Origin of the sequence: Enterobacter cloacae complex sp. 2024EL-00711, assembly GCF_047529885.1 — a bacterium.
Lineage (GTDB): Bacteria > Pseudomonadota > Gammaproteobacteria > Enterobacterales > Enterobacteriaceae > Enterobacter > Enterobacter ludwigii.
The window spans coordinates 57,050-283,333 of record NZ_JBLIZC010000003.1; the positions used below are offsets into that span (position 1 = coordinate 57,050).

225 protein-coding genes, 4 tRNA genes and 2 pseudogenes (2 of these 231 only partly in view) are annotated in these 226,284 nt (G+C 55.1%); 123 read left to right on the forward strand and 108 right to left on the reverse strand.

Annotated elements, in window-relative coordinates; translation table 11 throughout:
* The 6 genes in view from ulaA to ACMVME_RS10270 are tightly spaced (at most 13 nt apart) and all read left to right on the forward strand, a layout consistent with a single transcriptional unit that may run on beyond the window.
* On the forward strand, positions 1 to 333 hold the 3' portion of the coding sequence (gene ulaA, locus ACMVME_RS10245) for a PTS ascorbate transporter subunit IIC (RefSeq protein WP_020882935.1). It extends 1,068 nt beyond the left edge of the window; only the last 333 of its 1,401 coding nucleotides appear in the window; the start codon falls outside the window, past its left edge; the stop codon is at positions 331 to 333.
* A 12-nt stretch (positions 334 to 345) separates the two neighbouring features.
* Positions 346 to 651: a PTS ascorbate transporter subunit IIB gene (ulaB, locus tag ACMVME_RS10250; protein ID WP_014168329.1), complete on the forward strand. Its 306-nt coding sequence runs from the start codon at positions 346 to 348 to the stop codon at positions 649 to 651.
* 9 nt (positions 652 to 660) lie between these two features.
* Entirely contained in the window at positions 661 to 1,128 is a 468-nt protein-coding gene (gene ulaC, locus ACMVME_RS10255; protein WP_014168330.1) for a PTS ascorbate transporter subunit IIA, read from the forward strand.
* Between the two features lie 13 nt (positions 1,129 to 1,141).
* Positions 1,142 to 1,792: a 3-keto-L-gulonate-6-phosphate decarboxylase UlaD gene (gene ulaD / locus ACMVME_RS10260; RefSeq protein ID WP_008502901.1), complete on the forward strand. Its 651-nt coding sequence runs from the start codon at positions 1,142 to 1,144 to the stop codon at positions 1,790 to 1,792.
* A gap of 9 nt (positions 1,793 to 1,801) precedes the next feature.
* A complete protein-coding gene (locus ACMVME_RS10265) occupies positions 1,802 to 2,662 on the forward strand; it encodes an L-ribulose-5-phosphate 3-epimerase (RefSeq protein WP_014168332.1) in 861 nt (286 codons plus the stop codon).
* Entirely contained in the window at positions 2,655 to 3,341 is a 687-nt protein-coding gene (locus ACMVME_RS10270; RefSeq protein ID WP_032679424.1) for an L-ribulose-5-phosphate 4-epimerase, read from the forward strand. Before ACMVME_RS10265 ends, ACMVME_RS10270 begins: the two co-directional genes overlap by 8 nt.
* 141 nt (positions 3,342 to 3,482) lie before the next feature.
* Here ACMVME_RS10270 and yjfY read toward each other — a convergent pair whose 3' ends face one another.
* Positions 3,483 to 3,758, reverse strand: coding sequence for a DUF1471 family protein YjfY (gene yjfY, locus ACMVME_RS10275; protein WP_025206244.1), 276 nt, complete (start codon positions 3,756 to 3,758; stop codon positions 3,483 to 3,485).
* Positions 3,759 to 4,099: 341 nt separating this feature from the next.
* Between yjfY and rpsF the strand changes: the two genes are divergently transcribed.
* From rpsF to ACMVME_RS10300, 5 genes are all read left to right on the forward strand, one after another.
* Entirely contained in the window at positions 4,100 to 4,495 is a 396-nt protein-coding gene (rpsF, locus tag ACMVME_RS10280; RefSeq protein WP_014068637.1) for a 30S ribosomal protein S6, read from the forward strand.
* A gap of 6 nt (positions 4,496 to 4,501) precedes the next feature.
* Positions 4,502 to 4,816, forward strand: a complete 315-nt coding sequence (gene priB / locus ACMVME_RS10285) for a primosomal replication protein N (protein ID WP_003856035.1) — start codon at positions 4,502 to 4,504, stop codon at positions 4,814 to 4,816.
* Positions 4,817 to 4,820: 4 nt separating this feature from the next.
* Positions 4,821 to 5,048 carry a 30S ribosomal protein S18 gene (gene rpsR / locus ACMVME_RS10290; RefSeq protein WP_000135199.1) on the forward strand — a complete coding sequence of 76 codons (228 nt, stop codon included), beginning with the start codon at positions 4,821 to 4,823 and terminating at the stop codon, positions 5,046 to 5,048.
* A 41-nt stretch (positions 5,049 to 5,089) separates the two neighbouring features.
* The gene (rplI, locus tag ACMVME_RS10295; protein ID WP_014168334.1) at positions 5,090 to 5,539 is read left to right on the forward strand and encodes a 50S ribosomal protein L9; all 450 of its coding nucleotides are present in this window, start codon (positions 5,090 to 5,092) and stop codon (positions 5,537 to 5,539) included.
* 150 nt (positions 5,540 to 5,689) lie between these two features.
* Entirely contained in the window at positions 5,690 to 6,619 is a 930-nt protein-coding gene (locus tag ACMVME_RS10300) for a DMT family transporter (RefSeq protein WP_025205818.1), read from the forward strand.
* Positions 6,620 to 6,664: 45 nt separating this feature from the next.
* Here the strand turns inward: ACMVME_RS10300 and ACMVME_RS10305 are convergent, their stop codons facing one another.
* A complete protein-coding gene (locus ACMVME_RS10305; RefSeq protein ID WP_020882930.1) occupies positions 6,665 to 7,309 on the reverse strand; it encodes an OapA family protein in 645 nt (214 codons plus the stop codon).
* Positions 7,310 to 7,542: 233 nt separating this feature from the next.
* On the opposite strand from ACMVME_RS10305, the gene fklB reads away from it, so the two are divergent.
* Both fklB and cycA read left to right on the forward strand, forming a co-directional pair.
* Entirely contained in the window at positions 7,543 to 8,163 is a 621-nt protein-coding gene (gene fklB / locus ACMVME_RS10310; protein WP_025205816.1) for an FKBP-type peptidyl-prolyl cis-trans isomerase, read from the forward strand.
* A gap of 313 nt (positions 8,164 to 8,476) precedes the next feature.
* A complete protein-coding gene (cycA, locus tag ACMVME_RS10315) occupies positions 8,477 to 9,886 on the forward strand; it encodes a D-serine/D-alanine/glycine transporter (protein WP_014168338.1) in 1,410 nt (469 codons plus the stop codon).
* A 65-nt stretch (positions 9,887 to 9,951) separates the two neighbouring features.
* Here cycA and ytfE read toward each other — a convergent pair whose 3' ends face one another.
* Positions 9,952 to 10,614, reverse strand: coding sequence for an iron-sulfur cluster repair protein YtfE (gene ytfE, locus ACMVME_RS10320; protein WP_047743171.1), 663 nt, complete (start codon positions 10,612 to 10,614; stop codon positions 9,952 to 9,954).
* Between the two features lie 244 nt (positions 10,615 to 10,858).
* On the opposite strand from ytfE, the gene ACMVME_RS10325 reads away from it, so the two are divergent.
* Complete coding sequence (locus ACMVME_RS10325) at positions 10,859 to 12,508, forward strand: methyl-accepting chemotaxis protein (protein ID WP_068795288.1); 1,650 nt, start codon at positions 10,859 to 10,861, stop codon at positions 12,506 to 12,508.
* On the opposite strand, the gene ACMVME_RS10330 is transcribed toward ACMVME_RS10325, so the two are convergent.
* From ACMVME_RS10330 to ACMVME_RS10340, 3 genes are all read right to left on the reverse strand, one after another.
* Positions 12,505 to 13,470 carry a DMT family transporter gene (locus ACMVME_RS10330; RefSeq protein WP_047355596.1) on the reverse strand — a complete coding sequence of 322 codons (966 nt, stop codon included), beginning with the start codon at positions 13,468 to 13,470 and terminating at the stop codon, positions 12,505 to 12,507. The two genes, ACMVME_RS10325 and ACMVME_RS10330, sit on opposite strands and share 4 nt — an antisense overlap.
* 75 nt (positions 13,471 to 13,545) lie before the next feature.
* Positions 13,546 to 14,370, reverse strand: coding sequence for an AraC family transcriptional regulator (locus tag ACMVME_RS10335; protein ID WP_047355597.1), 825 nt, complete (start codon positions 14,368 to 14,370; stop codon positions 13,546 to 13,548).
* Between the two features lie 81 nt (positions 14,371 to 14,451).
* Positions 14,452 to 15,300 (reverse strand): SDR family oxidoreductase, encoded by an 849-nt coding sequence (locus ACMVME_RS10340; protein WP_068795287.1) that lies wholly within the window; start codon positions 15,298 to 15,300, stop codon positions 14,452 to 14,454.
* Positions 15,301 to 15,384: 84 nt separating this feature from the next.
* Here ACMVME_RS10340 and ACMVME_RS10345 point away from each other — a divergent pair, with 84 nt between their 5' ends.
* Positions 15,385 to 15,771 carry a winged helix-turn-helix transcriptional regulator gene (locus ACMVME_RS10345; protein WP_014168344.1) on the forward strand — a complete coding sequence of 129 codons (387 nt, stop codon included), beginning with the start codon at positions 15,385 to 15,387 and terminating at the stop codon, positions 15,769 to 15,771.
* A gap of 44 nt (positions 15,772 to 15,815) precedes the next feature.
* On the opposite strand, the gene ACMVME_RS10350 is transcribed toward ACMVME_RS10345, so the two are convergent.
* Positions 15,816 to 17,759, reverse strand: a complete 1,944-nt coding sequence (locus ACMVME_RS10350; protein ID WP_068795286.1) for a bifunctional 2',3'-cyclic-nucleotide 2'-phosphodiesterase/3'-nucleotidase — start codon at positions 17,757 to 17,759, stop codon at positions 15,816 to 15,818.
* A 190-nt stretch (positions 17,760 to 17,949) separates the two neighbouring features.
* Between ACMVME_RS10350 and cysQ the strand changes: the two genes are divergently transcribed.
* Positions 17,950 to 18,690 carry a 3'(2'),5'-bisphosphate nucleotidase CysQ gene (gene cysQ, locus ACMVME_RS10355; RefSeq protein ID WP_251858889.1) on the forward strand — a complete coding sequence of 247 codons (741 nt, stop codon included), beginning with the start codon at positions 17,950 to 17,952 and terminating at the stop codon, positions 18,688 to 18,690.
* On the opposite strand, the gene ACMVME_RS10360 is transcribed toward cysQ, so the two are convergent.
* The gene (locus tag ACMVME_RS10360; protein ID WP_014168347.1) at positions 18,684 to 19,241 is read right to left on the reverse strand and encodes a YtfJ family protein; all 558 of its coding nucleotides are present in this window, start codon (positions 19,239 to 19,241) and stop codon (positions 18,684 to 18,686) included. The genes cysQ and ACMVME_RS10360 overlap by 7 nt on opposite strands.
* Positions 19,242 to 19,565: 324 nt before the next feature.
* Between ACMVME_RS10360 and ACMVME_RS10365 the strand changes: the two genes are divergently transcribed.
* Positions 19,566 to 19,772, forward strand: coding sequence for a DUF1107 domain-containing protein (locus ACMVME_RS10365; RefSeq protein WP_003856054.1), 207 nt, complete (start codon positions 19,566 to 19,568; stop codon positions 19,770 to 19,772).
* A 78-nt stretch (positions 19,773 to 19,850) separates the two neighbouring features.
* Here ACMVME_RS10365 and ACMVME_RS10370 read toward each other — a convergent pair whose 3' ends face one another.
* From ACMVME_RS10370 to ACMVME_RS10395, 6 genes are all read right to left on the reverse strand, one after another.
* Complete coding sequence (locus ACMVME_RS10370; protein WP_014168349.1) at positions 19,851 to 21,188, reverse strand: hemolysin family protein; 1,338 nt, start codon at positions 21,186 to 21,188, stop codon at positions 19,851 to 19,853.
* Between the two features lie 193 nt (positions 21,189 to 21,381).
* Positions 21,382 to 22,929, reverse strand: a complete 1,548-nt coding sequence (locus ACMVME_RS10375) for an MFS transporter (protein WP_014168350.1) — start codon at positions 22,927 to 22,929, stop codon at positions 21,382 to 21,384.
* A gap of 67 nt (positions 22,930 to 22,996) precedes the next feature.
* On the reverse strand, positions 22,997 to 24,031 hold the full coding sequence (locus tag ACMVME_RS10380; protein ID WP_068795285.1) for a Gfo/Idh/MocA family protein: 1,035 nt from the start codon (positions 24,029 to 24,031) through the stop codon (positions 22,997 to 22,999).
* A gap of 12 nt (positions 24,032 to 24,043) precedes the next feature.
* On the reverse strand, positions 24,044 to 25,111 hold the full coding sequence (locus ACMVME_RS10385; RefSeq protein ID WP_032681859.1) for a Gfo/Idh/MocA family protein: 1,068 nt from the start codon (positions 25,109 to 25,111) through the stop codon (positions 24,044 to 24,046).
* A 2-nt stretch (positions 25,112 to 25,113) separates the two neighbouring features.
* Positions 25,114 to 26,292, reverse strand: coding sequence for a Gfo/Idh/MocA family protein (locus ACMVME_RS10390; RefSeq protein WP_063157024.1), 1,179 nt, complete (start codon positions 26,290 to 26,292; stop codon positions 25,114 to 25,116).
* Positions 26,293 to 26,308: 16 nt separating this feature from the next.
* Positions 26,309 to 27,460, reverse strand: a complete 1,152-nt coding sequence (locus tag ACMVME_RS10395; RefSeq protein ID WP_025205803.1) for a Gfo/Idh/MocA family protein — start codon at positions 27,458 to 27,460, stop codon at positions 26,309 to 26,311.
* A gap of 193 nt (positions 27,461 to 27,653) precedes the next feature.
* On the opposite strand from ACMVME_RS10395, the gene ACMVME_RS10400 reads away from it, so the two are divergent.
* Positions 27,654 to 28,712, forward strand: coding sequence for a LacI family DNA-binding transcriptional regulator (locus ACMVME_RS10400; RefSeq protein WP_014168356.1), 1,059 nt, complete (start codon positions 27,654 to 27,656; stop codon positions 28,710 to 28,712).
* Here the strand turns inward: ACMVME_RS10400 and msrA are convergent, their stop codons facing one another.
* On the reverse strand, positions 28,713 to 29,354 hold the full coding sequence (gene msrA, locus ACMVME_RS10405; RefSeq protein ID WP_020882919.1) for a peptide-methionine (S)-S-oxide reductase MsrA: 642 nt from the start codon (positions 29,352 to 29,354) through the stop codon (positions 28,713 to 28,715).
* A 225-nt stretch (positions 29,355 to 29,579) separates the two neighbouring features.
* On the opposite strand from msrA, the gene tamA reads away from it, so the two are divergent.
* The 3 genes from tamA to ACMVME_RS10420 are packed head-to-tail and all read left to right on the forward strand — an operon-like array spanning position 29,580 to position 35,433.
* Complete coding sequence (tamA, locus tag ACMVME_RS10410; protein ID WP_020882918.1) at positions 29,580 to 31,313, forward strand: autotransporter assembly complex protein TamA; 1,734 nt, start codon at positions 29,580 to 29,582, stop codon at positions 31,311 to 31,313.
* On the forward strand, positions 31,310 to 35,086 hold the full coding sequence (gene tamB, locus ACMVME_RS10415; protein ID WP_032681855.1) for an autotransporter assembly complex protein TamB: 3,777 nt from the start codon (positions 31,310 to 31,312) through the stop codon (positions 35,084 to 35,086). The genes tamA and tamB overlap by 4 nt, the downstream gene beginning before the upstream one ends.
* A gap of 2 nt (positions 35,087 to 35,088) precedes the next feature.
* Entirely contained in the window at positions 35,089 to 35,433 is a 345-nt protein-coding gene (locus ACMVME_RS10420; RefSeq protein WP_068795283.1) for a gamma-glutamylcyclotransferase, read from the forward strand.
* A gap of 42 nt (positions 35,434 to 35,475) precedes the next feature.
* On the opposite strand, the gene ACMVME_RS10425 is transcribed toward ACMVME_RS10420, so the two are convergent.
* Positions 35,476 to 35,769, reverse strand: coding sequence for a hypothetical protein (locus ACMVME_RS10425; RefSeq protein WP_047954957.1), 294 nt, complete (start codon positions 35,767 to 35,769; stop codon positions 35,476 to 35,478).
* A 511-nt stretch (positions 35,770 to 36,280) separates the two neighbouring features.
* Positions 36,281 to 36,811, reverse strand: a complete 531-nt coding sequence (ppa, locus tag ACMVME_RS10430; protein WP_020882913.1) for an inorganic diphosphatase — start codon at positions 36,809 to 36,811, stop codon at positions 36,281 to 36,283.
* Positions 36,812 to 37,120: 309 nt separating this feature from the next.
* Here ppa and ytfQ point away from each other — a divergent pair, with 309 nt between their 5' ends.
* From ytfQ to ACMVME_RS10455, 5 genes are all read left to right on the forward strand, one after another.
* On the forward strand, positions 37,121 to 38,077 hold the full coding sequence (gene ytfQ / locus ACMVME_RS10435) for a galactofuranose ABC transporter substrate-binding protein YtfQ (protein ID WP_020882912.1): 957 nt from the start codon (positions 37,121 to 37,123) through the stop codon (positions 38,075 to 38,077).
* A gap of 123 nt (positions 38,078 to 38,200) precedes the next feature.
* A complete protein-coding gene (gene ytfR / locus ACMVME_RS10440; protein ID WP_414743423.1) occupies positions 38,201 to 39,703 on the forward strand; it encodes a galactofuranose ABC transporter, ATP-binding protein YtfR in 1,503 nt (500 codons plus the stop codon).
* A 10-nt stretch (positions 39,704 to 39,713) separates the two neighbouring features.
* Complete coding sequence (ytfT, locus tag ACMVME_RS10445; RefSeq protein ID WP_025205793.1) at positions 39,714 to 40,739, forward strand: galactofuranose ABC transporter, ATP-binding protein YtfT; 1,026 nt, start codon at positions 39,714 to 39,716, stop codon at positions 40,737 to 40,739.
* Entirely contained in the window at positions 40,726 to 41,727 is a 1,002-nt protein-coding gene (yjfF, locus tag ACMVME_RS10450; protein WP_032679508.1) for a galactofuranose ABC transporter, permease protein YjfF, read from the forward strand. The genes ytfT and yjfF overlap by 14 nt, the downstream gene beginning before the upstream one ends.
* 93 nt (positions 41,728 to 41,820) lie before the next feature.
* Positions 41,821 to 43,392, forward strand: coding sequence for a methyl-accepting chemotaxis protein (locus ACMVME_RS10455; RefSeq protein WP_414743424.1), 1,572 nt, complete (start codon positions 41,821 to 41,823; stop codon positions 43,390 to 43,392).
* Here the strand turns inward: ACMVME_RS10455 and ACMVME_RS10460 are convergent.
* Positions 43,364 to 43,720: a helix-turn-helix domain-containing protein gene (locus ACMVME_RS10460; protein WP_414743443.1), complete on the reverse strand. Its 357-nt coding sequence runs from the start codon at positions 43,718 to 43,720 to the stop codon at positions 43,364 to 43,366. The genes ACMVME_RS10455 and ACMVME_RS10460 overlap by 29 nt on opposite strands.
* Positions 43,721 to 43,868: 148 nt before the next feature.
* Complete coding sequence (fbp, locus tag ACMVME_RS10465; RefSeq protein ID WP_020882906.1) at positions 43,869 to 44,867, reverse strand: class 1 fructose-bisphosphatase; 999 nt, start codon at positions 44,865 to 44,867, stop codon at positions 43,869 to 43,871.
* Positions 44,868 to 45,064: 197 nt separating this feature from the next.
* Here fbp and mpl point away from each other — a divergent pair, with 197 nt between their 5' ends.
* Entirely contained in the window at positions 45,065 to 46,441 is a 1,377-nt protein-coding gene (gene mpl, locus ACMVME_RS10470; RefSeq protein ID WP_032681850.1) for a UDP-N-acetylmuramate:L-alanyl-gamma-D-glutamyl-meso-diaminopimelate ligase, read from the forward strand.
* A 93-nt stretch (positions 46,442 to 46,534) separates the two neighbouring features.
* Here mpl and yjgA read toward each other — a convergent pair whose 3' ends face one another.
* A complete protein-coding gene (yjgA, locus tag ACMVME_RS10475) occupies positions 46,535 to 47,086 on the reverse strand; it encodes a ribosome biogenesis factor YjgA (protein ID WP_414743425.1) in 552 nt (183 codons plus the stop codon).
* Between the two features lie 95 nt (positions 47,087 to 47,181).
* On the opposite strand from yjgA, the gene pmbA reads away from it, so the two are divergent.
* The 14 genes from pmbA to ACMVME_RS10545 all read left to right on the forward strand — a co-directional run bounded on the left by pmbA (position 47,182) and on the right by ACMVME_RS10545 (position 58,542).
* Positions 47,182 to 48,534, forward strand: a complete 1,353-nt coding sequence (pmbA, locus tag ACMVME_RS10480; protein WP_020882904.1) for a metalloprotease PmbA — start codon at positions 47,182 to 47,184, stop codon at positions 48,532 to 48,534.
* Between the two features lie 41 nt (positions 48,535 to 48,575).
* Positions 48,576 to 48,962, forward strand: a complete 387-nt coding sequence (gene cybC / locus ACMVME_RS10485; RefSeq protein WP_014168375.1) for a cytochrome b562 — start codon at positions 48,576 to 48,578, stop codon at positions 48,960 to 48,962.
* 318 nt (positions 48,963 to 49,280) lie between these two features.
* Entirely contained in the window at positions 49,281 to 49,619 is a 339-nt protein-coding gene (locus tag ACMVME_RS10490) for a glycine dehydrogenase (RefSeq protein WP_014168376.1), read from the forward strand.
* Between the two features lie 10 nt (positions 49,620 to 49,629).
* Complete coding sequence (locus tag ACMVME_RS10495; RefSeq protein ID WP_003830384.1) at positions 49,630 to 49,992, forward strand: SFCGS family glycine-rich protein; 363 nt, start codon at positions 49,630 to 49,632, stop codon at positions 49,990 to 49,992.
* Positions 49,993 to 49,994: 2 nt separating this feature from the next.
* Positions 49,995 to 50,294, forward strand: a complete 300-nt coding sequence (locus ACMVME_RS10500) for a DUF4312 family protein (RefSeq protein WP_006810338.1) — start codon at positions 49,995 to 49,997, stop codon at positions 50,292 to 50,294.
* Positions 50,295 to 50,316: 22 nt separating this feature from the next.
* A complete protein-coding gene (locus ACMVME_RS10505; protein ID WP_014168378.1) occupies positions 50,317 to 51,093 on the forward strand; it encodes a DUF4311 domain-containing protein in 777 nt (258 codons plus the stop codon).
* Positions 51,094 to 51,106: 13 nt separating this feature from the next.
* A complete protein-coding gene (locus ACMVME_RS10510) occupies positions 51,107 to 51,748 on the forward strand; it encodes a DUF4310 family protein (RefSeq protein ID WP_014882285.1) in 642 nt (213 codons plus the stop codon).
* 42 nt (positions 51,749 to 51,790) lie between these two features.
* Complete coding sequence (locus ACMVME_RS10515) at positions 51,791 to 52,924, forward strand: amidohydrolase/deacetylase family metallohydrolase (RefSeq protein ID WP_068795279.1); 1,134 nt, start codon at positions 51,791 to 51,793, stop codon at positions 52,922 to 52,924.
* Positions 52,908 to 54,026 carry a DgaE family pyridoxal phosphate-dependent ammonia lyase gene (locus ACMVME_RS10520; protein WP_049023696.1) on the forward strand — a complete coding sequence of 373 codons (1,119 nt, stop codon included), beginning with the start codon at positions 52,908 to 52,910 and terminating at the stop codon, positions 54,024 to 54,026. The genes ACMVME_RS10515 and ACMVME_RS10520 overlap by 17 nt, the downstream gene beginning before the upstream one ends.
* Positions 54,023 to 54,763 carry a 2-dehydro-3-deoxy-phosphogluconate aldolase gene (gene dagF, locus ACMVME_RS10525; protein ID WP_014168382.1) on the forward strand — a complete coding sequence of 247 codons (741 nt, stop codon included), beginning with the start codon at positions 54,023 to 54,025 and terminating at the stop codon, positions 54,761 to 54,763. Before ACMVME_RS10520 ends, dagF begins: the two co-directional genes overlap by 4 nt.
* Before the next feature lie 118 nt (positions 54,764 to 54,881).
* On the forward strand, positions 54,882 to 56,018 hold the full coding sequence (locus ACMVME_RS10530; protein ID WP_068795278.1) for a lactonase family protein: 1,137 nt from the start codon (positions 54,882 to 54,884) through the stop codon (positions 56,016 to 56,018).
* Between the two features lie 19 nt (positions 56,019 to 56,037).
* A complete protein-coding gene (locus ACMVME_RS10535; protein WP_020885405.1) occupies positions 56,038 to 57,948 on the forward strand; it encodes a BglG family transcription antiterminator in 1,911 nt (636 codons plus the stop codon).
* Positions 57,949 to 58,025: 77 nt separating this feature from the next.
* Complete coding sequence (locus ACMVME_RS10540; protein ID WP_047743215.1) at positions 58,026 to 58,268, forward strand: type II toxin-antitoxin system RelB/DinJ family antitoxin; 243 nt, start codon at positions 58,026 to 58,028, stop codon at positions 58,266 to 58,268.
* Positions 58,258 to 58,542 (forward strand): type II toxin-antitoxin system RelE family toxin, encoded by a 285-nt coding sequence (locus ACMVME_RS10545; protein WP_044868799.1) that lies wholly within the window; start codon positions 58,258 to 58,260, stop codon positions 58,540 to 58,542. The genes ACMVME_RS10540 and ACMVME_RS10545 overlap by 11 nt, the downstream gene beginning before the upstream one ends.
* Positions 58,543 to 58,545: 3 nt before the next feature.
* Here ACMVME_RS10545 and nrdG read toward each other — a convergent pair whose 3' ends face one another.
* The 5 genes from nrdG to ACMVME_RS10570 all read right to left on the reverse strand — a co-directional run bounded on the left by nrdG (position 58,546) and on the right by ACMVME_RS10570 (position 66,234).
* On the reverse strand, positions 58,546 to 59,010 hold the full coding sequence (gene nrdG, locus ACMVME_RS10550; RefSeq protein WP_044868800.1) for an anaerobic ribonucleoside-triphosphate reductase-activating protein: 465 nt from the start codon (positions 59,008 to 59,010) through the stop codon (positions 58,546 to 58,548).
* A gap of 138 nt (positions 59,011 to 59,148) precedes the next feature.
* Entirely contained in the window at positions 59,149 to 61,287 is a 2,139-nt protein-coding gene (nrdD, locus tag ACMVME_RS10555; protein ID WP_020885401.1) for an anaerobic ribonucleoside-triphosphate reductase, read from the reverse strand.
* Positions 61,288 to 61,654: 367 nt separating this feature from the next.
* Entirely contained in the window at positions 61,655 to 62,227 is a 573-nt protein-coding gene (locus ACMVME_RS10560; RefSeq protein ID WP_032679517.1) for a PTS sugar transporter subunit IIA, read from the reverse strand.
* A 1-nt stretch (position 62,228) separates the two neighbouring features.
* Positions 62,229 to 64,826, reverse strand: a complete 2,598-nt coding sequence (locus ACMVME_RS10565; protein WP_068795277.1) for a glycoside hydrolase family 38 C-terminal domain-containing protein — start codon at positions 64,824 to 64,826, stop codon at positions 62,229 to 62,231.
* Positions 64,827 to 64,836: 10 nt separating this feature from the next.
* Complete coding sequence (locus ACMVME_RS10570) at positions 64,837 to 66,234, reverse strand: PTS fructose transporter subunit IIC (protein WP_074439262.1); 1,398 nt, start codon at positions 66,232 to 66,234, stop codon at positions 64,837 to 64,839.
* 179 nt (positions 66,235 to 66,413) lie between these two features.
* Here ACMVME_RS10570 and ACMVME_RS10575 point away from each other — a divergent pair, with 179 nt between their 5' ends.
* Positions 66,414 to 67,073 (forward strand): MurR/RpiR family transcriptional regulator, encoded by a 660-nt coding sequence (locus ACMVME_RS10575; protein WP_014168392.1) that lies wholly within the window; start codon positions 66,414 to 66,416, stop codon positions 67,071 to 67,073.
* Positions 67,074 to 67,081: 8 nt separating this feature from the next.
* Here ACMVME_RS10575 and ACMVME_RS10580 read toward each other — a convergent pair whose 3' ends face one another.
* From ACMVME_RS10580 to treR, 4 genes are all read right to left on the reverse strand, one after another.
* The gene (locus tag ACMVME_RS10580) at positions 67,082 to 67,828 is read right to left on the reverse strand and encodes an oligogalacturonate-specific porin KdgM family protein (RefSeq protein ID WP_032679522.1); all 747 of its coding nucleotides are present in this window, start codon (positions 67,826 to 67,828) and stop codon (positions 67,082 to 67,084) included.
* Between the two features lie 134 nt (positions 67,829 to 67,962).
* Positions 67,963 to 69,618, reverse strand: a complete 1,656-nt coding sequence (gene treC, locus ACMVME_RS10585) for an alpha,alpha-phosphotrehalase (RefSeq protein ID WP_020885396.1) — start codon at positions 69,616 to 69,618, stop codon at positions 67,963 to 67,965.
* A gap of 51 nt (positions 69,619 to 69,669) precedes the next feature.
* Positions 69,670 to 71,088, reverse strand: coding sequence for a PTS trehalose transporter subunit IIBC (gene treB, locus ACMVME_RS10590; protein WP_025205752.1), 1,419 nt, complete (start codon positions 71,086 to 71,088; stop codon positions 69,670 to 69,672).
* A gap of 128 nt (positions 71,089 to 71,216) precedes the next feature.
* Positions 71,217 to 72,164, reverse strand: coding sequence for a trehalose operon repressor TreR (gene treR, locus ACMVME_RS10595; RefSeq protein WP_014168396.1), 948 nt, complete (start codon positions 72,162 to 72,164; stop codon positions 71,217 to 71,219).
* Between the two features lie 392 nt (positions 72,165 to 72,556).
* Here treR and mgtA point away from each other — a divergent pair, with 392 nt between their 5' ends.
* Together mgtA and ACMVME_RS10605 are read left to right on the forward strand one after the other, a co-directional pair.
* A complete protein-coding gene (mgtA, locus tag ACMVME_RS10600; RefSeq protein WP_020885394.1) occupies positions 72,557 to 75,265 on the forward strand; it encodes a magnesium-translocating P-type ATPase in 2,709 nt (902 codons plus the stop codon).
* Between the two features lie 150 nt (positions 75,266 to 75,415).
* The gene (locus ACMVME_RS10605) at positions 75,416 to 77,800 is read left to right on the forward strand and encodes a beta-N-acetylhexosaminidase (RefSeq protein ID WP_068795276.1); all 2,385 of its coding nucleotides are present in this window, start codon (positions 75,416 to 75,418) and stop codon (positions 77,798 to 77,800) included.
* A gap of 65 nt (positions 77,801 to 77,865) precedes the next feature.
* On the opposite strand, the gene ridA is transcribed toward ACMVME_RS10605, so the two are convergent.
* The 4 genes from ridA to ACMVME_RS10625 form a co-directional block, all read right to left on the reverse strand.
* Positions 77,866 to 78,252: a 2-iminobutanoate/2-iminopropanoate deaminase gene (gene ridA, locus ACMVME_RS10610; RefSeq protein ID WP_014168399.1), complete on the reverse strand. Its 387-nt coding sequence runs from the start codon at positions 78,250 to 78,252 to the stop codon at positions 77,866 to 77,868.
* A gap of 74 nt (positions 78,253 to 78,326) precedes the next feature.
* Positions 78,327 to 78,788 carry an aspartate carbamoyltransferase regulatory subunit gene (gene pyrI / locus ACMVME_RS10615; RefSeq protein WP_025205744.1) on the reverse strand — a complete coding sequence of 154 codons (462 nt, stop codon included), beginning with the start codon at positions 78,786 to 78,788 and terminating at the stop codon, positions 78,327 to 78,329.
* Positions 78,789 to 78,800: 12 nt separating this feature from the next.
* The gene (gene pyrB, locus ACMVME_RS10620) at positions 78,801 to 79,733 is read right to left on the reverse strand and encodes an aspartate carbamoyltransferase (RefSeq protein ID WP_014168402.1); all 933 of its coding nucleotides are present in this window, start codon (positions 79,731 to 79,733) and stop codon (positions 78,801 to 78,803) included.
* A 34-nt stretch (positions 79,734 to 79,767) separates the two neighbouring features.
* Positions 79,768 to 79,872 carry a pyrBI operon leader peptide gene (locus ACMVME_RS10625; RefSeq protein ID WP_168769597.1) on the reverse strand — a complete coding sequence of 35 codons (105 nt, stop codon included), beginning with the start codon at positions 79,870 to 79,872 and terminating at the stop codon, positions 79,768 to 79,770.
* Between ACMVME_RS10625 and ACMVME_RS10630 the strand changes: the two are divergent.
* Positions 79,852 to 79,969, forward strand: a pseudogene (locus ACMVME_RS10630) (hypothetical protein). The gene ACMVME_RS10625 and the pseudogene ACMVME_RS10630 overlap by 21 nt on opposite strands.
* A gap of 3 nt (positions 79,970 to 79,972) precedes the next feature.
* Here ACMVME_RS10630 and ACMVME_RS10635 read toward each other — a convergent pair.
* The 5 genes from ACMVME_RS10635 to arcA all read right to left on the reverse strand — a co-directional run bounded on the left by ACMVME_RS10635 (position 79,973) and on the right by arcA (position 85,220).
* Positions 79,973 to 80,452: an arginine repressor gene (locus ACMVME_RS10635; RefSeq protein WP_025205741.1), complete on the reverse strand. Its 480-nt coding sequence runs from the start codon at positions 80,450 to 80,452 to the stop codon at positions 79,973 to 79,975.
* An 80-nt stretch (positions 80,453 to 80,532) separates the two neighbouring features.
* Entirely contained in the window at positions 80,533 to 81,936 is a 1,404-nt protein-coding gene (locus ACMVME_RS10640; protein WP_020885390.1) for a YfcC family protein, read from the reverse strand.
* 46 nt (positions 81,937 to 81,982) lie between these two features.
* A complete protein-coding gene (argF, locus tag ACMVME_RS10645; protein WP_020885389.1) occupies positions 81,983 to 82,987 on the reverse strand; it encodes an ornithine carbamoyltransferase in 1,005 nt (334 codons plus the stop codon).
* Positions 82,988 to 83,077: 90 nt separating this feature from the next.
* On the reverse strand, positions 83,078 to 83,989 hold the full coding sequence (gene arcC / locus ACMVME_RS10650; RefSeq protein WP_014168407.1) for a carbamate kinase: 912 nt from the start codon (positions 83,987 to 83,989) through the stop codon (positions 83,078 to 83,080).
* Positions 83,990 to 83,999: 10 nt separating this feature from the next.
* Positions 84,000 to 85,220 carry an arginine deiminase gene (arcA, locus tag ACMVME_RS10655; protein ID WP_020885388.1) on the reverse strand — a complete coding sequence of 407 codons (1,221 nt, stop codon included), beginning with the start codon at positions 85,218 to 85,220 and terminating at the stop codon, positions 84,000 to 84,002.
* 675 nt (positions 85,221 to 85,895) lie between these two features.
* On the opposite strand from arcA, the gene ACMVME_RS10660 reads away from it, so the two are divergent.
* The 5 genes from ACMVME_RS10660 to ACMVME_RS10680 all read left to right on the forward strand — a co-directional run bounded on the left by ACMVME_RS10660 (position 85,896) and on the right by ACMVME_RS10680 (position 92,806).
* Positions 85,896 to 86,348 carry a YhcH/YjgK/YiaL family protein gene (locus ACMVME_RS10660; protein WP_014168409.1) on the forward strand — a complete coding sequence of 151 codons (453 nt, stop codon included), beginning with the start codon at positions 85,896 to 85,898 and terminating at the stop codon, positions 86,346 to 86,348.
* A gap of 218 nt (positions 86,349 to 86,566) precedes the next feature.
* Entirely contained in the window at positions 86,567 to 87,475 is a 909-nt protein-coding gene (gene yagE, locus ACMVME_RS10665) for a 2-keto-3-deoxygluconate aldolase (RefSeq protein ID WP_068795275.1), read from the forward strand.
* 14 nt (positions 87,476 to 87,489) lie between these two features.
* A complete protein-coding gene (yagF, locus tag ACMVME_RS10670) occupies positions 87,490 to 89,457 on the forward strand; it encodes a xylonate dehydratase YagF (RefSeq protein WP_025205737.1) in 1,968 nt (655 codons plus the stop codon).
* Between the two features lie 335 nt (positions 89,458 to 89,792).
* Positions 89,793 to 91,175 (forward strand): MFS transporter, encoded by a 1,383-nt coding sequence (locus ACMVME_RS10675; protein WP_074439261.1) that lies wholly within the window; start codon positions 89,793 to 89,795, stop codon positions 91,173 to 91,175.
* Positions 91,176 to 91,186: 11 nt separating this feature from the next.
* A complete protein-coding gene (locus tag ACMVME_RS10680; RefSeq protein ID WP_044868027.1) occupies positions 91,187 to 92,806 on the forward strand; it encodes a glycoside hydrolase family 43 protein in 1,620 nt (539 codons plus the stop codon).
* Between the two features lie 4 nt (positions 92,807 to 92,810).
* On the opposite strand, the gene xynR is transcribed toward ACMVME_RS10680, so the two are convergent.
* The 3 genes from xynR to argL form a co-directional block, all read right to left on the reverse strand.
* On the reverse strand, positions 92,811 to 93,569 hold the full coding sequence (gene xynR, locus ACMVME_RS10685) for a DNA-binding transcriptional repressor XynR (protein WP_068795274.1): 759 nt from the start codon (positions 93,567 to 93,569) through the stop codon (positions 92,811 to 92,813).
* Positions 93,570 to 93,702: 133 nt separating this feature from the next.
* Positions 93,703 to 94,707 (reverse strand): ornithine carbamoyltransferase, encoded by a 1,005-nt coding sequence (argF, locus tag ACMVME_RS10690; RefSeq protein WP_032679528.1) that lies wholly within the window; start codon positions 94,705 to 94,707, stop codon positions 93,703 to 93,705.
* Positions 94,677 to 94,751, reverse strand: coding sequence for a putative translational regulatory protein ArgL (argL, locus tag ACMVME_RS10695; protein WP_228176691.1), 75 nt, complete (start codon positions 94,749 to 94,751; stop codon positions 94,677 to 94,679). The genes argF (ACMVME_RS10690) and argL overlap by 31 nt, the downstream gene beginning before the upstream one ends.
* A gap of 120 nt (positions 94,752 to 94,871) precedes the next feature.
* Here argL and rraB point away from each other — a divergent pair, with 120 nt between their 5' ends.
* From rraB to ACMVME_RS10755, 12 genes and pseudogenes are all read left to right on the forward strand, one after another.
* Positions 94,872 to 95,297 (forward strand): ribonuclease E inhibitor RraB, encoded by a 426-nt coding sequence (gene rraB, locus ACMVME_RS10700; protein WP_014168417.1) that lies wholly within the window; start codon positions 94,872 to 94,874, stop codon positions 95,295 to 95,297.
* A gap of 46 nt (positions 95,298 to 95,343) precedes the next feature.
* The gene (gene miaE / locus ACMVME_RS10705; RefSeq protein ID WP_068795273.1) at positions 95,344 to 96,102 is read left to right on the forward strand and encodes a tRNA isopentenyl-2-thiomethyl-A-37 hydroxylase MiaE; all 759 of its coding nucleotides are present in this window, start codon (positions 95,344 to 95,346) and stop codon (positions 96,100 to 96,102) included.
* Positions 96,103 to 96,132: 30 nt separating this feature from the next.
* Entirely contained in the window at positions 96,133 to 96,861 is a 729-nt protein-coding gene (locus ACMVME_RS10710; RefSeq protein ID WP_044867932.1) for a hypothetical protein, read from the forward strand.
* A 104-nt stretch (positions 96,862 to 96,965) separates the two neighbouring features.
* Positions 96,966 to 97,050 (forward strand) — tRNA-Leu (locus ACMVME_RS10715).
* A gap of 199 nt (positions 97,051 to 97,249) precedes the next feature.
* Positions 97,250 to 98,509: a tyrosine-type recombinase/integrase gene (locus tag ACMVME_RS10720; protein WP_414743426.1), complete on the forward strand. Its 1,260-nt coding sequence runs from the start codon at positions 97,250 to 97,252 to the stop codon at positions 98,507 to 98,509.
* A 247-nt stretch (positions 98,510 to 98,756) separates the two neighbouring features.
* A complete protein-coding gene (locus tag ACMVME_RS10725) occupies positions 98,757 to 99,767 on the forward strand; it encodes a DUF4917 family protein (protein ID WP_414743427.1) in 1,011 nt (336 codons plus the stop codon).
* A gap of 43 nt (positions 99,768 to 99,810) precedes the next feature.
* The gene (locus ACMVME_RS10730; protein WP_414743428.1) at positions 99,811 to 100,386 is read left to right on the forward strand and encodes a restriction endonuclease subunit S; all 576 of its coding nucleotides are present in this window, start codon (positions 99,811 to 99,813) and stop codon (positions 100,384 to 100,386) included.
* Positions 100,387 to 100,405: 19 nt separating this feature from the next.
* Positions 100,406 to 102,013 carry a type I restriction-modification system subunit M gene (locus ACMVME_RS10735; RefSeq protein ID WP_414743429.1) on the forward strand — a complete coding sequence of 536 codons (1,608 nt, stop codon included), beginning with the start codon at positions 100,406 to 100,408 and terminating at the stop codon, positions 102,011 to 102,013.
* Positions 102,013 to 103,239, forward strand: coding sequence for a restriction endonuclease subunit S (locus ACMVME_RS10740; RefSeq protein WP_414743430.1), 1,227 nt, complete (start codon positions 102,013 to 102,015; stop codon positions 103,237 to 103,239). Before ACMVME_RS10735 ends, ACMVME_RS10740 begins: the two co-directional genes overlap by 1 nt.
* A gap of 58 nt (positions 103,240 to 103,297) precedes the next feature.
* Positions 103,298 to 106,213: a type I restriction endonuclease subunit R gene (locus ACMVME_RS10745; RefSeq protein WP_414743431.1), complete on the forward strand. Its 2,916-nt coding sequence runs from the start codon at positions 103,298 to 103,300 to the stop codon at positions 106,211 to 106,213.
* A gap of 143 nt (positions 106,214 to 106,356) precedes the next feature.
* Positions 106,357 to 106,460, forward strand: a pseudogene (locus ACMVME_RS10750) (YgjP-like metallopeptidase domain-containing protein); the annotation flags it as partial.
* A gap of 218 nt (positions 106,461 to 106,678) precedes the next feature.
* On the forward strand, positions 106,679 to 107,593 hold the full coding sequence (locus tag ACMVME_RS10755; RefSeq protein ID WP_057068568.1) for a restriction endonuclease: 915 nt from the start codon (positions 106,679 to 106,681) through the stop codon (positions 107,591 to 107,593).
* A gap of 119 nt (positions 107,594 to 107,712) precedes the next feature.
* On the opposite strand, the gene ACMVME_RS10760 is transcribed toward ACMVME_RS10755, so the two are convergent.
* Both ACMVME_RS10760 and ACMVME_RS10765 read right to left on the reverse strand, forming a co-directional pair.
* The gene (locus tag ACMVME_RS10760; RefSeq protein ID WP_057068579.1) at positions 107,713 to 107,940 is read right to left on the reverse strand and encodes a helix-turn-helix transcriptional regulator; all 228 of its coding nucleotides are present in this window, start codon (positions 107,938 to 107,940) and stop codon (positions 107,713 to 107,715) included.
* A gap of 155 nt (positions 107,941 to 108,095) precedes the next feature.
* Complete coding sequence (locus ACMVME_RS10765; protein WP_057068566.1) at positions 108,096 to 108,665, reverse strand: inovirus Gp2 family protein; 570 nt, start codon at positions 108,663 to 108,665, stop codon at positions 108,096 to 108,098.
* Between the two features lie 494 nt (positions 108,666 to 109,159).
* Here ACMVME_RS10765 and ACMVME_RS10770 point away from each other — a divergent pair, with 494 nt between their 5' ends.
* The 11 genes from ACMVME_RS10770 (at position 109,160) to ACMVME_RS10820 (ending at position 116,182) form a co-directional block, all read left to right on the forward strand.
* Positions 109,160 to 110,146, forward strand: coding sequence for a hypothetical protein (locus ACMVME_RS10770; RefSeq protein ID WP_414743432.1), 987 nt, complete (start codon positions 109,160 to 109,162; stop codon positions 110,144 to 110,146).
* Positions 110,147 to 110,356: 210 nt separating this feature from the next.
* A complete protein-coding gene (locus ACMVME_RS10775) occupies positions 110,357 to 111,085 on the forward strand; it encodes a DUF3944 domain-containing protein (protein ID WP_057068562.1) in 729 nt (242 codons plus the stop codon).
* Positions 111,086 to 111,144: 59 nt separating this feature from the next.
* The gene (locus ACMVME_RS10780) at positions 111,145 to 111,822 is read left to right on the forward strand and encodes a helix-turn-helix transcriptional regulator (RefSeq protein ID WP_057068560.1); all 678 of its coding nucleotides are present in this window, start codon (positions 111,145 to 111,147) and stop codon (positions 111,820 to 111,822) included.
* 54 nt (positions 111,823 to 111,876) lie between these two features.
* Entirely contained in the window at positions 111,877 to 112,341 is a 465-nt protein-coding gene (locus ACMVME_RS10785; RefSeq protein ID WP_414743433.1) for a hypothetical protein, read from the forward strand.
* Positions 112,342 to 112,427: 86 nt separating this feature from the next.
* Positions 112,428 to 112,787 carry a hypothetical protein gene (locus ACMVME_RS10790; RefSeq protein WP_414743434.1) on the forward strand — a complete coding sequence of 120 codons (360 nt, stop codon included), beginning with the start codon at positions 112,428 to 112,430 and terminating at the stop codon, positions 112,785 to 112,787.
* 81 nt (positions 112,788 to 112,868) lie between these two features.
* Positions 112,869 to 113,081 (forward strand): hypothetical protein, encoded by a 213-nt coding sequence (locus tag ACMVME_RS10795; protein ID WP_049141565.1) that lies wholly within the window; start codon positions 112,869 to 112,871, stop codon positions 113,079 to 113,081.
* Between the two features lie 98 nt (positions 113,082 to 113,179).
* Positions 113,180 to 114,001: a DUF932 domain-containing protein gene (locus ACMVME_RS10800; protein ID WP_142132151.1), complete on the forward strand. Its 822-nt coding sequence runs from the start codon at positions 113,180 to 113,182 to the stop codon at positions 113,999 to 114,001.
* Between the two features lie 70 nt (positions 114,002 to 114,071).
* Positions 114,072 to 114,542, forward strand: coding sequence for a RadC family protein (gene radC, locus ACMVME_RS10805; RefSeq protein WP_414743435.1), 471 nt, complete (start codon positions 114,072 to 114,074; stop codon positions 114,540 to 114,542).
* Positions 114,543 to 114,554: 12 nt separating this feature from the next.
* On the forward strand, positions 114,555 to 114,878 hold the full coding sequence (locus ACMVME_RS10810; protein ID WP_414743436.1) for a type IV toxin-antitoxin system YeeU family antitoxin: 324 nt from the start codon (positions 114,555 to 114,557) through the stop codon (positions 114,876 to 114,878).
* A gap of 33 nt (positions 114,879 to 114,911) precedes the next feature.
* Complete coding sequence (locus tag ACMVME_RS10815; protein WP_414743437.1) at positions 114,912 to 115,232, forward strand: TA system toxin CbtA family protein; 321 nt, start codon at positions 114,912 to 114,914, stop codon at positions 115,230 to 115,232.
* A 113-nt stretch (positions 115,233 to 115,345) separates the two neighbouring features.
* Positions 115,346 to 116,182: a DUF4942 domain-containing protein gene (locus ACMVME_RS10820; protein WP_057068548.1), complete on the forward strand. Its 837-nt coding sequence runs from the start codon at positions 115,346 to 115,348 to the stop codon at positions 116,180 to 116,182.
* A 198-nt stretch (positions 116,183 to 116,380) separates the two neighbouring features.
* Here the strand turns inward: ACMVME_RS10820 and ACMVME_RS10825 are convergent, their stop codons facing one another.
* The gene (locus tag ACMVME_RS10825) at positions 116,381 to 117,256 is read right to left on the reverse strand and encodes a phosphorothioated DNA-binding restriction endonuclease (protein ID WP_044865628.1); all 876 of its coding nucleotides are present in this window, start codon (positions 117,254 to 117,256) and stop codon (positions 116,381 to 116,383) included.
* Positions 117,257 to 117,556: 300 nt separating this feature from the next.
* Here ACMVME_RS10825 and ACMVME_RS10830 point away from each other — a divergent pair, with 300 nt between their 5' ends.
* Entirely contained in the window at positions 117,557 to 118,009 is a 453-nt protein-coding gene (locus ACMVME_RS10830; RefSeq protein ID WP_074147066.1) for a SymE family type I addiction module toxin, read from the forward strand.
* Positions 118,010 to 118,104: 95 nt separating this feature from the next.
* Here ACMVME_RS10830 and ACMVME_RS10835 read toward each other — a convergent pair whose 3' ends face one another.
* The 4 genes from ACMVME_RS10835 to ACMVME_RS10850 form a co-directional block, all read right to left on the reverse strand.
* The gene (locus ACMVME_RS10835; protein WP_068795253.1) at positions 118,105 to 118,851 is read right to left on the reverse strand and encodes an SAM-dependent methyltransferase; all 747 of its coding nucleotides are present in this window, start codon (positions 118,849 to 118,851) and stop codon (positions 118,105 to 118,107) included.
* 10 nt (positions 118,852 to 118,861) lie between these two features.
* A complete protein-coding gene (locus ACMVME_RS10840) occupies positions 118,862 to 119,119 on the reverse strand; it encodes a YjhX family toxin (protein ID WP_014168433.1) in 258 nt (85 codons plus the stop codon).
* Between the two features lie 288 nt (positions 119,120 to 119,407).
* Positions 119,408 to 119,980 carry a DUF1349 domain-containing protein gene (locus tag ACMVME_RS10845; RefSeq protein WP_050737551.1) on the reverse strand — a complete coding sequence of 191 codons (573 nt, stop codon included), beginning with the start codon at positions 119,978 to 119,980 and terminating at the stop codon, positions 119,408 to 119,410.
* Between the two features lie 50 nt (positions 119,981 to 120,030).
* Complete coding sequence (locus tag ACMVME_RS10850; RefSeq protein ID WP_044859407.1) at positions 120,031 to 121,026, reverse strand: LacI family DNA-binding transcriptional regulator; 996 nt, start codon at positions 121,024 to 121,026, stop codon at positions 120,031 to 120,033.
* Positions 121,027 to 121,267: 241 nt separating this feature from the next.
* Here ACMVME_RS10850 and ACMVME_RS10855 point away from each other — a divergent pair, with 241 nt between their 5' ends.
* The 6 genes from ACMVME_RS10855 to ACMVME_RS10880 all read left to right on the forward strand — a co-directional run bounded on the left by ACMVME_RS10855 (position 121,268) and on the right by ACMVME_RS10880 (position 128,910).
* A complete protein-coding gene (locus tag ACMVME_RS10855; protein ID WP_014168436.1) occupies positions 121,268 to 122,506 on the forward strand; it encodes an MFS transporter in 1,239 nt (412 codons plus the stop codon).
* A gap of 19 nt (positions 122,507 to 122,525) precedes the next feature.
* Complete coding sequence (locus ACMVME_RS10860; RefSeq protein ID WP_050737550.1) at positions 122,526 to 123,959, forward strand: glycoside hydrolase family 32 protein; 1,434 nt, start codon at positions 122,526 to 122,528, stop codon at positions 123,957 to 123,959.
* 92 nt (positions 123,960 to 124,051) lie between these two features.
* Entirely contained in the window at positions 124,052 to 125,317 is a 1,266-nt protein-coding gene (locus tag ACMVME_RS10865) for an OmpG porin family protein (RefSeq protein ID WP_050737549.1), read from the forward strand.
* A gap of 14 nt (positions 125,318 to 125,331) precedes the next feature.
* Complete coding sequence (locus tag ACMVME_RS10870; protein ID WP_068795252.1) at positions 125,332 to 126,825, forward strand: glycoside hydrolase family 32 protein; 1,494 nt, start codon at positions 125,332 to 125,334, stop codon at positions 126,823 to 126,825.
* Between the two features lie 12 nt (positions 126,826 to 126,837).
* A complete protein-coding gene (locus ACMVME_RS10875; protein WP_044868508.1) occupies positions 126,838 to 127,851 on the forward strand; it encodes an OmpG porin family protein in 1,014 nt (337 codons plus the stop codon).
* 108 nt (positions 127,852 to 127,959) lie between these two features.
* A complete protein-coding gene (locus ACMVME_RS10880) occupies positions 127,960 to 128,910 on the forward strand; it encodes an aminoimidazole riboside kinase (RefSeq protein WP_050737547.1) in 951 nt (316 codons plus the stop codon).
* Between the two features lie 210 nt (positions 128,911 to 129,120).
* On the opposite strand, the gene trpS is transcribed toward ACMVME_RS10880, so the two are convergent.
* Positions 129,121 to 130,122 carry a tryptophan--tRNA ligase gene (trpS, locus tag ACMVME_RS10885; RefSeq protein WP_068795251.1) on the reverse strand — a complete coding sequence of 334 codons (1,002 nt, stop codon included), beginning with the start codon at positions 130,120 to 130,122 and terminating at the stop codon, positions 129,121 to 129,123.
* Between the two features lie 199 nt (positions 130,123 to 130,321).
* On the opposite strand from trpS, the gene ACMVME_RS10890 reads away from it, so the two are divergent.
* On the forward strand, positions 130,322 to 130,747 hold the full coding sequence (locus ACMVME_RS10890; RefSeq protein ID WP_025205684.1) for a fosfomycin resistance glutathione transferase FosA2: 426 nt from the start codon (positions 130,322 to 130,324) through the stop codon (positions 130,745 to 130,747).
* On the opposite strand, the gene ACMVME_RS10895 is transcribed toward ACMVME_RS10890, so the two are convergent.
* A complete protein-coding gene (locus ACMVME_RS10895; RefSeq protein WP_068795250.1) occupies positions 130,733 to 131,740 on the reverse strand; it encodes a LacI family DNA-binding transcriptional regulator in 1,008 nt (335 codons plus the stop codon). The genes ACMVME_RS10890 and ACMVME_RS10895 overlap by 15 nt on opposite strands.
* 185 nt (positions 131,741 to 131,925) lie before the next feature.
* On the opposite strand from ACMVME_RS10895, the gene ACMVME_RS10900 reads away from it, so the two are divergent.
* On the forward strand, positions 131,926 to 133,014 hold the full coding sequence (locus ACMVME_RS10900) for a cellulase family glycosylhydrolase (RefSeq protein ID WP_068795249.1): 1,089 nt from the start codon (positions 131,926 to 131,928) through the stop codon (positions 133,012 to 133,014).
* A gap of 45 nt (positions 133,015 to 133,059) precedes the next feature.
* Positions 133,060 to 134,454, forward strand: a complete 1,395-nt coding sequence (locus ACMVME_RS10905; RefSeq protein ID WP_020885339.1) for an MFS transporter — start codon at positions 133,060 to 133,062, stop codon at positions 134,452 to 134,454.
* 33 nt (positions 134,455 to 134,487) lie between these two features.
* Here the strand turns inward: ACMVME_RS10905 and ACMVME_RS10910 are convergent, their stop codons facing one another.
* Positions 134,488 to 134,874 carry a VOC family protein gene (locus ACMVME_RS10910; protein WP_020885338.1) on the reverse strand — a complete coding sequence of 129 codons (387 nt, stop codon included), beginning with the start codon at positions 134,872 to 134,874 and terminating at the stop codon, positions 134,488 to 134,490.
* Positions 134,875 to 134,967: 93 nt separating this feature from the next.
* On the opposite strand from ACMVME_RS10910, the gene ACMVME_RS10915 reads away from it, so the two are divergent.
* The 3 genes from ACMVME_RS10915 to ACMVME_RS10925 all read left to right on the forward strand — a co-directional run bounded on the left by ACMVME_RS10915 (position 134,968) and on the right by ACMVME_RS10925 (position 137,641).
* Positions 134,968 to 135,738, forward strand: coding sequence for a DeoR/GlpR family DNA-binding transcription regulator (locus ACMVME_RS10915; RefSeq protein WP_068795248.1), 771 nt, complete (start codon positions 134,968 to 134,970; stop codon positions 135,736 to 135,738).
* 63 nt (positions 135,739 to 135,801) lie between these two features.
* Positions 135,802 to 136,404: an ATP-dependent Clp protease proteolytic subunit gene (locus tag ACMVME_RS10920; protein WP_014168451.1), complete on the forward strand. Its 603-nt coding sequence runs from the start codon at positions 135,802 to 135,804 to the stop codon at positions 136,402 to 136,404.
* 115 nt (positions 136,405 to 136,519) lie between these two features.
* Positions 136,520 to 137,641, forward strand: coding sequence for a cupin domain-containing protein (locus ACMVME_RS10925; RefSeq protein WP_025205676.1), 1,122 nt, complete (start codon positions 136,520 to 136,522; stop codon positions 137,639 to 137,641).
* A gap of 38 nt (positions 137,642 to 137,679) precedes the next feature.
* Here ACMVME_RS10925 and ACMVME_RS10930 read toward each other — a convergent pair whose 3' ends face one another.
* Positions 137,680 to 137,874 carry a DUF2767 family protein gene (locus tag ACMVME_RS10930; RefSeq protein WP_020885335.1) on the reverse strand — a complete coding sequence of 65 codons (195 nt, stop codon included), beginning with the start codon at positions 137,872 to 137,874 and terminating at the stop codon, positions 137,680 to 137,682.
* Positions 137,875 to 138,103: 229 nt separating this feature from the next.
* Here ACMVME_RS10930 and ACMVME_RS10935 point away from each other — a divergent pair, with 229 nt between their 5' ends.
* The 3 genes from ACMVME_RS10935 to foxA all read left to right on the forward strand — a co-directional run bounded on the left by ACMVME_RS10935 (position 138,104) and on the right by foxA (position 141,659).
* A complete protein-coding gene (locus ACMVME_RS10935) occupies positions 138,104 to 138,337 on the forward strand; it encodes a DUF2171 domain-containing protein (RefSeq protein ID WP_020885334.1) in 234 nt (77 codons plus the stop codon).
* A 138-nt stretch (positions 138,338 to 138,475) separates the two neighbouring features.
* The gene (locus ACMVME_RS10940) at positions 138,476 to 139,429 is read left to right on the forward strand and encodes a helix-turn-helix transcriptional regulator (RefSeq protein WP_047366566.1); all 954 of its coding nucleotides are present in this window, start codon (positions 138,476 to 138,478) and stop codon (positions 139,427 to 139,429) included.
* Between the two features lie 121 nt (positions 139,430 to 139,550).
* Positions 139,551 to 141,659 (forward strand): ferrioxamine B receptor FoxA, encoded by a 2,109-nt coding sequence (gene foxA, locus ACMVME_RS10945; protein ID WP_139108128.1) that lies wholly within the window; start codon positions 139,551 to 139,553, stop codon positions 141,657 to 141,659.
* A 66-nt stretch (positions 141,660 to 141,725) separates the two neighbouring features.
* Here the strand turns inward: foxA and ACMVME_RS10950 are convergent, their stop codons facing one another.
* Positions 141,726 to 143,141, reverse strand: coding sequence for a PLP-dependent aminotransferase family protein (locus ACMVME_RS10950; RefSeq protein WP_014168456.1), 1,416 nt, complete (start codon positions 143,139 to 143,141; stop codon positions 141,726 to 141,728).
* A gap of 176 nt (positions 143,142 to 143,317) precedes the next feature.
* On the opposite strand from ACMVME_RS10950, the gene ACMVME_RS10955 reads away from it, so the two are divergent.
* On the forward strand, positions 143,318 to 143,479 hold the full coding sequence (locus tag ACMVME_RS10955) for a DUF1127 domain-containing protein (protein ID WP_014168457.1): 162 nt from the start codon (positions 143,318 to 143,320) through the stop codon (positions 143,477 to 143,479).
* 59 nt (positions 143,480 to 143,538) lie between these two features.
* Here the strand turns inward: ACMVME_RS10955 and ACMVME_RS10960 are convergent, their stop codons facing one another.
* Complete coding sequence (locus ACMVME_RS10960) at positions 143,539 to 143,793, reverse strand: DUF4282 domain-containing protein (RefSeq protein WP_020885330.1); 255 nt, start codon at positions 143,791 to 143,793, stop codon at positions 143,539 to 143,541.
* Positions 143,794 to 143,874: 81 nt separating this feature from the next.
* The gene (locus ACMVME_RS10965; protein ID WP_014168459.1) at positions 143,875 to 145,263 is read right to left on the reverse strand and encodes a PLP-dependent aminotransferase family protein; all 1,389 of its coding nucleotides are present in this window, start codon (positions 145,261 to 145,263) and stop codon (positions 143,875 to 143,877) included.
* Positions 145,264 to 145,365: 102 nt separating this feature from the next.
* On the opposite strand from ACMVME_RS10965, the gene ACMVME_RS10970 reads away from it, so the two are divergent.
* Positions 145,366 to 145,845: a carboxymuconolactone decarboxylase family protein gene (locus ACMVME_RS10970; RefSeq protein ID WP_020885328.1), complete on the forward strand. Its 480-nt coding sequence runs from the start codon at positions 145,366 to 145,368 to the stop codon at positions 145,843 to 145,845.
* Here the strand turns inward: ACMVME_RS10970 and ACMVME_RS10975 are convergent.
* Entirely contained in the window at positions 145,832 to 146,734 is a 903-nt protein-coding gene (locus ACMVME_RS10975) for a LysR family transcriptional regulator (protein WP_068795246.1), read from the reverse strand. The genes ACMVME_RS10970 and ACMVME_RS10975 overlap by 14 nt on opposite strands.
* A 100-nt stretch (positions 146,735 to 146,834) precedes the next feature.
* On the opposite strand from ACMVME_RS10975, the gene ACMVME_RS10980 reads away from it, so the two are divergent.
* From ACMVME_RS10980 to ACMVME_RS11010, 7 genes are all read left to right on the forward strand, one after another.
* A complete protein-coding gene (locus ACMVME_RS10980; RefSeq protein ID WP_068795245.1) occupies positions 146,835 to 148,250 on the forward strand; it encodes an aldehyde dehydrogenase family protein in 1,416 nt (471 codons plus the stop codon).
* A gap of 108 nt (positions 148,251 to 148,358) precedes the next feature.
* Positions 148,359 to 148,682, forward strand: coding sequence for an antibiotic biosynthesis monooxygenase family protein (locus tag ACMVME_RS10985; RefSeq protein ID WP_068795244.1), 324 nt, complete (start codon positions 148,359 to 148,361; stop codon positions 148,680 to 148,682).
* Entirely contained in the window at positions 148,675 to 149,052 is a 378-nt protein-coding gene (locus ACMVME_RS10990) for a hypothetical protein (protein ID WP_041162412.1), read from the forward strand. The genes ACMVME_RS10985 and ACMVME_RS10990 overlap by 8 nt, the downstream gene beginning before the upstream one ends.
* On the forward strand, positions 149,045 to 149,740 hold the full coding sequence (locus ACMVME_RS10995; protein WP_044858794.1) for an ArsR/SmtB family transcription factor: 696 nt from the start codon (positions 149,045 to 149,047) through the stop codon (positions 149,738 to 149,740). The genes ACMVME_RS10990 and ACMVME_RS10995 overlap by 8 nt, the downstream gene beginning before the upstream one ends.
* A gap of 136 nt (positions 149,741 to 149,876) precedes the next feature.
* Positions 149,877 to 150,347 (forward strand): MarR family winged helix-turn-helix transcriptional regulator, encoded by a 471-nt coding sequence (locus ACMVME_RS11000; protein WP_025205651.1) that lies wholly within the window; start codon positions 149,877 to 149,879, stop codon positions 150,345 to 150,347.
* Entirely contained in the window at positions 150,344 to 151,411 is a 1,068-nt protein-coding gene (locus tag ACMVME_RS11005; RefSeq protein ID WP_086533213.1) for an HlyD family secretion protein, read from the forward strand. The genes ACMVME_RS11000 and ACMVME_RS11005 overlap by 4 nt, the downstream gene beginning before the upstream one ends.
* On the forward strand, positions 151,401 to 152,477 hold the full coding sequence (locus ACMVME_RS11010) for a DUF2955 domain-containing protein (protein ID WP_068795243.1): 1,077 nt from the start codon (positions 151,401 to 151,403) through the stop codon (positions 152,475 to 152,477). Before ACMVME_RS11005 ends, ACMVME_RS11010 begins: the two co-directional genes overlap by 11 nt.
* Here the strand turns inward: ACMVME_RS11010 and ACMVME_RS11015 are convergent.
* The 3 genes from ACMVME_RS11015 to ACMVME_RS11025 are packed head-to-tail and all read right to left on the reverse strand — an operon-like array spanning position 152,474 to position 155,194.
* Positions 152,474 to 153,745, reverse strand: coding sequence for a DUF445 domain-containing protein (locus tag ACMVME_RS11015; RefSeq protein ID WP_014168469.1), 1,272 nt, complete (start codon positions 153,743 to 153,745; stop codon positions 152,474 to 152,476). The genes ACMVME_RS11010 and ACMVME_RS11015 overlap by 4 nt on opposite strands.
* A gap of 3 nt (positions 153,746 to 153,748) precedes the next feature.
* Complete coding sequence (locus ACMVME_RS11020) at positions 153,749 to 154,402, reverse strand: LysE family translocator (RefSeq protein WP_020885321.1); 654 nt, start codon at positions 154,400 to 154,402, stop codon at positions 153,749 to 153,751.
* A gap of 39 nt (positions 154,403 to 154,441) precedes the next feature.
* On the reverse strand, positions 154,442 to 155,194 hold the full coding sequence (locus ACMVME_RS11025) for an AraC family transcriptional regulator (protein WP_068795242.1): 753 nt from the start codon (positions 155,192 to 155,194) through the stop codon (positions 154,442 to 154,444).
* 154 nt (positions 155,195 to 155,348) lie between these two features.
* Between ACMVME_RS11025 and ACMVME_RS11030 the strand changes: the two genes are divergently transcribed.
* Positions 155,349 to 156,719 (forward strand): NAD-dependent succinate-semialdehyde dehydrogenase, encoded by a 1,371-nt coding sequence (locus tag ACMVME_RS11030; protein WP_068795241.1) that lies wholly within the window; start codon positions 155,349 to 155,351, stop codon positions 156,717 to 156,719.
* A gap of 45 nt (positions 156,720 to 156,764) precedes the next feature.
* Here the strand turns inward: ACMVME_RS11030 and ACMVME_RS11035 are convergent, their stop codons facing one another.
* Entirely contained in the window at positions 156,765 to 157,085 is a 321-nt protein-coding gene (locus ACMVME_RS11035; protein WP_020885318.1) for a hypothetical protein, read from the reverse strand.
* A complete protein-coding gene (locus ACMVME_RS11040) occupies positions 157,085 to 157,630 on the reverse strand; it encodes a YfaZ family outer membrane protein (RefSeq protein WP_014168475.1) in 546 nt (181 codons plus the stop codon). Before ACMVME_RS11040 ends, ACMVME_RS11035 begins: the two co-directional genes overlap by 1 nt.
* A 412-nt stretch (positions 157,631 to 158,042) precedes the next feature.
* Between ACMVME_RS11040 and ACMVME_RS11045 the strand changes: the two genes are divergently transcribed.
* Entirely contained in the window at positions 158,043 to 159,401 is a 1,359-nt protein-coding gene (locus tag ACMVME_RS11045) for an esterase-like activity of phytase family protein (protein ID WP_068795240.1), read from the forward strand.
* A gap of 46 nt (positions 159,402 to 159,447) precedes the next feature.
* Here the strand turns inward: ACMVME_RS11045 and yjiA are convergent, their stop codons facing one another.
* The 14 genes from yjiA to hpaG all read right to left on the reverse strand — a co-directional run bounded on the left by yjiA (position 159,448) and on the right by hpaG (position 174,380).
* A complete protein-coding gene (yjiA, locus tag ACMVME_RS11050) occupies positions 159,448 to 160,401 on the reverse strand; it encodes a GTPase (protein WP_020885316.1) in 954 nt (317 codons plus the stop codon).
* A 10-nt stretch (positions 160,402 to 160,411) separates the two neighbouring features.
* Positions 160,412 to 160,615 (reverse strand): YbdD/YjiX family protein, encoded by a 204-nt coding sequence (locus ACMVME_RS11055; protein ID WP_003856610.1) that lies wholly within the window; start codon positions 160,613 to 160,615, stop codon positions 160,412 to 160,414.
* 96 nt (positions 160,616 to 160,711) lie between these two features.
* Positions 160,712 to 162,865, reverse strand: a complete 2,154-nt coding sequence (locus tag ACMVME_RS11060) for a carbon starvation CstA family protein (RefSeq protein ID WP_020885314.1) — start codon at positions 162,863 to 162,865, stop codon at positions 160,712 to 160,714.
* 190 nt (positions 162,866 to 163,055) lie between these two features.
* Positions 163,056 to 163,973 carry a helix-turn-helix transcriptional regulator gene (locus ACMVME_RS11065; protein WP_047366576.1) on the reverse strand — a complete coding sequence of 306 codons (918 nt, stop codon included), beginning with the start codon at positions 163,971 to 163,973 and terminating at the stop codon, positions 163,056 to 163,058.
* 178 nt (positions 163,974 to 164,151) lie between these two features.
* Positions 164,152 to 164,661: a 4-hydroxyphenylacetate 3-monooxygenase reductase subunit gene (locus ACMVME_RS11070; RefSeq protein WP_014168481.1), complete on the reverse strand. Its 510-nt coding sequence runs from the start codon at positions 164,659 to 164,661 to the stop codon at positions 164,152 to 164,154.
* Between the two features lie 17 nt (positions 164,662 to 164,678).
* Positions 164,679 to 166,241, reverse strand: coding sequence for a 4-hydroxyphenylacetate 3-monooxygenase, oxygenase component (gene hpaB, locus ACMVME_RS11075; protein ID WP_014168483.1), 1,563 nt, complete (start codon positions 166,239 to 166,241; stop codon positions 164,679 to 164,681).
* Positions 166,242 to 166,405: 164 nt separating this feature from the next.
* Positions 166,406 to 167,317, reverse strand: coding sequence for a 4-hydroxyphenylacetate catabolism regulatory protein HpaA (gene hpaA, locus ACMVME_RS11080; protein WP_020885311.1), 912 nt, complete (start codon positions 167,315 to 167,317; stop codon positions 166,406 to 166,408).
* 9 nt (positions 167,318 to 167,326) lie between these two features.
* A complete protein-coding gene (hpaX, locus tag ACMVME_RS11085; protein ID WP_020885310.1) occupies positions 167,327 to 168,679 on the reverse strand; it encodes a 4-hydroxyphenylacetate permease in 1,353 nt (450 codons plus the stop codon).
* Between the two features lie 21 nt (positions 168,680 to 168,700).
* Entirely contained in the window at positions 168,701 to 169,498 is a 798-nt protein-coding gene (gene hpaI, locus ACMVME_RS11090) for a 4-hydroxy-2-oxoheptanedioate aldolase (RefSeq protein WP_063214219.1), read from the reverse strand.
* 9 nt (positions 169,499 to 169,507) lie between these two features.
* Positions 169,508 to 170,311: a 2-oxo-hept-4-ene-1,7-dioate hydratase gene (gene hpaH, locus ACMVME_RS11095; RefSeq protein ID WP_020885309.1), complete on the reverse strand. Its 804-nt coding sequence runs from the start codon at positions 170,309 to 170,311 to the stop codon at positions 169,508 to 169,510.
* 78 nt (positions 170,312 to 170,389) lie between these two features.
* Positions 170,390 to 170,770: a 5-carboxymethyl-2-hydroxymuconate Delta-isomerase gene (locus ACMVME_RS11100; protein ID WP_020885308.1), complete on the reverse strand. Its 381-nt coding sequence runs from the start codon at positions 170,768 to 170,770 to the stop codon at positions 170,390 to 170,392.
* Between the two features lie 9 nt (positions 170,771 to 170,779).
* Positions 170,780 to 171,637: a 3,4-dihydroxyphenylacetate 2,3-dioxygenase gene (hpaD, locus tag ACMVME_RS11105; protein WP_020885307.1), complete on the reverse strand. Its 858-nt coding sequence runs from the start codon at positions 171,635 to 171,637 to the stop codon at positions 170,780 to 170,782.
* A 2-nt stretch (positions 171,638 to 171,639) separates the two neighbouring features.
* Positions 171,640 to 173,106 (reverse strand): 5-carboxymethyl-2-hydroxymuconate semialdehyde dehydrogenase, encoded by a 1,467-nt coding sequence (hpaE, locus tag ACMVME_RS11110; RefSeq protein WP_014168491.1) that lies wholly within the window; start codon positions 173,104 to 173,106, stop codon positions 171,640 to 171,642.
* Entirely contained in the window at positions 173,103 to 174,380 is a 1,278-nt protein-coding gene (gene hpaG, locus ACMVME_RS11115) for a 4-hydroxyphenylacetate degradation bifunctional isomerase/decarboxylase (protein ID WP_025205621.1), read from the reverse strand. Before hpaG ends, hpaE begins: the two co-directional genes overlap by 4 nt.
* A 269-nt stretch (positions 174,381 to 174,649) precedes the next feature.
* Between hpaG and hpaR the strand changes: the two genes are divergently transcribed.
* Both hpaR and tsr read left to right on the forward strand, forming a co-directional pair.
* On the forward strand, positions 174,650 to 175,090 hold the full coding sequence (hpaR, locus tag ACMVME_RS11120; RefSeq protein ID WP_014168494.1) for a homoprotocatechuate degradation operon regulator HpaR: 441 nt from the start codon (positions 174,650 to 174,652) through the stop codon (positions 175,088 to 175,090).
* Positions 175,091 to 175,175: 85 nt separating this feature from the next.
* Entirely contained in the window at positions 175,176 to 176,840 is a 1,665-nt protein-coding gene (gene tsr / locus ACMVME_RS11125) for a methyl-accepting chemotaxis protein (RefSeq protein WP_068795300.1), read from the forward strand.
* 68 nt (positions 176,841 to 176,908) lie between these two features.
* Here tsr and ACMVME_RS11130 read toward each other — a convergent pair whose 3' ends face one another.
* The 13 genes from ACMVME_RS11130 to ACMVME_RS11190 all read right to left on the reverse strand — a co-directional run bounded on the left by ACMVME_RS11130 (position 176,909) and on the right by ACMVME_RS11190 (position 187,245).
* A complete protein-coding gene (locus ACMVME_RS11130; RefSeq protein WP_068795239.1) occupies positions 176,909 to 177,415 on the reverse strand; it encodes a GNAT family N-acetyltransferase in 507 nt (168 codons plus the stop codon).
* 29 nt (positions 177,416 to 177,444) lie between these two features.
* Positions 177,445 to 177,918 carry a hypothetical protein gene (locus tag ACMVME_RS11135; RefSeq protein WP_068795238.1) on the reverse strand — a complete coding sequence of 158 codons (474 nt, stop codon included), beginning with the start codon at positions 177,916 to 177,918 and terminating at the stop codon, positions 177,445 to 177,447.
* Between the two features lies 1 nt (position 177,919).
* Positions 177,920 to 178,660, reverse strand: coding sequence for a winged helix-turn-helix domain-containing protein (locus ACMVME_RS11140; protein ID WP_068795237.1), 741 nt, complete (start codon positions 178,658 to 178,660; stop codon positions 177,920 to 177,922).
* A 258-nt stretch (positions 178,661 to 178,918) separates the two neighbouring features.
* The gene (locus tag ACMVME_RS11145) at positions 178,919 to 179,470 is read right to left on the reverse strand and encodes a helix-turn-helix transcriptional regulator (protein ID WP_025205614.1); all 552 of its coding nucleotides are present in this window, start codon (positions 179,468 to 179,470) and stop codon (positions 178,919 to 178,921) included.
* Positions 179,471 to 179,731: 261 nt separating this feature from the next.
* Positions 179,732 to 182,023: a phosphatidylglycerol--membrane-oligosaccharide glycerophosphotransferase gene (gene opgB, locus ACMVME_RS11150; protein WP_014168500.1), complete on the reverse strand. Its 2,292-nt coding sequence runs from the start codon at positions 182,021 to 182,023 to the stop codon at positions 179,732 to 179,734.
* 269 nt (positions 182,024 to 182,292) lie between these two features.
* Positions 182,293 to 182,775 (reverse strand): DUF2501 domain-containing protein, encoded by a 483-nt coding sequence (locus ACMVME_RS11155; protein WP_020885299.1) that lies wholly within the window; start codon positions 182,773 to 182,775, stop codon positions 182,293 to 182,295.
* An 85-nt stretch (positions 182,776 to 182,860) separates the two neighbouring features.
* The gene (dnaC, locus tag ACMVME_RS11160; RefSeq protein ID WP_014168503.1) at positions 182,861 to 183,598 is read right to left on the reverse strand and encodes a DNA replication protein DnaC; all 738 of its coding nucleotides are present in this window, start codon (positions 183,596 to 183,598) and stop codon (positions 182,861 to 182,863) included.
* Entirely contained in the window at positions 183,595 to 184,140 is a 546-nt protein-coding gene (gene dnaT, locus ACMVME_RS11165) for a primosomal protein DnaT (RefSeq protein WP_025205613.1), read from the reverse strand. Before dnaT ends, dnaC begins: the two co-directional genes overlap by 4 nt.
* A 148-nt stretch (positions 184,141 to 184,288) precedes the next feature.
* Positions 184,289 to 184,717, reverse strand: coding sequence for an organic hydroperoxide resistance protein (locus tag ACMVME_RS11170; protein ID WP_006174091.1), 429 nt, complete (start codon positions 184,715 to 184,717; stop codon positions 184,289 to 184,291).
* 84 nt (positions 184,718 to 184,801) lie between these two features.
* Positions 184,802 to 185,254, reverse strand: a complete 453-nt coding sequence (locus ACMVME_RS11175; RefSeq protein WP_014168505.1) for a MarR family winged helix-turn-helix transcriptional regulator — start codon at positions 185,252 to 185,254, stop codon at positions 184,802 to 184,804.
* Positions 185,255 to 185,295: 41 nt separating this feature from the next.
* Complete coding sequence (locus ACMVME_RS11180) at positions 185,296 to 185,937, reverse strand: TetR family transcriptional regulator (protein ID WP_044857265.1); 642 nt, start codon at positions 185,935 to 185,937, stop codon at positions 185,296 to 185,298.
* Positions 185,938 to 186,004: 67 nt separating this feature from the next.
* Positions 186,005 to 186,478 (reverse strand): threonine/serine exporter, encoded by a 474-nt coding sequence (locus tag ACMVME_RS11185; RefSeq protein ID WP_020885295.1) that lies wholly within the window; start codon positions 186,476 to 186,478, stop codon positions 186,005 to 186,007.
* Complete coding sequence (locus tag ACMVME_RS11190; protein ID WP_014168508.1) at positions 186,469 to 187,245, reverse strand: threonine/serine ThrE exporter family protein; 777 nt, start codon at positions 187,243 to 187,245, stop codon at positions 186,469 to 186,471. The genes ACMVME_RS11185 and ACMVME_RS11190 overlap by 10 nt, the downstream gene beginning before the upstream one ends.
* A 411-nt stretch (positions 187,246 to 187,656) precedes the next feature.
* On the opposite strand from ACMVME_RS11190, the gene ACMVME_RS11195 reads away from it, so the two are divergent.
* A complete protein-coding gene (locus ACMVME_RS11195; RefSeq protein WP_014168509.1) occupies positions 187,657 to 188,394 on the forward strand; it encodes a helix-turn-helix transcriptional regulator in 738 nt (245 codons plus the stop codon).
* A complete protein-coding gene (gene bglJ / locus ACMVME_RS11200; protein ID WP_032681707.1) occupies positions 188,391 to 189,026 on the forward strand; it encodes a DNA-binding transcriptional activator BglJ in 636 nt (211 codons plus the stop codon). The genes ACMVME_RS11195 and bglJ overlap by 4 nt, the downstream gene beginning before the upstream one ends.
* Positions 189,027 to 189,064: 38 nt before the next feature.
* On the opposite strand, the gene ACMVME_RS11205 is transcribed toward bglJ, so the two are convergent.
* Positions 189,065 to 189,523, reverse strand: a complete 459-nt coding sequence (locus ACMVME_RS11205) for a YbaK/EbsC family protein (protein WP_014168511.1) — start codon at positions 189,521 to 189,523, stop codon at positions 189,065 to 189,067.
* A gap of 328 nt (positions 189,524 to 189,851) precedes the next feature.
* Here ACMVME_RS11205 and ACMVME_RS11210 point away from each other — a divergent pair, with 328 nt between their 5' ends.
* Positions 189,852 to 191,198: a PTS sugar transporter subunit IIC gene (locus ACMVME_RS11210; RefSeq protein WP_025205610.1), complete on the forward strand. Its 1,347-nt coding sequence runs from the start codon at positions 189,852 to 189,854 to the stop codon at positions 191,196 to 191,198.
* A 47-nt stretch (positions 191,199 to 191,245) separates the two neighbouring features.
* On the opposite strand, the gene fhuF is transcribed toward ACMVME_RS11210, so the two are convergent.
* Together fhuF and ACMVME_RS11220 are read right to left on the reverse strand one after the other, a co-directional pair.
* Entirely contained in the window at positions 191,246 to 192,034 is a 789-nt protein-coding gene (fhuF, locus tag ACMVME_RS11215) for a siderophore-iron reductase FhuF (RefSeq protein ID WP_020885292.1), read from the reverse strand.
* A 94-nt stretch (positions 192,035 to 192,128) separates the two neighbouring features.
* On the reverse strand, positions 192,129 to 193,193 hold the full coding sequence (locus tag ACMVME_RS11220; RefSeq protein ID WP_025205608.1) for a GGDEF domain-containing protein: 1,065 nt from the start codon (positions 193,191 to 193,193) through the stop codon (positions 192,129 to 192,131).
* Positions 193,194 to 193,408: 215 nt separating this feature from the next.
* Here ACMVME_RS11220 and ACMVME_RS11225 point away from each other — a divergent pair, with 215 nt between their 5' ends.
* Positions 193,409 to 193,678: a DUF1435 domain-containing protein gene (locus ACMVME_RS11225; protein WP_068795299.1), complete on the forward strand. Its 270-nt coding sequence runs from the start codon at positions 193,409 to 193,411 to the stop codon at positions 193,676 to 193,678.
* 40 nt (positions 193,679 to 193,718) lie between these two features.
* Here ACMVME_RS11225 and ACMVME_RS11230 read toward each other — a convergent pair.
* From ACMVME_RS11230 to rsmC, 4 genes are all read right to left on the reverse strand, one after another.
* Positions 193,719 to 193,805, reverse strand: a tRNA-Leu gene (locus tag ACMVME_RS11230).
* A gap of 33 nt (positions 193,806 to 193,838) precedes the next feature.
* A tRNA-Leu gene (locus ACMVME_RS11235) sits at positions 193,839 to 193,925 on the reverse strand.
* A 28-nt stretch (positions 193,926 to 193,953) separates the two neighbouring features.
* Positions 193,954 to 194,040 (reverse strand) — tRNA-Leu (locus ACMVME_RS11240).
* Between the two features lie 173 nt (positions 194,041 to 194,213).
* Positions 194,214 to 195,242, reverse strand: coding sequence for a 16S rRNA (guanine(1207)-N(2))-methyltransferase RsmC (gene rsmC / locus ACMVME_RS11245; protein ID WP_014168516.1), 1,029 nt, complete (start codon positions 195,240 to 195,242; stop codon positions 194,214 to 194,216).
* A gap of 102 nt (positions 195,243 to 195,344) precedes the next feature.
* Between rsmC and ACMVME_RS11250 the strand changes: the two genes are divergently transcribed.
* The 8 genes from ACMVME_RS11250 (at position 195,345) to ACMVME_RS11285 (ending at position 201,712) form a co-directional block, all read left to right on the forward strand.
* The gene (locus tag ACMVME_RS11250; protein WP_068795236.1) at positions 195,345 to 195,758 is read left to right on the forward strand and encodes a DNA polymerase III subunit psi; all 414 of its coding nucleotides are present in this window, start codon (positions 195,345 to 195,347) and stop codon (positions 195,756 to 195,758) included.
* Positions 195,727 to 196,170 (forward strand): ribosomal protein S18-alanine N-acetyltransferase, encoded by a 444-nt coding sequence (gene rimI, locus ACMVME_RS11255; protein ID WP_014168518.1) that lies wholly within the window; start codon positions 195,727 to 195,729, stop codon positions 196,168 to 196,170. Before ACMVME_RS11250 ends, rimI begins: the two co-directional genes overlap by 32 nt.
* 19 nt (positions 196,171 to 196,189) lie before the next feature.
* Positions 196,190 to 196,867 carry a pyrimidine 5'-nucleotidase gene (gene yjjG, locus ACMVME_RS11260; RefSeq protein WP_068795235.1) on the forward strand — a complete coding sequence of 226 codons (678 nt, stop codon included), beginning with the start codon at positions 196,190 to 196,192 and terminating at the stop codon, positions 196,865 to 196,867.
* A gap of 91 nt (positions 196,868 to 196,958) precedes the next feature.
* Entirely contained in the window at positions 196,959 to 198,548 is a 1,590-nt protein-coding gene (gene prfC, locus ACMVME_RS11265; RefSeq protein ID WP_014168520.1) for a peptide chain release factor 3, read from the forward strand.
* Positions 198,549 to 198,851: 303 nt separating this feature from the next.
* On the forward strand, positions 198,852 to 199,469 hold the full coding sequence (gene osmY, locus ACMVME_RS11270; protein ID WP_068795234.1) for a molecular chaperone OsmY: 618 nt from the start codon (positions 198,852 to 198,854) through the stop codon (positions 199,467 to 199,469).
* Positions 199,470 to 199,598: 129 nt separating this feature from the next.
* Complete coding sequence (locus ACMVME_RS11275) at positions 199,599 to 199,760, forward strand: DUF1328 domain-containing protein (protein WP_003856556.1); 162 nt, start codon at positions 199,599 to 199,601, stop codon at positions 199,758 to 199,760.
* A 120-nt stretch (positions 199,761 to 199,880) separates the two neighbouring features.
* Positions 199,881 to 200,933 (forward strand): patatin family protein, encoded by a 1,053-nt coding sequence (locus ACMVME_RS11280; RefSeq protein WP_020885286.1) that lies wholly within the window; start codon positions 199,881 to 199,883, stop codon positions 200,931 to 200,933.
* Positions 200,930 to 201,712 (forward strand): TatD family hydrolase, encoded by a 783-nt coding sequence (locus ACMVME_RS11285; RefSeq protein WP_068795233.1) that lies wholly within the window; start codon positions 200,930 to 200,932, stop codon positions 201,710 to 201,712. The genes ACMVME_RS11280 and ACMVME_RS11285 overlap by 4 nt, the downstream gene beginning before the upstream one ends.
* On the opposite strand, the gene ACMVME_RS11290 is transcribed toward ACMVME_RS11285, so the two are convergent.
* Complete coding sequence (locus ACMVME_RS11290) at positions 201,707 to 202,567, reverse strand: YjjW family glycine radical enzyme activase (protein WP_020885284.1); 861 nt, start codon at positions 202,565 to 202,567, stop codon at positions 201,707 to 201,709. The genes ACMVME_RS11285 and ACMVME_RS11290 overlap by 6 nt on opposite strands.
* The gene (locus tag ACMVME_RS11295) at positions 202,542 to 204,089 is read right to left on the reverse strand and encodes a YjjI family glycine radical enzyme (RefSeq protein WP_068795232.1); all 1,548 of its coding nucleotides are present in this window, start codon (positions 204,087 to 204,089) and stop codon (positions 202,542 to 202,544) included. Before ACMVME_RS11295 ends, ACMVME_RS11290 begins: the two co-directional genes overlap by 26 nt.
* A 261-nt stretch (positions 204,090 to 204,350) precedes the next feature.
* Here ACMVME_RS11295 and deoC point away from each other — a divergent pair, with 261 nt between their 5' ends.
* The 4 genes from deoC (at position 204,351) to deoD (ending at position 208,613) form a co-directional block, all read left to right on the forward strand.
* Entirely contained in the window at positions 204,351 to 205,130 is a 780-nt protein-coding gene (deoC, locus tag ACMVME_RS11300; protein WP_020885282.1) for a deoxyribose-phosphate aldolase, read from the forward strand.
* A gap of 56 nt (positions 205,131 to 205,186) precedes the next feature.
* Positions 205,187 to 206,509 carry a thymidine phosphorylase gene (deoA, locus tag ACMVME_RS11305; RefSeq protein WP_014168528.1) on the forward strand — a complete coding sequence of 441 codons (1,323 nt, stop codon included), beginning with the start codon at positions 205,187 to 205,189 and terminating at the stop codon, positions 206,507 to 206,509.
* A 53-nt stretch (positions 206,510 to 206,562) separates the two neighbouring features.
* Positions 206,563 to 207,786, forward strand: coding sequence for a phosphopentomutase (deoB, locus tag ACMVME_RS11310; RefSeq protein ID WP_020885280.1), 1,224 nt, complete (start codon positions 206,563 to 206,565; stop codon positions 207,784 to 207,786).
* Positions 207,787 to 207,890: 104 nt separating this feature from the next.
* Positions 207,891 to 208,613 (forward strand): purine-nucleoside phosphorylase, encoded by a 723-nt coding sequence (deoD, locus tag ACMVME_RS11315; RefSeq protein ID WP_013095492.1) that lies wholly within the window; start codon positions 207,891 to 207,893, stop codon positions 208,611 to 208,613.
* 46 nt (positions 208,614 to 208,659) lie between these two features.
* Here deoD and ACMVME_RS11320 read toward each other — a convergent pair whose 3' ends face one another.
* The 9 genes from ACMVME_RS11320 to ACMVME_RS11360 form a co-directional block, all read right to left on the reverse strand.
* Positions 208,660 to 209,364 carry a DUF1120 domain-containing protein gene (locus tag ACMVME_RS11320; RefSeq protein ID WP_068795231.1) on the reverse strand — a complete coding sequence of 235 codons (705 nt, stop codon included), beginning with the start codon at positions 209,362 to 209,364 and terminating at the stop codon, positions 208,660 to 208,662.
* A 117-nt stretch (positions 209,365 to 209,481) separates the two neighbouring features.
* Positions 209,482 to 210,051, reverse strand: coding sequence for a hypothetical protein (locus tag ACMVME_RS11325; RefSeq protein WP_223398459.1), 570 nt, complete (start codon positions 210,049 to 210,051; stop codon positions 209,482 to 209,484).
* The gene (locus ACMVME_RS11330) at positions 210,048 to 212,462 is read right to left on the reverse strand and encodes a fimbrial biogenesis usher protein (protein ID WP_068795230.1); all 2,415 of its coding nucleotides are present in this window, start codon (positions 212,460 to 212,462) and stop codon (positions 210,048 to 210,050) included. The genes ACMVME_RS11325 and ACMVME_RS11330 overlap by 4 nt, the downstream gene beginning before the upstream one ends.
* A 15-nt stretch (positions 212,463 to 212,477) precedes the next feature.
* Positions 212,478 to 213,182: a fimbria/pilus chaperone family protein gene (locus tag ACMVME_RS11335; RefSeq protein WP_044867940.1), complete on the reverse strand. Its 705-nt coding sequence runs from the start codon at positions 213,180 to 213,182 to the stop codon at positions 212,478 to 212,480.
* Between the two features lie 71 nt (positions 213,183 to 213,253).
* Positions 213,254 to 213,970 carry a DUF1120 domain-containing protein gene (locus ACMVME_RS11340; protein WP_014168534.1) on the reverse strand — a complete coding sequence of 239 codons (717 nt, stop codon included), beginning with the start codon at positions 213,968 to 213,970 and terminating at the stop codon, positions 213,254 to 213,256.
* A 251-nt stretch (positions 213,971 to 214,221) separates the two neighbouring features.
* On the reverse strand, positions 214,222 to 214,932 hold the full coding sequence (locus ACMVME_RS11345; protein ID WP_014168535.1) for a DUF1120 domain-containing protein: 711 nt from the start codon (positions 214,930 to 214,932) through the stop codon (positions 214,222 to 214,224).
* Positions 214,933 to 215,203: 271 nt separating this feature from the next.
* Positions 215,204 to 215,896, reverse strand: coding sequence for a DUF1120 domain-containing protein (locus ACMVME_RS11350; protein WP_068795229.1), 693 nt, complete (start codon positions 215,894 to 215,896; stop codon positions 215,204 to 215,206).
* A 408-nt stretch (positions 215,897 to 216,304) separates the two neighbouring features.
* The gene (lplA, locus tag ACMVME_RS11355) at positions 216,305 to 217,321 is read right to left on the reverse strand and encodes a lipoate--protein ligase LplA (RefSeq protein ID WP_068795228.1); all 1,017 of its coding nucleotides are present in this window, start codon (positions 217,319 to 217,321) and stop codon (positions 216,305 to 216,307) included.
* Positions 217,322 to 217,360: 39 nt separating this feature from the next.
* Positions 217,361 to 218,005, reverse strand: a complete 645-nt coding sequence (locus ACMVME_RS11360; RefSeq protein ID WP_020885273.1) for a YtjB family periplasmic protein — start codon at positions 218,003 to 218,005, stop codon at positions 217,361 to 217,363.
* A 117-nt stretch (positions 218,006 to 218,122) separates the two neighbouring features.
* On the opposite strand from ACMVME_RS11360, the gene serB reads away from it, so the two are divergent.
* From serB to nadR, 3 genes are read left to right on the forward strand one after another with little or no spacing between them, the layout of a single operon-like run.
* Positions 218,123 to 219,091, forward strand: a complete 969-nt coding sequence (gene serB, locus ACMVME_RS11365; protein WP_068795227.1) for a phosphoserine phosphatase — start codon at positions 218,123 to 218,125, stop codon at positions 219,089 to 219,091.
* Positions 219,092 to 219,102: 11 nt separating this feature from the next.
* Positions 219,103 to 220,488: a DNA repair protein RadA gene (gene radA, locus ACMVME_RS11370; RefSeq protein WP_014168542.1), complete on the forward strand. Its 1,386-nt coding sequence runs from the start codon at positions 219,103 to 219,105 to the stop codon at positions 220,486 to 220,488.
* Positions 220,489 to 220,523: 35 nt separating this feature from the next.
* Positions 220,524 to 221,756, forward strand: coding sequence for a multifunctional transcriptional regulator/nicotinamide-nucleotide adenylyltransferase/ribosylnicotinamide kinase NadR (nadR, locus tag ACMVME_RS11375; protein WP_014168543.1), 1,233 nt, complete (start codon positions 220,524 to 220,526; stop codon positions 221,754 to 221,756).
* 58 nt (positions 221,757 to 221,814) lie between these two features.
* Here the strand turns inward: nadR and ACMVME_RS11380 are convergent, their stop codons facing one another.
* Complete coding sequence (locus tag ACMVME_RS11380) at positions 221,815 to 222,816, reverse strand: zinc-binding alcohol dehydrogenase family protein (RefSeq protein WP_032679592.1); 1,002 nt, start codon at positions 222,814 to 222,816, stop codon at positions 221,815 to 221,817.
* Between the two features lie 108 nt (positions 222,817 to 222,924).
* Between ACMVME_RS11380 and ACMVME_RS11385 the strand changes: the two genes are divergently transcribed.
* Positions 222,925 to 223,824 (forward strand): LysR family transcriptional regulator, encoded by a 900-nt coding sequence (locus ACMVME_RS11385; RefSeq protein ID WP_032681692.1) that lies wholly within the window; start codon positions 222,925 to 222,927, stop codon positions 223,822 to 223,824.
* Positions 223,825 to 223,891: 67 nt separating this feature from the next.
* Here the strand turns inward: ACMVME_RS11385 and ettA are convergent, their stop codons facing one another.
* A complete protein-coding gene (ettA, locus tag ACMVME_RS11390; protein WP_014168546.1) occupies positions 223,892 to 225,559 on the reverse strand; it encodes an energy-dependent translational throttle protein EttA in 1,668 nt (555 codons plus the stop codon).
* Between the two features lie 227 nt (positions 225,560 to 225,786).
* Here ettA and sltY point away from each other — a divergent pair, with 227 nt between their 5' ends.
* Positions 225,787 to 226,284, forward strand: partial view of a murein transglycosylase gene (sltY, locus tag ACMVME_RS11395; RefSeq protein ID WP_014168547.1) — the start only. It continues 1,440 nt past the right edge of the window; the window shows 498 of its 1,938 coding nt (coding positions 1–498); it begins with the start codon at positions 225,787 to 225,789; its stop codon lies beyond the right edge, outside the window.

Genomic DNA, 226,284 nt, shown 5'->3' on the forward strand with positions numbered 1-226,284 from the left:
TTTATCCCGATGTTCTTCTCCAACGCCACCATCGGCGTCTTTGCGAACCACTTTGGTGGCTGGCGCGCGGCGCTCAAGATCTGCCTGGTGATGGGGATGGTGGAAATCTTCGGGTGTGTGTGGGCGGTCAAGCTCACCGGTATGAGCGCCTGGATGGGCATGGCCGACTGGTCAATTCTGGCACCACCGATGATGCAGGGCTTCGCCTCCGTTGGCCTGATCTTTATGGCTGTCATCATCCTCATTGCTCTGGCTTATATGTTCTTCGCTGGTCGCACTCTGCGGGCTGAAGAAGATGCAGAAAAACAAACAGCAGAAGTTTCTGCTCATTAAGGAGTTTCGATTATGACCGTACGTATCCTGGCTGTGTGTGGCAATGGGCAAGGGAGTTCCATGATCATGAAGATGAAAGTGGACCAGTTTTTAACCCAGTCAAACATCGACCACACGGTGAACAGCTGCGCAGTGGGCGAATACAAAAGTGAACTGAACGGCGCGGACATCATCATCGCCTCTACCCACATCGCCGGTGAGATCACCGTGACAGGCAACAAATATGTGGTAGGCGTGCGCAACATGCTGTCGCCAGCCGACTTTGGGCCAAAGCTGCTGGAAGTGATCAACGCGCATTTCCCACAAGATGTGAAGTAAGGACGCAACATGAAACTACGTGATTCGCTGGCAGAGAACAGCTCCATCCTTTTACAGGCCGACGCCAGCACCTGGCAGGAGGCGGTGAAACTTAGCGTAGATCTGCTGGTAAAAGCCGATGTTGTCGAGCCGCGTTATTACCAGGCCATTCTGGATGGCGTTGCAGAGCACGGCCCTTACTTCGTGATTGCACCAGGGCTGGCGATGCCGCATGGCCGCCCGGAAGAGGGTGTTAAAAAAACCGGCTTTGCGCTGGTTACGCTGAAAACACCACTGGCTTTCAACCACGAAGATAACGACCCGGTCGACATCCTCATCACCATGGCGGCTGTTGATGCCAACACCCACCAGGAGGTGGGCATTATGCAGATCGTGAATCTGTTTGATGATGAGGCCAACTTCGACCGTTTACGCGCCTGCCGCACCGAGCAGGATGTGCTGGATTTAATTGATAACGCCACTGCGGCGGCAGTTTAAGAGGGAATTGAAAATGTCATTACCAATGTTGCAGGTCGCGCTGGATAACCAGACGCTGTCTCACGCTTACGAAACCACCCGCCTGATTGCGGAAGAAGTGGACATCATTGAAGTCGGTACCATTCTATGCGTGGGCGAAGGCGTTCGCGCCGTCCGCGACCTGAAGGCGCTGTATCCGCATAAAATCGTGCTGGCGGATGCCAAGATTGCCGATGCGGGCAAAATTCTTTCCCGTATGTGTTTTGAAGCCAATGCCGACTGGGTCACCGTTATTTGCTGTGCGGATATCAACACGGCTAAAGGTGCGCTGGATGTGGCAAAAGAGTTCAACGGTGATGTGCAGATTGAGCTGACCGGGTTCTGGACCTGGGAGCAGGCGCAGGAGTGGCGTGACGCGGGCATTCAACAGGTGGTTTATCACCGCAGCCGTGATGCGCAGGCCGCTGGGGTAGCGTGGGGGGAAGCGGATATCAGCGCGATTAAGCGTCTGGCCGATATGGGCTTCAAAGTGACCGTGACCGGAGGCCTGGCGCTGGAAGATCTGCCGCTGTTCAAAGGTATCCCAATTCATGTCTTTATCGCAGGCCGTAGCATCCGTGATGCCGCCTCTCCGGTAGAAGCCGCGCGTCAGTTCAAACGCTCAATCGCTCAGCTTTGGGGCTAAGGAGCGGGTATGTTGTCTAAACAAGTCCCGCTCGGCATCTATGAAAAGGCACTCCCTGCGGGGGAGTGCTGGCTGGAGCGGCTGCAACTGGCGAAACAACTCGGTTTCGATTTTGTCGAAATGTCAGTGGATGAGACGGACGAACGCCTGTCTCGCCTGGACTGGAGCCGCGAACAGCGTCTGGCACTGGTAAGCGCCATCGCTGAAACGGGGGTACGTGTGCCTTCCCTGTGCCTCAGCGCCCACCGTCGTTTTCCGCTTGGCAGTGAAGATGATGCTGTGCGTGCTCAGGGGCTGGAGATCATGCGTAAAGCCATTCGCTTTGCCCAGGATGTCGGCATCCGTGTGATCCAGCTGGCGGGGTATGACGTTTACTATCAGGACGCCAACAATGAAACGCGCCGTCGTTTTCGTGACGGCCTGAAAGAGAGCGTCGACATGGCAAGCCGTGCTCAGGTGACGCTGGCGATGGAGATCATGGATTATCCGTTAATGAACTCCATCAGCAAGGCGCTGGGTTACGCGCACTACCTGAATAATCCGTGGTTCCAGCTCTACCCTGATATCGGCAATCTGTCAGCCTGGGATAACGACGTGCAGATGGAACTGCAGGCGGGTATTGGTCATATCGTGGCGGTTCATGTCAAAGATACCCGGCCTGGTGTATTCAAAAATGTTCCGTTCGGCACCGGGGTGGTGGATTTCGAACGGTGCTTCCAGACGCTCAAACAGACAGGGTATTGCGGGCCTTACCTGATTGAGATGTGGAGTGAAACGTCGGACGACCCGGCAGCCGAAGTGGCGAAGGCGCGGGACTGGGTCCGTGAACGTATGGCGCGGGCTGGGTTGATGGAGGCTGAGCATGCATAAGCTTAAGCAGCAGGTCTTTGAGGCCAATATGGATCTACCTCGCTACGGTCTGGTGACGTTTACCTGGGGTAACGTCAGCGCCATCGACCGTGAGCAGGGGCGGGTCGTGATTAAGCCCAGCGGTGTGCCCTATGAGTCCATGACCGCCGACGACATGGTGGTTGTGGATCTCCATGGCAACGTGGTTGACGGAAAGTGGCGTCCTTCTTCTGATACCGCCACCCATCTGGCACTGTATCAGCGTTATCCCTCCCTAGGCGGCGTTGTGCATACACACTCGACTCATGCCACGGCCTGGGCGCAGGCAGGGCTGCCCATTCCGGCTCTTGGCACCACGCATGCAGACTACTTCTTTGGCGATATTCCCTGCACGCGGGCATTAACGCAGGCCGAAGTGGAAGGGGAGTATGAACTCAACACCGGTCGCGTCATTATCGACACGCTGGCTGAGCGTGAGCCGCTGCATACGCCGGGTATTGTGGTGTATCAGCACGGTCCATTCTCGTGGGGAAAAGACGCTCACGATGCCGTGCATAACGCGGTGGTGATGGAGGAAGTGGCGCGAATGGCGTGGATCGCCCGCGGCATCAATCCGCAGCTTCAGGGCATTGATGATTACCTTATGAATAAACATTTCATGCGTAAACATGGGCCCAACGCCTATTACGGGCAGAAGTGAATAAGTGCTCTGGAATACCGAAAAACAGTTGTAACCGGTGGTATTTCAGAGCCATTAGCAAAAAAAAGCCCCCGGGCAGGGGGCAAGTTAAACTATGGCTATGTTCTCTTTGTTGGCTTTCCTGGTGCTAGCGTTAAAGCGTTATCGGTAGATATCTGCACTGGCGTGCATATTGCCGTTGCTGCCGGGCTCACGCATCAGTATGACGTGATAATATTGTGCACCCTGAGCATCGGTCTCTTGATTGAGTGCCTGATCTGCTTCACTTTCAGTGGCGAAATTATGATTGATGTAGATTACGCCTAAGCTTTGCACATCATCCATGTTTTGGGCCTGCCGGCCGTCTATCTTGATGGCTGCCATCGCGTTTGCACTGAGCAAAAGTGCAGCCATTACGGCAAATGCGATTTTTTTCATGATATGCGCTCCACGACTGCGTGCTGTGAAAGGGGGTGTTGCTCTCCTTTTATAAATAAGGTCTCTGATTAAAGTGTAATCACTTATCCGGCGGGGATGCGTGACCATTTCTGATGCTGTTGTTCAAAAAAACAACGCTTCCTGATGTGATTAATTTTAAATCACCCACTTAGACCAGCTTTACGCTTTGTGCGAATTATTTGTGCAATCAGCTTGAGTTTCCAGGGGCGCGCAAGTATTATGACGCGTCAATTTTTCAGCCGACCTTTAACACGTTCCTTGCCTCCCCGGGCCTCGGCTGACCCAGACAGGAGGCTGAATAATCCGTAAGGAGCAATTCGATGCGTCATTACGAAATCGTTTTTATGGTCCATCCTGACCAGAGCGAACAGGTTCCGGGCATGATCGAGCGCTACTCTGCTGCCATCACTGGTGCAGAAGGTACGATCCACCGTCTGGAAGACTGGGGCCGCCGTCAGCTGGCTTACCCGATCAACAAACTGCACAAAGCACACTACGTTCTGATGAACGTTGAAGCGCCGCAGGAAGTGATCGATGAGCTGGAAACTACCTTCCGCTTCAACGATGCCGTTATCCGCAGCATGGTTATGCGTACCAAAAACGCAGTGACCGAAGCATCTCCGATGGTTAAAGCGAAAGACGAGCGCCGTGAGCGTCGCGATGATTTCGCAAACGAAACCGCAGATGATTCTGATGCTGGGGATTCTGAAGAGTAATTTCTGATGACCAACCGTCTGGTGTTGTCCGGTACCGTGTGCAGGACTCCCCTTCGTAAGGTCAGTCCATCAGGAATTCCGCATTGCCAGTTCGTGCTTGAGCATCGTTCTGTGCAAGAGGAAGCCGGCTTTCACCGGCAGGCGTGGTGCCAAATGCCCGTTATTATTAGCGGACACGAAAACCAGGCCATTACTCACAGTTTAACGGTCGGTAGCGCAGTAATCGTTCAGGGGTTCATTTCTTGCCACAAGGCAAAGAACGGCCTGAGCAAAATGGTTCTGCATGCCGAGCAGATTGATTTGATAGATTCTGGAGACTAGCCATATGGCACGTTATTTCCGTCGTCGCAAGTTCTGCCGTTTCACCGCGGAAGGCGTTCAAGAGATCGACTATAAAGATATCGCAACGCTGAAAAACTACATCACCGAAAGCGGTAAGATTGTCCCAAGCCGTATCACCGGTACTCGTGCAAAATACCAGCGTCAGCTGGCTCGCGCTATCAAACGCGCTCGCTACCTGTCCCTGCTGCCGTACACTGATCGTCATCAGTAATCGGGCACGGTCCATTAATACGACTTTAAGAGGATAAGGTAATGCAAGTTATTCTGCTTGATAAAGTAGCAAACCTGGGCAGCCTGGGTGATCAGGTAAACGTTAAAGCGGGCTACGCTCGTAACTTCCTGGTTCCACAGGGTAAAGCTGTTCCAGCTACCAAGAAAAACGTAGAGTTTTTCGAAGCACGTCGCGCTGAACTGGAAGCCAAACTGGCTGACGTTCTGGCGGCTGCTAATGCTCGCGCTGAGTCAATCAACGCACTGGGCACTGTTACCATCGTTTCCAAAGCTGGCGACGAAGGTAAACTGTTCGGTTCCATCGGTACCCGCGATATCGCTGATGCAGTAACTGCAGCTGGCGTTAAAGTGGCTAAGAGCGAAGTTCGTCTGCCGAACGGTGTTCTGCGTACCACTGGTGAGCACGAAGTGGACTTCCAGGTTCACAGCGAAGTGTTCGCTAAACTGGTTGTTAACGTTGTAGCTGAGTAATTTTACTCTGCTCACGTCGAAACGCCGGCCTTGTGCCGGCGTTTTGCTTTTTTAAGGGACCAGCCTCGCGCTTTAGTGCTTGTAGGGTCGCTATTCCTGGCGCATTCTCTGATAATAAAATGAAACGCAATTTTATTTATGAGATTTGACATGGAAACCGCTCTGCCCACGCCCGTATTTGCCCGTCGAAAGGTGGCCTATGCCTGCGCCACGCTCTGCTGTCTGCTTTGGGGTAGCTCTTACCCGGCCATAAAAAGCGGCTATGAACTCTTCCAGATTGCCACCGATGATATTCCCTCAAAAGTCGTGTTCGCCGGTTACCGTTTTCTGTTTGCGGGTGTGCTGCTGCTTCTCTTTGCGTTAGCACAGCGTAAGCCCATCGGCAGGTTCACGCCCGGGCAGTTTGGGCAATTGACCGTCCTGGGGCTGACGCAGACGAGCATTCAGTACACCTTCTTTTATATCGGACTGGCCTACACGACAGGCGTGAACGGCTCGATCATGAACGCCACCGGCACTTTCTTCAGCGTGCTGCTGGCGCACTTCATCTACCACAACGACAAGCTCAGCTATAACAAAACGCTTGGCTGTATTCTGGGCTTTGCCGGAGTGATGCTGGTTAACTTCCACGGCGGGTTAAGCGAATTCAGCTTCGTCTGGAAGGGAGACGGGTTTGTGGTGCTGGCAGCCTTTATCCTTTCTGCCGCCACGCTTTACGGAAAACGCATCTCCCAGACCGTCGACCCGACGGTGATGACCGGCTGGCAGCTGGCTATCGGCGGCGCGGCGCTGGTGGCGGGTGGCTATCTCACGGGAGGGACGCTGGAAGTGCATAGCATGACGGCCGTCGCGGTGCTGGGGTATCTGACGTTACTCTCTTCGGTAGCGTTCGCCCTCTGGAGCGCGCTGCTGAAAGTGAACCGCGTAAGTATGATTGCCCCGTTCAACTTTGTGATCCCCGTTGCCGGGACGGTGCTGTCTGCCATTTTCCTCGGTGAAAACATTCTGGACATCAAATATGCGATTGCGCTGGTGCTGGTCTGCTCGGGGATCTGGTGGGTCAATAAGCGGAGTCACTAAGAAGGGCATTGCCGGGGGGCTGGCTCGCCTTACCCGGCCTGAACATTAACGTGCTCTGATAAAACTACCGTCAGGCTGGCGGGTAAACAGCACCTGCTGGCCATTTCCCGTATCAATCGTGAGCCCGGTGACGACACCGCTGGCATTCTGACGTATCTGCACCAGCTGGCCGTTCTGCAAATTACTGAGCGGCTTGCCCGCGCCTTCCACCTGCGCCATGGCATACACATCGGTTGGCGGCAGATTGTGGTCGCGGAACAGCTGCGCAAGGGTTTTACCCGGCTCTACGCGATAGGAACGCCACTGCTGCTCAATGCCGGTTGGCTGCTGAGCCTGTGGCTCTGCCGGGGCCGCTGCCTGTTCCTGTGGCTGTTCATCCTGAATGGGTTCCGGTTCAACAGGCGCAACCTGTCCCGGATCGTTCGACGGGGTGACCAGTTGCGTCTGCACAGGCTGTGTGTCCGGCTGCGGTCGCGTTTGCGACTGAATATCCAGCTGGGCATTGCGGGTCACCGTCGCGGTGTCGGCGTCATCGCCACCGGAAGGAAGCAGGAAACCCACGATCACCATCAGCGCGCCAATGATGATCCCTCTGCGATGCAGAGGCGGCAGCGGGTCCATGATGCGAAAATTGTCCGGCGCCTGCCAGATTTTCGCCAGGGTAGGTTTCAGTTCAAATCGCCCGGGCATGGCTCTCCTCCTGCTCCGCGTCTTTTTTATCCTGTGCTCCGAAGTATAGTTTGCTAACTGCCTGAACGGCGTAGCAAACCCGACATCCGTGACATTCGTTCGGGATTAATCCTGGTTCTCTCTATTGTTTCTGTTTCGTCGCGGTTTGTCACCTTAACTTCAGACAAAGTTTTACCCATAAGGGCATGGCTGATATGCTGCCCGCTACTTTAAATGTGATGGAAGGAAAACCCATGACCACCCCGACTTTTGACACTATCGAAGCGCAGGCAAGTTACGGTATCGGCTTGCAGGTAGGACAGCAGCTGAGCGAATCCGGCCTGGAAGGTCTGTTACCCGAAGCGCTGGTGGCGGGTATCGCTGATGCGCTGGAAGGCAACAACCCGGCGGTTCCGGTTGATGTTGTGCACCGTGCGCTGCGTGAAATCCACGAACGTGCTGACGCCGTGCGTCGCGCGCGTTTCGAAGAGATGGCTGCAGAAGGCGTGAAATATCTGGAAGAGAACCGTGAGCGTGAAGGCGTGAACAGCACCGAGTCTGGTCTGCAGTTCCGCGTGATCAACCAGGGCGACGGTGCAATCCCGGCGCGTACTGACCACGTTCGCGTGCACTACACCGGTAAACTGATCGACGGTACGGTGTTCGACAGCTCTGTAGCACGTGGCGAACCGGCTGAATTCCCGGTTAACGGCGTTATCGCGGGCTGGATCGAAGCGCTGACCCTGATGCCAGTGGGTTCCAAATGGGAACTGACTATCCCGCACAACCTGGCGTACGGCGAGCGTGGCGCTGGTGCGTCCATCCCGCCATTCAGCACCCTGGTGTTTGAAGTCGAGCTGCTGGAAATTCTGTAATCAGCTTTTCTTATTTCCTCTCTCCTTCGGGGGAGAGGAATATAGTGATAAAACCTATAGTTACGACGGAATCAACATTTTATCTTGCAAACGAAACTGTTGCGTGTATTTTTGTGAGCTGTTTCGCGTTGTATGAGTGATATGACACTCACTTTAAACATATTATTAACATAATATCCAAATCATAGTATTCATCCCGCCGATTCTTACCTAATATCGATGAGTCCTTTCATGGGGACCGTTATTTTTTTGACGTATTTAAAGGCCAGAAGAGCCTTAACAACACAGACAGGCATAAACAGGAAAATATCACATGGTAGATCAGGTTAAAGTCGTCGCCGACGAAGAGGCGTCGTCTGAACAGTCGCTACGGCGCAATCTCACAAACCGTCATATTCAGCTCATTGCCATCGGGGGTGCCATCGGTACCGGGCTGTTTATGGGGTCAGGTAAAACCATCAGTCTTGCCGGGCCGTCGATCATTTTCGTTTATATGATCATCGGTTTTATGCTCTTCTTCGTGATGCGTGCAATGGGTGAATTGCTGCTCTCGAACCTCGAATACAAGTCCTTTAGCGATTTCGCTTCCGACCTGCTTGGACCCTGGGCGGGCTACTTCACCGGCTGGACCTACTGGTTCTGCTGGGTGGTGACCGGCATGGCGGATGTGGTCGCCATCACGGCCTACGCGCAGTTCTGGTTCCCGGGGTTATCGGACTGGGTGGCCTCGCTGGCGGTGATTGTTCTGCTGCTAAGCCTTAACCTCGCCACCGTTAAAATGTTCGGTGAGATGGAGTTCTGGTTTGCGATGATCAAAATCGTGGCGATTATCGCCCTGATTGTTGTCGGCCTGGTGATGGTACTGACGCACTTCCAGTCTCCAACCGGCGTTCAGGCTTCGTTCGCGCATCTGTGGAATGACGGCGGCTGGTTCCCGAAAGGCATCAGTGGCTTCTTTGCCGGTTTCCAGATTGCGGTGTTTGCCTTTGTGGGGATTGAGCTGGTCGGTACCACGGCGGCGGAAACTAAAGATCCGGAGAAATCCCTGCCGCGCGCGATTAACTCCATCCCGATTCGTATCATTATGTTCTACGTCTTCGCGCTGATTATCATCATGTCCGTGACGCCGTGGAGCTCCGTTGTACCGACCAAGAGCCCGTTCGTTGAGCTGTTTGTGCTGGTTGGACTGCCTGCGGCCGCAAGCCTGATTAACTTCGTGGTGCTGACCTCCGCGGCCTCTTCGGCCAACAGTGGGGTGTTCTCTACCAGCCGTATGCTGTTTGGTCTGGCACAGGAAGGGGTTGCGCCACGCGCGTTTGCCAAACTGTCTAAGCGTGCGGTGCCGGCGAAAGGGCTGACCTTCTCCTGTATCTGCCTGCTGGGCGGTGTGGTGATGCTCTACGTGAACCCGAGTGTGATCGGTGCGTTTACCATGATCACCACGGTCTCTGCGATCCTGTTCATGTTCGTCTGGACCATCATCCTGTGTTCTTACCTGGTGTACCGCAAACAGCGTCCGCACCTGCATGAAAAATCGATCTACAAAATGCCGCTGGGCAAGCTGATGTGCTGGGTGTGCATGGCGTTCTTCGTCTTCGTGCTGGTTCTGCTGACGCTGGAAGACGATACCCGTCAGGCGTTAATCGTCACGCCGCTGTGGTTCATCGCGCTGGGGCTGGGATGGTTATTTATCGGTAAGAAACGTATGGCAGGCATGCGTTAATAAAAAAGGCCACAGATGCTGTGGCCGAATGATAACCTCAGGAAGGCGCTCTCGGGCGCCTTTTTTTATTCACCTGCGAGGGCACGCGGGAACAGGACGTTGTTCTCAAGACTGATGTGCTCCATCAGGTCGTCGATCATCTCGTTAATGCCGTTGTACATCGCTTTCCACGTGGTGCACGCCTCTGGTGGCGGTGTAACGTTATGGGTAGTGTGTTTAATCACTTCCAGCAGCTCGCCTGCATCATCATGTTCGCTTTCCATGACGCTGATGGGCCCCATCGCCTGGCTGCCCATACCCTGTTTGATCATCGGGAAGAGGATTTGCTCCTCTTTCATCATGTGGCTGGAAAGCTCTTCGTGAAGCAGGGTCAGGTATTTCGCCAGACCGCGCGGTACGGAAGGTTTGTCGGCGTGAACGCGCTCCACTTTTGTCGCCTGCAGGATCAGTTCAGGCAGCTGTTCACGGTGACGGTCGTGAAAACGCACGATGATATGGTCGATGATGTCGGCAAGGGCTGCAGTGCGCCAGTCTTTCTCAATAGGCTGCTCAGCCAGTTGCGCCAGCTCCGCTTCAATGAGCCCCACATCCAGCTCTTTACGCGAGGCGGCACGTGCCAGGGTTTGCTTACCGCCACAGCAGTAATCCATATCGTATTTACGAAACAGCGCGGACGCGCACGGGATGGAGAGCGCCAGCTCGCCAAGGGGTTGGTCGCGGAAGGCCATAGCAGTTACCTCGTCATCAATAATATAAGGTGCATTTTAAATGCATCTTTAAGGCGATGCTATAACCCTTTAGAGGGAAGGGGCAAAGTGAGAGCCATATCACAAAAAATAATGACTTTTAACTTGCTGAATGAATGCAGGAAATTACTTTAGAAAGTTTTTTAACGTGGGGAAACAGTAAACAACTCGCCGTGCCTGCCGATATATCCACGTCAGACAAACCTGCATATAAAAAAGGCAACGCATGTTTAAACGTATAAAAGTCATTACCCTTCTTATTTCGGTGCTGCTTGTGCTCGGCATCATGCAAGTCATTTCCGCCGGCATTTTTATCAACGCGCTGAATAACGACAAAGATAACTTCACCGTCTCGCAGCTCTCAAGCCAGAATGTCGCCGAGTTTACCGATGCATGGATCAGCCTCAACCAGGCCCGCGTGACCCTGAACCGCGGCATGCTGCGTCTGCAAAGCAGCATGGCGTCTCAGATTAACGGCGGCCAGTTGAATGAACTGGTGAACACGGCGAAGAACCTGCTGGCGGATGCGCAGTCCCATTACGATAAATACTACGCTTTGCCTAATACTCCAGGTCTGGACGAGAATCTGGCTAACCGTCTGGAAGAGCAGTACCGTATTTACTCCGCCACGCTGACACAAATGAACGTCCTGCTGGGCCAGGGCAATCTGGAAGATATGTTCAAGCAGAATGCGGAGCAGAAACAGACCGCGATGCAGAACGTGTACCGTGAATGGCGTGAAGCCCAGGCCGTCCTCACGGACAGAGGGATTAAAGATAACGAAAACGATTATAAACGTATCCTGTGGATCCTCTCTGCGGTCATGCTGCTTGTGATTGCCGTGATCGTCTCCAGCTGGATTGCGATGCGCCGCGTTCTGCTGCTGCCGCTGCAGGATGTGATCGGCCATATCCGCGCCATTGCCGCAGGGGATTTGACCCAGCCGATTCAGGCAGAGGGTAAGAATGAAATGGCAATCCTGGCGCGCAACGTTCAGGAGATGCAAACCTCGCTGGCAAACACGGTGGGCGTGGTGCGTGAAGGCGCAGACACCATTTACACCGGTGCAGGGGAAATCTCTGCGGGCAGCAACGACCTCTCTTCCCGTACCGAGCAGCAGGCTGCCTCTCTGGAAGAGACGGCTGCCAGCATGGAACAACTGACCGCCACGGTAAAACAAAACGCCGATAACGCACGTCAGGCTTCCCGTCTGGCGCTCGATGCCTCCTCAACCGCGAAGAAGGGCGGTAACGTGGTGGAGGGTGTGGTGCGCACCATGGACGACATTGCGACCAGTTCCAGCAAAATTGCGCAAATTACCAACGTAATCGACGGCATTGCCTTCCAGACAAACATCCTGGCGCTGAACGCGGCGGTGGAAGCCGCGCGTGCAGGCGAGCAGGGCCGTGGCTTTGCGGTGGTCGCAGGTGAGGTGCGTACCCTGGCCCAGCGTAGCGCTCAGGCGGCAAAAGAGATTAAAGTGCTGATCGACGATTCCGGCGAGCGCGTGAATGCCGGCTCACAGCTGGTAAACGAAGCCGGGGCGACGATGGCGGAGATCGTGAATGCGGTCACCCGTGTGACCGACATCATGGGCGAGATTGCCTCTGCCTCTGACGAGCAGAGCCGCGGTATCGATCAGGTAGGTCAGGCGGTGGCCGAGATGGATCGCGTGACCCAGCAGAACGCCTCGCTGGTAGAGGAGTCTGCGGCAGCGGCGGCCGCGCTGGAAGATCAGGCGGCACGCCTGAACGAAGCGGTGGCGGTGTTTAAAATTACCCGCAACCCGGTGGTCAACGCCGCGCCGGTGAAAAGCTACACTCCAGCGGCTAAACCTGTTGCGGCGACGTCTGAAGCGAACTGGGAAACGTTTTAACTCTCTGAAGCCGGAACGACCATCGGTTTTTCCGGCTTTGCTCTCACCGCCATCACGACCCCAACGACCAGCAATATAATCCCGCAGGCGGTTAACAGCGGCGGTACGCTCTGGCGCATCAGGAAGGTGTAAAGCAGCCCGGCCAGCGTTTCGAATACAATCAACGGCCCTAAAATCACCGTCGGCAGCTTCTGGCTGGCGATATTCCAGCACAGCGCGCCCACCCACGAGCAGAGCACCGCAATCGCCAGCATCAGCCCGACAAAGACCCACGGTCTCGGCCCGAACGGTTGAGCGAAATCCGGTTGCTGATGGCCTAACCAGAGACAGGCCCCCACATAGCCTATAAGCGAAACCGGGAGCGTGACCAACGCCTGAGCCGTCGCCCACATCATCGGGTGTTTATCCGGGTTTTCCCGCAGCCAGCGCGCGTTGCGCAGGGCATACCACGCCCAGCACACCACGGAAACGAATGCCAGCAGGATGCCAGAACCGTAACGCAACAGCGAGAAGTCCTCCAGCCCATGCTGCAGCTCGGCAATGTTGACGCAGACCAGCCCCACGGCGGTACACCCCAACGCTGGTACCATTTTTGACCACGCCAGTTTCCCGTCGCGGTGGCTGTAAAGCAGGTTAGCGAAGACCGGGATCACCACGGGCAGCGTGCCGATAATCATGGTAGATACCGGTGCACCGGTTCGCTGAATGGCGCTCGCCAGGCAAACATAATAGATAAGGTTGCCCATCATGGTCAGCGCCAGCGCGGTGAACCAGTCCTGTCGGCCGAGCTGACGCAAACGTGCACGACCGAGCCACGCCAGCGGGAGAGCAATCAGCCCCAGTGCCAGATAACGTCCGGTCGACTGCAGTATTGCCGGGTACTCCGGCACGATCAGCGGGCCGACAAAAATCAGTCCCCACATCAGACCCGCAAGCAGGGCATACAACACACCACTAATCATTTTTCCATCCACATCGGTTTATTCTGCGTTCAGTGTAGGAGGGGGAAGGGCGCGCGTATTGTATGAGGTTGCGCATCAGCGCTTAACGACCTGTTTCTGGTAGCGCACGGGGGTAATGCCATAGCGGCGGGTAAAGGTGCGAGTCAAATGGGATTGATCGGTCAGCCCGGTCGCGGCGGCGACTTCGGCGGCGGGCATGCCGCGCGTGAGAAACGCTTTGGCGCGCCACAGGCGGATAGCCATCAGCATCTGATGCGGAGTGACATGGAAATGCGCCTTGAACTGGCGCTGAAAATGGTAGGGGCTGAGTGAGACCACGTTGGCCAGCTCGTCCAGCGTCAGGGCGTGCATGTAGTTGTCGTGCATATACTCACGAACCCGTTCGAACCGGTGTGCACCTTCCCGGGTAACCGGCGCGTGGCGGGCTAACGGCTGGAAGGTCTCGATCAGATCCAGCAGCAGGCCTTTTTGCGCCAGCGGGTCGTCCGTATGCCACAGGCCATAGATAAGCCTGCCGATTTGCTGTGAGCGCAGCGGGTCATGGCGGGTTACGTCGCTAAACCACCAGTGGCGAAGGCCGGTCACCTCTTCCAGCAGGTCGGGTTCGATGTAAACCATCCGGTAGCGCCAGCCGCCATCCGTCGCCGACTCCCCGGTGTGGATCTCGTCCGGGTTCATGGTCACGACGGATTTTTCCGCCGCGAGATGCTGGGTACCGCGATAGCGAAAGCGTTCGGCACCGGTTTCAATGGTGCCGATGCCGAAGGCTTCATGCGTATGAGGCTCAAAGGCGTAGTCAGAAATATGCGCGTGATAAAGCTCCAGGCCCGGCAAATGCGCCAGATGGCGAAAGCGCGCGCTGTCTCTCTCATCAATGAACTGTTCCGGTACGCCCTGCACGGTGAACCTCCTCATGAGTCATCTCTCCATTATCAGAGATGACCCGAGGGGATGCTACAAAAAATAACCATTTTGCAACATTTACAGGATGGCTTTAATGCTCTCTGAAAGCGGTGTGGTTGGACGCCCGATCAGTTTGCTCAGCGTATGGCTGTCGTCAAACAGACCGCCTTTAGACGCGCCCACATCGGAGTCCGCCAGCATCTCCGCCAGCCCGGCAGGCAGGCCAACGCCCTTCAGCGCCGCGGCAAAATCCGCCTCGCTCATGTTCTGATACGTCACGTTTTTGCCGCTCTGTTTGCTGAGTTCGGCTGCCAGTTCACTCAGCGTCCAGGCGTGGTCGCCGGCCAACTCGTATACGTTGCCTGCATGGCCGTCCCCGGAGATGACTTTTGCCGCGGCAGCCGCGTAATCCGCACGGGTGGCCGAGGCGATTTTGCCTTCACCGGCGGCGCCAATAAATACGCCGTGCTCCAGCGCGGACGGTGCGCTCGCCAGATAGTTTTCGGTGTACCAGCCGTTACGCAGCAGGGCGTAAGGGATGCCGGACTCCGCCAGCGCCTTCTCCGTCGCGACGTGTTCAACGTGCAGGCCCAGCGGCGATTTATCCGCATGCAGCAGGCTGGTATAGGCGATGAATTTCACGCCAGCGGCTTTGGCAGCATTAATGACGTTCTGATGTTGGGTGGCGCGCTGACCTACTTCGCTGGAGGAGATCAGCAGCAGCTTATCTACGCCCTTAAGCGCGGAGGTCATTGTGCTTTCGTCAGCGTAATCCCCCTGACGAACGGTAATTCCCTGCTGGCTCAGGGCTTCAGCTTTTGCCGGATTGCGGACAATCGCCACAATCTGGTTTGCCGGTACGGTGTTTAACAGCTGTTCGATAACGAGCTGGCCAAGCTGGCCGGTTGCGCCGGTAATTGCGATCATGATGAATCCTCTTCGTGTTTGTCTGGTGTTGTGGCACACTAGCACCATAGCTAACTTTTAGTAAGTACGTACATAAAGGTAAGTATGAAAACAACGATACCGACACTCAGCGAACAAATGCGCGATGGCAACCTCTTCGCGGAACAGTGTCCTTCCAGAGAGGTTCTCAAACATGTCACCAGCCGCTGGGGCGTGCTGATTCTGGTGGCCCTGCGGCAGGGAACCCACCGTTTCAGCGACCTGCGCCGAAAAATGGGGGGCGTCAGCGAAAAGATGCTGGCCCAGTCGCTACAGGCGCTGGAACAGGACGGGTTTGTTAATCGCGTCTCGTATCCGGTTGTACCACCGCACGTTGAGTATAGCCTGACGCCGTTAGGGACAGAGGTGAGTGAGAAAGTGGCCGCGCTGGCGGACTGGATAGAAGTGCATACGCCGCAGGTGATGGCGAACCGGGAAGAACGCGCGGCGTAAAGGCAGGCCGGGTAAGGCGAAGCCGCTACCCGGCACATACCGCGTTACTTGCTTAAATCCACCTGATAAATGGCGAAGCCAATATCATCCGTTGCAACTTTCTTCATCGGATAGTGGGCTTTATCGTTAATAAACGCCGCCGCTTTATCGGACGGTGAAGTTTCAAAACGGATGTCCAGCGGCGTGTCGCTGTGAATGGGGGCCAGGCGCCAGTTGTTGTCCACTGCCGGATGAATGCCCCCCGCTTTTTTGGACTCCGCGCTGATCCATGCCGCCAGCACCGAGCGGTTCTCGTCCGGTGAGGCAAAGGCAATATGGCTATCTCCCGTGCCGGCAAACTTGCCGCCGTAGGCGCGGTAGTTATTGGTTACCACCAGGAAGGTGGCATTCGGGTCGATGGCTTTGCCCTTAAAGGTCAGGTTTTTGATGCGCTCGGCCTGCGGGTTAATGACCTGGCATTCGCCGTCATATTTTGCAGGCTGGGTAACATCAATCTGATACTCCACGCCGTCAATCACGTCAAAGTTATAGGTCCGGAACCCGTCCCAGTTAATCAGCGACTGCGGTTTACTGCTCTTCGGATCGATCTGGTTAAACTGCCCGGCGGAGCACTCCAGCCACGCTTTCACCTCTTTGCCCGTCGCTTTGACCACCACCAGGGTGTTCGGATAGAGGTAGAGATCGGCGGCGTTACGGAAGGTCAACTGGCCCTTTTCGACTTCAACGTAGCTTGCCGGGTCATTCTTACGCCCGCCCACTTTGAACGGTGCCGCGGCCGACAGCACCGGCAGTTTTGCCAGGTCCGGGTCGCCCTGAATAACGTGTTCGACATAGGCTTTTTGCGCCATGTTAACCACCTGGACAGTCGGGTCATCCTGCACCAGCGCCAGGTAGCTGTACATGTTATCCGCCGATTTACCGATCGGCTTGCTGACGAAGTCGCGGGTGGCGTCGTGGTCATGCTTCAGCACGTCGACCAGTTTTTTATCTTCGGCGGCCAGTGATTTTTTAGCCGCAGCGTCGTAAATCGGGCGCGCCTCTGCTTTTGACTGAGTGACCTTCCAGTCGCCGCCGTCGTTATTGAGGACCAGATCCACCACACCAAGGTGGTCGCCCCACATGCCCGGCATCACCGACGGCATGCCATTGAGCGTCCCTTTCTCGATGTCTGCACCCTTAATGTTGGCAAAGTCCTTACCCGGGAAGACCGCGTGGGCGTGGCCGAACAGGATCGCATCGACGCCCGGGACTTCACTCAGATAATAAACGGAGTTTTCCGCCATGGCCTGATACGGATCGGCGGAGAGTCCCGAGTGCGCAACCACCACAACCAGATCTGCGCCTTTTTCGCGCATTTCCGGCACGTATTTGCGCGCAGTTTCGGTAATATCGTTAACGGTCACTTTACCGTCGAGGTTGGCTTTATCCCAGGTCATGATTTGCGGCGGCACAAAGCCGATATAGCCGATTTTAAGCGTCTGTTTTTTACCGTCCTGATCGACAACCTCGGTCTCTTTAATCAGATAGGGGGTAAAGAGCGGCTTCTGCGTCTTAACGTCGATGATATTGGCGTTAACGTACGGGAATTTCGCGCCAGCCAGCGCATCGTGCAGGTACTTCAGGCCGTAGTTAAATTCGTGGTTGCCCAGGTTGCCGACGGTATAGTCCAGGGTGTTCATCGCTTTATACACCGGGTGGATCTCGCCTTTCTTCAGCCCCTTCGCCGCCATATAGTCCCCGAGCGGGCTACCCTGAATGAGATCGCCGTTGTCGACCAGTACGCTGTTTTTAACTTCATTGCGGGCGGCAGCGATCAAACTTGCCGTGCGTACCAGTCCGAATTTTTCCGTCGGGGTATCTTTGTAGTAATCGAAGTCCATCATGTTGCTGTGCAGGTCGGTAGTTTCCAGAATTCGCAGGTCTACCGTCGCCGCCTGTACGCTCACTGCAATCAGCGTCGCCAGAAGCGTTGCGCTAAACTTAATCATCAGAGGAGTCCTTTTTTCGATCCAGGCCACAAAAGAGTATGTATCTATAGCGTGTTGCTTACATAAATGTGAATCCTGACAGAAAAAAGCGCCATGAAACCAGAATTGCTTCACAGATAGCGGAATTGTTCCCATTACGATATAACTAAAACAAAGAGTTAACCCCACTGCGTTAACAAAGAGGTGGAGAATGTTAGATAAGATTTGTCAGCTCGCACGGGATGCGGGAGATGCCATCATGCAGGTGTATGACGGTGCAAAACCGATGGAGGTCGTCAGCAAGGCAGATGACTCTCCGGTCACCGCGGCAGATATCGCGGCTCACAAGGTGATCCTGCAAGGACTGCAGGCCTTAACGCCGGATATCCCGGTCCTGTCAGAAGAAGCGCCGCAGAGCTGGGACGAGCGTCAGCACTGGCAGCGTTACTGGCTGGTGGACCCCCTCGACGGCACCAAAGAGTTTATCAAGCGTAACGGTGAGTTCACCGTCAACATCGCGCTGATTGAAAAAGGCAAAGCGGTGCTTGGGGTGGTATACGCGCCGGTGATGAAGGTCATGTACAGCGCTGCATACGGTAAGGCGTGGAAGGAAGAGTGCGGCGTGCGTAAGCAGATTCAGGTGCGCGATGCGCGTCCACCGCTGGTGGTGATCAGCCGGTCGCACAGCGACAGCGAACTGCAGGAATATCTGCAACAGCTGGGTGAACACCAGACGACCTCGATTGGTTCATCACTGAAATTCTGTCTGGTGGCGGAAGGTCATGCCCAGCTCTACCCTCGCTTTGGGCCAACGAACGTCTGGGATACCGCGGCAGGGCATGCGGTCGCCACGGCCGCCGGGGCACATGTTCATGACTGGCAGGGTAAGCCGCTGGACTACACCCCGCGCGAATCCTTCCTTAACCCCGGCTTCCGCGTCTCTATTTATTGAGCCAGCAGTTTGTGCAGCAGGGCGACAACCTGCTGCACCTCTTCCTGGGTTAATGCCCCGTCTTTCACCCACTGCACGCGGCCGTCTTTATCCAGCACGATGATTGCGGAACTCTCTTCCTCCAGCTGCCACGCCTTACGCGTCACGCCGTTGCTGTCGACAATAAACTGCGACCACGGATAGAGTTTTTTATTGCTCTCAAGGCTTGAACGCACAAACATTCCGGAGCCAGGAATGGCATCGTCAGTATTAACAATCGTGGTGGTCTGGTAGCGGTCGTGTGGGAATTTTGCGGCCTTGATCGCTTCCACCAGGTTGGCATTTTTCTCTTTTGCGGATGTACGACCGGCAATATGTTGTACAACTCTCACTTTGCCTGCGAGCTGCGCGCTATTCCACGCTTTGTAGCTAAACTTATCATTGTCGAGAATCAATTCTCCCCGGTCAGCAATGCCGACTGGTGGTACTCGTTGTCCTTTTTCAATCGCGTGAGCGCTAGCCCACAGGGGCAGAAGCAGGCAGGCTGCTGCAAGGATAGTTCGTAGGGTCATGGTGTTTCCTTATTGTTTGCAGGTGATCCGACCACTTGGTCATACGCTTTTAATCATAAGTGCGATCAATGTGGTTTTCCCGCAATCCCGATGCCAGTTTGCGGGTGAACGCACATATCCATGAAAAAACGACGGCTTATACTGCCCTGAGTGAAGCTTTGCAAAGATTATTCTGAATAATTGTAATCAAACGGTAAATAAACTTATGCATACTGGGTAACACCGTAGTTCTGGTCTATAGTCTTTGGGCAACAAAATTTGCGCTCAGGACAGTCGGGCCGATTGTGGCACCGCAAGAGCGTATGATTCGCAGGAGATACAAGAATGAAAATTTTCCAACGCTACAACCCGCTTCAGGTGGCGAAGTACGTGAAGATCCTGTTCCGTGGACGGTTGTATATCAAGGATGTTGGCGCTTTTGAGTTTGATAAGGGCAAGATCCTTATCCCAAAAGTGAAGGACAAGCAGCACCTGTCTGTGATGTCTGAAGTCAACCGTCAGGTTATGCGTCTGCAAACTGAGATGGCTTAACCAACGTGCTATGCAGTAGTTAAAAACGCAGTTGATAAAAAAACGGCTCCCGATGGGAGCCGTTGATGTTTATGGGCCTTACGCCGAAACTTTCTCTTCTGCGTCAGGCATCCGCGGCACCAGCACGGTCGGTTTATTATCGATACGCGTCACCAGCAGCTGGTCGATGCGGTAGTTATCAATATCCACCACTTCAAACTTGTAGCCAGAGAATTTCACCGAGTCGGTACGTTTCGGGATTTTTCGCAGCATAAACATCATAAAGCCGCCAATGGTCTCGTAATTACCTGACTGCGGGAACTCGTCGATATCCAGCACGCGCATGACATCGTCAATCGGCGTACCGCCGTCGATAAGCCATGAGTTCTCGTCACGCTGCACAATCTGCTCTTCCAGACCCTGGCCAACCAGGTCGCCCATCAGCGTGGTCATCACATCGTTGAGGGTGATGATGCCCACCACCAGCGCGTATTCGTTCATGATAACGGCAAAATCTTCACCGGCCGTTTTGAAACTTTCCAGCGCTTCAGAGAGGGTGAGGGTATCCGGAACAATCAGGGTATTGCGGATCTGAACGCCGCTGTTGAGCGCCAGGCTCTGGTTGGCCAGCACGCGGTTCAGCAGGTCTTTCGAGTCCACATAACCGATGATGTGGTCGATATCTTCATTACAGACCAGGAACTTGGAGTGCGGGTGCTCGGCCACCTTTTGCTTCAGGCTCTGCTCGTCTTCGTGCAGGTCGAACCAAATCACGTTTTCACGTCCGGTCATGGATGACGGTACGGTACGGGATTCCAGCTCAAACACGTTCTCAATTAACTCGTGCTCCTGCTTGCGCAGCACGCCCGCCAGGGCACCCGCTTCGAAGACCGCATAGATATCATCAGAGGTGATATCGTCTTTTCGCACCATCGGAATTTTAAACAGGCGGAAAATGCTATTGGCCAGGCCGTTGAAGAACCACACCAGCGGACGGAACAGGAACAGGCAGAAGCGCATCGGGTTGATGATGCGCAAAGCCACAGCTTCTGGCGCAATCATACCGATGCGTTTCGGGGTCAGATCAGCGAAGAGGATGAACAGGCCAGTCACCAGCGAGAAGGAGAGAATAAAACTCAGTTGCTCGGAGAGTTCAGGTGAAAAGTAGCGTGCGAAGAGGCCATGAAACACCGGTGAAAATGCTGCATCCCCCACGATACCGCCCAGGATGGCGACCGCGTTCAGGCCAATCTGCACCACGGTGAAAAACATTCCCGGGTTTTCCTGCATTTTGAGTATGCGTGATGCGTTAACGTTGCCTTCGTCAGCAAGCAGTTTCAGTTTGATTTTACGGGAGGCGGCCAGCGAGATCTCGGATATCGAGAAAAATGCACTGACGGCAATGAGACAAAGTATCACTAAAATACTGTTTAACATAGTTTATCCGGCTTCAGCCAGATCCTCGGAAGGGAAGTTAATTACATTTGTGTGAAGACACATAGAACGTCAGCTCGTAGCGTTGAGCTGATTATTTCAGCGGGTAGTATAGCGTAAAGGCGTGTAAATCTGCCAGAGGTCACATTTTGGCATAAAACCGGCCGGGCAGCGAAGCGCTGCCCGGTACGTACGGCTATTTTACTGCGGATAAACTGGCGTTTCCTGCCGCCCGGCGCGTGGCATCCCCTCCCCACACCTGATCATACTCATAGCCGGTGAGCTGTTTGATCACCACGCGGGTGTTGGCGTCGCAGTCGCGATAATCTCCGCCCAGCTTGCGGCGCGCAATCTCCTTCAGCAGCAGCTTGTGCGTCTCGCGGGTCAGTTTAAATTTATAGGTCGTGAAGAAGCTCACGGCCAGAAGGGCCGCCGTCGCGAAAATCAGCAGGCCGATAATGGCCCCCAACGCGCTTTCAGGCTGTGCGCCGCTGCCCTTCACAAACCCTGACTCCTGCAGCACCAGGCCGATGATCATGATGGCAATCGCCACGGTGCTTTTGCGGGTCAATACCATCACGCCGGCAAAAATCCCTTCGCGGCGCTGCTGCGTCACAATCTCATCGATATCAGGGATGAAACTGTAGATATTCCACGGGATGTAATAAAGACCAGAGCGGGCGGCACCGAGCAGGATAAAGACTCCCGAGAACAGCAGCGTTGGCACCTGCGTTTTGGTGAGGTAGACCGTAAACAGGAATACCAGCACGGCGAAGATACAGCCATAAGAGAGGCGCAGCGCGGCGGACGGCGTGATATTCAGCCGGTTCAAAAGCAGCATAAATCCGTACGTGCCTGGTACCGAGGCAAAGGCGGCAATGCTCAGCCAGCCCGACACGGCCGCCGCATCCTGGCTCAGACAATAAACGACATAATAGGTAAAGACCGAGCCGAAGACGTCCATCGCAGTAAACGAGAAGATATAAATAATGATATGCAGGCGGAATGCGCGGATGCGAAAGGACGAAAAGAGGTCCAGTACCAGATATTTCAGATGATTGGCTACCCCGCTGCTGCGCTGGTTATCTATCTTAAAATCGGACTCCTGATGCACATCTTTCGCTTCCCATGTGGTGTACCACGTAATAAACACCGCAAGGCAAAAAACGCAGGAAAATATCAGTCCGGTGAGCGTATAGGTAAACGGATTGTCTTTCCCGGTGAACTGCATAATGACGCCGGGGACGGAAACGGCAAGAAACCCCCCAAGCTGAGAGCAGATCATGCGCACCCCTGAAAGTCGGCTGCGCTCTTCGTAGCGGTTCGTCATTTCTGCGGCCAGCGTCTCCCAAGGCACCAGCACCATCGCCGACAGCAGTTCAATAGAGAGATAGGTTCCCAGGTAATACCAGTATCCCATATCCGTCAGCCACAGCAGGGCATACAAAAACATTAACGGGGAACTCAGTAATAAAAAGAAACGGCGACGGCCAAATTTACGGCCGAGCCAGGTACCCGCAAAATTATCAGTGATATAACCCATGATCGGGCTTAACAGCGCATCAATGACGCGGGCGATAGCAAATATAGAGCCCGCTTCAATAACAGACAGCCCGCAATAGGTCGTGTAAAAAAATAACAGCCAGGTGCCGATAATGGCGAAAGCGCCTCCGCCAAACAGATCGGTTATGCCGTAGCCAAGCGCCACGCCATAACCAACTCTACGTTCAGTTGGTTTGACCATAATAATATCCAGTGTAGGGTAATGATTAACCCGTTTTACGGGGCGTATTTTTATTAACGTCTGGAATTCAAATTACGTTCTGGTTGTTGATATTTATCCATTGTCTTGTTTGAGATGACCGATAAATAGCCTCCACAAGGGTGAGTGATTTTCCGGCGGTACGGATATCGATATAGTCTCTGTTTTCCGGATGCTGAACGGCAGTATAAAACCGGTGGATCGCCTGCTGATGACCCAGCCCCCAGTAGCTTTTTACCGTGCCGTCGGGGGAATCATCGCTTGCCAGTTTTAACCGCTCACCCGGCGTGACGCGCCAGAGAGTGTTGTCATTCAGCAGCAGCGAGCCGCGTTCACAGTGGATCTCCAGCAGGAGAGGGGCGTCCGTGGTGTGGCAATTGCTGGCATAAAACAGGCCGCGGGCGCCGTTGGCGAAGTGTAGCGTGGCCATTGCGCTGTCTTCGCCTTCGGTCACGTCTGCCAGCTCACCGCTATCCACCACGCCTTTCACTCGCGTCACGCCTTCGCCGAACCACTGCATCAGGTCGAGCGTATGGATTGCCTGGTTGATCAGCAGACTCCCGCCTTCTGTTGCCAGCCGACCGCGCCAGGGGCTTTGCGTGTAGTAAGCGCCCGCGCGTGACCATGTGAGTACTGCCCTGATGCTGAGCATTTTCCCCAGCTGTCCATGGCCTAACTCCTGCCGAATACGCTGGCTGGTGGGGTTGAGCCGGTTCTGATAGCACACGCCGAGCAGGCTCTGAGCCCGATCGGCGGCACGGGTGATATCAATGAGTTCACGGGTGTTCATGCCCACCGGTTTTTCGCAAAAAACATGCTTCCCGGCGGCGAGTGCCGCCAGAATCATCTCTTTATGCTCGAAATGGGGCGTACAGATGTGTACCACGTCGATGGCATCATCCAGCAGCATTTCCCGGTAATCCTGATAAAAACGGCATTGATAGTCTTTCGCCAGCGCCAGTCCTTTAACGCTGTCGATGTCGACCAGCGCACGCAGCGCGACGTTGGGTATCTGGCGCAGGGCATTGACATGGCAGCCATGAATCGCCCCGCCGCCGATGATAGCGGTATTCAGGATAGTCATCTCCGGCTCCCCTTAACCCGCCGCGTTGGCGAGCATTTGAGCCTTCACGCACAGCTCCGCAGCCTTGAAAGCGTGCGCCTGCGTCATGGCATTTTCAGTCCGATGGAGACAGTCGAGGATCAGTTCGCCAAAGAACGGGAATCCGACCTGGCCTGCTACCGGATAACGGAACTCCCCCTCTTTATTGACGAGATAAACCACATCCTGCTCGCCGCGGGTTAAATCGACGTATTTGCGGATTTCGATGTAGCCCTCGGTGCCGAGCAGCGTCAGTCGCCCGTCACCCCATGTGGACAGCCCGTCCGGGGTAAACCAGTCGCAGCGGAAGTAGCCGCTGGCGCCGTTTTCGCCTTTGAGCATTGCGTCGCCAAAATCTTCAAAGGCGGGGTACTGCGGGTGTTTAACGTTCCGGACCTGGCTTGCCATCACGGTTGCATCGCGGTTGCCGGTGTAAAAAAGGAACTGCTCAATCTGATGGCTGCCGATGTCACACAGGATGCCGCCGAAGTATCGCCGATCGTAAAACCAATCCGGCCTTCCTTCGCCTTCACGGTGTGGGCCTGTCCCCAGCGTTTGTACCACGTCGCCGATGGCACCTTGCTTTACCAGTTGACCGGCAAAGACAGCACTCTCAACATGCAGACGTTCGCTGTAGTAAACTGCGTATTTCTTACCGGTTTTTTCAACCATCGCTTTGGCATCTGCCAGCTGTTCAAGGGTGGTGAGCGGCGCTTTGTCGGTAAAGTAATCCTTCCCCGCCGCCATCGATTTCAGCCCCAGCGCACAGCGCTCAGAGGGGATGGCGGCGCCTGCCACCAGACGCACCTCGTTATCGGCGAGGATCGCCTCCAGCGAATCCGCCACTCTGGCCTGCGGATACTGCTGGATAAATTTATCCACTCTGGACGGATCGGGATCGTAAACCCATTTCAGCGTGGCGCCGGCCTCAATCAGCCCGTTACACATTCCATAAATATGCCCGTGGTCGAGCGCGGCAGCGGCAAAGACAAACTCACCTTCCCGGACAACGGGCTGAGGTTTGCCGACTGGCGCGTAGTTCATTCCGTCATGTTTATTCATCTTCAGATTCCTCGATCCAGATCTTTACCCAGGGGGATAGCGCCCACTTCGCTGAAGTTGGCCACGCTTGCGGATTTCTCATGAAAACGGGGGGCGAGGGTGTTAATCCCGCCGGTACGGTAAAACGGATCGTCACGTGGAATGGGGAGCGAGACCACGGTGCGGGTGATGGCAGATTTATAAATTGCGGTAATCAACTCCAGCGAGCGTTTTCCCTGTAATCCATCCACCAGCGGAGCCGTGCCGCGTTCAATACTCAGCAGCAGGTCGTTAATCTGCCCGGTATGCAGCGTCCACGCGAGTGCCGCTGTCTGCGCAAAAACAGCGTTGAGCTGTGCTTCCCGCTGCTGGTCGTGAGTTTCCTGAGGAAAACCGTTATCGGCACTCACGCTGGCACAGGCTTGCCAGGGGGCAGAGATGCGTGCGCGCTCGCCCTGGATGACGATCTTCTGATCTTCGCCGTGATGCACCACCGAGGCGGTAAGCTGCGTGAGTGCGCCGCTGGGATATTTGAATATTGCGGCGCTGAGGTCTTCCACTTCGGCATTGTCATGCGCCACGTTGGTCATCATCGCCACCACCTCGGATGGAAACCCGAGCATCCACTGAATAGCGTCGATATGGTGAACCGCGTGATTGAGCGTGCAGCCGCCCCCCTCTTTTTCCCAGGTGCCACGCCACCACAGATCGTAATAGCAGTGGCCGCGCCACCAGAACGAATCCACCTGCGCATGGCAGATTTTGCCCGCGAGGCCGGAATCCAGCGCTGCTTTTAAGCGCCAGAAGGCATCGGTAAAACGATTTTGCGCAATGATGGAGAGCGTTTTGCCGCTGGCCTGCTGAGCCGCAATCATCGCGTCACACTCCTCAAGCGAGGCGGCCATCGGCTTTTCACACAGCACATGGCACCCGGCCTCCAGTGCATCAATGCTGATCTGTGCGTGGACATACGGCGGGGTGCAGACATCGACGATATCGACGTCTGGCTCGGATGCCAGCATCTGCTGATGGCTCTCATACACGCGGGCCTGCGTCAGGCCGTAGCGCGTTTTTTTCTCGTGCGCTTTTTCCGGGTAGATATCCACCAGCGCGACAATCCGGCAGCGCTGACCAAACTGCAAATAACCCTGAATATGGTTATGTGAGATATTGCCTGTACCTACAATGGCGATATTTAGCATCGTGTCGTCTCCGGAGTTACCAGGTGCCTGAGGCATCAAGCGTCACGTTTATGGCCTCTTTAGCAACAGAGGTGCTGATGCGTTGCTGGAGCAGGCGCAAGTAGTGTTTCTCGTTGATCGGCAGTTCGACCCAGTCGTCAGTCCAGGTGGAAAGATGCATGGCATTGGAGAGCGTCAGGCCGTGGATCCCGTCCAGGCCCGGTGCAATCAGCGGTTCACCGCGCAGGATGGCGGCGCAGAAATTTGCGGTAATGACATGATGTTCGCTGCATTCGGCGGCGACAGGAATGTCGACCTCCCAGCATTCAGGCTCCCCAAAACCGTTTTGCCAGCGGGCGTTAAACGCGGTTTCGGACTCACGTAGCCGCCAGTAGCGAAGCCGTCCCTCTTCGACGACCACTTTGCCGCGATCCCCGACGATCTCCAGGCGATTTGTCCCCGGCGTTTCTGCCACGGTAGTGATAAATACACCGGTAGCCCCACCGGCATACTCGGCATAGGCGGTGACCTCGTCTTCCACTTCAATGTCACGATGTTTGCCGAACTGGCAAAACGCGCGCAGGCGGACCGGCATGCCCACCAGCCACTGCCAGAGATCGAGCTGATGCGGATCCTGGTTGAGCAAGACGCCGCCGCCTTCTCCTTTCCAGGTCGCGCGCCAGCCGCCGGAGTTGTAGTAGCTCTGCGAGCGGTACCAGTTGGTGATTATCCAGTTAGAGCGGCGGATCTCGCCCAGCTCGCCGCTGTCGATAAGATCCTTAACCTTCCGGTAGAGCGGGTTTGGTCGCTGGTTATACATGATGCCAAACACCACGTCGCACTCACGCGCGCAGGCGTTCATCTCCTGCACCTGCGCCGTATAAACGCCTGCCGGTTTTTCACACAGGGTATGAATGCCGTTACGCATCGCCAGCATCGACAGGCGCGGATGTTCGTAATGGGGCGTGGCGACAATCACCGCGTCGATAAGCCCGCTCTGGATCATCTCCTGGGCATCACTGAACAGGGGAATGGCCCCCACCAGCTGGCGAATGGCCGGGTGTTTTTCCGGTGCATTGTCACAAACCGCCGTCAGGCAGGCGTCATTGACCGTACCCGCGAGTAAATAACGTGCGTGGACCGTACCGATATTACCTATACCAATAATGCCAAAACGTACCTTCTCCATGTCACACCTTAATTTCAGTTGAAAAGAAGTGATGACCGGAAAATAGGAAAGGCGAGGCGTAGCGACAATGTGTTTTTGTGAGAATACTCGCAAGGTGAATAAGTAATCTCCAGGCTTTCTGAAATTTGGTTTTAAAATCAAAAGGCTGTTTCTGCAAATATTTGCAAAAACTGATTGAGAGCGAGATCACACTATGCCGGGCAGGTTAAAAATGGAGGAGATCGCGGCCCTCACGGGATATTCCGTTAGCACGGTGTCGAGGGTATTAAGCGGCAAGTCATATACCAGCGATAAAGCCCGGGATGCGATCGTTCGCACCGCACGAGAGCTGGGCGTGCTGGAGTCCATGGCCAGTGGACGGCTGTTGATTAACGGTATTGCCGTTTTTGCTCCGGAAAGAACCTTTCAGGGGCGCGGCGATATTTTTTATCTGGAGGTGACCAAAGGGATTGCTGAGGCCTGCTCGCCACACAATGTGTGGGTCAGCTGTTGCGGATTAGAAGAACAGCACGCCGATGTAAAATTATTTATGGAAAAGGCCAGCCAGAAGAACATCAACGCGATAATTATTATTGGTACTGATGATGCCACCATATTTAAACTGGCCAGCACGCTCAATAAACCCTGCGTCTTAATTAATTCCGTGGACCGGGAGCGGGTACTGGATTCGGTATCACCCGATCACCGGGCGATTGGCTTCACCGCCATGCAGTATCTCTTTGAACAGGGGCATCGGCGGGTCCTGACGCTGACCTGCCTTCGGCGAGATACGCTTTACGCTCGTCTGGATGGCATTAAAGAGGCGTATCGCCATTTTCACGTCGCCTTTGAGCCGCAGCGTGATTTACTCGTGACGGAGTGGTTTACCGCAGACGAAGCCGAGCGGGCGCTGGATGAGTGGCTGCTGAGTCATGACAGAGCGCAGTGGCCAGAGGTGATTTTCCCGAACAGCACCAGCATGACCGAAGGTGTGGTGAGGGCATTAACCCGCCACGGGCTGCGCGTCCCGGAAGACATCTCTCTGATTACCACCGATTTTGCCTGGAATTTAGCGCACCGGCTGGAAAAACCGGTCACGGGGGTCACGGTGCCCTGCCGCGAACTGGGGATTGAGGCCGTGCACCTGCTGCAGACCCGCCTTAACAGGCCGCAGGCACCGGTTTTTAACCTGCTGTTGCAGGGAAAAGTCATGAATTATGGGTCGGTCAGTAATGCCACGCGCCACGCGGCTCGCGTGGCGCTAGACCAGTAATCAGGCCAGCTGTGGCGGCAGGCAGACGCCGATACCCCCGATACCGCAGTAGCCGTACGGGTTTTTATGCAGGTACTGCTGGTGGTCGTCTTCCGCATAGTAGAACGGTTTGGCAGAGGCGATTTCCGTGGTGACCTCGCGGTTGTCACCGGCATCGTGCATCGCTTTCTGGAAGCGCTCAAGGCTTGCGCGGGCGGCCGTCTCCTGCTCCGGAGTGAGAGGGTAGATAGCCGAGCGGTACTGGGTGCCGTGGTCGTTACCCTGACGCATGCCCTGGGCCGGGTCGTGGTTTTCCCAGAACACCTGCAGAAGTTGCTCATAGCTAATGACGGCAGGGTCATACACCACGCGTACGGCTTCGGCATGACCGGTCTCGCCAGAGCACACTTCGCGATAGGTTGGGTTTGGCGTATACCCCCCCGTGTAACCCGCCGCGGTGCTGTAAACGCCGGGGAGTTGCCAGAAGAGACGTTCTACGCCCCAGAAGCAGCCCATGGCGAACAGGGCGATTTCCATTCCATCAGGAACGTTTGTCATTGAATGGCCATTCACGGCGTGTAAGGTCGCCACAGGCATAGGGGTGTTGCGTCCCGGTAATGCATCAGCTTGTGAAACAAGATGCTTTTTGTCGAATAAACTCACGATGGGGGCCTCCCGGGCTGCGATGTTTCGGTTAAGGTTGTCACGAAGCGTTTAATTGAACACAATAAATGCGCTGAATGAGTCTAGATTTAATCATAAGAAATATTTGGGTGTTACACCCGTTTTCAACCCGTGATGTGGGTTTTTGGCTAACAGGCCGTATTTTGCCGCGGAGCGGCACTTCATTTGCTTCCAGGGTGGAAAAAAGGATATTCAGGAGAAAACGTGACAAAAATCCGCCAGTTATGTTTGGTCAGTTTATTGCTGACAAGCGGGGTTGCCAGCGCGGCGAATGTCCGTTTGCAGGTTGAGGGGTTATCCGGGGCGCTGGAAAAAAACGTGCGTGCGCAGCTGTCGACCATCGAGAGCGACGAAGTGACGCCGGACCGGCGTTTTCGCGCGCGCGTGGATGATGCGATCCGCGAAGGGCTGAAAGCGCTGGGTTATTACGAACCCACCATTGATTTCGATCTCCGTCCGCCGCCAAAGAAGGGGCGACAGGTGCTTATTGCCCGCGTTTCACCGGGTGAGCCGGTGTTGATCGGCGGCACTAACGTCATTCTGCGCGGCGGCGCGCGTACGGACCGGGATTACCTGGATCTGCTCAGCACGCGGCCGAAAAACGGTACCGTGCTGAACCACGGTGACTACGACCATTTCAAAAAAGAGCTGACGAGCGTCTCCCTGCGTAAGGGGTACTTTGACAGCCAGTTCGACAAAAGCCAGCTGGGCATTGCGCTCGACAGGCACCAGGCCTTCTGGGATATCGATTATGACAGCGGCGAACGTTATCGTTTCGGCGATGTGACCTTCGAAGGCTCACAAATTCGTGAAGAGTATCTGCAAAACCTCGTGCCTTTCAAAAAGGGCGATTACTACCAGTCGCGTGATCTGGCGGAGCTGAACCGCCGCCTCTCCGCCACCGGGTGGTTTAACTCGGTGGTTGTCGCGCCGGAGTTTGATAAATCGCGCAAAACCAAGGTGTTGCCGCTGCATGGCGTTGTTTCGCCGCGCACCGAGAACACCATTGAGACTGGCGTTGGTTATTCGACCGACGTCGGTCCGCGCGTGAAAGCCACGTGGAAAAAGCCGTGGATGAACTCATACGGTCACAGCCTGACCACCAGCGCCAGTATCTCAGCGCCGGAACAGCAGCTCGATTTCAGCTACAAAATGCCGCTGCTGAAAAACCCGCTTGAACAGTATTACCTTGTTCAGGGCGGTTTTAAGCGTACCGACCTGAACGATACCGAGGCAGATTCCACCACGCTTGCGGTATCGCGATACTGGGACCTCTCCAGCGGCTGGCAGCGCGCCATTAACCTGCGCTGGAGTTTGGACCACTTTACCCAGGCCAACGTCACCAACACCACCATGCTGCTCTACCCGGGGGTGATGATCAGCCGTACCCGCTCGCGTGGCGGCCTGATGCCAACCTGGGGCGATTCCCAGCGTTACTCCATCGATTACTCCAACACCATGTGGGGTTCCGATGTGGATTTCTCGGTGATTCAGGCGCAAAACGTCTGGATCCGCACGCTGTATGACAAACACCGCTTCGTGATGCGCGGCAACCTCGGCTGGATTGAAACCGGCGACTTCGACAAAGTTCCGCCGGATCTGCGCTTCTTCGCCGGTGGCGACCGCAGTATTCGCGGTTACAAATACAAATCCATCGCGCCGAAAGATGATGACGGCAAGCTGATTGGTGCCTCCAAGCTGGCTACCGGCTCGCTGGAGTACCAGTACAACGTCAGCGGAAAATGGTGGGGCGCGATGTTTGTCGACGGCGGCGAAGCGGTAAGCGATATCCGCCGCAGCGACTTTAAAACCGGCGCGGGCGTGGGCGTACGCTGGCAGTCTCCCGTCGGGCCAATCAAGCTCGATTTCGCCGTGCCGGTGGGTGATAAAGAAGAACACGGTTTACAGTTTTACATCGGTCTGGGGCCTGAATTATGAGTTTATGGAAGAAGATAAGCCTCGGGGTGCTGATTTTTATCGTACTGCTGCTCGGTACGGTGGCGTTTCTGGTCGGAACGACGTCTGGCCTGCATCTGCTGTTTAACGCGGCTAACCGCTGGGTTCCCGGGCTGGAAATTGGCCAGGTGACAGGCGGCTGGCGCGATCTGCGTCTGAAAAACATCCGCTATGAGCAGCCTGGCGTGGCGGTAAACGCGGGGGAATTTCACCTCGCGGTGAAGCTGGGCTGCCTGCGGGACAGCAAGCTGTGCGTTAACGATCTATCGCTGAAAGACGTGAACGTGGCGATAGATTCGAAGAAAATGCCGAAATCGGCACCCGTTGAGGAAGAGGATAGCGGCCCGCTGAATCTCTCCACACCGTATCCGATTGCCCTCTATCGGGTGGCGCTGGATAACGTCAATGTCAAAATCGACGACACCACCGTCTCCGTCATGGATTTCACCTCCGGCCTGCGCTGGCAGGAGAAAAACCTCGCTCTGACGCCAACCTCCCTTCAGGGGCTGCTGATTGCGCTGCCGAAAGTGGCGGACGTGGCGCAGGAAGAAATTGTCGAGCCGAAGATCCAGAACCCGCAGCCGGAAGAGAAACCGCTGGGCGAAACGCTGAAAGATCTCTTCTCTAAACCTGTGCTGCCGGAGATGACGGACGTTCATCTGCCGCTGAACCTGAATATCGAAGAGTTTAAAGGCGAGCAGCTGCGTCTCACCGGCGATACCGATCTGACGGTCTTCAACATGCTGCTTAAAGTCAGCAGCATCGACGGCAACATGAAACTCGACGCGCTGGATATCGACACCAACCAGGGCTCGGTTAACGCGTCAGGGAATGCCCTGCTGCGCGACAACTGGCCGGTGGATATCACCCTGAACAGTTCGCTCAACATCGACCCGCTGAAAGGCGAAAAAGTGAAGGTCAAAGTGGGCGGGGCGCTGCGCGATAAACTGGATGTCGGCGTTAACCTCTCCGGCCCGGTGGATATGGATCTGCGCGCGCAAACGCAGCTGGCGGAAGCGGGGCTGCCGCTCAACCTTGAGGTTGTCAGTAAGCAGCTCTACTGGCCGTTCACCGGCGAAAAACAGTTCCAGGCCGATGACCTGAAGCTCAAGCTGAGCGGCAAAATGACGGATTACACCCTGTCGTTCCGCACGGCGGTGAAGGGGCAAGGTGTTCCGCCAGCGACGATTACGCTGGATGCTAAAGGCAACGAGCAGCAGGTGAATCTCGACAAACTGACCGTCGCGGCGCTGGAAGGCAAAACTGAACTCACCGCGCTGCTCGACTGGCAGCAGGCGATCAGCTGGCGCGGCGAGCTGAAGCTGACGGGGATCAACACGGCCAAAGAGGTGCCAGACTGGCCATCAAAACTGGACGGCCTGATCAAAACCCGCGGCAGCCTGTATGGCGGTACGTGGCAGATGGACGTGCCGGAAATCAAGCTTACCGGTAACGTGAAGCAGAATAAGGTCAACGTTGAAGGCTCGCTGAAGGGCAACAGCTATCTGCAGTGGGTGATCCCGGGTCTGCACGTGGCGCTGGGCCGTAACACGGCGGATATCAAAGGCGAGCTGGGGGTGAAAGATCTTAATCTCGATGCCACCATTGATGCGCCAAATCTGGATAACGCCCTGCCAGGGTTGGGCGGTACGGCGAAAGGGTTAGTGAAGGTGCGCGGCACGGTAGAGGCTCCGCAGCTGCTGGCCGATATCACCGCCAGCAACCTGCGCTGGCAGGCGCTGACCGTTGCGCGGGTTCGCGTCGAAGGGGATGTGAAATCCACCGATCAGATTGGCGGTAACCTGAACCTGCGCGTGGAGCGCATTTCTCAGCCCGACGTGAACATTAATCTGGTCACTCTGGATGCCAAAGGTAACGAAAAACAGCACGATCTCCAGCTTAAGGTGCAGGGCGAGCCGGTATCCGGTCAGCTTCATCTGACCGGAAGCTTTGATCGCAAACAGGCGCGCTGGAAAGGGACGCTGGACAATACCCGCTTCAACACCCCGGTAGGGCCGCTGGCGCTGTCCCGCTCTATCGCGCTGGACTACCGCAACGCCGAACAAAAGATCAGTATCGGACCGCACTGCTGGACCAACCCGAATGCGGAACTGTGCGTGCCGCAGACCATTGATGCGGGGGCTGAAGGGCGTGCGCAGATCAACCTTAATCGCTTCGACCTGGCGATGCTAAAACCGTTTATGCCGGACACGACTCAGGCCAGCGGCGTCTTTAGCGGGAAAGCCGATGTCGCGTGGGACACGACCAAAGAGGGGCTGCCGCAGGGTAGCGTGACGCTCTCTGGTCGTAACGTGAAGGTGATACAGGAGGTGAACGACGCACCGCTGCCGGTGGCGTTTGATACCCTCAACCTGAGTGCCGATCTGCATAACAACCGCGCGGAGCTGGGGTGGCTTATCCGTCTGACCAACAACGGTCAGTTTGACGGGCAGGTGCAGATTACCGATCCGCAAGGACGCCGTAATCTCGCCGGTAACGTTAATATCCGCAACTTCAACCTGGCGATGGCCAACCCGATTTTCTCACGTGGAGAAAAAGCAGAGGGGATGCTCAGCGCGAACCTGCGCCTGGCGGGCAATGCGCAAAGCCCGCAGCTGTTTGGCCAGATGCAGCTTAACGGCGTGGATATCGACGGCAACTTTATGCCGTTTGATATGCAGCCAAGCCAGATTGCGATGAACTTCAACGGCATGAGCTCGACCCTCGCCGGGGTGGTGCGTACCCAGCAGGGGCAAATCAACCTCAGCGGCGACGCCGACTGGAGCCAGCTTGATAACTGGCGGGCCCGTGTTGCGGCCAAAGGCAGCAAGGTGCGGATCACCGTACCGCCGATGGTACGTCTGGACGTATCCCCGGATATTGTCTTTGAAGCCACCCCAAGCCTCTTCACGCTGGACGGCAACGTGGACGTACCGTGGGCACGCATCGTGGTGCACGAGGTGCCTGAGAGCGCGGTGGGCGTCTCCAGTGACGAAGTCATGCTCAATGAAAATCTCAAACCCGTTGAGCAGAAGAGCGCCGGTATTCCGATCAACAGTAACCTCACCGTTCACGTCGGCAATAACGTGCGTCTGGATGCGTTTGGGCTGAAGGCGAGACTGACGGGGGATCTGAAAGTCGCGCAGGACAAGCAGGGTCTGGGTCTGAACGGCCAGATCAATATTCCTGAAGGGCGCTTCCATGCCTATGGTCAGGATCTGATTGTGCGTAAAGGTGAGCTGCTGTTCTCCGGCCCACCGGATCAGCCACTGCTCAATATCGAAGCGATTCGTAACCCGGAAGCCACCGAAAACGACGTTATTGCGGGTGTTCGCGTTACCGGCTCTGCTGATGAGCCGAAGGCGGAGATCTTCTCCGACCCGGCAATGTCGCAACAGGAAGCCCTGTCTTACCTGCTGCGTGGGCAAGGACTGGAGAGCGGCCAGAGCGACAGTGCAGCGATGACCTCGATGTTAGTGGGTCTGGGGGTTGCACAAAGTGGGCAGGTTGTGGGTAAAATCGGCGAGACGTTCGGCGTAAGCAATCTGGCACTGGACACCCAGGGCGTGGGTGACTCCTCGCAAGTGGTGGTCAGTGGCTATGTACTGCCGGGTCTGCAGGTAAAATATGGCGTGGGGATCTTTGACTCACTGGCAACACTCACGTTACGCTATCGCCTTATGCCTAAGCTATATCTGGAAGCAGTGTCCGGCGTAGACCAGGCACTTGATCTGCTCTATCAGTTTGAGTTTTAGCAATGCGAATATTTGTCTACGGCAGTTTACGAACCAAGCAAGGCAACAGTCACTGGATGACCAATGCCCTGCTGCTGGGGAATTACAATATCGAGAACTACCAGTTGTATAGCCTGGGCCACTATCCAGGCGCGGTTCCTGGGGAAGGAACAGTACAGGGTGAAGTTTATCGTATTGATAATGCTACACTTGCCGAACTTGATGCCTTGCGCACCAGGGGCGGTGAATACGCTCGCCAGTTGATCCAGACGCCGTATGGAAGTGCGTGGATGTACGTCTACCAGCGTCCGGTCAAGGGGTTAAAGCGGATTGTAAGCGGTAACTGGTTAGACAGAGACCAGTACTGAAAAAAACAACGCCACCGTCAGGTGGCGTTGTTTTTTATGGGCTTAGCTCTCTTCTGTGCTTCGGCGTCGGGTCAAAAACAGCGGAACAAAAAGCATGATGTACGGAGCAACCAGCCATATCAGGCACAGGGCGCGTGAAAAGCCGTAGTAGTTGATGCACCGCGTATTGCTTGAAATGACGGGAATAAAAAACAGTAAAAACAGCACAATGGCATAATCGCTACGGTAGGGGATCCATAAATAAAACAAAAACCAGGCGAGCTGGAATGTCATGATGCAGAGATACTGCCATTTGCTGTCTTTGCCGTAACAGTCAAACGCCTTTATGTAGCCCATCTTTATGCTGTGAAGAAAGAAACGTAGCATGTAAAACGCCCACAATCGCGACGGTCAGGAGTGTGCTGACCAGCAACTCAATTAAAAAATAGCTATGGGTGATATTAGTAGCACCTGAGCTCAGGGTATGCCGTTTACTCTACCCGCTGTGCATTGCAACAAAAAGGGTAGATACACCTGTCTTCATACAGCCCTGAAGCAGACACGAAACGGGCATATTCGTCGGTAATTGTTTTAACGCAGCGTGTAGGGCAAATGCAGGCTATTAATAGCGTTAGATGATATCAAAGACCTATCTCGGTAAATATCAGGTCATCACTCTCATAATACCCTGCAAGCTCTTCAAACAGGTCGGCTCTGCCGGGGACAAAACCTGGGGTCACAAGCTCATATATTCTGCTGGTTCCTTGAGATGTTACCCGCTATACCGTATTTAGCGTGCCAGTATCGCGTCAGACGCAAGGTACAAAAAAGCCCCGACTCGCGGGGCCTTATTATTCAGCGGTAAGAATTACTTCTTCGCAGCGCGTTCGAAAGAGGAGATGATTTCCGCTTTCGCTGCTTCTGCGTTTTCCCAGCCGTCAACTTTAACCCACTTGCCTTTTTCGAGGTCTTTGTAGTGCTCGAAGAAGTGAGTGATCTGCGCTTTCAGCAGTTCTGGCAGGTCGTTCACATCTTTGATGTGATCGTACTCTTTGCTCAGTTTGGTGTGCGGAACAGCAACCAGTTTCGCATCTTCACCAGATTCGTCGGTCATTTTCAGCACGCCAACAGGACGGCAGCGAATGACTGCGCCTGGCTGCAGTGGGTATGGCGTTGGAACCAGTACGTCAACCGGGTCACCGTCCAGAGACAGGGTGTGGTTGATGTAACCGTAGTTGCATGGGTAGAACATGGCGGTAGACATGAAACGGTCTACAAACAGCGCACCGCTCTCTTTGTCCACTTCGTATTTGATAGGATCTGCGTTAGCCGGGATTTCGATAACTACGTAGATGTCTTCTGGCAGTTCTTTACCCGCAGGGACGTTGAGTAAGCTCATGTCTGTGTCCTTTAAAATGGATGGTAAACAAGTGGCAGGTATTATAGCCAACTGGCGCTGAATGTCTCCGCCTGTTTTCGTCTTCTCTCCACGTTCTCCCCACTTTTCAGACCGATTCCATGACAGGAAAATCCATAAACTCAGCCGCTTTTTTAATGGTGAAATGAAAGCGATTACAAACTTGTGATTAACGTTTTATTCACTTTTCTGAAGTGTGATGTAACGCAATTCGTTACATATTTCATTGGCTATAGTCATTTCGCAGAACATCTTTTAACCAACAATAAACACCCCTACGAGGACGTTCATATGTGGAAGCGCTTACTTCTTGTCACAGCAGTTTCGGCAGCCATGTCGTCTATGGCGATGGCCGCCCCTTTAACCGTAGGTTTTTCCCAGGTCGGCTCTGAATCCGGCTGGCGAGCGGCAGAAACCAACGTTGCGAAAAGCGAGGCCCAGAAACGCGGTATCACCCTGAAAATCGCCGATGCGCAGCAAAAACAGGAAAACCAGATCAAAGCCGTGCGGTCATTTATCGCCCAGGGCGTTGATGCCATCTTTATTGCGCCGGTCGTGGCCACTGGCTGGGAGCCGGTCCTGAAGGAAGCGAAAGACGCTGAGATCCCGGTTGTTTTGCTCGATCGTTCCATTGATGTAAAAGACAAATCTCTCTATATGACCACCGTCACCGCCAACAACGTTCTCGAGGGTCAATTAATTGGTGACTGGCTGGTGAAACAGGTGGACGGCAAGCCGTGTAACGTCGTTGAGTTGCAGGGTACCGTCGGGGCGAGCGTGGCCATCGATCGTAAGAAAGGCTTCGCGGAAGCCATCGCCAAAGCGCCAAACATTAAGATTATCCGCTCTCAGTCCGGCGACTTTACCCGCAGTAAAGGTAAAGAGGTCATGGAGAGCTTTATCAAGGCTGAAAACAACGGCAAGAACATCTGCATGGTTTACGCCCACAACGATGACATGGTGATCGGGGCTATTCAGGCCATCAAAGAAGCGGGGCTGAAGCCGGGCAAAGATATCCTCACTGGCTCTATCGATGGCGTGCCGGATATCTATAAAGCGATGATGGACGGCGAAGCGAACGCCAGCGTGGAGCTGACGCCAAACATGGCTGGCCCGGCATTCGATGCGCTGGAGAAATTCAAGAAAGACGGCACCCTGCCTGAAAAAGTGACGATCACCAAATCGACGCTCTACCTGCCTGACACCGCGAAAGAAGAGTTAGAGAAGAAGAAAAATATGGGCTACTAAGGCCTTTTCTCTCGCCCCTTACCCCCTCCTCTCCCCTGAGGGGAGAGGGTGTACAAGGGCGGGTAGACTGGCATGAACATTTCCCTCTTCCCAACCAGGAGAGGGCGAGGGTGAGGGGGAAACATGACCGACACACAACACCAGGAAATCCTCCGCACAGAGGGCTTAAGCAAGTTTTTCCCCGGTGTAAAAGCGCTGGATAACGTTGATTTTAGCCTGCGACGCGGTGAGATTATGGCGCTGCTGGGAGAGAACGGTGCGGGAAAATCGACGCTGATTAAGGCACTTACCGGCGTTTACCATGCCGATAGCGGCACAATCTGGCTAGAAGGCAACGCCATTTCGCCAAAAAACACCGCCCATGCGCAGCAGCTGGGGATTGGGACGGTTTACCAGGAAGTGAACCTGCTGCCGAATATGTCGGTGGCGGATAACCTGTTTATCGGCCGTGAGCCAAGACGCTTCGGCCTGCTGCGACGCAAAGAGATGGAAGCGCGGGCCACCAGGCTGATGGAATCCTATGGCTTCTCCCTGGACGTTCGCGAACCGCTGAACCGTTTTTCCGTCGCGATGCAGCAAATTGTCGCGATTTGCCGGGCGATCGATCTCTCCGCGAAAGTGCTGATCCTTGATGAGCCCACCGCGAGCCTTGATACCCAGGAAGTCGAAATGCTCTTTACCCTGATGCGCCAGCTGCGCGATCAGGGGGTAAGCCTGATCTTCGTCACCCACTTCCTCGATCAGGTGTATGAGGTCAGCGATCGCATCACGGTGCTGCGCAACGGCAGCTTTGTCGGCTGCCGCGAAACCCGCGAGCTGCCGCAGATAGAACTGGTCAAAATGATGCTGGGCCGCGAGCTGGAAACCAACGCGCTTCAGCGTGCAGGCCGCACGCTGCTCAGCGATAAACCGGTCGCAGCCTTCAGCGATTTTGGCAAAAAAGGGGTGATCTCACCCTTTAATCTGGACGTGCGGCCCGGTGAAATTGTCGGGCTGGCGGGCCTGCTGGGTTCCGGGCGCACCGAAACCGCTGAGGTGATCTTCGGGATCAAACCTGCGGACAGCGGCAGCGCGCTGATCAAAGGTAAACCGCAGACCCTGCGATCGCCGCATCAGGCCTCCTGCCTGGGCGTGGGCTTCTGCCCGGAAGACAGGAAAACCGATGGCATAATTGCCGCCGCCTCGGTGCGGGAAAATATCATTCTGGCTCTGCAGGCGCAGCGCGGATGGCTACGCCCCATCCCGCGGAAAGAGCAAAACGCCATTGCCGAGCGATTTATCCGTCAGCTCGGTATACGTACGCCGAGCGCTGAACAGCCCATTGAATTTCTCTCCGGTGGCAACCAGCAGAAGGTATTGCTGTCACGCTGGCTGCTGACTAAACCCCAGTTCCTGATCCTCGATGAACCGACGCGCGGTATCGACGTTGGGGCGCACGCCGAAATTATCCGGCTTATCGAAACGCTGTGTGCAGACGGTCTGGCGCTGCTGGTTATTTCATCCGAGCTGGAAGAGCTGGTGGGGTATGCCGATCGCGTCATCATCATGCGCGATCGTAAGCAGGTGGCAGAGATCCCGCTGGATAAACTGTCCGTTCCGGCAATCATGAATGCCATCGCGGCGTAAGGAGTTAATCGTGATGCCCCGTTCGCTTCCGCAAACCGGTGCAACCAGGCGCCGCTTCACCTGGCCTACCGGCACGCCGCAAATTATCGCGTTGCTGCTGGTGCTGCTGATCGATAGCCTGGTCGCCCCGCATTTCTTTCAGATTATCGTGCAGGATGGCCGGCTGTTTGGCAGTCCGATAGACATTTTAAACCGCGCCGCCCCGGTGGCGCTTCTGGCCATTGGTATGACGCTGGTGATCGCCACCGGCGGGATTGACCTCTCCGTCGGTGCGGTGATGGCCATCGCCGGCGCCACGGCAGCGTCCATGACCGTCGCCGGGCACAGCCTGCCGGTGGTGCTGCTGGCTGCATTAGGTACCGGGGTGCTGGCCGGACTGTGGAACGGCATTCTGGTGGCGGTCCTGAAAATTCAGCCGTTTGTCGCCACTCTCATCCTGATGGTGGCTGGACGCGGTGTGGCACAGCTTATCACCTCGGGTCAGATTGTGACCTTCAACTCCCCCGGCCTGGCATGGCTTGGCAGCGGTAAGTTGTTCTTCTTTCCGACGCCGATCGTTATTGCGCTGGTCACATTAGTGGTGTTCTGGCTCTTTACCCGTAAAACGGCGCTGGGCATGTTCATTGAAGCGGTCGGAATTAACATCCGTGCGGCGCGAAACGCCGGGGTTAATACACGGCTGATGGTTATGCTGACCTATGTGCTGAGCGGCATTTGCGCCGCCATTGCCGGGGTGATCGTCGCGGCGGACATCCGTGGTGCGGATGCCAACAACGCCGGGTTATGGCTGGAGCTAGATGCGATCCTGGCGGTGGTTATCGGTGGCGGATCGCTGATGGGCGGGCGGTTTAATCTGTTGCTCTCGGTGATCGGCGCGCTGATTATTCAGGGTATGAATACCGGGATCCTGCTCTCCGGTTTTCAGCCGGAACTCAACCAGGTGGTGAAAGCGGTGGTCGTGCTCTGCGTGCTGATCGTCCAGTCGCCGCGCTTTGTCAGCATCATTAAAGGGATCCGTGGCCATGATAAAACGTAATTTACCGTTAATGATCACCCTGGGCGTGTTTGTGCTGGGTTATCTCTACTGCCTGACGCAATTCCCGGGCTTTGCCTCTACCCGGGTGATTTGCAACATTCTGACGGATAACGCCTTTTTAGGCATTATCGCCGTTGGCATGACCTTTGTGATCCTCTCCGGCGGGATCGATCTCTCGGTTGGGTCGGTGATCGCTTTCACGGGCGTATTCCTCGCAAAAGCGATCGGTTTCTGGGGGATCTCGCCGCTGCTGGCTTTCCCGCTGGTGCTGGTGATGGGCTGCGCGTTTGGCGCATTTATGGGGCTTTTGATCGACGCGCTGAAAATTCCGGCTTTTATTATCACCCTCGCCGGCATGTTCTTCCTGCGCGGCGTAAGCTACCTGGTCTCGGAAGAATCGATTCCGATTAACCATCCTGTCTACGACACGCTCTCCAGCCTGGCGTGGAAAATCCCCGGCGGCGGTCGTCTGAGCGCGATGGGGTTGCTGATGCTGGGCGTGGTGGTGGTGGGGATCTTCCTTGCCCACCGTACCCGGTTTGGTAATCAGGTCTATGCCATTGGCGGCAGTGCCACCTCGGCAAACCTGATGGGGATCTCCACCCGCAGCACCACAATCCGCATCTATATGCTCTCGACCGGACTGGCGACGCTGGCGGGGATCGTCTTCTCGATTTATACCCAGGCGGGTTATGCCCTGGCAGGCGTCGGGGTGGAACTTGATGCCATCGCCTCGGTGGTGATTGGCGGCACGTTGCTCAGCGGCGGCGTTGGCACGGTGCTGGGGACGCTGTTCGGCGTGGCGATCCAGGGGCTGATACAGACCTATATCAACTTTGACGGCACACTCAGTTCATGGTGGACCAAGATCGCCATTGGCATTCTGTTGTTTATTTTTATCGCCCTGCAGCGCGGCCTGACGGTGCTCTGGGAGAACCGACAAAGCTCGCCTGTTACCCGTGTAAACACTTCAATAACAGAGCCATAACACGCTGAATTTGCTTAAAGTCTAAACATTTTCCGGTAGCGGCCGATACTCTTTTTTTATGCCCAGAAATATCTCGCTACCGGAAATAATATCATGCTTAAAACGCTATCGATTCGTACCGGCTTGCTCTCTTTACTGGCCGTTATGACTCTTCTGCTGCTGCTTGTCAGCGGCATTGGCATTTATGCCCTCACACAGAGTTCTTCTTCACTCCAGCGCATCAACCACCTTCAGGGTGAGCAGATGGTGCAGCTTAATTCTGGCTATACCCTGATCCTGCGCGCGCGTAATGAAGCGGGTCAGGCGGTCCGGATGATGGAAATCGGCATGCTGGATGACGCGGCCAAATCGGTGAAAAACATCAATCAGGAGATTGCCCAGGCCCGTAAAACGCTGAAAGGCGTGATCGACGGCGGGGTGGCGGATGAGCAGGGACAAAAACTGCTGGATAAGGTGGCCGCGAGCCTGGCGACCTATAACCAGCAGGGGATCGACCCGATGCTGAAAGCCCTGAACGATCAGAGCGCAGACAGCTATTACGATCTGCTGGAGAACACGCTGATCCCGGTGGCGGCGCAGTTTGATAATGATATGCAGGTCTTTCAGAAATGGAGCGAAGCGCGCGGGAAAGCGGAAGTGAAGGCCGTGCAGTCGAGCAAAAACCGGGTACTGATCCTGATCGTGGTGGCCGCGCTGCTGACGGCTGGCATTATTGTGCTGGCGTGGCTGGTACTGCGTCACATGCTGCTCAAACCGCTTTCGGCCTCCATTGCTCAGCTGGAGAACGTGGCGGCGGGCGATTTAACCCACACGCTGAATGACCCGGCGAGCCAGGAGTTTAACCGCCTGAACGCGGCCATTGAGGGGATGCGGCAGTCTCTGATGAACTCGGTTTTACGGGTACGTGATGCCAGCTCGCAAATTGATACCGGCAGCCGCGAGCTGACGGTGGGGAACATGGATCTTGCCCAGCGCACGGAATCCACCGCGACATCGCTTGAGCAGACGGCCGCCAGCATGGAAGAGATCACCGCCACGGTGAAACTCAATGCAGACAACGCCGAGCAGGCGCACCAGCTGGCGAAATCCGTGTCTGACACCGCCGATCACGGCAGCGAAATGGTCTGCTACGTCATTGAAAAAATGCGTGATATCGCCGGCAGTTCGGCACGCATCGCCGATATTCTGAGCGTCATTGACGGCATTGCCTTCCAGACCAATATTCTGGCGCTGAACGCCTCGGTGGAAGCGGCGCGCGCGGGTGAGCAGGGGCGCGGGTTTGCCGTTGTCGCCGGTGAAGTGCGAAACCTCGCCAGCCGCAGCGCTGACGCAGCAAAAGAGATCCGTTCGCTTATCAGTGATTCTCAGACCCACGTAAACGAAGGCAGCGAGCTGGCGCAGCAGGCTGGCGAAACGATGGATGAGATCGCAACAGAAGTACTGCGCATGACCAAACTGATGCGCGAGATTGCGACCGCGTCCCAGGAGCAAAGTCGCGGCATTGAGCAGGTGAATATTGCCGTGAATCAGATGGACGAAACCGCGCAGCAGAATGCGGCGCTGGTCCAGCAATCTTCTGCCGCGACGCGCTCGCTGGAAGAGCAATCGCGTCAGCTGATGGACGCCATGGCATCATTTAAACTGACGGCTCAGACAGCGGCATAATATTTTCCCGCCCCGTCGCATTCTGTGTCGGGGTTTTATGTGTCGCTGAATTTAATGCGCCAATATTATCATGAATGTCGCCCATTAATATTTCCAGAGACTGGGTTAATGCTAATGCATTTTCAGTCGGCTCAAGATATAACCCTTTGCGGAAAAATAGCGGCTCGTCAAACAGCTGATTAAAGCGTTTTAATGCCAGACTCACCGCGGGGCGCGACATCTCCAGACGTACGGAGGCTTTTGCCATACTGCCGCAGCGGACCACTTCAATAAAAACAGGGATAAGATTTAAATCAATGCCGGTATTAGCACGGGAATAATTTCTCATGACGGTTAGGCTCCAGGAAATATTTGTCAAACTGTTATGGAAATAATGCAGGAGCAAAACCGAATATTAAAGCGTGTTTTTTATAAACACTTATACGGTAAAATATATAAATGAAGCGGGGAGCCTGAAGGGCTCCCCGTGTTATGGGTTATGCGTCCGGATACTCACGGATAAAACGTTCAACGTCATCAACCATATGGGTGTTGCCGACAAAGAACGAACGACGCTGGTGCAGGCTTTCCGGCACGATGTCCAGAATACGCTCTTTACCGTCGCTCGCCTTGCCGCCAGCCTGTTCGGCCAGGAACGCCATTGGGTTGCATTCATACAGCAGACGCAGCTTGCCGTCAGGGTGGCTAGCCGTGCTTGGGTAGAGGTAGATACCGCCTTTCAGCAGGTTGCGGTGGAAGTCAGCAACCAGCGAGCCGATATAGCGGGACGTGTACGGGCGCTGAGTGGCTTTATCTTCTTCCTGGCAGAACTTGATGTATTTCTTCACGCCGTTCGGGAATCGGATGTAGTTGCCTTCGTTGATGGAGTAGGTGTTACCCTTCTCCGGGAAGCGCATACGTTCCTGACTCAGGCAGAAAACGCCCAGCGAGGGATCGTAAGTAAAGGCGTGAACGCCGCAGCCCGTGGTGTACACCAGCATGGTGGAGGAGCCATAAACGACGTAACCGGCCGCCACCTGGTTACTGCCCGGCTGCAGGAAATCTTCCTCTGTCACCGGCGTGCCAACAGGCGTGACGCGGCGGTAGATGGAGAAAATGGTACCGACAGAAACGTTAACGTCGATGTTAGAGGAACCGTCCAGCGGATCCATCAGCACAACGTATTTAGCGTGTTCACACCCTTCGAAAACGACAATTTCATCTTCTTCTTCGGAGGCGATACCCGCCACGATGTCGCGCGCGCGCAGTGCAGCTTTCAGTTTTTCATTTGCGAACAGATCGAGTTTCTGTTGAACCTCGCCCTGAACGTTCTCGGCACCGCTGGCACCCAGGATATCGACCAGACCGGCCTTGTTGATATCACGGTGGATGATCTTAGCGCCCAGCTTTATTGCCGACAGCAAAGCAGTGAGTTCACCCGTAGCATGAGAAAACTCGTGCTGCTTTTCGACAATAAATTCACCTAACGTTTTCATAACACTTTCCCTGCATCTTTGTGAGTAGAGCGATTGTATGTTCACTAAAACGACTAAAGCCCAACAATCTTAACAAACATTCAAATATTAGCGCAGAGGTGAATCGCGCCAGCAATATACGGATTTACCTGAAATGCGTTTCGCTGTCGCTGACATGTGAGTAAAATGTGCGCCACATTGAAGAAGGATAGTGACGTATGCGCATTCATATATTGGGGATTTGTGGCACTTTCATGGGCGGACTGGCAATGCTGGCGCGCTCTCTGGGCCATGAAGTGACAGGTTCGGACGCCAATGTGTATCCGCCGATGAGCACGCTTCTGGAGAAACAGGGCATCTCTCTGATTCAGGGATACGATGCCAGCCAGCTGGATCCTGAGCCGGATCTGGTGATCATTGGCAACGCCATGACCCGCGGTAATCCGTGCGTTGAGGCGGTTCTGGAACGCAACATTCCGTTCATGTCTGGCCCGCAGTGGCTGCATGATTTCGTGCTGCGCGACCGTTGGGTCGTTGCCGTAGCCGGAACGCATGGCAAAACCACGACAGCCGGAATGGCGACCTGGATCCTCGAAGCCTGTGGTTATAAGCCAGGTTTTGTAATCGGGGGTGTACCGGGTAATTTCGATGTTTCTGCGCGTCTGGGTGACAGCCCGTTCTTCGTGATCGAAGCCGACGAGTATGACTGCGCGTTCTTCGACAAGCGCTCCAAGTTTGTGCACTACTGCCCGCGGACGCTGATCCTCAATAACCTTGAGTTCGATCACGCGGATATTTTTGACGACCTGAAAGCGATTCAGAAACAGTTCCACCATCTGGTGCGCATCGTTCCGGGTCAGGGCCGCATCATCCTGCCGGAAAACGACATCAACCTGAAGCAAACCCTGGCGATGGGATGCTGGAGCGAGCAGGAGCTGGTGGGCGAGCAGGGACACTGGCAGGCGAAAAAACTCAACGCGGATGCCTCCGAGTGGGAAGTGCTGCTCGACGGTGAGAAAGTGGGTGAGGTGAAGTGGGGCCTGGTGGGCGAGCACAACATGCACAACGGCCTGATGGCGATTGCCGCGGCACGTCATGTGGGCGTTCAGCCTGCGGATGCGGCGGATGCGTTAGGCTCGTTCATTAACGCCCGCCGTCGTCTGGAGCTGCGCGGTGAAGCCCACGGCGTCACGGTGTATGACGATTTTGCGCATCACCCGACCGCCATTCTGGCGACGCTTGCGGCCTTACGCGGCAAAGTCGGCGGGACCGCTCGCATTCTGGCCGTGCTGGAACCGCGTTCGAACACCATGAAAATGGGCATCTGCAAAGACGATCTTGCGCCATCCTTAGGGCGTGCCGATGAAGTCTTCCTGCTGCAGCCGCAGCATATTCCGTGGCAGGTGGCCGAAGTGGCCGATGCCTGCATTCAGCCTGCGCACTGGAGTGCGGATGTGGATGCGCTGGCGGATATGGTGGTGAAATCCGCACAGCCTGGCGATCACATTCTGGTGATGAGCAACGGCGGTTTTGGTGGGATCCATCAGAAGCTGCTGGACGGTCTGGCGAAGAAAGCGCAGGCGGTCGCCGAGTAAAAAAAAAGCCCGGTAGCGCTCACGCTTACCGGGCTTTTTCTCCCTCGCCCACAGGGAGAGGGGCGGGGTTGAGGACACTCAACGATGCTGTGCTTACTCTTCGTTTTCAGACAGCTCACGCAGATACTGGAAAATCAGGCGTGCAGACTTCGGCGGCTTGTTCGCCTCTTTCTCTTTCTGGGCATTGCGGATAAACGAACGCAGCTGCTGGCGATCGGCATCCGGCCACAGGTTCAGTACTTCCGGTACCGCATCATCACCTTGTTCAATCAGACGATCGCGGATCTGCTCAAGCTTATGGAACAGCGCAACCTGCTGGTTGTGGCGGTTTTTCAGTTTGTCCAGCGCCTGGCGGATCGGTTCAACGTCACGCTGACGCAGCATTTTACCGATAAGCTGAAGCTGACGGCGACGGCCTTCTTTCTTGATTTTCTGTGCCAGTTCAATGGCATCGCGCAGATCCTGGTCGAGCGGGAGTTTATCCAGCGCGTTTTTACCCAGTTCTACCATTTCCGCGCCAAGCTGTTTTAACTCTTCGGCGTCACGTTTAATTTCACTTTTACTGACCCAGATGATCTCATCATCTTCGTCTTCGATGTCATCACCGGGAACGTCGTCGAGCCAGTCTTCGGGCTGCTTAGTCATGTCAGGCTCCTTAAAAAAAGAGGCTAATGTTACCAGTTAAGACGCGCACTGAAAAACGGTTCTCTGTTAGACTTCAATTAACTCTCTCTTACAGTATGGCATTTGCGATGAAAGTAACCTCACAAGTTGAAGCGCAGCGTAAGATTCTGGAAGAAGCCGTCTCCACCGCGCTGACGCTCGCTTCAGGTAAATCAGATGGCGCCGAAGTGGCGGTAAGCAAAACCACCGGCATCAGCGTCAGCACCCGCTACGGCGAAGTGGAAAATGTAGAATTCAACAGCGATGGCGCCCTGGGGATCACGGTTTATCACCAGAATCGCAAAGGCAGCGCGTCATCGACCGATCTCAGCCCGGATGCCATTGCCCGTACGGTGCAGGCTGCGCTGGATATTGCGCGTTACACCTCGCCCGATCCTTACGCCGGCGTTGCCGACAAAGAGCTGCTGGCATTCGATGCCCCGGATCTCGATCTTTTCCACCCGGCGGAAGTGACGCCGGACGAAGCAATCGAACTGGCTGCCCGTGCCGAGCAGGCGTCTCTGAAGGCCGATAAACGCATCACCAATACCGAAGGTGGAAGTTTTAACAGCCACTACGGTATCAAAGTGTTTGGTAACAGCCACGGGATGCTGCAGGGCTACTGCTCAACGCGCCATTCGCTCTCCAGCTGCGTTATCGCTGAAGAGAATGGGGATATGGAGCGTGATTACGCCTACACCATCGGTCGCGCGCTGGGCGATTTGCAGTCTCCTGAGTGGGTTGGCGCAGAATGCGCGCAGCGCACGCTGTCCCGTCTGTCGCCACGTAAACTCTCCACCATGAAAGCCCCGGTCATTTTTGCCAATGAAGTGGCGACCGGCCTGTTTGGCCACCTGGTGGGGGCGATTGCCGGGGGCTCCGTTTACCGTAAATCGACGTTCCTGCTCGACTCGCTGGGCAAGCAGATCCTGCCGGAATGGCTGACCATTGAAGAGCATCCGCACCTGCTGAAAGGGCTGGCCTCGACGCCGTTCGACAGCGAAGGTGTGCGCACCGAGCGCCGCGATATCATCAAAGACGGCATTCTGACGCAGTGGCTGCTGACCAACTACTCTGCGCGCAAGCTGGGTCTGAAAAGCACCGGTCACGCGGGCGGCATTCACAACTGGCGAATCGCGGGTCAGGGCCTGAGCTTTGAGCAGATGCTTAAAGAGATGGGTACCGGTCTGGTCGTCACCGAGTTAATGGGCCAGGGCGTAAGCGGCATTACCGGCGATTATTCGCGCGGCGCGGCGGGCTTCTGGGTTGAGAACGGTGAAATTCAGTATCCGGTTAGCGAAATTACCATCGCCGGCAACCTGAAAGACATGTGGCGCAATATTGTTACTGTCGGTAACGATATTGAAACACGTAGCAATATACAGTGTGGTTCAGTCCTCTTACCGGAGATGAAAATCGCCGGGCAGTAATACCCGTAAAGGCGTTTTAATAATAAAAAAGGAAGTGAGCAATGCGTAAACACCTGTTAGCGATCGTCGCAGCGTCAACGCTGGTTCTTGGTTCTTCTGCGTTTGCTGCCGATCTTGAAGACGACATGGGCATCCTCAGTGAAAACCTGAAGGTGGTGCAGAAAACGGACAATGCGGCGGAAATGAAAGGCGCATTGACCAAAATGCGTGAAGCGGCACTGGACGCGCAGAAATCCACGCCGCCAAAGCTGGAAAATAAAGCGGCAGACAGCGCTGAGATGAAAGACTACCGCCACGGCTTTGACGTGCTGGTCGGTCAGATTGACGGTGCACTGAAGCTTGCCAACGAAGGCAAAGTGAAGGAAGCCCAGGCGGCAGCTGACCAGTTTGTGACCACGCGTAATACCTATCACAAAAAGTATCGTTAATTCCCGGTACGCGCTTTCCCCGTGCGGGGGCGGTTAATCGCCCCCGCATGTTTGCTCTCCGGGCATAAGAAAACCTTATCCACCTCACATATTTGCACGCCGGCCCATAATCTTTTTCGCTCCCACGCCCCCTTAATTGCCGTCAGATAGCGTGATATTCATCACGTAAATACAGTGATTTATCTATATTCAGCATATTTATGTGGCACAGATCACTGCCGGTGCTCGCCTTTCCACTTCGAAGTGGAAAACAACTCGCTACAAACAATTCCCCCCCAACGTTAGTTTTATTCCAGAGCCATTAACGGGGTAAGACGAGTGATTAACGGAGCGGTAATGAACGACGTTGGAGATCAGGCGGTGCAAACAGAGCAGCTCGCTAACACCATGCTGGCGCAGGTGTATGCCCTGCTGGCCCGGCACAACATCATCCCCAACGCAGTACAGGAACAGATGCTCACCTCCCACGTTCGCGCGATGGCGCACCGGTCCGTGACCGGCGAGCCGCTGCCGGAGGTTGAAGCCGAGCTGTTCGACGAAATTTCTCCCGATTCAATGCGGCTTGCCCGTGAAGTGGTCGCGCAGTTTGGCAACCTTCCTGATGAAGAGGCCTGGCTGCTTTCCGTTCACTTCGAAGTCGCGAAAGACAACCTTTAAGGAGCAACACATGGAACAGATTACAGTCGTGATTGGCGATCGCCTGGGTAAAGGTCAGAAAGTGGCGGCAGGCGTTGAAAAAGCCGGTGGACGCGCGGTTGTCGTGCCGGGTGTGGCGGCAGACATGAAGCTCGGTGACGTGATGAAAGCGGAAAATGCCACCTTCGGCATCTCCTTCTGCGGCAGCGGCGGCGCGGGTGCCATCACCGCACAAACCAAATATGGCTACAAAGCCAAATACGGCATGCGTTCAGTGGATGAAGGTGTCACCGCCATCAATGAAGGCTGCAATGTGCTGGGCTTTGGCTTTATGGATAAAGAAGAGCTGGGCGAGCGTCTGGTTCAGGCGTGGCAGAAGAAACACGGCGCATAAGCATGAAAGAACAGTTCACAACCACGGTGAGAGTGAAGGGCAAAGGCGACGCTAAAGCGCGCGCCTTTGCTGATGCGCTCAACCACGTTCAGGCCGCGGTGATGAAAGCCTCACCGCATATCTTACTGCGTATTGAGCCACAGGATGTGCAGGTCGTTCAGGCGCAAGAAGCGGTGCGTAAAGAAGCTTTTCTGTTCTTCTTTCTGCGCCGGGAAAGACGCACCTACAGCGTGGAGCTGGATGTGACCGTCAACGTGACTGCCATCAATCTCGACCAGGTGGATTTCGTCACGCAACGCTGATTATTCATAAAAGGGCAGACTGATGTTCTTAATTATATTAATAAAATCGCTCATCATTGGCGGCCTGGTTGGCGTCGGTGTGGGGGCCGGGGCTGCACGCATGTTTCATGCGCCTACCACTCAGGGTATGGGCGCGTTTCGTACGTTGGGGGAACTGAACTCCTGTGAAGGGGATCCGGCTTCTCACTTCTCCTTTGGGTTAGGCTTCTTCTTTAACGCCTGGGCCTCTTCCGTGGCCGCAGGTGCATTCACACAAGACGTTGATCACCGCATCATCCCGAACTGGGGTGCTGCAGCACTGATGATTAAAAACCGTAACGTCGGCGAAACGCTGCACGATCCGCGCAAAATGGCGATTGCCTGCGGCGTAATCGGCATGATTGTCGTCACCTTCCTTAACCTCACCGCCTCTTCTGTTCCGGCTGCGCTTCAGGTAACCGCCGTGAAGGTGCTGGTGCCTGCGGCAAACCTGCTGGTCAACACCGTGATGCCGGTGATCTTCTGGCTGGCCGCCATCGATGCGGGTAAAAAATCGGGCTTCTGGGCCACCATTTTTGGCGGCGCGGCGCAGCTGATCATGGGTAACGCCGTACCGGGTCTGGTGCTGGGTATCCTGATTGGTAAGGGCGTTGAAGAGAGCGGATGGAACCACGTCACCAAAGTGATGATGGCGGCCATCGTAGCGCTGTTCGTGCTGAGCGGTTTCTTCCGTGGCTTCGACATGAAGATGATCGAATCCTTCCATCTGACCGTGCCGAACTGGCTCGACATGATTCACAACGCGCTCAGCGGTAAATAACAGGAGCCTCGACATGGAACAGAATAAAGGTTTTTGGTATGCCGACTGGTCGTTCCCGATCTTCGTTGGCCTGCTCTCTTCCGGTGTTTTCGCCGGGACGCATATGTACTACCTCTACGGCATCGGCGCGTTCAACGAAGTGGCCTTCGTGGCGATGCTGAAAGCGGGGATGGATACCGGCGTTTACGGCGCGGTGGCGGCGTTCGGTGCGAGCTTCCTGTTCGCCCGTATTATCGAAGGGTCGCTGGTCGGTATCCTTGATATCGGCGGGGCGATCCAGACCGGGGTGGGCCTCGGGGTTCCGGCGCTGCTGCTGGGCGCGGGCATCATGTTCCCGGTGACCAACTTTATTGCCGCGCTGATCACCGGCCTGGTGATTGGCCTGGCAATTGGCTACGTCATCATCCTGGCGCGTAAGTTCACCATCAACCAGAGCAACTCCACCTACGGGGCGGACGTGATGATGGGGGCCGGTAACGCCTCCGGTCGTTTCCTCGGGCCGTTGATTATCCTCAGCGCCATGACTGCCTCCATTCCTATTGGCGTCGGCTCTCTGGTGGGTGCGCTGCTGTTCTATATCTGGCAGAAGCCGATTACCGGTGGTGCCATTCTCGGTGCAATGATTCTGGGCTGGCTGTTCCCGGTCGCCCTTTAATGCCCGCGGGCGCCCCGGCGCCCGCCTTATCAGGAGATCCTCATGTTTGATTTACTCCTGCGCCGTGCGCGCCTCACCGACGATACCCTGACCGATATCGCCATTCAGGACGGAAAAATCGCGGCGCTGGGCGACATTACCGCGGCCGCCCGCAAAACGGTTGAGTTGAACGGTGAAGTGTTCGTCAGCGCAGGCTGGATTGACTCCCACGTTCACTGCTACCCGAACTCCCCTATTTATCACGACGAACCGGACAGCGTGGGCATCGCCACCGGCGTGACCTCGGTGGTGGATGCCGGCAGTACCGGCGCGGATGACGTGGACGATTTTTATGAAATCACCCGTAAAGCCTCAACCGACGTTTATGCCTTACTGAACATCTCCCGCGTGGGGCTGATTGCCCAGAACGAACTGGCCAATATGGCCAACATTGATGCGAAGGCCGTGAAGCAGGCCGTTACGCGCTACCCGGATTTTATCGTTGGCCTGAAAGCGCGCATGAGCAGCAGCGTGGTTGGCGAAAACGGCATAACGCCGCTTGAGCGCGCGAAAGCCATCCAGAAAGAGAACGGCGACCTGCCGCTGATGGTGCACATCGGCAACAACCCGCCTAACCTCGATGAAATTGCCGACCTGCTCAGCTCAGGCGACATCATCACCCACTGCTACAACGGCAAGCCGAACCGCATTCTGACGCCATCCGGTGAACTGCGTGCGTCCATCACCTCCGCCCTGAAACGCGGTGTGCGCCTGGACGTCGGACACGGTACGGCGAGCTTTAGCTTTGAGGTGGCGAGATGCGCCATTGCGATGGGCATTCTGCCACACACCATCAGCTCGGATATTTACTGCCGCAACCGCATTAACGGCCCGGTAGGGTCGCTGGCAAGCGTGATGTCGAAGTTTCTCGCCATCGGCATGTCGCTGCCGCAGGTGATTGAGTGCGTCACCGCGAACGCCGCCGACGGGCTGCGTCTGACGCACAAAGGCCGTATTCAGCCAGGTCTTGATGCTGACCTGACGCTGTTCACGATAAAACGCCAGCCAACGCTGCTGGTGGATGCTGAAAATGACAGCCTGCAGGCTGAACACATTCTGGTGCCGCTTGCCGCCATCCGCGCAGGCAAGGGCTACATGACCGAACAAGGGAGCACGGAACATGCCTTCGATTTATGAGAAGTATCACTTAAAGCAAGTCATCAACACCTCAGGCCGTATGACGGCGCTGGGTGTCTCCACGCCGCGCCCGGACGTGGTGCAGGCGGCGATGGATGGCATGAATCACTATTTCGAGATGAAGGATCTGGTCAACAAAACCGGCGAATACATCGCGAAGCTGCTGGATGTGGAAGGGGCGACGGTGGTCTCCTGCGCGTCAGCGGGCATCGCCCAGTCCGTGGCGGCGGTGCTGGTCAAAGACAGCGACTGGCTGCTGGAGAACCTGCACGTCACCCCGATTGAGAACAACGAAATCGTGCTGCCGAAAGGCCATAACGTTAACTTTGGCGCACCGGTAGGCACCATGGTGGCGCTGGGCGGCGGCAAGCTGGTGGAAGCGGGCTACGCGAACGAATGCTCCGCCGATCAGCTGGCGGCGGCCATCACGCCGCGTACCGCGGCCATTCTTTACATCAAGTCTCACCACTGCGTGCAGAAAAGCATGCTCAGCGTAGAGCAGGCGGCGGTGGTGGCGCGTAAGCACGATCTGCCGCTGATCGTGGATGCGGCCGCGGAAGAAGATCTTCACGTTTACTACCGCGCCGGTGCCGATCTGGTTATCTACAGCGGTGCGAAAGCGATTGAAGGGCCAACCAGCGGGCTGGTGATCGGCAAAACGCAGTATGTTGAGTGGGTGAAACGCCAGACGGCGGGGATTGGCCGCGCAATGAAAGTGGGTAAGGAGGGGATCCTCGGCCTTACCTGTGCCATCGAACACTACCTGACGGCGACCAAAGAGAGCGGCGAAGAGATGGTGGCGAAGATGACGCCCTTTATTGACGCGCTTAATACCCTTAACGGCGTGACGGCACGCGTGGTCTGGGACAGTGCCGGTCGCGATATTGCCCGTACCGAGATTAAGTTTGATGAAGCCACCACCGGTGTTGGCACCGGCGACCTGGTGACCGCGCTGAAGCAGGGCGAGTATGCCATTTATTTCCGTGGCTATAAGGCCAACGAAGGGATTATCGAAGCGGACGTGCGCAGCGTGAATGCCGATCAGCTGAACATTGTTTATCGCCGCATGAGTGAAGTGTTAGGACAGGAGAAAAAGGCATGAAACTGACCCCCAACTTTTACCGTGACCGCGTCTGCCTGAACGTGCTGGCAGGATCGAAAGCCAACGCCAGCGCCATTTACGAGGCGGCGGAAGGCCACGTGCTGGTGGGCGTGCTCTCCAAAAATTACCCGGATGTCGCCAGTGCGGTTGCCGATATGCGCGACTACGCTCAGCTTATCGATAATGCGCTCTCTGTGGGCCTCGGCGCGGGCGATCCGAACCAGTCCGCGATGGTCAGTGAGATCGCCCGTCAGGTGCAGCCGCAGCACGTTAACCAGGTGTTCACCGGTGTGGCAACCAGCCGTGCGCTGCTGGGGCAGAGTGAATCCGTGGTCAACGGCCTGGTCTCTCCGACCGGCACCGTTGGCAAGGTGAAAATCTCCACCGGTCCGTTGAGCAGCACGGCGCCGGACGGCATTGTGCCGGTTGAAACCGCGATTGCCCTGCTGAAAGATTTTGGCGGCAGTTCCATCAAATACTTCCCGATGGGAGGCCTGGCGTGTCGGGACGAATACCAGGCAGTGGCGGAAGCCTGCGCCCGTCACGATTTCTGGCTGGAGCCGACCGGTGGGATCGATCTGGAGAACTATGAAGCGATCCTGCAGATCGCCCTTGATGCGGGCGTGAGTAAAATCATTCCGCATATCTACAGCTCGATTATCGACAAAGCCAGCGGCGACACGCGTCCGGAAGATGTGCGTACGCTGCTGGAGATGACGAAGAAGCTGGCTAAGTAGTCTTTACCCCTCACCCCGGCCCTCTCCCCAAAGAGGAGAGGGTGTAATCGTCCCCTCTCCCCTTTGGGGAGAGGGTTAGGGTGAGGGGCACAAACCGCACAAAACCAAAGGAGCCACCATGCACACCCGTAACCTGCTTGTCGCTTCACTCTCGTTACTCGCTACCACCGCCATCGCCCAGACGCAGTACGCCTGGGTGGGAAGCTACAACCCGAACGGCGAGGGGCTGTACCGCTTTACCCTCGACCCGCAAACCGGTGCGCTCGCGAATAAAACGCTGGTCAGCACGCTGCCAAACGCCGCGCAGCTCACCGTCTCGCAGGATGGTAAGACGCTCTATCTGGCGAGCGAAGTGGAGCAGGGCGTGGTGCAGGCGCTGCGCGTGGGCGATAACGGCGAACTGAGCGAGCTTAATCAGGTGGCGTCCGGCGGGGCGGGGCCGGTCTATCTCTCCCTGACGCCAAAGGGTCACCACCTGCTGGTGGCGAACTACGTCAGCGGCTCGATTGCTGTTCTGCCGGTTAATGCAGACGGCAGTCTGGGGGAGGCCACGGACACGCATCAGGATCGGGGAGAGCCGGGCGCGGCGAAACCGGCGGCGGCGGTGGAAGGCAGTTTTGCCATTAGCGATCACAATGGCCCCCATGCGCACATGATCGCCGCCGATCCGCGCGGGAAATACGTTTTTTCTACCGATCTGGGTCTGGATCGTATCTACCAGTACCGTTTTGACGATCAAACAGGCAAGCTGACCCCGAACGATCCGCCGTTTATCAGTGCCTCCTCGAAAGGGGCCGGTCCGCGGCATTTCGTCTTTACGCCGAAAGGCGATGCGTTATGGCTGATTAACGAAGAGGCATCCACGCTCACGCACTATACGCTGGATGCCCGGGGCAGGCTGCAGGAGGGGAAAACCCTCTCCGCCCTGCCACACGGCTATAAAGGCACCAGCTTTGCCGCCGGGCTGGCGCTCAGTGCCGATGGCAAACAGCTGTATGTGGCTAACCGTTTGCATAACAGCATCGGGCACTTTACCGTAACAGCGGATGGCACGCTGACGCATCAGGACGATGTGTGGACGCGTGGTGATTACCCGCGCACCCTGACGCTCGACAAACAGGGGCGCTGGCTGTACGTCATGAATCAGCGCAGCGACAACATTACCCGTTTTCGCGTGGCGCAGGACGGCAAACTCAGCGCCGAGCCGGACTATACCCCGGTCGGCAGCCCATCCCAGATGGTCATTTCACCCTAAGCCGTAAGAGGACAACCCCGTGCGATTTCCGAACCAACGTTTAGCGCAACTTTTCGATCTGTTGCAAAACGAGACGCTGCCGCAGGACGAACTGGCGCAGCGGCTGTCGGTCTCCACGCGAACCGTCCGCGCTGATATCACTGCCCTGAACGCGCTGCTGGCGAGCCACGGCGCGCAGTTTATTCTCAGCCGCGGCAATGGCTATCAGCTCAAAATTGACGATGCAGAACGCTATCAGCAGCTTCAGTCCTCCCACCCGCGCGCGCTGCGCATTCCGCGCACCGGGCCGGAGCGCGTGCACTATCTGGTGGTCCGTTTTCTTACCTCCGCGTTTTCGCTCAAGCTGGAGGATCTGGCGGATGAGTGGTTTGTCAGCCGTGCGACGCTGCAAAGTGACATGGTGGAAGTGCGCGAGTGGTTCCACCGCTACAACCTGACGCTGGAAACCCGACCGCGCCACGGCATGAAGCTGTTTGGCAGCGAGATGGCGACCCGCGCCTGTCTCACCGATCTGCTCTGGGAGCTGGCGCAGCAGGATAGCCTGAACCCGCTGGTGACCGACGTTGCGCTCAATGCGGGGGTGGCGGAGCAGATGGTTCCCGTGCTGCACGATGCGCTGACGCGGCATCACATTCGTCTGACTGACGAGGGCGAGCTGTTCCTGCGCCTGTACTGTGCGGTGTCGGTGCGTCGCATCAGCGAAGGCTATCCGCTGCCGGAATTTCACGCAGAAGATGTGGCCGAGAATGTCCGTGAGGCGGCGAAAGACATCGCTGTGACCATTCAACAGCTGGCGGATAAAGCGCTTTCGCCTTCAGAAGAGAGCTGGCTCTGCGTTCACATCGCGGCACGTCAGATCCAGGAGATTGCCCCCAGTGCCATTAATGCCGATGACGACGAAGCGCTGGTCAATTACATCCTGCGCTACATCAATACCCACTATAACTACAACCTGCTCAGCGACGAGCAACTGCATGCGGATCTGCTCACCCACATCAAAACCATGATCACCCGCGTGCGCTATCAAATCATGATCCCTAATCCGCTTCTGGATAACATCAAGCAGCACTACCCGATGGCGTGGGATATGACCCTCGCGGCAGTGTCGAGCTGGGGGAAATACACGCCGTATGTGATCAGCGAAAACGAGATCGGTTTCCTGGTGCTGCATATCGGTGTCGGGCTGGAGCGCCACTACAACATCGGCTACCAGCGTCAGCCGCGCGTGCTGTTAGTTTGCGATGCCGGGAATGCGATGGTCCGGATGATTGAAGCGGTGCTGCAGCGCAAATATCCGCAGATTGAGGTGACCCGCACGCTCACGCTGCGCGAGTATGAGCTGGCGGAACCGATCGGCGAAGACTTTGTTATCTCGACCGCCCGCGTGAGCGAAAAGTCTAAACCGGTGGTGATGATCGCCCCGTTCCCGACGGACTACCAGCTTGAGCAGATAGGTAAGCTGGTGCTGGTGGACCGAACCCGCCCGTGGATGCTGGATAAATACTTCGATGCCGCCCATTTCCGCATTATTGACAGGCCGATTGACCAGCAAACGCTGTTCCGGGAGCTGTGCGAGCAGCTCGAAGAAGAGGGGTTTGTTGGCGCGGAGTTTCTGGATTCGGTCGTTGAGCGAGAGGCCATCGTCAGCACCATGCTGGGCGACGGCATTGCGCTGCCGCACTCCCTCGGGCTACTGGCACAAAAAACGGTGGTTTACACCGTGCTGTCACCGCAGGGTATTGCCTGGGGGGATGAAACCGCCCACGTGATTTTCCTGCTCGCCATCAGCAAGCGCGAGTACGAAGAGGCGATGGCGATTTACGATATTTTCGTGACTTTCCTGCGTGAGCGCGCCATGTCACGGCTGTGCAGTTGCAATGATTTCGCCGGGTTTAAAGCGGTGGCGATGGAGAGTGTGAGCCGGTTTTGAGAGACGTTATCCAGAATTCGATGTAATGCAAATGTAATGCTAAAATGCATTACATATTCGATTTCACTGGAGGCATAATGGCCACGCTGAACGTCCGTCTGGATGACAAACTCAAAAACGAGGCTTATGCCGTGCTTGAAAAACTCAATATCACGCCAACGGAAGCCGTTCGGTTACTGTTTCAGTACGTTGCGGAGACGGGGCGTATGCCGGTGAAAACGGTCACTGTTAGCGACAGTGAAGATGAACTCATACAGACAGTCCGGGAGCGGCTGGCTAATCCGCAAAAAGGAGTTAAGGTTAGGCTGGATGACTTATGAACCCGTATTTGATCCGAGGGCGTTCAAGGAGTGGACCAGGCTGGGTGATACCGTAAAAAATCAGTTTAAGAAGAAGCTTGCGAACGTGTTGGTGAACCCCAGGGTTGAATCGGCTCGCCTGCATGGCCTGCCTGATTGCTACAAGATAAAACTCAGATCCCAGGGTTCTCGTTTGGTCTATCAGGTTCAGGACAACGTTGTGACGGTATGTGTTATTGCTATCGGTAAGAGAGAGAAATCAGCCGTTTCTCATGACGCAAACAAACGGCTTTAGCGATCACCGCAAATGATGCACAACCTGGTTGCTGCTGCCGCGCCAGATCAGCGCAGGGTCTTTTAAATCCTGCACAAACTTGCCGTCAACCAGCACGTTAATCAAATCCACCACTTCCCTCTGTTCAGCATTCAGTTCTTCGAGCTTATAACCCGTCCAGACCCAGATATCCTTTCCTGCACATTCGCGGCGAATGCGTTTTATCAGCTTCAGAATGTCCGGCACGTTTTGCGGGTGAAGCGGGTCGCCACCGGAGAGTGAAATCCCCTGGCGGGGAATGCGCGTGTCGTTGAGATCGTTGATGATCCGCTGTTCCATTTCCGCGGTGAACGGCAGGCCTGAATTTACGCGCCAGGTGCTTTTGTTGTAACAGCCGGGGCATTCATGGACGCAGCCTGAGACAAACAGAGTGCAGCGGGTGCCGGGGCCGTTGACGATGTCGACGGGATAGTATTGATGATATCGCATAAGAAGATGTCCAGAGTGTGTGTGCGCGGGTGCCCTCACCCCAGCCCTCTCCCACCGGGAGAGGGGGGAAACGTAGGTGCGCGTTCGGTTCCCTCTCCCGGAGGGAGAGGGGTAAGGTGAGGGGAAACCCCCGACGCCTTAACCGATCTGCCCATTCCCCAAATGTTTCACGCGTCGCTTAACCTCTTCCTGCTTACCGGCGTTAAACGGACGCGCATCGGGACTCCCGAGATAGCCACACACGCGGCGGGTCACCGAGACGCGAGCCGCATCGTGGTTACCGCATTTCGGGCAGGTGAAGCCTTTGCTGGTGCACTCAAACTCACCGGTAAAGCCACACTCGTAGCACTCGTCAATCGGGGTGTTGGTCCCGTAATACGGCACGTGCTGATAGCTGTAATCCCAGACATCTTCCAGCGCCTTCAGGTTGTGCTGAATGTTCGGATACTCGCCGTAGCAGATGAAGCCACCGTTCGCGACGGGCGGATACGCGGCTTCAAAGTCGATCTTGTCGTAAGGGTTCACCTTCTTCTCCACGTCGAGGTGGAAGCTGTTGGTGTAGTACCCTTTGTCGGTTACCCCTTCGACAATGCCAAATTCAGCGGTATCCAGGCGGCAGAAACGGTCACACAGGTTTTCACTCGGGGTGCTGTACAGGCTGAAGCCGTAGCCGGTTTCGTCTTTCCACTGGTCAACCGCATCGCGCAGGCGCTGAACAATGGCGACACCTTTTTCACGCAGGGCGTCGCTGTCATACATGTGCTGGTTGCCGAACAGCGCGTTGATCGTTTCGTGAATACCGATGTAGCCCAGAGAAATCGACGCGCGACCATTTTTGAAGATCTCCGACACGTCATCGTCCGCCTTCAGGCGCACGCCGCAGGCTCCTTCCATATACAGGATGGGCGCAACGCGGGCTTTCACCCCTTCCAGACGCGCGATACGGGTCATGAGGGCCTTACGTGCGAGCTGCAGACGTTCGTCCAGCAGCGCCCAGAAGGCCGCTTCGTCGCCTTTGGCTTCGAGGGCGATACGCGGCAGGTTGAGGCTGATCACACCGAGGTTATTACGGCCGTCGTGAACCTGTTCGCCGTTTTCGTCTTCATACACGCCGAGGAAGCTGCGGCAGCCCATCGGCGTTTTAAACGAGCCGGTCACTTTGACCACCTGGTCGTAGTTCAGGATGTCCGGGTACATGCGCTTGCTCGCACACTCCAGCGCCAGCTGTTTGATGTCGTAGTTAGGATCGCCAAACTTGTGGTTCAGGCCGTCGCGGATAGCGAACACCAGTTTCGGGAACACCGCTGTCTTACGGTTTTTACCAAGCCCGGAGATACGGTTGCGCAGGATAGATTGCTGAATCAGGCGTGATTCCCAGCTGGTACCCAGACCAAAACCGAAGGTCACAAACGGCGTCTGACCGTTGGCGGTATGCAGGGTGTTCACCTCGTATTCCAGCGACTGGAACGCGTCGTAGCACTCTTTTTCGGTACGGGAGTGCGCGTAGCCCTCGGCGTCCGGGATTTGCCACTCTTCAGCGGTTTGACGGTGTTTATTGAAGCTTGCCGTGACGAACGGTGCCAGTACTTCATCAATGCGGTTAATGGTGGTGCCGCCGTAAATATGGCTGGCGACCTGAGCGATAATCTGCGCCGTGACCGCAGTGGCCGTGGAGATGGATTTTGGCGGCTCAATCTCGGCATTACCCATTTTAAAACCGTGGGTCAGCATGCCTTTCAGGTCGATGAGCATGCAGTTGAACATCGGGAAGAAGGGCGAGTAATCGAGATCGTGGTAGTGGATCTCACCGCGCTCATGCGCCGAGACCACGTCGCGCGGCAGCAGGTGCTGACGGGCATAGTGTTTGGCAACAATGCCGGCCAGCAGGTCGCGCTGGGTGGGGATCACTTTGCTGTCTTTGTTGGCATTTTCATTCAGCAGGGCGGAGTTGGTCTGCTCCACCAGGCCACGAATCTCCTGATTAAGACGACCGCGTTTCTCACGCTGAACGTCCCGATCGTGGCGGTATTCGATATAGGCGCGGGCTAACTGCTTGTAGGGGCCCGCCATCAGTTGGTTTTCAACCGCGGTCTGGATCTCATTGATATCGACCTGGCTGCGTTCGTTCATCTGGCTGCTAACGACTTCTGCGACGGTGGCGCAGTAATCTGCGTCATCGACACCCGCTGCTTTAGCTGCACGCAGAATGGCTTCCTGGATGCGCTCTGATTTAAACGGCACTTTACAGCCATCACGTTTCATCACATGCGGTGTCATGATCACTCCATTTTTAAAAACAGGTTATCCACAAAGGTGGAGAAGTGTTCACCGGGCGTATTGTCAGCCAGGCCAGAGACTTCCCACGTTCCCAACGCGTGTTATCCACAATTCCGGAGAGCTGAGTCGCCGTCTTGTTGTTGGAATAGTAGACGATAAATACAATATGTTGGGTCGGCGTGCATTTTAAGTGCTACATATAGTGATTTGCATCAAACATGTTTGCGATTTATTTGATTCAGAACAAAGTAAAAAGACGAGAGTACAAACGACGGGCACTCCAGCGTTTGTAAAGACGAGAGGGAAAATTCTGATTAATTATTCAACAAAAACAAGCGCTCAGCAGCATGTGCCGAGCGCCAGTCGGTTAACTCACCCCGCATGCCCAGTTCAGTCCGGCCTGGAGAAAGGCTGCCGCCGCAATACTCCCGAGTATCAGCGGGATAACAAGTGAGCGCCCGGGTTCGGCGTCCGCGTTTTGTGGCGTTTCTCTGCGCAACGCGGACAGCGCTTCTTCGCCGGTGCGCGCCGCCAGAAGCGCGTTACGCACGCGCTCTTCCGCCAGCGAACTGGTCAGCGTCGTCAGCAGCTGCATATGCGTACTGCCGGCCTCGGCGTGTGGGATGGCGAGCAGAAAAACCATCCTGACCGCTTCATCGCCTTCCAGCCCCGGCCAGATAACCGGCTCATCAAAAAGCGCCAGGCAAAACGCCGCCTGCTGCACAGCGTCTGATTTACCGTGCGGAACGGCCAGCGCTTCGCCCAGCGCGGTGGGACCTTCACTTTCGCGGTGTAAGACGCTCTGGATAAAGGCGTCTTTATCGGTGATGACGTTTCGCCCGACAAGCGGTTCGGAGAGCCAGCGGATCAGCGCTTCAGGCGTGCGGCAGGGTGGGTTAATAAACACCAGTTCGGGGTGCGTGAGTTCAAGCAAGTTCATGTTAAGCCTCAATCAAAAAATCACAGGTCGCAGAAGGGGGGATCGTCGTCACCGATGGCACGTGTTCTTCCAGATAATTGAGCTGGGGACGCTCTGCCAGGCCAGCCGGAACAGGGACAGGCTGCGTCCCGGCGTTGAACACGCGGGCGATCGTGCCAGGCGATCGTTGCGCATGGGGCAGGGCAGAAAGAACGAGCGGTTCCGGTAAGGCGAATAACGAAAATTCTGCCGGCAGTGTGCGTTCGGGCAGGCGCAGCGAAAAACGCTCAAGCCGGTTATCGAGGGTATGCAGCGTTTGCCGTTGATAGGTGAAGGGGTGACCCGTCGCCTGATTCTCCAGCTGGCGCAGCGTCAGATGGTCTGCGTTGTCGGCCAGCGCCACGGTGAAGGAAAAGTGCAGCGGTTTGAGCAGCTGCGCATCGGGCGTGTCGACCACCGTATTGTTAATGCCAGACGCCCGGCCGGGTCGCCAGTCAAGATCGCTGCGCCCCAGTACGCCGGTTGATTTGAATAAGGTCAGGGCAATGACTGCCGGATCGCGTCCAATAACCTGAAACTCTTTCATGCCGTGGCTATTCACGACCAGCGCTTTGCCCGCTTGCGCGATAGCGATAATGCCCTCGCTGGTTTCGATATCCACGGGCTTCTCGCGATAGCGCTCCTGCCAGTGAGTCTCGTCGTACCCCGTTTCGCGCTCGATTATCGAGAACGGCTGCGAGGCGAGGGAGTGACGGGTGCAAATATCGCTGTTGATCAGTAAACGCAGCCGGTGATCGCAGTGGCTGTTTACCAGCGAGCTATCAACATGCAGGTTCGGATCGTCGTGACGTAATTCGCACACTATGCGCATTGATAACGGCGTGCGGGTATTTTCCCGGCGTCCAGCGAGATCCGGCGGCAGCGACATGACCGCCTCAAGCACCATCGTTTGGCAAAGAGGGGTTTTGCTGCAGTCGATCAGCGTGAAATGCGCGCAGCGCGTCGGTTCATCGCCCGGGAGCGGCGAGAAATCATAGCTGTCTCCGGCATCCGCGCAGTCTTCAAGACTGAATAACGACGTGATGCGCCTGGCGCTGCGCTTGTCTTCAAGCACCAGCGTACCGGCCTCCAGCGTCAGTCGATAAACCGTATTCTCTATCGCCTCTCCTTTCGCGGCGCAGGTCATGGCAAACGGAGCCGGCGTGTCTTTTAGGTTGACGGTGATATAGCCCACCGGCGGCAGGAGAGGCGTCTGCAGAACAACATGCCAGCGGAAATAAGGCGGAAGGTGTGTTTCGCGTTCGCCCTCACAGGTGAGGGAGATGGCCGTTCCTCCAGGTAACGTCTCGCGTTCCAGAACGTCGAAGGGCAGCGGCTGGCCCTGATACGTCAGGGTGATATTGTCGGCCTGACTGTACAGGGTGGTGTGGATCACGCAGCGGGTCGGGGTGGCCAGCGGGTTGAAAATGAGCAGGTCACCCTCCTGACAGCATGCGGCGGCCAGTGACTTCACCACCAGATTCCACAGGCTGTGACAAAGCTGCTCTGTCTGCTCGAGCCGATGAAGAATGTCGCGGTTTGTGGCATCGCTGTTGCAGCCACCCATGGAGTCGTGGGCATGGCTTCGCAGAAGCTTCTTCCAGAGGGTGTCCACGACCGGGAGCGTGACCGGAATGCCCTGATGACGCGCCATGGCGATGGTGGGCTCCAGCTGTCGCAGGATGAACTGCTCGATGTCGGCATTTTTCTTTTTGATATCGTAACGCACAGACCCGATCGTTTTGTGAATGCGGGTGTAGCGCGGCGATTTCAGCTCACCTTCCCATAACGCCAGTTGTTCCCGTTTTGTGCGCAGCAGTGCGACGTACTGCTCCAGCGAGCTGAGGACGTAACGGTCCTGCGTGGGAGAGTGCGCGCTGGCAGCCTGCAGGATATGCGGCAGCGCCGGGTCGATGCTGACCTGATCGCCGCCGCAGGGCAGGAGCAGGTCGTCAATCTGCGACCGTGAACGCAGCAGATCCACCATCGGGTAGATCTTGCCGTGCAGATGGCTGGCCTCCGCGCGCATGTTCTTGGCCGCACCATACCCCAGCGCCATTGCACAGGCGATGATGGTTGCACCTGACGGCGCGCGCCAGAGAAACTGGCTGTTTTTGGCCTGAGTGTCGTGGTCGACACCGCGCCAGAAAACGATATTATCGATATTGCAGCCCTGCAAAATCGTGGGCATCTGCGCGTTATGCCCAAAGGTATCCGGCAGATAACCGACCTGCATGGCATGCCCCAGCGCCCGAGCGGCGAAGATGCCGTATTTGAGATTGCGGATAATCGATTCGCCGTGAACGTTGTAGGTATCCGTCTGGGTGAACCACGGCCCGACAAACACGCTTTTCTCCCTGACCAGTTTTTCCAGCCGGGGCCGGTAATCGGGATTGATGGCGAGAAAGTCATCCACCACCGCCATCTGCCCGTCAAGGTGATAGCACTGCCAGGCCGGGTCCTGCTCCAGCGTCTCGATGACCTCCGCAAAGTTGTATGACGCCAGCACCATGCTGTCCTGGCGGGTGAAATACCACTCCTGATCCCAGTGGGTATGGGCTATGACGTGGATCTGGCTCATTGCGCTCTCCTTATCTGGCGTTCTTTGGGCTGAGATAAAGCACGCCCAGGGCGCAAATCAGTGCGCCAATAAAGACGCTTGCCAGGTACCCGACCACATTGGTCGCCAGCGGCCAGCCCCAGATAGCCGGCAGGGGCAACGTCTGCTTCACGCCGAGGGCAATCGCCACCAGCGCACCCGAGACGGCTCCTGTCATAAACACGGGGATCAGACGTGGGTTTTTCAGGATGAACGGGATAGCGCCTTCTGAAATACCGATAAAACCCAGCAATAACGAAGTGCTGCCAACGGTTTTCTCTTCACGGCTGAACACGTCCGGCAGGCCAAAACGCCCATTGAGGAACGCGGCGAGGCCTACCCCAATAGAAGGAATCACGATGGAGAGCTCGCGGGCGGTTAAATCAAATGTCTCGCTCATGCCGTTCAGGCCGAGCGCGACCGATCCTGCCGCCTTGTTGACCGGGCCGCCGAGATCGAACGCGGTACCCGCGGCGATCATGGCCGAATAGAAGCCGCGTCCGGTATCACCCGCCGAGGTAAAAAAGACCACCATCAGCTGGTTAAGCGAACCAAAAATCGGGTTGATCAGATATTCCATTACCATCACCAGCGTAATACCGGTGATCAGCGGAACGACCAGCATGGTTTTTAGGGTGGTAAGCTGCTGTCGGACGTGAATGGCATCATTCAGCCAGCGCACCAGATAGCCGACAAAAAAGCCGATGCCAATTGCGCCGAAAAAGCCGGAGGACATAAAGCCTTCAATATCAAAAAAGCGTTTGTAGACCTCATCTGACATGATGCCGCCGATCAGTCCGGGGATCAGCGCCGGTTTACCGGCAATGGAAAAGGCCAGATACATCGCAAAGATCGGGTACATGAACTTGATGGTCATAAAGCCCATTTTATCCAGCACGCTGAACGGCGAATGCTCAATGTTAATAAACTGCCCGGTAATTTTGGCCGTCGCCATCATCAGGCCGCCCATTACCACGACCGGTAACATATAGCTGATGGCCGCCATGATATGGCCGATAAAAATCTGGTAAGCCGAACGCTGAATGGCGTCTTCGTCCGCCACAGTGGTGACGTTTTTCTGCATGGCCAGCGCCTGACGCAGGTAGCGGTCGGTATTTTTAATCAGCTCTTGCGTGCGGATCTGAAGGTGAGGAACGTGTTCAAAACGTTCTGCATCCTGAATGGGAACGTCGGTTGCAAGAATAATGGCCGTGGCGGAGGCAATATCCTGTTTCGTTAATCTGTTTTTTACGCCGTCGCTGCCCTGCGTTTCGACCTTGACCTCAATATTATGCTCTTTTGCCCATGCAATAATTTTACTTGCCGCCATAAACGTGTGCGCGATCCCTGTAGGACAAGCCGTTACAGCGATAATTTTTTGATTCATCATTGTAATAATTCCCTGGGTGTGAAAATAGCGAAAGTATAAAGAGAACTTAAAACAGTGTTTAAGGTTTGCTAATACTAATTACGTATCGTCATACGCTATGTTGCAATATGTGAAGCGCCTTCCAGAGACTATTTCGCTATTCTGCTAATATCCTGTTAGGTTTTAACAGGACGTAATAAATGAATTCATTTCAGGGAAGTGAACGGTTGATATTTGAATACATCCAGCACCACGCGCGCAATATTTCTGATATATCGGCAAAAGAGATTGCGCGTGATACTTTTACAACAACCACCTCGGTTAATCGTGTCTGTAAGAAAATGGGCTATAAAAGTTATACCGAGCTTCGCTATCGGTTTTTACGCGACCATTTTACGTCTGTCCCTGCCGAGCCTGCGATGGGGCCGCAGGCAGACGATATCGTGGTGGACGTGTCCCGGTTACTGACCCATTCCAGCCATATCTATTTATATGCACGCGGGGCGTCTCTCACCAGCCTCAACTACCTGTCGCGTTTTTTGTCACTGGCGAGCCTGCCGCACCTGATTCTGAATGATATGCACCAGTTGACCCGGGTATCGAAGGGCACGCTGGTGTTGATCAGTAAATCCGGGGAGACGCAGTCGCTGATTGAAATGGCGCGTAACGCGCTGCGTAAAGGGCTAAAGATTATTGCGATTACCCGTCAGGGTTCGACGCTGGCCGGGCTTTCGACTCTGTGCTGGCCGTTGTCGATTGATATGAATGCCGTCTCGTTATACCAGCGAGAGGGGCAGCTGGACCTGTTAAGCGCCGTCGATCGTATCGGCTGCAGGCTTCTGCAGCACGATACGGAGTAGGCAGGCTGTCAGAGCTGTTTCACGATACCCAGACGAATGGCGTAATCATTTTCATGATTACCATCCTGAGTAAGGTAGGTTTTATCCAGCGATACCAGTTCGACGTAAGGCGTCCAGCCGTCGTCGAGCTTGTAGTTGAACGCTACGGTGTGCTCCCAGTAGGTATCATCCCCGGTTCCCTGATCGACATTATCCTGCCAGCGGAAGCGCGGGTTATAGGACATGCCGAATTTCCCGATGTTGTACGCGAACCACAGGTCGAACTGGTGTGACTCGCGGCGGGTGTAGCCGCTACCGTCCAGGCGTTTGTCACTGTGCGCGTCGTTAACGGTGTTATAGCGGTAGCGGGCAGACAGGTTCAGGCCGTTATCGAACGTTTTCCAGCCCTGGATGAAGGGGCGGTAATGCGTATTGCTGGCGGTAAAGACGGTCACCATCCCTGGCGCGATGGCGAACCCATTTCCCAGATCAAAACGCCAGCGCGTTTCGATTTCCTGTGCTGCCTCCGTTAACCCTTTTTCGTCCGGATTATATCGGTCGGTATCACCAAAGAACGTATCGTTATGGTTTTGCGCCGCTTCGACGGAGAAGTAAAAACCGTTATCAGCCTGATGCATCACTTTAATACGTGAATCATTTACGTCTGAGCGCGTATTATGACCAAAGCGAAGATCGACGGAGGTATTTCCGCACCATCCCTGGGTACTTAATAATAATGCGCTAATACATGTTGCTTTAATAATTGTCTTTTTCATAATGTCCTGCCGAGGTTATTTAAATGGCAGGGCTATTCTTATTTTGGCACACCGTGAAGTAAAAGTTATCGTCGTACATTTAGCGTATCGCTAAACATAAAAAAAGAGATACAGCTGGCTGTATCTCTTGAGGGTTATTCCTGTATCCACCAGATGGCTTCAAACGGGCGCAACAGCAGGTTGTCGGGCTGAGGGGGAGCATCCGCATAGTTGCTCAGTGCGACCCGCCAGGCTCCCTGTACTGACGCGGGAACCCATTGCTGGCGCTCACGGCTCAGGTTTGCCACCACCATCAGCGTCTGGCCCTGCGACCGCCGGCGATAGCACCACAGGGAAGGGTGGTCGGGCAGCAGATCTTCATAATCTCCCCACGTCAGCACCGGCAGGGTTTTACGCAGGCGAATCAGCGTCTGGTAGGTGTAAAACACCGAATCAGTATCGTCCAGCGCCGCACGGGCATTGACCGTCTCATAGTTGTCGCAAACGCCAATCCACGGCTCACCCTCGGTAAAGCCCGCACTGTGTGTGGCATCCCACTGCATTGGCGTGCGGCCATTATCGCGGGATTTACTCGCCAGAATAGCCAGCAATTCTTCAGGGGCGCGACCGTTGGCCCGCAGTTCAGCGAACATATTAAGGCTTTCAACGTCGCGGTAATCGGTAATACGGCTGAAGTGCGGGTTGGTCATACCCAGCTCTTCGCCCTGGTAAATATACGGGGTGCCCTGCATTCCGTGCAGCACCATGCCGAGCATTTTCGCGGCGTGGGGACGGTACTCCCCTTCATCGCCAAAGCGCGACACAATGCGCGGCTGATCGTGGTTACACCAGAACAGCGCGTTCCAGGCTTTGTTGTGCATGCCCTGCTGCCAGTGGCGGAAGAGGGTTTTCAGCGCCACGAAGTCCGGCCTGGCCAGGGTCCACTTTTCGCCGCCGGGGTAATCCACTTTCAGATGGTGGAAGTTGAAGGTCATCGACAGCTCGCGCCCGTCGAGAGAGGCGTATTGCTGACAGTTTTCCAGCGAGGTCGACGACATCTCGCCTACCGTCATCAGGTTTCGCGGGGTAAAGACGTCGCGGCTCATCTCCTGAAGATACTCATGAATGCGCGGTCCGTCGGTATAGAAGCGACGGCCATCGCCCACGGCGTCATCCGGGAAATCCTGGTCTTTGGAAATCAGGTTAATCACATCGAGGCGTAAACCGTCCACGCCACGGTCGGCCCAGAACTCGCATACCTTTTTCAGCTCGGCGCGCACCTGCGGGTTTTCCCAGTTGAGGTCCGCCTGCTCGGGGGCGAACAGGTGCAGATAGTACTGCTCGCTCTCGGCGTGCCAGCGCCAGGCATTGCCGCCAAATTTGGAGCGCCAGTTATTGGGCAGTTGTTCCGGCGTACCGTCGCGCCAGATGTAGAACTGGCGATACGGGCTCTCTTTATTCAGCGATTCCCGGAACCAGGCGTGCTGCGTTGAGGTGTGATTGAACACCATATCCAGCACGATACGAATGCCGCGTTGATGGGCCTGCGCGACCAGCTCGTCAAAATCATCCAGCGTGCCGTAGGCCGGGTCGATGGCGGTGTAATTCGCCACGTCGTATCCGTTATCTACCTGCGGGGAAATATAAAACGGCGTCAGCCAGATGGCGTCGATGCCGAGGGTTTGCAGGTAGTCCAGCCGCTGCGTGACGCCGCGTAAATCGCCGGTACCGCAGCCCGTCGTGTCCTGAAAACTCTTTGGATAGATCTGGTAGATAACGCCGTTCTGCCACCAGTGAGGAAGGGTATTCATAATGCGTTCCTGCAAATGCGAAGGGGCGCAACTGCGCCCCGAAAGATGAAGTTAAACAATCTGCAGCGCGCCCTGACGGTACTTACGCTGGTAAACCACGGTGGTGAGAGCCATTGGAACGACAATCGCGATGACCATCGCCAGGGAAAACACCTGCCAGAAAGCGGGCTGGATGGAGAGAATACCAGGCAGACCGCCGACACCGATCCCGTTCGCCATCACACCGTACAGACCGCATACCAGGCCTGCCAGACCGGAGCCGATCATCGCGCACAGCATCGGGAAGCGGTATTTCAGGTTGATACCGTACATCGCCGGTTCGGTGACGCCGAGGTAGGCGGAGATGGCGGCCGGAACAGAAATCTCACGCTCGTTATGCTTGCGGCTGACCAGGATAATGCCCGTGACCGCCGAGGCCTGCGCAATGTTAGACAGCGCGATGATAGGCCAGACCGGCGTACCGCCCAGGCTCTGAATCATCTGCATATCAATCGCCAGCGTGGTCTGGTGCACGCCGGTGATCACCAGCGGGGCGTACAGGAAGCCAAACAGCATGGCACCAATCGGCGCGAAGCTGCCGGTCATCAGGTGACGTACCGCGAAGGCAACGCCGTCGCCAATCATGCGGCCAAACGGACCGATAAACGCATGGGCGAGGAAGACGGCCAGAATAAGGGAGCAGACCGGCACCACCACCAGATAGAGGTAATCCGGTACGATGCGTTTCAGGCGCGTTTCAATAAAGCCCAGCGTCAGACCGGCCAGCAAGGCTGGGATCACCTGCGCCTGATAGCCCACTTTCGCGATGGTGAACAGACCGAAGTTCCACACCTCAGGCACCTGCTGACCAAGTAAGTAAGCGTTCATTAACTGCGGAGAGACCAGCGTGACGCCCAGCACGATACCCAAAATCGGCGTGCCGCCCATTTTGCGCACCGCTGACCAGCAAATCCCGACCGGCAGATAGAAGAAGATCGCTTCGCCAATCAGCCACAGGAAGTCGTAAACGGTTTTCAGCGCCGGGTACATCTGCGCCAGGGTTTTGCCGTCGCTCATCGGCACATCACCGATAACGTTGCGGAAGCCCAGAATCAGACCGCCGCTGATCAGCGCCGGGAGCAGTGGGAAGAAAATCTCCGCGAAGTGGGAAATTAACTGCTCGTGCCATTTCATATTCTGGCGTGCAGCTTTCTTGGCTTGCTCTTTGTCGGCTGAACTGTGCCCGGTTGTCGCCAGCAGAGCCTGATAGTAATCGCCCACTTCGGTACCGATGACGACCTGGAACTGACCGGCGTTGGTAAAGCAGCCTTTGACCATGGAAAGCGCTTCAATGGCTTTCGGATCGGCTTTGGCCGGATCGTTCAGCACGAAGCGCAGGCGGGTAATGCAATGGCTGACGGTCGCGATGTTTTCACGGCCGCCTACCAGGACAATCAACTGGTCGATATCTTCTTGTTTGACTTTACTCATCATGAAACCTCATGACCGATGGTGAGGGGGGTAATGACCTGAGCGCAAGCCTACTCCTTCAGCGTGACGGCGAAAATGGGAACGTTCCCGAAATTGGGCGAAGATCACAATAAACTGATAAACGAGGGTTATGAAAGGTGGGCGGGAATCACGATCTGACGCGGCTCAGCACGTCCGTTAATTTGCTCAATCAGCTGTGCCGCGGCCTGCCTGCCTGACTCGGCGTAGCCCGGATCGACGGTGATAATCTCCGGGTGCAGAAACTTCATCAGCGGCGTACTGCCTACGCTCGCGATCTGCAGCCCTTCTATGCGTTGCTCCTGAAGATATTTACTCGCGCCCAGCGCCAGGGTATCGGTGGCGCACACCAGCGCCGTGGTCTGCGGGGTCAGCACGCTGGCGACCTGCTCGTAGCCCTGTTTCATTCCCAGACCCGGCAGAGACGCAACGGCGGAAAGGTTGTGCTGTTTACAGAAGGTCAGGTAGGCCTCGTGACGCCGCTTGCCGGTGGTAACGTCCGCATGCGGTACGCCGAGGTAGCTGATATGGCGATGGCCTTTATCGTACAGACGCTGCATCAGGGTAATAATCGCCCCCTCATCGTCGTAACAGACGGAGGCAAAACCGTGGGCATCGCGCGCCAGCATCACCATCGACGCCTGCCAGGGCTTCAGCATCTCCTCTTTGATGCCGGTAAATCCGAACAACACCACGCCGTCAATGTTGCGCCGCTGGAGCATACCCAGATGCTCTTCAACCAGCTGCGTGGAGAACTGGCTCTCCATCATGATTGGGTCGTAGCCCTGCTCATAAAAGGCGGGCAGCATGGTCTGAACGGCGAGGTTCTCGGACAGGGAATCCAGACGCGAGACGATAATGGCAACCACTTTGTCACTTTGCCCGCGCATGGCGCGCGCAGAGCGGGAAGGGGAAAAACCGTGCTGATTCATTACCGCCTCGACGCGCTCGCGGGTGCGTTCGCTGACACCGCTCTCATTGTTGAGCACGCGCGATACGGTGGATTTCCCCACGCCGCTTAAACGCGCGATGTCTTTTATCGTAAGGCGGTTCTGCATGCTGTATTCCCTGTAACAATGACAACGTGGTCAGTAGAGCCTAATGCTATAGCGTGTTTTCGCTATGGGCAAAGTCTGGTTTACGTTCGGTTTATTTGCGGGGGAGTATAATACCGCCCGAATCGCCGCAAACGGTACGGTTAAATCCTTATACTGCGCGGCGGCACCTTACTTTTTTACTTACCGGAGGTGACATGGATCCCGATCCCACGCTTCTCCTGAACGGGAGCGTTCTTTCTTTCCGGTAAGCCAGCCTTTGTGCTGTCTCACCGGTATGTGAGGCAGCAACGTCCTGCACGTTCCTGCTTAAAACATTAAGTGCCTGTCAGGTACGGCCTTGCCACGCCTGCAGGAAATACTGTGTCCGCGTTTGCGGGCGCGGGGGAATGACTATGTTTAAAAATATCACCCGGCAGCTGCAGGCGATGCTGAGCCGCCACCTGCCACATCGTCTTGTTCAGCGCGACCCGCTGCCAAATGCCAAAAATATGGCCTCTGCAGCGATCCCTGCTTCCCTGAGCCAACGCTGCCTGAACGTGGCGGCGATGGATGAAAACGAAGTCTGGCGTGCCTTTGGCGGGCATCCGGAGGGGCTGAACGCGGCGGAAGTGGAAAAAATCCGTGCCGTGCATGGCGATAACCAAATTCCAGCGCAAAAACCGGCGCCGTGGTGGGTGCATCTGTGGACTTGCTACCGTAACCCGTTCAACCTGCTGCTGACCGTGCTTGGCATTATCTCCTATGCCACCGAAGATCTGTTTGCCGCCGGGGTTATCGCCCTGATGGTGGGGATCTCCACGCTGCTGAACTTTATTCAGGAGGCCCGCTCTACCCGCGCGGCAGACGCCCTGAAAGCGATGGTAAGCAACACCGCAACCGTCTCGCGCGTCATTAACGATCTCGGGGAGAACGCCTGGGTTGAGCTGCCTATCGACCAGCTGGTGCCGGGCGATCTGGTGAAGCTGGCGGCCGGCGACATGATCCCCGCGGATTTACGTATTCTTCAGGCGCGGGATCTGTTCGTGGCGCAGGCCTCGCTGACCGGCGAATCTCTGCCGGTAGAAAAAGTGGCGCGCACCCGCGACCCGCAGCAGATGAACCCGCTCGAGTGTGACACCCTCTGCTTTATGGGCACTACGGTGGTCAGCGGCACGGCGCAGGCAATGGTCATCGCTACCGGCGGCAACACCTGGTTTGGACAGTTAGCCGGGCGCGTGAGCGAGCAGGAGAGCGAACCGAATGCCTTCCAGAAGGGGATTGGCCGCGTCAGCATGCTGCTGATCCGCTTTATGATGGTGATGACGCCGATTGTGCTGCTGATCAACGGCTATACCAAGGGCGACTGGTGGGAAGCGGCGCTGTTTGCGCTCTCCGTCGCCGTAGGGTTAACGCCTGAAATGCTGCCGATGATTGTCACCTCCACGCTGGCGCGCGGGGCGGTCAAACTGTCAAAACAGAAAGTGATCGTCAAACACCTGGATGCCATTCAAAACTTTGGCGCGATGGACATTCTCTGCACCGATAAAACCGGCACGCTGACCCAGGACAAAATTGTGCTGGAGAACCACACCGATATCGCCGGTAAAACCAGCGATCGCGTGCTGCACAGCGCCTGGCTGAACAGCCACTACCAGACCGGGCTGAAAAACCTGCTCGACGTCGCCGTGCTCGAAGGCGTGGATGAAGAATCTGCCCGCACGCTCTCCGGGCGCTGGCAGAAAGTGGATGAGATCCCGTTCGACTTCGAGCGCCGCCGCATGTCGGTGGTGGTGAGCGAGCATCCGGACGTGCATCAGCTGATCTGCAAAGGCGCATTGCAGGAGATCCTCAATGTCTCAACCCAGGTGCGCTATAACGGCGACATTGTGCCGCTGGATGAAACCATGCTGCGCCGTATCAAGCGCGTCACCGATAACCTGAACCGTCAGGGGCTGCGCGTGGTGGCGGTGGCGAGCAAATTCCTGCCTGCACGCGAAGGGGACTATCAGCGTATCGACGAATCCGATCTGATCCTCGAGGGTTATATCGCATTCCTCGATCCGCCGAAAGAGACCACCGCGCCTGCGCTGAAAGCGTTAAAGGCCAGCGGCATCACCGTGAAAATCCTTACCGGCGACAGCGAGCTGGTGGCCGCCAAAGTGTGTCATGAAGTGGGGCTGGATGCGGGTGACGTCGTTGTGGGAAGTGATATTGAGCCCCTCTCCGATGATGCGCTGGCGACGCTTGCGCAGCGCACCACGCTGTTCGCCCGGCTGACACCCATGCACAAGGAGCGCATTGTCACCCTGCTGCGTCGCGAAGGGCATGTGGTGGGCTTTATGGGCGACGGCATTAACGATGCGCCCGCCCTGCGTGCGGCGGATATTGGTATCTCTGTAGACGGTGCGGTGGACATTGCCCGTGAAGCGGCGGATATCATTCTGCTGGAAAAGAGCCTGATGGTGCTGGAGGAGGGCGTTATCGAGGGACGTCGCACCTTCGCCAACATGCTGAAGTACATCAAGATGACCGCCAGTTCCAACTTCGGTAACGTTTTCAGCGTGCTGGTGGCGAGTGCGTTTCTGCCGTTCCTGCCGATGCTGCCGCTGCACCTGCTGATCCAGAACCTGATGTACGATGTCTCTCAGGTCGCCATCCCGTTTGATAACGTGGACGACGAGCAGATCCAGAAGCCGCAGCGCTGGAATCCGTCCGATCTGGGGCGCTTTATGCTGTTCTTTGGCCCGATCAGCTCCATCTTCGACATTCTGACCTTCTGCCTGATGTGGTTTGTGTTCCATGCCAACACGCCGGAACACCAGACGCTGTTCCAGTCCGGCTGGTTCGTGGTAGGGCTGCTGTCGCAAACGCTGATTGTGCATATGATCCGTACGCGTCGCATCCCGTTCATCCAGAGCCGGGCCGCGTGGCCGCTGATTGTCATGACCGGTATCGTGATGGCGCTCGGCATTGCACTGCCGTTCTCGCCGCTGGCCAGCTACCTCCAGCTGCAGGCGCTGCCGCTGAGCTACTTCCCGTGGCTGGTGGCGATCCTCGCGGGCTATATGGTGCTGACGCAGATGGTCAAAGGCTTCTATAGCCGTCGGTATGGGTGGCAGTGATTTCCCCCCTCTCCCGGCACGGGAGAGGGGTACGTTTCCTCCCAAATTCAACAACCTGTGATCTCCGTCAGCGCATTCGCTTGACGACAAAATGAGCGCATGTTAACTGAATGTTTTGCCTTTATTTGGCCCGTCAGATAAGGAACATTCATGTTACGGTACAGTCTCTTAACCGCCGGGCTGATGCTCGGCGCGTCAGCGTTTGCCGCTCCGGCAGGCGACCTTCCCCTGATGCCCTGGCCTGCGAAGGTTGAACGTCCCGCGACGCAGGGCGCACTGGTACTCAACAACACCCTTTCCGTCAGCGTTACCGGAGACGACCTCGGCGACGCGGTCAACCGTCTGCGCCAGCGCATCGCCCTGCAAACCGGCTGGACGCTACAACCGCAGGCCGTTAAACCGGACAAGCCCACCATCCGCATTGCTATTACCAAAAAAGTGAAGCCGCAGCCGCTGCCGGACAGCGATGAGGGCTATACGCTCACGGTCGATGCCAGTGGCGTGGATATCACCGCCAACACCCGTTTTGGCGCGCTGCGCGCCATGGAAACCCTGCTCCAGCTGATACAAAACGGGGCGGAAAACACCTCTCTGCCGTGGGTCACTATCGAGGATTCCCCCCGTTTCCCGTGGCGTGGGCTGCTGCTTGACTCGGCACGACACTTTATCCCGCTGCCGGATATCAAGCGGCAGATTGACGGTATGGCGGCGGCAAAACTCAACGTGCTGCACTGGCATTTGACCGACGATCAGGGCTGGCGCTTCAGCTCGACACGCTATCCAAAGCTCACGCAACTCGCCAGCGACGGGCTGTTTTATACGCCGGAACAGATGCGCGACGTTGTGCGCTATGCCACCGAACGCGGCATCCGCGTGGTGCCGGAGATCGACATGCCGGGCCACGCCTCGGCGATTGCCGTGGCCTACCCGGAACTGATGAGCGCCCCGGGACCGTATGTGATGGAACGCCACTGGGGCGTGCTGAAACCGGTCCTGGATCCGACAAAAGCGGCGACCTATCAGTTTGCGGAGGCGATGGTCAGTGAACTGGCGGCGATCTTCCCCGATCCGTATCTGCATATCGGTGGCGATGAGGTGGATGACAGCCAGTGGAAAGCGAACGCTGCCATTCAGCAGTTTATGCGCGACAACACACTGGCAGACAGCCACGCCCTGCAGGCCTATTTCAACCGCAAGCTGGAAAATATCCTCGAAAAACACCACCGGCAGATGGTGGGCTGGGATGAAATTGCTCATCCTGATCTGCCAAAAAGCATCTTGATCCAGTCCTGGCAAGGGCAGGACGCGCTGGGGCAGGTGGCGCAGAAGGGCTATAAAGGCATTCTCTCGACCGGCTTTTACCTCGATCAGCCCCAGCCCACCGCCTATCACTACCGCAATGAAATTGTGCCGCAGGGGTTAAACGGCGAGGATGTGATTGGCGACACCGACAGCGCTCAAAGCTGGTCATTCACCATGCCGCGTCTGAAAGGCAAGCCGGTGAAGGGGAGTTTCACCCTGGTGAAAGGGGATTCCGGCTGGCGTGGATTTATTGATTTCGCCGGGAAATCCCGTCGTGCGGTACAGGATATTGCGTGGCGCGACGACAATCAGGTGACGTTTACCGTCGATACCTGGATGGGCGAAACGCGCCCGGTGGTGTCGGTGGACAACGATAAGCTGAGCGGCTATTTCCTGGTGGGCAATGCCCGCTATCCCATTGACGGCAAGCGCCTGGACGATATCCCCAAAGGCATCCCGCCGGTGGTACCGGACGCCGCTCATCAGGTCAACCTGCTCGGCGGGGAAGCCGCGCTGTGGGCGGAAAACGTGGTCGCACCGGTGCTGGATATCCGCCTGTGGCCGCGCACCTTTGCGGTGGCGGAGCGGTTATGGTCCGCGCAGGACGTTAACGATGTCGACAATATGTACACCCGCCTGCAGGCGATGGACAGCTGGTCGACGGTCTCGGTCGGGCTGCAGCAGCATACTCAGCAGCAGGTGCAGTTCACGCGTCTGGCGAATAACGCCGATACCCTTCCGCTGCAAATCCTCGCGCAGGCAATCGAGCCGGCGCAGTATTACACCCGTCAGCATCTTAAGTTCCAGGCCGGAAATTACCATCAGTTCGAACCGCTCAACCGGTTTGCTGATGCGCTCAACGCCGAAAGTGCCACGGTGCGCCAGATGAACAAATGGGCTGACCGCCTGGTCAGCGACGCGGAAGACACGGAAAGCGCCGACGCGCTGCGCCACGTCTTCAACCGCTGGCAAAGTAACACCAGCGATGCGCTGGCATTAAGTGAAAACAGCTACGCACTGAAGGCGATTAAACCGGTTATTCAGGAGGTGGATAAGCTGGCCTCGATTGGCCTGCGGCTGACGGATCTGGTGGCGCGTCAGGGGACGCTGGATGACAACGAGATTGCCTCTATTCAGGGCGAGCTGGATAACGCGGCGAAAATACAGGATGAAGTGGTGATTGCGGCGGTGTATCCGCTGGAAACGCTGCTACGGGCGACGCGGAATCAGTAGTAAAACGCCCGGTAGCGCGTTGCCTGCCGGGCACAAAGGCAGCGTCGGCTGCCCCTGACTGAAACTTAGCGACGTACGGCGATCGCTTCGATTTCAATTTTCACGTCTTTAGGCAGACGCGCAACTTCCACACAGGAGCGTGCAGGGAAAGTGGCGTTGTGCTCAGTGAAGAACGCTTCGTACGTGGCGTTAACGGTCGCGAAATCGTTCAGATCTTTCACGAACACGGTGGTTTTCACGATATCGCCCACTTTCAGACCCGCAGACTCCACGATAGCCTGTACGTTTTCCAGCGACTGACGCGCCTGCGCCGCCACGTCTTCTGGCACTTCACCCGTTTTTGGGTTCACCGGGATCTGGCCAGAGGTAATAATCATGCTACCCAGATCAACGCCCTGAACGTATGGGCCGATAGCCGCTGGTGCATTTTCCGTCGCGAGTACTTTGGTCATGATTTCTCCAGAATAACAGCTGATTAAATGTTCCCGGCCATTATAGGGAGGCCGGGATCCTTTACCAACCTCAATTAGTTGGCCAGCACCACATAATGAGAAAACTCTTTTTCGCAGTATTTGCATTTGAGTGCGATGTCATCGGCACGTTTTTTCACTGCAAAACTGGACGAAACCGGCTCAGCATGACTGATGCAGTTGCTGTTCGGGCAGACCAGCACATTTTCAATGCGATCCGGCAGATTAGGACGGGATTTACCGACCACTTCGTACTCGTCGATGCGGTTCACGGTGGCATCCGGCGCGTACAGAGAGAGCTGGTTAACCTGCTCGTCGGTCAGGAAGGTGTTTTCAATCTTGATCAGGTCTTTGCGGCCCATTTCACCCGACGGCAGGTTCAGGCCGATGGTGATGCGCTGGTCGGTTTCGGTCAGCTTGAACAGCGTCAGCAGCTTAAAGCCGATCTGGGCAGGGATGTGGTCAATCACGGTGCCACGTTTGATGGCTTCAACCTGGAGTTTGTTATCGTGTGTCATTGTCGTTTCCCCTTACAGAGCCAATTCGCGATTCAGAACCAGTGCCAGTAACGCCTGGCGGGCGAAGATGCCGTTTCCGGCCTGCTGGAAGTACCAGGCGTGCGGCGTTTTATCCACATCGGTGGTGATCTCATCGATACGTGGCAGCGGGTGCAGCACCTTCATATTCTCGCGTGCGCCGTCGAGGTCGCTGGCGCGCAGCACAAACTGTGCCTTCACGTTGGCGTATTCAGACGGATCCAGACGCTCTTTTTGCACGCGGGTCATATACAGAATATCGACGTTGCCCATCACCTCTTCGATGCTGGCATGCAGACTCCACGGGATCCCTTTTTCGTCCAGCATGTCGAGGATGTACTGCGGCATTGCCAGCGCGTCCGGCGCGATGAAGAAGAAGTGGTTGCCGTTAAATTTCGCCAGCGCCTGGGTCAGCGAGTGAACGGTGCGGCCATATTTCAGGTCACCCACCATGGCGATGTTCAGGTTTTCCAGACGGCCCTGCGTTTCCTGAATGGTGAACAGATCCAGCAGGGTCTGTGTCGGATGCTGGTTGGCCCCGTCTCCGGCGTTCAGCACCGGAATACCGCCGGAAAATTCGGTCGCCAGACGCGCCGCGCCTTCCTGCGGGTGGCGCATCACAATCGCGTCAACGTAGGTACTGATAACTGAAATGGTATCCGCCAGCGTTTCGCCTTTTTTACCCAGCGAGGTGTTGCTGCTGTCTGAAAAACCCACCACGCTCGCGCCGAGGCGGTGCATGGAGGTTTCGAAGGAGAGGCGGGTGCGGGTCGACGCTTCGAAGAAGCAGCTCGCAATCACCTTGTGCTTCAGCAGTTCCGGTTGCGGATTTGCCTTCAGTTTTGCCGCGGTTTCCAGAACCAGTTCCAGCTCTTCGCGGCTGAGGTCGTTTATGGAAATGATGTGTTTTTGATAAAGCGGATTCATGTTTATCTCCTGACGCCGGGCAAAAAAAAGCCCCTCAAATGAGGGGCTCTGGGAATAGATTGTGCAATGGGAAGAAAAACGGCAGGCCAGCGTCTGATTTCAGACGCGGTAAGACGTTATGTCGTACACGCTTGACCATGCTTCCTCCCGGCAAATTGTCGGGCATTATACGCAGCTCGATTTTCGGATCAAGGGGTTTAATGCACACTTTACTCAATGCAAACGGTTCTTTATGAATATTAATTCGTTCTGAGTAAATAATTAATTTGTTTATGCACCAGCGCAGTACGCTTCACCACCCGGGGAGCGACCCAGACGATACTGCTTCCGGCAACCACACCTAAAATTTCCGGTAACTGGTGATAATCCAGAATTCGCGCCACCGCACGGCCATATCCGGCCACGGTATGAACAAGGATAAATTCGCTATTATGCTCCACGCTCACCACCATTTCGGAAACGGTACGCGCGGCATCGGGGGCAGGGCGCAACTGAGGATTCAACGAATAAATCTTTAGCCCTTTGGCATTTCGAATTTTTATGACACCGAGCAATTTCAGCAGACGCGAAACGGTCGACTGGCTGATGCTGTCAAACCCTCTCTCCTGCAAATCGCGGCGGATTTCTTCCTGGGAGAGATAACTCTTTTCGGCGATCAGCTGCTGGCACACCGTTAGCTGCAGTTGTTCTCTGGGAGAGCAGTCTTCGTAATCCATCATATTTCCCATATCAGTTCCCGACATAACCGGTGGCACCGCACCGGTCCGTAGGCCGGACAGGCGCAGTGCCAGCCGGCAAATTACAACAAGGCACCCAGGCTTAACGCCACCATAATCACCACCGTCAGGATCGCCAGCAGCGGCGCAACCCATTTCAGGTAACGCACGTAAGGCACACGGGCAATCGCCAGACCGCCCATCACAACCGCTGAGGTCGGCGTGACCAGGTTAACGATGCCGGAGGCCGACTGGTAAGCCGTAACCACCAGGTCGCGGTTGACGTTAGCGAAATCAGCAAGGGGTGCCATGATCGGCATCGTCAGAACGGCCAGGCCGGACGAAGAAGGCACAAGAAACGACAGCACGACCTCAAGCCAGTACATCACGTTGATAAACGCCACCGTGGACAACCCGCTGACCAGCCCTTCCGCGCTGTGCAAAATGGTGTGGGTAATCATGCCCTTATCCATAATGACTACGATACCGCGCGCAATGCCGATAATCAGCGCGACGCCCAGCAAATCTCGCGCGCCGTTGATAAACGTCGAGGTCAGCTCCTCTTCGCTCATGCGGGCAATCAGCCCGACGATAATGGCGCTGGCCAAAAATACCGCCGAGATCTCCGCCATCCACCAGCCCAGCACCGCTACGCCGTAGATCATCACCGCGAAGGCGAGGGCGAAGATCAGCAGAATAATTTTGCGCACCGGGGTAAATTCCAGCGACTGCTCGCCTTTATTGCCGAGGAAGTGGGCGAGGTTCTCTTCCTGCTTGTCTGCGACGATAGAGCATGACGGATCCAGCCGCACTTTACGGGCATAGCGCATCACCCATGCCACGCAAATGATCCAGCCGATCACCAGCAGCGCCACGCGCAGGGCGATACCGTTGGTAAACGGGATCCCGGCGGCGTTAGCGGCGATCACCGTGGCAAACGGGTTGATGGTGGAGCCGAGCGTGCCGATCCCCGCCCCGAGCAGCACGGTGGATGCAGCGACAACCGGATCGAAACGGGCGGCCAGCATCACCGGGACCAGCAGGGTATAAAAGGGCAGGGACTCTTCGGCCATGCCGTAAATGGTGCCGCCAGCCGCGAACAGCGCCATCAGGATCGGGATCATCCACTCTTCACGTCCGCGAAGGCGGGTGGTTACGCGCTCGATCCCGGCGTCGATCGCCCCGGTTTTGGTGACGATCCCGAGAAATCCCCCGATGATCAGGATAAACAGCGCGACGTCGATCGCCCCGGCCTGGCCGGAAACGGGATCGTACAGCCCGGCAATGGGGGCCATCAGTACGGAAACCAGCCCCTGCGGATGCGCCGCCACGTGCGCGTACGTTCCGGCAATCGGCACTTCTTTACCGAGGGTTTCATTCATTGCCATCTGATACTGACCGGCAGGCACGACCCAGCTCAGTGCCGCCACAACGGCAATCAGAAAAAAGAGAATGGTGTAAGCGGAGGGAAACTTGAACTTGCCCATGATGTTCTCCTGTACCCGGCGCACCCTGTGGCGCGCCGGGCGGTGATTAGTCGCCGAGTGTCGCCACCATGACCGCTTTAATGGTGTGCATGCGGTTCTCTGCTTCGTCAAAGACGATTGAGTTCGGTGATTCGAAGACCTCTTCCGTCACCTCCAGCCCTTTCAGACCGTAGGCCATCTCGATTTCACGGCCGACTTTGGTGTGTTCGTTGTGGAACGCCGGCAGGCAGTGCATGAACTTGACGTTCGGGTTGCCGGTGGCTTTCATCACCTGGGCGTTAATCTGGTAAGGCTTCATCAGGCTGACGCGCTCGGCCCAGGCCTCTTTCGGCTCGCCCATCGAGACCCACACGTCGGTGTAGAGGAAATCGGCACCGTGTACGCCTTCCTCCACGTCGTCGGTGAGCGTGATGCGTGCGCCGGTCTCTTTGGCGATGGCGCGGCACTGCTCAACCAGCCCGGCTTCCGGCCAGAACGATTTCGGTGCGACGAGGCGGATATCCATCCCCATTTTGGCGGCACCGACCATCAGGGAGTTGCCCATGTTGTTCCGCGCGTCGCCAAGGTAGGCAAAGCTCAGATCCGGCAGGGTTTTGCCCGGAGCATGCTCCAGCATGGTCATCAGGTCGGCGAGGATCTGCGTGGGGTGAAACTCGTCGGTCAGGCCGTTCCACACCGGCACGCCCGCATACTCGCCCAGCTCTTCCACGATGGCCTGGCCGTAGCCGCGATACTCGATGCCGTCGTACATCCGCCCTAGCACGCGGGCGGTGTCTTTCATCGACTCCTTGTGGCCAATCTGCGAGCCGCTTGGGCCGAGGTAGGTCACCTGTGCGCCCTGGTCAAAGGCACCGACTTCAAAGGCGCAGCGGGTGCGCGTGGACGTTTTTTCAAAAATCAGGGCGATGTTTTTCCCGACCAGGGTTTGTTTTTCACGTCCGGCTTTTTTGGCGGCTTTGAGTTCGATGGCCAGGTCGATCAGGTACTGGATTTCTGCCGGGGTGTAGTCCAGCAGTTTGAGGAAATTACGGTTTTTCAGATTGATGGTCATTGGGTCGTCCCTTTTAAAATGGTGTTGTCTGGTGCCCTCACCCCGACCCTCGCCCACAGGGAGAGAGGGAAGGTGAGGGGAAAATACGGTTCAGTGGCGAATCAACGTGCCTTTCTCGCCCGCCAGAATGTCTGCCCCGTCGGCCAGCGCGCCGATCCCGGCGATGCCGTTGCAGGCCTCGACAAACTCGCGGCAGGCGGCCACTTTCGGCCCCATCGAACCGGCGTCAAACTGCATGCCCCTGAGCAGTTCCGGCGTGACCTGTGCCAGCGGACGCTGGGTTGGTTTGCCCCAGTCGAGGTACACCGCGTCGGCATCGGTCAGGATCAGCAGGGCATCGGCTTCAATCTGGCGCGCCAGCAGGGCGGCAGAGAGGTCTTTGTCGATCACCGCTTCAATGCCGTGATACCCATTGGCGTTTTCCACCACCGGCACGCCGCCGCCGCCGTTGCAGATCACCAGGTGATCGCGCTGTATCAGTGCCGTGATGGCGTCGCTCTCAACGATGCGTTTCGGCTGTGGAGAGGGAACCACCCGGCGGAAATAGCTGCCGTCGGCCTTGAACACCCAGCCTTTCTCCGCCTGCAGCGTTTTTGCCTGGGCTTCGCTGTAGACCGGGCCGATGTATTTGGTCGGGTTGGTAAACGCCGGATCGGCGGCGTCCACTTCCACCTGGGTGAGCAGGACGCTCACCTCACGCTGGGGCAGATTGTTTTTCAGCGCCTGCTGGAGCATGTAGCCGATCATTCCCTGACTTTCGGCACCGAGGATGTCCAGCGGGTAGGGCGTGACTTTGTCGTACGCGCTGTTTTGCAGCGCCAGCAGCCCAACCTGCGGCCCGTTGCCGTGAACCAGTACCACGCGCCACTGTTCCGTCAGCCCGGCGATGGTGCGTGCCGCTAGCTCGATGTTCTGGCGCTGGATCTCCGCTTCCAGCGGCTCGCCGCGTTTCAGCAATGCGTTACCGCCAAGCGCCACAACCAGAGTGGGTTTTCGTTCCATGATGGCTCCTTTAAATTCCGTCGCGTTCCAGTGGGCAGCTCATGCAGCGCGCGCCGCCGCGGCCGCGTCCCAGTTCGTCACCCGGGATAGGCAGCACGGTGATACCCGCTTTGTCATATTTCTCGTTGGTCCAGACGTTACGTTCGTAGCCAATCACCACGCCCGGGCGGATGGTCAGCACGTTATTCGCGTCATTCCACTGTTCGCGTTCGGCTTCAAAGGCGTCGCCGCCGGTGGTGATCAGGCGTACCTGATTAATGCCGAGCGCTTTTTCAATGGCGTGCAGCAGATCCGTTTCCTGGGTGCGCAGCAGGCCACCGCGGCCGTCCGGGGTGAGCGTCCAGCACTGAGCGTCTTTGCGCACCACTTCCGGGTAGACGGAGAAGGTGTCCACGTCGATGTGGGTCATGACGGTATCGAGGTGCATGCAGGAGCGGTGTTTTGGCAGTTCCACAGCGATGACGCGCTCGGCCTGGCGGTGTTTGAACAGGCTATTGGCGAGGAACTCAACGCCCTGCGGCGTGGTGCGTTCAGACATGCCGATTAACACTGCGCCGCGGCCAATAACTAATACGTCGCCGCCCTCTAACGTGGCGTGGTCGTAATTAATGTTTTCATCGCCGAAATACTTAATAAAATCGCCATCGGCAAATGCAGGGTGCCAGCGATATATGGCCCGGAGATTATTGGTTTCACGCTGGCGGGCCGCTTTGGCCATCGGGTTAATTGACACGCCGTTATAAATCCAGCACGAGGTATCGCGGGTAAATAAATGGTTAGGCAGTGGCTTCATAATAAAATCATTTGCCGTGTGGGTATCCACCACCATATTTTTAAAGGCCGCCGGAATTTCACCGTAGGTTAATCCGCCGCTTAATCTGCGTGCCAGTTCGCGGTGTGGCATATCTGCCAGCCAGCCGCGCACGTCGCCGGCAAAGGTTGGCCCGAGGCGATAGTCAGAGATTTGCGTCTCCAGCAGCCAGGTTTTGGCCTCCGCAATATCAAGCGTTTGCGTGAGAAGGTCGGTCAACAGCAGGACTTCCACACCCTGTTCGCGCAGGGTGTTAGCGAAGATGTCATGCTCTTCACCCGCCCGCTCAACCGAGAGCACATCATCGAATAGCAGCTCCTGGCAGTTCGATGGCGTTAAACGTTTCAGACTTAAATTTGGGCGGTGCAGCATAACGCTACGCAATTGACCAATTTCAGAACCGACGTAATGCTTTTCCATAATTATTCCTTTAACTGTTTTTCAGAATAAAAAGGGCATGCGCCATGTGATGTCTTTATTTACATGGCGGCTAAGCTCAATTGATTTCGAGATTTATAGTAGGCGCTTAAATAATGAATATTGTGACGTCGCTCACGTGAAAATGGCTATTAAGGAGTTTGTTTTCATTTGCATGATTCGTATCAGATAATGATTAATTTGATTATATTTGCGGGTGAATAGCTAAGCAGGATCCGTTGGCATTATTTGGAGTTGTTATTATTTTGTAGAATTTAATGTTTTGACATATTTAGTTATGGTATTGATTTTAATGATAATTAAACGGCGCGCAGAATGACTATGCACTATTATCCATTAACTATTTTTGACTTAAGAAAAATCAATAAATAATTATGGGATTTAATAGCAAATTACCAAAATGATAAAGTGTGAAGTCACAGAGAGTTTTGCTATGAAGCGTATACGATCAGTAAGTTAGCATCACGGCCTGAAAGCGGAGGGCTGAGGTTATGCATAAAGACTGCATAAATGCCTGTGAGCGATTAACAGTGGAGTAACACATTTCCCGATAAACATGCGCTCGCGCAAAACTCATCGAAAAAGCGGTGGTAGGACAGTCTGAATTCTCGTATAAAAGATTAAAATGAAACGCTGTTTTATATTGAGGGTTTATTTATGATCGCTGGCAACATCCATCATTTGCAGTCCTGGCTGCCTGAAGAACTGCGTCAGGCTATCGAGTACGTCAAGGCGCACGTTACCGATGCTACCCCCTGCGGCAAACACGACATCGACGGCAACAGCCTGTTTTATCTGGTGTCTGAAGATATGACCCAGCCGTTTGCCGAGCGCCGCGCTGAGTATCACGCCCGCTATCTGGATATTCAGATAATCATGAAAGGCCAGGAGGGGATGACCTTCAGTACCCTGCCGCACGGTACGCCGGACACCGACTGGCTGGCGGATAAAGACATCGCGTTTTTGCCCGAGGGCGGGCAGGAGAAAACGGTTGTGTTAAGTGAAGGTGATTTTGTGGTGTTCTATCCGGGTGAAGTGCACAAACCGCTGTGCGCGGTGGGCGCGCCTGCGAAGGTGCGTAAAGTGGTGGTGAAAATGCTGGTGGGGTAAGCCCTGTTAGCGTTAAAGAAGGGTAAAACGTTCCCTCTCCCGGTGGGAGAGGGTGAAAGCATCAGGCCGCAGTCCGTCATTATGTGATCCAGCTTATATTTTCCGCACTCCCTCATCGCCTCCCATTTACCTGCGCTTTTTCTGCGTCATAGTATGATCGTTAAATTAATGAACGCTGTTCTATAATGTAGAACAAAATAATTCAGCAAGGAGATCTCATGCCGCAGACCGCGTTGTTCACGGGAATCATTCCCCCTGTCTCCACCCTCTTTACCGCCGATGGACAGCTTGATAAACACGGCACCGCCGCGTTGATCGACGACCTGATCGCCGCAGGCGTCGATGGCCTGTTCTTTTTGGGCAGCGGCGGCGAGTTCTCCCAGCTAAACGCCGAAGAGCGTAAAACCATTGCCCGGTTTGCTATCGATCATGTCGATCGCCGGGTGCCGGTGCTGATTGGCACCGGTGGCACCAACGCCCGGGAAACCCTTGAACTGAGCCAGCATGCGCAGCAGGCCGGCGCCGACGGGATCGTGGTGATCAACCCGTACTACTGGAAAGTGTCAGAAGCGAATCTGATCCGCTATTTCGAACAGGTGGCAGACAGCGTCACGCTGCCGGTAATGCTGTATAACTTCCCGGCGCTGACCGGGCAGGATCTGACTCCGGCGCTGGTCAAAACCCTGGCCGACTCGCGGAGCAATATTGTCGGCATCAAAGACACGATCGATTCCGTCGCCCATCTGCGCAGCATGATCCACACCGTCAAATCTGCCCATCCGCACTTCACGGTGCTGTGCGGCTATGACGATCATCTGTTTAATACGCTGCTGCTGGGGGGCGATGGCGCGATCTCGGCCAGCGGTAACTTTGCTCCGCAGGTGTCGGTGAATCTGCTGAAGGCCTGGCGTGACCAGGAGGTGGCGAAGGCGGCAGAATACCACCAGACCCTGCTGCAAATACCGCAGATGTATCAGCTTGATACGCCGTTTGTGAACGTCATTAAAGAGGCGATTGTGCTGTGCGGCCGCCCGATCTCCACATACGTGCTGCCGCCCGCGTCGCCACTGGATGAGCCGCGTAAGGCGCAGCTGAAAACCCTGTTGCAACAGCTCAAGCTCTGCTGAGCCGGAAGACGACGATGACCATTGAGAAAATTTTCACCCCACAGGACGATGCGTTTTATGCCGTCATCACCCATGCGGCCGGGCCGCAGGGGGCGCTGCCGCTGACCCCGCAAATGCTGATGGAATCCCCCAGCGGTAACCTGTTTGGCATGACGCAAAACGCCGGTATGGGCTGGGACGCCAACAAGCTGACCGGCAAAGAGGTGCTGATTATCGGTACGCAGGGCGGCATTCGCGCCGGGGACGGGCGACCTGTTGCGCTGGGCTACCACACCGGGCACTGGGAGATTGGCATGCAGATGCAGGCGGCGGCGAAGGAGATCACCCGTAATGGTGGGATCCCGTTTGCGGCCTTCGTCAGCGATCCGTGCGACGGACGTTCTCAGGGCACCCACGGCATGTTCGACTCCCTGCCGTACCGTAATGACGCGGCGATCGTGTTTCGTCGTCTGATCCGCTCCCTGCCGACGCGGCGCGCGGTGATTGGCGTGGCAACCTGCGATAAAGGGCTGCCCGCGACCATGATTGCGCTGGCCTCCATGCATGATCTGCCGACCATTCTGGTGCCGGGTGGGGCGACACTGCCGCCGACCGTGGGGGAAGATGCCGGAAAAGTGCAGACCATTGGTGCGCGTTTCGCTAACCATGAGCTGTCGCTGCAGGAGGCTGCCGAGCTGGGGTGCCGCGCCTGTGCATCACCCGGCGGCGGCTGTCAGTTTCTCGGCACCGCGGGAACGTCACAGGTGGTGGCCGAAGCGCTGGGTCTGGCGCTACCGCACTCCGCGCTCGCCCCGTCCGGGCAGGCCGTGTGGCTGGAGATTGCCCGTCAGTCTGCGCGGGCGGTGAGCGAGCTGGATAACCGGGGGATCACGACCCGCGATATCCTGACCGACAAAGCCATTGAAAACGCCATGGTGCTTCACGCGGCGTTTGGCGGCTCCACCAACCTGCTGCTGCACATCCCGGCGATTGCCCATGCGGCGGGCTGCACCATTCCGGATGTGGCGCACTGGACACGCATCAACCGTAAGGTTCCGCGTCTGGTGAGCGTGCTGCCAAACGGCCCGGACTACCACCCGACGGTGCGTGCTTTCCTGGCGGGCGGCGTGCCGGAGGTGATGCTCCATCTGCGCAAGCTGGGGCTGCTGCATGAAGATGCCATGACCGTTACCGGCCAGACGGTCGGGGAGAACCTCGACTGGTGGGAAAACTCAGCGCGTCGGGCGCGTTTTCGTCAGTGCCTGCGCGAGCAGGATGGCGTCGATCCGGATGACGTGATCCTGCCGCCTGAGCGCGCCCACGCGAAAGGCCTGACCTCGACGGTCTGCTTCCCGACCGGCAATATCGCGCCCGAAGGGTCGGTGATCAAAGCCACGGCCATCGACCCGTCTGTTGTGGATGACGATGGCGTTTACCGCCATACCGGCCGGGTGCGGGTGTTTGTCTCTGAGGCGCAGGCCATCAAGGCTATCAAGCAGGAAGCGATCCAGCAGGGCGATATTATGGTGGTGATTGGCGGAGGCCCGTCCGGCACCGGCATGGAAGAGACCTACCAGCTAACCTCCGCGCTGAAACATATCTCGTGGGGCAAGACGGTATCGCTGATCACCGATGCACGCTTCTCGGGGGTATCAACCGGGGCGTGCTTCGGCCATGTGTCGCCGGAAGCGCTCGCAGGTGGCCCCATCGGCAAGCTGCGCGACAACGATATCATTGAGATCAGCGTCGACCGCCTGTCCTTAACGGGCAGCGTTAACTTTATCGGCACGGCGGAACAGCCGCTGACGCCGGAAGAGGGGGCGCGCGTGCTGGCGTCGCGTCCGGTACATCCTGACCTGCACGCCCACGCATTTTTGCCGGACGATACCCGCCTGTGGGCGGCTCTGCAGTCGGTGAGCGGCGGCACCTGGAAAGGGTGTATCTATGATACCGATAAAATCATCGAGGTAATTAACGCCGGTAAAAAAGCGCTCGGCCTTTAATTATATTTCTGGCTCTTGTCGTCTACGGAAAATATTCCGTGGACGGCTTTTGCATGTCTGTTTTTTATTATTTCGAAAATAATGTAATTGCATGAAAAACAAAGTCTTTAAATGATATCAGGATGTCGAGTGGCGTCACAAAAGCAAAATATCATAATTCAGAAATAAGATATGACCATTGTCGGTTAATTGAACACTTAATTACACTCTATTAACACGATGTTGTGAATTCAGCACACGAAATAAGGGTGTATTCCTGATGATGCACCGGGCATTTATTTGCCTGAATCAGGACCCTGGCGTTTGCACTGTTCCACGTACTGCCGTTGGGGGTAATGATGCAATTAACCATGAAAGATAAAATTGGCTACGGGCTGGGTGACACCGCCTGCGGCTTTGTCTGGCAGGCCACCATGTTCCTGCTGGCCTATTTCTATACCGACGTGTTTGGCCTGTCGGCGGGCATTATGGGGACGCTGTTTTTAGTTTCCCGCGTGCTGGATGCCGTCACCGATCCGCTGATGGGGCTGCTGGTTGACCGCACACGCACGCGTCACGGCCAGTTCCGTCCGTTCCTGCTGTGGGGCGCGATCCCGTTTGGGATTGTCTGCGTGCTGACCTTCTACACGCCGGACTTCTCCGCGCAGGGTAAAATCATCTACGCCTGCATAACCTACATTCTGCTGACCCTGGTCTACACCTTCGTTAACGTCCCTTACTGCGCCATGCCGGGCGTCATCACCGCTGACCCGAAAGAGCGCCACGCGCTGCAGTCCTGGCGCTTTTTCCTCGCGGCGGCGGGATCGCTGGCCATCAGTGGCATTGCCCTGCCGCTGGTGAGCATCATTGGTAAAGGCGATGAGCAGGTCGGCTATTTCGGCGCCATGTGCGTGCTGGGGCTGAGCGGTGTGGTGCTGCTCTACGTCTGCTTCTTCACCACCAAAGAGCGCTACACCTTTGAGGTGCAGCCGGGGTCGTCGGTGTCGAAAGACCTCAAGCTTCTGTTCGGCAATACCCAGTGGCGCATTATGTGTGCGTTCAAAATGATGGCGACCTGCTCCAACGTGGTCCGCGGCGGGGCGACGCTCTACTTCGTGAAATACGTCATGGATCACCCGGAGATGGCGACGCAGTTTCTGCTTTACGGCAGCCTCGCCACCATGTTTGGTTCGCTCTGCTCATCCCGCCTGCTGGGGCGCTTTGACCGGGTGACCGCCTTCAAGTGGATTATCGTGGCCTACTCCCTGATCAGCCTGCTGATTTTCTTCATCCCGGCCGAACATATTGCCCTGATTTTCGCCCTTAATATTCTGTTCCTGTTCGTCTTTAACACCACCACGCCTCTGCAGTGGCTGATGGCCTCTGACGTGGTGGATTACGAGGAGAGCCGCAGCGGTCGCCGTCTCGACGGGCTGGTGTTCTCCACCTACCTGTTCAGCCTGAAGATCGGTCTGGCGATTGGCGGCGCGGTGGTGGGCTGGATCCTGGCGTATGTGAACTACTCCGCCAGCAGCAGCGTGCAGCCGGTCGAAGTGCTGACCACCATTAAAATTCTTTTCTGCGTGGTGCCGGTGGTGCTCTACGTGGGCATGTTCATCATGCTGTCGTTCTACAAACTCACCGACGCCCGCGTGGCGGCCATCAGCCAGCAGCTGATTAAGCACCGTGCAACGCAGGGTGACGCCGTGCCCGACACTGCGACAGCCGCATCCCATTAACAGGAGGCAACATGACAACGATAACAAACCCGATCCTCACCGGCTTCAACCCGGACCCGTCCCTGTGCCGTCAGGGGGAGGATTACTACATCGCCACCTCAACGTTTGAATGGTTTCCGGGCGTGCGCATCTACCACTCCCGCGACATGAAGAACTGGTCGCTGGTCAGCACGCCGCTGGACAGGGTGTCGATGCTGGACATGAAGGGCAACCCGGACTCCGGCGGCATCTGGGCGCCGTGCCTGAGCTACGCCGATGGCCAATTCTGGCTGCTGTACACCGACGTGAAAATTGTCGATTCGCCGTGGAAAAATGGCCGTAACTTTCTCGTCACTGCGCCCTCCATCGAGGGGCCGTGGAGCGAACCGATCCCGATGGGCAACGGAGGGTTTGACCCGTCGCTGTTCCACGACGATGATGGCCGTAAATACTACCTCTACCGCCCCTGGGGGCCGCGCCATCACAGCAACCCGCATAACACTATCGTGATGCAGGAGTTTGACCCGCAGACCGGCACCCTTTCGCCCGAGCGCAAAACCCTGTTTACCGGCACGCCGCTCTGCTACACCGAAGGGGCGCACCTTTATCGTAAAGAGGGCTGGTACTACCTGATGGTCGCCGAAGGCGGCACCAGCTATGAACACGCGGTGGTGGTGCTGCGCTCAAAAACGCTCGACGGGCCGTACGAACTGCATCCGGACGTGACGATGATGACCAGCTGGCATCTGCCGGAGAACCCGCTGCAGAAGAGCGGCCACGGCTCGCTGCTGCAGACCCACACCGGGGAGTGGTATATGGCCTACCTCACCAGCCGACCGCTGCGCCTGCCGGGCATACCGCTGCTGGCCTCGGGCGGGCGCGGCTACTGCCCGCTGGGACGCGAGACCGGCATTGCGCGCATCGAATGGCGCGACGGCTGGCCGTACGTTGACGGCGGTAAACACGCGCAGCTGACCGTCCCCGGCCCGCAGATAGCGGAGCAGCCCGCCGCCTCCCAGGACAGCTGGCGGGAGGATTTTGACGGCAGCACGCTTGACCCGGAGCTGCAGACCCTGCGCATTCCATTCGACGACACCCTCGGCTCGCTCAGCGTGCGACCGGGGTATTTGCGGCTTTACGGCAACGACTCGCTCAACTCGACCTTTACCCAGTCGACCGTGGCACGCCGCTGGCAGCACTTCGCCTTCCGGGCAGAGACGCGCATGCAGTTCTCGCCGGTTCACTTCCAGCAGAGCGCCGGGCTGACCTGCTACTACAACAGTAAAAACTGGAGCTACTGCTTTGTGGACTACGAGGAGGGGCAGGGCAGAACGATCAAAGTGATCCAGCTTGACCACAACGTGCCGTCGTGGCCGCTGCATGAACAGCCGATCCCGGTACCGGACAGCGCAGAGAGCATCTGGTTACGGGTTGACGTCGACACCCTGGTTTACCGCTACAGCTACTCGTTTGACGGTGAGGCGTGGCACACCGTGCCGGTGACGTATGAAGCGTGGAAACTGTCGGATGACTACATCGGTGGGCGCGGCTTCTTTACCGGCGCGTTTGTCGGCCTGCACTGCGAAGACATCAGCGGTGACGGCTGCCACGCTGACTTTGATTACTTCACCTACGAACCGGCCGCGAAATAGCGGCTCAGGCCGGGTAACCCAGCGCGCGTGAGAGCTGGAGCCCGGCCTGCTGAAGCTGCTCGCGGAAGCTGGCCAGTTCGGCGTCATCCACCCGCGACGTCAGCGTCGACAGACTCAGGGCGGCAATCACGCGGGATTCATGGTTCCACACCGGTACCGCCACGCAGCGCACGCCCTGCTCGTTCTCTTCGCGGTCGAAGGCGTAACCCTGCACGCGAGTCTGTGCGAGGGCCTCCAGCAACGCGTCGCGGGAGGCAAGGGTGGAAGGGGTATAGGTGGTGTACTGATAGCCCTCAAGCAGGGCGTTCAGCTCGGCCTCGCCAAGCCAGGCAATCAACACCTTGCCGATGGCGGTGGCGTGAACCGGCAGCCGACGACCAATGCGCGAATAGGCGATAGCCGCCAGCTTGCCTTCAATCTTCTCGATATAAACGCCTTCACGACCGTCCAGGATCCCCAGATGGGTGGTCTGCCCGGTACGCTGCGACAGCTCCGTCAGCCAGCCTTTCGCCTTCTGGCGAATATCGATTGAGCCCACCACAAAATGGCCGCGCTCAACCAGCTTCATGCCGAGGCGATATTTACCGTTTTCCGGGTTCTGATCGATATAGCCGTGAAGCTGCAGGGTTTTCAGCAGCGAGTGGAGGGTACTTTTGCTCAGCCCCATCAGTTTGCTGATGTCGGTGATCTTAAGCTCGGTGGCCTGCTCGTTAAACAGGTCGAGGATCTGCAACGCACGTTCAACAGACTGAATAATCGGCATAATGCTGGTATGTCCACGCAGGAATTAAGGCGAAAACGTACCTTTTTCAGGCGGAAAAATCAATGAAGCGGCGCCGGTTTACGCCCTCTCCCGGTGGAAGAGGGCCGGGGTGAGGGCACCAGACCGCAGAGGATCACTCCCCAAGCGTTGCCACCATCACCGCCTTAATGGTATGCATCCGGTTTTCTGCCTGGTCAAACACAATGCTCGCCGCCGATTCAAACACCTCGTCCGTCACTTCCATTCCGCCGTGCAGATCGAACTCTTTCGCCATCTGCTTACCCAGCGTGGTCTGGTCGTCATGGAATGCCGGCAGACAGTGCAGGAACTTCACGTCCGGGTTACCGGTCAGCGCCATCATCTGCGCGTTCACCTGATACCCGCGCAGCAGGGCAATCCGCTCGGCCCACTTCTCTTTGGCCTCGCCCATCGACACCCATACATCGGTATAGATGAAGTCCGCCCCTTTCACGCCGGCCGCGACCTCCTCCGTCAGGGTTATCTTTCCGCCATTCTTCTCCGCCAGCGCGCTGCACTCCGCCACCAGGCGCTCTTCCGGCCAGCAGGCTTTCGGTGCCACCAGACGCAGATCCAGCCCGGTCAGCGCTGCCGCTTCCAGCATCGAGTTACCCATGTTGTTACGCGCATCGCCCGCATAAACCAGCGTCATCTCGTTAAACGCTTTGCCCGGCAGATGCTCCTGCATGGTCAGCAGGTCCGCCAGCAATTGCGTCGGGTGGAACTCGTTGGTCAGCCCGTTCCACACCGGCACGCCCGCATACTGCGCCAGCGTTTCGACCACGTCCTGACCGTGACCGCGATACTGAATGCCATCGTACATCCGCCCGAGTACCCGCGCGGTGTCCTTAATTGATTCTTTATGCCCAATCTGGCTGCCGCTCGGCCCTAAATACGTGACGCGCGCGCCCTGGTCAAATGCGGCAACTTCGAAAGAGCATCGTGTACGGGTTGAGTCTTTTTCGAAGATGAGCGCGATGTTTTTGCCAGTAAGCTTTTGTACTTCCTTACCCTTTTTTTTATCGGCTTTAAGCTGAGCGGCAAGGGTCAGCAGGGAATTGAGCTGTGCAGGGGTAAAATCGAGCAATTTCAGAAAGTGTTTCTTGTACAGATCAGACATTTTATCCTCACATGGCAAATGCCACTTATTGAATTAAAATTCACTTTATATGTCTAATTATTCATTTGCAACCCCGTTTCACAAATCTTTCCAACAAAGGTGGAGGCAAACCCGTCCGTGTGTGAAAATAGAAGTATCTGCCGCACTTTAAAGAGGAATGAGCCATGGCAAACCCGGAACACCTGGAAGAGCAACGCGAAGAGACGCGCCTGATTATCGAAGAACTGCTGGAAGACGGTAGCGATCCGGACGCGCTGTACACCATCGAGCACCATTTCTCTGCTGACGATTTCGACGCGCTGGAAAAACTGGCGGTAGAAGCTTTCAAACTGGGTTACGAAGTGACCGAGCCGGAAGAGCTGGAAGTGGAAGAGGGCGACACCGTCATCTGCTGCGATATTCTGAGCGAAGGCGCGCTGAAAGCAGAACTGATCGACGCTCAGGTCGAACAGCTGATGAACCTGGCCGAGAAGTTTGAAGTGGAATACGACGGCTGGGGAACCTACTTCGAAGATCCGAACGGTGAAGACGGCGAAGAAGGCGACGACGAAGATTTCATCGACGAAGACGACGACGGCGTGCGTCACTAAGCGTTTCAGGCGGTGGCGTGTGCCACCGCTTTTTCAAGGCAGAACCATGGATTACCCGCAGATACTCGCCCCCGTTCTTACCTTCCTCCAGTGCCCGACCCCAAAAGCATGGATTGATCACGCCCGCGACCCGGCGAATCTGCCGCTGCTGCTCACCGACCACATGGTGTGCGAGCTCAAGGCCGCCCAGACCGCGCTGCTGCTGGTGCGCAAATACGTCGCCGATGAAAGCGGTGCCGACGCGCTGCTCGACTGGCTCAGACCCTACGAAGCGTTCACCTTCCGCGAAGGCCCGGAACCGGATTTTGTGGCCCTGCACAAGCAGATTGGCAAAAGCGTCATGCCCAAAACCGACGACCCGTGGGGCCAGGCGCTTATCGACAGCATGGTGCTGCTGATTAAAGAAGAGCTGCACCACTTCTGGCAGGTGCGCGAGGCGATGCTGGCGCGCGACATTCCGTACGTCAAAATCACCGCCAGCCGCTACGCCAAAGGGATGCTGAAAGCGGTGCGCACGCACGAACCGCTGACGCTTATCGACAAGCTCATCTGCGGCGCCTACATCGAAGCCCGCTCCTGCGAGCGTTTCGCCGCGCTGGCACCGTTCCTCGACGACGACCTGCAGAAATTCTATCTCTCGCTGTTGCGCTCGGAAGCGCGCCACTATCAGGACTACCTGACGCTTGCCCAACAGGTGAGCGACGACGATATCTCACCGCGCATACAGCTTTTTGGCGAAATTGAAGCCACACTTATCTCGACACCGGACAATGAGTTTCGCTTTCACAGCGGCGTGCCGGTGTAAACCGGCATAGCGAAAAGAAAAGGATGCGAGATGAATAAAACGTGGATCCGTATAGTCGTGGTGACTCTCCTGGCCGCCGTCGTGGCGTTCTGGGTCTACTTCGACAAACAACGCCAGCACACCCCCGAACAGCAGCTTGATACCACCCTCAACGCAATGCCCGCCTGGCAGGTGATTAAAGAGCAGGAGCCTGTGCTTCATCAGCGCATTCTTGACCAGATGGCGGCCCTGCAAAAAGCCGGCGAGCCGGAACAGAAGATTATCGACACCATCCAGCCGCAGATCCTGCATCTGCAGATGTCGCGCCTGCAAAACGCGCCGGACGCTAACGTGGTGAACTATATGACTATCAACATGGAGCAGACCGCCGCCATTCAGAAGGTGAGCGACGACGCCTGTTTCCGCTTCCTCTACCCGGCGGTAAAAGGGGGCGTCAACCCGATGCGCATGCTGGATAAAGACCTGATGACGCGGCGCATGCAGGCCGACGCCGACATGATGCGTGCGGCCTACGGCAAAAACCGCCACACCGTAACTCCGGAAGAACGCAAAGCCGCGGTGACGGATGTCCGCCCGATTATGAAAACGCTGGCCGACAAGTACGGCGAGGACATCCAGCTGCTGCAGATGCCGGAGAAGGCGGTGGGCAAAGAGAAGCTCTCCTGCGACATGGTGCAGGAGATGTGGGCGAAGGTGCTGGCGCTGCCAGAGCAGAAGGCGGCAGGCGTGATTCGGCTGGCGGTTTCCGAGGTAGAATGACAGGGCGCTGGTTTTTTGGGCACTTAGCGTAGGTTTAGCGCGTCGCCGCTTGCATGGCGGCGCGCGACAGGTATAATCCACAACGTTTCCGCATCCCCTTCAGTGCCGAAGTGGCGAAATCGGTAGACGCAGTTGATTCAAAATCAACCGTAGAAATACGTGCCGGTTCGAGTCCGGCCTTCGGCACCATCGGAACATCAATAGACGTCAACGGACGTCTTTTTTTGTGCCTGAAATCCGTGCTACACAAGGCTTTCCGCGATTTTCCTTTCAATAGAAGTCAATCTGAGTCAACACACATCAAGTCGCTTATGAGTATAGAACCGAGTATATATGCTGGTTCGATAATGGTTGTATACTCACAGCGGTAAATGGAAGGAGAACTTTTATGGCTCTGACAGATATCAAAGTACGTTCTGCAAAACCGCAGGAAAAGGAGTACACCCTTGTCGACGGGGATGGCATGTTTTTGCTGATTCACCCTAACGGCTCAAAATACTGGCGGTTCCGCTTTCGCTTTGGTGGCAAGCAGCACCTGATGGCGTTTGGTGTTTATCCCGAAACATCCTTGGCTGATGCTCGTCAAAAGAGGGAAGAGGCCAGAAGGCTTGTTGCTGCTGGAATCGATCCTCGCGAACACAAACGTGCGGTGAAAGAAGAACAGGCGAAAGAAAATATTACCTTTGAGTCAGTTGCCAGAGAGTGGCATGCCGCAAATAAAAAATGGTCAGAAGAACATAGCCGACGGGTGCTGAAGAGTCTGGAAGACAGTCTGTTTTCTGCAATTGGCAAGCGCAGTATCGAAGAGCTAAAGACTCGCGACCTGCTTGCCCCCATTAAAGTTGTTGAGGCTACAGGTCGCTTTGAAGTCGCTTCTCGTCTTCAGCAACGGACAACTGCCATTATGCGGTATGCGGTGCAAAGTGGCTTGATTGATTACAACCCGGCCCAAGAGATGGCTGGAGCAGTTGCTTCCAGTAACCGTGTTCATCGTCCAGCTCTTGAGCTGAAACGTCTACCTGAACTGCTCCACCGAATTGACGGTTACACGGGACGCCCTTTGACCCGCCTGGCTGTTGAGCTAACCTTATTAATCTTCATTCGTTCCAGTGAATTGCGCTTTGCCCGCTGGTCTGAGATCGATTTCGATACGGCAATGTGGACGATACCGGCAGAACGAGAAGCTATCGAAGGAGTGAAGCACTCTCAACGTGGTTCTAAAATGCGCACACCTCATCTGGTGCCATTGTCTCATCAGGCTCTGGCAATCCTCAAACAGGTTCACAAGCTTAGTGGCGAGCGCGATTTTGTTTTCGTTGGCGATCATAACCCTCGTAAACCGATGAGTGAAAACACGGTGAACAAGGCACTGCGCGTGATGGGATATGACACGAAGATTGAGGTTTGCGGGCATGGATTCAGGACGATGGCATGTAGCTCGTTGATTGAATCGGGGTTGTGGTCGAGGGATGCGGTAGAACGGCAGATGAGTCATATGGAACGTAACTCAGTACGTGCCGCTTACATTCATAAGGCTGAGCATTTGGATGAGAGAAGATTGATGCTGCAGTGGTGGGCTGATTATCTGGATGCGAATAGAGAGAAGGGAGTTAGTCCGTTTGATTTTGCAAAGCAAGGAGTAAGATAAACCCTTTTAAGTATTATAACTCCTTGAAAATAAGAAACTTTAAAGTGTTATTTAGCTCTTGAGATGAACAGTTTTCTGTGTAATTTTGAAAAATTACACAGAAAAGAATTGACAGCAACACAACCTCATTGTTTAATGGCCTCAGTTTCAGGTTCGGTAATTTTTAAAAATTACCGATTTGAACATGAGTGGGTGAGTTCTTGCCGGAATACCCACAAATCTTAAATATGAAAGCGAGGGTTGAAACATGGTAACAATTAAACAATGGGCCGAGATTGAGGCCAACTACGATGATACTTTACTTTTGGGGAATGGTGCAAGTATCGCTGTTAATAGCGATTTTGCCTATCGTAGCTTATGTCAGAAGTTGACCGAGCTCAGTTCAGATGGGCAGCTGGCAGCCTTGTTCGAACTATTTGATACGCAAGATTTTGAGTTGATTCTGCATCGTCTGTGGATTGCAACCCAAGTAAATCAACAACTCGGTGTGCCTGAAAATGCAACGACTGAGGGGTATAAATTACTTAGAAATCTGTTGATTCAATGTGTGAGCCAAAATCATCCTGAACATTATGAGATATCGGGTGTGCTAGCTAAAATTCGCTCTTTTATAGGCAAATTCAAGACGATTTTATCCCTGAATTACGATCTTATTGTGTACTGGGCATCTTTGCTTGAAGATACAACTACCGGAAAATTAAAGGATTGCTTCATAAATCGTTTGTTTAATGAACAGCTAGATTGGAGTGAATTTAGAGACTTACATTGGAAGGATCGTGAAAGAGGTTACAAGACGACTAGCTTAGTCTTCTACCCACATGGTTCTTTGATTTTGGCCCAAGACTTCAGTGGTCAAGAGTCCAAATTACACACTAATCCTCGTGGTGACGGAAATTATCTTCAGCAAATATCTCGGCAATGGGATTCTGCAGCAGTTACACCAGTTTTTGTTTCTGAGGGGACAAGTAAGCAAAAACTAAGTGCGATTGCTCGTAGTCGTTATCTTGACACTGTTTACCGTGAAGTACTGCCAGAGAAAAAGGAAAGTATCGTGATCTATGGATGGAGTATGGGGGAAAATGATACCCATATACTCGATGCCCTGAAAAAAAGTCAGCCATCAAGGATTGCGATTTCAGTGTATGGCACTGACTCCTCTGGCTGTGATGCAATTGAAGGTATGTTAAAAGCGGTGTTTGGTGACGGTTTGCTTGTCGAGTTTTTCGACAGTGAAAGCGCCAACTGCTGGTGCCATTAACTAAGCCAAAGGGGGCGTAGCCCCCGATTTTACGAGGATAAAAATGGGAAAAATCGTCTATAGCGACATTGCAAATTTTATCCCCGGAGTAAACCTGTCACGCATAGAGTCGGAGAAATCAGGTAAAGAGTATCGCTTCTATACAGCACAGTTGCATCAGATCGATGACTGGCAACCTGAAGTGATAGTTTCTGATAAAGAACAGGTGGTTAAGAGTGCGACGTTACTAAAAGTGACAAGAGAAAATGATGTCATTATTAACTTAGCGAATGCTAAAGCTGTTCTTGTTAAGCAGGAGCATGCAGGGCGAATATTGGGCAATAACTTTGTTAAGGTCGAGTTGGATGTTAGCAGAGTTTCTCCATTATTTTGGATTTGGCATTTCAATGAGAGCAAAGCTATAGCCCAACAAAAATCATTTGTTCTGCAGGGGTCAACTGTACCCAAGTTAACTCTGCAAATGGTTCGTCAATTTGAACTCGATTTACCTGGACTAAAAAAACAACAAGCGATAGGTGAGCTGTATCTTCATCTCAAGATGAAAGATTACTACGAGTACAACTTGATGAAATTAAAGCAACAATATTATTTTGCCAAAATAGAAAATTTATCAAAATAATCAATGAGTAAGGTTTATTATGTCTCCCCAGATTGAAGCACAAAATTTAAGTGAACTGCAAGGCCGCCTGTGGAATATCGCCGATACTCTGCGCGGTAAGATGAATGCCGATGAATTCCGCGACTACTGCTTAGGTTTTATTTTCTATAAATATCTTTCTGAAAAATTCGTTGCTTACGCTAACAAAATTTTGGCGGAAGATGGCATTCAGTACAACGAGCTGACTCCTGAACATCCAGCGTATCAGGACATTGTTGACGCAGTAAAAGAGGATAGTATCCCGTCCTTAGGCTACTTTTTGCCGCCAACCGATCTGTTCCACACCATGGCAGAACGTGTGGCTAAAGATCCCAAAGGTGCAGGCACCGGCTTTATTCTGGAAGACCTCGCCACTACCCTACGCAGCATTGAACAAAGCACGTTGGGCACCGACTCCGCGGATGACTTCAGCAACTTGTTTGAAGATCTTGATTTAGGCTCTAGCAAGCTTGGCAGTACAGCAAAAGCGAAAAATGAGCTGATTGGTAAAGTGATTACTGAACTCGACAAGTTGAGCTTTAATCTTAGTGAAGCCAGCTCCGATATTCTGGGCGACGCCTACGAATATCTGATCGGCCAGTTCGCCTCAGGCGCAGGTAAGAAAGCCGGTGAGTTCTATACTCCGCAGCCAGTTTCCACCCTGCTAGCTAAAATCGTCACAACTCACAAGCTGAAGCTGAAAAACGTGTATGACCCGACCTGTGGCTCTGGCTCTTTGTTATTGCGCGTGAAACGTGAAGCCTCATCGGTGGGTAAAATCTACGGTCAGGAGATGAACCGTACCACATATAACCTGGCGCGTATGAACATGATTCTGCACGGGGTTCATTATGCGGACTTTGAGATCATTCAGGAAGATACGCTGGAGCACCCGCAGCATACGCATCTGAAATTTGACGCCATCGTTGCTAACCCACCGTTCTCCGCCAAGTGGAGTGCCAGCCCGCTGTTTATGAACGATGACCGCTTTGCTCAGTACGGTAAATTGGCCCCGTCCAGCAAAGCGGATATGGCGTTTGTACAGCATATGTTCCATCACCTGGAAGATGATGGCACGATGGCGGTGGTTCTGCCGCATGGGGTCTTGTTCCGTGGTGCAGCGGAAGGCCATATCCGTCAGTTTATGATTGAGAAGCTGAACTGTATCGATGCGGTGATCGGTCTGCCTGCCAATATCTTCTATGGCACCAGCATTCCGACCTGCGTACTGGTATTGCGCAAGTGCCGCAAGCACAACGACAGCATTCTGTTTATCGATGCTAGCAATGACTTTGAAAAGGTGAAAACCCAGAACCGCCTGTTGCCGGAACATATCGACAAAATCGCCGATACCTACAACGACTGGAAGGCGCTCGATAAGTACAGCCATATCGCAACGCTGGAAGAAATCCGTAACAACGATTACAACCTCAATATCCCGCGCTATGTCGATACTTTTGAGGCAGAAGAAGAGATTGATCTCAACGCGGTGGCGCAGGAAATTCGCGATCTGGAAGGGAAAGTGGCGGAGATCGACAAGACAATTGCTGAGTTCTGCAAGGAGTTGGGAATTGACGCGCCGTTTATGTTTATGGAGGGGAATAAGTAATGGTGCCTAAGCTAAGGTTTTCATTCACATCCGCATTGTTACCTCATAAATTAGGTGTATTAACTAAGTGGTCTTCTGGTGGTACACCATCGAAAGATAATAAGTCCTACTGGGATGGTGATATTTCTTGGTTTACCGCAGCTTCGATGAAAGACAACGAACTGTCTGTTTCGCCAACAAAAATTTCTGATTTGGGTTTAGCAAATGGCAGCCGCTTAGCAAATAAGAGTGATATTCTACTCTTAGTCAGAGGCAGTATGTTATTTAATAAAATACCTGTGGGGGTTTTATTAAATGATGCGGCTTTTAATCAAGATGTAAAAGCTATTAAATGCCTTGAAAAATTCAATCATAGATTTGCATTACAATGGTTACTATCAAAAGAATCTCACTTGCTAAGTATGGTTACTGGGACTGGCATAGGCGCGGGTAAACTGGATACAAGCGAGCTTCAAAATTTAGATGTATATCTTCCTGATTATGTAGAACAATCCAAAATCGCCGACTTTCTGTCCTCTGTTGATGAAAAAATCAAGCTCCTGAACAAGCAGTACTATCTGCTATGTCAGTATAAAAAAGGCATGATGCAGAAGATTTTTAGTCAGGAAGTGCGGTTTAAGGATAACAATGGAAGGAGTTTTCCAAAATGGACTATGAAGATATTCTCCGACTTCTTCACTATAGGGTCTAGTAAACGAGTTTTACAGGGTGATTGGGTAAATGAAGGTGTTCCATTTTATAGAACAAGAGAACTCGTAAGCTTATCCAGGAAAGAAAAGTTTAAAAGCGAAATATTCATAACTGAAGATAATTATACTTACTTAAAAGCTAAGTATGGGGTTCCTGCTGTCGGTGATTTTCTAGTCAGTGGGGTTGGAACGTTAGGTATAATTCATCAAGTTAAAAATGGTAACCCATTCTATTTTAAAGATGGAAATGTCTTATGGTTCAAGAAAAACAATGAAATAAGTTCGGATTTTTTCTACCATTTGTTTAATAGCCAAAAAGTTCTCACACAGATCGTTGATCATGCTGCAATTACAACGGTTGGGACTTATACCATTGAGAAGGCTAAGAAAACAAAATTTATGTGTCCTTCCTTGGAAGAGCAAACCAAAATTGCCAATCTTCTCTCTTCAATGGACGATAAAATTGCCTTCAAAAAAGCAGAACTGGACAAGTTAAAAACCTGGAAGCAGGGTCTGCTCCAGCAAATGTTTATTTAAAAATTATCCGGACTGGTACATTCCGGGCCTGCACCATAACTAAAGGCACTACACACTGATGGCAACGCAAAGCGAATACGAGTTAGAATCGCAGCTGGTGGAACAGCTGGTGGGCATGCACTATGAACGGGTGAATGTCACCGATGAAGCCAGTATGAAAGTCAACCTGCGAAAGCAGATTGAAATCCATAACCGACTGGAATCTGCCCCCCTCACGGACAGCGAATTTAACCGTATTTTTTTGCACCTGACAAAAGGCAATGAGGTCATTGATCGCGCTAAGATTCTGCGCGATCGCTACCAGTTATTTCGTGATGACGGCACTGAGAAGTGGCTCAGCTTTATCAATAAAGAAGAGTGGTGCCAGAACGAGTTCCAGGTGACGAGCCAGGTGGAGCAGTTCAATGCCGAGCAAAATTCGCGTAAAACCCGCTTCGACGTCACGCTGCTGATCAACGGCCTTCCGCTGGTGCAGATTGAACTTAAGCGTCGCGGCCTGGGGCTGAAAGAGGCCTTTAATCAGATCGATCGTTATCATCGGGATGCGTTCTGGGTCGGCAGCGGCCTGTTCCAGTATGTGCAGATCTTTATTATCAGTAACGGCGTGGACACCAAATACTACGCCAACAACCGCGCCAACCATTTCGAGCAGACCTTCTTCTGGACCGATGAAAAGAATAATCCGCTCAAAGCGCTGGAGAAATTCACAGACGCTTTTCTGAAGGTTTGTCACATCGCCAAAATGATCACACACTACACGGTGCTGAATGAAACCCGTAAATGCCTGATGGTGATGCGCCCCTATCAGTTTTATGCCTGTGAGGCGATGATCCGCCATGTGAAAGAGAATCTGCACAAGCAGGGACGGCCGGAGAACGGCTATATCTGGCACACCACCGGCTCAGGTAAAACGCTAACCTCGTTTAAAGCCAGCCAGGTGATCATGGAGATGCCGGAAGTGGATCGCGTCATTTTTGTGGTCGATCGCCGGGATCTGGATTATCAGACGGCAAAAGAGTTTAACGGTTTTGCGAAAGACAGCGTGGATACCACCAACAACACCAGTACGCTGATAAAACATCTCAAGCAAAGCAGCACCAAGCTTACGCTGACTACCATTCAGAAGCTGAATAACGCCATCACCCACGAAGGGTATAAAGCGCAGCTCGCACATCTGCGTAAAGAACGCATCGTCTTTATCTTCGATGAATGCCATCGCAGCCAGTTCGGTGATACGCATAAAGCGATTGTGAATTTCTTCGAGAATGCGCAGCTGTTTGGTTTTACCGGGACGCCAATCTTTGCCGATAACGTCAATATCACCAATGGTGTCAAACAGACCACCGAACGGTTGTTCGATAAATGCTTGCATAAATACGTGATTGTCGACGCCATCCGGGATGAAAACGTTCTGCGCTTTGCCGTGGAATATGTCGGTACTTACAAGCGCAAAGAAAGCAGCAATGAGATCGATATCGATGTGGAGGATATCGACACCAAAGAGGTGATGGAAAGCGACATCCGGTTGGGCAAAGTGACCGACTACATCCTTGCCCACCATAACGCCAAGACCCGCAATCGCGAGTTCACCGCGATGTTCTGCGTCGGATCAGTCGATATGCTGATCACCTACTACAAACTCTTTAAAGAAAAGCAGGCCGCACTGCAGGCGGCGGATGCCAACTACAAGCCATTAAAAATTGCCACCATCTTCACTTATGCCGCCAATGAAGCGGACAAAAGTGATAAAGAGGCGGTAAACGGTCTGCTGGATGAAGAGGATATTAGCCTGCCGCAAGGCGCGAAAGTTGATACCTCGAGTCGCGATCATCTGGATAGTTTTATCAAGGATTATAACGAGCTGTATGGCACCAGCTACTCGGTCAATGATTCAAAGAGCTTCTACAATTACTACAAAAATATTGCCCAGCGCACCAAAGAGAAAGGCATCGATATTCTTCTGGTGGTGAATATGTTCCTCACCGGTTTCGACAGCCCGGCGTTGAACACGCTATATGTTGATAAAAACCTGCGTTTTCACGGCCTGGTGCAGGCGTTTTCCCGCACCAACCGCATTCTCAACGAGAAGAAAAGTCACGGGAATATCGTCTGTTTCCGTAATCTGAAGAAAGCGACCGACGATGCTATCGCCCTTTTCTCGAACAAAGATGCCTCTTCTACGGTGCTGGTCAAACCCTTTGACGAGTATTTCGGGGATTATCAGGACGCTGTCGATCGCTTGTTAACGCTGACGCCAACGGTGGAAAGCGTGGACGATTTACCGGATGAAGAAGCACAATTGGCGTTTGTAACGGCGTTCCGTGATGTGATGCGTTTGAAAAACATCCTCGAAAGCTTTGCCGATTTTGACGATGCGGCTAAACCGCTGTCGGACCAGGCGCTGGCCGATTTCACCAGTAAATACCTCGATATCCACGACAAGGTGAAAAAGCACTCCAGCAAAGAGAAAGTCTCGATTCTTGAAGACGTGGATTTTGAAGTCTCGCTGATTCATCGCGACGAAATTAACGTTGGCTACATTCTGCGCCTGCTAGCGGGCATACAGGCGATGCCGCCAAAAGAGCAGCAGGAGCAGAAGAAAAAGATCATGGATATTGTCGATAGCGACGTCACGCTGCGCAGTAAACGTGAGCTTATCGATAACTTTATTGAAAAAAACCTGCTGCATGCCTCGCATGACGAAGATATCACTCAGGTGTTTGAAGCCTATGTCGAACAGGAAAAAGGTAAGGCGCTGGCAGCCTTGTGCAGCGAAGAGCGACTTGATTCCATCAAACTGGCTGGCTTGCTGGATAACTACCTCTTTACCGATGTGATGCCGCGAGAGGATGAGGTGGCGGAAACGCTGACCTGGACACCAAAGATTCTGGAACGCAAAAGCGTTCGAGCTCGGATTTACGAACGTGTTCGGGATGTAATTGATACCTTTATCAATGGGATGCGCGGGTTTTAATACGCAAGGGCCAATTCATAGGTGGCCCTGTAATTTACTTTTTATACATAAAAATCAATGAGTTCACAACTATGCTTGTAAAGCATTTCGGATCAATTAGGCATATATTAACTCGGTGGAAGTCTGACACTTAATCACCCTATGAGTGTATTAATTACGTGATGCTGCATGAGCTGTGTCATATTGCCGAACACAAACATAGCGAGCATTTTAGCGTCTGACTGGGCAAGTTATGCCCGAGTGGTAAGTGGCAAAAACGCGGTTGGATGAGACGGTATGAGTGATTTTTCCTAATTTATGGTGTGGAGATGAGATTTTACTTTGGTCGATAAAATGGGTAACTAAGGTGTATGTGTTCATCTCCTCACCAGTTGGAAGTACACTCAATTGCTAAGTAACTAAACAGACTTTAGTTGATCGGTTTGACGCAACCGATCTAATAAAAAACTTATCAGGGATGTTTATATGGCTGTTCCTACTTACGATAAATTTATTGAACCAGTTCTCCGTTTTCTGGCAGGTAAACCTGAGGGGGTACCTGCTCGCGATGCGCATGAAGCTGCGGCAGATGCACTTAATCTTGATGATAATCAGCGAGCAGAAGTGATAGCCAGTGGTCAGTTGGTTTATAAAAACCGGGCAGGCTGGGCACATGACCGTCTGAAGCGAGCTGGATTATCGCAAAGTTTATCCAGAGGAAAATGGTGCTTAACGCCCGACGGGGTTAAATGGGTACAGGCCCATCCCCAGCCACTCCCCGAAAAGGAAGTGAACCACCTGGCCTTTGATTTCATGAACGTGAAGTTAAAACAGCAGCCAGATGCTGTCGATCTTGATCCAAGACCAGCTGCACCGAACCAGGAAGAGCTGGCAAAAAGCAGCCCTGACGATCGTCTTGATCAAGCGTTAAAAGAGCTACGTGATGCTGTTGCTGATGAGTTACTGGAAAACTTGTTGCAGGTATCCCCAGCGCGTTTTGAGGTTATCGTCTTGGATGTTCTTCATCGTCTGGGATATGGCGGACATCGGGATGATCTTCAGCGCGTAGGTGGTACTGGAGATGGTGGTATCGACGGCATTATTTCACTTGATAAATTGGGGCTGGAAAAAGTTTACGTGCAGGCTAAGCGCTGGCAGAACACTGTTGGTCGCCCTGAACTTCAGGCGTTCTATGGTGCGCTGGCCGGACAGAAGGCCAAACGTGGAGTATTTATTACCACTTCCGGCTTTACTTCTCAGGCGCGAGATTTTGCCCATTCTGTTGAGGGCATGGTTTTGGTTGATGGCGAACGTCTGGTTCATTTGATGATTGAGAACGAAGTCGGTGTTTCTTCGCGTTTGGTTAAAGTGCCCAAACTGGACATGGATTATTTTGAGTAACGAGTCAATTCGAGCCGGAGGGACAGCTCCGGTGATTTGTCCGAAGTGTTTTCTCTCTAAGGGCTGGTTTTCGTGTTTCTGAGTTATCAGTGACATACATTCCACTGTGTACTGTCTTTTCATCGCAGACAGTTCCCCCGTGAATCCTCAATACGTTGCTGCATCCAGCTCTCTACTTCGCTTTTAAACCAACGTGAACTACGTCCCAGTTTGATGGGTTTCGGGAATTCGCCATCCTGAATAAGTTTATAAAACCATTTGTCGGTCATGCCGGTATATGTAGTGATAAAAGTCATGTCTATAAGCGGGTCTTCAGCACTAAGAATGGGGTTATTGATAGTAGCCATGGAATCTCTCCCTCTGAAAATTAATGATGGGAGGAGTCCGGTGTAGTTGAGTTCTATTGCACACCAGTACTCCTTCAGAGGATAGGGATTGCCAGTAAAAAAATACCTGAGCGCCTTATCGGCAACGATAGGCTGGGGCGAATCTTGAGGGGATATCAGCGCTGGCTGCATCCAAAATTACGCTCGCCATCACCAGTAACCTTGGTATGGTCCTTTGCAAGATATGAAGCCCGTAATAATGCCTCCTGTAGTTGCTCGTTATTCCCTCGGTTAATCCAGTACACCGGGCTTTCCGGAAAGTGTGCCAGCGTTGCATACTCCTGAGTACCCACCCGTAAGGCGCTACACCACGCCTGTTTGATTAATCCTGCCAGTGAAGCCGGGTCGTTATAGTTGCCTGCGGAACACCAGACTTCGCGATTAAGCAACAACACCATGTGATAGTGCTTTTTACCGTTGCGTTCTCCATATTCCTTTGCCCATATATAACGCAGGTCGGTCATGCGTTTTCGGTTGCCCTCGCGGTGTTTACGAAGCAGATACACTGCAATCTTTACTTTCAGAGAGTCTATAAATCGGGAGATGACAGCAGCATCTGTAGCTGCTGGTACATTGGGTAGTCGTAGATCAACCCTCAGCATTAATACTCGCGGATAAGCCTTAAGGGCGTTCTGTAAGGTGTCGGTAATACGTTGTTGCCAGAAAGGATTAGAGGTGTAATTCATTATGGAAATCTCCAGTGGTTTGTTTTTCACATCAATGACTGGAGTTGTAAAAAAATACTCTTAAAAATAATCCTTCAGATAATTAAAACTGAGATTTGATGTTTCAACCTATCTTGATTAAATCATTTCTGATTACAAAAGGGTTATGAAGGTAACCCATAGCTTTAAGCGTAACAGAGAGAAAGGGTGTGTCAGGTATATATTACCAATCCGACAGTTTGTTCGATGTAAAGTGTGTACATCCGGTGGCCATGCACCATCAACCTGCTCCTGGCTGGTCCTCCAGTCACTCTGGAGTTAACGTTATATGGGGAAGTTGATTGACTATGCTATTAAAGTGCCATCAGCTCAGTATTTAAAGGGGTTTTGTGCTGTGAATGGAACGTTTTTTCCTTGTTTTTTCCGCAATCAGGCATCATTTTTAACACGAAAAATCTTCATTAACACCTTGGCTTAAGTTATCTTAAAAGGAGGCTTGAGAGAAGGAACTGGACATGAGTGATGAGCGTATAAAAAGGATGAGAATCAAATCTGCTCAGGAATTGGCAGGAGATGAACCAATGCTGATAAGGGAATATCTTTCAACCTTTCCATTGTCTATGCTCAGGCGTATATTAATATCGCTAAATATAACGATAGCAAACTCAAATTTCTCACAGATAGCCAATAACGCCCCGGCATTAATAGATTTTATTTGCTCGGATGTCGCTTCTGATAAAATAAAATCTCCTTTTGATAAGATAAATGAACTTGTAAAAGATGTAGAAAGTGACGCTTTCTCCGATGGTTGTATTGTATGGCTTAAAAATGATATCGAGGCATGCCACTATTTCTGGTGGAATCTGATGCAACTCGAATGGAAAGGTGTGTTTAAACTGCTCAGAGCGGATAATATACATCTCTACAGTGATGTGGGGATTAAGCAGCAAGCTCAATGCGTCTTTGATACATTTTGTTTGCCCAGAGTCGTAGGTGGACATAAAGAACGTTATAAATCCATTTTTACCTTATTAAGTTTGTTGCCATTCAAAAATACTGAAATAAATCTTCTGATTTCACATTTATCCTGTAACTACAAGAGAGATAAAGAGATATGCAGGCATGAGGTCAATGTCACCTCTTTGATGAAAAGCAAAGAGTCGGTTTCTTTTTCAGTTCGTTACTTAAAGAAAAAAAATATGTTCCTGGTTGATTTAGAACCTCTCACGGAGAGTGATAGTAAATACGCATTAATCACACAGCTTTATATGCTTACAAGAGAAGACAATTTTAAAGAGTTAGTCACTTCGTTGACTAAAGCTTGGTCACAAAAGAAGGTACGTGAAAAAAGAAAAGAGACGGATAAAAAACAGACTGCCGAACTTCTCGGCTTGAGCAAAGAAAGCATCAGGATGCTTAAGGAATTATCAAAAAAACACAGTATGGGCCAATCAGAACTGATGGATCTGGCTATACAGTCTTTGTTCGAGCAAATGCAATAATTCATTATAAAATCAGATATATATCATCATAATGTATGACGGTAGCTTCCGATCTCAGTGTGTATGTTTTAGTCGTAGTTGTCACGGGACTATGACACTCAGTGTCGCATTCAACTCCATCCGCGTAAAAACTCACCATTTCAGAAGACATATCCGTGCCACAGCCCCCCTTAAAGTGTGAACTCTCACCACACTGACTGAGGAAGATTAATGGCTGTCTACCGTAACGACCCCGATTTAAACCTGCTGGGCCAGTGCAGCAATGAAGAGCTGCAACTACTGGTTTCTATTCTGACCACTGACCCTCGTGACGGCGACATCCGCTGGACAGAGAGCCTGACCAGCACCCCGGAATACCGTCTGCTGGCACCGGAACACCGCCGCTACTGGCAACTGATAGCGGCTGAACTTCAGCGTTACGGGGCCAATACGCTGGTAAGTTTGATTAGGCTGGGGCAGGGCGTGACCTATCGAGAAATCCTTGGTGATGTTTGCGACAAACTTGATGTGAACTTCAACCTGAAAAGCACCACCGAGACCATTGAGTTGTGCCTGCTGATGAAGGTGCTGGAGAAAAGCCTGGACCAGATGACATCCGAAGAACTGGCTACCTTTTCCCGCAATATGCAACTCGACTTAACCAACCCCACCCCTCAGCTCATTTTGATGGCAGTACAGGCAGCCATACGTACCTCCTCGCTGGCTGCACTGGAGCTTGCCACCGTACTATCTGCAAGCGTCATTACCTCACTAGGAGGCGTTGCCACTTGGGGCACGGTAGTGGTGGCATCCAGAGCACTGTCCGTTATTTCCGGTCCCGTCGCCATTGCGCTCAGTTCGGCGTGGATGATTTCCGACATTGCGGGTCCGGCTTACCGGGTCACCATACCGGCCTGCATCATCGTAGCCTGGCTCCGGCAGCAACGTCTTTCCCGCTAATCCATTTTTCACTGCCAGCAGATGACTGGTACCAATATTTTCTGCTGGGAGCACACAACATGTCTGAACAGGGACACCGCTATGATCGGTTGGCCAGCCGTCTCGCCATCCTGGTCAGTCGCCTCTTTATGGGCGAATCACTCAGCGTCAGACAATTGGCTCAGGAGTTTGGCGTTTCTGAGCGCACCGTTCAGCGCGACTTGCGTGAGCGTCTGCGTTATCTCGACATCGAATATTCCCGTGGAAGCTTCCGGCTCCTGGACGCACGGGGTCCCTTTCGCACCAACAGCGACATTCTCCGCTTTGCCCGGATAACCAGCGTGGCACATTACTTTCCTACTCTGGATCCCAGGCTGCTGTCGGTGTTGCTCGACAGTGGTCAGGATTCTCCATGTATTATCTGGAATGCCCCGCCACGTCAGGCACCTGCGTTGTTTGGTGGTTTCCAGGCTATCGTTCAGGCCATCATCCGTAATCGCCGTGTTCACTTTCTGCATCAAGGTCATCAGCAGTCTGCAGTGGCCCCTTACCGGCTGATCTGTCTGGACGGGGAGTGGTACTTGGTGGGCGTATCGAAAGATCGCATTCAGGTGTTCACCCTTTCAGCCATCACTGATGTGGTGATGACCCTCAGCTGTTTTGTGCGAAACAGCCATATCACTCGCATTTTTCAGGACCCGAGATTCATTCAGGCCCTGCCGCATTATCAATATATCAGCGGGCTCATCAGGGAATGAGCCCGTATTCCCGTCCGTCAGGACAATTTGCTTTACTTACAAAAGGATACATTCATGAAAAATTCATCACTCAGCGCGTTGGTGCTGGTCTGTGGTCTTGTTCCGGTCATGGCGCAGGCTTTTGGAAATAAGGACACTTGGTCCAGTGGTTGGGGCCAAGGCGTATCAGAGTTTGTTATCAAGGGGAAAGGTCAGTCACAGTTATATCTATCCTGTGAGGATTATGGCTCACAGCCGGCTACGGTCATATTTACGGACGCCAGCGGGCATGAAGTCAGTATGGATGAAGATAAAAACCTTCAGGTCAGCATTGACGGTGGAGAGGCCATTGATATCAGTGAGTCTGGCAGTCGTATCGGCAGCAATAACCTGGTGCTGGCCTGGACACAGTTGCGTAACGGCAAACAAGTCTCGGTATCCGGCGAAGGTGTTAATCCAGCTACCTTCACGCTAGCTGGGGCTGCGAAGGTGCTGCCAGAGTTTGGCACACACGGCTGTATGGCAAAGGCCTCACTCTGATTTGTACCTGTTTTTACCTTCTGTTGCTGGTAATGAATGATGATATTCGTGTTCCGGCGATACGTTACTCTTAAAAGGAATACGCTGTGAAAATCAAACAATGGTTGATACCCGCACTGCTTTTATTGTCTGCTTCGGCGCTGGCCGAGCCAGCTTCTCCAATAAAAGTGGAGACCAGTGATTATGTTCATCCTGCCGGAACAAGCTACGCCACTGTAGTGGTCACCTCGCTGGATGACAGTGTGAGAGTTGAAAACATTGACGTTAATCGGGGCAACTGCCGCATCGACAACAAAAAGTTTATGTCCTCCGTTAACAAGGAAACCATTCTGCCGATCACTCTGCACTACGGGCAGTCCGTCAAAGTGAATTTTTATAATGAGTGCGTGGCTTCGGAAGTGGTAGTCACCACCGACAGAGGGGCGTGGCGCTACACCTATAACTGAGTAGTCTCTCTGTTTCATCTCCCTCCATAAAAGACGTCACATCACCAACGGACTGCCGTCAGGCAGTCCGGAGCAAACCCTATGATTTTTCTGAAAATGCTGGTGACCGCTTTGGGTCAGGTTCTGACCTGGTACGGCGGTCAGCAAGCCCGACAATTTATTGAAATCCGCTTTCGTCAGGCCGGTCGCGATGACGACAGCATAGATGCAGCCAGAGAAGCAGCCACGCTGCTGGTGACCGCGCTGATAACTGCCCTGATGGCGCAGATATTACGGATCCTGGACAACTTCTGAGCCGCCTTCTGCTGTAACGATCACTGAACCTGCATATCGCCCCTGCCTCCTTACGGAGCAGGGGCTTTTGTTTTTATGCCCCAAAACCTAAGGAAATTATCATGAAATTAGCCAGCCGCTTTGGTGCGGTCAACCTGGTTCGCCGCGACCGTCCTCTAACCCATGATGAACTGGCGCATTACGTACCGAGTGTCTTTAGTGAAGAAAAGCATGAATCACGTAGTGACCGATACACCTACATCCCGACCATAACCCTTCTCGATAACCTGCAGCGAGAAGGCTTCCAGCCGTTCTTCGCCTGCCAGACTCGTGTGCGGGATCAGAGCAAGCGTGAACACACTAAACATATGCTGCGCCTGCGCCGCGAAGGCCAAATCACTGGCAAGCAAGTGCCGGAAATTATTCTGCTTAATAGCCATGACGGTTCCAGCTCATACCAGATGCTGCCGGGGCTATTTAGATCGGTTTGCCAAAATGGGCTGATTTGCGGTGAGAGTTTTGGTGAAGTGCGTGTTCCCCATAAGGGTAACGTGGTGGAGAAAGTCATTGAAGGGGCTTACGAGGTACTGGGGATATTTGATCGGGTGGAGGAGAAGCGCAATGCAATGCAGTCGCTTTTGTTACCGCCGCCAGCACAACAGGCGATGGCGAAAGCAGCATTAACCTATCGCTTTGGTGAAGAGCATCAGCCGGTGACGGAATCCCAAATCCTATCCCCACGCCGCTGGCAGGATGAAAGTAATGACCTGTGGACCACTTATCAGCGCATTCAGGAAAACCTGATTAAAGGCGGTCTGTCTGGACGAACCACTAAAGGTAAACGAGCCCATACACGCGCTGTTAAAGGTATCGACGGTGATGTAAAGCTCAACCGTGCTCTGTGGGTGATGGCTGAGAATATGCTGCAGCTTGTTTCATGAACCTTTTTATTATCCCTTCCCCTAGGCCTTGCCAATAAACCGGCGAGGCTTTTTGTTTTAAGGAGCAAATATGTCTGTATTCAATTTATCCCCGGTATTTCCTGCAAACGAGCAACGCATCATTCGTCGGGCGTTACGACTGCTGGAGAAATATCAGCGTCAACCGAGTGAGCCATTTACTTCCACCAGCTTCACTAAAACCTGGCTGCAATTACAGATGGCTCATCAGGAGCGTGAAGTTTTTATCGTGATGTATCTCGACAATCAGCACTGCCTGCTGGGATGCGAAACACTGTTTATCGGCACACTCAGCCATACCGAAGTGCATCCCCGCGAAGTGGTTAAATTGGCTCTGAAACACAATGCCGCTGCGGTAATTCTGGCTCATAACCATCCGTCAGGTACGACAGAAATCAGTCAGCAGGATAAACACATCACTCAGCGGATAGTGAAAGCCTTGGCACTGGTAGAAGTGCGAGTGCTGGATCATTTGGTGGTTGGAAACGAGGTGGTCTCCTTTGCCGAGCAGGGTTTGCTTTAAACGGAGATATCCATGTCATTAACACCATCCCATGAATGGGGGCTACAAAGCGATATCACCCCACGATTTGGCGCAAGATTAGTTCAGGAAGGCAACCGGCTGCGTTACCAGGCTGACAGGGCTGGTTTGACGGGAAGCTTTAGCCCAGAGCAGCTACAAAGCCTGGAAAATGCTTTCCCACTGTTTATAGAGCAGTTAGAAAATATGTTGCATTCTGGTGAGTTAAATCCACAGCAGCAACATCAGATGACCATTCAGCTTACAGGTCTAACTTGTATAGCTGATACCCTTAGTAGCTGCGGCTACGTTTACCTCACTGTTTATCCCGCCCAATAACGTCTTCTCTCTTCTTTTATCAGGACCCAAATTATGCACATTTCATCTGTACCGGCCATGGTGCCGGTTTCGTCACGTCTGTCGCCTGTGCAGGTGTGGCAGCAACTGTTAACGTATCTGCTGGAGCATCATTACGGTCTGACACTTAACGACACGCCATTCCACGACGATGCGGCCATCCAAGAGCATATTGAAGCAGGTATTACACTTGCTGATGCAATGAATTTCCTGGTGGAACGCTATGAACTGGTACGCATCGACCGCAAAGAATTTACATGGCAGGAGCAGACACCATTTCTGACCGCGACCGATATTCTCAGAGCCCGTCGAGCTACCGAATTAATAAATACCTGAATTCTTCGAGCCCAATTCCTGATTTTTACCTCTGAACTTCCCACCTTTTTTATTCATCGCATAATGCGCCTGCCACTCCCGGCAGGCGTGTTTGTTTTTATGGAAGGTTAACGATGCAAACAGAACCCGACGTGTTGACGGAACACAATGAGCTCATTCTTTCGACCAGTATCGAACGTGTAGTCGCTGGACGCGATTCCGCGCTAAAACAGATAGAACAACTCATTGAACAGCTTGATGCCATTTCACGGTTAACCTCAGAAATTGGCGGTGGTACAGCGCAAGACTGGGCGATGAAGCCAGGGCACCGCTACGATAGTTGGCTGACTGAGAAGGCAGATAAAGTGATGCCTGCCGTCACCCGCAATATCGACAGTAGTATCTGGCGCGATTTGATGCTGAAGTCCGGCATGATGGCCTTAATGGATGCACAGGCTCGCGACCAGTGGCATAAGAACCTGGAGGAGGGCGATCTTCCTGCTATCAGTGAGGCGAACATTCTCAGTACTTTTGAACAGTTACATCTGAACAAAACGGAAGTATTTGAGCGCGGGATCATTAACGTCTTCAAAGGCCTGTCGTGGGATTATAAAACCAATAGCCCCTGCAGCTTTGGTAAGAAGATAATCATTAACAATTTGGTAACTCATAACCGCTGGGGCTTTAGCCTTAACTGGGGTTGGCGGAGGGATCAGTTGGCTGACCTTGAGCGGATGCTGTTTTTACTTGATGGCAAACCAATACCTGACAACCGTGGTGATATATCTATCCGATTGGTGGAACATATTCGGGATAACCCGGCTAAGAATGCTTACGAGGATGAATACTTCAGCATCCGCTACTTTCAGAAGGGAACAGCCCATCTGACATTCAAGCGTTTGGAGCTGATAGAAATGATGAATGACATTATTGCGAAACACTATCCTAGGGTATTAGCTAAGACCAACTGAAGTAGAGAGTTTCAGTTGCTCTCTGCTGAAGAAATTTTCTAAAAATGGGATTACATGCATTTTTTAACTCATTGGTTTTGAATGATTGCTAACTAAAATTGATTGAGTATACAAGTGAGTATATAGAATAAGGTTTGGTGTTTTTATATTTAATCAATTCAGTTGATTAGTTTGATTTGGCGAGTCCGGCCTTCGCACTCACCCCCTATACACCTCCCTCCGATGCCATTCCACAAACCCTTCCCCTGGATAATTCCCTTTCACCATCGGCAGTGCTATCTGCTTCCCGGCGAAATCCCAGAACAGTCTTCCTACAATCCCATTCCCGTTACCATTTACCGCCTCAGACACCAGAACCCGCAAACTGTCATCCAGCCCAATCGATCCCTTATCAAACGCTTTATGATGAATTGCACACAGCGCCAGCCCGTTCGGGATTTCACACGGCCCGCCAAACTGTTTCCATTTGATATGCGCGGCTTCAAGCGCAACGGAGGTGTTATCATGTCGCATGTTGAATCCGCAGATGGCACATTCATAGTTATAGGTGCGAAGCACCTGCTGACGAAACAACGGATCGCGAACCTTACGGATCTGTTGAATATCAAAACCCATCTCATCTGCGATCTCTTCCTGGATGCTTTCCGGGAAATGCGCCTCAAGGATCTTCTGTGCCAGCGAGCCGATCAGCTTCTTGTTCTTTCTCAGTAGCGCATAGTGTTCTTCATCAAAACCGCCAGCGACCTTATGTTCAACAAGCTCTTTTACCGGTGGCTGTTTGCTGCCAGTGGTGGAACAGAGTTCACTGTTCTCAAGATCCCAGAATCCATCCCGTTTGAGTCGCCAGAAGGGCATGTTCGGGTAATGTTCTTTCCTGTCTGGACCAAAGCGTTCTAACAGGCTTAGCAGTTGAGCGTGTACCTCGGTACCGTAGTCAAACAGACGTGCATGCCCCTGCTGATAGTTTGCCAGCACGTACAGAAGCAATAAGGGTTTATGCGGCGCACGTTGTTCGCCCTTGCGCCAGATGGTGATGTTGGCAATTGCCTGTTCGAGTGTTTTGCTGGAAGCCATCGCGTTACGGAAGAAGGTAAATAATTGCGATGATGCTCGCAAAACCCAGACCAATCAACCCACAACGAACAAAAACATGGCCTTAGCGCGCACAACACTATTTCCTGAAGCCCCCTCGCAAATTCCAAATTTACCCCACGCCAAACCGCTGTATTTATATTCAGCCTGGTATAATACGCATCGGAAATAACGCCGAGCGGCAGAGTAAGTTTCACAGGAATTATTTACAACGAGACGCGATATGAAGGTGCTGCAACACCCCCATACCGCTAACCACTACCAACTTACAAGGAGTTGAAAATGGCTGCGCCGAATTTTATGCCAGAGTTTACGGTTTGCAAAACAGAATCAGACGCTTTCACCGGCATGATTGAAAACCGCGAGCTGGTACGCAAAAACAGTACCCGCCGTCTTCACGGCAACCAGACCAGTGCCGCGCCTGTTCACCCCCGCGCAGAAACGCCGGAAGCAAGCTCCGCCTGCTGCGAACTCTATGCCCGGATAGATAATAAATATCTTCCGCTGGGGGGAGACTGGTTAACCCGGGCAGGGTTTATCAGCGGTATGCCGGTTAAAATCCGGGTGATGAAAGACTGTATTGTGATCACGCCGCAGCATACAAGAGAATTATGGGGATGCCTGGAAGGGATGAGTGTGGTGAATATCAATAAACAAAAAGTCGCTCAGTGGTTAAAAACATTCCCAGGGGCGTTAAATGATACGGGCGATATCCCGGTGATTAAGCGCGGGTAAACGTGACGGAATCCGCGTTCATATTATTCTGAGCCGCCTTAATACCTGATGCGTGAAGGCGGTATAGTCGTTAAGGCTATACCGCCTGTTTCAGGCTATCGGGCAATCAACGCAAACACCCCCCAGCCAAAGTACTCTCGTGTGTAGGTGACGTGGCGTTTGGGCGCAATTGTCAGCTCCGCGCGAACTTCTTGTGCAAAGTCATCGTCAGAGTTTTCCGCCAGCCAGCGACGCAGGGTCATCCATTTCGCCGCTTCGTATCTGTCCCAGCCTTCCTGGTCTGCCAGAACCATTTCCACCAGGTCATAGCCCTGTGCGTCGAACGAGGCGACCAGGTCGGGCAGGGTGAGAAAGTCTGCGATGGACGAGACGCCGCAGGCCTGGGCTATCTCATCGCTCGCAGGCACCTGACGCCAGTAGGGTTCACCGATGAGTATTATTCCGCCAGGCCGGAGGCTTTTTGCCAGTAGCGCCATTGTTCCGGCGACGCCGCCGGCAATCCAGGTGGCGCCCACGCAGGCCGCCACATCACATTTTTTATCTGCGACGTATCCGGCCGCATCGTCATGAATAAAACGCACGCGCTCGCTGACGGCGAGTTCATCAGCACGGCGCGTTGCCTGTTCGGTGAAAAGTCGGCTCATGTCGATGCCGGTGCCGGTAATGCCGTGATCGCGCGCCCAGGTGCAGAGCATCTCCCCCGAGCCGCTGCCGAGATCGAGAATGCGCGTGCCTGGCTTCATGCGTAACACGCGGCCCAGCGTGGCGTACTTTTCCGGGGTGAACGGGTTATGAATGCGGTGTTCGCTTTCGCTGACGGTAAAAATACGTGGGATATCCATCATCCTCTCCTTAACGATTATCTGGCTGGGCACGAACGCTGTTCAGCCCGGTCGTGTTAATGCGGTAGGGCTGACCGTTGACGGACTTGATCAGCTTTTTGGTTTTGAGTTTTTTGAAGACGGCGAGCGTGCAGTCGGCGAGCAACAGCCCTTCGCGGCTGTAGCATTCAACGGCGGTGACGCGGCCTGAGCTATCGCGGACGTGCGCAATACGTCCACCTTTGGCGAGAACATGTAAGGTACGTTGTTCCTGACGGGATAAATTCATACTGGAAAACCTGTTTAATCATCATGTGCAAAACGTGCAAACACACCGCGGTGTCCGCATTCGATTTCGGCGCATTGATAATCAGTCCGGCCTGAAAGGTCGGGGAGCTGATTATCGGATGATGACATTCTCCAGCATCAAAGCCTCGGGTTGAGTTGAGAGGTATTTACGGGGTGAATAATATCACCTGTTTATTTTAAGGGAATGGTCGGGTGGGAAAAGTGTGATCCAGGTGGAAGCCCAGGCCGCGCCATCAACGGATCGTAGAGCCGGATGGCGCGATGTAAATCAGCTGAGATCGTGCAGCGCTTTATCCATGGCCGGAGCGAGACTGAAATCACTAAACTCGACGGCTAAGCCGCTGCGTTCAGGCGTGCAGCACATGACACCGACTTTCACTGGCCCCGACGGGAAATGGCATAAACGCAGCAAAGGCCACGACAGCCCGTCTGCTGAGTACTGTAACCGCAACGCGTCTCCCTTGCGGGTCAGGCGAAGCCAGAACTTCCGGGGGTTACCCGGGAAGATACCGGTTGCCCAGTCGGATGTCTTTAACGTCAGTACGCTGCCAATGGCCGGCGCGCCATCATTGTATTCAATCCCGGCCTTGAGCCAGTGTTGCTCGTCCGACATCAGCATGATCCCCGCCTGGTCATAGAGCGTACTGAAATCAGCGCGGATTTGAGTCTGAAACGTGAAATCACCCGCCGCGTCAGTCGCGTAGATGTGGCCCGAGAAACGCTCGAATCCGTACCATGTATAGCGCCAGAAATCGGTGTGGTCGTCAGTCACGACCGATAACGTGTTGTTCTCGCTATGCCATTCGGCAGGTTCGTTTATCCAGTAAAATTCGTTTTGCATAATGTCCCCAGGTGACTGTCAAAAGGTCGTCGGTATGCGGCCTCCCTTGCTCAACAGGATTCGCGCCTGAGCCAGGGGCTCTCGACCAGCACCTTATCCCGGTGGGTGTCGCCATTGATAATGTGCAGGGTACTTAAGCGCCCAATCTCATAATGCGGCAGCTGGACCGTGGATAGCGGGGGTAAAAACAAATTTCCGATGCCGACAAGATTATCGTAGCCAAGAACGGCAATATCCTGTGGGATTCGGATACCCTGCGTTAACAGCGTCTGATACACCATGAAGGCAATACGGTCGTTACCACAGATGACTGAATCAAATTGCGGTTTCCCCTGAACGATATGCGCCAGCAGCATCTCCGGAATATCCCGGTAGTGCTCATCGCCGAATTGCATATAGCAGTGCTCAAGCGTATCAGGATCGATACCGGCTTCACGGCAGGCGCGATCAAGCCCCTGACGGCGGCGACGCGTCGCCAGATGGTTGACAGGTAAATGCAGGCAGAGAGGGCGGCTGTATCCCGCCGCCAGCAAGGCCTGTACGGCCGTATACTGGCCTTGCTCATCGTCAGGTATATAGCTGGCAACCGGTTCTCCCGTGTTCTCGCAGTTGGCCAGAACGCAAGGGTGCTCCAGTAGCCGGGGCGGGATGCTCACTTCACGCAGCCCCATGGTGGTGAAAATGATCCCCCCGGGCCGGTGGGCGAGCAGCAGGTCGACAATATCGTCAGGGTTATCATCGGTAAACATATTCACCACGAAGCTGTTCCAGCCATACGCCCGCGCGGTTTCTTCGATAGACAGCGTGATTTCTACCGAAAAAGGGGTGGTGACGGTATCCAGCGCCAGCACGCCGATGGTTTTGTTGCGGGAGCCGACACGACGCACCTGCCGGGCTGAGAGATCAGGCACGTAATTTAACTGCAGGATCGCCTCCTGCACCCGGGACAGAGTTTCAGGCTTTACGCGTTTCGGGTCATTGAGCACCCGGGAAACCGTCATGAGCGATACATTGGCCAGTTTGGCCACATCTTTTAAAGACGCCATAGCTTTCCATTATCTGAATGCATTCGACCCGGTAAGGTGTTGTGAGCCAATGCGAATGTCCTATTCTAGGCACCGACGCCCAGGGTTACGCAAGTCACACTCAAAAGTTTGAGCATGATCTCAACACATTAATGTTAACGTTAACTTTTGTGATTAACATCGAGTATCACATCAAAACCAAGTGTATGCCTGAAATGTTAACGTTACCATCTTAGCATATCCTTCATGCGAGATTACGTAGATGAAAAAACGGCCTACTCGAAGTTACATGCTGCTCAGCGCTCTGCTGTTCTTTTTCTTTGTGACCTGGTCCTCATCAAGTTCACTTCTCTCAATCTGGCTTCACCAGGAAGTGGGGCTAAAGGCATCGGAAACCGGCATTATTTTTTCCGTGTTATCCGTCTCCGCGCTCTTCGCACAGGTCTGTTATGGCTTTATCCAGGACCGACTCGGTCTGCGCAAACATTTGTTATGGTTTATCACCGCGTTATTGATCCTCTCTGGCCCGGCTTATCTGCTTTTTAGCTACCTGCTGAGCGTTAATATTCTGCTGGGCAGCGTATTCGGGGGCTTATTTATCGGGCTGACGTTTAATGGCGGTATCGGCGTTCTGGAGTCCTATACCGAGCGCGTTGCGCGTCAGAGTACCTTTGAGTTTGGGCGGGCACGCATGTGGGGGTCTCTGGGCTGGGCGGTCGCCACGTTTTTTGCCGGGTTACTGTTTAATATCAACCCTGACCTTAACTTCCTGGTGGCCTCTTGCTCAGGGTTAATCTTCTTCTGTCTGCTGGCCCGCTTAAAGGTGGCCGCGCCGGCAAGCATGGAGAAACTCGAAATTGGCGCTAAAAAAGTTTCTCTGGAAGACGCCCTGCGTCTGCTGACTCTGCCGCGCTTCTGGGCGCTGATATTCTTCGTGGTCGGAACCTGCATTTACGGCGTATACGATCAGCAATTCCCGGTCTATTTCTCGTCACAGTTCCCGACATTACGAGAAGGGAACGAGATGTTTGGCTATTTAAACTCTTTCCAGGTCTTTCTCGAGGCCGCGGGTATGTTTTGTGCGCCGTGGCTGGTTAATCGCATTGGCGCTAAAAATGGCCTGATATTCGCAGGTATGGTGATGGCGCTGCGCATGATTGCTTCCGGGCTGGTGGAAGGCCCCTTGCTTATCTCCATTACCAAACTGCTTCACGCGGTCGAACTGCCAATATTGTTAGTCGCCATATTTAAATACAACAGCCTGAATTTCGACAAACGTCTCTCCTCCACCATTTATCTGGTGGGATTTGCCTGCACCAGCTCCGTCATTGGCACCGTCTTGTCCCCGCTGGCAGGCTTTAGCTATGAGAGATTTGGCTTCGCCCAATCCTATCTGATCATGGGCATCATGGTGTTCAGCACCACGTTTATTTCCATTTTCCTTTTGCGCTCAACTAAATCCTCATCTGAGCCATCTTTTCTGCAGCAAAACGCTGTGTAATGTACTGAGAGTAAAGACGATGACATCCTTATTAGAACAGGCTGAACAGGTGCTTGAAAAAGCACAATCCGGGATTAATCCGCGCTGGTATCCGCGCTATCACCTCGCCCCTCGCGCAGGCTGGATGAATGATCCTAATGGCCTGGTATGGTTTGACGGCTGGTATCACGCCTTTTATCAACACCATCCCTATTCCCCGAAATGGGGGCCGATGCACTGGGGGCACGCCCGAAGCAAAGATCTGGTGCATTGGGAACATCTGCCCGTCGCGCTAGCGCCGGAAGGCCCGGCGGACAAAGACGGCTGTTTCTCCGGCTCCGCCGTGGTGGATGGCGATACGCTGGCGCTGATCTATACCGGACATAAATTTCACGGCCCGTCGGACACAGACGACAACCTCTACCAGGTGCAGTGTCTGGCGACCAGTCGTGACGGCATCCATTTTGAACGGCACGGCAGGGTGATTGATACACCGCCCGGACTGCATCACTTTCGCGATCCGAAGGTGTGGCGCGAAGGTGAGTTCTGGTACATGGTTGTCGGCTCCCGCGTGGAAAATACCGGCCAGGTGCGCCTGTACCGTTCCACCGATCTCCGCGAATGGCATGACGAGGGTATTTTCGCCGAGGCTGATGCAGGCAAGGGCTTTATGTGGGAATGCCCGGATTTCTTCACCCTGGGAGAGAAGCGTGTCCTGATGTTCTCGCCGCAGGGCATGGCGGCGGAAGGGTATCACTATCGCAACCTGTTCCAGAGTGGCTATTTACTTGGGGACTGGCAGCCAGGTCAACCGTTCACCCACAGCGGACAATTTACTGAGCTGGACCATGGCCACGACTTTTATGCCCCGCAGAGTTTCGTGACCCCGGATGGCCGACGCATTGTCATCGGGTGGCTGGATATGTGGGAATCACCGATGCCCGAACAGCAGGATGGCTGGGCCGGAATGCTCTCGCTTCCGCGCGAATTAAGCCTTGTCGATGGCCGGGTGAGAATGAAACCGGCTGCCGAAGTGACCGCGCTGCGTGGCAGCTATTATCCCACGCCCGTCCGCTGCCTGAACAATCAGAACGTCCTTGTCGCGGCAGATGCCGACGCGGTCGAAGTACAGCTGGCATGGGATTTGAGCGCATCGACGGCTGAACAGTTTGGTATCGCATTGGGCGACGGGCTGAGAATTTACGTCGACGATCAGGCCGGGCGTCTGGTGGTGGAGCGTCGCTATCCGGAATATTCGCTGGAAGGCACGCGCAGTATTCCGCTACCAGCGGACAGCGTTCTGTCACTGCGAATTTTTATCGACCGCTCATCGGTGGAAGTTTTTGTTAACGATGGTGACGCTTGCTTAAGCAGTCGTATTTATCCGCAGCCGGGCGAGCGCGATATTTCATTGTTTGCAAATCAGGGTGTGGCCTCATTATACGATGCGGGATACTGGTCTTTAGATAAATAATTCTCCGTTCCGACCCGTTTCTTGCAGGGTGAGTTTTTATTTCTGCCAGTCTCTGGCTGGCATGTTATTGTCTGGAATAATGAGAGAGCAAAATGGATGAAAGCGTAATACCTCAAAATTGCATTACCGCGAAAGATAAAAACATATTTGTTCCAGGAAAACAGACGCTGGCATTAATGGTGACATTAGCGGCATTTCCTGCCATTGCTGAAGACGTTACAGGAAACTATCAAAGCTATTTTCAGGATGAATCAGACACCAACGGTACGAGTGTATCATCAGCCAATAACGGTAATGAACAATCGTCCCTTCGTGCTTCGTCTTCTCCGGTTGCTGCAGGTCAACAACCTGAACTCACGACCTCGCCAAAACCCGTGACGTTATCGGCGCAAACGGAGAATAAAAAAGCGGAAGTGAAAAAGCGTTCTAAAGGGGATAACCCCGAAGACGTCAGTCTGTTGCGTTTAAGGCAGGAAGACCCGCCGGTTCACTGGAACAGTATCGGTCGTAATATGGAAGTGGGTGGCCTGCATGGAAACATCGGGTCTCAGATAGAAATTGACGATGTTCGCTGGAGCAATAATAAGAAAAACAGCGGCAAGTTTAAACTCGCCACCATTCAGGCTTTTTTAAGGCACGATGAATTGCCTAACTGGTATTTCGGTTTCTGGAATGCCAGAGAAGACAGTTATAAAGGACAGTTCAGTAATCAGGACTATCAAGGCACCAATACTATAAATGAATTTTTTGTGGGCCATATTTTCGAAACCTGGCGAGGGAATATCGGTACGGAAGTTATGGTCGGCTCCGAAACGGCAACGAAACGCTGGAAAAACCGGTTCAAAGTCTGGCAGGACCTGCGACTGTCCAGCAAATGGAGCCTGGCCGGATACGCGTATGGCGAATATCAGCCTCAGGGTAACGAACCGGGGAATGGCGATCTGGAGCAGTACATTTTCGAAATTGAGCCAGCCATTCAATACCGCGTGAATCCGGATCTCGGACTCTATTTGCGACCCTATTATTACCATAACCGCCAGGAACGTCAGAGCTGGGGCGATATTGTCGAAGAAGAATGGAAAGTCACGGCCGGGCTCTGGCGAAACTGGTATCCATTATTAACCTCCCTGTATGTTGGATTTGGCCAGGACAAAATAGATAACGCCAGCAATGCCAGCGAAGTTTTCTATGACGGTCGGTATAAGTTTATCGGGGGCACGCTGAGTTATCCGGTATTTGGTGAAGTGCGATTATACGGTGAATTCAAAGCACAATTTACGAAAGAAACCGGGCTTTGGACATCGACCGGTCACTCATGGAACCCGTTTACCGTGGTTGGCGTGAATTATAACTTCTGACATTCAGGTGTAGCATGAAAAAATTAATAGTTGCGGCATCTGTCGCGCTGCTTGCGCTTTCACTCGGCAATAATCCTGCCTGGGCGCAGCCTTCGAAAGAAACATTACAGAATAAAAGTATCACCCATATTAATGGCTTTTTCCCGCGGGTTGACGGTTCATTTGTGGGCGACCCCATGCCCGTTTTTAACGATGACAAATTTGATATTTATTATCTTAATGATGTCCGCGGCGGCAGCGATCTGGGGGTACATGCTTTTCATCTCTTGTCGAGTGCCAACTTGTATGATTATCAGAACCATTCCGAAGTGATCCCCTACGTTAACGATGTTGACGATCCTGAACTGTTATTGGGAACCGGTTCGATTATTAAAGTCGGCGATACCTGGCATGCCTGGTACACCGCACACAATGAAAATGTGTTCCCGGTTGAGTCTATTATGCACGCGACCAGTAAGGACCGCCTTCACTGGGTGAAACACCCGCAGGACACCATTTTGCCCGGCGGTAACTATCGGGGTAATGATTTCCGGGACCCTCACGTCGTTTGGGTTGAGGAAAAGAAAGAATACTGGATGTTAATTACTACGCGCAGTAACGGTCGTGGGGTTATTGCCCGGTACAGTTCAACGGATTTAACGCACTGGGAAGATCGCGGCGTATTTTTTGATAACGACACCATCACCAGCAACGCCAACCTCGAATGCCCGACACTGGTTTACTTCAACGGACGCTGGTATCTCAGCTTTAGCGACCAATGGCCGTTACGCCTGACACAATACCGGGTTGCGGATAATCCGGAGGGGCCGTGGCGGAAACTGGACAATTATGTGGTCGACGGCTCGGGTTTTTACGCGGGTAAACTGGTTCTCAAAAACGATCGCCTGTTTGTTTTCGGCTGGATCCCGACGAAAGCCGGTCACCGTGACAGCGGCAATATTGACTGGGCAGGGAATCTGGTTGCTCATGAGCTCATCGCAGATGATCAGGGCCAGCTCAACAGCATCCTGCCCCAGGAGCTTCAGAAGGTCATCAGTGAGAATCCTGGTCCGGTAACCGCCTTAACGAGCACTAAAACGCTTAAAACGGCCACGTCGTTCGGCCCCTTACAGTCGGCGCTGTACCCGGCCTTGCCTGAACGCGGTGAGTTGAGCGCAACCATCGATGTTCCTTCTGCCGGAATGGTGATGAGCTTTGGTCTGACCGACGACAGAGTCAGTGATGCGATGCTGAACGTTGTGTTCAATAAGAGCAAAGGAAAAGTCTATTTTTTCAACGCGCCGCTCGCGTCGATTCATCAGGCTAACGCGGAATCCTGGGTAGATGTTCCGATCGGGGAAAAAATTGAGTTACGCGTTCTCATTCAAAACTCAATTGCTGTCTTTTATATAAACAATAAAGCGGCATTCAGTACCCGGATGTATTCCATGCAGGAGAAGCCGTGGAGTATTAGCCTGCCTCAAAACGACCATTTTCACGCGACGTTGAAAATAAAAGAAATGATTTAACGGGATATTATTATGAAAAACTATCATGCCCTGTCTATTATTTTTGCTCTTCTGTTTCCCGCGCTGGCGAATGCGAGCATGAGCATCATGAAGGACCCCTCGGGAAAGGTTGTTGCCGTGGACCCGTGGTCCTATCTGGATGAAGAGGTTATGTGGACCTCAGCCCGCTCCTCCAATCCTGCCGGTGGCCGCGTTCATGGTCAACTGAAGATGAAATATGCCATTGAGGACAATAACTGGCGTAACAGCCATTTCCACAACGGGAATGATTCACTGACGTTTGTACAAGGCGTGATGCGACACGATGCGTTACCCGGTTGGTATCTGGCTTTCTCTGAGGGCAGAACCACCCACTATAACGGGACGTGGGAGGATCAGTCTTACCTCAGCCAAAACCAGTGGACTCAGTTGATCATCGGCCATGAATATTTTTACAAACGTCTGCGCTATGGCTGGGATGTCATGGGGGGAAGCGCCTCAATCGAGGACCGCTGGCAAGGCCGCGTTAAGTTCTTTACCGATCTTCGGGTTACGGACAATTTCTCATTCTTTAACTATTTGTATCAGCAGATCGATCACCGCCGCAGCGGTGGATCGCAAAATGACCGCGACGTGCGTTCATTTCAGATTGAGCCTGGCGTGCAATATATTATTAATAACACCACCGGCGTCTGGTTCCGCCAGCAATTTGCCTCTGCCATTTTAGACAGGGCGCAATGGGGCGATATTGACGAAAAAAGCTGGACCACGTCTGTCGGCGTCTGGCGCAACTGGGGGAAATTATCCACAACGCTCAGCGGCGGGTATGGCCATTATAAGAAATACAATGCGCAGCCTGAAGATGGCGAAGTCTTCCAGAATACCCGCAACCGCTTCCTGAAGGTATCGGCAAATTATCCGTTGACCTCTCGCTTTACCGTGTCGGGAGAAGTTACTGGCTCGTTGATAAAACAGGACGGAAGCTGGGTGACCCACGGTGAGGCTGTTACCACCGAATATAAGCTGATGCTGGATTATAACTTTTAAACCGTATGCCTGGATAATCCATGGCACCTGTTCACGCTTAAGCACTATTAAAAAAGTGACCTTCCCGCAGGTCACATTTAAAAAGTTAATTATTATTGAGGAAATGTCATGAATATCTGGACTCTTGGCGATGCAGTGGTGGATCTTCTACCGCTTTCAGACATGCAATATCAGGCCTGCGCAGGAGGTGCCCCGTTCAATGTGGCAATTGGCGCTGCGCGTCTGGGCTGCCAGAGTGGTTTTATTGGCCGGGTTGGTGAGGATGACTTTGGTTATTTTCTGAAGAAAACGCTGTCTGACGCAGGCGTTTCAACCGAAAGTCTGCAGTGGGATAATCAGCACAGAACCAGCACGGTATTGGTCTCTCTGGGCCGCGCTGGCGAGCGTGGATTTACGTTTTTAACCAACCCCTCCGCGGATCAATTTTTAACGCCCGATGCGCTGCCCGGTTTTAGCGACGATATTCTGCACTTCTGCTCTCTGGCCCTGGTCGCCGAAACGTGTCGTCATACGCTCGTCACCGCCATCAACCATGTAAAACAGCGTGGGGGATTACTGAGTTTCGACGTGAATTTACGGGAGCAAATGTGGCCCGATAAGCATGAAATGCTCGAGACGGTGCGTCATTTCGCCGCCCAGGCCGACATTCTTAAACTCTCGGAAGAAGAGTGGCACTGGATGACAGGCTCTCACGATTTTTCCCATGCGCTTAACGCCCTCAACGCTCTGCCCGCGCAACTCAAAGTCGTGACCTACGGTGAGCAAGGTGCCATGGTGCTGTGGCGCGACAGCGTTATTCATTTCGACGGTTATACCGTCAACAGTGTTGATACAACCGGGGCTGGCGACGCGTTTGTCGCAGGGTTGCTGGCCTGGATTGCACATCGCGGGATGCCGCAGAATGTTGAACAACTCCACCAGTCCATTGCTCAGGCCAGCGCCTGCGGTGCCCTCGCGACAACGCGCAAAGGGGCGCTGACCGCGTTACCTGATACCAACGCACTTAATAACTTTATCACTCGATTCTCGCTACCGGATTACGAGGTGAAAAAGGGCTAAACAGGGTGAGAACATGTTTTGTTCACATCCTGGATATCAGCGCCGTCCAGACCATTGAGCAGGGCGGCTAGCCGCATCGGTAGAGATATCCCCTGACGCCATCCCTCCAGACTCACTACCGCCGCCACTGCTGCGAGAGTGCGGTGGTTCTGGTTGTGAAGGCCACAGATGCAGGCGTCGACTGAGGAGAAGACGACTGTAATCGCGAGTTCAAAACACCGGCACCCCCAGCCCAACCTTCACCTCCCTCAGCGTCCCCTGTGTCACCGCCTGCGCCCGTTCCGTGCCGCGCTTCAGCATCGCCATCAGCTCCCCTTTATCCTGCATGTACATCGCTCTGCGTTCCCGCATCGGTGCAATCAGCTCCTGCAGGCACGCCTCCAGCTCGTTCTTGCATGCCCGGTCACCCAGTCCGCCCGCCTGATAATGCGCCTTCATCGCTGCCACTTTGGCTTTGTCCGGATGAAACGCGTCGAGGTAGGTAAACACCACGTTTCCCTCAATCTGCCCCGGGTCGCTCACCTTCAGGTGGTTCGGGTCGGTGTACATGGCGCTGACCGCACGGTGAATCGTCTCTTCACTGGCGGAAAGGTGCAGGGTGTTGCCCAGTGATTTCGACATCTTGGCGCTGCCGTCGATACCGGGCAGGCGGCCGGTGTCGCTGAGCATCGCTTTGCAGTGGCGCAGCACCGGGGCAGGCAACAGGCTGTTCATCTTGTGCACAATCTCATTGGTCTGTTCAATCATCGGCAGCTGGTCGTCGCCGACGGGGACGCACTCGGCTTTGAACGCAGTGATGTCCGCCGCCTGGCTGATGGGATAGGCCATAAAACCGACCGGCAGCGAGCGGGCAAAGCCTTTCTGCGCGATCTCGTTTTTCACCGTCGGGTTACGCTCGACGCGGGCGACGGTGACGATATTCATATACAACATTGTCAGCTCGGCGAGAGCGGGCAGGGCGGACTGCAGGCAGAGTGTCGTCAGGTTCGGGTCGATGCCGGCGGCGAGGTAGCCGGCGAGCACTTCAGGGATGTTGTCGCGGATTTTTTGTGGGTTGCTGCCGTTGTCGGTCAGCCCCTGCAGGTCGGCAATCAAGACATACTGGTTATGCGTCTGCTGTAGCGCCACGCGCTGGCGCAGCGAACCGACGAAATGACCCAGGTGCAGCGGGCCGGTTGGGCGGTCGCCGGTGAGGATGGTTTGAACGTTCATAAAGACTCCTTAATGTGCAAGTGCCGAAAGGGGTCTTAGAAATGCGAAAGCCGCCTTTCGGCGGCTATCTGAAAATGGGGAAAACTACTCCGTGCCGCCTTTAAGAAGGCAGCCACCAGCGGTTTACGGTGAGCACGGCGTGGTTTATGTTCATGAAGTTACCGTACCACGTCTGGCGCAAAAAACAAAAGGGCACGTCATGCTGCAATCACTCAACCATCTGACCCTCGCGGTCAGCGACCTGCAAAAAAGCGTTACCTTCTGGCACGAGCTGCTGGGGCTGACGCTGCACGCCCGCTGGAATACCGGGGCCTATCTCACCTGCGGCGATCTGTGGGTCTGCCTGTCGTACGACGAGGCGCGCGGTTACGTGCCGCCGCAGGAGAGCGACTATACCCACTACGCGTTTACCGTTGCGGCGGAAGATTTTGAGCCGTTCTCGCACAAGCTGGAGCAGGCGGGCGTTACCGTCTGGAAGCAGAACAAAAGCGAGGGGGCATCGTTCTATTTTCTCGACCCGGACGGGCACAAGCTGGAGCTGCACGTGGGCAGCCTCGCCGCGCGGCTGGCGGCGTGCCGGGAGAAACCCTATGCCGGAATGGTCTTCACCTCAGACGAGGCTTGATGTCCGTACCTTCAGCCTGCCCGCCAGCGTCACATGGGTGGCGGCATCTTCCTGATTGCACAGGTATTCCACCGCCAGCCGTCCCAGTTCGCTGTAGGGGAGCTGGATACTGGTCAGCGGTGGGGTGAGTTGCTCGGAGATCTTCTGGTCGTCGTAGCCCGCCAGCAGCATATCCTGCGGGATGCGCACGCCGTTTACCGCCAGCGCCTGATAGCAGCCGATCGCCAGCCAGTCGCTGGCGCAGAAGATGGCGTCCGGGCGTTCGGCCAGCGCCAGCAGAGAGGTGGTGGCGGTAAAGGATTCGCTGAACTGCCAGTTGGTCTGGCGCACCAGACTCTCGTCACATGCTAAACCGGCCTGCTGTAAGGCGGCCTGATAGCCGGCCAGCCGCTGGCGGGAGGCCTCCATCCAGCTCTCGCCGGTGATGTGGGCGATACGCGTTGCACCGCAGGCGATCAGGTGTTTGGTCACCTGGAAGGCGTTGGCGTAGTCGTCCGGAATAAACGACGGCAGCAGCGGCGAGCCGGGATCGCGCTGATTGAGCAGCACCAGTGGAATGCGGGTGCAGTCCTGAAAAGCGGTCATGTCGACAAGGGTGGTAACGGGGGAGGCGAGGATAATCCCCACGCAGTTGCGCTTCTCCAGCTGGCGGATAATGTTCAGCGCCAGCTCTACGTCATCACCGTAGTCGTACACCGTCAGCAGCGCTTCGTTGCGCCATGCGGCTTCCCGCGCCTGACTGATGGCATCGATAAACGGATCAAAGCTTTGCAGGGAACTTACCAGCAGGGCGATTTCCTCCTGGTTGCGCGGGGCGTGAATGGCAGGCAGGCGGTCGTAGCCGAGCTCGGTCGCCACGCCGATCACCCGCTGGCGGGTCTCGTCACTGAGCTTGATGTTACGGGACTGGTTGAGCACCAGCGATACCGTCGCCTGCGACACCCCCGCTGCCCGCGCAATATCGTTCATCGTGACTTTTGTTTTTCGCTTCATCCGTCCTCTCCCTCTCGCGACACCGCATCATACCCTAACTGTTCGCTTACGCGCCGTCGATCACGTTTCTTATTCGCGCCTGCATGAACTTTGTGAAGGCTGTCGCTTTTCGGAGCGTCATGAATTGCGCATTTATCCCGCAACTAATATTTATTAGCTAAATATTATCAGTAAGAGGACGCGTAATGAAAGAGCAGTGGAGCAGGGAGCAGGCACAGGCGTGGTATGAACAAAAAGGCTGGCTGTGTGGGTTTAACTATTTACCGTCAACGGCGGTGAACTGGACCGATATCTGGCAGGAAGAGACCTTTGATATCAGCACCATCGATCGTGAACTGGGCTGGGCGGCGGAGGCGGGCTACAACACCCTGCGCATCAACCTGCCGTTTATTGTCTGGGAACACGACCGCGACGGCCTGATGGCGCGCATCGACGCGTTTCTGGCGATGGCCGACAGCCACGGGTTCAGCACAATGCTGACCCTGATGGACGACTGCGGTTTCTCCGGCGATGAACCGTATCTGGGGCCGCAAAAACCTCCGGTGCCGGGCAAGCACAACAGCCAGGCGGCAGCGAGCCCGGGGCGCGATAAAGTCTGCAATCCCGACTGCTGGCCGCAGATTGAGCGCTATATCCGCGACGTTATCCGCCAGTTCCGCGACGATGAGCGCGTACTGCTGTGGGATCTGTATAACGAGCCGGGCAACCGCGGTATTTTTGCGACCGGTACGCAGGAGGTGCAGTACGACGCGAAGCTGGAGACCTGCGCGCATGAGCTGATGAAGCTGGCGTTCCGGTGGGTGCGTGAAGAGGATCCCACTCAGCCGCTCACCGTCTGCGCGTGGCGTCTGCCGGCGGAAGAGGAGGGCGAGACGTTTTATCAGCATCCGCTGGATCAAACCGCGCTGGCGCTATCCGACGTGGTGAGCTTCCACGCTTACACCAACACCGGACGCATGACCGCGATTATCCAGCAGCTGCAGGCGCTTGGGCGGCCAATCTTCTGCACCGAATGGCTGGCCCGCCACGTGGGCAGCACCATTGAGGAGCAGCTCCCGCTGATGTACACGGCGAAGGTCGCGCCGTATCAGTGGGGGCTGGTGCGCGGTAAAACCCAGACGTGGCTGCCGTGGCCGGTGGTGATGAAGGAGTCTACGGACTACTGCCGCCTCTGGTTTCACGACGTCTTTGAGGAGAACGGTATCCCGTTCTCGCGCAGTGAAATGGCCTTAATGAAGAAGCTCCGTAAGATCGCCCCGAAAGCGCAGGGCTAATAATATCGACCCGGCGGTCTGCCGCCGGGCAACCAGGTACGCACTATGGCAATGACAATGAAAATACCGTCTCGCGAGTTGTGGTCTTATTTTGGTTATGGATTAGGTCAATGTTTTAGCTTTGGTTTAGTGGGTTCGTTTATTAACTATTTTTACACCGACGTGCTGGGGATTTCGGCGCTGGCGGCGAGTACCATCTTCCTGATTGCCCGCGCGTGGGATGCGGTTCACGACCCGCTATTTGCCAGCATAATGGACACCATTAACACCCGGTTCGGCAAGTTTCGCCACTTTTTGCTGATCGCCCCGTTACTCATTACCGGCGTCACGCTGCTGTCGTTCTATAAAATCGAAGCGGACATGACCACCAAAATTCTCTACGCCGGGGTGACGTACATTCTGTGGGGAACGCTGTACGCCATCTCTGATATCCCGTTCTGGTCGATGTCGTCGGTGATGACTAACGACTCCGGGCAGCGCACCCGCGCGGTGACGGCGGCCATGCTGGGGGTTAACGCCGGGATCGCCTGCGCCAATATTTTCTTCCCGAAACTGGCGGCGTTCTTCGCCCAGTACAGCAACGACAAAGGCTATTTTATGGCGGCGCTGGTGATGATGCTGGTCGGCCTGCCGCTGATGCTCAACGGCTTTATGCAGATTAAGGAGCGTGTGCCGCCGAGTCCGGAAAAGGTGACGATACGTGACACTTTCCATAACCTGCGCCAGAACAAGCCGCTGTTTATCGTGCTGCTGTCGTTCTTCTTCTGCGTGTTCCATAACGTGGCTGGCGGCCTCTACATCTACTTCTTTATCAACAACATGGGTGACGGCAGCCTGCAGATGGCGATCGGCGTGATGGGGATTATGGCGGCGGTGGTGTGTCTCGTCGCCCCGATGCTGACGCGCAGGATGCAAAAGCGGAAGCTGTTTATGATCCTCTGCGGACTGGATGTCGCGGTACGCGTGGTGATGTGGTTTGTGGGCTATCAACAGACGGCGATGCTGTTTATCCTGCTTGGCCTGAGTACGCTGTTTGTGATGATGTCCAACATTCTCACCTCGTCGATGATTGCCGACACCATCGAGTATGCGGAGTACCACACCCACAAGCGCTGTGCGGCGATCACCTTCTCCGGACAGACCTTTACCGGCAAGATGTCGGTGGCGGTCGGCGGTGGGTTAATCGGCGTGTTTCTGACGATGATCGGCTATGTCCCGCAGGCACAAACCCAGAGTGACGGCGTGCTGTCGGGGCTGTTCTTTGGTATCTGTCTGCTGCCGGCCATCGGCTCGCTGATCCGGCTTGGGTTTATGTCGCGCTTTACCTTTACCGAGGAGAAGCATGCGGAGATTTGCCGGTTGCTGGCGGAGCGTCAGCACGAGAAAGCGCAGCAACGTGAGGGCGAGGAAAATCTGGCGCGCCCGGCCACGGTGAATTAAACATTAACGCCTGCATGGCAGGCGTTATGTCTTTTACTCTCCTGTGAGCTCAATCCGGTTGCCGTCCGGGTCCGCAATCACCGCCTCATAAAACCCATCCCCGGTCATGCGGGGGGCACTGAGCAGGGTGCCGTTTGACTGCGCCTGCGCCGCCATACGGTCCACATCAGCCTGGCTGCCAACGTGAATGGCGATATGTGCCCAGCCAATAAACTCCGGATGAGCCGGGGCGTCGGGCAGGTCCGGCACCGTCATCAGTTCAAGGGTTGGCCCGCCATCCAGGGTTATAAAATGTGACGCAAAGCCCGGGCGATTTTTGCTGAGGTAGCGTTCATTACGGCGTCCGCCAAAAACCGTTTCCCAGAACTGTACCTGTGCATCAAGGTGTCGGGTCCAGAGTGCAACATGGGCAATGTTCATTGTTATCCTCGCGGTGAGTGCTGATTGACAGAGCACGCGCAGTGCAACATTATGCGCTTTGATGCTCGGTTTTGTTATTTTAAAGGACTTATAATGCTCGATTATGCTGCTTTTCCGGAGCAACGACAAGCGCTGATCCGTCAGATCCTTCAGGAGAGCGGAAGGGTGGTGTGCACCGAACTGGCGACACAAATGAAGGTCTCCGAGCATACCATTCGCCGTGATTTACATGAGCTTAGCAAAGAGGGCTTCTGTAAAAAGGTCTACGGTGGCGCGGTACTTCAGCTGCCGGATGCGGGGGCATTTAGCCGCCGTGAGCAGGAGAACAGTGCACAAAAAGCCACAATCGCGCAGAAAGCGGCAACGCTGATCAAAGCAGGTGGCTGTATCTTTATGGATACGGGCACCACCAACCTGGCGCTGGCGAAAGCCCTTCCTGCCGAACTCAGCGTGACGGTGGTGACCAACTCCCCGGCCATCGCGACCGCGCTGCTGCAACATCCGCTGTGCGAGGTGATCATCACCGGCGGGCAAATCCAGCGGGCGTCTGGCGCGACGGTGGGTGCCACGGCTGCAAGCCAGCTTGAGGGGATCATCTTTGATCAGGCCTTTATCGGTGGCTGTGCGATGGATCCTGAGATGGGGCTGACCGGCTTTGATTTTGCCGACTGTGCGTTCAAAAAAGCGGTGATCGCCCAGAGCAACCAGACCATCGTGGCGTTGACCGCTGACAAGCTTCCCGGCGTGGCGCGCTTTGTCGTGGCAAAGAGCCGGGACATTGATGTGCTGGTGGTGGACGCGAATATTAAACAGGACGTTATCGACGCGTTTGCGGCGCAGGATGTTCGCATTGTGCGCGCCTGAGGACTTTGACCGGTAAAACAGGCTACACTCTGGTTTTGAGCGCTAAATGCTGAGGACATAACAATGCACTACACACTGAAAGAAGGCGATAAGGATAAAGCGGAAGGGTCAAACGGCGCGGGCGCGCTGCAGCAAAAACTGCTCGAGTCCCGCTCGATTGTTATCTCCGGTGAGATCAACCAGGAACTGGCGCAAAAAGTCATTACCCAGCTGATCCTGCTGCAAAGCGTGAGCAACGATCCGATCAAGCTGTACATCAACAGCCAGGGTGGCCACGTGGAAGCGGGTGATACCATCCATGACTTCATCAAGTTTATCCGTCCGGACGTACACATCATCGGCACCGGCTGGGTGGCGAGCGCCGGGATCACCATCTTCCTGGCGGCGAAAAAAGAACATCGCTACTCTCTGCCCAACACCCGCTTTATGATCCACCAGCCGCTGGGTGGCGTGCGTGGTCAGGCGACGGATATTGAGATTGAAGCGCGTGAGATCATCCGCATGCTGGATCGCGTGAACAAGCTGATTGCTGACGCCACCGGCCAGCCGCTGGAAAAAGTGAAAAAAGACACCGACCGCAACTTCTGGATGTCTCCGGCAGAAGCGCTGGACTACGGCATTGTGGGTAAACTGATTACGCATTATGACGATCTGAAGCTGGATTGATCCCTCAGGGCCGGACGTTTGCGCCGGCCTTCTCCTCTCGTTTGACCCATGACAAGTTCCCCCTTGACCGTCTCCCCTATAATCGCGCCTGTTTACCCTCTCACTGGTGCTACCCATGGCGTATCAACTGAACCTGAACTGGCCGGAATTTCTTGAAAAATACTGGCAGAAACAACCCGTAGTGCTGAAAAATGCCTTCCCTGATTTTGTCGACCCGATTACCCCGGACGAACTGGCAGGGCTGGCGATGGAGCCTGAAGTCGATAGCCGTCTGGTCAGCCATTCCAACGGTAAATGGCAGGCCAGCAATGGTCCGTTTGAGCACTTCGATGGCCTGGGTGAAACCGGCTGGTCGCTGCTGGCGCAGGCGGTGAACCACTGGCACATGCCTGCAGCGGAGCTGGTGCGCCCGTTCCGCGTCTTGCCAGACTGGCGTCTGGATGACCTGATGATCTCCTTCTCTGTCCCTGGCGGCGGCGTGGGCCCGCATATCGATCAGTACGATGTGTTTATCATTCAGGGGATGGGAAGCCGCCGCTGGCGCGTGGGTGACAAGCTGCCAATGCGCCAGTTCTGCCCGCATCCGGCGCTGCTGCACGTTGATCCGTTTGAGCCGATCATCGACGAAGATCTGGCCCCGGGCGATATCCTCTACATTCCACCTGGCTTCCCGCACGACGGCTTTACCCACGAAACGGCGCTAAACTACTCCGTCGGTTTCCGCGGGCCGAACGGCCGCGATCTGATCAGCAGCTTTGCCGATTACGCGCTGGAAAACGATCTGGGCGGCGAGCACTACAGCGATCCGGATCTGACCTGCCGCGAACACCCTGGACGCGTGGAACAGTACGAGCTGGATCGTATTCGCCAGATGATGATCGACATGATCAGCAAGCCTGATGATTTCACGAAATGGTTCGGTAGCTTTGTCTCGACGCCGCGCCATGAGCTGGATATTGCCACCGCGGAACCGCCGTACACGGCAGAAGAAGTGCTTGATGCATTGCAGGGCGGCGAAACGCTGTCTCGCCTGAGCGGTCTGCGCGTGTTGAATATCAACGGCAGCGTCTTCATCAACAGCGAACTGCTGGAAACGGTAGATGCGAAGGCTGCGGACGTGCTGTGTCGCTACACGGAACTCGGTCAGGCTGAGCTGGGCGAGGCGCTGAACAATCCGGCGTTTATTGACGAACTGACCGGACTGATTAACCAGGGCTACTGGTTCTTCGACGAGTAACGGCTGGCGGCGTTTAGCCAGGCTAAACGCCGCCTCGTTCAGACCAGCATATTACAGGCTTTCCAGTAATTCAGGAGCCGCTCATCGTCGCGCTCCTTCTCTGCTTTTGTTTTCATCGCCTGCGCCAGATTTTCACGCGACAGCTCGTGGCCTTTTTGCACAATGTCTAAAACCGCTTCACCAAGAGCCAGTGAAATTTCTGTACGATTATTACGAATATTACGAATCGTCATTAATGCCTCCTCGTTGGTTGCGATAATGTAATTATGAAATAAAAAATAAACTGCGAGAATAATTCATCTTATTCTTATTTTTTCATTATGCTTCGCTATGCCTCGCGGTAGTCATAATATCCTGTTGTGTCAATGATGTTTCAAAATGCTAATAAGCGCCCGTAAGCCAAATTTATGCGCTACAGTTAATTCCGTGCAACGGCCAAATAACCAAAACGGGAGAATTATTATGGTAGATAAAAACGCAATTATGGATCACGCTCAGGTTGTCGCCAGCTGCGGAACACACGTCGGTGTTGTGGACCATCTGGATGGTGAGCGCATCAAGCTTGCGAAAAGCGATCCGGAATCCGGTGGGAAGCACCACTTTATACCGCTCGGCTGGGTGGACAAAGTGGATGATAATAAAGTTGTCCTGACCAAAAACCATAAAGAGGTTTTTGCTGAGTGGCAGCAAGCATAAATATATCTCTTTAACTGAAATATATTTCTTCGCTCCGGCTCAGACCGGAGCGTAATACGTTTTATGCCCAGTGATTGCTGCCACCACCAATGAATGGTACTGTTTCGTTTGTCCTTTCCCCGATGCAGGCACCGTCATATGCTCCAGCGTGAAAATAGATCAGCGAAACGCCTGTTTTTTGTTGAGGATTTTCAGATATTCGGTGAGCGCTACGGCATCGACTACCGGTTCCCGCAGTTAAAAGATGCGCAGGTCAACAACCGCGCCGTGCTGCAGGGGAATGTGGAAGAGATGACGCTTTCATCCGGCATTTCACTGACCCACTCCAACGTTCGCGTTTTACAACCTTACGAAACCACCTCTCGCCATAGCAGCCCACTCTATATGCTGGTGGTGCTGGAAGGGGGCGTCACGATCGCGCTTAATGGCGTTGAATATGTCGTACGATCCGGCATGGCCTTCAGCTCCCGCCTGAGTGAAGAGCAGATAATGTGCGCGCGTCACGATGCCGACAGCACGCTGAAAACGCTCTCGTTTGGTCTATTCCCACACGATGCCAGGCGCGAGACCCTGCTTGAGTCGCTGCTCCAGGAATGGCAAAGCCTGAATGCGCCCACTCTGGTCTGGCACGTTCCTGAGTTTGTCCTTGCGGGGATCCAGCATGCTCAGCAGCAGGGTCTAAGCGCATTATCCCGTCAGCTGTTGCTGGAAGGGTTGATGTATCAGCTTCTGGGCCAGGGTTTGGCGCAGCGCCAGCAATCCTTCCCGTGCCGGCCTGAGCATGCGCGTCTTGAACGCGTGCGCAGCAGGCTGGAACAGTCTCCGGAGCAGGATCATACTCTTGCGCAGCTGGCCGCCCTCGCCGCCATGAGCCCGAGCAGCCTGCGCAGCAAGTTTCGTCAACGCTACGGCTGCACCCTTTTCGATTACCTGCGTGAATGTCGGCTCGCGCTGGCGCGTCGCTATCTGCTTGAAGGCTATAGCGTGCAGCAGGCGGCGTGGATGTGTGGCTATCAGCACGCCACCAATTTCGCTACCGCGTTTCGTCGCCATTACGGTATTGCACCGGGCGACATGTGCAAACGCCGCTAACCTACTTTCTCTCTTCGCGCGAACGCAACCCGTGCGCTTTAGCACCGCGCATACGTATCCTGGCGGCGCGCATAGCTGTTTGCCCTCTCAAAAAGGTAATAATTCTTATTAACAATAAGAAATACCTTTGGAGAGGGTTATGTTTGCTAAATCACGTCTGGCACTGCTGGTGGGATGGGTTACCGGTAGCGTCGCTTTTCCTTTACTGGCGCAGGATGCCCAAAAAACGGACACCGTTGTGGTCACGTCACAGATGCAATCTGCTGCCACCAAGCTTGAAACGCCGGATATAGAGACTCCGCAGTCGGTCTCTATCGTTACCCGCGAGCAGTTTGAAGAGCAGGGTGCGACCAGCGTGCGCCAGGCGGTGAGCTACACGCCGGGGGTTTACAGCAACCAGATTGGCGCGTCAAACCGCTTCGACTACATGGTGCTGCGCGGTTTCTCCGACGGCAGTCTGGATAACGTCTACCTCGACGGCCTGAAGATGATGGGAGACACCAACTCTCACAGCTCGCTGGTGGTGGATCCCTGGTTCCTCGACAATATCGAGGTGGTGCGTGGCCCGGCCTCCGTGCTGTACGGCCGTTCATCGCCGGGCGGTATCGTGGCGCTGACCTCCCGCAAGCCGTCGTTCGATCCGGGCGGGGAGATTAAGCTATTTGCCGGGAACAATAACCAGCGCGGGGCGATGTTCGACGTTACCGGTCCGGTCGATAATAACGACCGCGTGGCGGTGCGCCTCAGCGGGATGACCCGCTATGCCGATTCCCAGTTTGATCCGCTGAAGGAAGAGCGCTACGCGCTGATGCCGAGCCTGACCTGGCGCATCACTGATAACACGCGTCTGGATCTTATGGCCTATCTGCACCGCGATCCGGAAGGGGGGAGCCACTCCGGCCTGCCTTATGACGGCACCGTGGTGCCGCATAACGGTAAGAAAATCACCAACACCTTCTTTGAAGGTGAGGATGACTACGACAAGTACGATCGTCGGGAAAACATGGTGGGCTACAACATTGAGCACATGTTCGACAGCGGCTGGACGGTGCGCCAGAAGCTGCGCTATCTGCACACCAAAGTGGATCTGAATCAGGTATATGCCGCGGGCTGGCTGAACGATACCGAGCTCAACCGCGGCTATTCCGGTTCTGACGAGAAGATGAATGCCATCACGCTGGATAACCAGGTCGACGGCAGTTTCGATACCGGGGCAGTTAACCACCGCGTGCTGATCGGCCTGGATTATCAGGACCGTACCAATAACGTGACCGGCTACTACGGCGGTTTCCCGCCCATCGACGCGTTCCACCCGGTTTACGGTGCGAAACCGGATTACATCACCCAGTACAGCAAGGAAAAACATAAGCTGCGCCAGACCGGGTACTACCTGCAGGATCAGATGTCCATTGACCGCTGGCGCCTGACGCTGGGCGGGCGTTATGACCAGGTAAGCGTGTCGAACGTTGATAACGTTAACCATACCCGCAGCGACCTGGATAAGAACAACGTCAGCAGCCGCGCGGCGTTGCTGTATCTGTTTGATAACGGTGTCGCGCCGTACGTCAGCTACTCCACGGCCTTTACGCCGACCAGCTTCGCCGATGAGCAGGGCAACATTCTGGACCCGATGAAAGGCAAGCAGTGGGAAGCGGGCGTGAAGTATGAACCCGAGGGGATGAACAGCCAGTTCAGCGCCTCGGTGTTCCGCATCAACCAGAAGAATATCGCCACCAAAGAGGAGCCGACCGATCCGTACCGTTCCATCGGTGAAATCGAGTCCGAGGGCGTTGAGCTGGAAGCGGTGGGTCAACTGACCGACAGCCTGCGCATGCAGGCGGCGTACACCTATACCGACATTCGTTACAAGAAGAGCAGCCCGGAAGAGGAGGGCAAGCGCGCCGTCTATGCGCCGCGGAATATGGCCAGTGCCTGGCTCAGCTACGACGTGAAAACGGGCCCGCTGGACGGCCTGACCGTCGGCTCCGGCGTTCGTTACGTCAACGGCATTACCAGCGATCGCCAGAACACCCATACGCTGCCGTCGTATACGCTGGTGGATATGGTGGTGGGGTATGACCTGTCGAAGGTGGGGCTCACGGGTATGAGCGCGCAGCTGAACGTCAATAATCTGACCGATAAACGCTATGTGGCGGCGTGTAACTCGCTCTCCTACTGCTATTTCGGCGCGGAACGCAGTATCGTTGGCAGCGTTTCATGGACGTTTTGAATCGGTGACAGTGCCGGGCGGCGGTGACGCCTTGCCCGGCCTGGTGGAGGAGGGCATCAGGCCGCACTACTCCTCCATCGCAATCACAATTGCCTCACCCATCTTCTTCAGTGCCTCGCGATGCTTCTCCGTTGGCGGTAACGCAACGTTGATCCGCAGGCAGTTGCGGTACTTGCCGGATGCAGAGAACAGCGACCCGGCTGCCGCCTGGATCTTCAGCCGGCACAGCTGCTTGCTGACGCACACCATGTCGACATTTTCCGGTAACTCCACCCACAGCAAAAAACTGCCCTGCGGGCGCGTCACGCAGATCTCCGCCGGGAAGTACTGCCGCACCCAGCAGGTATAGGTTTCCATATTCTGCTGATAAATCTGGCGCATACGGCGAACGTGACGATGATAATGGCCGTCGCGAATAAACGCCGCCACCGCCATCTGCGTTCCCGGCACGTTAAAGCCGCCTGCGGCGTATTTCATGTGCATCACCCGGTCGTAATAGCGCCCCGGCACAATCCAGCCGACGCGCAGGCCCGGTGCCACGGTCTTGGTAAACGAGCTGCACAGGAGTACGCGACCATCAATGTCCATGGAGTGAATGGTGCGCGGGCGCGGGTATTCCGCCGCCAGCTCGCCGTAAATATCATCCTCCACGATCACGATATCGTGCCGCTGGGCGAGAGCCAGCACCTGCTTCTTCCGCGCTTCCGGCATGATAAAACCCAGCGGGTTATTGCAGTTGGGCACCAGGATCACCGCTTTAATGGGCCACTGCTCCAGCGCCAGCTCTAACGCTTCAATGCTGATCCCGGTTTCGGGATCGGTGGGAATTTCGATGGCTTTGATGTTGAACCCGCGCAGCATCTGCATGGTGCCGTGAAACGACGGGGATTCCACGGCCACAATATCGCCCGGTTTGCATATCGAGAGCAGGGCAATCGACAGCGCGCCGTGGCAGCCATTGGTGATGACAATCTCATTCGCGGCCACGGTAGAGCCGCCGTCCAGCATCAGCCGTGCGATCTGCTCGCGCAGCTCGAGCCGACCGTCGAGCACGTCATAGCTCAGCATCTCGCCCGGATTGTGCTGCGCGATGCGGCTCATTTCACGCCACAGCGGTTTCAGGCTCGGTTGATTGACGTCCGGCGAGCCGCCGCCAAAGGAGATCATCTCTTTGTCGGCACGGGCATCCAGCAGCATCATCACTTCATCCCACTGGGTGACGTCTACCGGACGCTGCACCGGACGCGTCATTGCCGGTACGGGCGGCATGGCCTTACGTTGCGAGACAAAATAGCCGGATCGTGGCTGAGGCGTGATCAGCTGCAGATTTTCGAGGATCTGGTAGGCCTGCTGTATGGTGCTGATGCTAACGCCATGCTCCTGGCTCAGCGCGCGCACCGACGGCAGACGTTCACCGCTGCGATACAGCCCTTGTTGAATGCGTTCCGCCAGAAGGTTGGCGAGATGTTGGTAGCGCGTCATGCTGTATCCTTTGTTTTCACCATACAGATTGTAAAACCAGTACAGATTGCCGCAAAAAACGGCATGCAGATACAGTTTTAGCGGATCTGTATGTTAAACAAAAGATGTTTTTGAATCTGTATTGTACGCCCTGAATTCCACGATGATAACGCTACTGGCACAGTGAGGAGAGCATCATGGAATTTTACGAGAACCGTTCAAAACGTCCGTTTATTGTTTTTGTCTGGATCGGCAAAACGCTACGCAACTGGTACCGTATTCACCGCACCCGTCGCATCCTGAGCAAGATGAGTGACGAGCAGCTCAAGGATGTCGGGTTGTCGCGCTATGATGTGTAAGCGGGCAGGGTCGGCGCTGGCCGGGTAAGGAGAAACCCCTACCCGGCGCAACGGAGAGATTATTCGACTGATTTCACCGCGGTGTTTTCAGCGATGCGGCGCAGATATTCGTTATTCTTAAACGCAACCATGATCAGTTCGAACGTCACGCGACAGCCGATCAGGCTGAAAATCATCCCGATAAATCCGGTGATCAGATGGTCGGTAAACATGGAATACACGCCGGCAATCAAAATCACCAGCATGACGATCCAGTAGAAGAAGACCAGCACGCGTGGCGTTAATAAGTAGTCAAATCCCAGAATGGCTTTCATTTTCTTTTCCTTAGAAATATAAAAAAGGCTCAAGATTGTATCTTTATCACGTTCTTTTATGGCGTGGATAGCTATCTGATTTCAGAGTAGTAATTCCAGCGTTTCTTGTTTTGGCCTTTCAAGGAGTGCCACCGCCTCCTGATACGTGCGCACGTTGTTATAGCCCATCACCAGTCCGTAACGCTTGCCGGAGCCGCGATACCACTCCGAGAGCGCGTTAACCTGCAGCTGCTGCGCTTGCCAGCAGTGCGCGATTTCCCGGTCACAACTCCCCTTCGAAAGGAATGCCACGATGTGCATTCCACCGTCGTTTTGCTCGGTGAAAAACAGGTCGCCATACACCTCCTGTAAAGCCTTAATCATCCACTCCCGCCGGGTCTGATACAGGGCCCGCATCTTCTTAAGATGTCGGAAAAAATGGCCTTCGTTGAGAAAGGCGGTGAGGATCTTTTGCGTCAGCACCGGCTGGCCGCTGGTGACGATGTCCGCGCAGTCGGTAAACGCCCCGAGGGTGCTGGCGGGCATCACCACGTAGCCCATGCGCAGCGACGGCATAATGGTTTTGCTGAAGGTGCCCATAAAAATGACCCGGTCGTGCCGGTCGAGGCTTTTTAGCGACGGCAGCACCTTGCGGGTGTAGTGAAATTCCCCGTCGTAGTCATCCTCAATAATCCAGGCCTCGTTCTGACTCGCCCAGTCGAGAAGCTGTTGTTTACGCGGCAGAGAGAGGGTGACCGCCAGCGGGCTCTGGTGCGACGGGGTGACGATGGCGAAGCGGGCATCGCGATGGTGGCGCAGCAGGTATTCCGTATCGATCCCGGCGCGATCGACCGGCACGGTGTGCAGGCGCGGCACGATCCGCTTGAGCAACTGCTGGCCCATAAAGTAGCCCGGATCTTCAAACACCACCTTGTCGCTGCGGCTGGCCAGCGTATCGAGGATCAGGCGCAGGCTACCGCTGTAGCCGCTGGTGATCAGCACCTGCTCGGCGGTGCAGGCGAGCCCGCGTGAAATATTAAGGTAGCTGGCAATCGCCTGGCGCAGCGGATACCAGCCCAGCACGGGCGGATTCAGCATCTCTTCCTGGCGCATGGCGCGCGTCGCCTGGCCTGAAAGCAGCAGCCATTTTTTATAGGGAAAGCTGTCGAGGGAGGGAATGCCGGGGCGCAGAAAACCTGCCCGTTCGCGCTGGCCGATCAGCGAGGCCGGAAGCGTGCCGGTGGTCTGCTCCGCAGGGGCGTGCTGCGCGGGCAGTAACAGGTCCGGATTGACCCGCGTGCCGCGTGCCCCCTGGCTTACCAGATACCCTTCGCCCGTCAGGATGGCGTAGGCGGTTTCAACGGTTTTGCGCGCCACCTTCAGCTCTTCCGCCAGCACGCGAATGGCGGGGACTTTGTCGCCAGGCTTTAGCACGCCACGCGTGATGTTGTCGCGATAGCGGGTATAAATAGCGTGATAGCCCGGTTTCATGTCCTACCTCGTTTGACGGTTTTTGTGTCTTTTTACTATGTCATTATCCGCGTAGATTGTCCTCATCGCATGACATATGCCGCACAAAAAAGAGGAAAGACAATGAGCACCCGCGTAAACCACCATAAGATCACACCTGCCCTCGCCAACGCGCTGTCCAACCTGAGCATGGAAGTGGCGAAAACCTCTCTCGACCCGGCGCTGAAGCACCTGATCGACATTCGTGTCTCACAGCTGAACGGCTGTACCTTCTGCCTGGATATGCATTCGAAAGAGGCCAAAATCGCCGGAGAACGCGAGCTGCGCCTGTACCATCTGGCGGCATGGCGCGAGTCCCCGCTGTTCAGCGCCCGTGAGAAAGCGGCGCTGGCCTTCGCCGAAGCGCTGACGCAAATTAGCGTGCATGGCGTGAGTGATGCGCTCTACCGCAGCGTGGCGGAGCACTTCTCGGACGTGGAGATTTCAGAGCTGAACTTTGCCATTGTGGCGATCAACGCCTGGAACCGTCTGGGGATCACGTCCCGCATGGAGCCGGGCTCGCTGGACGCGGCTTACGGGCTGAACAAAGCTAACCTCGAATAACCCCGCGCTCACGGATCATCGCCACCAGCGCCCGTAACCCTGGCGGGACGTGGCGATGCCCCGGATAGTACAAGCGCAGCCCGGCAAACGGCTGCGTCCAGTCGTTTAACACGCTCACCAGTTCCCCGCTTTCAAGCTCTTCCCGGATATACAGTTCTGGTAAAAACCCTATCCCTAATCCCGCCTTCACGGCCCGGATCGAGGCGAAGAGATCGGACGTGGCAAAGCGCGGCGGTACCGCCAGAGCGTACTGTTCCCCGCGACGCGCCAGCTCCCAGCGGTAGATCCCACCGTGCGCCATGCGCATACCGATCCCCTGATGTAAGAGCAGATCCTCCGGCGTGTGCGGCGTGCCGTGGCGGGCAAAGTAATCCGGCGTGGCGGTGACAAGCTGGCGGATCTCACCGGTCAGCGGCACGGCGATCATATCCTGTGGCACGGATTCTTCAAGACGGATCCCGGCGTCGTAACCTTCTGCGACGATGTCGATCATTCGTGCTTCGCTTAGCGTCTCGACGCGCATTTTCGGGTAGCGGATCATAAAGTCGATCAGCAATTGATCCAGAAAGAGCGCACCGATATGGTTCGGTACGTTTAAGCGCAGGGTGCCGGCAGGTTCGCCGGTATCACTGTGGATCTCTTCGCTGGCCTGGCGTATCGCCTGCAGGGCCGGGCCGATACGCGCCACGTAGCGCTGCCCGGCGTCGGTAAGCGCCACGCTGCGGGTCGTGCGGTTAAACAGGCGCGTCTCCAGGCGGCTCTCCAGCCCGGCGATAGCGTTACTTACCGCCGTGGCGGACATGCCCAGCTCCTGTGCCGCACCGCGAAAACTGCCGCGCCGCACTACCGCCATGACCACTTCCAGCTCTGTCAGACCCGAACGATGCATAGATTATCCTGAAAATCGAAACAACCCTTGCAGCATAGCGTGGATTATCGCAACGGAGAAGCCGTGCCAGACTGTGTCCATACAGCCTGAGGAGGTTTATATGCACCACATCGAACAGATCTTTATCAACGGCGAATTTGTTACCCCGCACGGCACCGAACGTTTTGATTTATACAATCCGGCGACGGCGCGGGTGATTGGCCAGGTTCGCCTGGCCGATCAGGTAGACGCGGAGCATGCCATCGCGGCCGCGAAAGCGGCGTTTCCGACATGGTCGCAAACCCCCCGACAGGAACGCATTGCCGCGCTGAAACGCATGCATGCCGCCGTGGCCGCCCGTCATGATGCGCTGCTGGACGCGGTGATTGAAGAGTACGGCGCGCCAGCCTCGCGCTCGGCGTGGATGGCCCGCTACCCGGCAGATGTCATTGCCCAGGCCATCGAGGCGCTGGAAGCCTTTGAGTTTGTGACCACGGCGGGGGCGGCAACGGTGCAGATGACGCCGCTTGGTGTCGCCGGGCTTATTACCCCGTGGAACAGCGACGCGGGGTTTATCTGCGGCAAACTGGCGGCTGCGCTCGCGGCGGGCTGCACGGCGGTGATTAAACCGAGCGAGATGAGCGCGCTGCAAACCCGCATTGTCACCGAGGCGCTGCGCGATGCCGGGTTACCGCCGGGCGTGTTTAACATTGTCACCGGACGGGGCGATACGGTCGGTGAGACCCTCAGCCGCCATCCGGACGTGGCGAAAATTTCGTTTACCGGTTCGACCGTTACCGGCAAAGCGATACTGCGCAACGCGGCGCAGAGTGTTAAGCGAGTGACGCTGGAGTTAGGCGGTAAATCGCCGACGATCCTGCTTGATGATGTCGATTTGGCGCAGGCTATCCCGCTGGTGGTGCAGGCCGGGTTTATGAACAGCGGGCAGGCGTGCGTGGCCGGAACGCGCATTCTGGTACCGCAGTCGCGTAAGGCGGAAATCGAAACTGCTCTGGCGCAGGCCGTCGCGGCCGTGAAATCTGGCGATCCGCGGGATAACGCGACAGAAATTGGCCCGATGGTCAGTGAAAAACAGTGGCTGCGGGTGCAGGGCTATATCCGTAAAGGCCTCGACGAGGGGGCAAACCTGCTGGTGGGGGGGGAAGGGCGTCCAGAAGGCACGCAGGACGGCTGGTTTGTGCGCCCGACGCTGTTTGCTGACGTCACTAACCAGATGGCGATTGCCCGGGAAGAGATCTTCGGCCCGGTACTGTGTGTGCTCCCTTATCAGGACGAGGCCGAAGCCGTCGCCATTGCCAACGACACCGAGTATGGCCTGAGTGCGATGGTGCTGGGCAGGGATGTCGAACGTGCGCGTCGCGTGGCGCAGCAGATTGTCGCGGGCCGCGTGCTGGTGAACACGCTGGCCCATGAGCCTAAAGCGCCGTTTGGCGGGTTCAGGCACTCCGGCGTGGGGCGTGAGATGGGCGAGTGGGGGATCCGCGCGTTTATGGAGCCGAAGTCGATTCTGGGATAACCGTTTGTCGCCCTCCCGAAAAGAGGGCGACAATACTTCGCCCTTCACCGAAGCATCCGCATTTTCTTTCCTGCATGCTCTCCGCACCCTCACAACGGAGAGACAACCATGATTGCAGTCCTTTTCGAAGCCCAGGCCGCGCCTGCCCATCAGGCGCGTTACCTGCAGCTCGCAGCCGAACTCAAGCCCCTGCTGGCGGATATCGACGGGTTTATTGATATCGAGCGTTTTCAGAGCTTGACCACCGACGGCAAAATTCTCTCCCTCTCCTGGTGGCGGGATGAAGAATCGGTCCGCCGCTGGAAGCAGAACGTCTTTCATCAGGCGGCGCAGAGGGAGGGGCGGGAGGCTATCTTTACGTACTACCGCATCCGGGTGGCGCAGGTGGTGCGGGAATACGCCTCAGAAACCGGAGGGCGTGCGGATGTATGACGTTCATGTGATTTTCGACGCTACGCCAGGGGAACTGGCGCGATTCGGCCAGCTGCTGGGGCGCAATGGTGTGGGGCTGGAGGGCGGTGGCGTGTTTGGTACCGAAGCCCATTTCCTGGTGGAAGAGGGCGAAAAAGCCCGTCGCGTGCTGCTTGAGGGCGGGTTTAACGTCCGGTCAGTCCGTAAACCGCTGATCAGAAAACTGCAGCAGGCGCGTCCCGGTGAGCTGGGCGAGATTGCCGCGGCGTTAGCGGCTCACGGTGTGTCTGTACTGACCCAGTACAGCGACCATGCGAATCACCTCATTCTGCTGACGGATAATGATAAGCTGGCGGCAGAGATCACCAGACCATGGGCAGTCAATGCTTAAGACCCGTTTACCCCCTGACAACAGCGCGCTGCTGGAGCAGGCCATGGCGGCAGTGGCCGCTGCCATGGCGGATCCGTCGCGTGTGAAAATGCTCTGTGCGCTGATGGATGGCAGGGCATGGACCGCCACCGAGCTGAGCGCGGCGGCGGATATCGCCCCCTCCACTGCCAGCGGGCACCTGACCCGTCTGCTGGACGGAAAGCTGATTACCTGCCTGTCACAGGGGCGGCATCGCTATTACCGCCTGGCAGGACACGATGTGGCGGAACTGGTCGAGCAGATGATGGGGCTGTCGTGGAGCCGCATCACCCCGCCGGAAACCTCCGCCCCGAAAGCCCTGCGTGAAGCCCGCACCTGTTACGACCATCTGGCAGGGACGGTGGCCGTTCAAATCTATGATTTTATGCAGGCGCAGGGCTGGCTGGAGACGGACGGGTCAGCCCTGACCGTGTATGGACGCGAACAGTTCCTGACGCTCGGTATTTCATTAAGCGCCAATCCGCGCCGTAAGGCCTGCTGTGCCTGTCTTGACTGGAGCGAGCGGCGGTTTCATCTGGGGGGCGAGGCGGGCGCGGCGCTTCTCGCGTATCTGGACAGCAACGGCTGGATCCAGCGGGTGGCGGGATTTCGGGACGTGGTGGTCACCGCGTCAGGAAACGTTGCCATTAAAAAACGTTTTAGCCGCTAAATTCTCGGCGGTCTGATGCCTTTTCCCCACCGGGAGAGGGCATTCGTCTTTCGCAATTCCTGCTCTTTTGTCTCTCGTTTCTTGATACTTATCCTGGTAACTATTATCTTGACCGCGTGTTACGAGAGGATATCCCATGCGTGAAGAAGAACTGTTTAGCCGCAGACCGATGGGGATGCGGATGGCCATGATCGTGCGTCAGTGGCGCGCCGTGATTGACGACGCCATTCTCGAGACCGGGTTAACCCAGTCGAGCTGGACGGTGATGATGCAGCTTCAACAGCTTGGGGATAACGTCTCGGTGAGTGAACTGGCGGAGGTGCAGGGTATTGAACTGCCGCCGCTGATGCGCACGCTGACACAGCTGGAAAAACAGGGTTACCTGTTACGCACTGTATCGCCTTATGACAAGCGTATCCGGCTACTCACGCTGACGCCGGAGGGGAACGCCGTACTCAGGACGCTCTCCCGGGTGATCGAGACATTTCAGGCGCGCGTATCGCAAAACATCGCGCCGGAGCATCTCGATATTTTCAGCGCCACATTGAATCAAATCGCCTGCAATTTGCGGAAAATCCGCGAAGAAGATAACAAGACCGAAAAATAATGACTCCTGAACAAAAGTTTGCCCGCTGGGTAAGGGTAAGTATTGCCTCTTTCCTGCTGATGTTTGTCTATTTTGTCGTCGCGGACATCTGGATCCCGCTGACGCCGGACTCCACCGTCATGCGCGTGGTGACACCGGTTTCTCCGCGCGTCTCCGGCTACGTGGCGGCTGTCCATGTACACAACAACAGCCAGGTGAAGCGAGGCGACCTGCTGTTTGAACTGGATGACACGCCGTTTCGCAATAAAGTGGAAGCAGCGCAAATCGCGCTGGAGCAGGCGCGTCTCTCTAACGAACAGCTGGATGCGCAGATCGCGGCCGCACAGGCCAGCCTGAAAACCGCCGTGCTGACTGCGCGTAACGACAAGGTGACCTACGATCGTTATCAGAAACTCAGCACGCTGCAGAACGTGTCGCAGGCGGATCTGGATAAAGTCCGGACCACCTGGCAGAGCAGCGAGCAGTCCGTCAGTTCGCTGCAGGCGAACATCCGTAACCTGCGCATTCAGCGCGGTGAGCGGGAAGAACACCGCAACGTCACCCTGCAGAAATACCGCAACGCGCTGGATGAAGCGGAACTGAATCTTGGCTGGACGAAGGTTTACGCCCAGGCGGACGGCACGGTCAGTAACCTGCAGCTCAGCCCCGGCTATTACGCCTCCTCCGGCTCGGCCGCGCTGGCGCTGGTGAATAATCAGGCCGATATCGTGGCTGACTTTCGCGAGAAGAGCCTGCGCCATACCCATCAGGGAACCGATGCCGCCGTGGTGTTTGACGCCTTCCCGGGACATGTCTTCCGTGCGCATGTGACCAGCAGCGATGCGGGGATCCTCGCCGGACAGGAAGCAGTGAACGGCGAGCTGTCCGAGCCAGAAACCTCCAACCGGTGGGTTCGTGATGCCCAGCGTATGCGAATCCACGTGGCGCTGGACGAGGCGCTACCGAAGCAACTTCCGACCGGTGCGCGTGCCACCGTGCAGCTCTATAACAGCGAAGGGCCGTTTGCGCGCTTCTTCTCCGGGATGCAGATCCACCTGGTGAGCCTGCTGCACTATGTCTATTAACACTCTGGCGCGGGTGTTTACCCCGCACGGCAACCTCGTCTATACGGCAAACGACTTTCGCCAGACCCTGCGCATCGTCTTTGCCGGCATGATTGCGCTGAGCATTTCGAGTTTTTACAACACTCACTACGGCGTGTTTTTCGTGGTCTACCCCATCATGCTGCTGTCGCTGGTACCGGTCTTTAACCGCCACGTGGCGAAGCAATTTATCTTTAGCGCCTCGCTTAACTGCGTTGAAATGGTCATTATCATCGGCTATCTGTCGCAATGGCCGGTGATCATGACGTTAGTCGTGTTCGCCTTGTACGTCATGCGTTTTCGCTTTATGAGTAAGGGACCGCTGTTTCTGTTTGGTTCGATGGGCGTGGTCTGCCAGAGCGTGATGCTCAACTTTATGAGCTATCCCACCACCGACTGGCATACGTTGCTGTTTTCCAATATCGAAGCGAGCGTTATGGCGGTGTGCCTGAGCGCGCTGATGAATTACCTGCTGCCGGATGTAGAGCCGCGCAAGCCGCCGCCGCTGATTGAAAAAGATGACGCCCGTGTGCGCCACGAGTCGCTGCTTTCCGGGACCGTTGCCACCCTGATTTTCGTCATCTTCCAGGTAAGCGACCTGAGCGACTCACTGTCCGCGCTGATGGCCGGGGTATTGATTCTGTTTCCCATGCATTATCGCGGCGCGGTGATGAGTTCCCTCTGGCGCGTGGTCGGCGTGGTGCTGGGCTGCCTCTACATTCTGGTCGTCCAGCTTATCCTTTACGATCACAGCAGCCATATGCTGCTGATGATGCCGCTTATCGGCCTTGGGCTGGCATTTGGCGCGCGGCTGCACGTGATGGAGAAGGTCGGCGCCGGGGTCGGGTTTTCCAGCATCACCACCATCGGCATTATGTTCGGGCAGAACATGCACCCGGACAGCGACCTGGTGTTCAGCGATCTCTATCGCATTACCTCGGTGACCTTTGCGCTGGTGGCGACCCTGACAATGGTCTTCCTGGTGCATTTGATCCTCAATCGCTTTGCCCCTACGCGCTATGTGATCGCGCCGCCTGAGGCGAGTTAATGCGCGAGCACGGCAGGCAATTGCGAGAGTAAAAACAGGATCAGGCCAATCGTTCCGCCCACCAGCGTGCCGTTCACACGGATGAACTGCAGGTCTTTGCCGATGTTAAGCTCAATCTGGCGCGACATATCTTTGGCATCCCAGCTCTTGACCGTGTCGCTGATATGCCGCGTGAGGAACGCGGCAAAATCCGGTGCCACGCGGTGCGCCGCCTGCTCCAGATGCTCGTTCAGCGATGCCTGCAGGCTGGCATCGTTCGACAGCGTTTCGCCAAACCACAGTCCGGCGTTGGCGATGCGCTGCCTGACGCGCGAGTCCTCGCTTTGCATATCCGCTTTCAGCCACTGACGCAGGTCGGCCCACATCTCGCCCAGATAACGGTTAAACGCCTCGTCGTTCTTCAGGTAGTGCTTGATGTTATCGGCTTTGGCGGCCATTTCCGGATCGTTTTTCAGGTTGTCGATAAACTTCAGCGTGGCGCGGTCAAACGCCTGGCGGATCTGGTGCGTGCGGTCGTGGCTGATATCATCCAGCAGCGTATTCACCGCATTCGACACCATCTCCGCACTCTGATCGCCGAGCCACTCGGTAGGCAGCACCATGGCCTTGCGCGGATGCTCGGTCTTCAGCCAGTGCACAATCTGGTCGGCGATAAAGTCCCGCGTGCTGTCACGCTGGATAAGCGCGATCAGGCGGTTGATGATGGCGTCCAGCAGCACCTGATGGCGATTGTTCCGGGTCATGCTCTCCAGCATCACCGCGCTGGTTTCGGTGAAATCGACCTTGTCGATGGCCTTGTGCACCGCCCGTTTGAGCAGCCGCTGAATGCGTCCGTCGTCGGTCAGTTCAAGAAAACCGCTCATTACCTGAATCAGATGCAGCCCGACGCGCCGGGCGTTGTCGGGCTGGCTGAACCAGGTGCCAATCATCTGTGCCGGTTCATAGCGGCGGATCAATGCCACCAGCGACTGGGTATCGAGAAACTTTTCCTGCACGAACTGACCCAGATTGTCGCCAATGCGGTCTTTGTTGCGCGGAATGATCGCCGTATGGCGTGAGATAAACGGAATGGGCACCCGGCGAAACAGCGCGACGACGGCAAACCAGTCCGCCAGTGCGCCGACCATCGCCGCCTCGGCAATGGCCTTTACGCCGCGCACCCAGAAGGTTTGCGGCAGGAACAGGGTGGTGATAAACGCCGCGGCGGCAATCAGCAGCAGCGACAGCGCCAGCAGCTTGGCGCGTTTAAGTTCAGCTATTTTTTCCATGGCTTAAGAATAGAGGGAGGCGGGAAGAAAATGCAAAAAACGCCACACGACCCACCCACCAAACGCCATCAGCACCACGCCAGCGGTTCGCTCAATCAGCCAGAGTGAACGGCTGAGCGTCCGCTGAACCACGGGCAAGCCCATCAGCGACACCAGCGCTAAATCCCAGACCAGCACCACCATTACCATCCAGACACCGCAGGTTGATTGCTGAAGCAGCGTGACATCCGGCCCTAACAGCGCCGTCATGAGCGCCAGATAAAAAAGTGCATTCTTCGGGTTTAACAGTGCCGAACCGAGCCCCAGCAGGATTTGCTTACGCAATGAGGGGCACCGCTGATGAGTCTCATTGAGCGCAAGCGTCTGCGGGCGGCTGCGCGCCAGCCGCGATCCAATCCAGAGCAGGTAGAGCGCGCCGGATAATTCGATAAGGGTGAACAGCCACGAAAACGTGCGCAGGGCGCTCCAGCCGATAATCACCAGCACAATATAGAGCGCGTTACCCGCGGCGATACCGAGGCACAACCCGGCACTGCCGCGCAGCCGGTAACGCGCGGCGTAACCGACCAGCAAAAAGAAATCCGGACCGGGGCTTAACAGGGCTACAAAATGCGCCAGCGCCAGGGCGAGAAAAGCGGAAGGGAAGAACAGTTCCATCGTGACCTCCAGAGCAAAAACGGAGATCACCTTACGGCGTTACGTATCCTGATTATTGTCTGATATTGATCGGCCCGTCGCGTACTGGCGAGGTGTGGCGGCCGTGTAGCTGACGAAGGTTTTATGGAAATGGCTCTGGTCGGCAAACCCGCTCTGGTAACCGACATCGGCGAGCTCATCCCCCGCACGCAGTCGCGCTTTGGCGTATTCCACGCGAGAGATGCTGAGAAAGCGTCCTGGCGTCAGGCCGGTGTCCTGTTTAAAGGTGCGGATTAACGTCTCTTTGCGCAGTGAAAATCGCCGGGCAAGGTCGTCAAGGGAAGGCGGAGCGGTGAGGTTCGACAGAAACGCCTCTTGCACCTGCTGACTCAATGAATGGGGCTTATCTGTACGGCCTGTAGAGGGAGGAAGGGCGCAAAGCAGTGCGTTCAGGGAGGCCGCGGTCATGTTCTCAACCACGTCAAGATAGTGATTAAACAGCGTTTGGTCGCGAATGACCTGCAGTGCCAGCGAAAGGTCAGTGTCGATATACAGCATATGGTAGCTGCGTGGCTTCCCCGCCACCGGGTTGCAGCTGTGGGGCGCATGCGCCGGGATGACGATGATGTCGCCAGGGGTCAGGATATACTCACTGTCATGGACTGTGCAGCACGTCTGGCCTTCCAGGATCGCGCCAATAGAGAGCTGTGGGTGACAATGACGTTTATACGCCTGGGTGCTCTGCCACGTGCTGCGCAGCTCGTGGCCGCAGGCGCGATGAAAGGTCTGGCGGATGTGTCGGGTCTCGGTCATGGGGGACTCCTGTCAGGAACGTTTTTTATACCATGCCCGCGCGACATGTTGCAGTACCACGCTAAGAACCTTCCGGATATACCCAACTTTACGTCCATCGCCAGTCATATTGTCTACCCTTAATACCCTAAGCGGTAAAACAAGGAGATTCGAAATGGCTTACCAGACAGTAAATCCTGCCACAAACCAGCTCATCAAAGAATATCCCTCCCATACCGACGCGGATGTTGAAGCGGCGCTGAAGGCGGCCGATGCGCTTTACCATTCGGACTGGGCAAAAGGCGACATTAACCAGCGCCTGCCGGTACTGCGTAAACTTGCGGACCTCATCGACGAACGTACGGAGGATCTGGCCAAAATTGCCAGCAAGGAGATGGGGAAGCTCATTGAGCAGAGCCGCGGTGAAGTGAAACTGTGCGCGCAAATCGCCCGCTACTACGCGGATAATGCCCAACGGTTCCTCGCCCCGGTGAAGTACGACTCCGAACTCGGGGAAGCGTGGGCCGAGCACCACCCTATTGGCGTGCTGATGGCCGTTGAGCCGTGGAACTTCCCTTATTACCAGCTGATGCGTGTCCTCGCCCCGAACCTGGCGGCCGGTAACCCGGTGATCGCCAAACACGCCAGCATCGTGCCGCACTGTGCAGAGACGTTTGCACATCTGGTGCGTGAGGCCGGTGCACCGGAAGGGGCGTGGACCAACCTGTTTATTTCGTCGGATCAGGTGGCGAACATCATCGCCGACGATCGTGTACAGGGTGCCGCGCTGACCGGTTCCGAAAAAGCGGGTAGCGTGGTCGCGGCGCAGGCGGCGAAGCACATCAAAAAATCGACCCTGGAGCTGGGCGGTAACGACGTCTTTGTGGTGCTGGATGATGCCGATCTGGAGAAGGCCGTGAAGACGGGCGTGAATGCCCGACTCAATAACGCCGGCCAGGTCTGTACGGCGGCGAAGCGTTTCATCCTGCATGAGAAGATTGCGGATGCCTTCCTCGCGAAATTCACCGAGGCATTTAAGCAGGTGAAGATTGGCGATCCGCTGGACGAGAGCACCACCCTGGGGCCGCTGTCCTCTCAGGATGCGCTGGACACGTTGACCAGACAGGTCAACGAGGCGGTGAAAAACGGCGCGACGCTGCATTACGGTGGCAAACCGGTGCAGCGTGACGGGTGCTTCTTTGAGCCGACCATCCTGACGCATATCTCGCGCGACAACCCGGCCTACTTTGAGGAATTCTTCGGCCCGGTGGCGCAGATCTATGTGGTGAAAAATGATGACGAAGCGGTCGCACTGGCGAACGATTCCCACTATGGTCTGGGCGGCGCGGTGTTCAGCAAGGATATCGAGCGGGCGAAGAAAATGGCGTCGCGTATTGAGACCGGCATGGTGTATATCAACTGGCTCACCGATACCGCGCCAGAGCTGCCGTTTGGCGGCGTGAAGCGATCCGGTTACGGACGCGAACTGTCGGACCTGGGGATCAAAGAGTTTGTGAACCAGAAGCTGGTGGTGGTGCGTAAGTAACTCCGCGAATAAAAAACCTGCCATTCGGCAGGTTTTTTTTTGGGGTTATTGCACTTCAATCTTGTCCCAGCCGCTTTTGAACATGCAGCTGTCGACTAAGGTATCCCGGCGATATTCATTCGCGTCTTCAACCGTGTAGCTCGTGGAAATATCCTTTTTCTTTTTCGATTTGTCCATTTTTTCCGAGCTCGAACCGGTCACAACATTGTCCGGGGGCAGATCAATCAGGGCCTGTGCTTCGCATTCCGTGAGCTTTTTATTCATCTCAGCGTCACTGACTCCCGGTTTCACCCATTTATACTGGACGCAACCGGTGAGCAGAAGCGTGATGCTCAGAACGCAAAGCGCGGTAATGCGGTGTTTCATCAGAAGGTGACTCCACCGCCTACATATGCGCCGTCGATCAGCGTGTGGCCAGGACGACCGTCTTTGCCGTCAACGCTTACGTGACGATAACCCACTTTCAGCGTCACAGGCGTGATTGGCGTCCAGCTCACACCGCCGTTGGCTTCCACGTAGTTTTTCACGCTGTTGTTCAGACCTTCTGGTGCGGCATACCCTTCGCCAAACACGTGGATGCTGTCGGTCAGCGCAACGTTAATACCGCCACCGATGGGGAATGCCACGCCGTTATCGCCTTTTTTCGGGCCAAGGTAGATTGCTTTGGCACCGGCATTCAGCATCACCGGGCCCACTTCCAGGTTGTAACCGGCGCCAACGCCACCTGTTTGCGTGCCGTCGTCGGTGTTTTTGAGCCAGTTGCTTTCAAGGTACACACCGGATGAGGATTTACCCATTTCCAGATTAAGGTTAGTAAAGTTTTTACCTTGCTCAATCGTGCCGCCCATAGCCAGTGCGGAACCCGACAGGACGGTCAGAGCAGAAAGAAGAAGAACATTCAGTTTTTTCATGTTTTGTGCCTCGTCATTAATTTCATCTGAGGCCACCTTAACAAGCGATGTTTATGACTGCAAATGTGATTAAGGTCGTGTTTTTATGCTGTTTTTGTTAATGGCTGGCTTTTGAAATGTTGCTTTCATGTTTAGTTATCGCCGGGTCAATATGTATTGCCTGGACGTTTAGGACAGGTTTAGTTTTTTGACTAAATAGACACTGAACGAGACAGAGGATAACCGTTTGACATGAATTAATTGGCTTTCTAATAATTTCCAGAAACATTTCAAATTTTACACTTTGTGGTTTAGTTTTACATTTCTGGCGGTTCACGCGCCTGCAATTGCCTGCCCGCGTATCTCTGCGGTGTCATTTTCCTGACACGTTTGTTCTTTACGTTGTTGGCTTCACTTTCTGGATACTAACAATATGAAAAGAAAAATTATTCCTGTGCTTATCGGTTGTGCGCTCTCTTTCTCTGGCCTGGCGGCGCAGCCCACGGCCGAACACTTTGTTGTCAGCTTCCCCGAAGGCACGCGCGTGAGCTACAGCGGTGCGTTTGCCGGTGCATTCCCGAAGGGACTCCCGGTCGGGATTGGCTCTGGCCTGCTGTTTACCGGTAAACAGGGCGATACCCTGACGTTTGCGACCGTGACCGATCGCGGTCCGAATGCGGATTCGCCGAAAGTGGGGAAAGATGAAGCCAAAATCTTTGTCACGCCTGATTTCGCTCCGCTGCTGATGACGATTCGCGTACAAAATGGCAAAGCGGAGGCCGTCGATGCGCGCCCTCTGCATGATGATAAAGGCGAGATCAACGGTCTGCCGCTGCAAAGCGGCGTGATTGGCTCGACCAATGAAGTGGCGTTCAGTGACACATTAAAGGTGCTGAAGGGCGACAATCGCGGGCTGGATACGGAAGGTATCACGCCGGACGGTAAAGGCGGTTACTGGCTGTGTGACGAATACGGTCCGTTCCTGATTAACGTCGACAGCAAAGGCAAGATCCTGGCGATTCACGGTCCGCAGGCGGCGGAAGGCGAGAAATCCATCGTGGGCGGCTTGCCGAATATTATTAAATGGCGTCAACCAAACCGGGGCTTTGAAGGCCTGACCCGTATGCCGGACGGGCGTATCATTGCCGCGGTGCAAAGCACGCTGGATATCGACGGCAAAAGCAAAAAACAGGCGCTGTTTACCCGCCTGGTGAGCTTCGACCCGGCGACCGGGAAAACCGCGATGTACGGTTATCCCATCGACAGCGAAGCCTACAGCAAAAACAATGACGCCAAAATCGGTGACATTGTGGCGCTTGATAACCAGCAGCTGCTGCTGATTGAGCAGGGCAGCGATAAAAACGATGGCATGCGCAACCTCATCTACAAGGTGGACCTCAGCAAGGCGAGCGATCTGACACGCTTCGATAAGCCGGGCGAATACCCGGAGTTTGATGACGAGAAGACGCTGGCCCAGCGCGGCATTACGCTGGCGGCTAAAACCCAGGTCGTGGATTTGCGCGCGCTTGGCTGGCAGCAGGAAAAGGCCGAAGGGTTAGCGCTGATTGACAACAAAACGCTGGCGGTCGCGAACGATAACGACTTTGGCGTGAAGGTGGCGATGGAAAATCCGGTCGAGGGCAAGAAGCTCAAGGATTATCGGGTGAATTCGCAAGGTGCGCTCACGATTGATGATAAACCGGTTGCGACCACCCTCGCCGTGAAGCCGCTGGCGAAGCCGGCGTCAGAAAGCGAACTGTGGATTGTGACGCTGCCCGACGCGCTGAAATAATCTCACAGCCCTCTCCTCAACTGCGGAGAGGGCTGCGTTCGTACGGTTATTTGCGCAGTGCTGCAAACGCTGTCCGGATTTCGTCTTCCGGCAGCTGTAGCCCAATAAACACCATGACGCTTCGCGGTGTTTCATCTCCCCACGGTCTGTCCCAGTCCGCGCTGTACAGCCGCTGTACGCCCTGGAACAGCAGGCGGTTCGGTTCGCCATCAATCCACAGCATCCCTTTGTAGCGCAACAGTCTGTCGGCAAAAGAGAGCAACAGGTTTTCCATGACGCGGGAGACGTCGCTGATATCCACCGGGTAATCCAGCTCGACCACAATCGACGAGACGTCGTTTTGCTTATCTGCCATAAAGTGGAAGCGCGGCGTTGAGGTGACATGCTCTTCCAGCATAAATCCGTTGGTGTTGAACAGCTGCGAGAGGTCGATATCACCGTGCGTCGCGATGTAAATCGGCGCGCGCGAGTTGATACGCGTCAGGCGCTCGCGCAGTTTTTCGCTGTCGCCCGCCACGTCGGTTTTGGTCAGCAGGATGCGATCGGCGTAGCCCACCTGCGACTGGGCGAGGGTGAACTGGTTCATCTGTTCGTCGGCATGAACCGCGTCGACCAGCGCAATGACGCCGTCCAGCAGGTAGCGCTGGCAGAGGATCTCATGGGCGAAAAAGGTCTGAATAATCGGGCCGGGGTCGGCCATACCGGTGCATTCAATCACCAGGCGGTCAAAATCGATTTCACCGCGATCGCGGCTGTCGAGCAGATCCAGCAGGGCGTCTTCTAATTCATTCGAGCGGGTGCAGCAGATGCAGCCGTTAGTCAGGGTTTTGATCTGCGTGGCGCGATCGCCAATCAGCTGATCGTCGACCGAGACTTCGCCGAATTCGTTTTCGATCACGGCGATTTTGAAGCCGTGCTGCGCGTTCAGAATGTGGCGCAGCAGGGTGGTTTTACCGGCGCCAAGGAAACCGGTCAGCAGGGTGACGGCAATCGGGGTCATGGTCTCTCCTTTAGCAGCAGCGTACGCCGCCTTCTCCACTCCCGCCGTAGCGCGCTTCCTGACGCTCGCGGAAGAATTCGGTATAGGTCATGTACGGTTTATCCGGATGGTTGGTCTTCATATGCTCAACGTAGTTGTCATAGTCCGGAATGCCAATCAGCATTTTCGCCGCCTGACCGAGGTATTTTTTCGCTTCGCCTAAGTTACCAAACATTGTGCCTTCCAGATAGAAAAAGCCCGGCAGGGGCTGCCGGGCGTAGTTTCCCTTCACCCTAACCCTCTCCCGGAGGGAGAGGGATGCGAGGGCGGATTAGTGATGTGAAGAGGTCTTCACGCCGCCTTCCGGTACCGGGACATACGGGGTTTCTTTATCCGTACGACCCTCGGCGTTACGCACGTTCAGCCAGGTTTTAATGCCGTAGAAGATGATGCTGTACACCACCACCAGGAACAGAATGCTCAGACCTGCGTTGGTGTAGTTGTTCACCACGATGTGGTTCATGTTGGCAATCTGCTGGGCAGTGAGGTCCGCGCCGCCTGCGGCAATTTTCTCTTTGTACTGGTTAGCCATGAAGAAGAAGCCTTCCAGCTGCGGATTGGCGCTGAACAGTTTCAGACCAAGCGCCCAGGTGGTGCAGAGCAGCAGCCACAGTGCAGGGATCACGGTGACCCAGATGTATTTGGTGCGTTTCATCTTCACCAGTACAACGGTGCCAAGAACCAGGGCGACAGCGGCCAGCATCTGGTTAGAGATACCGAACAGCGGCCACAGGCTCTTCACGCCGCCCAGCGGGTCGACAACGCCCTGATACAGCAGGTAACCCCACAGACCCACGCAGCCCGCGGTTCCCAGAATACCCGCCACCAGAGAGTCGGTTTTCTTCAGGAACGGCACGAAGTTACCCAGCAGGTCCTGCAGCATAAAGCGTCCCGCACGGGTACCGGCGTCCAGCGCGGTGAGGATGAACAGCGCTTCAAAGAGAATACCGAAGTGGTACCAGAAGCCCATGTCCGCCCACGGCAGCACTTTGTGGAACACGTGTGCGATACCCACTGCCAGCGTCGGTGCGCCACCGGCGCGGTTCAGGACTGACGGTTCGCCAATGTCTTTCGCGGTCTGCATGATCTGCTCAGGCGAAATCACGAAGCCCCAGGAGCTGACGGTTGCGGCAGCATGTGCGCTCGCATCTTTCAGCTGCGCCATGATCAGCGCCGCGTTATCACCGCCCATCTCATGCAGGTTTGGCATGGTAATCCCCAGGCCTGCCGGAGGGGTGTTCATCGCGAAGTAGAGACCCGGTTCGATGATGGACGCGGCAACCAGCGCCATGATCGCCACGAAAGACTCCATCAGCATTGCGCCGTAGCCAATCAGACGCGCGTCTTTTTCGTTAGCCAGCAGCTTCGGTGTGGTACCGGAAGCAATCAGGGCGTGGAAGCCAGAGACCGCACCGCAGGCAATGGTGATAAACAGGAACGGGAACAGTGCACCTTTCCACAGAGGACCGGTACCGTCGATGTACTGGGTCACTGCCGGCATTTTCAGATCCGGGTTAATCACCAGGATGCCGATCGCCAGACCGACGATAACGCCGATTTTCAGGAAGGTCGCCAGGTAGTCACGCGGTGCCAGGATCAGCCAGACCGGCAGCAGAGCGGAGACAAACGCATACCCAATCAGCGCGAAGGTGATGGTGGTGTCCTTGAAGGTCAGCGCCGGGCCCCAGTACGGGTCGTGCGCAATCACGCCACCGAAGTAGATGGATGCAACCAGCAGTACAATACCAATCACCGACACTTCACCCACGCGACCCGGACGGATAAAGCGCATGTAGATACCCATGAACAGCGCAATCGGCACGGTAGAGCAGACGGTGAAGACCCCCCACGGACTTTCGGCCAGCGCTTTCACCACGATTAACGCCAGCACCGCGAGGATGATGATCATAATCAGGAAGCAGCCGAACAGCGCGATGGTCCCCGGCACGCGGCCCATCTCCTCTTTCACCATCTCACCCAGAGAGGCGCCGTTACGGCGAGAAGAGATAAACAGCACCATAAAGTCCTGCACCGCCCCGGCCAGCACTACGCCCGCGAGCAGCCACAGGGTACCAGGCAGGTAGCCCATCTGCGCGGCCAGAACCGGGCCGACCAGCGGACCCGCACCGGCGATAGCGGCAAAGTGGTGACCAAACAACACGTAGCGGTTGGTGGGCACGTAGTTGAGACCGTCATTATTAATGACCGCCGGAGTGGCACGCGTCGGGTCGAGTTTCATGACCTTCTGCGCGATGTATAAGCTGTAGTAGCGATAAGCAACAAGATAGACGGAGACAGACGCAACGACGATCCACAGGGCGCTTACGTGTTCGCCCCGGCGTAGTGCGACAACCGCCAGACAAAAAGCGCCGAGGATCCCGAGTAACGCCCAGGGCACGTGCTTCAGTAGTTTTTTCGTATCCATAGTAAGACCTGGTTTTTTATGTAATGAAAAAGGGTCAGGGTTCGTTATGAGGAGGTATTGATTAATGCTGGAGCGATCGTGCCAGAACCACGCGCGTGTAAAGACAGGTAAATGAATGAGCGGTTGAAAGGGCCAGGTGAGCGGTCAAAGAGGGCGGCGAGTGGTTCCGTCTCGCCGCCGCCGGGAGAAATTATGTGATTGAGATCACGTGGTTATCTGCTGTGCGCTCTACCGCCAGATAATTTTCCAGCGTTTTAAGCAGCTTCTCTTTTAGCCAGTTGGGCTCCAGGATTTGAATGTTCGGCAGCCAGTAGAACAGCAGCGGCAGGATCTGGTTCTCGTGTGCCGCCTGACAGCGCAGCGTGACGCCGTTGTGCTGCTCACCGACAAGCTCTTGTTCCGGCAGCAGGTCGCGGCGCATAAAGTAATGTGAAATAGTATCTTTAATGAATATTTTCACTTCGAAAGTGTCTTCCGACACCCACGGATCGCGGCTTTTTTCCAGCAGCCCGAGCGCATTTTCTTCCGGCGTGAAGGTTTTTTGTTGAATATCAAACCAGCTAATCTGACTCAACGAGAAGGATTTTAGGCGGCTATTCTCGGTGGCTTGTAAATACCATATATTTTTATTGTTAATGAGTTTATAGGGATTAATCAGGCGGGTTTTACCCTTATAAACGATCTGGCATACATTACGATTCTTAATCGATTTCTCGATTTTCGATAAATAGCGACGAATATCACGTTCTACCGTGTGCTCTGCTTCGTTGCCAAGAATAAGAATATGATTTTCGTCAACGCGTGTTTCAAGTTTCTGCCAGAATTCCGTATTTCTTTCCGGGAAAAAGCTATCGGCATTCAGGAAGTTAGCAATCGTGTGATGTAATCCTTGTCCACCGGGAGATTGTGCGGAGTGGATCAGACGATACAGCCCGTTACCGGTATGTTCCACAATAGGTGAAAGCGCATTTAAATCCCGGTAGACGGTGCGCTCGGTAATTTTAAATTTTTCCATGAGCGCACTGCGGTTTACCACACCATTTAAATGTAACTCAACCAGAATATCGACCAGACGTTCAGCCGAGCGGCTCCGCGTCGATTTAGCCATAAGGTCTTCCTGTATATTAGGGTATGCGCTGAATGATGCGGGTCGCACTGACATGTATTGTCAGTATTCAGACACAGAAAATTTCTCTTATGGCTATATAACGGCGTGATTAAGCGGAAACCTTAGGAATTTTTGTGGAAATTGGCGCTGGCCGGGAAACGGCCAGCGCAGGAGGGGGTCACACTGCGGCTTCAGTCTCCATCATGACGGGGTGGAAACGGCGTTTAAAATAGATCAGGCCGTGTCCCGCTTCGCTCAGAATGATGTTTTTAATTTCAACGAGATAAACCAGATGGGTGCCGATGGTTTGCACCTGGCTAATCTCGCCTTCAAGGCTTGCCAGCGCGCCCTTCAGCACCGGTTGCCCCTGCGGACCTTTCTGCCAGCAGGAGAGGGCAAAGCGATCGTCCATTGCCATGCCGGTCATCCCGGCGAAGTGGCGGGCCATGATCTCCTGCTCATGGTTCAGCACGTTGACGCACAGCTTACCGTTACCCTGGAAAACCGGGTTCATGGCACTGTTGGCATTGATGCAGACCATCAACGATGGCGGGGTGTCCGTGACCGAACAGACGGCGGTGGCGGTAATGCCGCAGCGTCCTGCATCGCCCTCGGTGGTGACAACATTAACCGCCGCCGACAGGCTGGCCATCGCATCGCGAAAACGCAGGCGTTGTTCTGTATGCATTGAAACCTCCCGCTGCGTTATTTCAGCAGCTTATCCAGCATGTTGATATCGGAATTATTGTGCAGGTGCGGCACCGTCCAGCCATGCTGGTCGTACTCGGACATGCAGCGGTCGACCATTGCCATCATTTTGTCCATGTTGCCAGAGCTCTGTGCCTGACGCAGACACTGCAGACGGATTTCGTCCTGGCTGCCGGAGTAGTTGATCTCATACAGCTCGTGACGACCACCAAACTCGCTGCCGATGGCATCCCACATCAGTTTCAAAATCTTAATACGTTCCACGTGATCCATGCCGTTGGAGCCGCGCACGTATTTCGCCAGATACTGGTCGATCTGCGGATTGTTCAGGTCTCGCGCGCTGGACGGCAGATAGATCAGGCCGCTGGTGACGTTACGCTCGATGATGTTCTTGATCTTCGCATAGGCCATCGGGGCCATGACGCGGTAGGTCTGCAGCGCCGCGTGATCCGGCAGGTACGCGCCATTCACCCACGGCGTGGCTTCAGAACACATGGAGTCGCTCAGCGCCCAGAACATGTTGCGCCAGGCCACCACTTCCCCGAGATCCGCCTGCACGCCGCGGAACTCCAGGGTGCCGGTACACTCCAGCGATTTCTTCAGCAGCGCGGTAATGAAATCGAGCTTCACCGCCAGACGTACGCAGGCCTGCAGCGGGTACATGCGGGCAAAACCGCCTTCCATGGTCCAGCGACGGCAGCGATCGAAATCGCGGTAGATCAGCACGTTTTCCCAGGGGATCAACACATGATCCATCACCAGGATCGCGTCGTTTTCGTCGAAACGGCTGGAGAGCGGGTAGTCGTACGGAGAGCCGGTCGCACCTGCCACCATTTCGTAAGAGGCGCGAGAGATCAGCTTCACGCCTTCGGCGTCCATTGGCGCAACGAACATCAGCGCGAAGTCCGGGTTTTCGCCCATCACCTGCGCGGAGCCAAAACCGATCATGTTGTAGTGAGTCAGCGCCGAGTTGGTTGCCACCACTTTTGCGCCGCTAACGATGATCCCGGCGTCGGTCTCTTTTTCCAGCTTGATGTAGACGTCTTTTACTTCGTCCGCCGGTTTGTGACGGTCGATGGGGGGGTTAACGATGGCGTGGTTGAAGTAAAGCCCGGTTTCCTGAATACGGGTGTACCAGTTGCGGGCGTTCTGTTCGAACTGGCCGTAGAACGCCGGATTGGCACCGAGCGCGCAGCCAAACGCCGCCTTGTAGTCCGGGGTGCGGCCCATCCAGCCGTAGCTCAGACGCGACCACTCGGCGATGGCGTCACGCTGCTGACGCAGGTCGTCGGCGCTTTTCGCCACGCGGAAAAACTTATGGGTGTAGCCGCCGCTGCCGGTATCGGTACCCCAGCACAGCGTGTCCTGCATGTCAGGCTTGTGCAGCGCATCGTACATCTGCGCGATGGAGGCTGCCGCATTGCGAAACGCCGGATGAGTGGTCACGTCTTTGACGCGCTCGCCGTAGATATAAATCTCACGGCCATCCTGCAGGCTTTTTAAATACTCTTCACCGGTTAACGGACGTTTGGCATCAGCGCGGAAATCTTCAGGCTTCATAGGGACCTCGTATCGGAATAGTGATGTTAAATTTATGTTTTGTTTTTGTTGTTTAATTGAAGCCTGAGCGGGGGTGAACGTGAAGGGACGATTGGGACAACGGCTGGTACTTTTCGCATATGATCGCAGAGTGTGATTTCCCTCACCCTGAACCCGGGAGAGGGTCAGGGCTGGGGTGGGGTAACAGACGACACCGGTACTTTTTGCGCCCGATACGCACTCGGCGAACACCCCACTAACCGATTAAAAAACCGGGCAAAATAGGCCGGGTCTTTAAACCCCAGCTGCCAGGCGATTTCGCTGACCGCGCTGTCGGAGAAGAGCAGCATCCGCCTCGCTTCACGCAGCTGACGGTCAAAAATCAGCCGCTTCGGCGGGCGGTTGGCGAAGCGTCGGCAGATATCGGTCAGACGCGATTCGGTCAGGTGCAGTTCGCTGGCATATTCCGGTACCGTCCAGTGCTCATGAAAATGGACATCAATCAGCTGGGTAAAGCGCTGGAACAGTTTCAGCTCGCCGCGCATGCCGCTGGCGGCGTGATCGTCGAGCTTCGCGTTGCGCAGCAGCAGGGTGAACACCGCCTGGGCTAATAGAACCAGCGTGTGTTCGCGCCCGGGCAGTTGCGCCGTCGATTCCCGGGCAATCAGCGGCCAGTAGTGCTTCAGCGCCGCCAGTTCGTCCGGCTTATCGGCCAGCGACAGGCAGATCCCCGGCAGGCCAAAGGCTTCCCGCGTGCCGGGGTAGAGCACTTCCAGCAGCGGCCAGATCAGATCCTCGCGCACCGTCAGAACGTGCCCGTCGCTGTCGGATTCGGTAATAAACGCGTGCGGCACCGACGGAGGTGTGAGCACAAACAGCGGAGCCTGTACCGAGTAGCGGTGATCGTCGAGCTGCAGTTCGATCTGTCCGGTATCCAGAAAGTGCATCTGAAAATACTGGTCGTGACGGTGAGCCTGCATGTCGCGGCCAAAAAAGGCCGCCATGCGGGCGAACGACTGATAGTGAACATCATCCGTTCCCAGACTTTCGTCGTACTCTTTACTGATGTCGATATTCGCGATCGGGCTCTGGCACATAGCCGCTCCTTACGGGATTTTCTGCGCCGCCATACCTGGCTCGTGCTCAAGGCTCTCCCGCTGCGTCATCGGGATACGTGTCAGCACCAGCGCGCCGACCACCAGCAAGCCGGCAACAAACCACAACCCGGAGCTGAAGCTGCCGGTGCTGTCACGCAGAATGCCGATCAACAGCGGGCTGACGGCGGATCCGACGTTACCGATGGCATTGATCACCGCCAGTGCGACCGCCCGCGACTGCAGGCTAATAACCCGATCCGGCGTGGTCCAGAAGATCGCCATGGCGGTAAACGATCCGGTTGAGGCCATGATGATGCCAAGCAGCTGGATCAGGCTGTGGTGGGTCGCTGAGGCCAGCAGCCATCCTGCCGCCGCAAAGAGGTACGGCAGAATGGTGTGCTTTTTTCGCTCTTTCAGCCTGTCGGAGCGGCGGCTCCACCAGATCATCCCGAGGATGGTGCAAAACTGCGGGATCGCCGCCAGCAGGCCAATCACAATGTTGCTGCTGCCGGTGTTGAAGCTTTGCAGGATCTGCGGCGTCCAGATATTAATCGCGCTCAGGGTGTTCGTGAGGCAGAAATAGGCCAGGGTATAGAGCAGCACGGCCGGGGTAAACACTTCGCGCAGCGTCGAACGCGGCGTGACGGGACGGGCGATGGCCGACTCCTGCTCGCGGGCGATCATTGTTTTAAGCGCCTGCTTTTCGTCGTCATCCAGCCAGCTGGCCTGATCCGGCGTGTCGTTCAGGTAGAACCACGTCACTACGCCGAGCACCACGGACGGTAGCCCCTCCAGCAGGAACAGCCACTGCCAGCCTTTCAGGTTCCACAGCCCGTCCATGGCCAGAATATAACCGGAGAGGATCGAGCCGAGCATCATGGTCACCGGCATGGCGATCATAAACAACGCATTGGCGCGGGCGCGGTGGTAGGCAGGGAACCACCAGGTGAGATAGACGAGGATCCCCGGCAGGAATCCGGCCTCGGCAATGCCCACCAGCATGCGCAGCACATAGAGCGTGTGCGGGCTGGTGGCGAACATGGTGCAGGTGGAAGCGATGCCCCACACCACCATGATCCCGGCGATCCAGCGCCGGGCGCCGACCTTCGCCAGCATGATGTTGCTGGGGATCCCACATATCACGTAGGTGACGTAAAACAGGGTGGCGGCCAGGCCAAACATGGTCGAGGTGAGGCCCAGATCTTTGCCCATCGTCAGCCCGGCAAAGCCGATGTTAATGCGGTCAAGAAACGAGAAGACAAACAGGATAAAGAGAAACACGATCAAACGACGAAACAGCTTCTGAATAACGCGGTGTTCTACAGCTTTATTATCATGGGTTTGCAGGGTAGAGGTCGTCATGTTGCGCTCCACATCGTACGTTTAGTAGACGGATTTATTGTTATTTACTGACGTAACCGGGATATCGATAAAACGTGCCGCCAGCGCCTCGGCGCTGCGTGCAAGCAGGGTGGTGTCGACCCCGACGGCGACAAACAGCGCGCCAAGCTCGAGGTAGCGTTTTGCCAGCGGCTCGTTAGCCATCAGGATGCCGGGCGCTTTGCCTGCCGCACGGATCTGCGAAATGGCCTTCTCGATGGCGGCCTGGACTTCCGGGTGCTGCGGATTTCCGGCAAAGCCCATGTCGGCGCTCAGATCCGCCGGGCCAATAAACACCCCGTCCACGCCTTCCACGTCGAGGATGTGCGGCAGATTTTTCAGCGCCTCGCGCGTTTCAATCTGCACCAGCACGCACATGGCATCGTTAGCGCGCTGCAGGTAATCAGGCGTGCGGTTCCAGCGCGAGGCGCGAGCCAGCGCGCTGCCCACGCCGCGGATCCCCGCCGGTGGATAACGCGTGGCGCGCACCGCCAGCCGGGCTTCATCGGCGTTTTGTACCATCGGCACCAGCAGGGTTTGCGCCCCGATGTCCAGCAGCTGTTTGATCTGGACCGGGTCGTTCCACGACGGGCGTACCACCGGCTGGCTGGCGTAAGGTGCGATCGCCTGCAGCTGGGTCAGGACGGTTTGCACGTTATTGGGCGCGTGCTCTGCGTCGATCAGCAGCCAGTCGAACCCCGCACCGGCCAGCAGCTCGGCGCTGTAACTGCTGGTCAGCCCCAGCCAGAGGCCGATTTGCGGTTTTCCGGCGCTGAGCGCCGCTTTGAATCTGTTTTCCATGGTGGTCTCCTAGACAAAACGGCAGCTGATGGAGCCCATCTTGCCGTAGTCCACGTGGAAGGTATCGCCCTTGCTGGCCGGCACCGGGCGGGTAAACGAACCGCCGAGGATGATTTGGCCAGGCTCCAGCTGAACGTCGTACGGCGCGAGTTTATTGGCAAGCCATGCCACACCGTTGGCCGGGTGGTTGAGCACGCCCGCGGCGACCCCAGTCTCTTCAATGACGCCGTTGCGGTAGAGCAGCGCGGAGATCCAGCGCAGATCCAGCTCGTCGGGCTTAATCGGGCGACCGCCAAGGATCACACCTGCATTGGCGGCGTTATCGGAGATGGTGTCGAACACCTTGCGCGGACGCTGGGTCTCGGGATCGATGTTGTGGCAGCGGGCGTCGATCAGCTCCAGCGCGGGGATGACGTAATCCGTGGCGTTGTAGACGTCGAACAGGGTGCAGTTTGGGCCGCGCAGGGGTTTTGCCAGCACGAAGGCCAGCTCCACTTCGATGCGCGGGACGATAAAGCGGTCGGCAGGGATATCGCCGCCGTCGTGGAAGAACATGTCGTCGAGCAGAGCACCGTAGTCCGGCTCGCTAATCTGCGAGCTGGCCTGCATCGCTTTGGAGGTGAGGCCAATCTTGTGGCCTTTCAGCACGCGACCTTCGGCGATTTTCAGGCTCACCCATTCGCGCTGTACGGCGTAGGCGTCGTCAAGGGTGATCGTCGGGTAGTCGAGCGAGATCTGGCGGATCTGCTCCCGGGACTGCTCCGCCTGATGCAGACGATGGGCGATCAGGGTATGGGTGTGTTTATCGAGCATGGCGATTTCCTGTTGTTGCCGGGTGGCGTGCTGCTCACCCGGCTTGCGTTCAAAGCCGTTGTCGGCCCGGTAAGGGCGCTACTTAAACAAAGCGTGCACGTTGTTTTGTTTGTAATTGAGCGTCGGGTGCAGCTCGTCTATTTCAAAAGAGAGCGCCAGATAGCGCGATGCCATCAGGTCGGCGAAGTGGGTTTTAATCAGCTCAAACAGTGCCTTTCCCACCGCCTCCCGGCTCTCCAGACTGCGCCCGGCGCCAATCTTCAGCGTCATATGCACAAAGGCGTAATCGTGCTTACCGTCGGCCATCTGCCAGGTGTCCAGCCAGTGCGCGCGGCTACGGATACCGCCGAGTGGGAAGATTCCCGTGGCGGCAAGCGCGTCGTTCACTTTGGCGAACAGTGCTGGCAGGTCCGCCTGCTCGCGGATGTTGTCAGTGCATTCAGCAATAAAGTGCGGCATGGTGGCTCCTTACGCGGACGCGGGCAGGGGGAAAACGGCGTTAACCTGGCCGGTGCCGGAGCTGGGGAACAGCTCGGTGAGGAACTCCACCTTGCCGTCGTATGTGTCCCAGCCGAGCATCCCCAGCAGCATCACCGTGTCGTGCATGTTGCCCTCGCCGTAGCAGTAGTGGGCATACTCCGGCAACATGCTGCAGAACTCCCTGAACTTGCCTTCACGCCACAGCTTCACCACGCGTTCGTCCATCTGACGGTCGAACTCGCGGGTGTAGCTGTTCATTCCCTCTTCGGCGCGCTGGTCGTCGATAAAACGGTGCGACAGCGAACCGCTGGCGAGCACCGCCACGGTGCCGTCATATTTCTGAATCGCGCTGACGATGGCCTCGCCCAGCCTGCGGCTGTCGGCGAAGTCGTGGACGGTGCAGAACGCGGCGATAGAGATCACTTTGAAGTGCTTATCGCTGTTCATGTAGCGCATCGGTACCAGCGTGCCGTACTCCAGCTTGAGGCTCGGGATGTTGTGCGCTTTGGCACGTACGCCGAGTTTCACCGCTTCGTCGGCGATAAGCTGGCCGAGCGCCGGGTTACCGTCGTAGTCGTAGGTCATGTCGCGGATAAAATGCGGCAGCTCGTTGCTGGTGTAGATGCCGGAGAAATGATCCGCACAGTTGATGTGGTAGGCGCTGTTCACCAGCCAGTGGGTATCGAACACAATAATGGTATCGACGCCCAGCTCCCGACAGCGCTTGCTGATTTCTTTATGTCCGTCGATGGCGGACTGGCGGCAGCCGTGGTTTTTTCCCGGCAGTTCAGAGAGGTACATTGACGGAACGTGGGTAATTTTTGCCGCTAACGCTAACTTGCCCATACTCAGATCCCCCATTTTGGAATCGGATGGTCGCCCATGGAGATGCAGACGTTTTTCATTTCAGCGAACACCTCGAAGCTGTATTCGCCCCCTTCGCGCCCGGTACCGGAAGCCTTCACGCCGCCAAACGGCTGACGCAGATCGCGCACGTTCTGGGTGTTTACAAACACCATTCCGGCTTCGATATTGCGCGCCAGGCGCAGCACTTTGCTGACGTCCTGGGTCCAGATGTATGACGCCAGGCCGTACTCCACGTCGTTAGCCAGACGCAGCCCTTCGGCTTCGTCCTTAAACGGCAGCAGGCAGGCAACCGGCCCGAAGATCTCTTCCTGGGCCACGCGCATCCGGTTGTCGACGTCTGCCAGCACGGTCGGGCGCAGGAAGTTGCCGTTTTTCAGGTGAGCAGGGAGATCGGTGGGTTTGTCAGGGCCGCCCGCCAGCAGGGTCGCACCCTCTTCAATGCCAAGACGGATATAGCCGGAGACTTTTTCCCAGTGCTGCTGGCTGATCAGCGCGCCAACCTGAGTGTTCGGATCGGTCGGGTCACCCACGCGCAGACGGTTCGCGCGCTCGGCAAAGCGCCTGACGAATTCCGGGTAGATGCTCTGCTGAATGAAAATGCGTGAGCCAGCGGTGCAACGCTCGCCGTTGATGGAGAAGATGGTGAACAGGGCGGCATCCAGCGCGCGTTCGATATCCGCATCTTCAAAAATCAGCACCGGAGATTTCCCTCCCAGCTCCATGGAGTATTTCTTCAGTCCGGCGTTTTTCATGATGTTGCGCCCGGTGGCGGTGCCGCCGGTAAAGGAGACGGCGCGCACGTCGTGGTGACGTACCAGCGCATCGCCCGCCGTTGCGCCATAGCCCTGCACCACGTTCAGCACGCCCGCCGGAATACCGGCCTCCAGCGCCAGCTCGCCCAGACGGTCGGCGGTCAGCGGGGAGAGCTCAGACATCTTCAGCACCGCGGTGTTGCCCAGCGCCAGGCACGGCGCAACCTTCCAGGTGGCGGTCATAAACGGCACGTTCCACGGCGACACCAGCGCGCAGACCCCCACCGGCTGCACCAGGGTGTAGTTGAGCATCTTGTCGTCGACCGGGTAGGTTTTACCGTTCATCTGCTGGCACACTTCGGCGAAGAACGCGAAGTTGTGCGACGCGCGTGGTATAAGCACGTTTTTGGTCTGGTGGATCGGCAGGCCGGTGTCGGCGGTCTCGAGGGCCGCAATCTCCGGAACGTGTTGATCGATAAGATCCCCGAGGCGACGCATCAGGCGTGCGCGCTCTTTCATCGGCAGGTTAGCCCACGTCGGGAATGCCTCTTTGGCCGCCGCCACGGCCTGATGAATTTCAGCTTCACCGCCGGACGCGACCTCCGCCAGCACCTCTCCGGTGGCCGGGTTAGTGGTGTGGAAGTAATCACTTCCTGCGACGTTTTTACCGTTAATCCAATGGTTTATTTTTTTCATTTTGCAGTCTCCTCACTGACAATGCGGTTCACCAGGCGGCCCACGCCCTCTACTTCCACGACCACTTCGTCGCCAGGCTGTACGTCAGACAGACCCTTTGGCGTGCCGGTGGCAATCATGTCGCCGGGCTGCAGGGTCATAAACTCGCTGAGATAGGCAATCAGAAACGGGATGCTGAAGATCAGATCGGCAGTGGTCCCTTGCTGGCGCAATTCACCGTTCACGAAGGTGCGCAGGGTTAAGTTATGCGGGTCGGGAATGGCCTCTTTCGGCACGATATGCGGGCTGAGGGGGGTCAACCCGTCGCGGCTTTTCACCCGCAGGTTCGGGCGGTAGTAGTTCTCCAGGTAATCACGGATGGCGTAATCGTTGCAGACGGTATAGCCCGCGACATAGTCCATCGCCTCGCGTTCACTGACCTTGTGCGCCGTTTTGCCGATGACCACCACCAGCTCCGCCTCGTAGTGCATGTACTCAATGTTGTTCGGGCGGACCGAGGTCTGGTTATCGCCGGTCACGGTGTTGGGGGCTTTGATAAACACCAGCGGTTCCGTTGGCGGCGTAAACGCCAGCTCACTGGCGTGATCGGCGTAGTTCAGACCAAGCGCGAACAGCGTGGCGTGCGGATGTGGGCCTTGCGCATGGGCGACCTCGCGTTCATCAACCACCGGGTTTTCCAGGGACGGGAAGCCTTTCGCCAGAATGCGTACGCGATCGCCCGGCTGCAGCGGGACGCGCGAGTGTGGGGTGCCGAGCAGAATGGCATCGCCCGGACTGAGGGTGGCGAACTCGCTCAGGGCGCTCAGCAATTCGGCGGCATTGCGCTGCAGGTCAGCGGTGTTCCAGTGGTCCGCTTCCCGGCCGTTAATTTCGGTGACGATGGTCAGGTTATCAACGTGGTCGACGGCAGCCAGCTCTCCCAGCGGACAAAAGCCGTCGCGGCATTTGGCCTTGATCGCCGGGCGATAAAAACTCTCTTCCGGCAGGCTCACTTCGTTGGCAAGCGCGTAACCGGCGATGTACTCCGCCGCCTCGTCCACGGGAACGTTACGCGCCGTTTTGCCCACAACCAGCGCTACCGTGGCACCGCTTAACACGGTTTCTCCCTGCGGGAAGGGAATGGGGTCGCCCGTGCGGATCACGGTGTTATGCGGTTTGATAAACCACACGGCGGTTTTTGGTGGCGTGTTGTAGGGGGCTTTTTCAAACGCGTCGCGCCAGGCATCGCGCTGGCTCTGGTGGTTCAGCGCTACGGCAAAAACAGTACCTTTCATTCACTTACTCCTCAGGCCGGACGTCCGGCCTGTGATTTCATTAATATGTTAATGATCTGGTTGTATGCCTTTGCTGTTTATTTCGCAACCAGAAGTGAATAATTTGTGATATGAATAACAATAAATTTACATAAAGAGATTAAAGGCTATATTTATCATTGTGTTAATAAATCAAGCTTGTTTCTGTTAGACTTTTTGTCGTAAAACGCGTTGTGTGTAAAACCAGCAGAACTGAATTGTTCATGTGTTAATGATTACCGGGAGAGGCTATGCATGATTCATTAACTATCGCCCTGTTACAGGCGCGGGAAGCGGCGATGTCTTACTTCCGCCCGATTGTGAAACGGCATAACCTGACCGAGCAGCAGTGGCGCATCGTGCGCGTGCTGGCCGAACATCCGTCGATGGATTTTCACGATCTGGCGTTTCGCACCTGTATCTTGCGTCCCAGCCTGACGGGCATTCTGACGCGCATGGAGCGTGACGGTCTGGTGCTGCGCCTTAAGCCCGTAAACGATCAGCGAAAGCTGTACGTGTCGCTGACCAAAGAGGGGAACAGGCTATACGAGCGTGCCCAGGCGCAGGTGGAAGAGGCGTATCAGCAAATCGAGGCCGAATATACGCCGGCGAAGATGCAACAGCTGACAGCGCTGCTGGAAGAGTTTATTGAACTGGGGAACCGGCATATCACAGCGCGCGAAGAAGAGTAAAAACCACAAATTTAAGGATGATTTTCGTAAAGTTTTCCCTTTCCAGGCCGAAAATCCTGTTATCTGTCTGATGGAAAGCGAAAACATGTTAAACCGTATCAAGATTGTCACCAGCTTAATGCTGGTATTAGCGATATTTGGCCTTTTACAACTCACATCCGGTGGTCTTTTCTTCAATGCCCTCAAGCATGACAAAGAGAATTTCACCGTCCTGCAAACCATTCGCCAGCAACAGTCCACGCTGAACGCCAGCTGGGTTGCCCTGCTGCAAACCCGTAATACCCTGAACCGTGCGGGTATTCGCTACATGATGGATCAGAGCAATATCGGCAGCGGCGCGACCGTGAACGATCTGATGCAAATTGCGGCGGCTTCTCTGAAACAGGCAGAAAAAAACTGGGCTGAATACGAAGCCCTGCCACGCGATCCGCGTCAAAACGACGCCGACGCGACGGAGATCAAACGTAACTACGATATCTACCACGGTGCACTGGCGGAGCTGATCCAGCTGCTGGGCGCTGGCAAAATCAACGCCTTCTTCGATCAACCTACCCAGAGCTATCAGGATGGTTTTGAGAAGCAGTACGTGAACTATCTGCAGCAGAACGACAAGCTGTATCAGATGGCGGTGGAAAACAGCAATAGCTCCTACAGCCAGGCAATCTGGGTGCTGATTAGCGTACTGATTGCGGTGCTGGTGGTGATCGTGGCCGTGTGGCTGGGTATCAAGCAGGCGCTGATTTCGCCACTTACCCGTCTTATCGACAATATTCGTCATATCGCCAGCGGCGATCTGGTGAAGCGCATTGAGGTGCAGGGCGCTAACGAGATGGGTGAACTGGCCGACTCGCTGCGTCATATGCAGGGCGAGCTGGTCCGTACCGTTGGCGATGTGCGTAACGGTGCTAATGCCATCTACAGCGGCGCGAGCGAAATCGCGATGGGTAACAACGATCTCTCTTCCCGTACGGAACAGCAGGCCGCATCCCTGGAAGAGACCGCTGCCAGCATGGAGCAGCTGACGGCGACCGTTAAGCAGAACGCCGAGAACGCCCGTCAGGCGAGCAACCTGGCGTTGAGCGCGTCTGAAACCGCGCAGAAGGGCGGTAAAGTGGTGGATAACGTGGTGCAAACCATGCGTGACATCGCGGGCAGTTCGCAGAAAATTGCCGACATTATCAGCGTGATCGACGGCATCGCGTTCCAGACCAACATCCTGGCACTGAACGCTGCAGTAGAAGCGGCACGTGCGGGCGAGCAGGGCCGCGGATTTGCCGTTGTTGCGGGTGAAGTCCGTAACCTGGCACAGCGCAGCGCCCAGGCAGCACGTGAGATCAAGAGCCTGATTGAAGACTCTGTTGGCCGCGTGGAAGTCGGGTCTACCCTGGTAGAAAGCGCCGGCGAAACCATGGGCGAAATCGTTAATGCGGTAACCCGCGTGACGGACATCATGGGCGAAATCGCCTCTGCGTCTGATGAGCAGAGCCGCGGTATCGATCAGGTGGGTCTGGCGGTGGCTGAGATGGATCGCGTGACCCAGCAGAACGCCTCGCTGGTGGAAGAGTCTGCCGCGGCGGCAGCGGCACTGGAAGAGCAGGCGAGCCGTCTGACTCAGGCCGTGGCTGTGTTCCGCATTCAGCAGGAGCAGATGAAAGCCCGCGAGCAGGCCTCAACGAAAACCGCTGCGGCCCCTGTGATGGCGCGTAAAGCCGCGACCACCGATGCGGGCGAAAACTGGGAAACGTTTTAATCCTGCCACAGTGCCGGGGGGCGGCTACGCCTGACCCGGCCTGTAATGGGGCGTTTTGCAGGCCAATATCACAGAGGCAGGCGCATGGCACAGCGGGAGTCATACGCGAAACCGTGCGCCGCTTCTTCCTCTCTTTTCTGACGCAGTTCAGGCGTTAGCATCGTCACCGTTTCAAACCCGAGTCGCGCATAAAACGGCGCATTCCACGGCACCTCGCAAAAGGTGGTCAGCGTCAGCGATGTCAGCCCCAGCGTGCGAGCATGGTCTGCGACGCAGGCGATAAGTCGCCGACCTATTCCTCTTCCCTGCCACTCCCGATGAACCGAGAGTTCGACAATAAACAGCGATGACGGATGGGCTTCTGCAAGGATAAACCCGACGGGCAGGCCGTTTGCCAGCGCCAGCCAGCTAAACCCGCCTTTCGCGTAATCAAGATGTTGTTCCGCGCAAATGACGTCGCCGTCTGCAAGCCAGGCCAGTTCAGGGACGTCCCGAAAACGCTCGCCTGCCGCGCGCTCGATAGCGGGCAGGGCTGCAACATCTTTGGGCGTCGTCGGTCGAAAGAGAATGTTCATGGCGGAAAGTATACCCCGACCAGCCGCGCCTATTCTGAACAAATCAGGACCGGCGCATAGAAATTGCTGATCACCAGCGCGTCTTCCGGCGTGCGTTCAATCTTCAGGAGTCTTTTGTTCCCCGGCGTCAGGCCGGCGACGTACTTTTCAAAGACCCCCGGTGGCAGGGTGTCATGGCTAAAGCGCGCCACGCTTTGTATGAATATTTCATAGAGTGAGCCCTCAACGTGCCGCCACGTAAACATCTCCTGGCGGGAAACATCCCAGTGATGTGGCTCGTTAACCACGTCGCCGTTAAGCGTAAGGTACCCTGTGTTGTCGGGCTGAAAGCGCAGCGTAACCTCCCCTTCAAAGGAGAAATCATGATCGTCATGTCGGGCTGAAAATGTCAGGTTTCCTGCACAGGTTCCGGACAGCGGAGGCGTGTAGACGTACCACGCCAGCGTCACGCCAATCAGCAACAGATTGAGCACCAGAATAAGCCACACTTTTTTTTGTTTCATATCACCACTCGTAAAAGTAAAGCGTTCGGCAGGCGCTGGCTTTACCGTCCGTGAGAGAACACTGGGAAAGGACCAGCCGCCCTTCGTGGCCATAGAAAAGTGTTCTCTGGATGTGCATATAGAAAATAGAGTTTTTCAGGCAGGGCAGATTACCTTCGCGCTGAAGCGTCTGCGCCAGCGCCATGGCCTTAGTGTGAAACACATCTGCCAGCGGGGAGAAGGTGTAGACCGGACAGGTGCCAATGTGGGTGAGCAGATGAGTGTCACTGTACCGGTGCGCCTGTTTCGTCAAACAGGCGCCGATGCACAGCGCCACGACCATCAGCGTGAGTACACCGCAGAATAGCCATTCTGGCTGAATGCGTCGTGAGGCCGGGACCGACTCCACGACGGGAAAATCGTCCTCCAGGGGCGTTACCGCGATATCAGCACTGAGCATAAAGCCCGTTTTCGGCACGGTGACGATAAACAGGGTGTCGGGCAGCAGGCTCGACAGCATTTTGCGCACAATACTGATGTATTGATTTAACGAATTGTTGGACCCCTGGAGCCCACGTTGATCCCAGACATCACTCAGAAAGGTGTCACGTTCGACGACGTTGCCGTGATGCTGAACCAGCAGCTTCATGATGGCGTTGGCGGTACAGGTGAGGATTTGTCTGTCCAGATCGGGTGCATTGATAAGAGAAACAGAACCGTCTTCGTCGTTATAGACGATGGCGTCAGCAAGCAGGTATTTCATAAGTTATTGTAATACAGAAAAAATAACAAAAAAGAAGATAAGGCTGTGCCTTGTCGGACATAACACGCTGGCTATTTTAGCGTCATTGTTACCGATAACATTGATCCAGACAAGATTTAAGGCAATTTACTCGTGCAGTCGGATTACCACGTCATCCCAACGTGGCGGGAAGGGCATAGCGAGACAGCAGCGCCAGCATCAACAGCCAGAGAATGAGACAGGGAAGATGACGCCGCATGATCTTATTTCCCGACGTGATTAGCCGTGCAGTGACAAACACGATGCCGGGTAGTCGAGCAGGAAGAGTTTGCGATGGAATTCCGCCAGGTTCTGGCAGTGAAATTTGTTCATCGCGTTACGCTTGTGGGTGTAGATCGTTTTCGGGGATTTATTCAGGATCTGCGCGATGCGAACCGGGCTGAACCCGTTGCGGAACAGCATGCAAACCCGAAGCTCCTGGCAGGTGAGCGTGGCGTTTTTTACGCTTGCGAACGGCGTGTTCTGAAAACAGCGGCTGAGCTGCGCGAGTGACAGGTTTCCCGCCACCACGTGGACACGCTCACCCCCCAGAATGATTTTAATATCGTTGACGCGGGACGCATCGGTGAATACCAGCCACCCTTTTTTGACGCGGATATTCAACATCAGTTGCCGCAGGGGCAGGATCCCCTCAGGGCTCACGTCGTTAATCCAGAAAATTTCAGGGCAGGGGTCCACACTCTGCGAGATGAACGTCTTCAGGCCCAGCCACAAGAAGGCATTGCCGCTTAAAACGATGACCTTATAGTCTGCATTCAGTGTCTGCGGCATCAGGGTTTGTTCCCCTGGTAGCGCTGGTCGTACTCCGCTGCGCTGTGCCAGGGTGGATTCGAACGTATGGCCGGTTAGCATGATAAAAAGTGGGTAACTCTCTCAGGGTGTAAGGAGTTACACATTCTGAGATATGATTTCTTTCTGGTGAATTTATAAATAGAAATGAGAGATATATGGTGTTTATGTCTTATTTTTAATGGTTTTATAGGATTATATATTTACATAAAGCGCCCGACAGAACGCCGGGCGCAGAAGGGATCAGCTCTCTTTACTGACAATTTTAATCTCTACCATCCCGATGCCGAGCTCGCGCGGTGAATGGCCAAGAATATTTCCCTCATTCGTCGGCTGCGGGTCCGGCGGAACAATCACCAGCGTATTGCTGCGGGAAGGATTATCAAAATGCAGCGTGGTGGTGGTGACGTCATTTCCCAGCGTCAGCGTTTGCTCTTTATCGCCCACACGCACCGGGATGGGACGGTTCGCGTTTGGACCATAGGCCCGGGCGGTGATCACCAGGTCGAATTTTTCCGGCAGAGGATGCGCGTACTCAATCTTCACTTCACTGCCCAGCTGCGCATTAGACCAGCGCCCCCAGGATTCCGGACGCGAGATGCCGCTGAACTGTTTGACCTCTTCCGGTGCCCCGGCCACGTTGAAGATAAAGCTGTCTGCTTTATAGCGAATATCGTTATCCACGATTTTCAGCATGTCGACATTTCGCTGATAGCGCGCGGTATCGATGACCGTATCGTTGAATGCGGTTTTGCCTTTCCACTGCGCTTTATCGACATGCTGCACGGTTTGCTCCCCGCCAAGCTGTCCCTGAGAAACGCACCAGTCGGTTGAGAGCGCCAGTGGCTGGGACCAGAGCTGGCCCATTTTGTAGCACCTGTCGACCCAGACAAAATTATCGCGAGGGGCGAAGTCGGCCAGCTGGAAACGCAGCGGCGCAGAGTATTCGCTTTCCGGCAGCGGTTCGACGCGCGTATCCGACACGCGCAGCAGCAGCGGCAGACGGAAATGGCTGCCGGAGAAGGCAATCGTGTTTTTATCCTGATCGATGGTGAAGTCTTTCATCTCTTTCGGGAAGTTCCACAGGCGGATGATGTCCGGCTTCCACGCAAGGATTTTCTCCTTCATGTTGAGGAACACTTCCGACAGCGACTGCCCCGAGAGCGTACTGCGGCCAAGGCCAATAAAGTTATCCCCGCCCAGAATGTCCAGCACGGTTGCGCCGTTATCCATGGAGTTGCGTTTGGTGGCGATCACATCCTGTTGCGGCTGGTCGCCGCGCAGAATGAAGAACAGATTGCTGCGATCCTGTTTGCTGAGCTGATCCCAGGCGCTGTTTTTCATCGCCAGATGGTCAGATGAGACGACGATGACCGTGTTTTTAAAATACGGCGAGGCTTTGATTTTCTCGACCAGAGCGGCGATATGCTCCTGGCTGCAGGTTACCGCGCTGAACGACGTGTTGTTTTTGCCGTCAATCTCATAGCGTTTGCGCTTACAGGTGCGCGAGACAAACCCGTCCGGATGGTGGGTATCTACCGTCAGGGCAAAGAGGGAGAAACGCTTGCCGGCGCGGGACAGTTCCTCGAACTTTTTCCAGGTTTCGTCCAGTACCGTGTCGTCGTAAAAGCCCCAGTCGTTGCGGTAATGCGGGTCGGCAACGGTCGTTTTTAACTCTTCTGAGCCATACAGATGGTCAAAACCGTGGGATTTCAGGAACACATCTTTTCCGGCAAAGCGCAGGTTGGCCCCCTGTACGAAGTAGTTTTCGTAGCCGGAGTTTTTCAGGATATCGCCGAGGCAAACGTTCTGCGGGAAGAAGCTCGACATTGAGGCCGAGGCATTACCCTCAAAGGGGGCGAAGAGCGGGATACCGCACTGCGAGGCAACCATCCCGGCGATGGTGTAATCCGTACCGGGCAGCTGCGCGGTGTGGCTGAAATCAAGGCTTTCGTTTTTCAGCGCGCCCAGCTCCGGCGTCAGGTTCGGAAAAGCATTGTTATCAAACCAGGTGCGTTCCAGACTCTCGCCGTAGATATACACCAGGTTAAGCTTCGGGTTGGCTATTTTTTTGGACGGCTCTTTATACCAGGCCATGAAATCCGGGTCGCCGTCGCGCGACTGTGACTTTACCAGCTCGGTTATCTGATGAAACGCCGGGCTGGCATCCACGGACGCCAGCGCCAGACAGAGTGCCAGCAGGCTGTAGCCGCCATGATGCGGAAGATGTCGACGGCGGCGCAGCACCCAGGCCAGGGCACCAAAAATAATCACCAGCGCCGCAATCAGCCCAAGCCCGGGAAGAATGTATTTACCCACGCCCGCGCCCGTCAGGCTATTCGTCAGCGTGTAGAGCACCGCATCGTTAATGCCGTCACCGGTAAAGTAATCGCTGGCGTATAAGGTAATGTTTAAAATAATAAAAATGCCGAGCACCACCAGCGTGGCGATAAACCACCAGGTGTTACGGCCCGCTTTGCAGGCGTAAACGCCGACAGAGGCCAGAAAAAGGACAAGGGACATTAACTCTGACAACAGTCTATCCTCATGACGCCAGGCGCTTAGCTGGCTAACTGATTATTTTTTGGGTTATACAATGTAATTGCGTTGTCGTGTAGCTGCAATTTTAGTGTCACGAAAGTGTGCTGTTGTTAGGATTTGGTTTAGAAAATCGTTTTTTTGAAGGGGGTCGCATCCTGACATACGGACGCTCAGACGGTGGCAGGCAGGAAAAAGACGGCTTTAACGCCGCGTTAAAAGAGTAACGTCTTAAACGCGGCGTGTAATGGCAATACAGGCGGGGATCAGGAGATGAAATTAACGCCTTGTTTCAGCACCAGATCGCAGGCTTTGGTTTTCACCTGTTTCGCCAGCGAGGAGTTGCCGATGGTGCTCAGGTTGAGCTGTTGACCGTTTTGCGCATTCAGCAGGCCCTGAATACCATCCATATAGTTGGTGTCCTGTTTCTGCTCCTGTGTATCCAGACCGAGTTTGCCCAGCACCTGATTTTTCACGTTTTGCGCGTCGGTCACGGAGGCCAGTTTTTGCTTCGCGCAATATTCCAGAATCCCCGCGGCGTTGTTCATTGTGCCTGCGCTCAGGCTCTGGGTGCTGTTACCCAGCAGGCCGGTAAGGGAAGAGGCTGACAGCCCGCCCTGGGTGCTGCTGCTCTCTTTGGTCAGTTCGCTCGCTGCGCTGGACAGCGAATCCTGCCAGGATGCGGCCTGTGCCGCGCCGGTAACCAGCAGGGCGCCTAATACGGTGCTGAAAAGAAACTGTTTTTTCATAATGGCTTACTCAAAAAAGGTCCGTTTTGGGGCGAAAGTGGAGTCAGTATATACCTCCGGGCCACCGGTCTTTCCTGGAAATATCTTAATACTCTTTACCGGTGACACGGCTGCGGTAACTTTCCCAGTCGAAGATGACATACAGACTGTTCCCGAGCTTCATGCGATCCATGACGCGTTCGCCCAGCAAGCGGGTCATTTCGTCGATGTTGTGGTTAGTCAGCATGCCGGTGGGGCGTTTGGAGGAAGAGCGGCGATCGACAATCTGGTTAATGATCACTTTTTCATAGCGGGATTCGGTCTGGACGCCAATCTCATCAATAACCAGTAAATCGACATTACTCAGGTCGTTAAGCAGTTGCTCTTCGCTGGTTTCGCGGTTGCTGAAGGTGTCTTTCATGGCGGACATGATATCGGCCACGGTGATGATCAGCACCGATTTCCCGCGCAGCAGCAGCTCGTTACAGATAGCGGCCGCCAGGTGGTTTTTCCCCGTGCCAGGCTTGCCGCTAAAAATGAAGCTGGCGATATTGCCGTCGAATTCATCCACGTACTGACGCGCGGCAGCGAGTGCATTCATCTGCCCGTTGGTCTCAATTTTATAGTTATCAAATGAGCAGTTCTGGTGCAGGGGGCGAATACCGGAACGGTTAAAGGTGCGCTGCATTTTCATCGCCCGGTTTTCGCGGGCCAGCGCGGCGGCGCGGATCTTACCCTGCTCTTTTTGCCACGCCAGGAGTTCTTCACCCGTCGTGAAGGCGGGCTTCACGTTGGCTGGCATCATCTTTTGCAGACGTTTCATCAGGTCGCCGACGTTCTTCATTTCGCACCTCGGAATCCATTTGGGATCTGTTTATCCGGTTCGGAAAACGCGTTGATATCACGTTTTGGCTGGCCGTTATTGCTGGCGCGATTAATTTGCAGATGACGCGCGAGCTTCTGTTGCCACTGAATATGGGTGAATACTTTGCCTTCCGCCTGCCACCAGGCGGTAAACGCGGCCAGCTCTTCGGGGGTAGCCGGTTGCGTTAACGCTATGCCCCACAATGCCGCCTGCCGTTGAAAATCCGCATCAGGTTGCCAGCCCGCATACAGGGCAAATTTTCCCATGGGAACGGCCATGGGGACGTTAACCGGCTCGTCAAAGAACTGGTTATCGAGGGTTACGTCGCTCGCCGGACGGGACAACTGCGCTTCAATCTCCAGAAGCTGTGCCAGACGTTCCGGTGTGATGGCATAAAACGCCGGAGCGTTGTCAGCAAATACCGCAACCGTGCCGCCTTCGGCGTGGGTCAGCACACCGCGGGGATCGCGCATAAAGGCATCAATACCAGCAATGCTGGTGGTCAGAATTCTGGAGGACATAACGCTTACTCTACTGATAACTACGGGCGTGATATGGGCTTATGGTAGCACAGAGAGCGGGAAGGGAAGGAGGGGTTTTCCCCGGCGGCGCGATGCCTGCCGGGGCGTCAACGGCTGGCCTGATAAGCGTAACGCCATCAGGCAGTTATCAGGCGATAATGTTCAGCGTTACGTCGATGTTACCGCGGGTCGCGTTAGAGTACGGACACACAATGTGTGCTGCATCGACCAGTTTTTTGGCTTCTGCAGGATCCATACCTTCAACGTGGATGTTCAGTTTTGCTTCGATACCAAAACCGGTTGGCAGCGGCCCAATCCCCACTTCGCCTTCAATAAAGGCCTCTTTCGGCAGGGTAAATTTGTCGCGCGCGGCTACAAACTTCATGGCACCCAGGAAGCAGGCAGAGTAGCCGGCAGCAAACAGCTGCTCAGGGTTGGTGACGTCACCGCCCATGCCGCCCATCTCTTTTGGCACGCCGAGTTTAACGTCCAGTACGCCGTCGGAAGAGGTCGCACGGCCATCACGGCCTCCGGTTGCTTTTGCTTTGGCAGTGTAGACAACTTTTTCTAAAGACATGGCAGATTCCTCATCTTACATTAATGTGCGCTATTAAATAGCGTGCGATATATGTGGGTAAATAAATACGCGTAAAGTATAGCCTTACGCGCGTTGGATCTGTTGTCGCAAACGTTCCAGCTGCTGTTTAAGTGACAGCATGGTCTCAGTATCACACTGGGCGGCGCATCCCACTGCATGGGGGATCCCGGAAGCCTGCTGCTGGAGATGACGTCCCGCATCGCTCAGGGTGACGGCGACCTGACGCTCGTCTTTACGTGAGCGGTGGCGGTTTATCAGCCCCGCGCTTTCCAGACGCTTCAACAGCGGCGTCAGCGTGGCAGAGTCAAGGAACAACCGTTCACCGATGTCCGACACCGTAATGTCATCCTGCTCCCACAGCACCAGCATCACCAGGTATTGCGGGTAAGTCAGGTTCAGCGGTGCCAGCAGTTGCCGGTACAGCTTGTTCAGCGCCAGATTTGCTGAATAGAGAGCAAAGCAGAGCTGGTTATCCAGCAGGAGCGCAGCGGTCGTGTCGTTCGTTTTCGCGTTCATGAGATGAATATAGATAGTGTACGATTTAATTGCAAGCTATTTTATGGGCAGGTATAGCGGAGCGCCACCTGAACGGCCATTTTGCGGTAGTGCTGGCGCTGTGCCTGTTCGTCCGCACCCTCTTCAAACAGCAGGGTGAAGGTGTAGCTGTTGGCAACGTAGTGGAAGCTGAAACTGCTGATCAAACGATGCAGATCGCGGGCTTCAACCGTCTGATTGAACAACTGCTTTTCTTTCCCGCGACGGAGGATCGCTTCCAGCAGATCAAGTGCGCTGCGGTTGACCTTGCGGAGGTAGCTGGACTGCTGCATAAAACGGCCACGCTGCATGTTTTCCATGCAGATAATGCGGATGTAATCCGGGTGGTCGGCATGGTAGTCAAAGGTGGCTTCAACCAGATGAACCAGCGCTTCGACAGGGGGCATTCCCGCCAGGCTGAGCGCCTGTTCACTGGCGCGGATCTGGGTGTAAACATACTCCAGTACGAGAAGATACAGGTTCTCTTTGTTTTTGAAGTGGTAAACAACCATGCGTTTGGTGGTGCCGGCTTTCTCCGCAATTTGTTCCATGCGGGCACCGTTCAACCCGTATTCGGCAAACAGCGTGATAGCGCTCTGAAAGATTTTCTCTTTCAGGCTGGATTCTTCATTGTGCTCGGGGAGTTCGCTGCCTGGGTTAGCCACATCCTTTCCTTATCGTCACCAAACGGATTGGAGTGATTATCCTCACGGCAGCGTAATAACACAAATCTCAAACCCGTGGACGTTTGCGGTACAGCCACAGTCCGGGGATCGACAGTCCGATAGAGAGCGCACCGACAATGGACGAAGCCTTAAGAAAGTTGCTCAGAAGGAGGATCATTTGCGGTTCGGTGTAGCCGAAATGGCTGATTTTTACCGCGGAAATCATGGCCGTATAGGCAGATATGCCGGGGAACATCGGGATAACGGCAGCGACGGTGAACACCTTGGGATGCGCCAGATACCAGCGCGACCACTGAATTCCGATGCTACCGACCAGCATTGAGGCCATAAATGTTGACCATTCAATGTTGAATCCCGCCGTCATCATCACCATTCGCGAGCCATGACCAATAGCACCCAACAGCGCGCACCACGGTAACGCGCGTTGCGGAACGTTAAAGACCATCGCAAAACCGACGGCAGGGATCGCGGCCAGCAGCATATCCTGCGCCAGCGCCAGCAGAAAATCGATCACGCCCATCCGCGTAACCCCCAGAGTGTCATGGCCATTACCACACCAATGCAGGTTGCAAGCGTCAGCAGGCTGGCAATCGCCCAGCGTGCCAGACCGGTATTGATGTGACCCTTAAACATATCGGCTACGGCGTTAATCAACGGGAAGCCGGGCACCAGCAGAAGCACGCTGGCCGCCATGGCAATCGTCGGCGTGTTGGCAAACTGCGGCAGACGAAGCAGCAGGCCAGACACCGTGGTGGCGACAAAAGCGGTAATGCAGAAATTAATTTGCGGGTGGAGTTGGCGGTGCGTCAGGAGCTGGCGCACGTACATGGCGATGCTGCTGGCGAAAAAGGTGATGACCGCGCCGTCCCAGCCGCCTTTGTTGAGCTTACAAAAACAGGCGCAGGACAGCCCGACCATTAACACCACCAGCCAGCGGGGATAACGTAAGGGCTTAATCTGGTTGAACCGTTTTTCAATGTCGTGCAGGTCGAGAAGCTTATGCTCAGCAAGAATGACGATATGCTGAACCTCGGTTACAACGTGCATATTGATGCCGCGGTCGTGGTTTTTGCGGGTGGAGGTCAGGCACTGACCGTCTTTTATGGTGGTCAACACGATAGCATTGGATGAAATGGCGCTCTCAACGCTATCCATACCCAGCGCCAGCCCCAACCGGGTGGAAAGTTCCTCGACCAGCGCGCTTTCCGCCCCGTGCTGGAGCAGAAAAAGACCGCACTGAATACAGAGCCGCGTGATGGCACGCTGCGTTGATCGATCTGCCTGCATGTCATGTCCTGAAGAGAAGGTGAATAGCTTGCCTGTTGGCCCGTCATGCTTACTTTTAGCACAAACTGCAGTGCCTCTAGTTGTGGGTCAGATCAAGATTTATGCAAACAGTTGCGGGCTGTCTGGCGGCGGGATGCGGCTTTGGGTCATAAAAATGATGAATTATTAATTGAGAAATATAAGATATTTATATTTAGTTTTACTAAGTTTATATTTTAATTATTTTAAGGCCTTTATAATTAAATTTATCTGTGCTTTGTGAGATATTACCGCTGTTTTAGGCATTTCTTAAATGAAGCACACATCTCATCTTCTGCTTGTATTAATCAGTTTTACACTCAGGGACGAATATACTTATACCTTGATGCGTTTTAACGTTACTCATCATATGAAAATGGACACGGAGGGTCTATGTCGTCATTGAATGGTAAACATGGCGTCGTCATTAGCAGAATACCCGTAATGCAAAACGGGTTGGGGGGCGTGATGACACGCCATTTTGCCGATTTTGATTTAACGTTTTGCCGTTCGCTGCAGGAATTAACCCTGCTGCAGTTACGGCGTGCAGACGTCATTATCGCTGATATTTCAGGTGAATACAGGAATCCTCGGGGCACGCTCGAAGAATATTACGGTTTATTAAATCAATATCGGGATATTCACTGGATTTTTTTAGTCTCCCGGCCGCTTTACCCTATTGCCGTTGAGCTGCTTATGCGTCCGGAAAGCACGTTGCTTTCTGATATGGAGCCGATAGAAGGCGTAATTAACGCCATCCGTGCAGGCAGTGAACGGGCAGAGCGGATAAGCCAGACGTTATTAACGCCCGAGCCTGCCTGTAACGATGATGAAGACGACCGCGTCATTGCGCTCACCCACTCTGAACGCAAGGTATTGCGTCTGTTAGGCAAGGGCTGGGGGATTAACCAAATTGCCACTTTGCTCAAGAAGAGCAATAAAACGATCAGTGCACAGAAAAACAGTGCGATGCGACGGTTGTCATTACGGAGTAATGCCGATCTGTACGCCTGGATCAACAGTACTCAGGGATTGAGAGAGCTGAGTTTAATGTCAGCCTATGGAGAGTTCGAGGAATGGATAAAACCGGTTCAACAAGACATATTGCCGTCATCGAAAATTGCGCGATGAGTGCCGTCGGGCTGGAGCACCTGTTTGCGCTGCCCACGCTCAGCCATTATCAACTGCACATGTTCAGTGAGTTTGACAGCTTTAAGAAGGCGCTTCCTCATGTCTCTTTTTTCTCGCTGATCTATTCACTTTCTGATGCGCGAGAAGAGCGTCGAAACTGCCTGGCATCCCTGCGGGATCTCGCGTTTACGCATAATCATATTCAGCGCATCATCCTGGCGGCAGATGAAATGGAAGCGCGGTTAATCAGCCATCTTTCCCCTTCACGCCTACACGGTGTCGTCAGTAAATCGGTGTCGCTCGACCGCCTGCAGGAGGAACTGCTGGTGTTACTGAGTGAAACGCTGCACATCAATGACAATATGCTCAACCACTGGTACAAGAGTCAAAACAGGATGTTAAGTCCAACGGAGCGGGCGATTTTGCGGTATATGTCCTGCGGGTTTTCTATCCCTGAAATCGCCGCGCAGCTTGAGCGCAATATTAAGACCATCCGGGCGCACAAGTTTAATGCGATGGTGAAGCTTGGGGTCAATTCTGACGTGGGGCTGCTTGATGCGGCAGATATTCTGACTCATCTCCCGGCCCGGGATCCGCGAACATCAGTATTAAGCCAGCCGACATTTTTATAAGCTGATATCTGTGCGCCAGACAGGCTCTGGCGCCTCATTCAGATGCAAACATCTACCCATTTTGCGGACGTCAGTTCTGCCATTCTGTCTGGTGAAATACGCACGGCACTGTGAATTGCACCCGCGGCCGGCAGCACTTCAGCATACTGTTTCAGTGAAATATCGCAATAAACCGCGAGCGGATTTTCCAGCCCAAACGGGCACACGCCGCCAACAGGATGACCCGTGATGGTGACCACTTCATCACAACTGAGCATGCGTGCTTTTGCGCCAAACGTGTCTTTCAGTTTTTTATTATCCAGACGCGCATCACCTTTCGCGACCACCAGAATGACGTCATTTTTAACCTTCAACGACAGCGTTTTGGCGATTTGTCCCGGCTCAACACGATGGGCGGCAGCAGCCAACGCAACGGTTGCGGTACTCTGGCTAAGTTCAATAACCTCTATATCCGGAGCGTTGTCGGCAAAAAACTGCTGTACAGACTGCAAACTCATTGTTTCCTCCTGACAAATATCCCGCGTAATCTGTCATAAGAATTTATGCTCTGTAAATATCTCTTCAGTAACAAATATCCCACACGGCCGATTTCTGGATCGCCTTCACATTCACGGAAACCGGTTACAGTAACCGGTTGCAGACCGTGAGTGAGAGATTAATACTGACTATGTAACGTCCCCTGTATCCAATAATAAGAGCTAAATATGAAACCATTCCGTCTGAGCAGTACCGCTGGTAAACGCGCCGGCAAGGTTGTGAAGGTGATGTATGGACCAACGTATGGCGTGTATGCGCCCGTCATAAACGTCTGAAAGGAGATCTGCTATGTCTGCCAACCATGCTGCGTTTAATCTGATATTTCGTTTTGTAGAAAATTACGTCAGCCCGATTGCCGGGCGGATCTCCTCCCAGCGTCATGTTATGGCTATTCGTGATGGCTTTATCTCCGCGATGCCGTTCATGATTGTGGGTTCATTTTTACTCGTCTTCGCGTATCCACCGTTTTCGCCTGATACCACCTGGGGTTTCGCGCGCGCCTGGCTGGACATGGCGAAGCAATTTGAAGGTCAGATCCTCACGCCGTTTGATATGACGATGGGCGTTATGTCCCTGTATATCTGCGCGGCCATTGCCTATAACCTTGGCAAACACTATGTCAAATCGCATCAGTTAGACCCGTTTATGTGCGCCATGCTGTCGCTGATGGCGTTTCTGCTGGTCGCGGCGCCGAAAACCAAAGGCACGCTTCCGGTCGACAGCCTCGGCGGGACTGGCATTTTTACCGCGATTCTGGTGGCTATCTACTGCGTTGAGATGATGCGTTTTCTCAAAGCGCATAACATCGGGATCCGCCTGCCGGACCAGGTTCCGCCGATGATCAAAAACTCCTTTGATCTGTTGATCCCGGTGCTGGTGGTGGTGTTGACGCTTTACCCGCTGAGTCTGGTGATTCAGTCTGAGTTTGGCATGCTGATCCCGCAGGCGATTATGTCTGTCTTCAAACCGCTGGTTTCCGCCGCAGACTCCTTGCCGGCAATCCTGCTGGCGGTGTTGATTGGGCATTTGCTGTGGTTCGCCGGGATCCACGGCGCCGCGATTGTCTCCGGGATGTTGCAGATGTTCTGGCTGACCAACCTGGGCGCTAACCAGACCGCGCTGGCCGCCAGCCAGCCGCTGCCGCATATTTTTATGGAAGCGTTCTGGACGTTCTTTATCGTCATCGGGGGGTCAGGTGCCACGATGGGGCTGGTGTTCTGCTACCTGCGTAGCCGCTCCGCTCATCTGCGTTCTATCGGCCGTCTGAGCGTGGTGCCAAGCCTCTTTAACATCAACGAACCCGTTATTTTCGGTACGCCGATTGTCATGAACCCGGTGTTCTTTATTCCGTTCCTGCTGGCACCCATGGTTAACGCCGTGCTGGCCTGGTCGGCGATGAAGTTCGATCTGATTGGCCGCGTGATCTCCGTTGTGCCGTGGACGGCACCTGCACCGGTAGGTGCCGCATGGGCGCTGGGCTGGGATTTCCGTGCAGCCATTCTGGTAGTGGTCCTGGCGTGCGTATCGGCCATCATCTACTTCCCGTTCTTTAAAGTGTACGAGAAGCAACTGCTGGAGCAGGAAGCGGAAGAAGCGCAACGTAATGCGGAAGAGGAAAATCAGCAGGTAGCGTGAGAAACGGATGCCGGGTCAGCGTTAATGCGGCCCGGCAACACCTGACCTTACTTGAGCGTACAATCTCCACACTGTTGAACGTCCGGCAGGCGATAACGCTGGCAGCAGGTGCGACGAACCAGAAGCCCGTCACGAAGGACCACGGTGCGGAATAACGGGTTATCGCGGCCATCGGAAAGCTGTTTTGCAAAGAAACAGGACTGGCGCAGGGCCTCGACCTTCTCATCACCGAGCAGAGGTTTCATTTCCGTCAAATACCAGTGGATTAAATACCCGGTATTGCTCCAGATAAGCTTCCCGTTGATTTCCCCCGTCTCTTCCAGCGCATCCACTACCGGGATCAGGGCGCGAGTTATGAGCTGCTCCATACGTTCCTGAGCAGAGAGGTGCTCCGCGTTCTGGTCTTCGTGGAGATCAATCCAGAAACAGGCCGCACGGCCGGTCTCGTGGAACTCGACATGAAAATATTCCGGGGAAAGTTCCAGCATGCCCTTTTGAGTGAGCAGCGCCAGCATGAGTGGGGGCACCATCAGCCCGATATACCACTGCGCCCAGAGGGAGAGCAGGGGTTTGTTTTCCCGCGTAAGGGTCGGTTGATTGCGATAGATATGGTCGGAATAGGTTGCCAGCAACGACTGCAGTGTCGACGGTTGTCGCCACTCTTCCAGCGTCATGGCGTGGTGCGGGTGCGCTTCATCCAGCCTGATAAAGTCCAGCAGGTGGGCGCGGGTTTTAGCGATCTTATCCCTGATGGCATCCGCAAGCGAAACATTCCCGGTGGGGAGGCGGGCTCTCCAGAGAAGTGGTTCAACGATTTGTGCGGTATGAGTGGCCATAGTAGAGATACAAATCTAAATGATAATGATTGCCAATCCTAACTATTGCTCATACCGATGGCAAGACTTTTGTCCGCGTTATATGACGCCGCGCTTACGCGGTCTGAAGCTCTTCGCTCAGCAGGATGTTATTGCGCCCCATATGCTTTGCTTCGTAGAGGGCTTTGTCCGCTTTCTCCAGTGCACCTTCGGCGTCTTCATCCTCAAAAATGGCAATCCCAATGCTGATGGTGACGTTTGTCGCCACGCTTTCATTGAACATATGCGGGATTTTTAAATCGTAGACTTTCTGGCGGATCCGCTCTGCCGTCTGGCGGGCATGCTCGAGAGAAATATTGGTCAGCAGAACCATAAATTCTTCCCCGCCGAAGCGCGCCACAATATCACGTGAACGCACGGCATCACGGATGGCAGCAGAGACCCGGATCAGCGCCTGGTCGCCCATCATATGGCCGTAGTGGTCGTTGTAGGCTTTAAAGTGGTCGATATCCATCAGCAGGACAAAGTGCTCGCCGTTCTCCACTGCCGGAAGATTCTCCAGCCGGCTTTGCAGTCCGCGACGGTTATAAAGGCCGGTAAGCGGGTCCATCATGCTCAGATCGGTGAGGGTCTCACGCTCCTCCAGCAAACGGGAGAGCAGTTCCTGCGCGAAGCGATCGTTACGTCTTTGCAAAATGTTATGAATCGCAATTGCTACCACAGGAAGTGCGAAAGAATAGGTCATTCTTAGCCATATATCATGATTACTTAACCACAGGCAGACAATAAAGGTGGGGAAGGAGTGCAGCGTAAATGCTTTGATATTACTGGCGAAGGCCAGCGTACCAATAAACAGTACCGTTAATAATGCCATGATCAAATAGGTCGCCTGATCGTGGGTAATTAACGAAAATTTCGAGGCTACCTGCCACGCCCATAAAATACCGAAGATCGCTGAAACGGCAGGAATATTTACCTTGCGGGTTCTCTTTTTCCAGTGCCAGACGAGCAGCCCGGTGCTGATAACAAAAATAGAAATCAGGGGGACTGATAACAGGCGAATAGAATAGAGCGGGTTTGTTACCGAGAACACAGCAGAGGTCGCGTTCAGAAATAAAAATAAACGTAACGATAATTGATATTTACTGTGGACCAAAGACCGCCAGGATTGTGATGTCATAGTAGTGCGTTTTTATTAATATTTAATTAAAACAGGTAAATAGGTGTTGTTTCGCAATGAAAGATGCAAAAAACTCAAAGAGTAATTATCAGAAAATCTTTAGGTCTAGTTAACAGGTGAGCAATTTATCACCTTAGGCATTTCCTGTCATTACAGGAAAGGTAAAGGGGGAGAGTTTTTGATTAATCGTGCTGACAAATGATAATTGGTATCATATGATATTGGTTATCATTATCAGTGTGAGAGGGCGAACCATGTTGAACAGGACGCTGGGAAGTGGTTGGGGAGTGTTACTGCCGGGGGCGATTCTTGGCGGTCTGATGTTTGCCGATCTCTCCATTGATGTCTGGAAAGCGCTCATTGTGTCAGGACTGTTAGTGACGTCAGGGATGATCTGGCATAAACAGCTGCGCCACTTTGTGTTACTGCCGTCATGCGTAGCACTGGTCAGTGGAATTCTGGTGATACTGATGAGTTTGAAATAAGCGGAAAGCGAGAAGAACGTCAGAAAGGATGTAAGATAATTGGTGCGAGGGGGGGGACTTGAACCCCCACGTCCGTAAGGACACTAACACCTGAAGCTAGCGCGTCTACCAATTCCGCCACCTTCGCACAGTCATCTTACTTTTTTTGATATCGCCTCGTTGGTGCGAGGGGGGGGACTTGAACCCCCACGTCCGTAAGAACACTAACACCTGAAGCTAGCGCGTCTACCAATTCCGCCACCTTCGCCCAGTGCGAGCAATATCAACGTGATTTATGGTGCGAGGGGGGGGACTTGAACCCCCACGTCCGTAAGGACACTAACACCTGAAGCTAGCGCGTCTACCAATTCCGCCACCTTCGCATACCATCGACACTGTAAAAGTATCGTAACCACGGAGGCGCATTCTAGATGTTTTCAGCTTTACGTCAACAGAAAAATGCGCACGCTGTTTTGATTGCTGCAAAAATGGCCGATGGTAGCGCCAGGTTTTACCGGATAGCGGTTACGCGTATCCGGCCTGCCAGATAAGGGGATTACTTCTTAGCCTGACGCGTCATCACGGTGCGGTAAACCTTAAAGCGACCCGTTTGAGCGATGACTTCATGGAAGCCAAAGGTTTCATCCAGCACTTTCGGGTACGGCAAGAAGGCGTTAGCCACGATACGCAGTTCACCCCCGCTGTTCAGATGACGTACTGCACCACGGATCAGCGTTTGCGCCGCTTCAAGGCTGGTTTCCATACCATCGTGGAACGGCGGGTTGGAGATGATCATGTCGAAACGGCCATTCACATCAGAGAAGACGTTGCTGGCAAACACGTCGCCTTCCAGGCCGTTTGCAGCAAGCGTTGCGCGGCTTGCTTCAACCGCCGGGGCGCTCACATCGCACAGGGTTAAGCGCACTTTTGGCGAATGGCTCGCCAGTACGGTCGCCAGTACACCCGCGCCACAGCCGACATCCAGCACTTTGCCTTTCGTATGCGGCGTCAGGGTGGAGAGCAACAGCTGACTGCCCACGTCCAGACCGTCGCGGCTGAAGACGCCTGGCAGAGTTTTAATGGTCAGACCGTCAAGCTGATACTCATCCCAGAATTTCTCAGCATCAAAGGTCGCCTGTTTTTCCAGACGGCCGTGATACAGGCCACAGCGACGGGCGCTGTCGATTTTATTCAGCTGCGCATAGCCTTCCAGCATCTGTTCTGCGCTACGAACGCCGCTGCGGTTCTCACCGACCACGAAAATATCGCAGCCAACGGGCAGCAGAGAAAGCAGGTTCATCAGCTGGAACTGGGCTTCTGGCTTGTTCTTCGGCCAGTAGTAGATGAGCGTGTCGCAGTCGGCGATGTCGCTCTGTTCAGCGACCAGGCTAAAGCGCGCGCGGTCATCCATCTGGCGGCTCAGTACCTGCCAGTGGTGGTAGTATTGGGTGTGGGCACGGCTTTCAGCACAGTCGAAACGTGCGGGCAGGTCATCCTGCATATCTCCGGCAAACAGAATACGGCTTTCTTCGAAATCATCACTGTGACGCAGCAAGACTTCACTTGCCGGGGTAAATGCAGACATGAATTGTTCCTCAATTAACTCAGGCGGGGATTATAGTAGGTAGATGGCGCAGTTTCGACACATTTGCTATATTTGCGCGCCTGAGAGACAGGAGTTTTCCCTATGACATCCCGACGAGACTGGCAGTTGCAGCAACTGGGCATCACCCAGTGGGCCTTGCGTCGCCCGACGGCGTTGCAGGGCGAAATCGCCATCTCCATCCCTGCGCACGTCCGGCTGGTGATGGTGGCGGAGCAACTGCCTGCCCTGAATGAACCCCTTATTGGTGATGTCCTTCGTAGCCTGAAGCTGACCACTGAACAGGTTTTACAGCTTACGCCAGACAGGGTCACCATGCTGCCATCCGACAGCCGCTGCAACAGCTGGCGTATGGGAGACATCGATGGGGTCTCCCTTGAAGGGAGCCAGATCTGCTCGGCAGCGCTGGACGAACTGAAAGCCAACCCAAAAGCGCGCAGCGCGCTATGGCAACAAATCTGCGAATATGAACACGATTTCTTCCCTCACGACGCCTGATCTGACCGCGGCGTACGCGATTGAAACGCGCGCCCATGCTTTTCCATGGAGCGAAAAAACCCTCGCCAGCAATCAGGGCGAGCGGTATCTGAATTACCGTCTGGACGTCGACGGCACGATGGCCGCTTTTGCCATCACGCAGGTCGTTCTGGACGAAGCGACGCTGTTTAATATCGCGGTTGATCCCGCGTATCAGCGCCGGGGGCTGGGAAGAGAACTGCTTGAGTATCTCATTCGCGAGCTCGAAACCCGTGACGTTTTCACCCTGTGGCTGGAGGTGCGCGCGTCGAATGTCGCCGCCATCGCACTCTATGAAAGCTTAGGCTTTAACGAGGCGACTATCCGCCGTAACTACTACCCCACCGCAGAGGGACGTGAAGACGCCATCATAATGGCTCTGCCGCTTGGATAACTAAAATAAGGTTGTAACGATGAAATGGGACTGGATTTTCTTTGATGCCGACGAAACGCTGTTTACGTTTGACTCGTTTGGCGGCCTACAGCGGATGTTTCTCGATTATAGCGTTTCCTTCACCGCTGAAGACTTTCAGGACTATCAGGCGGTAAACAAACCGCTGTGGGTGGATTACCAGAACGGTGCCATCACCGCGTTACAGCTGCAGCACCAGCGCTTTGATGTCTGGGCCGAGCGGTTAAACGTCAGCCCGGGTGCGCTTAACGATGCCTTCCTTAATGCCATGGCGGATATCTGCGCGCCGTTGCCGGGCGCGGTTTCCCTGCTGGACGCCCTGAAGGGTAAGGCGAAGCTGGGCATTATTACCAACGGGTTTACCGCCCTGCAGCAGATCCGCCTTGAGCGTACGGGCCTGCGCGATCATTTTGACGCGCTGGTGATCTCTGAAGAGGTGGGCGTACCTAAGCCGGATCCGCGTATTTTTGATTATGCGCTGGAACAAGCGGGCAATCCCGATCGTGAACGAGTGCTGATGGTCGGGGACACCGCGGAGTCGGATATTCGTGGCGGGATGAACGCCGGCCTGTCGACCGTCTGGCTGAATGCACACGGTCGCACGTTGCCGGAAGGTATCCAGCCGACCTGGACCGTCACGTCATTGAACGAACTGGAGCAGCTCCTGTGTAAACAATGATTGCCTGCCCCCCATTGATGGGTAAAATAGCCGCATTTTTCGTATCCCATGATGCGCGGCCTGACGCCGCGCTTATATAGAAGATTTCATTATGACGTTGTCTCCTTATCTGCAAGAGGTGGCCAGGCGCCGTACTTTTGCCATTATCTCTCACCCGGATGCCGGTAAAACGACCATCACCGAGAAGGTGTTGCTGTTCGGACAGGCGATTCAGACTGCGGGTACCGTAAAAGGCCGTGGTTCCAACCAGCATGCAAAATCTGACTGGATGGAGATGGAAAAGCAGCGTGGTATTTCCATTACCACCTCCGTGATGCAGTTCCCGTATCATGATTGCCTGGTCAACCTGCTGGATACCCCAGGGCACGAAGACTTCTCGGAAGATACCTACCGTACGCTGACGGCGGTGGACTGCTGTCTGATGGTCATCGACGCCGCGAAAGGGGTAGAAGATCGTACCCGTAAGCTGATGGAAGTTACCCGTCTGCGCGATACGCCGATCCTCACCTTTATGAACAAACTCGACCGTGACATCCGCGACCCGATGGAGCTGATGGATGAAGTGGAAAACGAGCTGAAAATTGCCTGTGCGCCTATCACCTGGCCCATTGGCTGCGGCAAGCTGTTCAAGGGTGTCTACCACCTTTATAAAGACGAAACCTATCTCTACCAGACCGGTAAAGGCCATACCATTCAGGAAGTCCGTATCGTAAAAGGTCTGGATAACCCGGAGCTGGATGCGGCTGTGGGTGAAGAGCTGGCCGCGCAGCTGCGTGACGAGCTGGAGCTGGTTCAAGGTGCATCTCACGAATTCGACAGAGAGCTGTTCCTGAGCGGTGAAATCACCCCGGTCTTCTTTGGTACCGCGCTGGGTAACTTCGGCGTTGACCATATGCTTGATGGCCTGGTGGAGTGGGCGCCACAACCGATGTCACGTAAAACTGACACCCGTGAAGTGGAAGCGAAAGAAGAGAAGTTCACCGGTTTCGTCTTTAAAATTCAGGCTAACATGGACCCGAAACACCGTGACCGCGTCGCCTTTATGCGCGTGGTGTCCGGTAAGTATGAAAAGGGCATGAAGCTGCGTCAGGTACGTATCGGTAAAGATGTGGTGATCTCCGACGCGCTGACCTTTATGGCGGGCGACCGTTCGCACGTTGAAGAAGCCTATCCGGGCGACATCATCGGTCTGCACAACCACGGTACGATTCAGATCGGCGATACCTTCACCCAGGGTGAAATGATGAAGTTCACCGGTATTCCGAACTTCGCACCGGAACTGTTCCGTCGTATTCGCCTGCGCGATCCGCTGAAGCAGAAACAGCTGCTGAAAGGGCTGGTTCAGCTTTCCGAAGAGGGCGCTGTCCAGGTGTTCCGCCCTATCGCTAACAACGATCTGATCGTAGGCGCTGTCGGTGTGCTGCAGTTCGACGTGGTCGTTGCGCGTCTGAAGAGCGAGTACAACGTGGAAGCGATCTATGAATCGGTTAACGTGGCGACCGCGCGCTGGGTAGAGTGTTCTGACGTGAAGAAATTCGAAGAATTTAAACGTAAGAACGAAGTGCAGCTGGCGCTGGATGGCGGTGATAACCTGACGTATATCGCTCCAACCATGGTCAACCTGAACCTGACTCAGGAACGTTATCCTGATGTCCAGTTCCGCAAAACGCGCGAACACTGATCCCCTCTCAGAGCACGGCAATCGCCGTGCTCTTCTTTATTTCCTGTCTTATTAATCTCTTGCGGAATGTTCTTAATTCAACATTATTTCGCGTCTTTTGCTCGTTTTTTACCCAAATCTGAAAGCGGCACTGTGAGAGTGATCTATATTTAACTCAGTGTTTAACACCGGGCGTGGATGAATTAACTGTTCAATGCATGACTTTGGGTTCTCCATTTTGCCCGTGTGTTCATTCGCAATATATAAAACTAGCAATTAGGGAAGTATGTCGCCCGAATGACGGGTATACACAGGAATACATCGATGAATATGACAAGACTGAAGATTTCTAAAACTCTGCTGGCTGTGACACTGGGTAGCATCCTGGTAAGTGGTTCTGCTCTGGCTGAAACCAGCACTATGGATAAAGCGCAGTCCACCGCCGATACCGCAGGGGAAAAAATCGATAGCTCTATGAATAAAGTCGGTAATTTCATGGATGACAGCTCAATCACAGCAAAAGTGAAAGCCGCACTGGTGGATGATGAAGCTATCAAGAGCACCGATATTTCCGTTAAAACTGACAAGAAAGTTGTCACCCTGAGTGGTTTTGTAGAAAGCCAGGCCCAGGCCGAACAGGCGGTAAAAGTGGCGAAGGGTGTTGAAGGTGTAGCGTCCGTGAGCGACAAACTGCACGTTCGGGACAGCAAAAACGCGTCGGTGAAAGGGTATGCCGGAGATGCAGCCACCACCAGCGAAATCAAAGCTAAACTTTTAGCAGATGACATCGTGCCATCTCGTAAAGTGAAAGTGGAAACCACCGATGGCGTGGTTCAGCTTTCCGGTACGGTCGATTCTCAGGCGCAAAGTGAGCGCGCCGAGTCCATCGCGAAAGCGATCGATGGTGTTAAAAGCGTTAAAAACGATCTGAAAACGAAGTAAATCTGCACCATTCGCCCGTCTGGCTAACGTCAGCGGGCGAAATAAAAATGACTCTGGAAAATCGCCGGTGAGTGACCTGAGCGCGCTCACATTTAGCGGCCGACATTAACTATGGTAAAGGAGAAGCTTATGTTTCGTTGGGGCATTATATTTCTGGTTATCGCGTTAATTGCCGCCGCATTGGGCTTTGGTGGTCTGGCAGGTACAGCGGCATGGGCAGCAAAAATTGTCTTTGTCGTGGGTATTATTCTGTTCCTGGTCAGCCTGTTTACGGGTCGTCGACGTCCGTAGCAAACGCAATATTCCTTCAACAAAAAAAAGCCAGTCCTCGTGACTGGCTTTTTCTTGTTTCAGTCGCTGGTCGGGTGCGCTACTGTGTCATAACAGAAAAATGAAAACAGGAAAGCAGAGGTGGGGCAACGAATTCCCGTTACGCTCGGCAATATTGCGCCGCTGGCGTTAAAGCCGTTTCGCGCAGGCCCGCTTGCGCTGGTGTGTGAAGGTGGCGGACAGCGCGGCATTTTTACGGCCGGTGTGCTGGACGAGTTTATGCGCGCGCAATTCAACCCGTTTGACCTGTACTTCGGGACCTCTGCCGGGGCGCAAAACCTCTCTGCTTATGTCTGTAACCAGCCCGGCTACGCGCGAAAAGTGATCATGCGCTACACCACGGCGAAAGAATTTTTCAACCCGGTGCGCTTTGTGCGCGGCGGGAACCTGATTGACCTCGACTGGCTGCTGGATTCGACCTCAAGCCAGATGCCGCTGGCAATGGATACGGCGGCGCGCCTGTTCGACAGCGGAAAAGAGTTCTGGATGTGCGCCAGCCGTGGTGATGACTACACGCCGGGCTATTTCTCTCCTCAAAAAGAGAACTGGCTGGATATCATTCGCGCCTCCAGCGCCATTCCCGGTTTCTATCGTTCCGGTGCGCTGCTGGACGGCATCAGCTATCTGGACGGCGGCATCAGTGACGCGGTGCCGGTACAGGAAGCTGCGCGACGCGGGGCAAACACCATTGTGGTGATCCGCACCGTCCCGTCGCAAATGTACTATACCCCGCAATGGTTTAAACGCATGGAGCGCTGGTTAGGTGACAGCAGCCTGCAACATCTGGTCAATATCGCGAAGCAGCATGAAACGACCTACGGCGCCATGCAGCGCTTTATTGAAAAACCGCCGGGTAAGCTGCGTATATTTGAAATTTACCCGCCTAAACCGCTGGTCAGCATGGCGCTGGGCAGCCGCGTTCCTGCGCTGCGTACCGATTACAAAACGGGGCGCCTGTGCGGGCGTTACTTCCTGGCGACAATAGGCAAACTGCTGGCTGAACAACCGCCTATACATCGTCATAAAGCCATTATTACCCCACCGGCAGTGGTGGCGAATGATGCGCTGGCGATGCCGCTGGTGGATGCTCCGCAGGCGAATGACGCATTGTTAGATAATGAGGATCTGGCGTGACGTACCGGTTTATCGATACCCACTGTCATTTTGATTTTCCACCGTTTACGGGGGATGAAGAGCAAAGCATCACGCGAGCTGCACATGCCGGCGTAGAGGCGATAATTGTGCCGGCGGTTGAAGCGGCATATTTTGAGCGGGTACTGGATCTTTCAAGGCGGCACCAGGCGCTGTACGCCGCGCTCGGCCTGCATCCCATTGTGATTGAACACCATCTTGATGAGCATATCGACGCGCTGGACGCCATTGTGCAGACGGCTGGCGACAAACTTGTCGCCATCGGTGAGATCGGCCTCGATCTCTATCGCGACGATCCGCAGTTTGCGCGCCAGCAGACGATCCTTGATGCGCAGCTGCGTCTGGCGAAGCGTCACGATCTGCCGGTGATCCTTCACTCCCGTCGAACCCATGACAAACTGGCAATGCATCTGAAGCGTATCGATCTTCCGCGAAGGGGCGTTGTGCACGGTTTTTCAGGGAGCCTGCAGCAGGCGCAGCGCTTTATTGCGCTGGGCTATAAAATTGGCGTCGGGGGTACCATCACCTATCCACGCGCCAGTAAAACCCGCGATGTGATGGCGCAGCTGCCGCTCGAAGCATTATTACTGGAAACCGACGCACCGGATATGCCGCTCAACGGTTTTCAGGGGCAGCCAAATCGCCCGGAGCAGGCCGCTCGGGTCTTTGACACGCTCTGTGAGCTGCGCGAGGAGCCGGAAGAGGTGATTGCGCATGCCCTGCTGGAGAATACCCGCGCGGTATTTGGTATCACGCTATAGATAAAGCGCCGGTCGGATTACCACAATCTGCTGTTGTTCCAGCGCCCGCGCCAGCGGCTCAATATCTTCTGGCGTGGCGCTGCGCCAGGACGCCGCCTCACCGTAAACGCCGTGAGCATGAAAGGCGTTAATGCGTACCGGGACATTGCCCAACGCGTGGATAAACGCCGTCAGTGCTTTGAGATGCTCCAGATAATCACACTGCTCCGGGATCACCAGTAATCGCAGTTCCGCCAGCCGCTGGTGGTGTGCCAGCCAGCGGATACTGTGCTTAATCTGCGGATTTTCGCGTCCGGTCAGGAAGCGATGGTGTTCGTTCCCCCAGGCCTTCAAATCCACCATTGCCCCGTCGAATACCGGCAGCAGTTTTTGCCAGCCGGTTTCCCCTAACAGACCGTTGCTGTCCACCAGGCACGTCAGGTGTTGCAGGGCGGGATCGGCTTTGATCGCCGTGAAGAGCGCCACCAGGAACGGTAGCTGCGTTGTCGCTTCACCGCCGCTCACGGTAATACCTTCAATAAAGGGTGCGGATTTAGAGAGCTGAGTGAGGATCTCGTCGACGCTAAAACGGTGCGCCATTGGCGTTGCCTGCTGCTGGCACAACTGCAGGCAGGTATCACACTGCTGACACTGACTCTCCTGCCACCAGACCCGCCCGGCCTGTATGTTCAGCGCATCGTGCGGACAGTGGGGTACGCAGTCGCCGCAGTCGTTGCAGCGTCCGATGGTCCACGGATTGTGGCAGGTTTTGCAGCGCAGGTTGCACCCCTGGAGAAACAGAGCCAGGCGGCTGCCCGGCCCGTCCACGCAGGAGAAGGGGATCACCTGACTAACTAAAGCGCATCTGCTGTTCATGGCTTATCACGCGTGGCTGGCGCTCCAGGATGCGGGTGTGTCGGGCGGCTTCTTCTCCAAGCCAGGTGGTGTTAGTGCGTGACCCTGTTTCACGGTATTTCTCCAGGTCGGACAACCGCACCATATATCCGGTCACGCGTACCAGATCGTTACCGGCCACGTTGGCGGTGAACTCCCGCATTCCCGCGTTGAACGCACCCAGACACAGTTGCACCACGGCCTGCGGGTTGCGTTTGACCGTCTCGTCCAGCGTCAGGATGTCGCTAATCCCGGCGTGATAGTGCTTGTGGTGTGGCGCCACGCTCAGCAGGTGGCTAATCGGGTCCGGCTCCTCCCCGTAAGGCAACCGCGCGCCCGGCGTCGTACCGATATCAGAGCTTATTCCGGACTGGGCATGCAGCATCGCACGCTGTTTCCAGCCGTATTTTACCGGTGTGCTTTCAACAAACGCCGCGAGCTGTTCGCTGATCCGATACCCCAGCGCGTTGGCCTGGTCGTCTTTACCGTAACGGCCCGGTGAACCCGCTTTCTCACACAGCACGTTCACCGCTTCGGCCAGGCCGTACATGCCGAACATCGGCACAAAGCGGTCGGGATCAATCAGCCCCTCTTTGACGAGGAAGCTATTCTCAAAGAAGCCGGATTTTTGATACAGGAACTCGCAGCGGGCATTGATGACGGCCAGTTGCTGCTGGCAGTAGTGGGGCAACGTGCGGGTAAAAAAGTCTTCGGGCGAGTCGCTGTGTTCGGCAATGGCCTTCAGGTTAAGGCGCACCAGCGTGCTGCCACCGCCTGCCAGCGGCAGGGAGTTGTAACAACTCACGATTCCATAACGGCCTTTTGTGAAAATTTTATCATTCACCGGGCCGTTAGAAATATGGGGTTTGCTGCATTCACAGAGATTTTCGGCCACCCTGAGCAGCAGTGAATCTGGTGTGATATCGGGATCATAAATAAAGGTCAGATTCGGTGCGACCTGCTTCAGCTCTGCATCAGCGCGTAAAATCGCGCGGGTAACGGGCGTGTCCGCCGGACCAATATTGGCATGCATAAACGCATCCGGAAGCGTTCTGTCGAGATAGCGCCAGAAACGTTTTATTCGGCTATCGATTTCTTCTTGTGTTAGAATATTAACATACGGTTGCAGTAATGCATCAAGATGACCGAGGAAGACCGGCATCGATGTGACAGAAGGAACATGGTGGTACAGGATGGTCAGCAGTGAGAGCGCGTCATCCAGATCCTTTGCCCCTTCCAGTTCCAGCCATGCCGAGCCGTTGGCGAGGAATCTGGCGTAATCAGGCAGAACATAGCGCGGTTTATAAGGCGCATGGCCTTCGAACATGTCGCAGATAAATCCCTCTTCCAGCGCGGTGCGAGCGGCCTGAGGCAGCGCGGGGTAGGGAAGATGGTTCTCCGCTTCCAGCGCCAGAAAATGACGTTTTTGCTCGGGGGTCAATACCGGGCTTGTCACAATTTGCTGGCAACGTTGTTGCAGTGCGTGAGGGCTGGCGTGGGACATATTCGCTTCCTTTATGGTTCTGCGGATGATGACCGAATTGTAGGAAGTCATCCCGGGGGGACTTTTGATCCCACACCGGGTATCGCTGCTTTAATCAGCAGCGACAGCAGTAAAATTTGAAGTTCATCTCATTACAGTAATGCAAATTTGTACGCAGTTTTCATTAACTGTGATGAATGTCGAAGTGTAAGTGCGGCTGGATGTTAGAATAGTCACAGACCGCAAGGTGAAATTTATACGGCGATGCCGTTGGAGAATGTTATGACCGATTTAACTGCAAGCAGCCTGCGCGCGTTGAAACTGATGGACCTGACCACCCTGAATGATGACGACACCAATGAGAAAGTCATCGCCCTGTGCCATCAGGCGAAAACGCCCGTCGGGAACACTGCAGCCGTCTGTATCTACCCGCGCTTTATCCCCATTGCCCGTAAGACGCTGAAAGAGCAGGGCACGCCGGATGTACGCATTGCAACCGTGACTAACTTCCCGCACGGCAATGACGACATCGAGATTGCGCTGGCTGAAACCCGCGCGGCCATCGCGTACGGCGCTGACGAAGTGGACGTGGTATTCCCGTACCGTGCGCTGATCGCCGGTAACGAGCAGGTTGGTTTTGACCTGGTGAAAGCGTGTAAAGACGCTTGTGCTGCGGCAAACGTGCTGCTGAAAGTGATCATCGAAACCGGTGAGCTGAAAGAAGAAGCGCTGATCCGTAAAGCGTCTGAAATCTCCATCAACGCGGGTGCAGATTTCATCAAAACCTCTACCGGTAAAGTGCCGGTGAACGCAACGCCGGAAAGCGCGCGCATCATGATGGAAGTGATCCGTGATATGGGCGTGGAAAAAACCGTAGGCTTCAAACCTGCGGGCGGCGTGCGCACGGCTGAAGATGCGCAGCAGTTCCTGGCGATTGCCGACGAACTGTTTGGCCCGGCGTGGGCGGATTCCCGTCACTATCGCTTTGGTGCATCCAGCCTGCTGGCGAGCCTGCTGAAAGCGCTGGGTCACGGCGACGGTAAGAGCGCAAGCAGCTACTGATTTTTATCCTGCGGCGGGCCATCCGCCGCATTTAACCTGTTTTCTCGGGGGTTACCGTGTTTCTCGCACAAGAAATTATTCGTAAAAAACGTGATGGTCATGCATTAAGCGACGAAGAGATCCGCTTCTTTATCAATGGCATTCGTGATAACACCATCTCTGAAGGGCAGATTGCTGCTCTGGCGATGACCATTTTCTTCCACGATATGTCGATGCCTGAGCGTGTATCGCTGACCATGGCGATGCGAGATTCAGGAACCGTTCTGGACTGGAAAAGCCTGAACCTCAACGGCCCGATTGTGGATAAACACTCAACCGGCGGTGTAGGTGACGTGACGTCGCTGATGCTAGGCCCAATGGTGGCGGCCTGTGGTGGTTATATCCCCATGATCTCCGGGCGTGGCCTGGGACATACCGGCGGTACGCTCGACAAACTGGAAGCCATCCCGGGCTTCGATATCTTCCCGGATGATCATCGCTTCCGCGACATTATTAAAGACGTTGGTGTGGCGATTATCGGCCAGACCAGCTCTCTTGCTCCTGCCGACAAGCGCTTCTACGCGACCCGCGATATCACCGCGACCGTTGACTCTATTCCCCTGATTACCGCCTCTATCCTCGCCAAGAAACTGGCGGAAGGCCTGGATGCGCTGGTCATGGATGTGAAAGTGGGCAGCGGCGCCTTTATGCCGACCTATGAGCTTTCCGCGGCGCTGGCAGAAGCCATTGTGGGCGTCTCCAACGGTGCGGGCGTGCGTACTACCGCCCTGCTGACGGACATGAACCAGGTGCTGGCGTCCAGCGCAGGCAACGCCGTGGAAGTGCGTGAAGCTGTGCAGTTTCTCACCGGTGAATACCGGAACCCGCGTCTGCTCGATGTCACCATGGCCCTGTGCGTGGAGATGCTGATCTCCGGCAAGCTCGCCAGCGATGATGCCGACGCACGCGCCAAACTTCAGGCGGTGCTGGATAACGGCAAAGCGGCAGAGATCTTCGGCCGCATGGTAGCGGCGCAGAAAGGCCCGACCGACTTCGTGGAACACTACGCGAAATACCTGCCAACGGCGACGCTCAGCAAAGCGGTCTACGCCGATACCGAAGGCTTTGTCTCGGCGATGGATACGCGCGCGCTCGGCATGGCGGTCGTGTCGATGGGCGGCGGTCGTCGTCAGGCCTCGGACACCATTGATTACAGCGTCGGCTTTACCGATATGGCGCGTCTGGGTGACAGCGTTGATGGTCAACGTCCGCTGGCCGTGATCCACGCGAAAGATGAAGCCAGCTGGCAGGAAGCGGCGAAGGCGGTGAAAGCGGCCATTACGCTTGATGATAAAGCACCGCAAAGCACACCGACTGTCTATCGCCGTATCACCGAATAGCGGTATACTGATCTGATCGATAATTTTTGAAGCACTACGTACGGAGAACAATTATGAAACGTGCATTTATTATGGTGCTGGACTCATTCGGCATCGGCGCAACCGAAGATGCAGAACGTTTTGGTGACGTGGGTTCCGATACCATGGGTCACATCGCTGAAGCCTGTGCGAAAGGCGAAGCGGACAACGGTCGTAAAGGCCCTCTGACTCTGCCAAACCTGACCCGTCTGGGTCTGGTGAAAGCCCATGAAGGTTCTACCGGTAAAATTGCAGCCGGTATGGACGGCAATGCGGAAGTGGTAGGCGCGTACGCCTGGGCGCACGAGCTCTCTTCCGGTAAAGATACTCCGTCTGGCCACTGGGAAATCGCCGGCGTGCCGGTTCTCTTCGACTGGGGTTACTTCTCCGATCACGAGAACAGCTTCCCGCAGGAGCTGCTGGACAAGCTGGTTAAGCGTGCCAATCTGCCGGGCTACCTCGGTAACTGTCACTCTTCCGGTACCGTGATTCTGGACGAACTCGGTGAAGAGCACATGAAAACCGGCAAGCCGATTTTCTACACCTCTGCCGACTCCGTGTTCCAGATTGCCTGCCACGAAGAGACCTTTGGCCTGGATAAGCTTTACGAGCTGTGCGAAATCGCACGTGAAGAGCTGACCGAAGGCGGCTATAACATCGGTCGCGTGATTGCACGTCCGTTTATCGGTGATAAAGCGGGTAACTTCCAGCGCACCGGTAACCGTCATGACCTGGCCGTTGAGCCACCGGCACCGACCGTACTGCAGAAGCTGGTTGACGAGAAAGACGGCCACGTGGTGTCCGTGGGGAAAATTGCAGACATCTATGCCAACTGCGGTATCACCAAAAAAGTGAAAGCCACCGGTCTGGATGCGCTGTTTGACGCCACCATCAAAGAGATGAAAGAGGCGGGTGACAAGACTATCGTCTTCACCAACTTCGTGGACTTCGACTCCTCCTGGGGCCACCGTCGTGACGTGGCCGGTTATGCCGCGGGCCTGGAACTGTTTGACCGCCGTCTGCCGGAGCTGATGGAGCTGGTGGGTGAAGATGACATTCTGATCCTGACCGCCGACCACGGCTGCGACCCAACCTGGACCGGTACCGACCACACACGCGAGCACATTCCTGTGCTGGTGTACGGCCCGAAAGTGAAACCTGGCTCACTGGGCCACCGTGAAACCTTCGCCGATATCGGTCAGACTATTGCGAAATACTTTGGTACGTCCGACATGGAATATGGCAAGGCCATGTTCTAAACACATCCGGGCGTATCCCCTCTCCCTTCGGGAGAGGGAGAACACCATGCAGGCCGGGCAGGCGCCGCCGCCACCCGGCAAAAACACGATAAAAGGAACTGAAGATGGCAACTCCTCACATTAATGCCGAAATGGGTGATTTCGCTGACGTCGTATTGATGCCGGGCGACCCGCTGCGCGCGAAGCACATTGCAGAAACTTTCCTCGAAGACGTGCGTGAAGTGAACAACGTTCGCGGCATGCTGGGCTTCACCGGTACGTACAAAGGCCGCAAAATCTCCGTGATGGGGCACGGTATGGGTATCCCATCCTGCTCCATCTACACCAAAGAGCTGATCACCGATTTCGGCGTGAAGAAAATCATTCGCGTAGGCTCCTGCGGTGCAGTACGTATGGACGTTAAGCTGCGTGATGTGGTTATCGGCATGGGCGCGTGCACGGACTCTAAAGTTAACCGTATGCGTTTCAAAGACCATGACTTTGCCGCCATCGCTGACTTCGGCATGGTGCGTAACGCGGTTGACGCCGCAAAAGCGCTGGGCGTAGACGCACGCGTGGGTAACCTGTTCTCTGCTGACCTGTTCTATGCACCAGACGGCGGCGAGATGTTCGACGTGATGGAAAAGTACGGCATCCTGGGTGTGGAAATGGAAGCGGCTGGGATCTACGGTGTCGCGGCTGAGTTTGGCGCGAAAGCACTGACCATCTGCACCGTGTCTGACCATATCCGTACGCACGAGCAGACGACCGCTGCTGAGCGTCAGACCACCTTCAACGACATGATCAAAATCGCGCTGGAATCCGTTCTGCTGGGCGACAAAGAGTAATGTTGTACTGCCGGGCGGCGTTCGCTGCCCGGCATGCTCTTCCCGGTTACAAATACACCACGCTGATGGTCGCCTGACCGTCAAACTCCGTATCTTCTGTTAAAGACAGATTCTTCAGATTCTCGACCGCCAGCGACACGTTCAGCGGGAAAGAGACGCTGGTGACCGCCATCGGGTCGTTTTTGCCCGCCGGTGCAACGCTCATCAGACCCAAATCCTTATTGGCGATGGTGCCACCGTTGGCTTTCTGCCAGCGGCTCACGCCCGCTCCCGCGGTCACGGCCGTACGGATAGGCTCAGCGTTATTGCCGTTCGCCGTCACATCGCCTGGCGTGGTGTAAATGGAGTACGCGCCGATGTTTTTACCATCGTGCGTTTTGCCCAGCCCAAAGGTGCTCATCGCACCGCGAAGTTCACCGCCGTTAGCATTGGCGTTTTTCACCTTCAGGTTACTGCTGCTGCCCGTGCTGGCGTTGGAATCGGTACGGTTATCCGCAATGCTCCAGCCCACCTTTGTTGGCGTAGGGCAGTTGATCGTCAGCATCACCCCTTTTTCGCCCAGCTGCGTAGCCTGGGTTTGCGACAAATCGCCAATCTGAATCCTGCCAAAATCGATCACGCCATTATTGCTCAGCTCCGGTACACACGAGGCACCGGCAAGCGAGGCTTTGACTTTCAGCACGGCGGTATCGCCCGCGTGTGCGGATGTGGCCGCCAGGGCCAGCGCGACAACGAGTAAACATTTTTTCATTGTTAATCCTTAACATAAATAAAAAGCATGACATTGCGGGGTATTAACCCGTCAGTATTTGTAACGGTAGTGCTTTTCTACGCTTCACGCAGGCAGGTACCTGACGCGTGAATGGGGTTATTCCTGTGTTAATAATTCCCAGGCCATATTGCTCTCAAGAAGGGTATTGTCAGCAACATGACGAAGCTGGCTGTTATTAATGACGGGAACAATCTTAAGGGTGAAGCTCATGTGTTTACCCCGCACCGGCACGGCATTTTGCCGGGCAACGAGACCTTCATTATTTTTGATAAACGCGCGTTGCGTCGGACTGGAGGAGGGCGTAAAACCGATACGGTCCGTCGTTTTCGCCAGCGTGCAGGCATGCCCGTCAACCACCATATTGTCGGCAATAATGGCCAGTCGCCCGTCCTGACCAAAGAGAACCCCTCCATTGACGCCCGCAGTGGACTGCAGAAACAGCGCCATCACTCTCGGCTCCGGGCAGAAGACGTTGGCCGTAATTTCTTTGGCCGGCATTCGGTTCCAGTTCTTCTGCGAGGCGGCGATATCCGACGGTTTGAGTTTTCCAAACGAGACAACAGGCTGCGAAAACGTAACCTGACACTCTTCACTGGACGCGCGTGCGGAGAAGAGCAAAATCATGCTGGCAAACGCCGCGAATAAAAGGGAATAACAGGTTTTCACTGGCACATTCCTTCTGCTTTTTCGTAATAGGACTCGGTATTTTTGTCTTCGCTGAGCGAATACGTGATATGGCAAATTTTTGCCATGTTGTCGTCCACCACATACAGGGCGGGCGCATCCGTGGCGTCGGGAATAAACACGCTGCCGTTATCCATTACGCTGACGATATAACGGCTGTCTTTATCCACCACGCTAAGCCCTCTGGCGAGCCATGACCCGTCAGGGCGTTTCACGCTCAGCATTAGACGACGCGTGTTCAGCACGTGGAAATCCACCTGCGCGAATGAGCCGTAAGCTGCGGAAACGGTCTGTATCCCGTTCGATAAATCCATTCCCTGTGGCAGGGAGCTGGCATCAATGACAATCTGAGAGGTTTGCCACTCGCGCAGACCCGGCACCACGGCTTGTCCCCACGCATCGGTCCAGACGGTTCCATCGGGCGTGGTGATTTGAATACCGCTTTCCGGCTCGCTTAATCGCGCAATGCCAAAGGTGTCTTTAATCGGGTAGGGTGCAAACGTAATGCCATGACCATGCAGGGCGATGCCGCCGCTGAGGGAGGTGCTGTAATTATGCTGATTCCCGTCGTTCAGCCCTGCGGCCATGCCCAACTGTGCGTAGTGCAGGTTGGTGCTGACATTGCCGTTAAACGACTGGGTCTTGTCCTGATTGTCGCGATCGACCGAGAGGTTGTAATTGGTGTTTTGACCCCACGATCCGCTGTCCTGAATACCGAGGTTTTGTTTTTCACCCTGGCTGCGCATATAGGTACTGATGCGCTCAGTGCCAAACGGAATGACCAGATTAAGATAGAGCAGGTCGCCATCACTTGTGCCGCCCTTCTCCGTCTCACTGCTGCTGAGGGCGTGCTGCCAGTTCACTGAGAGCGACGTGTGCCCCAGACTCTTGCCCCAGGAGACCATCAGGTAGCGGGAGCTACTGCTCTCTTCATCGCCGGCATTCTCGCTGTACTGGAAAGAAAGCGAGCCAACCCATGCATTGTTCCAGTTGAGGCTGGTATTCCAGGCACTTTGATAGCGCTGGGATTCAGCGTCCATCGCCTCGTTTAACTCCCGGTAGCCGGTGCTGTAAGTTGATGCACTGACCCCAAGCGTGAGTTGCTCGGGCAGGGAAAGGTGACTTTGCAATTCTATCTTGCGGCCATTTTGTTGACCGTAGAACTGCGCGCGGCTCATCTGAACGCTGGGAGAAAGGAGCCAGTACTCGGCTGGCGACCATTCCAGCATCGCCCCGAGGGCCTGATACTGCTCTGCCAGCACGCCCGCCGTGACGCCGGTGAGCTGGGGCGTAAACCGGGTTCCGTCAGAAAAATTAAATACCCAGGGCGACCCCTGTTCATCCCCGGTATCGCGAACTTTACCCAACGAGACGCTGAGCCCTTCGGTGCGCGTCATCCCGCTCACGTTCAGTGAGGAGGAGGGAACCGTAAACGTCGTGGTGGAACCGTCGGTTTCGACCACGCTGATGTCCAGATCCACGTTGCCACGCACCACCGGGACATCGGTCAGAGTAAACGGACCGGCATTCACCAGCGAAGAGTAGATAACCTGCCCGGACTGACGAACGTCAACGCGCGCCTGGTTGGTGCGGGCGATGCCGGAAATAGTCGTCGCCGGAATATTCGGTTGCAGGCCCGTTTCCGGCAGGAACTGAACGCCATTAATTTGTGCGCCACTGAACAGCGCCGAGTTGACGTTAATCTGCCCCGCCTGAATGCGAAGCTTCCGTTCTTCGAAGACGTGTTCCGCGTAGGTATAGAGATTCTCTGTGCTGCGGGTTCCGTTATCGTCGGTCAGGATAAAGTTGCTGCGCAGCGTCCAGTTCGCCACGTTGAGACCGGCGCCAATATTGCCCTGGGAAAAGGTACTGTTTCCGCCGCTGCCGTACTCGTTGTAGTTGCTGAACGCACTGTAATTGATAAGACCCGCCGCACCGCCGTGCGCGTAGTATTTCGCGGCATAAAAACCATTGTCCATCGCCTCTGCGGGAACATAAATCTCAAGCGACTCCGCGTTGGGCAGCAGCGTGACGGTGGCCGTCGGGTAATCTTGCAGAAGATTATGGCAGGGCTCTTTTGCATCGATATTCAGCGGAAGAAGACCTGCCGCACGGGTAAAGTCATCATCCAGACACAGTTGCCCTTCCTCTCCCACGCGGATCGCAAGCGTGCCTTTATCGACGCCGTTAATTTTTACCTGCACGGCATGCGGCCCCGGCAGGTATCGCTGGGCCTGGGAGAAGTAGTGGGCGAGGTTGGTGCTGATACCCCGGGTCGCCAGAATATCGGTATTAAAATCCATACCGGCCGCCGATACCGACTGGGCGGGCAATGTCAAAGCCCCCAGTATGGCGGCGCGAAGCGTCTGATTACGCAAAGAGAACTCAATCACCAAAACATCCCTGTCTTACTGGCGCGTCAGGGAAGCGGTAAAGCTCTCAACTTCAATCCCGTAGCGGCTGGCCGGATTGAACTCAATGGCGTTATCGGTGCCGTTAACCGGGGTGTCGGTCTGCACCGTCATGGTCTCTCCCGGCAGGATAAACGTCTTGTTGACCAGGCCTTCCGTATGCGAAGGCAGTAAGGTGACAGAGGTGGAGAAACGGACCACGTAGGCGGACGGATTCTGCACCTTGACCTCTTTCCCGGTGACTGACCAGGTCAGTAATTTCCAGGCGTCGGTGACCACCGGCAGATCTTTGGGATGGATCAGGACCGGTAAATCCTGACGCAGGTTGATCCCGACCTTCACGTTTTTATCCGTGCTTTTGGGCGGAATACCTTCGAACACCACGCGTTTGTACTGTTCAACGCTAAGCGGTTTGTCGGTTTCAAGAATAAAGCGAACCTGTTGCTCCTGGCCTGGCTCAAGGCGCACTACCGGTTGGGTGACGTTGAGTTTTACCCCCTGGTCGCCCCCGATATCCCGGATGGAGGTGTAAAGCAGGGTGGGAATGCTGTCGGTGTTTTTCACGCTCATGACGCCGCCGTGGTTCGCTTCGTCAATCAGCAGCAGGGTGGTTTCAGGCACCATTCCGGCGGCAAAAAGCGAAGCCGGAAGGGCGAGGCACAGTGAGCAGATCAAACGTGTTGATGTGTGGATCGTAGACATAGTGGGTTTCATTCGCTGGTCAGGAAAAAAACTCCCCATGTAACTGGAGAGTTTTGCGTCAGGGGGCTGGATTAGAGGTAAACCAGGGTGATCGTTGACTGGCCTTCAAGCTCGGTTTTGTCGGTCAGGGTCAGCTTGTCGCTTGGGGCTACGGCCAGCGCAATCTTCAGCGGGAATGCCGCGCTCATGAAGGCTAAAGGTGCACGCTGGCCGCTTTTGGAAACGGTCATGACGTCGGTGCCATCGTTGGAGAGGATGCCGCTGGTCCACATGTTCATCCAGCTTCTGCTGCTGATCGTGCCGCCGGTATACAGGGTAGCCGCGATAGGCTGTACCGCCGCGCCGTCTGCGGTAACGGAGGTCAGGTAGGTAGAAATGGCATACGCACCGATGTTCTCGCCGGCGCTGGTTTTACCTACGCCGTTCAGTTGGCTGGAGCCAGAAGCCTGGCCACCGTTTGCGGTAGCGTTATCCACGTGGAATTGGTTGGCTGGCAGGCTGGCACCGGCGTTGGAATCCGCGCGATCGTCGTGAAGCGTCCAGCCCACGCGTGTGGCGGACTGGCACTTGATGGTCAGGGTGACATCTTTATGGCCTGCCTGATATGGCACGCTGGAGGAGAGGGAGTCCAGACCGATTTCACCGAAGTTGGCCAGACCCCCGTTGCTGATTTCCGGCACGCAGCCTGCGCTGGTCAGTGAGCCCTGTACTTTGAGCATGGCGGTCGGTTCTGCGCAAACGGCTGTTGCCGCCATGGATAGCACGGTGGCAAGAAGAAGCTTTTTCATTGTTATTCCTTAACCTGAAAGAGAGTGACTAAAAAAGATATTTTTAGTCCGCAAAGTGCTTGCATGAATACACGTGTTAAATAACAAGCGCCGCTGATTCTATTAATGATTCACAGAATGCAATAATTAGATTTTCTAACGAGCACATTGAGATTTTATTAAGTCATTACAATCAGATATGAATGGATTTATATTCTGCTTTAAAACGGCGGGATATCCCGCCGGAGAAAAGAAAACATGACCTTAACGTATCAGAGATAAACCAGCGTAATGGTGGTTTCGCCGCTCAGTTGAGCTTCATCGGTCGTGGTCAGGCGATCGGTATTCACAATGGCCATCGAGACTTTAAACGGGAAGACGACGTTGGTAATCGCCAGCGGAGAAGATTTGCCTGGGGTGGTCGCCGTCATAATTTCTGCGTTACCGTTGGCAATAATACCGGTACTCAGGTTACGCCACATGTATTCGCCATTGCTGTTGACGTACGCCGGGGCATAAATGGCCTGAGCCGGAAGACCATTGGCGGTAACTTCATTCACGCGCGTTGCGATGGCATACGCCCCAATCTTTTCGCCCGCAGCCGTGGTGCCAACGCCATAGGTGGTGCCAGCGCCCCAGGCATCACCTCCGTTATCCGCCGCATCGCGGATGTAGAACTGGCTGGACGTCAGGTCATTTGCCGCATTGGTATCTTCTTTATTGTCCGCGATGCTCCAGGCCACTTTGGTCGCTGAAGGGCAGTTAATGGTTAACGACATGTCCTTTTGACCCATCTGATTCGTCTGGGTAGGAGAAAGTTGATCCAGGGCGATGGTGCCAAAATCGATAGAACCGCCATTGCTTAATTCAGGCGTACAGGACGCATTATTCATTTTGCCTTTCACCTTCATCACAACGGTAGAGTCGGCGAGCGCAGCGTGCGAAGCCACGGCAATCAGAGTGGCGAGAAGAAGTTTTTTCACTGTTATTCCTTAACCAAAAAGTGGACATTTTCTTATGTGCGTGTAATTAACGTATTGATTCACAAGCGCGGGAATTCTATTAATGGTCAGAGTTATTTGTGAAATGAGAAATTCTACACTCGGTTGTGAGTTTAATTAAGGGCTGTAAATACAATCATGTATGTATTTACGTCTTGCGAATAATATGATGGATGCAGTATGAATAAAGGAATAAAAAACGGCGAATTAAATTCGCCGTCAGAGATACGTTATCGCCTGAGCGATAATTTAATTAGAGGTATTTCAGCGTAATGGTCGCCTGACCATCCAGTTCGGTATCTTCGGTAATGGTCAGTCTGTTGGTATTCCTGATTGCCATGGAGACTTTCATTGGGAATACGGCTTCGGTAAAGGCCATCGGCACGAGTTCACCCGGTTTGGCGACGGACATGGTTTCGTAGTCATCCAGAACAAGACGACCCGTCGTATTTTTATTCCATTTAGTCAGATTAGTGCCTCCCGCGGTAATCGCATCAGCAGGTGCGCCGTCTACCGTGACATATGGCAGGTTGGTATACACTGCCCATCCGCCAATCTTCTGACCTTCTTTGGTAAAACCTAAACCGCTTGTGTACTGAGGGCTGAATGTCGAGCTGCCATCAACGGCAGAATCATCGACTTCAATATAATGGCCATCAGCCAGACTGTCTTTGCGGTTGTCGTACATTGTCCAGCCGACTTTGGTCGCAGAATTACAGGTAATTGTCATGGTGATATCACGCTGGCCGAGCTGGTTATCCTCAGTCGCGCTCAGTGAGCCCATTGATATTTTGCCATAATCTACTGCACCGCCGTTGCTCATTGTAGGAGTACATGACGCGTTGGTCAGTTTGCCTTTCACTTTCATGACGGCGGTGTTAGCCGCATGGGCTGCGGTCATGGACGTTGCCGCAGCGATGGCCGCGACAAGAAGAATTTTTTTCATTGTTGTTCCTTAACGAAGAGAAATTATAGAGCTGTCGACTAGTAATGTAATCAATAGGTTTTATATATGGGTGTAACCACGGGCGGTAGTATATTGTGGCTGCTCTAAATGGTGTATTTAGAATTTCTAAACGGGCAGTAATGAAAATATAAAAGCATAGATGGTGTGAATATTTTCACGCATTTTACGGGCATATTTCCGCTTTTATTGTTCAATTTATTATTGAAAGTTATTAGCGGTTTTCGTAAGGCCGGGAAGCATTCAATGCCCTTCCCGACGATAATATAATATTTTTTAATGAGATGGGGCAGGCTGGATCCCTGAAGCCTGCTTAAAAAATAAGAATAAGACGTTATCGCGTAAACAGGTTACATCACTCGCCCGGCGAAGCACGCCGGGCGACATGGTTTAGCGTACGGCCTGCGAAAGCCAGGCAGAAAGCTCGCCCAGCTCGATTGCCTGATTGGGGAACTCGCCACGTAACGCCTCACATGTCAACTGCACCGTGTCGGCACGATACAGGCAGCCCTGTAAGCGGCTGGCCAGCGCCTCCAGCGGCGCAGGGTTCAGGCTGTCCGTAAAGACCTGCGCCCGGGTAATGTGGCCTTTTTCCACGTCAAAATGAAGCTCCACGCCGCCCCAGGTGAAGCGCTCGTCCAGCAGGTGCGAGAAGGCCGGCGCCTGACCAAAGTTCCACTCCCAGCTGCTCTGACGGGCAAAGGTTTCCGCAAAGTTTGGCAGGTCAGGGGTGTTATCCGGGGAGAGCACTTCGGCTTCGACCCGCTCGCCGTAGTGATCGAAAAACGCTTCGCGGATGGCATCGCAAATCTGTTCGTGGGTGATGCCCGGCAGTAATTCGATCAGGTTGGCGACGCGGCCACGCACGGAGGTGATACCTTTGGCCTGCAGCTTTTTCTTATCGGGATTAAGGTAATTCGCAAGACGGCTGAGGTCGGCGTTCAGCAACAATGTACCGTGATGGAATCCCCGGTCCAGGGTTTCACGGTAGGCGGAGCCGGAGACTTTGCGATCCCCGTCGGGGGTTTTGACGACCAGATCGTTGCGGCCTGACGCTTCGGCAGTAACGCCCAGCGATGTCAGGGCGTTAAGCACAATCGCGGTGGAAATGGTTTTATCGTATTCAGGTTTGCCCGCCATAAAGGTAAAGCAGGTATTGCCGAGGTCGTGAAATACCGCGCCGCCGCCGCTGCTGCGTCGCGCCAGGCGGACGTTATCCTCTTCCATACGCCGGGTATTACACTCTTTCCAGGGATTCTGCGCACGGCCAATCACCACCGTATCGGCGTTGCGCCATAAAAATAACACCCGTTGAGTGGCTGGCATCTGACGGAAGATGCACTCTTCTACCGCGAGATTGAACCAGGGATCGTGAGAGTCAGAGATAAGCAGGCGTAACGTCGTCATGGCAAAGTTCCTTTTCCGAATCGTAAGCCTACTTTATCACTATTCTTTCTTATCGCCCTCGTCCTCTTCGGGCACCGATTTACTGGCGGTCAGGAGGAAAGGCGATTGCTGCCAGCGGGTGCGTTTACCCTGCAGCAGCGTGCGTGCCAGCACCACACCGATGGCCAACGAGAGCAGCAGCATCAGGCGCAAAATATTGGTGGTGTTGTCCACCTGTTTTGCTTCGGTAGGCAGGGTGTGGGTGTCGAGCGTCAGCCGCAAATACCCGAGCGGACCATTTTTCCCCTGCACGGGTTCGACGATCTGCTGATTGAAATAGCCGCCGGCTTTTTTGCCGTCCAGCGCCAGCCTGTCACGGACGTCAACGTGCTCACCGGCGCGGGCGATCAAGTCGCCCTGTTCGTCGTAGACACCGGCATCAAGAATGCGGCTGTTTTCGGTTAACTGGCGTAATATCTGACCTATGCGCTTCTCGTCCGGCGTTTCGGTGCGCATCGCTGGGGCGATGTTGAGCGTGACCTGACGCGCCAGAGTACGCGCCAGTTCCTCAAACTGCGGGTTACGTTGCCGCTGGTGGTTCTGGCTGAACCACGATGCCCCTTGCATCAGCGCGACCAAGAGTGCGAGACATATCAGGACAATCACGGCACGATGAAGTCGGAATTTCAGTTTTGCGCGAGCCATATTCCACCTGCTGAAAATTTACGGCTTAATGTTGCCAGAAGTGATGGTTACAAGGTAGCCTCATGCGTTATTTTCCCTCTGGAACCTTCCGGCGCGAACGAATTCACAGGAGCTTCAATGCCGAACATTACCTGGTGCGACCTGCCTACGGATGTCTCTTTATGGCCAGGATTGCCGCTCTCTTTAAGTGGTGATGAGGTGATGCCTCTGGATTACCACGCTGGCCGTAGCGGCTGGCTGCTGTACGGACGCGGCCTGGACAAACAACGCCTGACCCAATATCAAACCAAACTGGGTGCAGCGATGGTCATCGTGGCGGCCTGGTGCGTAGAGGATTATCAGGTCATCCGCCTGGCAGGTTCCCTGACGCAGCGCGCGACCCGCCTGGCGCATGATGCCGGCCTGGACGTGGCGCCTCTCGGCAAAATTCCACACCTGAAAACGCCGGGTCTGCTGGTGATGGACATGGATTCCACCGCCATCCAGATCGAGTGCATCGACGAGATCGCCAGGCTTGCCGGTAGCGGCGAGCTGGTGGCCGATGTGACCGAACGCGCGATGCGCGGCGAGCTGGATTTCACCGCCAGTCTGAGACAGCGCGTGGCGACCCTGAAAGGGGCCGACGCGAACATCCTGCGCCAGGTGCGTGATGAGCTGCCGTTAATGCCGGGGCTGACGCAGCTGGTGCTGAAGTTAGAAACGCTGGGCTGGAAAGTGGCTATCGCCTCGGGTGGGTTTACCTTCTTCGCCGACTACCTTCGCGACACGTTGCGCCTGACCACCGTGGTGGCGAATGAGCTGGAAATCATGGACGGCAAGCTGACCGGCCAGGTGATCGGCGATATCGTGGATGCCCAGTACAAAGCCAATACCCTGACCCGTCTGGCGGAAAAATATGAAATTCCTGTCGTCCAGACCGTTGCCATCGGTGATGGCGCGAACGACCTGCCGATGATCAAAGCGGCAGGCCTTGGCATTGCCTTCCATGCCAAGCCTAAAGTGAATGAAAAGACGGAAGTCACCATCCGTCATGCTGACCTGATGGGGGTGTTCTGCATTCTCTCCGGCAGCGTGAACCAGAAATAACGAGGTAAACCGTGGCGAAAGCTCCAAAACGCGCATTTGTCTGTAATGAATGTGGTGCGGATTATCCGCGCTGGCAGGGGCAATGTAGCGCCTGTCATGCCTGGAACACCATCACCGAAGTGCGTGGTGTGGCGGCTTCGCCGAGCGTGGCCCGCAATGAACGCCTGAGCGGTTATGCCGGCAACGCCGGTGTCGCGAAAGTGCAAAAGCTCTCGGATATCAGCCTCGAAGAGCTGCCGCGTTTCTCGACCGGATTCAAAGAGTTTGACCGTGTGCTCGGTGGGGGAGTGGTGCCGGGCAGTGCGATCCTGATCGGCGGTAACCCGGGAGCGGGTAAATCAACACTGCTGTTGCAAACGCTCTGCAAGCTCGCCGAACAGATGAAAACCCTGTACGTCACCGGTGAAGAGTCCCTGCAGCAGGTGGCGATGCGTGCGCACCGTCTTGGCCTGCCAACCGGCAACCTCAACATGCTTTCGGAAACCAGCATCGAGCAAATCTGCATGATTGCCGAAGAAGAGCAGCCGAAGCTGATGGTTATCGACTCCATTCAGGTGATGCACATGGCGGATATCCAGTCTTCACCGGGGAGCGTGGCGCAGGTGCGTGAAACCGCCGCCTATCTCACGCGCTTTGCCAAAACGCGCGGTGTGGCGATTGTGATGGTCGGCCACGTCACGAAAGATGGCTCGCTGGCGGGGCCGAAAGTGCTGGAGCACTGTATCGACTGCTCCGTCATGCTCGACGGCGATGCCGATTCCCGTTTCCGTACGTTGCGCAGCCACAAAAACCGTTTTGGTGCGGTGAACGAGTTGGGCGTGTTTGCCATGACCGAGCAGGGGCTGCGTGAAGTCAGCAACCCGTCTGCCATCTTCCTCAGCCGGGGCGATGAAGTGACCTCCGGTAGCTCGGTGATGGTGCTCTGGGAAGGGACGCGTCCGCTGCTTGTGGAAATTCAGGCGCTGGTGGATCACTCAATGATGGGTAACCCACGGCGTGTGGCCGTTGGCCTGGAACAAAACCGCCTGGCGATCCTGTTGGCCGTACTGCACCGCCACGGCGGCCTGCAGATGGCGGATCAGGACGTGTTCGTCAACGTGGTCGGCGGGGTCAAAGTCACTGAGACCAGTGCGGATCTGGCGCTGCTGCTGGCAATGGTCTCCAGCCTGCGTGACAGACCGCTGCCGCAGGACCTGGTGGTGTTTGGTGAAGTGGGTCTGGCCGGGGAGATACGCCCGGTGCCAAGCGGCCAGGAGCGCATCTCCGAGGCGGCGAAGCACGGCTTTCGCCGCGCCATTGTGCCCGCCGCCAACGTGCCGAAAAAAATCCCGGAAGGGATGCAGGTCTTTGGCGTGAAGAAACTCGCAGATGCGTTAAATGTCTTTGACGACTTATAATTACGTATTCGATTTTGCAGGAGGCACCGTAATTTATGTCATCATTTGACTATATCAAGACCGCAATCCGCCAGAAAGGCTGCACGCTGCAGCAGGTGGCGGATGCCAGCGGCATGACCAAAGGCTACCTGAGCCAACTGCTGAACGCCAAAATCAAAAGCCCCAGCGCACAAAAGCTGGAAGCGTTGCACCGCTTTCTGGGGCTTGAATTCCCGCGTATGCAAAAGAACGTCGGCGTGGTATTTGGCAAGTTTTACCCGCTGCATACCGGGCACATCTATCTGATCCAGCGTGCCTGTAGCCAGGTGGACGAGCTGCATATCATCATGGGTTACGATGAAACCCGCGACCGTCAGCTGTTCGAGGACAGCGCCATGTCGCAGCAGCCAACCGTGCCGGACCGCCTGCGCTGGCTGCTGCAGACCTTTAAGTACCAGAAAAACATTCGTATTCATGCTTTTAATGAAGAGGGCATGGAGCCGTATCCGCACGGCTGGGATGTGTGGAGCAATGGCGTCAAAGCGTTCATGGACGAAAAGGGAATCACCCCGAACTGGATCTACACCTCTGAAGAGTCCGATGCGCCGCAGTTCCGCGAGCATCTGGGCATTGAAACCGTGCTGATCGATCCAAAGCGTACCTTTATGAACATCAGCGGGGCGCTGATCCGCGAAAACCCGTTCCGCTACTGGGATTACATCCCAACCGAGGTAAAACCGTTCTTTGTGCGCACCGTTGCGATTCTGGGCGGCGAGTCGAGCGGGAAATCGACGCTGGTCAACAAGCTGGCCAACATCTTTAACACCACCAGTGCGTGGGAGTACGGGCGTGATTACGTCTTCTCACATCTGGGCGGTGACGAGATGGCGTTGCAGTACTCCGACTACGATAAAATCGCGCTCGGTCATGCGCAGTACATTGATTTCGCGGTGAAATACGCCAATAAAGTGGCCTTCATTGATACCGATTTCGTCACCACCCAGGCGTTTTGCAAAAAATACGAGGGACGCGAGCATCCGTTTGTGCAGGCGCTGATAGACGAATACCGCTTTGACCTGGTGATTTTGCTCGAAAACAACACCCCGTGGGTTGCCGACGGGATCCGCAGCCTCGGCAGTTCCGTCGACAGAAAAGAGTTCCAGAGCATGCTCATCGACATGCTGCACGAAAATAACGTGGAGTTTGTGCATGTGGAGGAGTCAGATTACGACAGCCGTTTCCTGCGCTGCGTAGAGCTGGTGAAAGAGATGATGGGGGAGCAGGGGTAATTCCCTCATCCTAACCCTCTCCTGAGGGAGAGGGCCGGTGTGAGGGGGAACAACCCCCTCAATACTCCACCACCACTTTGCCACGCATATGCCCGTCCAGCACTTTTCGGTGCGCTTCGGTGATGCTTTCGACGCTCAGCCCGTGCAGCGTTTCGCTCAGTGAGCTTTCCACCACGCCGTTATCCACCAGCTTCGCAACCTCGTTTAAGATCTCGCCCTGACGCGCCATGTCGGCGGTCTGGTACATGCTGCGGGTGTACATAAACTCCCAGTGCAGCGCGGCAGATTTGGATTTCAGCTTATCCTGGTTCAACGGATGTGCGTTCTCAACGATGGAGCAGATATGCCCCTGCGGTGCGATCAGTTCACTGACGGCATCCCAGTGGCCGTCGGTATCATTGAGAATGAAAATGTAATCCACAAACGTCAGGCCCTGTTTAGCCAGTTCACCTTTCAGGTCCCGGTAATTCACCACGTGATCGGCACCGCGATCGCGACACCACTGAGCAGAATCTTCCCGCGAGGCGGTCGCGACGATCTTCACGTTGCTGCGATGTTTCGCAAACGGGATCGCCAGCGATCCTACGCCGCCCGCGCCGCCAATAATGAGCAGCGTTTTGTCCGGGCCGGCATCCTGGATATTCAGCCGTTCAAACAATCCTTCCCAGGCGGTGAGGGCGGTTAACGGCAAGGCTGCTGCGGCAGCCCAGCCGAGGCTTGCCGGCTTATGCCCGACAATGCGCGCATCGATCAGCTGATGGGTGGTATTGCTGCCCGGGCGGGTAATATCGCCCGCGTACCACACTTCATCCCCCGGTTTAAAACCGCTAACGCCTGCACCCACGGCTTTCACAATGCCGCTGGCGTCCCAGCCGAGAACGCGTGGTTCCGTCAGGCCGCTTCTGACGATGCCCGCGTGAACTTTGGTATCGACCGGGTTGATGGAAACGGCTTTTACCTCAACCAGCAGATCGTGCTCGCCGGGCTGCGGCATCGGTTGGGTAATTTCAATGAAATCAGCAGGACTGTCTGGATTAACGGCAATGGCTTTAACTGACATGGTGAGCTCCTTTATGGAAAGCGTGTTGTTGAGACTAGTCTATTAAGTGCTCAGCCGCGTGATAAGATGGACAATTGAGAACGAAGTGTTCGTACAGGATGAACAATCATGTTTAAACAACTTCAGGACATGGCGCTGTTTGCGCTGGTGGCAGAGTTGGGCAGCTTTACCGCGGCGGCACAGAAAGCTGAGCTGCCGAAATCCAGCGTCAGCCAGCGAATCAGTCAGCTTGAGCAGCAGGTGGGGATCCGCTTGCTCAATCGTACTACGCGCAGGCTGAACCTGACGTTCGCCGGTGAGCACTATCTGGTTCACTGCCGTGAGATGCTGGCGGCAAGTGAACGGGCGGAGTACGCCATTCAGCGGCTGCGTGAAAACCCCAGCGGTCGGCTGCGCATCACCTGCCCGGCCGGGATCGGCGCGACGCTGCTGGCGCATTTGAATGCGGAGTTCCAGCTCCGCTATCCGGACGTTTCGCTTGACGTGTCCATTTCTGACGACGTGCTCGACCTGGTCGAGTCAGGTTTTGACGTGGCGCTGCGTACCGGTAAGCCGCAGGACTCCTCCCTGATTGGCCGTATGATCGGTCATTGCCCGCGCTATATGCTGGCCTCACCGGCTTACCTGGCGCGCCGGGAGCCGCTGACGCATCCCCGGCAGCTGGTGGATCACCGCTGTATTACCCACAAGGCGTGGTCTGAGTGGCTGCTGCAAAGCGAAAGTGAGGATTACCGTTATCTGCCGGATAACGCCCATCTGACGGATAATCTGGTGTATGCGCGCGAATGTGCCATCGCCGGCGCCGGGATCACGCTGCTTCCCGCTTTTTTGCTTGAGGATAAGGTTGAAAAGGGCGCGCTGGTGAAGGTGCTGCCGGAGTGGAACGTCGAGGGGAACGATCTGTGGCTGGCTTACCCGAGCCGCAAGCTGAACTCGCCGGCGCTGATGCGTTATATCGACTTTGCGATGCAGTGTGATGAGGTGAAGCGGTTTTACGTGGGTGGGTGAACGGTGCGTTACTCACAGGGTGTAGGAACAAACAAAAAAAACGGCAACTGACGTTGCCGTTTTACATTTATTTCGCGATACGTTTGTACTTAATACGTTTCGGCTCCAGCGCATCCGCGCCCAGCGTACGTTTCTTGTACTCTTCGTATTCGGTGAAGTTACCTTCGAAGAACTCCACTTTCCCTTCGTCCTGGTAGTCCAGGATGTGGGTTGCGATACGGTCAAGGAACCAACGGTCGTGCGAGATAACCATTGCACAGCCCGGGAACTCCAGCAGGGCGTTTTCCAGTGCGCGCAGGGTTTCAATGTCCAGGTCGTTGGTCGGTTCATCGAGCAGCAGCACGTTACCGCCAACCTGCAGCAGTTTGGCCAGGTGCAGACGACCACGTTCACCACCGGAGAGCTCGCCCACGCGTTTACCCTGGTCGGTGCCTTTGAAGTTAAAGCGGCCAACGTAAGCGCGGCTTGGCATTTCGGTGTTACCGATACGCATGATATCCAGGCCGCCGGAGACTTCTTCCCACACGGTTTTGCTGTTATCCATGGCGTCACGGAACTGGTCAACGGAAGCCAGTTTCACGGTTTCACCCAGAGTGATTGAACCACTGTCTGGCTGTTCCTGACCGGACATCATGCGGAACAGGGTGGATTTACCCGCGCCGTTCGGACCGATGATCCCCACGATGGCACCTTTCGGTACGGAGAAGGTCAGGTCGTCAATCAGCAGGCGATCGCCATAAGACTTACGCAGATTGGTGACTTCAACCACTTTATCCCCCAGACGTGCGCCAGGCGGAATAAACAGTTCGTTGGTCTCGTTACGTTTCTGGTATTCGGTGTTGTTCAGCTCTTCAAAGCGTGCCAGACGGGCTTTGCCCTTAGACTGACGGCCTTTAGCGCCCTGACGAACCCACTCCAGCTCTTTCTCGATAGACTTACGACGCGCGGCTTCCTGAGAGGCTTCCTGCGCCAGACGCTGGTCTTTCTGCTCCAGCCAGGAGGAGTAGTTGCCTTCCCATGGAATGCCTTCACCACGGTCAAGCTCCAGGATCCAGCCTGCAACGTTGTCGAGGAAGTAACGGTCGTGGGTGATCGCCACAACGGTACCTTCGAAATCGTGCAGGAAACGCTCCAGCCATGCCACGGATTCCGCATCCAGGTGGTTGGTCGGTTCGTCGAGCAGCAGCATGTCTGGCTTTTCCAGCAGCAGACGGCACAGCGCCACGCGGCGGCGTTCACCCCCGGAGAGGTTCGCGATTTTCGCATCCCAGTCTGGCAGACGCAGGGCGTCAGCGGCGCGCTCGAGCTGCACGTTCAGGTTGTGGCCGTCATGTGCCTGGATAATCTCTTCAAACTTGCCTTGCTGAGCGGCCAGTTTATCGAAGTCCGCATCCGGTTCAGCGTATTTGGCATACACTTCATCCAGACCTTTCAGTGCGTTAACGACGTCAGAAACCGCCTCTTCAACGGATTCACGAACGGTGTGTTCCGGGTTGAGCTGAGGCTCCTGCGGCAGGTAGCCAATTTTGATGCCAGGCTGCGGACGGGCTTCACCTTCGATGTCTGTATCGATGCCGGCCATGATGCGCAGCAGGGTGGACTTACCGGCACCGTTGAGACCCAGAACACCGATTTTTGCGCCCGGGAAGAAGCTCAGCGAGATATTTTTAAGAATATGACGTTTCGGCGGGACAACTTTGCCGACACGATGCATGGTATAAACGAATTGAGCCACGTTGGACTTCGCCTCTTTTATCGTGATGAGAAAGAATATCAGCCTCGAAGTGTAGCCTTTTTCCCGTCCTAATCCCAGCCAGGAACGTCGGGAGTGTTAAAACGCGCAAGAAAGGTAAAAAAGTGTCCGCGACGTGGCGCGTTGCAGGATGCCTGGTTAGCATAAGTTAATTAGACTTTGACGTGGCAAGACGCTGCAATTGACGAAAAAACAATGAGGAAGAGCTTGTGGGAAAAGCCAAACAGGTGGTCTGGCGTCTGCTGGCTGCCAGCGTATGCGTGATGGCGGCAAGCCAGGCGGTGCATGCCGATTCACTGGATGAACAACGTAATCGCTACGCCCAGATTAAACAGGCGTGGGACAATAAGCAGATGGATACCGTGCAGGCGCTGATGCCGACCTTAAAAGCGTATCCTCTCTATCCATATCTGGAGTATCGGCAGATCACTGACGATCTCATGAATCAACCCACGGTCACCGTGAATAACTTTATTCAGGCGAACCCGACGCTGCCGCCCGCGCGGACGCTGCAGTCTCGTTTTGTGAACGAGCTGGCACGTCGTGAAGACTGGCGTGGGCTGCTGGCGTTTAGCCCGGAAAAACCGAACACCACCGAAGCCCAGTGTAACTATTACTATGCGAAGTGGGTTACCGGACAGCAGGAAGAGGCCTGGGCAGGCGCGAAGGATCTGTGGTTGACCGGAAAAAGCCAGCCAAATGCCTGT

Bases quoted from the DNA above. Each gene is read 5' to 3' on its own strand.
- ulaB (WP_014168329.1), top strand. From the start codon at position 346: ATGACCGTACGTATCCTGGCTGTGTGTGGCAATGGGCAAGGGAGTTCC.
- ulaC (WP_014168330.1), top strand. From the start codon at position 661: ATGAAACTACGTGATTCGCTGGCAGAGAACAGCTCCATCCTTTTACAG.
- ulaD (WP_008502901.1), top strand. From the start codon at position 1,142: ATGTCATTACCAATGTTGCAGGTCGCGCTGGATAACCAGACGCTGTCT.
- ACMVME_RS10265 (WP_014168332.1), top strand. From the start codon at position 1,802: ATGTTGTCTAAACAAGTCCCGCTCGGCATCTATGAAAAGGCACTCCCT.
- ACMVME_RS10270 (WP_032679424.1), top strand. From the start codon at position 2,655: ATGCATAAGCTTAAGCAGCAGGTCTTTGAGGCCAATATGGATCTACCT.
- yjfY (WP_025206244.1), bottom strand. From the start codon at position 3,758: ATGAAAAAAATCGCATTTGCCGTAATGGCTGCACTTTTGCTCAGTGCA.
- rpsF (WP_014068637.1), top strand. From the start codon at position 4,100: ATGCGTCATTACGAAATCGTTTTTATGGTCCATCCTGACCAGAGCGAA.
- priB (WP_003856035.1), top strand. From the start codon at position 4,502: ATGACCAACCGTCTGGTGTTGTCCGGTACCGTGTGCAGGACTCCCCTT.
- rpsR (WP_000135199.1), top strand. From the start codon at position 4,821: ATGGCACGTTATTTCCGTCGTCGCAAGTTCTGCCGTTTCACCGCGGAA.
- rplI (WP_014168334.1), top strand. From the start codon at position 5,090: ATGCAAGTTATTCTGCTTGATAAAGTAGCAAACCTGGGCAGCCTGGGT.
- ACMVME_RS10300 (WP_025205818.1), top strand. From the start codon at position 5,690: ATGGAAACCGCTCTGCCCACGCCCGTATTTGCCCGTCGAAAGGTGGCC.
- ACMVME_RS10305 (WP_020882930.1), bottom strand. From the start codon at position 7,309: ATGCCCGGGCGATTTGAACTGAAACCTACCCTGGCGAAAATCTGGCAG.
- fklB (WP_025205816.1), top strand. From the start codon at position 7,543: ATGACCACCCCGACTTTTGACACTATCGAAGCGCAGGCAAGTTACGGT.
- cycA (WP_014168338.1), top strand. From the start codon at position 8,477: ATGGTAGATCAGGTTAAAGTCGTCGCCGACGAAGAGGCGTCGTCTGAA.
- ytfE (WP_047743171.1), bottom strand. From the start codon at position 10,614: ATGGCCTTCCGCGACCAACCCCTTGGCGAGCTGGCGCTCTCCATCCCG.
- ACMVME_RS10325 (WP_068795288.1), top strand. From the start codon at position 10,859: ATGTTTAAACGTATAAAAGTCATTACCCTTCTTATTTCGGTGCTGCTT.
- ACMVME_RS10330 (WP_047355596.1), bottom strand. From the start codon at position 13,470: ATGATTAGTGGTGTGTTGTATGCCCTGCTTGCGGGTCTGATGTGGGGA.
- ACMVME_RS10340 (WP_068795287.1), bottom strand. From the start codon at position 15,300: ATGATCGCAATTACCGGCGCAACCGGCCAGCTTGGCCAGCTCGTTATC.
- ACMVME_RS10345 (WP_014168344.1), top strand. From the start codon at position 15,385: ATGAAAACAACGATACCGACACTCAGCGAACAAATGCGCGATGGCAAC.
- ACMVME_RS10350 (WP_068795286.1), bottom strand. From the start codon at position 17,759: ATGATTAAGTTTAGCGCAACGCTTCTGGCGACGCTGATTGCAGTGAGC.
- cysQ (WP_251858889.1), top strand. From the start codon at position 17,950: ATGTTAGATAAGATTTGTCAGCTCGCACGGGATGCGGGAGATGCCATC.
- ACMVME_RS10360 (WP_014168347.1), bottom strand. From the start codon at position 19,241: ATGACCCTACGAACTATCCTTGCAGCAGCCTGCCTGCTTCTGCCCCTG.
- ACMVME_RS10365 (WP_003856054.1), top strand. From the start codon at position 19,566: ATGAAAATTTTCCAACGCTACAACCCGCTTCAGGTGGCGAAGTACGTG.
- ACMVME_RS10370 (WP_014168349.1), bottom strand. From the start codon at position 21,188: ATGTTAAACAGTATTTTAGTGATACTTTGTCTCATTGCCGTCAGTGCA.
- ACMVME_RS10375 (WP_014168350.1), bottom strand. From the start codon at position 22,929: ATGGTCAAACCAACTGAACGTAGAGTTGGTTATGGCGTGGCGCTTGGC.
- ACMVME_RS10380 (WP_068795285.1), bottom strand. From the start codon at position 24,031: ATGACTATCCTGAATACCGCTATCATCGGCGGCGGGGCGATTCATGGC.
- ACMVME_RS10385 (WP_032681859.1), bottom strand. From the start codon at position 25,111: ATGAATAAACATGACGGAATGAACTACGCGCCAGTCGGCAAACCTCAG.
- ACMVME_RS10390 (WP_063157024.1), bottom strand. From the start codon at position 26,292: ATGCTAAATATCGCCATTGTAGGTACAGGCAATATCTCACATAACCAT.
- ACMVME_RS10395 (WP_025205803.1), bottom strand. From the start codon at position 27,460: ATGGAGAAGGTACGTTTTGGCATTATTGGTATAGGTAATATCGGTACG.
- ACMVME_RS10400 (WP_014168356.1), top strand. From the start codon at position 27,654: ATGCCGGGCAGGTTAAAAATGGAGGAGATCGCGGCCCTCACGGGATAT.
- tamB (WP_032681855.1), top strand. From the start codon at position 31,310: ATGAGTTTATGGAAGAAGATAAGCCTCGGGGTGCTGATTTTTATCGTA.
- ACMVME_RS10420 (WP_068795283.1), top strand. From the start codon at position 35,089: ATGCGAATATTTGTCTACGGCAGTTTACGAACCAAGCAAGGCAACAGT.
- ACMVME_RS10425 (WP_047954957.1), bottom strand. From the start codon at position 35,769: ATGGGCTACATAAAGGCGTTTGACTGTTACGGCAAAGACAGCAAATGG.
- ppa (WP_020882913.1), bottom strand. From the start codon at position 36,811: ATGAGCTTACTCAACGTCCCTGCGGGTAAAGAACTGCCAGAAGACATC.
- ytfQ (WP_020882912.1), top strand. From the start codon at position 37,121: ATGTGGAAGCGCTTACTTCTTGTCACAGCAGTTTCGGCAGCCATGTCG.
- ytfR (WP_414743423.1), top strand. From the start codon at position 38,201: ATGACCGACACACAACACCAGGAAATCCTCCGCACAGAGGGCTTAAGC.
- yjfF (WP_032679508.1), top strand. From the start codon at position 40,726: ATGATAAAACGTAATTTACCGTTAATGATCACCCTGGGCGTGTTTGTG.
- ACMVME_RS10455 (WP_414743424.1), top strand. From the start codon at position 41,821: ATGCTTAAAACGCTATCGATTCGTACCGGCTTGCTCTCTTTACTGGCC.
- ACMVME_RS10460 (WP_414743443.1), bottom strand. From the start codon at position 43,720: ATGAGAAATTATTCCCGTGCTAATACCGGCATTGATTTAAATCTTATC.
- fbp (WP_020882906.1), bottom strand. From the start codon at position 44,867: ATGAAAACGTTAGGTGAATTTATTGTCGAAAAGCAGCACGAGTTTTCT.
- mpl (WP_032681850.1), top strand. From the start codon at position 45,065: ATGCGCATTCATATATTGGGGATTTGTGGCACTTTCATGGGCGGACTG.
- yjgA (WP_414743425.1), bottom strand. From the start codon at position 47,086: ATGACTAAGCAGCCCGAAGACTGGCTCGACGACGTTCCCGGTGATGAC.
- pmbA (WP_020882904.1), top strand. From the start codon at position 47,182: ATGGCATTTGCGATGAAAGTAACCTCACAAGTTGAAGCGCAGCGTAAG.
- cybC (WP_014168375.1), top strand. From the start codon at position 48,576: ATGCGTAAACACCTGTTAGCGATCGTCGCAGCGTCAACGCTGGTTCTT.
- ACMVME_RS10495 (WP_003830384.1), top strand. From the start codon at position 49,630: ATGGAACAGATTACAGTCGTGATTGGCGATCGCCTGGGTAAAGGTCAG.
- ACMVME_RS10500 (WP_006810338.1), top strand. From the start codon at position 49,995: ATGAAAGAACAGTTCACAACCACGGTGAGAGTGAAGGGCAAAGGCGAC.
- ACMVME_RS10505 (WP_014168378.1), top strand. From the start codon at position 50,317: ATGTTCTTAATTATATTAATAAAATCGCTCATCATTGGCGGCCTGGTT.
- ACMVME_RS10510 (WP_014882285.1), top strand. From the start codon at position 51,107: ATGGAACAGAATAAAGGTTTTTGGTATGCCGACTGGTCGTTCCCGATC.
- ACMVME_RS10515 (WP_068795279.1), top strand. From the start codon at position 51,791: ATGTTTGATTTACTCCTGCGCCGTGCGCGCCTCACCGACGATACCCTG.
- ACMVME_RS10520 (WP_049023696.1), top strand. From the start codon at position 52,908: ATGCCTTCGATTTATGAGAAGTATCACTTAAAGCAAGTCATCAACACC.
- dagF (WP_014168382.1), top strand. From the start codon at position 54,023: ATGAAACTGACCCCCAACTTTTACCGTGACCGCGTCTGCCTGAACGTG.
- ACMVME_RS10530 (WP_068795278.1), top strand. From the start codon at position 54,882: ATGCACACCCGTAACCTGCTTGTCGCTTCACTCTCGTTACTCGCTACC.
- ACMVME_RS10540 (WP_047743215.1), top strand. From the start codon at position 58,026: ATGGCCACGCTGAACGTCCGTCTGGATGACAAACTCAAAAACGAGGCT.
- ACMVME_RS10545 (WP_044868799.1), top strand. From the start codon at position 58,258: ATGACTTATGAACCCGTATTTGATCCGAGGGCGTTCAAGGAGTGGACC.
- nrdG (WP_044868800.1), bottom strand. From the start codon at position 59,010: ATGCGATATCATCAATACTATCCCGTCGACATCGTCAACGGCCCCGGC.
- nrdD (WP_020885401.1), bottom strand. From the start codon at position 61,287: ATGACACCGCATGTGATGAAACGTGATGGCTGTAAAGTGCCGTTTAAA.
- ACMVME_RS10560 (WP_032679517.1), bottom strand. From the start codon at position 62,227: ATGAACTTGCTTGAACTCACGCACCCCGAACTGGTGTTTATTAACCCA.
- ACMVME_RS10565 (WP_068795277.1), bottom strand. From the start codon at position 64,826: ATGAGCCAGATCCACGTCATAGCCCATACCCACTGGGATCAGGAGTGG.
- ACMVME_RS10570 (WP_074439262.1), bottom strand. From the start codon at position 66,234: ATGATGAATCAAAAAATTATCGCTGTAACGGCTTGTCCTACAGGGATC.
- ACMVME_RS10575 (WP_014168392.1), top strand. From the start codon at position 66,414: ATGAATTCATTTCAGGGAAGTGAACGGTTGATATTTGAATACATCCAG.
- ACMVME_RS10580 (WP_032679522.1), bottom strand. From the start codon at position 67,828: ATGAAAAAGACAATTATTAAAGCAACATGTATTAGCGCATTATTATTA.
- treC (WP_020885396.1), bottom strand. From the start codon at position 69,618: ATGAATACCCTTCCTCACTGGTGGCAGAACGGCGTTATCTACCAGATC.
- treB (WP_025205752.1), bottom strand. From the start codon at position 71,088: ATGAGTAAAGTCAAACAAGAAGATATCGACCAGTTGATTGTCCTGGTA.
- treR (WP_014168396.1), bottom strand. From the start codon at position 72,164: ATGCAGAACCGCCTTACGATAAAAGACATCGCGCGTTTAAGCGGCGTG.
- mgtA (WP_020885394.1), top strand. From the start codon at position 72,557: ATGTTTAAAAATATCACCCGGCAGCTGCAGGCGATGCTGAGCCGCCAC.
- ACMVME_RS10605 (WP_068795276.1), top strand. From the start codon at position 75,416: ATGTTACGGTACAGTCTCTTAACCGCCGGGCTGATGCTCGGCGCGTCA.
- ridA (WP_014168399.1), bottom strand. From the start codon at position 78,252: ATGACCAAAGTACTCGCGACGGAAAATGCACCAGCGGCTATCGGCCCA.
- pyrI (WP_025205744.1), bottom strand. From the start codon at position 78,788: ATGACACACGATAACAAACTCCAGGTTGAAGCCATCAAACGTGGCACC.
- pyrB (WP_014168402.1), bottom strand. From the start codon at position 79,733: ATGAATCCGCTTTATCAAAAACACATCATTTCCATAAACGACCTCAGC.
- ACMVME_RS10625 (WP_168769597.1), bottom strand. From the start codon at position 79,872: ATGGTCAAGCGTGTACGACATAACGTCTTACCGCGTCTGAAATCAGAC.
- ACMVME_RS10635 (WP_025205741.1), bottom strand. From the start codon at position 80,452: ATGATGGATTACGAAGACTGCTCTCCCAGAGAACAACTGCAGCTAACG.
- ACMVME_RS10640 (WP_020885390.1), bottom strand. From the start codon at position 81,936: ATGGGCAAGTTCAAGTTTCCCTCCGCTTACACCATTCTCTTTTTTCTG.
- argF (WP_020885389.1), bottom strand. From the start codon at position 82,987: ATGACCATCAATCTGAAAAACCGTAATTTCCTCAAACTGCTGGACTAC.
- arcC (WP_014168407.1), bottom strand. From the start codon at position 83,989: ATGGAACGAAAACCCACTCTGGTTGTGGCGCTTGGCGGTAACGCATTG.
- arcA (WP_020885388.1), bottom strand. From the start codon at position 85,220: ATGGAAAAGCATTACGTCGGTTCTGAAATTGGTCAATTGCGTAGCGTT.
- ACMVME_RS10660 (WP_014168409.1), top strand. From the start codon at position 85,896: ATGATCGCTGGCAACATCCATCATTTGCAGTCCTGGCTGCCTGAAGAA.
- yagE (WP_068795275.1), top strand. From the start codon at position 86,567: ATGCCGCAGACCGCGTTGTTCACGGGAATCATTCCCCCTGTCTCCACC.
- yagF (WP_025205737.1), top strand. From the start codon at position 87,490: ATGACCATTGAGAAAATTTTCACCCCACAGGACGATGCGTTTTATGCC.
- ACMVME_RS10675 (WP_074439261.1), top strand. From the start codon at position 89,793: ATGATGCAATTAACCATGAAAGATAAAATTGGCTACGGGCTGGGTGAC.
- ACMVME_RS10680 (WP_044868027.1), top strand. From the start codon at position 91,187: ATGACAACGATAACAAACCCGATCCTCACCGGCTTCAACCCGGACCCG.
- xynR (WP_068795274.1), bottom strand. From the start codon at position 93,569: ATGCCGATTATTCAGTCTGTTGAACGTGCGTTGCAGATCCTCGACCTG.
- argF (WP_032679528.1), bottom strand. From the start codon at position 94,707: ATGTCTGATCTGTACAAGAAACACTTTCTGAAATTGCTCGATTTTACC.
- rraB (WP_014168417.1), top strand. From the start codon at position 94,872: ATGGCAAACCCGGAACACCTGGAAGAGCAACGCGAAGAGACGCGCCTG.
- miaE (WP_068795273.1), top strand. From the start codon at position 95,344: ATGGATTACCCGCAGATACTCGCCCCCGTTCTTACCTTCCTCCAGTGC.
- ACMVME_RS10710 (WP_044867932.1), top strand. From the start codon at position 96,133: ATGAATAAAACGTGGATCCGTATAGTCGTGGTGACTCTCCTGGCCGCC.
- ACMVME_RS10720 (WP_414743426.1), top strand. From the start codon at position 97,250: ATGGCTCTGACAGATATCAAAGTACGTTCTGCAAAACCGCAGGAAAAG.
- ACMVME_RS10725 (WP_414743427.1), top strand. From the start codon at position 98,757: ATGGTAACAATTAAACAATGGGCCGAGATTGAGGCCAACTACGATGAT.
- ACMVME_RS10730 (WP_414743428.1), top strand. From the start codon at position 99,811: ATGGGAAAAATCGTCTATAGCGACATTGCAAATTTTATCCCCGGAGTA.
- ACMVME_RS10735 (WP_414743429.1), top strand. From the start codon at position 100,406: ATGTCTCCCCAGATTGAAGCACAAAATTTAAGTGAACTGCAAGGCCGC.
- ACMVME_RS10740 (WP_414743430.1), top strand. From the start codon at position 102,013: ATGGTGCCTAAGCTAAGGTTTTCATTCACATCCGCATTGTTACCTCAT.
- ACMVME_RS10745 (WP_414743431.1), top strand. From the start codon at position 103,298: ATGGCAACGCAAAGCGAATACGAGTTAGAATCGCAGCTGGTGGAACAG.
- ACMVME_RS10755 (WP_057068568.1), top strand. From the start codon at position 106,679: ATGGCTGTTCCTACTTACGATAAATTTATTGAACCAGTTCTCCGTTTT.
- ACMVME_RS10760 (WP_057068579.1), bottom strand. From the start codon at position 107,940: ATGGCTACTATCAATAACCCCATTCTTAGTGCTGAAGACCCGCTTATA.
- ACMVME_RS10765 (WP_057068566.1), bottom strand. From the start codon at position 108,665: ATGAATTACACCTCTAATCCTTTCTGGCAACAACGTATTACCGACACC.
- ACMVME_RS10770 (WP_414743432.1), top strand. From the start codon at position 109,160: ATGAGTGATGAGCGTATAAAAAGGATGAGAATCAAATCTGCTCAGGAA.
- ACMVME_RS10775 (WP_057068562.1), top strand. From the start codon at position 110,357: ATGGCTGTCTACCGTAACGACCCCGATTTAAACCTGCTGGGCCAGTGC.
- ACMVME_RS10780 (WP_057068560.1), top strand. From the start codon at position 111,145: ATGTCTGAACAGGGACACCGCTATGATCGGTTGGCCAGCCGTCTCGCC.
- ACMVME_RS10785 (WP_414743433.1), top strand. From the start codon at position 111,877: ATGAAAAATTCATCACTCAGCGCGTTGGTGCTGGTCTGTGGTCTTGTT.
- ACMVME_RS10795 (WP_049141565.1), top strand. From the start codon at position 112,869: ATGATTTTTCTGAAAATGCTGGTGACCGCTTTGGGTCAGGTTCTGACC.
- radC (WP_414743435.1), top strand. From the start codon at position 114,072: ATGTCTGTATTCAATTTATCCCCGGTATTTCCTGCAAACGAGCAACGC.
- ACMVME_RS10810 (WP_414743436.1), top strand. From the start codon at position 114,555: ATGTCATTAACACCATCCCATGAATGGGGGCTACAAAGCGATATCACC.
- ACMVME_RS10815 (WP_414743437.1), top strand. From the start codon at position 114,912: ATGCACATTTCATCTGTACCGGCCATGGTGCCGGTTTCGTCACGTCTG.
- ACMVME_RS10820 (WP_057068548.1), top strand. From the start codon at position 115,346: ATGCAAACAGAACCCGACGTGTTGACGGAACACAATGAGCTCATTCTT.
- ACMVME_RS10825 (WP_044865628.1), bottom strand. From the start codon at position 117,256: ATGGCTTCCAGCAAAACACTCGAACAGGCAATTGCCAACATCACCATC.
- ACMVME_RS10830 (WP_074147066.1), top strand. From the start codon at position 117,557: ATGGCTGCGCCGAATTTTATGCCAGAGTTTACGGTTTGCAAAACAGAA.
- ACMVME_RS10835 (WP_068795253.1), bottom strand. From the start codon at position 118,851: ATGGATATCCCACGTATTTTTACCGTCAGCGAAAGCGAACACCGCATT.
- ACMVME_RS10840 (WP_014168433.1), bottom strand. From the start codon at position 119,119: ATGAATTTATCCCGTCAGGAACAACGTACCTTACATGTTCTCGCCAAA.
- ACMVME_RS10845 (WP_050737551.1), bottom strand. From the start codon at position 119,980: ATGCAAAACGAATTTTACTGGATAAACGAACCTGCCGAATGGCATAGC.
- ACMVME_RS10850 (WP_044859407.1), bottom strand. From the start codon at position 121,026: ATGGCGTCTTTAAAAGATGTGGCCAAACTGGCCAATGTATCGCTCATG.
- ACMVME_RS10855 (WP_014168436.1), top strand. From the start codon at position 121,268: ATGAAAAAACGGCCTACTCGAAGTTACATGCTGCTCAGCGCTCTGCTG.
- ACMVME_RS10860 (WP_050737550.1), top strand. From the start codon at position 122,526: ATGACATCCTTATTAGAACAGGCTGAACAGGTGCTTGAAAAAGCACAA.
- ACMVME_RS10865 (WP_050737549.1), top strand. From the start codon at position 124,052: ATGGATGAAAGCGTAATACCTCAAAATTGCATTACCGCGAAAGATAAA.
- ACMVME_RS10870 (WP_068795252.1), top strand. From the start codon at position 125,332: ATGAAAAAATTAATAGTTGCGGCATCTGTCGCGCTGCTTGCGCTTTCA.
- ACMVME_RS10875 (WP_044868508.1), top strand. From the start codon at position 126,838: ATGAAAAACTATCATGCCCTGTCTATTATTTTTGCTCTTCTGTTTCCC.
- ACMVME_RS10880 (WP_050737547.1), top strand. From the start codon at position 127,960: ATGAATATCTGGACTCTTGGCGATGCAGTGGTGGATCTTCTACCGCTT.
- trpS (WP_068795251.1), bottom strand. From the start codon at position 130,122: ATGAACGTTCAAACCATCCTCACCGGCGACCGCCCAACCGGCCCGCTG.
- ACMVME_RS10890 (WP_025205684.1), top strand. From the start codon at position 130,322: ATGCTGCAATCACTCAACCATCTGACCCTCGCGGTCAGCGACCTGCAA.
- ACMVME_RS10895 (WP_068795250.1), bottom strand. From the start codon at position 131,740: ATGAAGCGAAAAACAAAAGTCACGATGAACGATATTGCGCGGGCAGCG.
- ACMVME_RS10900 (WP_068795249.1), top strand. From the start codon at position 131,926: ATGAAAGAGCAGTGGAGCAGGGAGCAGGCACAGGCGTGGTATGAACAA.
- ACMVME_RS10905 (WP_020885339.1), top strand. From the start codon at position 133,060: ATGGCAATGACAATGAAAATACCGTCTCGCGAGTTGTGGTCTTATTTT.
- ACMVME_RS10910 (WP_020885338.1), bottom strand. From the start codon at position 134,874: ATGAACATTGCCCATGTTGCACTCTGGACCCGACACCTTGATGCACAG.
- ACMVME_RS10915 (WP_068795248.1), top strand. From the start codon at position 134,968: ATGCTCGATTATGCTGCTTTTCCGGAGCAACGACAAGCGCTGATCCGT.
- ACMVME_RS10920 (WP_014168451.1), top strand. From the start codon at position 135,802: ATGCACTACACACTGAAAGAAGGCGATAAGGATAAAGCGGAAGGGTCA.
- ACMVME_RS10925 (WP_025205676.1), top strand. From the start codon at position 136,520: ATGGCGTATCAACTGAACCTGAACTGGCCGGAATTTCTTGAAAAATAC.
- ACMVME_RS10930 (WP_020885335.1), bottom strand. From the start codon at position 137,874: ATGACGATTCGTAATATTCGTAATAATCGTACAGAAATTTCACTGGCT.
- ACMVME_RS10935 (WP_020885334.1), top strand. From the start codon at position 138,104: ATGGTAGATAAAAACGCAATTATGGATCACGCTCAGGTTGTCGCCAGC.
- ACMVME_RS10940 (WP_047366566.1), top strand. From the start codon at position 138,476: ATGCTCCAGCGTGAAAATAGATCAGCGAAACGCCTGTTTTTTGTTGAG.
- ACMVME_RS10950 (WP_014168456.1), bottom strand. From the start codon at position 143,141: ATGACGCGCTACCAACATCTCGCCAACCTTCTGGCGGAACGCATTCAA.
- ACMVME_RS10955 (WP_014168457.1), top strand. From the start codon at position 143,318: ATGGAATTTTACGAGAACCGTTCAAAACGTCCGTTTATTGTTTTTGTC.
- ACMVME_RS10960 (WP_020885330.1), bottom strand. From the start codon at position 143,793: ATGAAAGCCATTCTGGGATTTGACTACTTATTAACGCCACGCGTGCTG.
- ACMVME_RS10965 (WP_014168459.1), bottom strand. From the start codon at position 145,263: ATGAAACCGGGCTATCACGCTATTTATACCCGCTATCGCGACAACATC.
- ACMVME_RS10970 (WP_020885328.1), top strand. From the start codon at position 145,366: ATGAGCACCCGCGTAAACCACCATAAGATCACACCTGCCCTCGCCAAC.
- ACMVME_RS10975 (WP_068795246.1), bottom strand. From the start codon at position 146,734: ATGCATCGTTCGGGTCTGACAGAGCTGGAAGTGGTCATGGCGGTAGTG.
- ACMVME_RS10980 (WP_068795245.1), top strand. From the start codon at position 146,835: ATGCACCACATCGAACAGATCTTTATCAACGGCGAATTTGTTACCCCG.
- ACMVME_RS10985 (WP_068795244.1), top strand. From the start codon at position 148,359: ATGATTGCAGTCCTTTTCGAAGCCCAGGCCGCGCCTGCCCATCAGGCG.
- ACMVME_RS10990 (WP_041162412.1), top strand. From the start codon at position 148,675: ATGTATGACGTTCATGTGATTTTCGACGCTACGCCAGGGGAACTGGCG.
- ACMVME_RS10995 (WP_044858794.1), top strand. From the start codon at position 149,045: ATGCTTAAGACCCGTTTACCCCCTGACAACAGCGCGCTGCTGGAGCAG.
- ACMVME_RS11000 (WP_025205651.1), top strand. From the start codon at position 149,877: ATGCGTGAAGAAGAACTGTTTAGCCGCAGACCGATGGGGATGCGGATG.
- ACMVME_RS11010 (WP_068795243.1), top strand. From the start codon at position 151,401: ATGTCTATTAACACTCTGGCGCGGGTGTTTACCCCGCACGGCAACCTC.
- ACMVME_RS11015 (WP_014168469.1), bottom strand. From the start codon at position 153,745: ATGGAAAAAATAGCTGAACTTAAACGCGCCAAGCTGCTGGCGCTGTCG.
- ACMVME_RS11020 (WP_020885321.1), bottom strand. From the start codon at position 154,402: ATGGAACTGTTCTTCCCTTCCGCTTTTCTCGCCCTGGCGCTGGCGCAT.
- ACMVME_RS11025 (WP_068795242.1), bottom strand. From the start codon at position 155,194: ATGACCGAGACCCGACACATCCGCCAGACCTTTCATCGCGCCTGCGGC.
- ACMVME_RS11030 (WP_068795241.1), top strand. From the start codon at position 155,349: ATGGCTTACCAGACAGTAAATCCTGCCACAAACCAGCTCATCAAAGAA.
- ACMVME_RS11035 (WP_020885318.1), bottom strand. From the start codon at position 157,085: ATGAAACACCGCATTACCGCGCTTTGCGTTCTGAGCATCACGCTTCTG.
- ACMVME_RS11040 (WP_014168475.1), bottom strand. From the start codon at position 157,630: ATGAAAAAACTGAATGTTCTTCTTCTTTCTGCTCTGACCGTCCTGTCG.
- ACMVME_RS11045 (WP_068795240.1), top strand. From the start codon at position 158,043: ATGAAAAGAAAAATTATTCCTGTGCTTATCGGTTGTGCGCTCTCTTTC.
- yjiA (WP_020885316.1), bottom strand. From the start codon at position 160,401: ATGACCCCGATTGCCGTCACCCTGCTGACCGGTTTCCTTGGCGCCGGT.
- ACMVME_RS11055 (WP_003856610.1), bottom strand. From the start codon at position 160,615: ATGTTTGGTAACTTAGGCGAAGCGAAAAAATACCTCGGTCAGGCGGCG.
- ACMVME_RS11060 (WP_020885314.1), bottom strand. From the start codon at position 162,865: ATGGATACGAAAAAACTACTGAAGCACGTGCCCTGGGCGTTACTCGGG.
- ACMVME_RS11065 (WP_047366576.1), bottom strand. From the start codon at position 163,973: ATGGCTAAATCGACGCGGAGCCGCTCGGCTGAACGTCTGGTCGATATT.
- ACMVME_RS11070 (WP_014168481.1), bottom strand. From the start codon at position 164,661: ATGCATACAGAACAACGCCTGCGTTTTCGCGATGCGATGGCCAGCCTG.
- hpaB (WP_014168483.1), bottom strand. From the start codon at position 166,241: ATGAAGCCTGAAGATTTCCGCGCTGATGCCAAACGTCCGTTAACCGGT.
- hpaA (WP_020885311.1), bottom strand. From the start codon at position 167,317: ATGTGCCAGAGCCCGATCGCGAATATCGACATCAGTAAAGAGTACGAC.
- hpaX (WP_020885310.1), bottom strand. From the start codon at position 168,679: ATGACGACCTCTACCCTGCAAACCCATGATAATAAAGCTGTAGAACAC.
- hpaI (WP_063214219.1), bottom strand. From the start codon at position 169,498: ATGGAAAACAGATTCAAAGCGGCGCTCAGCGCCGGAAAACCGCAAATC.
- hpaH (WP_020885309.1), bottom strand. From the start codon at position 170,311: ATGCTCGATAAACACACCCATACCCTGATCGCCCATCGTCTGCATCAG.
- ACMVME_RS11100 (WP_020885308.1), bottom strand. From the start codon at position 170,770: ATGCCGCACTTTATTGCTGAATGCACTGACAACATCCGCGAGCAGGCG.
- hpaD (WP_020885307.1), bottom strand. From the start codon at position 171,637: ATGGGCAAGTTAGCGTTAGCGGCAAAAATTACCCACGTTCCGTCAATG.
- hpaE (WP_014168491.1), bottom strand. From the start codon at position 173,106: ATGAAAAAAATAAACCATTGGATTAACGGTAAAAACGTCGCAGGAAGT.
- hpaG (WP_025205621.1), bottom strand. From the start codon at position 174,380: ATGAAAGGTACTGTTTTTGCCGTAGCGCTGAACCACCAGAGCCAGCGC.
- hpaR (WP_014168494.1), top strand. From the start codon at position 174,650: ATGCATGATTCATTAACTATCGCCCTGTTACAGGCGCGGGAAGCGGCG.
- tsr (WP_068795300.1), top strand. From the start codon at position 175,176: ATGTTAAACCGTATCAAGATTGTCACCAGCTTAATGCTGGTATTAGCG.
- ACMVME_RS11130 (WP_068795239.1), bottom strand. From the start codon at position 177,415: ATGAACATTCTCTTTCGACCGACGACGCCCAAAGATGTTGCAGCCCTG.
- ACMVME_RS11135 (WP_068795238.1), bottom strand. From the start codon at position 177,918: ATGAAACAAAAAAAAGTGTGGCTTATTCTGGTGCTCAATCTGTTGCTG.
- ACMVME_RS11140 (WP_068795237.1), bottom strand. From the start codon at position 178,660: ATGAAATACCTGCTTGCTGACGCCATCGTCTATAACGACGAAGACGGT.
- ACMVME_RS11145 (WP_025205614.1), bottom strand. From the start codon at position 179,470: ATGCCGCAGACACTGAATGCAGACTATAAGGTCATCGTTTTAAGCGGC.
- ACMVME_RS11155 (WP_020885299.1), bottom strand. From the start codon at position 182,775: ATGAAAAAACAGTTTCTTTTCAGCACCGTATTAGGCGCCCTGCTGGTT.
- dnaC (WP_014168503.1), bottom strand. From the start codon at position 183,598: ATGAAGAACGTCGGCGACCTGATGAAACGTCTGCAAAAGATGATGCCA.
- dnaT (WP_025205613.1), bottom strand. From the start codon at position 184,140: ATGTCCTCCAGAATTCTGACCACCAGCATTGCTGGTATTGATGCCTTT.
- ACMVME_RS11170 (WP_006174091.1), bottom strand. From the start codon at position 184,717: ATGTCTTTAGAAAAAGTTGTCTACACTGCCAAAGCAAAAGCAACCGGA.
- ACMVME_RS11175 (WP_014168505.1), bottom strand. From the start codon at position 185,254: ATGAACGCGAAAACGAACGACACGACCGCTGCGCTCCTGCTGGATAAC.
- ACMVME_RS11185 (WP_020885295.1), bottom strand. From the start codon at position 186,478: ATGGGCGTGATCGATTTTCTGCTGGCGCTGGCGCAGGATATGCTGCTG.
- ACMVME_RS11190 (WP_014168508.1), bottom strand. From the start codon at position 187,245: ATGCAGGCAGATCGATCAACGCAGCGTGCCATCACGCGGCTCTGTATT.
- ACMVME_RS11195 (WP_014168509.1), top strand. From the start codon at position 187,657: ATGTCGTCATTGAATGGTAAACATGGCGTCGTCATTAGCAGAATACCC.
- bglJ (WP_032681707.1), top strand. From the start codon at position 188,391: ATGAGTGCCGTCGGGCTGGAGCACCTGTTTGCGCTGCCCACGCTCAGC.
- ACMVME_RS11205 (WP_014168511.1), bottom strand. From the start codon at position 189,523: ATGAGTTTGCAGTCTGTACAGCAGTTTTTTGCCGACAACGCTCCGGAT.
- ACMVME_RS11210 (WP_025205610.1), top strand. From the start codon at position 189,852: ATGTCTGCCAACCATGCTGCGTTTAATCTGATATTTCGTTTTGTAGAA.
- fhuF (WP_020885292.1), bottom strand. From the start codon at position 192,034: ATGGCCACTCATACCGCACAAATCGTTGAACCACTTCTCTGGAGAGCC.
- ACMVME_RS11220 (WP_025205608.1), bottom strand. From the start codon at position 193,193: ATGACATCACAATCCTGGCGGTCTTTGGTCCACAGTAAATATCAATTA.
- ACMVME_RS11225 (WP_068795299.1), top strand. From the start codon at position 193,409: ATGATATTGGTTATCATTATCAGTGTGAGAGGGCGAACCATGTTGAAC.
- rsmC (WP_014168516.1), bottom strand. From the start codon at position 195,242: ATGTCTGCATTTACCCCGGCAAGTGAAGTCTTGCTGCGTCACAGTGAT.
- ACMVME_RS11250 (WP_068795236.1), top strand. From the start codon at position 195,345: ATGACATCCCGACGAGACTGGCAGTTGCAGCAACTGGGCATCACCCAG.
- rimI (WP_014168518.1), top strand. From the start codon at position 195,727: ATGAACACGATTTCTTCCCTCACGACGCCTGATCTGACCGCGGCGTAC.
- yjjG (WP_068795235.1), top strand. From the start codon at position 196,190: ATGAAATGGGACTGGATTTTCTTTGATGCCGACGAAACGCTGTTTACG.
- prfC (WP_014168520.1), top strand. From the start codon at position 196,959: ATGACGTTGTCTCCTTATCTGCAAGAGGTGGCCAGGCGCCGTACTTTT.
- osmY (WP_068795234.1), top strand. From the start codon at position 198,852: ATGAATATGACAAGACTGAAGATTTCTAAAACTCTGCTGGCTGTGACA.
- ACMVME_RS11275 (WP_003856556.1), top strand. From the start codon at position 199,599: ATGTTTCGTTGGGGCATTATATTTCTGGTTATCGCGTTAATTGCCGCC.
- ACMVME_RS11290 (WP_020885284.1), bottom strand. From the start codon at position 202,567: ATGAACAGCAGATGCGCTTTAGTTAGTCAGGTGATCCCCTTCTCCTGC.
- ACMVME_RS11295 (WP_068795232.1), bottom strand. From the start codon at position 204,089: ATGTCCCACGCCAGCCCTCACGCACTGCAACAACGTTGCCAGCAAATT.
- deoC (WP_020885282.1), top strand. From the start codon at position 204,351: ATGACCGATTTAACTGCAAGCAGCCTGCGCGCGTTGAAACTGATGGAC.
- deoB (WP_020885280.1), top strand. From the start codon at position 206,563: ATGAAACGTGCATTTATTATGGTGCTGGACTCATTCGGCATCGGCGCA.
- deoD (WP_013095492.1), top strand. From the start codon at position 207,891: ATGGCAACTCCTCACATTAATGCCGAAATGGGTGATTTCGCTGACGTC.
- ACMVME_RS11320 (WP_068795231.1), bottom strand. From the start codon at position 209,364: ATGAAAAAATGTTTACTCGTTGTCGCGCTGGCCCTGGCGGCCACATCC.
- ACMVME_RS11335 (WP_044867940.1), bottom strand. From the start codon at position 213,182: ATGTCTACGATCCACACATCAACACGTTTGATCTGCTCACTGTGCCTC.
- ACMVME_RS11340 (WP_014168534.1), bottom strand. From the start codon at position 213,970: ATGAAAAAGCTTCTTCTTGCCACCGTGCTATCCATGGCGGCAACAGCC.
- ACMVME_RS11350 (WP_068795229.1), bottom strand. From the start codon at position 215,896: ATGAAAAAAATTCTTCTTGTCGCGGCCATCGCTGCGGCAACGTCCATG.
- lplA (WP_068795228.1), bottom strand. From the start codon at position 217,321: ATGACGACGTTACGCCTGCTTATCTCTGACTCTCACGATCCCTGGTTC.
- ACMVME_RS11360 (WP_020885273.1), bottom strand. From the start codon at position 218,005: ATGGCTCGCGCAAAACTGAAATTCCGACTTCATCGTGCCGTGATTGTC.
- serB (WP_068795227.1), top strand. From the start codon at position 218,123: ATGCCGAACATTACCTGGTGCGACCTGCCTACGGATGTCTCTTTATGG.
- nadR (WP_014168543.1), top strand. From the start codon at position 220,524: ATGTCATCATTTGACTATATCAAGACCGCAATCCGCCAGAAAGGCTGC.
- ACMVME_RS11380 (WP_032679592.1), bottom strand. From the start codon at position 222,816: ATGTCAGTTAAAGCCATTGCCGTTAATCCAGACAGTCCTGCTGATTTC.
- ACMVME_RS11385 (WP_032681692.1), top strand. From the start codon at position 222,925: ATGTTTAAACAACTTCAGGACATGGCGCTGTTTGCGCTGGTGGCAGAG.